We start from the raw sequence: 168,025 nt of genomic DNA on the forward strand, positions 1-168,025 counted from the left end.
GAAGCCCTCGCCGAGGACGTGCAGTTCGGACTGGTAGCCGGCGACCAGGGCCTCGGTCAGGCCGATCAGCAGGCTGCCGGCGAGGGCGCCGGGCGGGGAGGCCATGCCGCCGAGGATCGCGGCGGGGAAGGCCTTCAGGGCGATCTGTCCGGTGGTGCGCTCCAGGCCCGGTGCGGGGAACGCGGCGAGGAACACGGCGGCGAGCGCGGCGAGCGCGCCGGCCAGGCACCAGGCGAGCATGCGCACCCGGGTGAGGCGTACGCCCATCAGGGCCGCCGCCTCCAGGTCCTCGGACGCAGCCCGCAGGGACAGGCCCCAGGCGGTGTACCGGAACAGGGCGAACACCGCGCCGATGACGACGGCGGACACCGCTATCGCGGCGAGGCGGCTGTCGGCGACGGTCACCGAGCCGATCCGGGTGACCGAGTCGCCCCACGGATCACCGGTGGAGAGCAGATCGCCGCCGATCCGCCGGGCCAGGTCGGTGACCAGGACGATGTCGACGCCGATGGTGACGATGGTCTGCACATGGGCGGCCCGCGGGTCCCGGTCGCCGCCGCGCAGCAGCAGCCGGTCCATGGCCCCGGCCACGAGCGCCGTGACCAGGACGGCCGCCGCGAGGGCGCCGGCGAAGCCGAGGTCGTCGTGGAGGACGGCGGTGAGGTAGCCGCCGAGCAGCAGCAGCGACCCGTGGGCGAAGTTGAGCACGCCGGACGCCTTGAAGATGACGACGAAGCCGAGGGCGACCAGGGCGTAGACCGCGCCGAGGGCGAGGCCGTTGAGCAGGTGGTCCAGGAAGCCGGTCATGCCGCGTCCTCCCCCGTGTCGTCGGTGCCGAGGTAGGCGCGCAGCACCTCGGGGTCGCGCCGGACCTCCTCGGGAGTGCCGTGGGCGATGGCGCGGCCGAAATCGAGGACGGTGACCTCGTCGGCGAGCCGCATGACCAGCCCCATGTCGTGTTCCACGAGGACGACGGAGAGGCCCAGTCGGGCGCGGACGTCCCTGATGACCTCCGCGGTACGGGTCCGTTCGGCGCCGTTCATGCCGGCCACCGGCTCGTCCAGGAGCAGCACGCGCGGCTCCAGACAGAGGGCGCGGGCGAACTCGACGCGCTTGCGGTCGCCGTACGACAGGACCGCGACGGGGGTGTCGAAGAGGTCGCCCAGTCCGGTCAGTTCGGCGATCTCGCGGGCGCGGTCGCGGTGCGCGCGCTGTTCCCGTACGGCTCCGGGCAGGTGCAGGGCGCTGGCGGCGAAGCCGGCGCGGGTGAGGGCGTGGCGGCCGAGCATCAGGTTGTCGGCGACCGTGCCCTCGGTGGTGACGATGTTCTGGAAGGTGCGGGCCACGCCCAGGCGGGCGATGCGGTGCGGGGCGAGCCGGGTCAGCTCGGTGCCGTCGAGCCGGACGGTGCCGGACGCGGGGCGGCACAGGCCGGACAGGACGTTGAAGCAGGTGGACTTGCCCGCCCCGTTGGGTCCGATCACCGCGTGCACCGAGCCGGGCGCGACGGTGAAGGAGACGGCGTCGAGCGCGGTGAGACCGGCGAACCGGACGGTGACGTCCCGGACGGCCAGCTCGGGGGGCGGTGTGGCGCGGTCGGTCACGCGGCCCCCCGCCCGTCTTCGGACTCGCCCAGGTAGAGGCGGCGTACGGCGTCCGTGCGGGCCAGTTCGCCGGCGGGGCCGGACAGGCGGATCTCGCCGACCTCCAGGACGTAGGCGTGCCGGGCGAGCGCGAGCGCCATCCCGGCGTTCTGCTCGACCAGCAGCACGGCGGTGCCCTGTTCGTTGATCTCGCGGACCACCTCGGCGATCCGGTTCACCATGAGCGGGGCGAGGCCGAGGGAGGGTTCGTCCAGCAGCAGCAGACGCGGGGCGGCCATCAGGGCACGGCCGATCGCCAGCATCTGCTGCTCACCGCCGGAGAGCAGGCCGGCGGCCTGGCCGGTGCGCTCGGCGAGCCGGGGGAAGAGCGCGAAGACGCGGTCGCGGGACTCGCGGACCAGGGCGGGGCTGCGGCGGCCGAGGCCGAGCCCGCCGGTGCGCAGGTTCTCGTCGACCGTGAGTCCGGCGAACACCCGCCTGCCCTCCGGCACCTGGACCACTCCGGCGCGGACCGCGGCGACCGGGTCCTGGCCGTCGAGGCCGGTGTCGCCGTAGCGGATCCGGCCGGCGGTGACCGTCCCGCGGTGCAGGCGCAGGGTGCCGGAGACCGCCCGCAGCAGGGTTGTCTTTCCGGCGCCGTTGGCGCCCAGCAGCGCGACCACGCCGCCGTGCGGGACGGTCAGGGAGACCGAGCGGAGGGCGGACAGGGAGCGGCCGTACGTCACGTCGAGGCCCTCGACATGCAGCGCGGGCTCCTCGTCCGGTGGGCTTTCAGGCATCGCGGCTCCTCGGATCCGTGCCGCACGGGCACGGGCGTTCGGTGGAAGGAAGCTCACGACAGCACGCGCGCCGGAGGCCGGTACAGGGTTCCCGGGCTGCTGGGTGCGCGGTCCCAGCGAGGCGGCCGGGGGGTTGTGCGGATGCCCAGGGGGTGGGGCTGACCAGGGCGCTCACCTCGCGCACCGGCACCGGCACCGGCGTTCGCGGGCAGGGCCGGAGTCGGCGGAGCCGGGGCGTGGGCGTGCGGGCGCGTCACGCGGGAGGGTGCGTGAGCGGATCGCGCCGCGCGGGAGGATCGCGAGCGGCGAAGCCGGCGGGGACGGCACACCGACGCGGCGCACGGCCACCGCCGTCCGGTGGCGGGACCGTGCGCCGGCGGGGCGGTGGGTCAGCGGGTGAGCAGGCGGCGGGCCGTCAGGGCCAGGCTGATCTCGACCAGGTCGGTGGGGCGGGCCAGGGAGCGTTCGATGAGCTGCTCGAAACGGCGCAGGCGGTTGAGGACGGTGTTGCGGTGGCAGTACAGGCGTTCGCCCGCCCGCTGCGCGGATCCGTCGCAGGCCAGCCAGGTCGCCACGGTGTCCAGCAGGACCTCGCGGTCGGCGGGCTCCACCCGTTCCAGCGGGCCGAGCACCCGGGCGGCGAGGGTGGTGCCGAGTTCGGGGGACGAGACGACGAGGGCCGCCGGCAGGTGTTCGGTGAGCCGGATGGTGCCGCCGTCCGGGGGGCACATCCGCAGCGCGGTGTCGGCGAGCCGGCGGGCCTCGCCCACCGAGGCCAGTCCGTCGACGGCGCCGCCGACGCCGATCCTGGCCCCGGGATCGCCCGTCGGGTCGGGGAGGCCGTCGTCGCCGCCCTCGCCGGACGCGCCGTCCTCGCCGGACGCGCCGTCCTCGCCCAGCAGGACGATGCCGTAGTCCACCTCCACGCCCGCGTGCCAGTGGACCCGCGCCCCGCCCCGCACCACGGCCGCGCCCCGGGCGCCGGTGAGGCCGCCGTCGGCGACCGCCACGACGACGTACCGGCCGTGTTCCGGCATGTCCAGGGCCCGCGCGGTCTCGGGCAGGTCGGCGATGCGGCTGGTGCCGTCGAGGAGGGCGGCGGCCAGCAGCCGGACGTTGTTCTCGCGCCGCCAGGTCAGCTGCCGTTCGACCTGCCGGTAGGCGTCGGTGACGATCGTGCAGTGCTCGTCGACGAAGTGCCACACGTCGGCCGCGACGTGGACGAGCAGCCGGACGTCCTCGGGTGCCCGCCGGGAGGTCTCCTCGACCAGCTCTTGCCACACCAGGGATCCGCCGAGCCGGAAGGCGTGCAGCACGGCGTCCAGCGGCAGGCCCTGCTCGGCGCGGGTGGCGCCGATCCGCCAGGAGCAGCGGCGGGCCGCGTCACGGGCGCCGCGCGGGTCGAGCAGGGAGGCCACGCTGTGCCGCAGCGAGCGGTGCGTCTCCTGCCACACGCCCACCGGATCGCTCTCCACCGCGGCACGGTAGGCCGGTTCCTGGTCCTGTACGACGGCCAGCAGCCGGTCGGTCAGCTCGGCCAGGTCGTCCATCAGCACGCGTGCGGCACGGTGCAGGACGCGGATGGCCTCGGCGTCGATCAGCGACCGCACGCGCCGGGTGCGCGGCTGCGGCGCGGCGGTCGCCGCCGGGCGGGGCGCCGCCGTTCGGGTCCGTACGGCAGGGTGCATCGCGGTCCTCCCCCAGGGTCGGGCTACATGGCGGCGCCCGGTGCCGGACCCCTGCTCCCCGAGGCCCGTGCGGTGGCCGCCGCCTGACTCGTCCTGCCCGGAAGGATGACATACCGTCCGGTCGGTCCCTAGAGCTGTGCACGGGTCTTTTCCGCCCGTTCGACCAGCCGGGCCAGTTCCACCCGGGACCGTACACCGAGCGCGGCGAAAACATTGCGGAGGTGATAGTCGACGGTGCGGGTGCTGACGGACAGGCTCCGGGCCACCTCCCGGTTGGTGGCGCCCTGGGCGACGTACCGGGCGATCCGCCACTGCTGCGGGGTCAGCCGCGCCAGCGCGCCCGCGCCCGGCCCGGCACCGCCCGGGAGGGCGACGCTCGCCGCGGCGCCGTTCGCCCGTAGTTCGGCGCGCGCCTGCTCCGCCCAGGCCCCGGCGCCGCAGCGGTCGAAGCCGACCAGCGCGGCGCCGAGCCGGTCGCGGGCCTCGCGCGGGCGGCGCCGCCGCCGCAGCCACTTGCCGTACAGCAGCTCGGTGCGGGCCCGTTCGAAGTCGCCGCCCGCCTGGTCGTGCAGCGCGAGGGCGCGGACATACAGCTCGCCGGCCCGGTCCGGCGGGGCCAGCAGGGCGCGGCAGCGCAGCAGCTGGGCGGGGGCCTGCGGGTCGGCACCGAACCCCGCCCAGGCGGCGAAGTCCGGTACGACGTGCCGCGCGTCCTCGGCCCGGCCGGCCAGCACGGCGGCCTCCACGAAGCAGGGGACGGCCAGCATCCACACCGCGAAGTGCCCGCGCCGGGGGCCGGGACACACCAGCGGGCCGAGCCGGTCCGCCGCCTCCAGCGGGCGGCCCCGGCCCAGGTCGGCGCGGGCGGCCGCCCACTGGGCGAGGGTGGCCGGCTGGGCCAGTCCGTGGGCGCGGGCCGTCGACAGGGCGGCGGTCACATGTCCCTCGACGGCGGCGGTCTCGCCTTCGATGGACGCCGCCAGGGCCAGTACGGCGTGGTGGTGGGCGGCCGTGTTGCGCTGCCCCGCGCGCCGCGCGGCGCGCAGGCCCTCCTCGGCGTGGGTCCGGGCCTGGGCGTGGCGGCCGACGCGAAGTTCGGCGTAGGCCAGGTACTCCAGGGACTGGGGGACGAGCGCGGCGGAGCCGCGGAGCCGTGCCGCGACCAGCGCCCGCGCACCCGCCCGGGCCGCGGCGGCCATGTCCCCGAGCATCAGCGCGGCGGCGGCGGACCGCAGCAGATCCGCCGGTTCCTCGGCGGTGCGGGCGCGTTCCACGACCCGGCGCAGGGGTGCGGTGGCCAGGTCGAGGCGGCCGTCGAGGAGGGCGCCCAGGCCGAGGCGGTAGTCGTGCTGGTCAGGGTGGTCCGAGTGGTCGGGGTGGTCCGAGTGATCGCGGTGGTCTGGACGGTCGGAGTGGTCTGGGCGGTCGGAGTGGTCGGGGTGGTCGGAGTGGTCGGGGTGGTCGCGGTGCGGAAGCGGCCCGGGGGGCGGGGCGGAGGTCTGCTCGCGGGAGTCGCCGAGTGCCTCCCGGCAGGCCTGCATGTCGCCCGCGGCCCAGGCCGCGTCGGCGGCGGCGAGCGCGGCGGACGCCGCCTGGGCCGGTGCCTCGGTGGCGAGCAGCGCGGCGGCGGACAGCAGGGCGGCCCGGGCGTCCGCGACCGGCCCGTCCCGCAGCTCCGCGAGACCGCGGACCAGCTCGGCCCGGCCGCGCACCAGGTCAGGCGCCGGGCCCCGGCCGCCCTCGGCGAGCAGGCGTACGGCGCGCCGTGGGCTGTCCGCGAGCAGTGCCTGTTCGGCGGCGGCCGTGTACCGCTCGCGGCTCTGCGGGCCGTAGGGGGTCAGCTCCGCGGCGCGGGCGAAGGCGGCGGCGCGCAGCCGGTGCGAGGGCATGGCCGCCGCGACCGCCGCCAGCTGCGCCGCGCGGGCGGGAGCCGGTGCGGTCGTGGCCCAGGCGGTGTGCAGCAGGGCGGGCAGTTCCTGCCCCTGGGCGCGCAGGGCGTGGGCGAGGGCACGGTGGGCCGCGCGGCGGCGGTCGTGGGCGGCGCGGGCGTAGACGGCTCTTCGGGAGAGCGGGCTCGCGAAGCGGAGGCCGCCCTCGGTGTGGACGAGCACGTCGGACAAGGCGTCGGGCAGGACGTCCGGCGGGATGCCGGACGGTGCGTCGGGCACCGTGTCGCGCGGTGACGTGAGGCCGGATACCGCCGTGAGCCCGGACCCCGCCGTGAGCCCGGACCCTCCCGCCAGGCGTCGCCACGCGGCGTGGACGAGGGCGGCCTCGGCCTCGGCGTGCTCCGCGCCCCGGGTCGCGGCGGCCGTCAGGAGCAGGAGGTCGTCGGCGGCGGGTGTCGGCGCGACCGGCCACTCCCCCGTGACGCCGGTGAGGACCCGGGCGTCGGCGAGCGGCCGGGGCGGGTGCCGGTCGCCGGACAGCTGGGCGGGGGTGAGCCGGCGGACCATGGCCAGCAGCAGGGCCGGGTTGCCCTCGGCCTCCTCCAGCAGCTCGTCGCGCAGGGCGGGGTCGACGGCCCCGCCCGTCACCTCGTCGAGGAGGGCGGCGGCGGCCGGCGGCGGGAGCGGGTGCAGCGGCAGGGCGGGCAGTGCGGCGAAGTCCCGGTCGGCGGGCCCGGGCGCGGCGGCGGTCAGGAGCAGGCCGACACGTCCGGCCCTGGGCAGCCGGTGGGCGGCCCGCGCCAGGGCGGTGCGGGAGGGGGCGTCCCACCGGTGCGCGTCGTCCAGGCACACCAGGAGCGGGCCGTCCCCGGCCAGACGGCGGAAGGCGTCCAGCAGCGTCTGCGGCGCGCTCAGGGTGTCCAGGGCACCGGCGGGTGCGCGCCCCGCGGCCGTGACGAGCGCGCGCACCCCGCCGTACGGCCGGGGCTCGGCCGCGTCGCAGCGCAGGTGGAGCACCGGTCCGGCCCGGAAGGAACGGGCGGCCTCGTCGAGGAGGGTCGTACGGCCGACGCCGGGCTCGCCCGTCAGGACGAGCACGGCGCTGCCGGTCCGCAGCCGGTCCGGCAGCGCGGCCACCGTGCCCCGTTCCGCGCTCCGCCCGTGAATCGGCGGAGCCGTCGGCACGGTCGTCTGTCCGGTCATTCCCGCGACGTTACGCGCGAGTAACGGCAGCCGGAAGGCGGACGTCCGGGTCCCGGCGGGCGTCTGTGCCGCCGCCCAACCGCCGGGGCCGCGCCACGTGCGGGCGCACAACGCCTCCACAACGGCCACGGCGGCCGCGCCGGGAAGGGCGCGACCGCCGTGGTGCCGTGGGACGCGGCGAGGTCAGGAGGTGTGCGGGCAGTTGCCCCGGTACTCCTCGATGGTCAGGCTCGGGCGCGGCAGCGGGCACAGGAACTGCTCGTAGCGGGTGTCGTTGTCGATGAACCGCTTGAGCCAGCTGACGCTGTACTTCGCGATCGTCGTGTCGTTGCTGTTGGGCGTGAAGTGGGTGGCGTTGTTCAGCTCCAGGTACGCCTTGTCCAGCGAGGACGGCAGGTTGGTGTAGAAGGGCTCGGCGTGGCTGGAGACCGGGGCGATGGTGTCGCCGTCGGCGCCGAAGATCAGGGTGGGCGTCCTGAGTTCGGGCCAGGTCTTGTCCAGGTTCCACGGCGTCAGCGGGATCGCGGCCTGGAGGGAGGGCCGGTCCTTGGCCGCCTCCAGGCTGCCGCCGCCGCCCATCGAGTGGCCCATCACGCCGAGCCGGGTGGCGTCGACCCGGCCGCGCACGGAGCTGCGCTGGGTGAGGTAGTCCAGCGCGGCGAGGAGCTGGTCGCCACGGGAGTCCGGCTGGTCCATCGTGGTGTTGGTGTCGATGGTGAAGACCACGAAGCCCTGGGAGGCCAGCCGCGGGCCCAGCCAGGCGATCGACGACTCGTAGGCGGTGAAGCCGGGCGAGATGGCCACGGCGCCGAAGGTGCCGTCCGCGGTGCTGGTCGGGTAGTAGATGGTGCCGCCGCCGAAGCCGGTGACCGCCAGGGAGGAGACGGAGGTCTGCGAGACGGCGTAGGGGCCGCGCAGGGCCTCGATGCTCGACTGGGTCGGCGCCGGGCCGCGCTCGTAGGGGTTGTCGGCGGCGTGGGCGCCGGTGCCGCTGAGGGTGCCGAGCCCGATCACGGCCGCGGTGGCGGCGGCGAGCCCGGTGAGGCGGCCCGTGCGACGGCGTCGGCGCGGGGTGGCGGAGTCGGTCCGGTGCTGCGGAAGCTGCTGCACGTCGAGTCGTCCTCTCTGTCGTGCGCTTCGGGGATGTGGGGTGTGCCGTCGGAACGGCTCGCCCACTGTCGGCGCGGTACGGCACGACGGGCACCGGCAAAATCACCGGCCTCGTGGCACGGGCCGACCCGCGCCCCTCACCCCGCGGGCACCCCGGGGCCCGGCTTGCGCGGACGCCCGGCGGGTAGGGGACGCTCACCGCGGCCGGGCCGCCCGAGGACACCGGCCGTCAGGACGTCATGGCACCGTGGAGAGGCGGCGGAATGCGCATCGGACTGCTCGGCACCGGCCCCTGGGCGCAGATGGCCCACGCACCCGCCCTCGCCGGGCACGACGGACTGGACTTCGCCGGAGTGTGGGGACGACGGCCGGACGCCGCGAAGGAACTCGCGGACCGGCACGGGGTGCGCGCCTACGACGCCGTGGACGCGCTGCTCGCCGACGTGGACGCGGTGGCCGTCGCCCTGCCTCCGGACGTACAGGCGGAACTCGCCGTGCGGGCGGCGCGGGCGGGCCGTCATCTGCTGCTGGACAAGCCGCTCGCCGTGACACCGGAGCGGGCGCGGGCGGTGGCCGAGGCCGCGCGGGAGGCCGGCGTGGCATCGGTGGTCTTCTTCACCGCCCGCTTCCAGGCCGGCACCGAGGCCTGGATCGCCCGGCACTCGGCCACCGGCGGGTGGTTCACGGCACGCGCCCAGTGGCTCGCCGCCCTGTTCCCCGCCGGGCCCGGCGGGGAACAGACATCGGACAGCCCGTTCGCGGCCTCCCCGTGGCGACGCGAGAAGGGCGCCCTGTGGGACGTCGGGCCGCACGCGCTGTCCGTACTGCTGCCGGTGCTCGGTGACGCCCGGCGGGTGAGCGCCGCGGCCCCCGGTCCCGGGGACACCGCGCACCTGGTCCTCGAGCACACCGGCGGCGCGTCGAGCACCCTCGCCCTGAGCCTCACCGCGCCGCCCGGGGCCGCGGGAGTCACCGTCGAACTGCGCGGCACCGCCGGAGTGGCGGTCCTCCCGGACCGCTCCGAGGGGATCGTCCCGGCCGTGACCAGGGCCGTGGACGCCCTGCGCGAGGCGGCCGACACCGGCCGCCCGCACGCGTGCGACGCCGCGTTCGGCCTCCGGGTGACGGAGATCCTGGCCGAGGCGGAGAACCTGCTCACAGCGCGCTGACCGGCACCCGGCCGCCCCCCGGCGCACCGGCGCGCGTCCTCGTGGCACCCGCCGCCGGCAGCGCCGCGAGAAGCGCGGCGGGAGGTTACGTCCGGGCCGGGGAAGGTACTCCTCGCGGTACGGGAGCGGGCGGCCGTGGAGCGGTGCCCCCGGCGCTTCCGGATGCAGGGCGCGCTCCCTGGGTGAATGGTGTTATCAGACCCGTTGCCAGCACCGGGGCCGAAACAACGATCCGGACCGAGGAGCGGAGATCATGTCGACTTCACATTCCGGCGCGTCCCAGCCGTCCCAGGACCGCGCCACCCCGGACAGCCTGCTCCACGCCCGCACCGGCACCGATGTGTCGCCGGAGGACCTGGTTCTGGCCTCCGGCAAGGACCTCACCCCGCGCAACCTGGAATGGGCCCAGCGCAAGCTGGACCAGGAGGGGCCGGCCGCCCTCGACAAGCTGCTGCCTTAGACCGGCCGCCCGGCCGTCACCACCCCTGGCGCGGGCCGGCCCCTCCGTCCGCGTCAGGGGGTTTCGTCGTCCACCGGCGTCGTCGTGTCGTCGTCGATGATGTGCATCGCGGCTTCCTCGGCGCCCGCGGCGCCCCCGTCGATGCCCACGTCCTCGGCGATCTCCTCCCGTGTCGTGTCGGTGTGGGCGCCCTCGTCCGGGGCGACCAGGCGTCCGGCGCGGGCGCCGCCCGCCTCGGGGTCGACCGGTTCGCCGTCACCGCCCGGCAGGTCCCCGATGTCGTCGCCGGCGGCCTCCGGGGCGTCGGGCACTTCCTGGGCGAGGCGCTGGTCGAGGGATTCGCCCTCGTGCTGCTCGGCAGCCGTGGTGCCGTACTTGGTGACGCCCAGCGGCTTCTCCGGCGGCGAGTAGCCCTCGTCGAGGATGTCGTCGTAGGTCCGCTCGTCGACCGCGTCCTGGAGGTCCAGGGGCGCGGCGTCCTCCTGTTCCTCGTTGGTTCCGGTGGGCTGGTAGGCGTCGTCCGCCATCGCGTCGGGCTGCGTGCGGTCCGTGTCGGCCATGACTGTCTCCCTGTCGTGCCGGGATGCGGCTCGTCGATGTCGTTGTCCTCTCCGCGTTTCCCGATCCGCCGCCTCCAACCTGGCGGTTCTCGTCACACCGGAGGGAGGCCGCCCGGCCCGGCCGCCGGCGACCGCCGCCTCGGGGGGTGGTGTGCGGGCCGTCCGGACGTCCCTGGCGCTGCTCGGCCATCGTGCGGCTCAGCTCCGTGGTGGGCCGCCGGGACTCGGTGAAGGACGCGCTCCCAGGAGTGAGGAACTCCTCCCCCAGCCGGTCTTCGCTCGTGCCGTACGCCCTGCCGCCCCCCTGTTGCCGGCCCGGCACCCCGACTCCTGCCAGTGGCCGGCCTTCGGGAAGCACCTGTTCGCGTCACAGGGCCCGGCGCCGCACCAGCACCGCCAGCACCAGCAGGCCCGGGATCAGCGGCAGCCAGACGGTCAGCAGCCGGTAACCGAGCACGGCGGAGGCCGCGGCGGCCGACGGGGCCCCGCCGACCGTGAGGGCGAGGCCGAGCGCGGCGTCCAGGGAGCCGAGGCCGCCGGGGGTGGGCAGCAGCGCGGCGGCGCTGCTGGCGGCGAGGTACAGCAGGGCGACCCGGGCGGGCGGCAGGGGCAGGGCGACGGCCTGGGTGACGGCGATCAGCGCGACGGCGTGCAGCCCGGCGAAGGCCAGCGAGCCGCCCCACAGGGCCGCCGCCCGGCGCGGCCGGGCGTGCACCGCCCGTACGTCGGCGAGGACGGCCGCCGCGGCCCGGCGGCAGCGCGGCCACCGCCTGGCGACGGCCGCCAGCACGGCCAGGAACACGGCGAGGGCGAGCGCGACCCGCCCGGCCGAGCCGGACGGTAACCGCAGGACTCCGGGGCAGGCCAGGGCGAGCACGGCGATCAGCGCGCCGCGCACCACCGCCCCGGCCGTCGCCTTGACCGCGAGGGCGGTCGCCGAGCGGCCCGCCGGGAGGCCGCAGCGCATCAGGAACCGCAGGATCACGGCGCCCGCACCGACCCCCGCGGGCAGGACGTGGTTGGCGGCGGAGGCGGCGAACTGCGCGGCGACGAGCCGCCCGGCGGGCAGCGCGCGCGGCACCGCTCCCTGCTGGGCGAGCGCGGAGCACGCCCAGGTGGCCGTCACGGCGGTGGCGGCGACCAGCAGCCATCCGTGGTCGGCGACGGCGAGCCGCCCGGCGCCGTCCGCCAGCACCGGCCAGTGGCGGTGGGCGAGCCACCCCGCGACGGTCAGCACGGCCAGGGTGAGCAGGGTCTGCCAGTACGTCCGGCGGCGGGTGGGCGACGGCGCGTACGCCTCGGGCGTCACGCCGGCCCGCCCGCGCGGGCCGGCGCCGGGGCCACGTACAGGTGCAGCCGGTCGAAGCGGTACGGCGCCCAGGAGCGGGCGTACGGCGGCGGGGAACCGTTCGACGTGCCCAGGGCGGCGACCGGGATGCGGTGGGTGGCGTCCAGGATGGCGGGCACGGTGATGTTGGCGTTGTTGCCGCCGGTCGCGGCGGAGGAGCAGCCGGTGTAGTAGGCGAGCGGGATGGCGGTGTGCCCGGTGAGCAGACAGGGCGGGCGGACCCCGAGCCGGTGCAGTTCCCCGGCGGTGTGCGCCCAGGCGCGGCGGTCGTCGACGGTGCGCTGCACGGTGCGGTCCAGGACGACGAACTGGACGGCGAGATGCCCGGCCAGCCCGAGCGCGACGAGCGCCGCGGCCACGGGGCGCCACCGGCCCTGGGGGGTGCTGACCAGGTGCCACAGCGCGTCGGCGACGGGGAGCGCGGCCAGCGCGTAGGCGGGCAGCAGGAAGCGCGGGGCCGCGTAGCCGATCAGGAACAGGTACGGCACGGCGGCGGTGGCCGCGCAGGCGAGCGGCAGCGCGGTGGGCCCGGTCCGCCGGGCGCGGACGGCGACGACCAGGGCGACCGCGGCGAGCGCCCACAGCGCGAACCACCACAGGGTGATGACCGGGTTGGGCAGCGGGCCGGTGCAGGGCCGGCACAGGGTGCGGCCGATCAGGCCGCGCAACTGGTCGTCGACGGCGAAGTGCCAGCCGAGGCCGCCCTGGATGCGGGAGGCTTCGGCGAGCCGCTGGGCCAGGCCGCCGTGGCTGAGGTAGGCCTCGACGACCCACTGGGCGCCGCCCGCGGCCAGGCCGGCCACGAGGACGGCGAGCGGACGCCACCGGCGCGTGGCCACGGCGAGGACGAGCAGCGGCGCGGTCACGTACACGGCGTCGGTGGGCCGCATCAGCGCCATCAGCGCGGCGCTCCCGGCGATGCCCCACAGGGCGGCCCGGTCGCGGTCGTCGGCGCGGGCGCGCAGGAAGCAGCCGACACAGGCCAGTGCGCCCATGGCGACCCAGTAGTTGGGCATGGCGCTCGGGGCGTAGAAGAGGGTCACCCACAGGGTGGCGAACAGGGCGCCGCCGGTGGCCAGGACGCGCGGCGGGAACCGGCCGCCCCAGGTGCGCAGGGCCAGGTACAGGGCGAGGCCGGAGAGGACGGCGAGATAGACCCGCAGCAGCGCGGTGGACGACGACCAGGAGGCGATGGGCGCGACCAGCACGGTGACGCCGCGGGCCCGGGGCGCGCTGAAGAACGCGGCGGGGGCGTGGTCGCCGACCTGGCTGACGTAGACGATCTCGTCCCAGCCGAGGCCCATGGCGGGCGGGACGAGGAGGAGTTGGACGGCGGTGAACGCGCCCGCCACGACGGCGATCGCGCTCGGTGTGCCCAGGCGCAGGGCGCCCGCCCGGGTGATACCCACACTCTGGGCCATCGTCTCGTCTCTCCCTCGGCGGCGTGCGGGGCGGCTTCTGACGCCCCGCAGCCGGTGCGCCGGGGGCATTGTCGGAAAAGCATCCAAAAACTAACCCACCACGCCGTGGGGCGCAGGACGGAGCGGGTGGCGCACGCTCCCGTGGCGAGCCGGGCCGTTCCGGCGGCCCCTCGTCCCGGTTGCAAGAGCCCGCGCCGGTGCGTGCGGCAGGGCGTACGGCGGGCATCACCCGCACGGCACACGGGCACTCCCGCCGCCGGGTGGGCGGCCGGCCCGGGGCGGGGGGCCGCCCGGCCGGAGGTCAGCGGGCGTTGGGGCGGCGGTGCGGGGGCTGCCGCGGGGCCACGCGGTCGGGGGTCGCCGGGACCATGCGGACGGCCGGGCCGTCGGTGCTCACCGTCAGCGGTTCGCCGTGGTGGCCGATGGTCAGGGCCGGTCCGGACAGCAGGGTGTAGGTGGCCTTCTCCGGGGTGATCTCCACTCGCAGACGGCGGCCGAGGAGCTGAAGGCTGAAGGCGAGCCGGCTGAACTGCTGGGGCAGCCGGGGGGCGAAGCGGAGCGTGTCGCCGTCGCGCCGCATCCCGCCGAAGCCGGCGACCAGGGCCATCCAGGTGCCCGCCAGCGAGGCGATGTGCAGTCCGTCGCGGGTGTTGTGCTCCAGGTCGGCCAGGTCCATCAGGGCGGCCTCGGCCGTGTAGTCGTAGGCGAGCCGCAGATGGCCCGCCTGGGCCGCGATGACGGCCTGGCAGCACGCCGAGAGCGAGGAGTCCCGTACGGTCAGCGGCTCGTAGTAGGCGAAGTTGCGGGAGATCTGCTCCTCGTCGAACCCGCTGCCGCAGGTGTACATCGCCAGGACCAGGTCCGCCTGTTTGACGACCTGTTTGCGGTAGAGGTCGAAGTAGGGGAAGTTCAGCAGCAGCGGGTACTGGTCGGGCCGGGTGGCGGCGAAGTCCCAGCGCTGGTAGCGGGTGAAGCCCGCGTGCTGCTCGTGCACGCCGAGTTCGGCGTTGTACGGCACGTGCATGGCCTCGGCGGCGGCCCGCCAGGCGGCGCTCTCCTCCTCGTCCACGCTCAGCCGCTCCGCCTGCTCGGGGTGGCGGCCCACGGCCTCGGCCGCGGCGAGCAGGTTCTGCCGGGCCATCAGGTTGGTGTACGTGTTGTCGTCGGCGACCGCGCTGTACTCGTCGGGTCCGGTGACGCCGTCGATGTGGAAGACGCCCTGGTGGTCGTGGTGGCCTAGGGAGCGCCACAGGCGGGCGGTCTCCACCAGCAGCTCGACGCCGGTGTCCCGCTCGAAGTCGAGGTCTCCGGTGGCCGCCGTGTAGCGGGTCACGGCGTCGGCTATATCGGCGTTGACGTGGAAGGCGGCGGTCCCGGCCGGCCAGTACGCCGAGCCCTCCGAGCCCTCGATGGTCCGCCACGGGAAGGCGGCGCCGGACAGGCCCAGCTGGTTCGCGCGCTCCCGGGCGGCGGGCAGGGTGCTGTGCCGCCAGCGCAGCGCCTCGGCGACGGCGCCGGGCTCGGTGTAGGTGAGCAGCGGCAGCACGAACATCTCGGTGTCCCAGAAGGCGTGGCCGTCGTAGCCCGACCCGGTCAGGCCCTTCGCGGGGATCGCGCGCCGCTCGGCGCGGGCGCCGGCCTGCAGGACGTGGAAGAGGGCGAAGCGGACCGCCTGCTGGATCTCCTCGTCGCCGTCGACCTCGACGTCCGCCCGCGCCCAGAAGTCCTCGAGGTACGCCTCCTGGTCCCTGAGCAGTCCCGCCCAGCCGCCGTGGCCCGCCGCGGCGAGCGCCGCCTCCACCTGGTCGCTCATCGCGGGCCGGGAGCGGGCGCCGGACCAGCCGTGCGCGACCAGCTTCTCCACCCGCAGCCGCTGACCGGGCTCCAGCACGGAGGTGACGGTCAGCCGGGCCACGTCGACGTTGCTCTCGGCGGACGTCGTGGTGCGCCCGGGGCCGCTGACGGTGTGGTCGGCGGCGACGGCCACGCGCAGTCCGCTGCGCCGGGTGCGGTGCACCAGCCGCAGCCGCAGCCCGGAGGCGAAGTCCTCCTCCGGCTCCAGCGGCGACTTCAGCGCCCGTGCGGCGCGCGGGTCGCCGTTCGGTTCGGGCAGGCTCTCGTTGGCGACCAGCTCCGACTGGATGACCACCCGGGTCCGGCTGTCGACCGGCTCCACCTCGTACGCCACGGCCGCGATCGCCCGCTGGGTGAGCGAGACGAGGCGGGTGGAGCGCACCCGGACCGTGGAACCGGCCGGGGAGGTCCACTCGCAGACCCGTTCCAGGACGCCCCGGCGCAGGTCGAGGGTGCGCTCATGGCTGACGAGCCGTCCGTAGCGCAGATCGAACGGCTCGTCGTCGACCAGCAGCCGCAGCACCTTGCCGTTGGTGACGTTGATGACGGTCTGGCCGGACTCCGGGTAGCCGTAGCCCGCTTCGGCGTAGGGCAGCGGGTGCAGTTCGTGCACTCCGTTGAGGTAGGAGCCGGGCAGCCCGTGCGGTTCCCCCTCGTCGAGGTTGCCGCGCCAGCCGACGTGTCCGTTGGAGAGCGCGAACACCGACTCGCTCTGGGCGAGGACGTCCAGGTTGAGGTCCGTCTCGCGGACGGTCCACGGCTCGACGGCGTACGACCGCTGCGATATCACTCGGTGTCCCCCAGTTCGGCGAGGTCCCGCACCACGACGTCCGCGCCGTGCGCGTACAGCGCGTCGGTCTGTCCGGCGCGGTCGACGCCGACGACGTAGCCGAAGCCGCCGGCGCGGCCCGCGTCCATGCCGGCCAGCGCGTCCTCGAACACGGCCGCCTGCTTCGCCTCCACGCCGAGGTCGCGGGCGGCGGCCAGGAAGGTGTCGGGGCGGGGCTTGCCGGGCAGCCCGCGCTCGGCGGCCACCACCCCGTCGATCCGTACGTCGAACAGGTCTTCGGCGTCGATCGCGCGCAGCACGTCCCCGCAGTTGGCGCTGGAGGAGACGATCGCGGTGGCCAGGCCGTGGGCGCGGACGGTCCGCAGATACCGCAGGGTGCTGTCGTACGCCTCGACCCCGCCGGTGCGGATCCGCTCGAGGAGCAGTTCGTTCTTGCGGTTGCCGAGCCCGTGGACGGTCTCCGCGTCCGGCCGGTCGCCGGGGTCGCCCTCGGGCAACCGGATCCCCCGGGAGGCGAGGAAGGTCCGCACGCCGTCGGCGCGGGGGCGTCCGTCGACGTACTCGTCGTAGTCGGTGACGGCGTCGAACGGCCGGAACCGCTCGCCCTCGCGTTGTCGCAGGAACGCGTCGAACGTCTCCTTCCAGGCGGCCGCGTGCACCACGGCCGTCCTGGTGACGACACCGTCGAGGTCGAACAGGCAGGCCTGGATGGCCGCGGGAAGGCCGAGCTGCGTCAACTCCGTCATACGGAACACGGTTCCCCGCATCCGCCCGACCAGCGGGTGGCACACACCACAGGCCACGCACTGTGCCACGTTCGGCCCGCGCGGAGCCGCCGAGCAGAAGCACACCGCGGTGCGGCGGGTGCCGCGAGGGGGTGCTGGGAGTGGCGGGAGGAAGTCGGCCGTGGAGCCGGTGAGGAGGTGCCGGGCGAGGCCGGCACGGGCTGCCCGCCGAGACCGGCAGGACGACACCGGCGCAGCTGCGACAAGCCGCCCGCCGAGACCGGTGCGGCAGCGCGGGCAGGGCCCCCAGGAGTGCCGCCCAGGCGTCCGCCTCCGTGCCCGGCCGGGGCGTCAGCCGCGGCCGTCTCTTCGGCAGGGCGGGTCCGGCGGTCGCTCCTCGCGCGTGCCGCAGGCCGCAGGCGGCAGGCGGGCCGGCGGGCCTGGGCGCGGGCGGCACCGTGCCCGTGGTGTCACCGCCGCCCGGGGCGATGACACACTCTGCTGCGTGCCGCTGACCTTCGACGACCTCCTCACCCGCGCCCGCGCCCTCGCTCTCGCCGCGGACGGCCGACGGGCCCTGCTGGGCATCGCCGGGGCGCCCGGCGCGGGCAAGACGACGCTGGCCGAACGCCTGGTGCGCGAGCTGAACGGGGCCGGGGACCCATGGGTCGCCCACGTCCCCATGGACGGCTTCCACCTCGCCGACGCCGAACTGGAACGCCTCGGGCGCCGGGACCGCAAGGGCGCGCCGGACACCTTCGACGCGGCCGGGTACGCGGCCCTGCTGCACCGGCTGCGCGAGGACGCCGACGGCGAGGACATCGTGTACGTGCCGGGCTTCGAGCGCGGCCTCGAACAGCCGCTCGCCGGTGCGGTGCCGGTGGAGCCCACGGCCCGACTGATCGTGACGGAGGGGAACTACCTGCTGCTGGACACCGGCGCGTGGGCGCGGGTCCGGCCGCGGCTCGACGAGGTCTGGTTCTGCGAACTGGACGAGCCGGAACGGGTCCGCCGACTCGTCGCCCGGCACGAGGAGTTCGGCAAGGCGCACGAGGAGGCGGTGGCCTGGGTGCGGGCCACCGACCAGCACAACGCCGAACTGGTCGCCGGGACCCGGGACCGGGCGGACCTGGTGGTGCCGGTCGCGGACCTCGCCGGTTAGCGCGCTACGCGGTTCCGGCGGCGAGCCGCAGGTGAGGGCTGTGCGCGGCCCGGGTGGGCGTGGCGCGTGGGTTATGTTGAAACTCTGTGGGAAGCAAAGGAGGCGCACCGGTGCCATCGCCGCAGCAGGCACGCGCACAGGCATCCGCGATCACCTCGGGGAAGATCGCACCGGAGGCGGAGGCCGCCCCGACTTCCCAGCTCCGGGCGCTTTTCGACCGGCCTCGGCTGTCCCCGGGGCAGCGGCGCATCGCGCAGTACCTGATCGAGCACATCACCGAGGCGGCGTTCCTGTCGATCACCGATCTCGCGGAGCGGGTGGGAGTGAGCCAGCCGTCGGTGACACGGTTCGCCGCGGCCGTCGGCTTCAGCGGCTACCCGGCGCTGCGCGAGAAGCTCCAGTCGATCGCGCTCGGCACCCTGGCCGGCGGGCCGGTCGAGGAGGACCGCGCGAACGAGCTCCAGGCGGCGGTGGACGCCGAGATCGAGAACCTGGAGAACCTGCGGCGCGACTTCGCCGACCCGGACCGGGTCATCGCGATCGGCCGTGAGCTGTCCGGGTCGACCCCGCTGACCGTGCTGGGGCTGCGCATCTCCGCGTCGCTGGCCGAGTACTTCGCGTATGCCGCGCGCCGGATCCACCCGGACGTGCGGCTGGTGACCCTGGGCGGCACCGTCGCCTACGACGCCCTGCTGCAGTCCCGGGAGGCGGGTGGCACCTGGGTGCTGGCGTTCTCGCTGCCCCGGCACGCGCAGGAGACCCTGACCGCCGTGCGGGTGGCCCGCGGCGCCGGGCTGCGCGTCGCCCTGATCACGGATCTCGCGCTGGGTCCGGTGGCCGACGAGGCCGACATCACCTTCGCCACCGGGACCGGCTCCCGGCTGGTCTTCGACTCGTACGCCGCGCCCGGCGTGATGGCCGCCGCCCTCCTCCAGGCGATGACGGACGCGGACCCGGAGCGGACGCAGGCCCGGCTGGAGTCGTACGAGCAGATCTCCGACCAGCACCAGTTCTTCCTGCGGGACTGAACACCCGCTCCGAACCACCCCCCTTCCGAACCGTGACAGAAGGGGACGCTTCCGCCGAAAGCGCGCATGAATGTTTTCATACGTCTTGCAAAGCCGACGGCATATATAAATACTGCTCGCGGATCCCGCACCATCAGGAACCCCCGGAGCCGCCGTTCCCACCCACGACGGCCCGGGAGTCCGGCCGGGCGTCGCACCGCGCGCGCCCACGGCGGCGGGCCCCCGGTCATCCCCTAGGCCGGGGGCCCGCCGCGTCCGTCGTCCCTCCTTCAGCGACGCAGCACATTGGAAGCGATGCTCATGACCTTGACGACCACGCGCATCAGCCCGGACTGGCCGTGCCAGGTCAAGACACCCGGCAGCTACGACTGGGAGCGCTCGGCGGCCAAGTGGCTGCGCGAGCTGGTGCCGTCGCGGTACGCCAGCTACCCGGCCCTGATCCGCCACCCCGTGCTGCTCGCCCGGCACGCCCAGATCCAGGTCCAGCAGGAGATCCGCGTCGCCCGTACCGCCCTGCAGACCGCCCGCGCCGATCTCCCCCGCCTCGGCATGCCCGAGTCGGTCATCGAACACACGATCAAGCTGTACGCCGCCGAGGTGCTGCAACTCCAGCACATCGCCCGCAGCGTGCGCGCCGTCAGCCAGGCCCTGCTCGACCACACCGCGGGCCGCTGAGCGCGCCCGCCGTAACCGCTTCCTCCCCCGCCTCGCTCACGACCACGAGGCCGCGCCCGCAGTCCCCGCGATGTGCCATGCTCATCGCGTGACGAGCGAGTCTGCGGGTCCCACCCGGCCCGGCGCCGGACCCGACGCGCCCGGATCGCCCGGGCTCGTCGCCAGGCAGCGCGCGGATCGAGACCGGTTGCGCGATCCGGCCGCCACCGCGGCGGTGCTGGAGCGCGCCAAGGGCGCCCTCATGGCGCTGACCGGCTGTTCCGCCGAAGCGGCGCACGAGGAGCTGCTGAAGCGGGCCGAGGCGGGCCGCCGCACGTTGATCGAGGAGTGCCGGCTCGCGCTCGGGAACCTGACCGGCACAGCGCCGGAGTGGCCGTCGGATCTTCCCGCCGGCCCGCCCGGCCGCCCCGTCCCCGTGCCCGTCTGCCGGCCCCGCGCCCCCGCCGGGCCGCAGGAGGAGAGCACCGCGCTCGGGCTGCTCGGCGCGGCGCTCGTCCGGGTGGACTCACCGCGCGAACTCGCCCGCTGCCTGCTGGAGCATCTCGGCCCCGGCGTGGGCGCCGACGCGGTGATGCTCTACGCCCGGCTGCCCGAGGGCGGGCTGGAACTGATCGGGCACGCCGGGATCGACGACACGCTCGCCGCCCAGTGGCACCGGGTCCCGCCGCTGGCCGGCATCGCCGCGCTGGACGCGCTGCGCGCCCGGGAGCCCCGCTGGCTGGAGGACATCCGGCAGTACGGGCCGCGCCATCTGCTGATCGGCGATCCGCCGGAGCGCTGGCTGTCGCGCGCCTGGCTGCCCGTGATCACCGGTGACACCGCCGAGGTCTCCCTCGGGGTGCTGCGCGGACGCCCGGGACGGTTCTCGCCGCGCGCCCGGGAACACCTGCGGGCCGTCGTCCGGCTCTGCGCCGGCCGGCTGCGGGCGTTCGGCGCCCGGCCGGAATCCGCGACCGGCAGCGGCGCCGACGCCGTCCAGGCGGTCCTGGACACGCTGCCCGGCGCGGCCGTGCTGCTCACCCCGCTGCGGGCGCCCACCGGTGAGGTCGAGGACTACCGCATCGACGCCGCGAGCCCGGAGACGGTCGACGTCGTCGGGCGCGGCGGAGTCGGGCTGGTGGGCCTGCGCATCCTGGAGTGCTGGCCACCGATCGCGGACGAGGCGCTGTGGCGGGGCTGCGCGCGCACGCTCGCCACCGGGGAGCCGTACGAGGGCGAGCCGTACGGGCAGCGCGACGAGGTGGCCGGGGCCACGGAGCTGTCCACCTACCGGGTGCGGGTGGCCCGGCTGAGCGAGGGGCTGGTCGTCAGCTGGCTGCGGAACGACCCTTCGGCCCAGCAGGAGCGGCGGCTGGAGGACGTGCAGCGGCTGGGCAACCTGGGCTGGGCGAACTGGAACCTGGTCACCCGGGAGGTCACCTGGTCCGCGCAGGTCTTCACGGTGCTCGGCCGGGACGCCGGGCGCGGCCCGCTCCAACTGGCCGAGCTGCCGGAACCGACCCTGCCCGACGACGTGCCGGCCCTCTCCCGCGCGCTCGACGACCTGCTGGACGCGGGACTGCCCGTGGACGTGCCGTTCCGGGTCCGGACGGCGAACGGGGTCAAGCATCTGCGACTCGTCGCGGAGGCGGTCACGGATCTGCGGGGCACGCCGGTCGAGGTGCACGGCTTCCTCCAGGACCTCACCGCCCAGCGCCGGGCCGAGCTGGCGCTGGTCGCCAGCGAGCGCGCGATGCTCACCCAGCACGGCGCGCTGCGCGCCGAGCGGGCGCTGGCCGGGCGGTTGCAGCACGCGCTGCTGCCGCTGCCGGACAAGCCGCTGCGACTGGCCGATCTGCGGGTCGAAGTGGCCTATCTGCCGGCCCAGTCCGGGATCCAGGTCGGCGGTGACTGGTTCAGCGCCATCGAACTGCCCGACGGCGCCCTGTTCGTGGTCGGGGACGTGGCGGGGCACGGCGTCGGCGCCGTCGCGACCATGGCCCAACTGCGGTTCACGGCCAAGGGCATGGTGATCACGGGCTCGTCGCTCACCGGCGCGCTCGGCCGGCTCAACACGCTGCTGCTGCACTCGCGCGACTCGCACGGCACGGCGACCCTGGTGCTGGCGCGCTATCACGCCCGGGAACGGCGGCTGGTGTGGGCGCAGGCCGGGCATCCGCCACCGCTGCTGCTCCGCGACGGCCGGGCGCGACTCCTGGACCGGCCGCGCGGTGTGCTGCTCGGGGCGAGCACCCAGCCGGTGTTCGAGGAGGAGGAGTGCCTGCTGCGGCCCGGCGACCGGCTGTTGCTGTACACGGACGGCCTGGTGGAGCGCCCCGGGGAGGGCATCGACCGTGGGCTCGAGCGGCTGTCGGAGGCAGCCGCGTCCTATCACCGCGACGAGCCGGGCTCCTTGGAACCGCTGCTCGCGGCGATGCTGGAGGGCGAGCGGCGCGACGATGTGTGCGTACTCGACATCCGGGTCCCGGCAGAGGCGTCCGGGACGGTGTGAGGAAACCCGGCCGCGGTCGCACCCAGCGTCGCGACGGACCGGCTCGCGGGTGGCTGGTGGGGCCGGGGTGGCGAGTGGGCCCGCGCAGGAGGAAAGCGGCCGCGCGGGGCCTCCGGCCGTCAGACCCGGTCACCCACGGTCGCCCCGGCGTCCGCGGGCCGGCTGCGACGGGCCTCGTCCCGGGCGAGCACCGACAGCAGGGACGCGACCGTCAGCCCCGCCTCGGCCGGGTGCCGCAGCACCTTGCCCGGCTCGATGCGGTACGTGTTCGTGCGCCCCTCCCGGCTGTGCGAGAGGTAACCGGCCTGCTCCAGGTCGGCGATGATCTTCTGCACGGCGCGTTCCGTCAGCCGGCAGTGCGCGGCGATGTCGCGGATCCGCGCGTTGCGATCATCGGCGATGGCGGCCAGTACTCGTGCGTGATTGGTGAGGAACGTCCATCCAATATGCGGCTCAGGCACTCCACCCATGCCGCCATCATAGGACCAACGGTTCCCGTACACAAAAACGCGAAACGCATTTCATGTATCTCTTGACGTATGTCGTGTCGGGATACAGCCTGTAACGGAAGGCAGGCAGAGATCCGAGGGAGAGTCGGCCATGCCGATGTCTGAGGACCACCCGTCGGCGACGGTCGGGAGCCCTGGACTGACCGTTCGCACCCGTCCCGACGGAAGCCGGACGCACGTGGCCGTCTCCGGCGAACTGGGCCTGGACGTAGGCGAGGAACTGCGCGCGGCCCTCCGCGCCGCCCTCTCGGACACGCACGACGGCATCGATCTGGATCTGAGCGGCGTCGGCTTCTGCGACTGCTCGGGCCTGAACGTGCTGCTCGCCCTCCGCGAGCAGGCCCGGGGCGAGGGCAAGTCGGTCACCTTCCGGGCCGTCTCCCCCATCGTCGACCGGCTGCTCTCCCTGACCGGCACTCAGTCGCTGTTCGCGCCCGCCGCCGGGGAACCCGGCGACGGGCCGGAACTGGGCGTGGAGGTCGTCCAGCTGCGCCGGGCCATGCAGACCCGGCCGACCATCGACCTGGCGCGCGGGGTGCTGATGGCGTCGTTCGGACTGACCCCGGAGGACGCCTGGGAGGTGCTGGTCGCCGTCTCCCAGCGCACCAACACCAAGCTGTACCGGCTCGCGGACGGTCTGGTGGAGGCCGTTCAGGGCGATCCGCTGCCGGAGCCGCTGCGGCGGGAGGTGGCCGCGGCGGTGGCCCGGTTCTCCGCCGCCGGGGCGGAGGAGGCCGACTGAGTCGCGGCGGCCGAGGGTCAGGCGGCGCGGAGGAACCGGTGCAACGCGGCCTTGAGCGCCCCGACGAACGCCTCGCGCCGGTCCGTCGGGAGCGCGTCGAGGGAGAGATACGGATTCAGGTCCTCCAGCTCGACCAGCAGCAGCCCGCCGTCCGGGGCACGGCAGGCGTCGACCCGCTGGACGCCGTGCCCGACGGTGTTCCACTCGATGAAGCGCCGGGCGAACTCCAGGTCCTCGGGGCTGGGTTCGTACGGCTGGAGAGCCCAGCGCCGCTCGGGGTCCGGAGCGTACAGGGCGTACTGGAAGTCCTGGTCGACGAAGTAGAACGACACCTCGTAGGCGAAGTCGACACGCGGCTGGACGAGGACGGTGCCGTCGGCGAGGCCGGGCAGTTCCCCCGCGGTGACGATCCGCAGGCCTATCGAGTCGGCGCCGAGCTTGGGCTTGACCACATAGCGCTCCGCGCGCGGCAGCCGCTCCAGGTCGGCCGCGCGGTCCACGGTGGGGATGACGGGGAAGCCCGCCGCGCTCAGGTCGAGCAGGTACCGCTTGCCGGCCATGTCCGCCCGGCCGGTCAGCTGGTTGTAGACCCGCGCCCCGGTGCGCAGCGCGTGCGCGCGGAAGGCGTCGTAGGCGTCCTGGTAGGCGAGGACGGGGCCGCTGTTGCGGACGACGACGGCGTCGAAGGCGTCCATCAGCGCGAGCGCGTCCCGTGGATGGCACAGGGCGAGGTCGAAGTCCTCGCGCAGCCGGGAGGTCAGCTCGATGTCCTCGTCGCAGTAGCGCCGCCCGCGCGCCGGATAGGCCAGGTCGGTGATGTACAGCAGGCGGGCGCGCGGCATCGGGGGCTCCTCGGGTAGGACGGCGCTGAGGTGCGGAAAGAGTATGCGGAGGGCCGACCGGGGCACTCAGTTCCCTTTCCGCACAGCACTGAGTGCCATCGCCGTGTAACGTTCCCGTCCATGAATTCCAGCAGTGCGGCGTCCGGGGGCGGCGAGAAGGCGCGGGCGGCGGGCGCGAAACCACCCATGCGGGACGCCCTGGTCGCGGCGGCCTTCCGGCTGTTCCTGGAACGGGGCTACGAACAGACCACCGTCGACGACATCGTGGCGCTGGCCGGGGTCGGGCGGCGGTCGTTCTTCCGCTACTTCCCGTCCAAGGAGGACGTGGTCTTCCCCGACCACGAGCGCTGCCTGGCCGACATGGAGGCCTTCCTGGCGGCCGGCGAGGAGGACGACGAGCCGGTGGCCCGGGTCTGCGACGCGGCCCGGCTGGTGCTGCGGATGTACGCGGAGAACCCGGCCTTCTCGGTGCAGCGCTACCGGCTCACCAAGAAGGTGCCGGGGCTGCGCGCCTACGAGCTGTCGGTGGTGTGGCGCTACGAGCGGGCCCTCGCCGACTATCTGCGCGGGCGCTTCGCCGGGCGGCGCGACGGCACGCTGCGCGCCGACGTGATCGCGGCGGCCGTCGTGGCGGCGCACAACAACGCGCTGCGGTCCTGGCTGCGCTCCGACGGGCAGGGCGACGCGGGCGCGGCCGTGGACCACGCGCTGGGCTTTGTGCAGTCGGCCTTCGGCGCGGCCCCGGCGCCGCCCGCCGACGAACGTCCCGAGGACGTGGTGGTGGTCGTCTCCCGGCGGGGGGCGCCGCTGTGGCGGGTGGTGCAGGAGATCGAGACCACGCTCGGCCGGGACTGAGCGCGGCCGAAATTCGGGGTACGGAGTGCCTTTACGTGTGGCACTCAGTGCCATAGCCTGGCGGCGTGCACGGTGGCACCGCGAACCGGGCACAGGCGTGCACGGTGAACCGCGCACGCGGGATTCCGGCCGAGCGCAGGGAGTTGACCAGCGTGTACCACCACTCAGGAAGCGCCGCTCAGCAGGGAGCCGGCTCCGCGGCGGGGGTCCTCGCCCCCACGATCGAGCACCGGGCGGCGGATGAGGAGACCATCCTCTTCCAGCGCTGCACCTGGTGCGGCACGGCGATGTACCACCGGCTGCTGTGTCCGGTGTGCCAGGGCAGCGATCTGCGCACGGAGCGCAGCGAGGGCACGGGCACGGTCCGCCACTCCACGGTGGTGCACCGCAACACCCCGGCCGCGCGCAATGTGTCGCTGATAGAGATGGCGGAGGGCTTCGTGGTGCGGGGCCGGGTCATGGGCCCGCCCATCGGCATCCACAGCGGCGACCGGGTACGGCTGTCCACGGCGAAGGACCCGGTGCGCGGCGAGCCCGTCTTCCAGCTGGTCGACGAGCCCTACCGCGCCTGGAGCTGAGCGAGGCCCGGACGGGTCGTACGGCCCGGGGCGTCAGCCGGATGCCGGCCGTCCCGCGCCCCGATCGGCTGGGGCGTCTCGTCCGTGCCCGCGATTCCGGGCGGCCGTGTCTCACCGATCACCGCGCCGTCCGCGTCATCCGCCGTACCGCCTCGGTGAGCACCTCGGGTGAGGTGGCCAGGTTCAGCCGGACATGCCCGGCGCCGCCCGTGCCGTACGCCAGGCCGGAGCTCAGGGCGACCCGGCCGCGCTCCAGAAAGGCCTGCGCCGGGTCGTCGCCGAGGCCGAGGGCACGGCAGTCGAGCCAGGCGAGATAGGTGCCGTCGCCAGGGCGGTAGACCACCTCGGGCAAGTGCTCGGCGAGCAGGTCCGCGAAGAGCCGCCGGTTCTCGTCCAGCCCGGCCAGCAGGGCGTCCAGCCAGGCGGTGCCGTCGCGCAGCGCGGCGGTGTGCGCGATGACGCCGAGGTGGCTGCATCCGTCGCCGGCCTCCTCCGGCAGCCGGGCCAGATCGGCGGCGGCCTCCGGACCCGCGACGGCGACGGCCGCCTTGAGCCCGGCGAGGTGCCACGCCTTGGACGCCGACATCAGCGACAGCCCGCGCTCGGCCCCGGGCACACTCAGATACGGCACGAACCGGGCGCCGCGCAGGACCAGCGGGGCGTGCGCCTCGTCGGCCACGACCCGCACCCCGTACCGCTCGGCGAGGTCGGCGACTGCGGACAGCTCCTCGGCGGTGTGCACGGTCCCGGTCGGATTGTGCGGGCTGCACAGCAGGTACGCGGCCCGTCGTCCGCCCCCGGCCGCCTCGCGGAAGGCCGCCTCCAGCACGTCGAAGTCCAGGCGCGGGCCGGAACCGAGCGGGGCCTCGGCCACCCGCCGGTCCATGTGCGTGACGAAGTCGTAGAACGGCGGGTACACCGGCGGACTGACCACGACCGCGTCCCCGGGGCCGGTCACGAGTTTCAGCATCTCGACGACGCCCAGCATCACATCCGGGACCAGCGCGGTCCGCTCCACGGCCAGCCCGTCCCAGCCCCACCGCCGCGCCGCGAAGGCGGCCAGCGCCTCGGCGTACTCGGTGCCGCCGGGATAGCCGGTGTCCCCGAGTGCGAGCGCCTCGGTGACCGCGCGCACCACGGGCTCGGCGAGCGGGACGTCCATCTCGGCCACCCACAGCGGCAGCACGTCCTGCGGGTACGCGCGCCACTTCACACTCGTGCGGCGGCGCAGCCGGTCCAGGCCGAGCACGCGCAGCGGATTGAAGGCTCCGGTCGTCTCCTGCGGGATGCTGGTCATGCGCACACCCTAAGAGCCGGTGGGGTCCGGCAAAACGTGCAGGGGGATCGGCAATGATCAACTGGTCCGTCTAGATTGCTCCTTGACGCTCACCGCGTCCCTACGCATTCCGGCATCCCAGGAGCTGATCCCGTGACCGAGAACCCGCCCACCACGGACGGCGTGGCCGATTCCCTGCGCGAGCGCATCAACACCTCCCAGCCGCACACGGCCCGGATCTGGAACTACTGGCTGGGCGGCAAGGACAACTACGAGGTCGACCGCGCGGCCGGGGACCAGATCCGCCAGCTCCACCCGGGCATCGGCGAGTACGCGCGGGCCGACCGGCTCTTCCTGGGCCGCGCCGTGCGGCATCTCGTCGAGGAGGCGGGGATCCGCCAGTTCCTGGACATCGGCACCGGGCTGCCGACCGCCGACAACACCCACGAGGTCGCCCAGCGGCTCGCCCCGGAGGCGCGGATCGTCTACGTCGACAACGACCCGCTCGTCCTCGCGCACGCCCGCGCGCTGCTCACCAGCACGCCCGAGGGCCGCACCGACTACCTGGACGAGGATCTGCGCAATGTCGACGCGATCCTCGAACACGCCTCCAAGACGCTGGACTTCAGTGAGCCGGTGGCGCTGGTCCTGCTCGGCGTGGTCATCTTCATCGGCGACGACGAGGACCCGTACGGCCTGGTGCGGCGGCTGATGGACGCCCTGCCGGCGGGCAGCCATCTGGTGCTGTCGCACACCATCACCTCACCGTCCATGCCGGACGTGGACGAGGCGGTGAAGTTCTGGAACGAGCACGGCACCCCGAAGCTGACCCAGCGCACCCCCGAGGACGTCATCCGCTTCTTCGACGGGCTGGAGCTGCTGGAGCCCGGTGTCGTCTCCTGCTCGCGCTGGCGCCCTGAGAACGCTCACGGGGCCGAGCCCGAAGAGGTGGCGATGTTCGGCGGGATGGCCCGCAAGAACTGACGCGAGCCGGAACGTGCCCCCCGGAGCGGAGTGATCAGCCGCGGGCCGGGTGAACGGGCCCGGCTCCCGGCACGTATGCCAAGGGGGGCGCTCGACCACCGGAGGCCCTCCGCGGTGCGGGCACCGCGCGTTCGGGGTTCGGGAGCCATGCATGAGGCACGTACGACGACGTATCGTCCGGCGAGCGGCACGGCTGGCGGCCGTCGGCGGTCTGCTGCTCGGGGCGACGATGGTCACCCAGGCCGTGGCGAGCCCGCCGCCGGACCCGCCGCCGGCCGGCGGCGCGGAGCTGGTCCGGCGGCTCGGTGCCGAGCGCACCGCGGGCAGCTGGATCGGTGCCGACGGGCGGCCGGTGGTCGCGGTCACCGACCGGGACACGGCCGCCGAGGTGCGCCGGGCGGGCGCCACACCGAAGGTCGTCCGGCACAGTCTGAGCGAGCTGAGGTCGGCCACCGCGGCGCTTCGTGCGGCGCCGCGGGTGGCCGGCACGGCCTGGGCGGTGGACTACCGCCGCAACGAGGTGGTGGTACGCGCCGACCGCACCGTCTCCGCCGCCGACTGGACCGTCCTCACCGAACTCGCCGAGGACATCGGCGGTCACGTCCGGATGGAGCGCTTCGCGGGCACCTTCACCACCCGTCTGAACGGGGCGCGGCCCATTCTGTCGACGAGCGGACGCTGTTCGGCCGGGTTCAACGTGACCGACGGACGGCGCGACTTCATCCTCACGGCCGGGCACTGCGGGCCCACCGGGTCCGTCTGGTTCGCCGACGGCCAGGGCACGCGGGAGGTGGGCCGCACGGTCGCCGGGAGCTTTCCGGGAGCCGACTACTCGCTGGTGCGGTACACCGGGGGCCGGGCGGGCGAGGGCGCCGACGTGGTGGCGGTCGGTGCGGACAAGGGAGTGCGGATCACCGGGGCGGCCGAGCCCGCCGTCGGACAGCGGGTGTTCCGCAGCGGCAGCACCACGGGACTGCGCGACGGGCGGGTGACCGCGCTGGACGCGACGGTGAATTATCCGGAGGGCACGGTCACGGGACTGATCGAGACGGATGTCTGCGCCGAACCCGGCGACAGCGGCGGGCCGCTGTTCGCGGCGGGGATCGCGCTGGGGGTGACCTCGGGTGGCAGCGGGGACTGCCGTACCGGGGGGACGACCTTCTTCCAGCCGGTGACGACGGCGATGGATGCGCTCGGGGTGCGGCTGATCACCGCGGCGGGCTCGCCCTCGCCGGGCCCCGGCTCCTCCGCGACGCAGAACGCGATCGCACCGGGTGCGCAGACCCCGACGGCGGGCGGTGAGGAGGCTCCGTCCCTGTACGCACGGCTGGCGGACCCGCGGAACACCGGTCCGGGGCTGCTGGTCGTGGCGGGAAGTCTGGTCGCGCTGGCGGCCACGCGGTGGATCCGCACGGAGCAGGACCGCAGGGCCTACCAGCGCCAGTACTCGGCGAGCTGGGGCTGACCGAGGATCGGGGGGGGATCAGGCGACCGAGGTGCGGTCGGCCCACTCCATCACGAGCCGCTGGTATTCCTTGCGCTGCTCGGTGTTCAGTGTCCCGCCCGACCGGAGCCACAGGGCCCGGATCTCCTCGTTGACCTCCGCGGCCGATCGCTCGGAAACGGCTTCAACACTGGTGGACATACTGTGAAGCATACGGCGCCCGAGGTGAAGACCATGTGAGCGAACGGGAGCGAACCGGACATATCAGACCGTGTTGCTCATCACTCCCATCTGGGCGAACTCCCGCGGCAGTTCGCCTGCCCACCACACCCAGGCCCTCAGGTGCCCGGCTTGCGGCCGTAGACGAAGACGTCGTCGCCCTTCTTCAGCAGCGACCAGTACTTCTTGGCGTCGGTCTTCGTCATGTTGACGCAGCCGTGCGAGCCCGGCGGGTTCCACATGCTCACACCGACGGAGTGGAAGGCCTGGCCGCCGTCGAAGAACTGGGCGTAGGGCATCGGCACGTCGTAGATCGACGAGACGTGGTCGATGTTGCGCCAGTAGACCTTCTTCAGGCCGGTGCGCGTCTCGTAGCCGTCGCGGCCGGTGCGGACCGGGACCGGGCCGTAGACGAGCCTGCTGCCGTCCTGGATCCAGCTCAGCTGGAGGGTGAGGTTCACGCAGGCGATACGGCCCTTGTTCACCGGGCACTTGCCGTCCTTGTTCGGCTTGTTCCCGACGGCCTTCTGCTTCAGCATGAGGTCCATCACACCCCAGGTGACGGGCCCCGCGTAGCCGGCGTTCGGCTGGATGCCGTGCTTGGTCTGGAAGGCCTGGATCGCCTTGCAGTCGGCGGCGGACTGCCGTCCGTCGACCGGCCGGCCGAGGAACTTCTCGACCTGCTTCTGATACGGCCCGGTCTGCGTCGTACAACTCGCGGCCTGCGCCGATCCGGCGCCGGCCGCCAGCGTGAGCGGCGCCACCAGCGCGGTGGCACCCAGAACGACGGCAGCTCGTCTGCTTTTGTCCCCCATGTCCAGCCTTGCCCTTCCCTTGCGGCGGATGTCTGAGAGATAGACGTCTGCCACGCCTGGAAGGTTGTACGGGTGTGGGCGGATGTGAGACGGCTCATGCCGCGACCGCGCGATCACCGAGGTGACGCGGTACGCGTCCTGGCCTCCTCCCCCGGGAGCGCGCGGCGTCCGCGGACCGGGGAGAGCAGCACCGGCAGGAAGGCCACCGCCAGCAGCGCGCCGCCGGTCCAGAGGGTGGCCCGGACACCCGCCACCTCGCCGAGCAGGCCCGACAGGGCCGCGCCGACCGCGAGGGCTCCGGTCAGCATGCAGCGGAAGGTGGCGTTCATCCGGCCGAGGAGGGCGTCCGGGGTCATCCCCTGCCGGAGGCTGACCCCGAGGACGTTGTCCATGCCGGTCTTGAACATCGCCAGCGCCCAGCCCGCCCCGGCCAGCCAGAGCCAGGGCCCGCGGCCGATGAGCGGGACGAGGAGGGCGGCGGGTGCCAGGAACGGGCCGGCCAGGGCGAGGGTGCGGCCGAGTCCGAGGCGGGCGGCGAGCGGGCGGGCGCACCGGGCGCCGAGCAGGAGGCCGAGGCCGCCCGCGGCCCAGTACAGGCCCAGGACGCTCGCCGAGAGGTGCAGTTCCCGCACGAACAGCACGGGCAGCATGGTGTTCACGATCTGCGACCCGAGGTTGGTGAGCGAGGCGGTGAGCGCGAGGGCGCGCAGTTCGGAGTTGCCGAGGACGTGGCGCAGGCCCTCGGCGATCTGGGCGGTCAGTCGCGTACGGGACGCCGGGGGCCGCGGGTCCGTGCCGCCGCGCAGGGCGATGAGCCGGAGCGCGGAGGCGAAGTGGGCCACGGCCGCGCAGAGCACGGCGACGGGGGCGGTGAGCAGCTGGACGAGGCCGCCGCCGAGGCCGCGCCCGGCCACGTTGCCGGCCGCCTGGAGGCTGACGACGGCGGCGTTCGCCCCCACCAGGGCGTCCCGGCCGACCAGTTGGGGCAGCACGCTCTGCGAGCCGATGTCGAAGAAGACCGTGGCGCAGCCGGTGAGCAGCACCACCGTGTAGAGCTGGCCGAGGGTGAGCGCGTCGAGCCACCAGGCCAGCGGCACGGAGGCGAACAGCAGGGAGCGGGCGAGGTCCGCGCCGATCAGCACCCGCCGGTGTCTCATCCGGTCCACCCACGCTCCGGCCGGCAGCCCGATCAGCAGGAACGCCAGGGTGCTGAGGGTGGCGAGGGCACCGACCTGCCCGGGGCCCGCGTCCAGCGCGGCCACCGCGACCAGGGGGACGGCGACGTAGCCGACGTTGGTGCCCAGCTGGCTGAGCGTGGTGGCGGCGAAGAGGGTGCGGAAGTCGCGGGCGTGCCAGGGGGAGGCGGGCGGTGCGGGGGCGGGGGGCTTCGGGGCGGTCTGTGGCTCGCTCTGCACAGGAGAACGGTGCCCGAGGGGATCGGGCAGGACAAGTGAAGAGATCTACAGGGATGTTTAAGTGTCACTACGGTGATCCTGTTGCGGACAGCGTGCGTCCCGTGTCCGCGTGCATCCAGCAACTGCCCGCACCGCTCGGTGTGGTGATGGGTGCTCTCGGTTCCTGTCCGGTGGTCATGCGAGGTGAGCAGGTCCGGTTCCGCCGGGAGCAGGCGGCCCGCTGGGAGGAACGCCGGCTGGCGGCGTACGCCGACTACGCGCGCCAGTTGAAGAAGACCGCCACCCTGACGTACCGGGTGGCGGCCCACCTCGGCAACGACCCGCACCCGCACCCGCCCCCCCAAGGCGGCGGAGCCGCTGCTGACCGAGGCGGCGGACGCCCGGGACCCGGCCGGTGAGGCGCTGCTCCTGCTGGGCAGCCGCGAGGTGGTGGACACCGCGCGGTCCCGGGTGCTCGCGGTGCTGGAGATGGAAACGTTCCCGCGGGCCGGGACGCGCGACGCAGCGGCCTGGGAGGACCTGCTGGAGCGGCAACGGGCGGCCCGCGAGAGGTACTACGCGGCGGTGCGCGCCGGTCTGGCGCTGCCGCCGGGGCACCCGGCGCGCCGGCCGCTGCCGCCGACGGCGGCGGCAGCGGCAGCGGCAGCGGCCGTGCTCAGCGGTAGCCGGTGGTGTCCGCGGGCTTGCCCGGGTCCTGCACCTCGACGAGGTAGCGCCAGGCGTCGGGGCGGCTGCCGTCGAGGTCGGTGAAGCCGTACTCCCGGGCCAGGCCGCCGCTGGAGAGGGAGGCGCCGTTGTGACGGGCCACGCCGGGGTCGGCGGCGAGGGCGGCGACGGCGCGGCCGACGTAGCGCGGGGTCTCCGAGATGGCGAAGTGCGGGACCTTGTCGAGGGCGTCGCGCCAGTTGTCCTCGCGCACCCCGAAGTGCTCCAGCATGATCTCCGAGCGCAGCCAGCCCGGGGTGAGGGCGAGGGCGGTGGCGCCGCGCGGGCCGAGTTCGTGGCCGAGGGAGAACGCCATGCGCAGGACGGCCGTCTTGGCGAGGTCGTAGAAGAACGAGTTGCGGTAGTGGTCGCGGTTGTAGTCGGCGGTGCCGTCGGTGACCTCGACCACCAGGCCGCCGGGGTGGCGCAGCAGCAGGGGCAGCGCGTGGTGGCTGGTGATGGCGTGGGTCTCCACCGCGAGCCTGAGCAGTCTCAGCCCGTTGTCGAGGTCGTGCTCCCAGACCGGGGTCTCCCACTCGAACAGGTTCTCGCCGCCCCAGATGTCGTTGACGAGGACGTCGAGGCGGCCCCGCTCGTGGGCGATGCGGTCGACGAGGGCACGGACCTGGGCGGGGTCGAGGTGGTCGGTGGGTACGGCGATGCCCGTGCCGCCGGCCCGGGTGACGAGGTCGGCGGTGTCCTCGATGGTCTCGGGGCGGTCGTACTCCGAGCGCCGGGCGCGGGTGCTGCGGCCGGTGACGTACACCGTGGCGCCGGCCGCCCCCAGTTCCACGGCGATGCCCCGCCCGGCTCCCCGGGTCGCCCCGGCGACGAGTGCGATCTTGCCCTTCAGGTGCTGTTCCGGCATGTCCGGCCTCCTCCTCGTGTGCGCGGTCGGTACGAGGGTGCCGAGGAAGCCGGACATCTTCTGTCTTCTTTTCGGCGACGGGATTCCGTGTCGCCGCGCCGCTCAGTGACCGCGCGCGATCCACTCCTCCAGATGCGGTGCCTCGGCGCCGATCGTGGTGGCGTCCCCGTGCCCGGTGAGGACCTTCGTCTCCGGCGGGAGGGTGAGCAGCCGGGCGCGGATGGAGTCGATGAGGGTCGGGAAGTGCGAGAAGGAGCGGCCGGTGGCGCCGGGGCCGCCCCGGAAGAGGGTGTCTCCGGTGAAGACGGCGCCGAGGCCGGGGTCGTGGAGGCAGACCGCGCCGGGGGCGTGCCCGGGGGTGTGCAGCACGGTGAGGTCGGCGCCGGCGGCCTCGATCACCAGGCCGTCGCGCAGCCAGGCGTCGGGTTCGCGGTCCGGGTGGGTCTGCTTCCACAGCGGCAGGTCGTCGCGGTGCAGCCAGATGACGGCGCCGGTGCGGTCGGCGAGGGCGGGTGCGGCGCCGATGTGGTCGTTGTGGGCGTGGGTGCACACGATGGCGGCGAGGCGGCGGTAGCCGACGGCCTCGGCGATGGCGTCGGCGTCGTGGGCGGCGTCGATGACGACGACCTCGTGATCGTCGCCGACCAGCCAGACGTTGTTGTCGACGTCCCAGGTGCCACCGTCGAGGCTGAACTGCCCGGAGGTGACGAGGCGTTCGATGCGGGCGGTCGTCACAGCACCACCACCGAGCGCAGTACGTCACCCTGGTGCATCCGCTCGAACGCCTTCTCCACCTCGTCGAGCGCGATCGTCTCGGTGACGAACGCGCCGAGGTCCAGGCGCCCCTGCAGATGCAGGTCGATGAGCATCGGGAAGTCGCGGGAGGGGAGGCAGTCGCCGTACCAGGAGGACTTCAGCGCGCCGCCGCGGCCGAAGACGTCCAGCAGCGGGAGTTCGAGCTTCATCTCCGGGGTGGGCACGCCGACGAGGACCACGGTGCCGGCCAGGTCGCGGGCGTAGAAGGCCTGGGTGTACGTCTCGGGGCGGCCGACCGCCTCGATGACGACGTCGGCGCCGAAGCCGCCGGTCAGCTCGCGGATCGCTTCGACCGGGTCGGTCTCCCGGGAGTTGACGGTGTGGGTGGCGCCCATGGTGCGGGCGGTGGCGAGCTTGCGGTCGTCGATGTCGACGGCGATGATCCTCGCCGCGCCGGCCAGCCGTGATCCGGCGATGGCGGCGTCGCCGACACCGCCGCAGCCGATGACGGCGACCGTGTCGCCCCGGCCCACGTCGCCGGTGTTGATCGCGGCGCCGATGCCCGCCATCACTCCGCAGCCCAGCAGCCCGGCCACCTCGGGGGCGACGGCGGGGTCCACCTTGGTGCACTGCCCGGCCGCGACGAGGGTCTTCTCGGCGAAGGCACCGATGCCGAGGGCCGGGGCCAGTTCCCGCCCGGTGGCGGCGAGGGTCATCTTCTGCTGGGCGTTGTGGGTGTCGAAGCAGTACCAGGGGCGCCCGCGCAGACAGGCCCGGCACCGTCCGCACACGGCACGCCAGTTGAGGACGACGAAGTCGCCGGGCGCCACCTCGGTGACGCCGTCGCCGACCGCCTCGACCACGCCCGCGGCCTCGTGGCCGAGCAGGAACGGGAACTCGTCGGTGATGCCGCCCTGCTTGTAGTGCAGGTCGGTGTGGCAGACCCCGCAGGCCTGGACGCGCACGACGGCCTCACCCGGCCCCGGGTCGGGTACGACGATCGTCTCGATCCGCACCGGCTCGTCTCTGCCCGGTGCGATCACGCCGCGCACTTCCTGCGCCATGGTGCTGATCCCTTTCTCTCGGCGGGTCCGTCCCGCTGCCGACCCTATGGCCGGCCGATCGGTAAAGGCACGGGTGACAGGCGGGCAGGGCACTTTCCGGCCACGCCCGCCGGCCACGGTGGCTTCCTCCGGCCGAGGTGCGCGGTCCCCCCGGGAAATGAGGAGGCCCGTCCGTGTCGACCGTCGTAGCCTGAACGCTCCGTCGACACTGGCCGCCACCGGCGAAGGAGCACCGTGACCCGCGCAGACACCACCACCGGCCCTCCCCCGTGGCGGCTGCTTCTCGGCTATGTCCGCCCGCACCGAGGGGCCCTGCTGGCCGGGGCGGTGCTCTCCCTGGTGACCGGGGCCACGGGCCTTCTGCTGCCCCTGGTGGCGCGGGAGCTGATCGACGACCTCGCCCACGACCGGGCCATCGCGAGCGCGCTGCTGCTCATGACGGCCCTGGTGGTCGCCAACGCGACGCTGGGCGCGATCGGTTCGTATGTGCTGCGGCGCACCGCCGAGTCGGTGGTGCTCGGTGCGCGGCGCGCGCTGTCGTCGTATCTGCTGCGCCTGCGCGTGGCCGCCGTCGACCGCAGTGAGCCCGGCGACCTGATGGCCCGGATCACCTCGGACACCACCTTGCTGCGCGAGGTCACCACCGACTCCCTGGTCGGCCTGGGCACCGGCGGGCTCACCCTGGTGGCGACGGTGGCGATGATGGGCCTGGTCGATCCGGTGCTGCTCGGGGTCACACTCGGCGTGGTGTTCGGCGCGGGCATCGTGCTCGGACTGATCGTGCCGCGCATCAACCGGGCCAGCCGGCAGGCGCAGGACGCGGTCGGCGCGATGGGCGCCTCGCTGGAGCGGGTCCTGGGCGCGCTGCGCACGGTCAAGGCGTCCGGTGCCGAGCACCGCGAGGAACGGACGCTGCACGCCGCCGCCGAGGAGTCCTGGCGGCAGAGCGTGCGCGCCGCCAAGTGGACGGCCGCCGCGGGCAACACGGCCGGGCTGGCGATGCAGATCGCCTTCATCACGGTGCTGGCGGTGGGCGGTGCCCGGGTGGCCACCGGTGCGATCGACATCGGCACGCTGGTCGCGTTCCTGCTGTACGTCTTCTACCTGATGTCGCCGATCCAGTCGGTCGTCGGCGCGATCACCCAGTACCAGACCGGCGCCGCGGCCCTCACCCGGATCCAGGAGGCGCTGCGGCTGCCCGCCGAGCCGCACTCCCCGGCCGCCCCGCTGCCCACCGCCGACGCCGAACCGGCCGCGCTCGCCTTCACCGACGTCCGCTTCCGCTACGCCGACGACCTGCCGTACGTCCACCACGGCGTGACGTTCTCCGTGCCGCCGCGCGGCATGACGGCCTTCGTCGGCCCGTCCGGGGCGGGCAAGACCACCGTCTTCTCGCTGATCGAGCGGTTCTACGACCCCGAGTCGGGCGCGATCACCCTGGACGGCCGGAATCTCGCCGACTGGGACCTGTCCCGGCTGCGGTCCGCGATCGGCTATGTCGAGCAGGACGCCCCGGTGCTGTCCGGCTCGCTGCGGGACAACCTGCTGCTGGGCAATCCGGACACGGACGAGGACACGATCGCCCGGGTGCTGAAGACGACCCGCCTGGACGGGCTGGTGGCCCGGCTGCCCGGCGGTCTGGACACCCTGGTCGGGCATCGCGGCACCAAGCTGTCCGGCGGGGAGCGCCAGCGGGTGGCGATCGCCCGGGCGTTGCTGCGGCGCCCCCGGCTGCTGCTCCTGGACGAGGCGACCTCACAGCTCGACGCGGTGAACGAGGCGGCGCTGCGGGACACGGTCGCCGATGTGGCCCGGACGACCACCGTGCTGGTGGTCGCGCACCGGCTGTCGACGGTGACGATGGCCGACCGGATCGTGGTGATGGACGCGGGCCGGGTCCGCGCGGTGGGCACCCACCGCGAACTCGTGGCCGCCGACCCGCTGTACGCGGAGCTGGCGGCCACGCAGTTCCTCGCCGCGGCGGGCTGAGGGCCCGGCCGGGACGGCGACGCGTTCGATGGCGCGCTCGCTACCGATGGCGTACGGCAGTCCGACGACCGGCGCGACCGGGGCGAGGACCTGGTTCGGCTCGTCCAGCCGGTTGATCCGGTGGACGTTGTTCCGCGGCCGCAGTTGAGCGGACGGCCACGGCAGGGGCGGCCTTGGGGGGCGGGCAGGTCGCTGACGCCGAGCGAGTCGAGCGTGCCGATGGGGTTGCGCGCGCTGCGCTTGCCGGGGCCACCGGGGCGGAGGAGGCTCGTAGGAGAGGCCCTTCGCGGTCCGCCGTCCTGCCGGACCGCACCCCTTGCGAGGAGGTCACGATGGGCACTGCGGCCACCCCCGCCTTCGACACCGAGACACTGCGCCGGGGCATCGAAGGCCACAACTCGGCGACGCTGATGTCGCTCTACGCGGACGACGCGCAACTGCGGGTCGTCGACCGCAACACCCAGCCCAGCCGTCCGCGGGTGCTGCGCGGGCGGGACGAGATCGGCGAACTGCTCGACGACGTCTACGGCCGGGACATGGCGCACAAGCTGGAGGAGTGTGTCGTCCAGGGCGACCGGGCCGCGTTCAGCGAGTCCTGCGAGTACCCCGACGGGGTCCGGGTGCTCGCCGAATCGATGGTCACGCTGCGCGACGGGAAGATCGCCGAGCAGACCATGATCCAGGCCTGGGACGAGTAGCCGGGCCCCGGGTGGCGGGTGCCGGGCCGGGCACGGGCTCGGGCGCGGCCTCGGTTAGGCTGGCCCGGGGCCGTGACTGGCGCTGAGGTGGAGTACCACCGGGGAGCGGTCCACGCAGAGTCGATGCCGCGCGCCTGGGCGATCCGGTCGATCGACCCAGGAGTGGAACATGTCCCAGGCCCGGCTCATGGACGGCACCGCGCTCGCCGCGCGCATCGTCGAGGAGACCGCGAAGCGCGCGGCCGACCTCACCGGCCGCACCGGCACCGCGCCCTGTCTGGCGACGGTGCTGGTGGGCGAGGACCCGGCGTCCGTCACCTACGTCAAGATGAAGCAGAACCGGTGCCGCAAGGCCGGGATCACCTCCCGGCACGTCGCCCTGCCGGCCGCCACGACCACCGAGGACCTGGTCGGCACCCTGCGCGAGCTGTCCGCGGACCCGGGGGTGCACGGCATCCTGCTCCAGCACCCGATGGGCGGCCACATCGACGAGCGGGCCGCCTTCGAGGCGATCGCGCCGGAGAAGGACGTCGACGGCGTCACCTTCGCCTCCTTCGCCACGATGAGCTTCGGCCTGCCCGGCTTCGTGTCCTGCACGCCCGGCGGGATCATGCGGCTGCTGGACGAGTACGGCGTCGACCCGGCCGGGAAGCGGGCCGTCGTGGTGGGCCGCAGCGCGATCCTCGGCAAGCCGGCCGGGATGCTGCTGCTCGCCCGGGACGCCACGGTCACGTACTGCCACTCGCGCACCCGGGACCTGTCGGCGGCCGTGCGGGAGGCGGACATCGTGGTCGCCGCGGTCGGGCGGGCCCGGCTGATCCGCGGCCAGGACGTCAAGCCGGGCGCGGTGGTGATCGACGCCGGGTACAACGCGGGCAACGTGGGCGACGTCGACTTCGACTCCGCCGTGGAGCGGGCCTCCTTGATCACCCCGGTGCCGGGCGGGGTCGGCCCGATGACCATCGCCACGCTCCTGGAGCAGACGGTCGACGCGGCGGAGCGGCAGCTCGCGGCGTGACGCGGGGAGGCCGGCGCCCGCCCTGGGCACCGGCCTCCCGGCCCCCGGCGCTCCTGGCCGCGGGACTCCGGCCTCCCCGGCCCCCGGACTCCGGCCTTCCGTGACACCGGCCTCGGGCCGCACCGAACCCCGGAGAACCGGTCCCCGGCCATCGGCCTCCTGGGACACCGTCCTCCGCAGCCCGGCGCCCCGGGGCACCCGGCCTCGGGCCGCACCGGTGCCCCCGGGGCCCGCGCCTCGGGCCGCACCGGTCTGGTGGGCCCGGGTGACGCCGTCCACACGCGCGCGGTGATGCCGCGCACACACGGACGGTGGCCGGGCGGTCACGTGTTAGCGTCCCGCCGTGACTCTCTCGGCTCCGGACACGGCACCCCACGATCACGCCCTCGACCTGCTGGATCTCTTCGGCGAGGGCTTCGTCCGCGACCCGTATCCCTGGCTCGACACACTGCGCGCCGAGGCGCCGGTGCACCACGATCCGCGGACCGGGCTCTGGCTGGTCAGCCGCCACGAGGACATCCGCCGGGTGCTGCTCGACCCGGACGCCTTCCGGCCCGACAACGCCCAGCACGCCGTCACCCCGCTGCCGGTCGGAGCGCTGCGGGTGCTCGCCCGGGCGGGCTTCGGCCTTCCCCCGGCACTGGCCAACAACGGCACCGCCAGCCACCCCGGACTGCGCCGCCTCGTCACCCGGTTCTTCAACGCCCGGCGCGTCGCCGCCGCCGTACCGGTGATCGAGCGGATCGCCGACGAACTGCTCGCCACGGCCGGCGCACGCATCGACGCCTCGGGCGGCGGCGACCTGTTCGCCTCCTTCGCCCAGGTGCTGCCGTGCCGGGTGCTGATGGAACTGCTCGGCATCGACGGCGTCCCCCCGGCCACCCTGATCCGCTGGAGCGATGCCTCGCTGGAACTGTTCTGGGGCCGGCCCACACCCGAGCGCCAGCTCGAACTGGCCCCGCTCGTCGCCGAGTTCCACCAGTGGCTGACCCGGACCGTGCGCGCCGGCACGGCGTCGCCCGGTTCGTTCGTCGCGGCCCTGGCCGGCCACCGGCTGCCCGACGGGGAGCCGCTCGACGCCGAGACCGCGGTCGGCGCCTGCTTCTTCGTGTTCGTCGCCGGGCAGTCCACCACGGGCCAGCTCCTCGCGACCGTGCTGCGCCGGGCACTGGCCGAGGACGGGCTGTGGCCGCGCCTCGCCGACGAGCCGGGCCTCGCCGAGGCCTGGGTCGAGGAGGTGCTGCGCCGCGAGCCGCCGGTGACGACCTGGCGGCGGGTCACCGGGCGGCCGGTCACCCTGGGCGGGGTGGGCCTGCCCGAGGGCGCCCAGCTGCTTCTGATGCTGATGGGCAGCGGATCGGACCCGGAGGTGTTCACCGCGCCGGAGCGGATGTGCCCGCACCGGGCGGACGTACGGCAGCACCTGGCCTTCGGCGTCGGCCGCCACCGCTGCCCGGGCGCCTCCCTGGCGCGCACGGAGGCGGCGGTGGCCCTGCGGCAGGCGGCACGCCGTCTGCCCCGCATCCGGCAGGCCGAGGACGAGGCCCCGCCGATGCTGGGCCTGCTGTCCTTCCGGGCACCCCTGCGGGTGGCGGTCGAACAGCGGTAGCACCGGTCCCGGCGCGTCGCGTTCCTCCGGGGCCCTCCCGGAGCGCAGGCCCGGGCGTCATACTGGTCGGTGTGCGGGTGGCGATCATGACGGCGGGCTCCCGGGGTGACGTGGCCCCCTTCACCGGGCTCGGGCAGGCGCTGGTGCGGGCCGGGCACGAGGTGACGCTGGTGACCCATGACCGTTTCGCACCGCTGGTGGCGGGTTCGGGGGTCGGGTTCCACGCGCTTGCGGTGGATCCCCGGGCCGAGCTGGAGACGCCGCAGGGGCGGGGACTGAGCCGCAGCGTGAGCGCGGTGGGCAAGATGGTGCGGCTGGCCGCGATGGCCCGGGCCGTCGCCGGACGGATGACCGACGACCTGCTCGCGGCGGCCCAGAGCAGCGAGATGTTGCTGTTGTCCGGTTCGCTGGTGCCGCTCGGGCACAGCGTCGCCGAGGGGCTGCGGCTGCCGAGCGTGGGCCTGTATCTGCAACCGCTGGCCGCCACGCGGGAGTTTCCGCCGTCGGTGCTGGGCGCCGGATCGTGGGGCGCCGTCGGCAACCGGCTCGCCGGGCACGGCATGGGCCTGGCTGCGGAGCAGGTCCTGTCGGCGGCCGTCCGGGAGGTGCGCGACCGCCTGGGACTGCCGCGGCAGCGGCCGGGCGCCGCGTGGCGGGCCCGGGAACGCGCGAACTGGCCGGTGCTGCACGGTTTCAGCCCGCTGGTGGTGCCCCGGCCGCGCGACTGGCGGCCCGGCCTGGAGGTGGCCGGGTACTGGTGGCCGTACGACCGCGAGCCCGGCCTGCCGCCCGAGCTGCGGGACTTCCTGGACGCGGGCCCGGCGCCGGTCTTCGTCGGTCTCGGCAGCGCCACTCCGCCGGACCCCGCGCGGCTGAGCGCCGAGATCGTGCGCGCGCTGCGGCGGGCCGGGCTGCGCGGGGTGTTCCAGCGGGGCTGGGGCGAGCTGGCGGCCGCCGGGGACGACATGCTGACCGTCGGGGAGGTGCCGCACTCGGTGCTCTTCCCGCGGATGGCCGCCGTGGTGCACCACGCGGGTGCGGGCACGACGGCGGCCGGGGTGCGTGCCGGAGTGCCCGCCGTGCCGGTGCCGGTGCAGTTCGACGCCGGGTTCTGGGCGGCCCGGCTGGTCGCCCTGGGTGTGGCGCCCCGCGCGGTGCCCCTGCGCCGCCTGACCGCCGAGACCCTGACCCCGGCCCTGGTACGGGCGACCCGCGACCCCGCCATCCGGGAGCGGGCCCGGGTGCTGGGCGCGCGGGTGCGCGCGGAGGACGGAACGGTGGCGGTGGTGGAACGGGTGAACGCGCTGCGCGCCTAGGGGGTGTCTCGGCCTTTCTACAGGCTCTGGCAGGGGTCACCGCCCGCCTGCTGGCCGATCGGGGGCCGGGCGAGGAACTCGGTGAAGCGGCCGCCTGCTTCGGGTCCGTGTACGTCTGCCCGCCCGTAGCGCGCGTGTTCCTCCCGCCACTCGACCCACCCGGCTTCGCGCAGCTCGGCCACCACCGACCGGGTCCCGGGTGAACGTCATCCTCCGCGCGCCGTACGCGTGCGCGTACCGCGTGGAGGGGCCGTGCCGCGCCGGTCCCGGGGGCCGTTCCCCGGCCGGCCGTCCTCGGTGAGCGTGACACGCTCCCCGCTCTCCTCCACCCAGGGCGACCAAGCGGCCGCAGTCGGGTGCGGCGCCCGTCAGTTCGGCACTGTTCATGGGCGCGCCGCCGCCACCGCCGTCCTGACCTACCGTTCGGTCTGCCATGCCACCGGCCGCAGGATGCCGAGGAGTTGGCGGACCAGTTCCGCCACCACCTCGTCCAGAGTGGCGTCCACCCAGCCGGCGCTCCAGTCGTGGAGCAGGCCGTTGACGCTGCCGATGAACGCGGCGGCGGGGAGACGGTAGTCGCGCGGCACGGCCTCGCCCCGGGCGACGGCCGCCTCGGCCTCGGCGCGGATGAGGTCGATCCAGCGGGCCCGCCGGGCCAGGCGCTGTTCTTCCAGGCGGGGGCTGACCCCGACGATCTCCACGAAGGTGACGCGGATGCGGCGCGGGTCGGCGGTGACGTCGGCGGCGTAGGCGTGGAAGATCGCGGTGACACGGTCGACGAGCGGCAGTCCGCCGGCGTCGGCCACGGCGGCGCGGACGGCCTGCTCGGCCCAGTCGTTGACCTGGAGGTGGAGGGCGGCGAGGACGTCCTCCAAGGTGCGGAACTCCTCGTAGAACTGCCGGGTGGACAGCCCCGCGGCCTCGCTGAGCGCGGCGACGGTGGTGGCCCGGTAGCCGGGCCGGTCGCCGAAGAGCTGGAGTGCGGCGTCGAGGAAGCGGCGGCGGCGCTCGGCCTGCCGTTCCTCGGCGGATCGGCCGCCGTATCGCCCGGTGGGCGCTCTGAGCCTGCCTGTCACGTGCCTCCCCGTCCTCCACGGTCGGCCAATTTTGTCGTGTACGCGGTCTTGTGGAGAAGGGCACAGGATCCTTACTTTCCAGTAAGTCACTCTGAACGCCGTCGTTTTCAGATTCCCCCCACCATCCCCACTCCCAGGAGGGAGCACTCATGCCTGCCCTCGGACCCGGACGGCTCACCGCCGTCGCCGCCGCGCTTGCGCTCGCCGCCACCGCCCCCGCGACCACCGCCTCGGCCGCCCCCGGCTCGCCCGCCGCGCTGCGGGAGGTGCTGTTCGTCGGCAACAACTGGGACGGCACCGCCGACGTCATCGAGTCGAGCGGGAACTTCGCGCGGGTCGGGCGTATCAATGTCATCCCGGACAAGGACCAGCGGATGGCGGAGATCAAGGCGAATCCGGTCAAGTGGATCTACTTCATGGGCATCCGCGACAGTGTCGGCGAGGGGCACGACCAGTTCGTCGACGACATGTACGCCACCCCGGACGGCTCGGCGATGGTCGTGTCCCGCCCCAGCTTCGCCGACGTGGTCTCGCTCGACCTGGCGAGCGGCGCCGTCAAGTGGCGCTTCCCGGTGTCGGGTTACCGCGCCGATCACATGGCGGTCTCCCCCGACGGCACCCGGGTCGCGGTCTCCGCCTCCACCTCCAACACCGTGCACGTCCTCGACATCGAGACGGGGAAGCAGGTCGGCTCGTTCGCCACCGGGGACAAGCCGCACGAGAACGTGTTCAGCAGGGACGGCAGGTACCTGTGGAACATGTCCATCGGCGAGGTGAACAACGCCCTGGACGCGCCCTGGCTGGACTGGACGAAGGGCGACCGGCGGATCACGGTCGTCGACGCGGCCACCTTCCGGCAGGTCAAGGTGATCGACATGCGCGAGCGCCTGGACGCGGCAGGTCTCAAGGACTACTCGGACGCCGTCCGTCCGGCCGCGTTCAGCCCGGACGAGTCGAAGCTGTACTTCCAGGTGTCGTTCTTCAACGGCTTCTTCGAGTACGACGTCACCACCGACCGGATCACCCGGACGAAGACCCTCCCCAAGAACCCCGCCACCAGCGAGGACCGCACGACCTGGGTCAACGACTCCCGGCACCACGGGATCACGATGAAGCCGGACGGCACGAAGCTGTGTGTCGCGGGCACCATGGACGACTACGCGACCGTCGTCGACCGTGCGACGCTCCAGGAGGGCCCGCTGGTCCCCGTCTCCAAGCCCTACTGGGCCACCGTCAGCGGCGACGGGAAGTCCTGTGTGGTCTCCGAGAGCGGCGCCGACCGGGTCACCGCCATCGACTTCGCGACCGGCGAGAAGACGGCGTCGGTCCAGGTCGGCGACCACCCCCAGCGGGTCCGGCTGGCCCGGGTGCCCGCGAACTGGTCGGGCCCGTCGGCTAGCTGACCGTCCGCGCCGCCCACGCCGTCAGTTCGGCGCGGGCCGCGGCCAGCAGCCCGGCGGACGGCGCCGTCGCCCCGTTGGTCACCAGCGCGAAGTGCGGGACCCCGGAGTCCGGGGTGGTGAGCAGCAGGCGGCGGGCGCCGGTGCCGCCGGGTTCGGGGGCCACGCCGACCGGGGTGGCGGGCGTGTACGCCGGAGGCGCGTGCGCCGTGCCCAGGTCGGAGACGACGGTGGTCACGGAGGCGGGGAAGGAGGCCGGCAGGTGCAGTTCGGTGGGCGCCGGACCGCCGTCGGAGCGCCACAGCAGCAGCGCGTACTGCCCGGAGCCGACCAGACGCGCCACGTCGGGCAGCGAGGCCGGGACCGGGTTCCAGGTGAGGGTGGTGGAACCGTCGCGGGAGCGGTCCTCGTAGGTGAAGGCGAGCGTCGCCCCGGCGGTGGCGCTCGGATAGACCCGGTCCAGGAGGCGGGCGTCCTGGCGGAGCACCGCCGTGCCGTCGTCGTCGAGCCGTACGGCGGACAGGTCCTCGTCGTTCCAGGCGTCCCCGGCGGTGAGCACCTTGCCGGGGTTGCCGTTCATCGGCTCGTGGTGACGGCCGTGGTAGATGTCCCACTGCCACTGGGTGCCGGACAGCACCGGGCCGGAGGCCGCCGGGTCCGCCCACCAGCGCGCCCCGGGCAGCCGGGAGTCGAGGGCCTGGTACATGGCCTTCAGGACGGTCGGCGCCTTGTCGGAGACGGTGCCGGAGAGCGGGTGGCCGAATTCGCTGACGATGCCGGGGGTCCCGGCCGCCGCCGCCCGGTCGCGGACCGCGCCGAAGTCGCCCGCGTACTGGCCGTCGTCCGCCTTGCCCCACATGAAGACGCCGGAGATCGCCTTCTGGTCGTAGAAGTGGGTGTTGAGGACATAGCGCGGGCCGAGCCGCCCCGCGTCCAGCAGGCCGCCCTCCTGCCGCTGGAAGTCGAGGTTGGCGTTCCAGAAGAGGTTCGGCTCGACGAAGGCGGGTTTGGCCTGCCAGCCGGCCGCGTCCATCCGGGCCCGGAACCGCTCGTAGAAGGGCCACAGCACGTCGCGTTCCCAGGTGCGGCTGGTCTGGCCCGGGGCGAGGAGGCCCGGGTGCGGCTCGTTGTAGGGGTCGAAGCCCGCGAGGCCCGCGAACTGCCCGGGGGTCAGGTGCTGCCGGACGTAGGCCATCGTCTTCTCGGCGGTGGTGAGGAAGGCGTCCTGGACACCGCGGGCGTTGTGCCAGAAGTCGTACGACGCCCGCTTGACCGCCTCGTTCTGGGTGATGTTCTGGCCCCAGAAGGGGCAGACGCCGCAGAACTCGTCGGGGTAGTCCCCGGCGTCCACCACCCATTTCGGGGCGCCGTCGCCGGTGTACCAGCTGTCGGGGTCGAAGAGGTGGCGGGAGTGGAGGTCCTGGTGGAAGTCGGGGTAGACCCGGATGCCGGCGTCGAGGAAGGCGCCCATCTGGGCGGTGGCGGCGGCGAGATACGCCGTGTCGACCCGGCCGCGCGCCGGTTCGGCGTGGGCCCAGGAGAGCAGGAAGCGGACGGTGTTGCCGCCGCCGAGAGCGCGCAGGGCGGTCGCCGACTTCCGGGCGTCGGCGACGGAGGCGAACGGCAGGCCGCCGTTCTCCTCCAGCTTGGTCTCGCCGGAGACGTTGTAGCCGCGCAGCACCACCTCACGGCCGTGGGCGTCGGTGAAGCGGCCGTCCCGCACGGTGAGCGGGGAGCCGTCGAACCAGAGGGAGCCGGGTACGGCGGTGGCCCCGGCGGCGGGAGGGGCACCCGCCGCCGGGGAACCGCACAGGAATCCACAGAGGACCACCAGAACAACGAGCAGACGCGCACGTGTATTCGGCATGCCTCTCACCGTCCAGCCGATCTGACGTCTCGTCAACTCCTCTCAGCCGCCCGTTCTGCGGGTGACGTTGAGCAGATACTCCTTCCGGTTCAGCGGGTTGTGGTCGGTGCGCGGACGCTCGGGGACCGGTGCGCCCCGGTCGACGGGCGCGTAGTGGTCGAAGGCGCTCTCCAGCTCGCCCTCGCCCCGGGTGAGCGCCGGCAGCCGCTGCTCCAGCGCGTGCACCCGGGCCGCCGGCACCGCCCCGTCGAGGACACAGCGGGCACCGCGCGTCTCGGTGGTCCGGGGCACCGCCCGCAGCGCGGACAGCACCGGCAGCAGCGCGCCGAGCGTGTCGGCCGGGGCCTCCAGCCGGAAGCGGTGCATCGGCTCGTGCACCCGCGTCCCGGCCCGGCGCAGCGCCTCCGTCAGCACCAGCGGGGTCAGACCGCGGAAGTCGGCGCCGGTGCTGGACATGCTCTTGTCGAAGCCCTGGTGGGCGTGGCTCTGGCGCGGCGAGTAACCGGCGTGCGTCATGGTGACCGTGCAGTCGGTGACCTGCCAGCCGTGCAGGCCCTGTCCCAGGGTCTCCCGCACGGTGTCCTCGACGGCCTTGAAGAAGGCGTACGGCATCGAACCCAGCTCCACCTCCAGGCGGAACCCCGTGCCCGCGCCGGCCGGGGCCGGGTCGACGCGCAGCCCGACGGTGGCGAGGAACGGGTTGCCGTCCTTCTTGTTGAACTCGACCGCCGCGCCCGTGCCGACCGGCCGCTCGACGCACAGCGGGGTGGTCTCGCGGAAGGTGACGTCCAGGCCGTACTCGTCGGCGAGGGTCGCCTGGACGACCTCCTTCTGCACCTCCCCGTAGAGGGAGACCGAGGTCTCCCGGCGGACCTCGTCGTGGCGCAGGCCGATCAGCGGGTCCTGCTCGGCGAGCTGGGTGAGCGCGAGGTGCAGGGCCCGCCGGTCGGCCGGCCGCACCGGCTCGACGACGGTTTCCAGCGTCGGCGGGGCGAAGAGGTGCCCCTCCGCCTTGCGGCGTACGCCGAGCCAGTCGCCGATCCGGACCTCGGTCAGGCCCCACAGCCGGGCGATCCGGCCCGCGGTGACCGCGTCCCGGCGGATGTCCGTGCCGTGGTCGAAGACCTGGACGGCGGTCACCCGGCCCTCGCGGCCCTCCTCCCCGAAGGGAATCCGGTCGCGGACGCGCAGGGTGCCGGTGAACAGGCGGGCGTACGCGACCTTCTCCCCCGCCGGTCCCCGCTCCACCTTGAAGACGGTGCCGGACACGGGCCCCTCCGGGTCGCCGTCGGCGGCGGGCAGCAGCCGTCTGACGCCGTCGACGAGCGCGTCCACGCCCGCTCCGGTGATCGCCGAGCCCGCGTACGCCGGGTGCACCAGGCCCTGACGGGTCTGCTCGGCGAGGGCCGCGTACAGCAGGCCGTCCGGGACCGTGCCGTCCAGGTGGGCGGCCAGCAGGTCGTCGTCGTGGTCGGCGAGGACGTCCAGGGCCGCGGGGACGGTGCCGGGCGTGAAGCGGGCCGCGGGGGTGCCGAGGCCGGTGGCGGTGCCCATGGGGACGACGGCGGCCGAGAGCCGGTCGGCGGCGGCGCGCAGGACCTCCTCGTAGGCCGCTCCCCGGCGGTCGATCTTGTTGACGAAGAGGAGGGTCGGGATCCGCAGCCGGCGCAGCGTCCGCATCAGGACGCGGGTCTGCGCCTGGACGCCCTCGACCGCGGAGACGACCAGCACCGCGCCGTCCAGCACCCCGAGCACCCGCTCGACCTCGGCGATGAAATCCGGGTGGCCGGGGGTGTCGATGAGGTTGACGGTCACGTCGTCCAGCGGGAACGAGACGACGGCGGACTTGATGGTGATGCCGCGCTGCCGCTCCAGCGCGAGGGTGTCGGTGCGGGTGCTGCCGGCGTCGACACTGCCGATCTCGTCGATGACTCCGGCGCTGTGCAGCAGCCGTTCGGTCAGACTGGTCTTACCGGCGTCGACGTGCGCGAGAATTCCCAGGTTGAGCAAATGCACGAAGCGTCATGTCCTTGGTGGTAGGGGTCATTCCTCGCGGGATGGACATGGACGCGGTGCGCATGGATCGCTCCTTCTGGTGCGACGACGGGTCGGATGCAGTGCAGCAGAACCGCGGGCGAGGTGCCAACGCATTTACGGAGGGAGTGGAGCGTGCGGGACATTCTTCCGGCACTGAGCGGCTGGTACACGGCCGGGCGGCCGTTCGGGCTGGCCACGGTGGTGGCGGTCAGCCGCAGCGCCCCGCGCGATCCGGGCGCGGCGATGGCGGTGGGGCCGGACGGCGAGGCCCTGGGCAGTGTGTCCGGCGGGTGCGTCGAGGGCGCGGTGTTCGAGCTGGCGCGGGAGGTGGTGGCGGACGGCGGGGCACGCCTGGAGACGTTCGGGTACGGCGACGACGACGCCTTCGCGGTCGGCCTCACCTGCGGCGGTGAGATCACCGTGCTGGTCCGGCCGGTGAGCCCCGCCCTCGATCCGTCGTTCGGCGCGCTCGCCGCGTCGGTGGCCGCGGGGCGCCCGGTGACCCTGGCGACGGTGACCGACGGCCCGGCGCCGCGCGGGGCCGCCCTCGCCGTCCGGCCCGACCAGGTCTCCGGCACGCTGGGCAACGAGGGCCTGGACGCGGCGGTCGCCGCCGACGCGCGCGGCGAACTCGCCCTCGGCGTCACCGGTCTGCGGCACTACGGGCCGCGTGGACAGCGGCGGGCGGACGACGTGACGGTGTTCCTCCACTCCTTCGCGCCGCCGCCGCGGATGCTGGTCTTCGGCGCCATCGACTACGCGGCGGCGGTGGCCCGCGCCGGCGACTTCCTCGGCTACCGGGTCACCGTCTGCGACGCCCGCCCGGTCTTCGCCGCACCGCGGCGGTTCCCGCCCGGCGTGGAGGTGGTCGTCGACCGGCCGGACCGCTATCTGCGCGGCACGGACACGGACGCGCGCACCGTGATCTGCGTGCTCACCCACGATCCGAAGTTCGACGTGCCGCTGCTGACGGAGGCGCTGCGCCGTCCCGCCGCGTACATCGGGGCGATGGGCAGCCGCCGTACGCACGAGGAGCGGGCCCGGAAGCTGGCCGCGGCCGGGATCGGCGCGCCGGAACTGGCCCGGCTGCGCTCGCCGATCGGGCTGGACCTGGGCGCGCGGACACCCGAGGAGGTCGCCGTGTCGGTGGCGGCGGAGATCGTCGCGCTGCGCTGGGGCGGCAGCGGGGTGCCGCTGAGCACGACGACGGGCGCGGTGCATTCCGCGCGGCCGTAGCCGGGCGGCGGGGGCCGGGCGGCGAGGACCGGGCGGCGGGGGTGCGCGCAGGTCGGCGTGGGGGCAGCCGGGCCGTGGCGTGGGGGCGGGTCGGCGTGGCGGCCGGGCCGTGGCGGGGAGGGCGGGTCAGCGTGGGGGCAGCCGGTGCAGCGTGACCTCGGTGAGACGGCCCTCGGTGACGGTGGCGGTCATGTACGTGCGGTGCGGCTGTCTGCGGCGGTCGGTGGGCGAACCGGGGTTCAGCAGGCGCAGGCCCGAGGGGGCGGTGGTGTCCCACGGGATGTGGCTGTGCCCGAAGACCAGCACGTCCAGGTCGGGGAAGCGGGCGGCACAGCGCGCCTCCCTGCCCTGGGCGGCGCCGGTCTCGTGCACGGCGCCGAAACGCAGGCCGCCCAGTTCGGCATAGGCCACTTCGGGGAGCCGGGCGCGCAGCTCGGGCCCGTCGTTGTTGCCGTACACGCCGACGAGCCGGTGGCAGCGGCGCTCCAGCAGATCGAGGGTGGCGGTGTCGACCCAGTCCCCCGCGTGGAAGACGACATCCGCGTTCGGCAGCTCGGCGAGCAGCGGCGCGGGCAGTTCCCGGGCGCGCTTGGGGACGTGGGTGTCGGCCATCAGCAGCAGGCGCACGGCATCAGGGTATGACGGTGAGGTGGATCGGACCTCCCGCCGATCAGTCCTCGCCCCTGACGATGTTCCACTCCGCGGTGTGCCTCAGCTGGGGCCCGTCCGGGTCCTCGACGGACGGCAGGCAGGTGCGCAAGGCGGGTTTCTCCCGTAGTCGGCGGGCCCTCGACCAGCCCGTCTCAGGGCGCCGGGCGAGGGGTTCCCCACTGGTGGAGACGGTCACGGCATGTTCCTTTCGCCTGCTCGGAAGGCGGTGGGGGCGGTCAGGCGGCGACGGTCACGCGGGGCCCCCGCCGCCGAAGGAGCCGCTGGAGCCCCGGTCCCAGCGCGGACGGTGCTGGTCAGCGCTGGGGGTGCCGCCGGTCGGGCGGAGTTCGTGCGGGTTGAGCCGCTCGCCGTCGCCCATCTCGTTGGGCGCGCGCTGTTCGCGGGTCTCGTGGACCGGCCCGGACTCGGGCGGCGTCGGGCGCTTGCCCCGGCCCGTCCTGCGGGCCTCACTGCGGCGGATCCGGATGCCGTACTGAACGGCCCAGATCAGCGCGGCGGTGATGAGGACGCCGCCGACGAAGATGGCGACCATGCCCAGCGCGGATCCCGAGGCGGCCAGTGTGTACGCGGTGGTGTTCATGGACGTCGGGTACCCGCTGACGCCCGGTGAATGGGTGCCGGCACCCGTACGGGGGTGCGCCGCCGGGCGCGCCCCCGAACGGGCGGGTCTCAGTGCGGGACGGGCAGGCCCTGGGCGAAGCCGCCGTCGACGGCCAGCTCGACGTTGGTCGTGAAGGTCGCGTCGGCCGCCAGGAACAACGCGGCCGCCGCGACCTCCTCGACCGTGCCGTTGCGCCGCAGCGGCGTGGTCTCGTTGCCCTGCCGCTCGAACGCGCGGCGCTCCTCCTCGCTGAGGCCGGCCACCCCCATGGTCGGTGTCTTGATGAAACCGGGGGCCACGGAGTTCACCCTGATCCGGCGGGGCAGCAGCTCGGCCGCCAGCACATGGGCGAACGCCCGCACGGCCTCCTTGGACGCCGAGTACGCGCTCAGGCCCGGGAAGACGACGTCGTTGACGACCGTCGTGAAGACGATCGACCCGCCGTCGCTCAGCAGCGGCGCCAGCGCCTGGACCGTGAAGAACGAGCCCTTCGTGTTGACGGTGAAATGCCGGTCCCAGACCGCCTCGGTGACCTCCGCCAGCTCCGCGAACTCCGCGATGCCGTGATTGACGAACAGGTGGTCGACGCGGCTCAGCCGCTCCTGGACGGTGCCGGCGAGCGCCGCGATGTCGGCCATGGCGGCCGCGTCGGACCGCACCACGTGTGCCGGGCGGCCCTTCAGCGCGGTGCGCGCCTCCTCCAGCGTCTTCTCGTTGCGGCCCGTCAGCAGGACCTCGGCCCCGCCGTCGAGGAGTGCCTCGACGATGGCCAGTCCCATGCCGTGCGTACCGCCGGTGACGACCGCCTTGGTCCCCGCGAACCTGCCGGTGACGTTCATGGTGGTTCCCTTCTTCGTGCCGAGCCGGGCCGTGCCGCGCCGGTCCGGTGTGGTGTGGCGTGGTGTCGTGGAGCCGTGCGGCTCCGGACGACGCCCACCGTGCGGGACGGCGCTTTCGGCGCCCCGTCGGTGCGCGTGCGGGGGCTTGCGGTTTTCTTGCGGTGACCTTGATCCACACGGACTACGCTGGACCGATGCGTTTCGGAGTGCTGGGCCCGCTCGCCGTGTGGACGGGCGACGGCGAGCTGGTGGCGGTGCCGGAGGCCAAGGTCCGCGCGCTGCTGGCCGGTCTGCTCATGACGCCGGGGCAGGTGGTCTCGGTGGACCGCCTGGTCGCGGATCTGTGGCGCGACGGCACGGCTCCCGCCCGGCCCTCGAACTCCCTGCACACCCTCGTCTCGCGGCTGCGCAGGGCGCTCAGCGCGGCGGGCGGCGCGGACGCCGTCGTACGCCGGCCGCCGGGCTATCTGCTGCGGGTGGAGCCGGAGGCGGTGGACAGCGGCCGTTTCGCCGCGCTGGCCGCCCGGGCCCGGAGCCGGAGCGACCTGCGCGAGCGGGCGGAGCTGTTCGCCGAGGCACTCGGGCTGTGGCGCGGGCCCGCGTTCGCGGACTTCGCCGACGAGCCGTTCGCCGCCGCCGCGGCGGCCCACTGGGAGGAACAGCGGCTGCTGGTACGGGAGGAGTACGCCGAGACCCGGCTGCGGCTGGGCGAGTACGGCGAGGCGGCCGCGGACCTCGCGGAGGCGGCCCGGCTGCACCCGCTGCGCGAGCGGCTGCGCGCCGCCCAGCTGAAGGCGCTGCACGGCGCCGGACGGGCCGCCGAGGCCCTGGAGGTGTACCAGGACGTGCGGCGCCGCCTCGACGAGGAGCTGGGAGTCGAGCCCGGACCCGAACTGGCCACGCTCCAGCGTGAGTTGCTGCTACGGCACCCGGCGCAGCCGTCCGCCCCCACGGCGGGCGGTACCGTCCCCGCGCTCCCCCGGCGCCGTACCAACCTCCCGGCCCCGCCGCTCACCGGGCTCGTCGGACGCTCCCGCGACATCGCCGGGATCACGGCGCTGCTGGCCGACGAGCGGCTGGTCACCCTCACCGGATCGGGCGGGGTCGGCAAGACCCGGCTCGCTCTGGAGGTCGCGAGCGGGTCGGCCGGCGCCCACCCCGACGGGGTGTGGCTGGTGGAGCTGGCCGGGCAGGCGAGGGCGGCGGAGCCGGACGCGCCCGCGGCGGTCGACGCGCTGGCCGAGGTGGTCGCCGCGGTGCTCGGGATACGCGACGACGCCCGCGCCGCGCGCGGCTCCCGGCCGCCGGGGCCGCCCGGAAGCCCGGCGCGGCGGCTGGCCGACGCCCTGCGCGAGCGTCGGCTGCTGCTGGTCCTGGACAACTGCGAGCACGTCGTCGAGGCGGCGGCCGGCCTCAGCCGGACGCTGCTGAGCACCGCGTCCGGACTGCGGATCCTCGCCACCAGCCGGGCGTCCCTCGACCTCTCCGGCGAGCGGCTGTGGGAGGTACGCCCGCTGGCGCTGCCGCCGCCCGGTGCGCCGGCGGCCGACGTGCTGCGCAGCGACGCCGTCCGCCTCTTCGCCGCCCGGGCCGCCGCGGCGTCCCCCGGGTTCGCCCTGACCGAGGCCGACGCCGCGGCGGCCGCCGCCGTCTGCCGCCGGACGGACGGGATCCCGCTGGCGCTGGAGCTGGCGTCCACCCGGGTGCGCAGCCTGGGGCTGACCGGGCTCGCGGCCCGGCTCGACGACCGGTTGGGGCTGCTCACCGGCGGGCCCCGCGACGCGCCCCCGCGGCAGCAGACGCTGCGCGCGGTGATCGACTGGAGCTGGGAGCTGCTGACCGCCGCCGAGCGGACGGTGCTGCGCCGGCTCGCCGTGCAGGCCGACGGATGCGCTCTGGAGGCCGCCGAGGCGCTCTGCTCCGGCGGCGGGGTCAAGGCCGCGGAGGTGCTGGACCTGCTGTCGCGGCTGGTGGACCGCTCCCTGGTCGTCGCTCAGGACGAGCCCGGCGGGCCCCGCTACCGGCTGCTGGAGTCGGTGACCGACTACTGCCTGGAACGGCTGCGGGAACGGCCCGGCGGCGCCGGCGGGACCGAATACGACGAGCTGCGCGAGGCACACGCGCGCTACTACACGGACCTCGCCGAGCGGGCCGAGCCGCTGCTGCGCGGCCCCGGGCAGCGGGACTGGCTGCGCCGCCTGGACGCCGAGGCGGCCAACTTCCGCGCCGCCCTCGACGCGGCGGTGGCGGCCGGCGACGCCGGCCTGGCCCGGCGGCTGGTGCGGGCGCTGACGTGGTACTGGTTCCTGCGCGGCCGGCTGACGGAGGCCACCCGCTGCACGGCGCTCGCCCTGACCCTGCCCGCTGCGCCGCCGGAGACGGAGCACGCCGGACTCGTCGCCGGGCACACCGCGCTGTGCCTGCTCTCCGGCGAGCCGGACTCCTGCCCCGGTGACACCGGCCCCGAGGGCGGGAGCCCGTCGGCGCCCCCGGACTACGAGCGCCTCGGCGATCCGCGCGAGCGGGCCCGCCCCGGCTGGTTCCTCGGCTACGCCACGACGCTGTTCGGGTCGCTGGAGCGGGCCGAGGACCTGGTGCGCCGGGTCCTGGACGACGTCCGCGCCCTGGACGACCGGTGGGGGGTCGCCGCGGCCCTGGCCGTGCGCGGCGTGCAGCGCGCCGTACGCGGCGACCTGGCCGCCGCGCGGCGGGACGGCGAGGCGGCGCTGGACCTGTTCGGCCGGGTCGGTGACGGGTGGGGGCTGCTCCAGGCCGGGGTGCTGCTGGGACGGCTCGCCGAGGCGGCCGGCGACTACGCGCAGGCCGAGTCGCGCCACCGCGAGGGCCTGCGGATCGCGGAGGAGCTGGGCCTGTGGACCGAGGCGTCCGTACGCCGCTCCGAGCTGGGCCGGATCGCACTCCTCCGCAAGGACTACGCCCTCGCCGACACGCTCCACGAGGAGGCCGGACGGCTCGCCGTCGAGCACGGCGACCGGGCGGCGCAGGAGACCGCGGAGGTCGGCCTCGCGCTCAGCGCCCGCCGCCAGGGACGGCCCGGGCGGGCGGAGGAGTACCTGCGGCCCTGGCTGGCCTGGAACCGGCGGTTCAAGGCGGCGAACGGCACCGCGCTGATCCTCGCCGAACTCGGCTTCGCCGCCGAGCAGCGCGGTGACGCCCCGGCCGCCCTGGCCCTGCACCGCGAGGGCCTCGCCGCGGCCCGCCGCACCCACGACCCGCGGGCCGTCGCGCTGGCCCTGGAGGGCCTGGCCGGAGCCCACGCCCTGGCGGGCCGCCCCGTCCGCGCGGCCCGCCTCCTGGAAAGCGCGGCCCGGCGCCGCCTCTCGATGGGCGCGCCCCTGCCTCCCGCCGAGCGGGGGGACGTCGACCGCATCACCGCGGCCGTCCGGGCGATGCTGACCGACCGGACGTCCGGTTCGGGCTGAGCGTCCGGGTGGTGGCGTGGACGTGGGCATCCGGTCGAGCCGCACATGCGGACGGGCCGCCCGCCGGTGCCGCTCACGGCACGTGCGGGCGGCCCGGACGGCGTGCCCGAGAGTCACCTAGGTGTTGGGCCGGGCCACACTGATGTCGCCGAGGGCCGACTCCGGGTCGCGTTCCATGGCCAGGTCGCCCAGGGAGACGATGCCCACGGGGTGACCGTGGTCGACGACCGGGACGCGGCGTACCGCGTGCTCGCGCATCAGCTGCACGGCGTGGTCCAGTTCCTCGTCGGGCTCCAGCGTGAACAGGTCCTCGCTGCACACGCCGGCGACCGTGGTCTGCTCCGGGTCGCCGCCCTCGGAGATCGACCGGATGACCAGGTCGCGGTCGGTGACCAGGCCGCGCAGGGTGTCGCCCTCGGTGACGAGGACCGCGCCGATGTCCTCGTCGCGCATGATCCGGGCGACCTGCGCGACGGAGGTCTGCGGTTCCACGGTGACCGGATCGGCGGTCATGATGTCGCGGACGTGCTGGGTCATGACGTACCTCCTTCTCGTCGTCCGTCGCCGCTCCGGGTACCCGGTGTCAGGGCTCCAGCACGATTTCGCTCCACACCTGTTTCCCGCCGCTGACCGGCACGGTCCCCCAGGCCGCCGACATGGCCTCGACGAGCAGGAGACCGCGGCCGCCGGTGGCCTCCCAGCCGATGCTGGTGGGTTTGACGGGGCTGCGGGGCGAGTTGTCGGCGACGGCGACCCGCATCCGGCCGCCGACGAGGGTGAGATCGAGGCGGACCGGGCCGCCCGTGTGGACGAGGGCGTTGGTGACGAGTTCGGAGACGATCAGCAGGGCGGCGTCCGCCTGCCCGGCGATGCCCCAGGCCCGCAGGGTGCGGTTGGTGAAGCGGCGGGCGTGCCGGACGGCCTCGGGGACCCGCCAGACCGTCCAGCTCTCCCGGCGGGGCCGCACGGCCATGCCGTCGTAGCGCATCAGCAGCAGCGCGATGTCGTCACTGCGCCGGGCGCCGGTGAGCAGGGCGTCGGCGACCAGGCCGAGGTGGGCGGGGTCGGCAGCGGCGAGCCGGCGGGCGAGCCGGTCCATGCCCTGGTCGATGGCCTCGTCGGCGGACTCGACGAGGCCGTCGGTGGTGAGGGCGAGGAGGGTGCCTGGCTGGAGCCGGAGCGGGGTCATGGGGAAGTCGGCCTGGGCGACCACGCCGAGCGGCGGGCCGCCCTCCGTCTCGACGGCCTCGGTGGAGCCGTCGGGGTGGCGCAGCACCGGCGGCAGATGCCCGGCACGGACGCACCAGGCGGTGCCCTCCTCCATGTCGACGTCGACGTAGGCGCAGGTGGCGAAGAGGTCGTTCTCCATGCCGACGAGGAGCCGGTTGGCGTGCGAGACGACCACGTCGGGCGGGTGGCCCTCGACGGCGTAGGCGCGCAGCGCGGTGCGCATCTGGCCCATCAGGGTGGCGGCGGCGGCGCTGTGGCCCTGTACGTCGCCGATGACGAAGGCCACATGGTGGTCGGGCAGCGGGATGACGTCGTACCAGTCGCCGCCCAACTCGAGTCCGGCGGTGGCGGGCAGATAGCGGGCGACGGCGACCGCGCCGGGCAGTCTGGGCAGCCGGCGCGGCAGCAGCTGGCGCTGGAGCATGCCGACGAGTTCGTGCTCGGCGTCGAAGGCGCGGGCCCGCATGAGGGCCTGTCCGGCGAGGCCGGCGGCGGCGGTGAGCAGGGCGCGCTCGTCGGGGCCGACGTCGTGCGGGCTGTCCCAGCCGATCAGGCAGGCGCCCGCCATCCGGCCGCCGGCGGCGGGCAGCGGCAGCACGGCGAGGCCGCCCGGCCCGACATCGGCGAGGGCGGGTTCCAGGGGTGCGCCGGCGGGCCAGATCCGGGCGCGGCCCTCGCGCAGGGCGGCGGCGAGGGTGGGCATGGCGCGCACGGGCGCGTCGGGCCACTCGGTGCGCCATTCCATGCGCCACAGCTCGGGCCAGGCCTCGGGGGCGGGCGGGTCGAGGACGGTGACGACGAGGCGGTCGTGTTCCAGTTCGGCGAGGGCGATCCGGTCCGCGCGCAGCGGTCGGCGCAGGGCGGCGACCACGGCCTGGCCGACGTCGCGGACGGTGCCGGCGGTGGCGAGGGCGGCGGCCAGCCGCTGGACGCGGGCGACGTCGGTGACGTCGGAGCGCAGTCCGGCGGCGTCGACGACGGTGCCGACGAGCAGCGCGGGCTGTCCCTCGCCGCCCGGCAGGAAGCGGCCGCGCAGCCGCAGCCAGCGGGGCGGGCCGGCGGGACGCAGCACCCGGAACTCCAGCTCCCGCTCGCCGAGGGACATGTGGTCGGCCTCGACCACGGACATCAGTGAGGGCAGGTCCTCGGGGACGGTGAGCCCGAGCAAGGTCTCCACCCGGCCGTCGAAGTCGTCACGGGCGAGGCCGAACAGGCGCAGGATCTCGTCGCCGACCTCGGCCCGGCCGCTGTCCATGGCGAGGGTGAACGCGTTCGCCGGGAGCTCGCCGCCCTCGGCGCGGCCGGGCGGGGCGGGCCAGGAGACGGCGTCGGCGATCAGTTCCAGGGACGTGCGCTGCTCGGCGTCGAAGCCGTGCGGGTCCTCGCTGACGGCGAGCAGGCAGCCGCCGTCGGTGTCGGGGTGCGAGGGCAGCGCGGCCAGGTGGAACCGGGGCGAGGGGGTGCGGCGGCTCTCGGCGCGGGCGGCCAGTTCGGCGGGGCTCACCCAGACGGGCTGCCGGCCGCGGTGGGCGTCGGCCACCGCGGAGTGTCCGGTGAGCGGGTAGCTGTCGCGCAGCCCGTACACCGTCCGGGGTACGCCGGCCGAGTCCACCAGGCACAGCAGATCACCGGCCTCGTCGGGGGTGTACACGGCGGCGAAGGTCGCGCCCGCGAAGACCAGTGCCTGTTCGAGGACGCTGTGCAGCCGTTCGGGTGCGCTGCGGTCCTCCGCGATCGCTCGCAGGGCGATCTCGGCGCGCGGCGTCGCCGTTCCGCGTCCCGCAACGCCCTCACTGACCACGTCCGTATTACAGCGCTAATGGAGCGCGCGCGCAGCCCCTGCGAGCGTTGGAGGGACCTGGAGATCCGGGGCCGTACGCAGGGCGCTTCCCCGGAGGACGCTGTTCCGGTGGGCGGGCGGCCGGGTGGAGCGCGGGCTCGCCGTGCGGCGTCGGCCGGGACGAGAGAGATTTGATGCCTGGAACCCGCCCGCAGCGCCGCGAGGAGGTGGTCGGCGTGTCCGACGGGGAGCCGCTCGCGCAGGCACCGGCGGCCGGCCGGCACCCGGTCGGCGGCCCGCTGCTCTCGCTGGCGCTGGCCGCGATGATCGACGGCGTGCACGCCCACTCCGGCGCGGTGTACCTGCTCTCCCCCGACGAGCAGGTGCTGGAGATGGCGGTCATGGCGGGGCTGCCGCGGGCCTTCGCCGCCCCCTGGGAGAGGGTGGCGCTGAGCGCGCCCGTCCCGGTCTCCGACGCGGTGCGCGGACGCCGGCTGGTCTGGGTCCCCGACGAGGAGGAGATGGCCCGGCGCTATCCCCGCGTGGCCGTCGTGCTGCCGTACCCCTTCGCGCTCGCCGCGCTGCCGGTGGCGACCGGCGGCACGGTGTACGGCGCGGTCTTCGTCACCTGGCCCGGCCTCCATCCGCCGCAGCTGTCCGACCGGGAGCGGGAACACCTGACGTCGGCCTGTGAACGGCTCGCGCTGCGGCTGCAGCGGGCCGCCCGGGACGGCCGGCCGGTGCTGCCCGAGGCGGACCTGCTCGCCGCGCCGCTCGTCGGGGGCGTGGCCGGCACCATCGGCGCGGTCGAGGCGGCCCGCATGGTGTCCCGGCTGCCGTACGGACTGTGCTCGCTCGACCTGCACGGCCGCGTCGCCTTCGCCAACCCGGCCGCGGCCGAACTGATCGGCGAGCGGGTCCCCCGGCTGGTGGGCCATCAGCTGTGGGCGACCGTGCCGTGGCTGAACGACCCGGTGTACGAGGACCGCTACCGCGCCGCGCTGTTCAGTCAGCACCCCACCTCGTTCGTGGCGCTGCGCCCGCCCGGCGACTGGCTGTCGTTCCGGCTGTACCCGAGCACGTCCGGGCTGACCGTGCGGATCACCCGGGCCGGGGCCGTGTCCGAGATGAGCCGGGCCGGGCCGCGGTCCGCGGACGGGCCCTCCCGGCTGGTCACCATCTCCCAGGTGCTGACCCTCGCCAGCGCGCTGACCGAGGCGGTCGGCGTGGACGACGTGGTGCAGCTCGTCGCCGACGAACTCGCCCCGGCGGTGGGCAGCCAGGCCGTGGTCGTGCTCGGCTCCCGCGCGGGCCGGCTGCGGGTGCTCGGGCACCGCGGCTACCCCGACCCGCGGGTGGTGGAGCGGTTCGACGGGACACCGCTCGGCGCGGCCACACCGGGCGCGCACGCCCTGAGGACCGGGGTGCCGGCGTTCTTCGCGTCGCGGGAGGAGCTGGAGCGGCTGTATCCGGCGCGGTCCACGAGCCCCGACGGATTCGCGGCCTGGGCGTATCTGCCGCTGATCGCCTCCGGCCGGCCCGTGGGCACCTGTGTCTTCGCCTACGGTGAGCCGCACCCCTTCTCCACGGACGAGCGGGCGGTGCTGACCAGCGTGGCCGGACTGATGGCGCTCGCCCTGGAACGGGCCCTGCTCTACGACGTCAAGCACCAGCTCGCGCACGGCCTCCAGGCCGCCCTGCTGCCGCCCTCGCTGCCACCGCTGCCGGGCATCGACGCGGCGGCCCGGTATCTGCCGAGCACCCGGGGCATGGACATCGGCGGCGACTTCTACGACGCGGTGCCGGTGCCGGGCGGGGCGGCGGCCGTGATCGGGGACGTACAGGGACACAACGTGACCGCGGCGGGGCTGATGGGGCAGATCCGCACCGCCGTGCGGGCGTACACCACCGTCGGCCAGACGCCGCAGGAGGTGATGCGCAGCACCAACCGGTTGCTGATCGACCTCGGTGTGGAGCTGTTCGCCAGCTGTCTGTATCTGCGGCTGGACCCGGCGAACGGGCGGGCCGTGATGGCCCGGGCGGGGCATCCGCCGCCCCTGCTGAGACGGCCGGACGGGCGGGTCCGGGTGCTCGACCTCGCGGGCGGCCCGCTGCTCGGCATCGACGCCTCGGCCGGATACCCGACGACCGAGGTCGACCTCGCGCCCGGCTCCGTCCTCGTCCTGTACACCGACGGACTCATCGAGTCCCCCGGCGTCGACATCGAGGACGCCCTCGCCGAACTCGGCCGCCGGCTCGGGGAGGCCGGGGAGATGCCCTTGGACGAGCTGGCCGATGTCCTCGTCGGCCAAGGGGCGGGCGCGGAGGAGCGCGCGGACGACGTGGCGTTGCTGTTGCTGCGGGCTCGGGCGTGAGGTGCCGCTCCGCGGGGGTGGGCTGAGAGGCGTCGTTTCGGGGGCCGTGAGTGTGTCGGGTGCGGGTGGCTGGGGGGTTTGCGCAGTTCCCCGCGCCCCCTTCCGTGGGGACCGTCGGTTTTTCGGGTGCCGGTGGCCGGGGGGTGGTCGCGCAGCTCCCCGCGCCCCTTCCGCAGGGGCCGTCGGTTTTCCGGGTGCCGGTGGTCGGGGGGGTGCGCCGGTTCGTCGAGGGGGACTTCGCTTTGCCGGGGGCGCGCCCCAGGGCTCGGCGTCGGTGCGTCGGTGGTGCACCCGCCGGGCATGAGGTGGTCCGGCCCCCCGCCGTAGGGCCGGACCGCCTCCACCGACCCGCTGGTGGGGCGCGGGTCAGTGGTTCTGGGTCAGCCCTGGCTCGTCCGTCCCGGCATCCTCGCCGCCGGCCTGCTCACCGGCTCCCTGCTGGTCCCCGGCACCCTGCTGCTGGTCCTCTGTGCCCTCCTGCTGGTCCCCGGCACCCTGCTGCTGGTCCTCTGCGCCCTGTTGCTGGTCCCCGGCGTCCTGCTGATCGCCGCCGACGCCGTCCTCCGCTCCCCCGGCGCCGGCCGCGCCGCCGCCGTCCAGCGTCGCGCCCACCGCCTGGAGCGCGGTGGTGACCGGCTGGAAGAAGGTCTCCCCGCCGACCGTGCAGTCGCCGCTGCCGCCGGAGGTCAGGCCGAGGGCGAGGCCGTCCTGGGTGAACATGGCGCCGCCGCTGTCGCCGGGTTCGGCGCAGACGTTCGTCTGGATGAGGCCGGTGACGGTGCCCTCCGGGTAGTTGACGGTGGCGTCGAGGCCGGTGACCGTGCCGTCGGCGAGGCCCGTGGTGCTGCCCATGCGGAACACCTGCTGGCCGACGGTCGCCTCCGCCGCCTGGACGATCGGGACGCTCTGGCCCTCGGCGTTCACCTCGCTGGGCGCCTCGGTCGCGGGGTCGTCGTACTTGACGAGCGCGAAATCGCCCTGCCCGGGGAAGACGGCCTGGTCGACGGTGCCGATCGGCGCTCCGCCCTGGGTGTCGGACCACTGGGCCGCCGCGACGCCGCAGTGACCGGCGGTCAGGAAGGCGGGAGTGCCGTCGCCCGCGGTGACGTTGAAGCCGAGGGAGCAGCGGGCGCCGCCCCCGAAGATGGCATCGCCGCCGGAGGCGAAGGTCTTGAAGGTTCCGGTGGACTTGCGCAGGGTCGCCATGCCGGGCCCGAGGTCGCGCACGGTGGACTCCAGCGTGTCCCAGTCGCCGCCGGTGACGGTGCTGTCGGCGGTGACGAGGATCTTGTTGGTCCGGGGGTCGACGGCCCAGGCGGTGCCGGGGATGGTCGCCTCGCTCTTCAGGGTCCGTGCGGCGGCCTTGAGCTCGGTGGTGCTGTTGTCGACCTCGCGTACCGCCGCGCCCGCCTTCTTGGCCTGGACGACGAGCTGGTTGTTGTCGCCGACGACGTTGACGACGAGCTGCTGCCGCCCGGCGTCGTAGTACGACCCGGCGAAGGCGTCGCCGAGCAGCCCGGAGAGCTGGACGGCGAGGTCCGAGGCGTCCGCGGCCTTCAAGGGCCTCGGGGCGGCCCTGGTGTCCGCCGCGCCGTCCTGGGACGCGTTGGCGTTCGGCAGCAGGAGGGCCGCCGCGCCGAGCGCCGCCACTCCGCCGACGGCCAGCACGGCCTTGCGCTTCGGAATTCGCTTGTGACTCAAGACTTCTCGACCTCCTGGGGGGACCGGGTCCGTGCCGCCCGGTGGCGGCTGTTGGGGGCGCCTGGATGGCCAGTGGTACGCAGGGCAAGTGCGGGGCGTTCAATCGCCTGTGCGACACCGGCCGGATCGCGGTGCGGATCCGCGGGTTCGGGGGAAAGGTCCCTCCATGACGATGACCACGGCCGATGCCGAGAAGATCCTCTCCGCCAGCTTCGCCCCCTGGGTGCTGCAACTGGGTCTTGAGGTCCACGCGTTGGGCGACGACCGGGCGACCCTGCGGCTGCCCTGGTCGGACCGGCTGGCCCGGGAGGGCGGCGCGCTGTCCGGGCAGGCTCTGATGGCCGCGGCCGACACGACCACGGTGATCGCCGTCTCGGCGGCGCGGGGCGGCTTCGTGCCGATGACGACGGTTCAGCAGTCCACCTCGTTCCAGCGCGCGGTGACCGGCGCGGACGTCCTGGTGACGGCGGTGCTCACCAAGCTGGGCCGCCGGATGGCGTTCGCCGACGTCACGATGACGGTGGAGCCGTCAGGGGTTCTCGCGGCACGGGCGAGCACGGTCTACGCCCTGCTGGGCTGACACGTTCCGCGATCAGTCAATGACGTTCCGTTTCGATCACCGAGCGGAACGAAGGCTTCAGGGAATCTGCACATCGCATGCCCAACCGGCTCACCGGCCGCCACGGATCCACACGCCCGCGCACCGCCGGGCACGCCTTTGGGGCGGGTGTGCCGGATTCGCCGCGCGGACGGCATGGAGCGGGGTGCGCCGATGCCGTGCGGCATGTGAAGAAGTCGCCGACAAGGCGTGCGCGCACCTGCACGGTTGCGACCACTCGCGGGTCAAAAGCGCTGGTGGGAAGGGTGGTTGAGTGGAGGACGAAGGTCGCCGCGTGCTTTGATCCATCGCACCGCGGGGGCCGCGAGGGCGCCCTGCACGGGGCGCCCGGCGCCTGCGGTCGCGGCCGTCCATCTGTCCCCAGAGGGGGCCGCTCCCCCCTTGTGAAATATCCATACGAAGGGAAGTTCCATCATGAACTCCACCCCCCAGGTTGAGACCGTCGAGATCTCCGACGCCGAGCTCGACAACGTCTCCGGCGGCCTCCAGGTGAACGCCGTGGGCACCGTCACCGGCCTGGTGGAGGGCATCGCCCCCGTTTCCGGCCTGCTCAACACGGCCGTCGGCACGGTCGAGGGTGTCACCGGCCTGAACACCGCCCCGGTCACCAGCCTGGTCGCCGGTCTCTGATCGCATCCCAGGGTGCCCCGCCGGGTCCCGGAGCCGTTTCCCGGCTCCGGGGCTCTTCGGATGCCGTCACGCCTTCGCGGTCACCCGCGATTCACGCAGTCCCCGCAGTTCACCCGGTGAGGGAAGTTCCGTGCAGTTCCGCCAGCAGGCCCTCGCCAGGCTCCAGTCCCCCGAGGAGCTGGACCTTCCGGTACGGCTCGCCCGTCCGCAGGGCTGGATCGTGCTGTCCGTGACGGTGATCGCGATGGCCGCCGCCTCGGTGTGGGCGGTGACCGGCACTGTCTCCTCCACCGTCAGGGCGCCCGCGATCCTCACCCACGGCCAGGGCAGCTACCTCCTGCAGAGCCCGGTCGCGGGCCAGGTCACCGCGGTCCTGGCCAAGGAGGGCGAGCGGCTGCCCGCCGACGCGCCGGTACTGAAGGTGCGTACCGCCGGGGGCGAGACCGTGGTCCGTACGATCGCCGCCGGCCGGCTGACCGCGCTCGCCGCGACGATCGGCCAGATCATTCCGACCGGCGCGAACGTCGCCGCCGTGGAGAAGGTCACCGCGAAGGACGCCCCGCTCTACGCGACGGTGTACGTCCCCGCCGAGAACGCCTCCGCCATTCCCGCCGACGCCCCCGTGGACCTCACCGTGCAGACGGTGCCCACGCAGGAGTACGGCGTGCTGCGCGGCCATGTGCAGGCCGTGGACCGCACGCCCCAGACCGCCCAGCGGATCGGCGCGTTCCTCGGCGACGGCCAGCTCGGCGAGCAGTTCACCGAGGACGGCCGCCCCGTCGCCGTACTGGTCCGCCTGGACCGGTCCGCGTCGACGAAGAGCGGGTACGCCTGGTCGACCGCGGACGGCCCGCCGCACCCCCTCACCTCCATGACGCCGGCCACCGGCTCCATCCGCCTGGCCGATCAGCGTCCCGTCGATTGGCTGCTGCCGTGACCCCCACCGCCGAGGAAACCCGGGGCCGCCGCCGGGCCGCCCCGCCGCGGCGCACGGTCCCCAGGGCCCGCCGCCGCACCGTCCGCACCCCCACCGTGCTCCAGATGGAGGCCGTCGAGTGCGGCGCCGCCTCGCTGGCGATGGTGCTCGGCCACTACGGCAAGCATGTCCCCCTGGAGGAGCTGCGCATCGCCTGCGGTGTCTCCCGCGACGGCTCGCGCGCCAGCAACCTGCTGAAGGCTGCCCGCAGTTACGGCCTGACCGCCAAGGGCATGCAGATGGACCTGGCCGCGCTGGCCGAGGTGCAGGCGCCGGCCGTGCTGTTCTGGGAGTTCAACCACTACGTCGTCTACGACGGCATGGGCCGCCGTTTCGGCCGCCGCGGCGTGTGGGTCAACGACCCCGGCAAGGGCCGCCGTTTCGTGCCGATGGAGGACTTCGACGGCAGCTTCACCGGCGTGGTGCTGGTGATGGAGCCGGGCGAGGATTTCGCTCAGGGCGGGCGCAGGCCCGGCGTGCTCGGTGCCATGCCCGCCCGGTTGCGCGGCACCGCGGGCACCCTGCCCGCGGCGGTGCTGGCGAGCCTGCTGCTGGTGCTGGTCGGCGCGGCGGTGCCGGCGCTGAGCCGGACGTACATCGACATGTTCCTGATCGGCGGCCAGACCTCGCTGCTGGACGTGCTGTTCGCGTCGATGGGCGCGTGCGTGCTGCTGACGCTGGTGCTGACCTGGCTGCAACAGGCGAACCTGCACCACGGCCGGATCATCTCCTCCACCCTGTCCAGCGCCCGCTTCCTGCGCCATCTGCTGCGGCTGCCGGTCACCTTCTTCTCCCAGCGCAGCCCGGCCGACCTGGTGCAGCGGCTCCAGTCGAACGACGCGGTCGCCGAGACGCTGGCCCGCGACCTGGCGGCGGCGGGCGTGGACGCGGTGGTCGTGGTGCTCTACGCGGTCCTGCTGTACACGTACGATCCGCAGCTGACGTTCGTCGGCATCGGGGTGGCGCTGCTGAACATCGTCGCGATGCGGGTGGTGATCCGGCTGCGCGCGACCCGTACGGCGAAGCTGCGCGCGGACAACGCCCGGCTGACGAACACCGCGTACTCCGGTCTCCAGCTCATCGAGACGATGAAGGCGACCGGCGGCGAGGACGGTTACTTCCGCAAGTGGGCCGGGCAGCACGCGACCACCCTGGAGGAGCAGCAGCGCCTCGGCGTGCCGAGCGCCTGGCTGGGCGTGGTGGCGCCGACGCTGGCCACGCTGAACAGCGCGCTGATCCTGTGGATCGGCGGGATGCGGGCCATCGAGGGCCATATCTCGGTGGGCTTGCTGGTCGCCTTCCAGGCGCTGGTCACCCGGTTCACCGCCCCGCTGACCCGGCTGAACGGCGTCGCGGGCCGCATCCAGGACTTCGCGGCGGACGTGGCCCGGCTGAAGGACGTGGAGAACTTCCGCGCGGACCCGCTCTACAGCCGTCCGGGCGGCGAGTCGACGCGGCGGCTGCACGGGCATGTGGAGCTGGAGAACATCACCTTCGGCTACAGCCCGCTCGACAAGCCGCTGCTGACCGGCTTCGGCCTGACCGTCGGTCCGGGGCAGCAGGTCGCGCTGGTCGGCGGCTCGGGCAGCGGCAAGTCGACGGTGTCCCGGCTGATCGCCGGTCTGTACACCCCGTGGGAGGGGGTCATCCGGATCGACGGGCAGCGCCTGGAGGACATCCCGCGCGGGGCCCTCGCGGCCTCCGTCTCCTTCGTCGACCAGGACGTGTTCCTGTTCGAGGGCACGGTCCGCGACAACGTGGCGCTGTGGGACCCGTCGGTCCCCGACGACGCTGTCGTGGAGGCGCTGCGGGACGCGGCGCTGTACGACGTGGTGATGCGCCGCCCGGGCGGCATCCGCAGCCGGGTCGAGCAGGACGGGCGGAACTTCTCCGGCGGGCAGCGCCAGCGTCTGGAGATCGCCCGGGCGCTGGTGCGCCGCCCGAGCATCCTGGTGCTGGACGAGGTGACCAGCGCGCTCGACGCCGAGACCGAGCTGGTCGTGATGGACAACCTGCGGCGGCGCGGCTGTGCCTGCGTGGTGATCGCGCACCGGTTGTCCACCGTGCGGGACAGCGACGAGATCGTGGTCCTCCAGCACGGCACGATCGTCGAACGCGGACGGCACGAGGAGCTGGTGGCGCGCGGTGGCGCGTACGCGGCGCTGGTCAGGGAGCGGTGAGATGACGACGGTCGACGAGGGCGATCTGGTCCTGGGCGCCCTGGGATCGCTGGGCACGCCCATCGACGGGTCGGCCCTGACCCGGCTCGACCTGGAGGGGCCGCAGGTGCTGTGGCTGGTCGCGGCGGGCGCGCTGGACCTGTTCGCGGTGGACGCGGCCCAGCAGGGCCACTGGCATCACCTGGGCCGCCTCGAGGCGGGCACGCTGCTGCTCGGCCCGGTCGCGGGCCCGCAGCACACGCTGGTGGCCCGCCCGGTGCGGGACTGCGTGGTGCACCGCATCGGCCTGCGCGAGCTGTACCAGCCCGCGGCCACCCAGACCTGGTCGTACGACGAGTACGGCAACCCGCAGTACGTACCGCCGACGACGAGCCCGCTGGAGTACGCCCTCGCGCTGGGCGTGGGCCGCGGCCTGTCGGTCCTCTTCCAGGCGCCGATGGCGTCGGAGGGGGCGGCGGAGGGTGGGGGTGCCCCCGTGCGAGGTCATTCGGGCATGGGGGACGACGACGACGTCTTCTGGATGCAGGTGCCGCCGGGCAGCGTGCAGTACGGCGCGCTGTACGGCGCGGAGGCCGCCGCCGATCTGCTGATGGACCCGGCGGTGTGGCAGAGCATGGTGGACCAGCAGTACCGCCTGCTGACCACGCTGGACCGCTGGATCGAACAGCTGGAGCGCACCCACGAGACCCGCACCGCGGCCGGGATCAAGGCCGGTGAGCAGGTCCGCGCGCAGGCCGACCGGACGCTGCTGGCGTCCATCGGCCGCTCCTCGGAGCGGCCCGTCACGGCCGCCGACGCGGACGCCACCTACGCGGCGTGCCGGCTCGTGGCCCGCGCGTCCGGGATCGCGCTCGCCGACCCCGGACACGGCGGCACCGAGAGCGACCGCCTGGACCCGGTCGAGCGGATCGCCCTCGCCTCGCGGGTGCGTACCCGGGCGGTGCGCCTCGACGGCACCTGGTGGCGGGACGACGTCGGTCCGCTGGTCGGGCAGCGGGCGCTGTCCGGGGCACCGGTCGCGCTGCTGTGGCGGCGCGGCGGCTATGTGGCCGTCCATCCGGCGACCGGCCGGGAGACACCGGTCGAGAAGGCGAACGCGGCCGAGTTCGCGCCGCGCGCGGTGATGTTCTACCGGCCGCTGCCGGACCGACCGCTGGGCCCGTTGGGGCTGCTGCGGTTCTGTATGCGGGGCACCCGACGCGATCTGACGGCGCTGCTGCTCAGCGGGCTGGTGACGGTGGCGATCGGCGCTCTGGTGCCCATCGCGACCGGCAAGGTGCTCGGCGAGTACGTGCCGACGGCACAAGGAGGGCTGATCGGTCAGGTCTGCGCGGCGGTGATCGTCAGCAGTGTGGTCGCGGCGGCGTTCATGCTGCTCCAGAACTTGACCATCCTGCGTCTGGAGGGCCGGATCGAGGCGACGCTCCAGCCGGCCGTGTGGGACCGGCTGCTGCGGCTGCCGACGAAGTTCTTCACCGGGCGTTCCACCGGCGAGCTGGCGAGCGCGGCGATGGGCATCAGCGCGATCCGCCGCCTGCTCGCGGGCGTCGGGCCGACGGTCGCCCAGTCGGTGACGATCGGCGCGATGAACCTGGGTCTGCTGCTCTGGTACAGCGTGCCGATGGCGCTGGCGGCGCTCGGCATGCTCGTCGTCGTCGCCACCGTCTTCCTCGGCCTCGGGCTGTGGCAGGTGCGCTGGCAGCGGCGGCTGACGGTGCTCACCAACAAGCTGAACAACCAGGCGTTCCAGACCCTGCGGGGCCTGCCGAAGCTGCGGGTGGCGGCGGCCGAGAACTACGCGTACGCCGCGTGGGCGGACGAGTTCGCGCGCAGCCGGGAGCTCCAGCAGCGGCTCGGCCGGATCAAGAACCTGAGCGCGGTGCTCGGCGCGGTCTATCTGCCGCTGTGCTCGCTGGTGATGTTCATGCTGCTCGCGGGCCCGGCGCGCGGGGCGATGTCGGCGGCCGACTTCCTCGCCTTCCACACCTCGGTCACCATGCTGCTCAGCTCGGTCACCCAGCTGACCGGCGCGTTCGTGTCGCTGGTGGCGGCGCTGCCGCTGTACGAGCAGATCAAGCCGGTGCTGCGGGAGCTGCCGGAGGTGCGCACGGCCAGCACCCGGCCGGGGCGGCTGTCCGGCGCGATCGAGGCGCGGCGGCTCTCCTTCCGCTACTCCGACGACGGGCCGCTGGTCCTCGACGACGTCTCCTTCGACATCCGGCCCGGCGAGTTCGTGGCGATCGTCGGCCCCAGCGGCTGCGGCAAGTCCACACTGCTGCGGCTGCTGATCGGCTTCGACCGGCCGGCCTCCGGCAGCGTGCTCTACGACGGCCAGGACCTGGCCGCGCTCGACCAGTCGGCCGTACGGCGGCAGTGCGGGGTGGTGCTCCAGCACGCCCAGCCGTTCACCGGGTCGATCCTGGACGTCATCTGCGGCACCGAGCCGTACACCCCGGAGGAGGCGATGGCGGCGGCGGAGATGGCGGGGCTCGCCGAGGACATCCGGCGGATGCCGATGGGGCTGCACACCATCGTCGCGGGCAACGGGGCGATCTCGGGCGGCCAGCGGCAGCGGCTGATGATCGCACAGGCGCTGATCCGCCGGCCGCGCATCCTCTTCTTCGACGAGGCGACCAGCGCGCTGGACAACGAGACCCAGCGGCGGGTCATCGAGAGCACCAAGGCGCTCCACGCCACCCGGGTCGTCATCGCGCACCGGCTGTCGACCGTGCTGGACGCCGACCGCGTGATCGTGATGGAGGACGGCAAGGTCGCCCAGCAGGGCCCGCCCGCGCGGCTCCTCGCCGACACCGGCGGACGGCTGCACGAGCTGGTGCGCCGGCAGCTGGCCTGAATCCGGCGGGTGCGGCCGGGCGCGGGCGACCCCCGGGCGCCGCGCTCCCGCCTCGCGGTGGTCCGCGTGCCTCGACGCGCCGTACCGTGATCATCCCGCCGGGGACTGACGGCGTGCATATCCGGGTACTCGCACTGCCATGCGAATCAGCGTGGTGGACGTGGGCTCCAAGACGGTGCGGCTGGTCGTGGCGGACGCGGAGGGTGGCGTGCCGCTGCCCGTGCACACCGCGAAGTGGCGGTTGCGGCTCGCCGACGAGGTGCAGCCCGGCGCGCCGATCCCGCAGACCGCCGTCGACCGCCTCGCCGAGGCCGTCGCCGACGCCGACCGCACCGCGAGCAAGTGGGGCGCGGCCGGGCCGCTGGCCTTCGCGACCGCGGTGGTGCGGGCCGCTCCCAACCGCCGGGAGGTGCTGCGCGCCGTACGCCAGCGGACCGGTGTGGAGCTGTGCACGCTCCCCGGCGAGCTGGAGGCCGAGCTGACGTTTCTCGCCGCGCGGCGCTGGATGGGCTGGCGGTCGGGACCGCTCGCCCTGCTGGACATCGGCGGCGGCTCGCTGGAGGTGGCGTTCGGCCGCGGGCGGCTGCCGGACTACGTCGCCTCGCTGCCGCTCGGCGCGGGCCGGCTGACCCACGAGTTCTTCACGGAACAGGATCCACCGGCGCCGGAGCAGGTGCGGGCGCTGCGCCGCAAGGTCCGCCACCAGATGCGGGACGCCGGGGCCCGGATCCGCTGGGAGGGGCCGCGCACCGCCGTCGCCACCTCCCGCACGTTCCAGCAGCTCGGCCGGTTGTGCGGGGCCGCCCCGGGGCGGTACGGGCCGTTCGCGGAGCGGCGGTTGCGCCGCGCCGACCTGCGGACGGCGGTGGAGCGGCTGGCCGCGCTGCCCGCCGCCGAGCGGGCCCTGCTGCCCGGCATCTCCGCCCCGCGCGCCGGGCAGAGCCTGGCCGGTGCGCTGGTCGCGCACACGGCGATGAAGGTGACCGGCCTGCGGTCGCTCACCGTCTGCCCCTGGGCGATCCGGGAGGGCGTGCTGCTGCGCCACGTCGAGGACGGCCCGTCCTGGTGGGCGGGGGTCTGCCGGCTCGACGAGGAGTCCGTCAGCGCCGAACCGGTGCCGCTGCGCATCGCGAGCACCACATCCTGACCTGCATCTGACCCTGCGACCGGAAGGAGCGGTCACCGTGTCGGCCGACGACAAGCACTCTGACGACAAGCATGCGGAGGGCAGGCACTCCGAGGTCAAGCACCGCGGGGAGGAGCAGCCGGAGACCGCGTTCGAGGAGGTTCTCCAGGAGATCCTCGACGAGGAGCGGCGGGTGCGCGACACCGACGAGCAACGGCGCCGGCGGGGCGAGGCCGGGGAAGCCATCACCCCGAACACCCGGGCGCAGGAGGAGTCCGAGAGCGAGTGAGCCACAGGACGGCGGACCCGCCCCGGCCGCGTCCGCCGTCGCGGTGGTCCCGGGTTCTCGCTGATGACGCGGCCGTGGGCGCGGAGAGCCCGTACCGGGGTACCCGTCTCACATGGAACACGAAGCACAGCGACTGCCCACGCCCCGCGGCCCCCTCTCGGCGGCCGTGATGGACTGTCTGCGGGCGAGCGGCCCGGCCCCGGACCCCGATTCGGTCGCGGACGCGGCCCCGTACGGCGACGACCTCCAGCTGGCCCTGTACCTCTGCTACGAGCTGCACTACCGCGGTTTCGCCGGGGTCGCCCCCGAACGCGAGTGGGACCCCGAGGTGCTCCGCGCCCGGGCGGCGCTGGAGCGGTGCTTCCTGTCCGCGCTCCGCGCGGACGCGCCGGTGCACGACGGTGTCGAGGACGCCATCGCCGATCTGCTGACCGAACCGGTCGACGGCGCCGGCGTCAGCCACTTCCTGCGGGACGAGGGCGAACTGTGGCACCTGCGCGAGTACGCCGCGCAGCGTTCCCTGTACCACCTGAAGGAGGCCGATCCGCACGCCTGGGTGCTGCCGCGGCTGCGGGGCCGGGCGAAGGCGGCGATGGCGGCGGTGGAGTTCGACGAGTTCGGCGGCGGGCGCGCCGACCGGGTGCACGCCCGGCTGTTCGCCGACCTCATGGCGGACCTGGGCCTGGACACCACCTACGGCCGCTATCTGGAGGTGGCGTCCGCGGAGGCCCTGGCCACGGTGAACATGATGTCCCTGTTCGGACTGCACCGTGCCCTGCGGGGGGCCCTCGTCGGTCACTTCGCCGCGGTGGAGATCACCTCGTCGCCCGGTTCCCGGCGGCTGGCGGAGGCGATGCGGCGCACCGGGGCCGGGCCGGCGGCCGAGCACTTCTATGACGAGCACGTGGAGGCGGACGCGGTGCACGAGCAGGTGGTCCGCCACGACGTCATCGGCGGTCTGCTGGAGGACGAGCCACAGCTGGCGCGGGACGTGGCGTTCGGCATCGACGCCACGAGCCTGGTGGAGGACCGCCTCGCGGACCGGTTGCTGTCCGACTGGCGGGCGGGCCGCTCCTCACTGCGCGAGCCCGCCACTTCTGGTATCTCCCATATTTCCTGAATGGCCGGGTACTGGGAGGGGGTGAATCCCTTCATCGCACCCGGCGTCTACCGACCGCAGGAGGACACGTCCCTCCTGGCGGCGGCCCTGTCCGACGAGCCTTTGCCACCGGACGCGAGCGTCCTGGACGTGGGTACCGGCAGCGGCGCGCTGGCCCTCGAGGCCGCGCGCCGCGGCGCCCGTGTCACCGCCGTGGACGTCTCCCGGCGGGCGGTGTGGACCGCGTGGGTCAACGCCCGGCTGTCGAGGCTGCCGGTGCGCATCCGGCACGGCAATCTGTTCGAGCCGGTGCGCGGGCAGCGGTTCGACCTCATCCTCGCCAACCCGCCGTACGTGCCCGCTCCGAACGGGAGCCTCCCGCCCCGCGGCCGGGCCCGGGCCTGGGACGCGGGCCGTGACGGGCGGCTTCTGGTGGACCGCATCTGCCGGGAGGCACCCGGCGTGCTGCGACCGGGCGGGGTCCTGCTGATGGTCCACTCGGCGCTCAGCGACCCGGACCGCACGGTGGCGCAACTGCGCGAGGAGGGCCTGAAGGCGGCCGCGACCCGGCGGTCCCGGATCCCTTTCGGCCCGGTGCTGAGCGCCCGGGCGGACTGGCTGCGGCAGCGGGGCCTGCTGGACCCCGCCGAGGAGAAGGAAGAGCTGGTGGTGGTCCGTGCCGAACTCCCCGTCTGACCCGCCCCGCCGGATCCGGGCCCGCCGTGAGGGCCCGATGCTCGTCGAGGGGCCGGTGGAAGTGGAACTGGACGACGGTACGACCGTCTCCTCCGACCGTTTCCGGGTCGCTCTGTGCACCTGCCGGCGCAGCCGCCGGTTCCCCTGGTGCGACACCAGCCACCGCGACAAAGCGCGGGGCCACTGATCGAGAGGCCGGCGGGCGGCCCCACTCCGCCCGCCGGCCCCTGTCACGAGACCGCCCCGAGCCGTGACAGGAACCCGCACTCCCCACCTGCGGGCCTCCTGCTGCCATCACGGCTCCGGCACGATCCCGGTCTCTAGAACGCGTAGACGCTGGTGGCGCTCGCGTTCATCACGCACTCGTTGGCGAAGGTGCGCTCATAGGAGACCCGCCGGCCCTGCCAGACACCGTCCACGGTGACGACCACGGGGTCGTACTGGCGGGTGCAGACGATGCCGCTCTCGCTCTCCAGCGCGGTGAAGTCACCGCCGACGCGGCGCAGCTCGGCGCAGGCCGAGACCGGATCCGGGTGCGTGCCGGACGGCCTCGGGGCGCACGAGAGGGTCACCGCGCGCTCGGGGGTGACCCCGGTGGCGGTCTCGCCGTGACCCACGGTCAAGACCAGGGCGGAGGGGGCGTAGAGGGTGGCGGGCGCCGCTTGCGCGGTCCCGGTCATGGGTGCGGCAAGCGCGGTGGCTGCGAGGGCGAGGGTCGCTGCCCGGCGCGCGAAGTTCCGCATTGTGTGCTTCCTTCCGCTCGATTGCGTTGAGTACCGGACCGCACGCTGTGAGTGCCGACCGGCGAGCGCGAGTCTGCCGAGTCCGGCGCCGAAACTCACATCGACCCCACCGGTTTCAGTAACCTTGCGTATTGAATCAGTGGCGTGAAGTTACAGGATTCGAACGTTCCAATTGCCAATCTGCGCGGATCTTGATCGTTTCGAGTGGCCGAATGGCTGGTTTCACCGGCTTCGTCAATCGGCTTGAAACATTCCGAATCTGTCGCACACCACCCCCCGCAGGACGTCCGGCGTTCAGCCGGATGTGGTCGAACCATCCACTTCTCGCGCGGAGGATGGATGAACCGTCCCCTGACCCGGGTCTTGATCAGGGCGTAGGGTCGTCGGTTCCCCGGGAACGGGCTCGGCCCGTGCCGCCGGTCGCCGGGCCCGGCGCCGGAGCGGCGTTGTCAGACCCGGCGGCTACCTTCGCCGCATGACCGACTTCGTATTGGTGGCGGGGGCATGGCTCGGGGCCTGGGCGTGGGACGAGGTGGCGGACGGACTGCGCGCGGCCGGGCACCGCGCGCACCCGCTGACCCTGTCCGGCCTCGCCGAGAAGCAGGGCGTACCGGCCGGACAGGACACGCATGTGCGGGACATCGTCGACGCGGTGGAGCGGCTGGAGGCGCGCGACGTGGTCCTCGTCGGGCACAGCTACGCCGGCATCCCGGTCGGCCAGGCGGCCGAGCGGATCGGCGGCCGGCTGGCCCGGGTGGTGTTCGTCGACGCCAACGTGCCGGTCGGCGGGGAGTCGTTCCTGTCCGGCTGGCCCAGCGACGGCGTCCGCCGCTCGATCGAGGAGAACGGCGGCGTCTGGCCGCCGCCGGACGCCACGGAGTTCGCCGGGCAGGACCTGACGGACGAGCGGATCGCGCGGATCCTCGCCCGCGCGAGCCCGCACCCGGGCGCCTCGCTGACCGAACCGGCCGCCCTGGACCGCCCGCTCGCCGAGCTGCCCGCGACGTACGTCAAGTGCCTGCTGGACGGCGAGGAGCCGCTGCCGGCCGCGGCCGAGGCACTGAAGAGCGAGCGCTGGGAACTGGTGACCCTGGACACCGGCCACTGGCCGATGTTCTCCCGGCCGGGCGAACTGGTGCGGGTTCTGCGGGAATCGGTGCGCACCGGCTGATCCCACCGCGACGTACCGGCCGGTATGGTCGGCGTTCGGCGCAGGCTCGACGGCGAGAGGCGGACGGATGGCCAGGCACTGGGCGGACTTCCAGTACGAGATCTACCTGGGCGGGATGACGGGGGCGATACCCCGGCTGCCCACCGACCTGACCCGGCTGGAAGAGCTGACCGAACGGCGGCTCGGCCCCGGACCGGTCGGCTACGTCGCGGGCGGCGCCGGCGACGGCAGCACCGCCCGCGCCAACCGGGCGGCCCTGCGACGGCGCCGGATCGTGCCGCGCATGCTGCGGGACGTCCGCGAGCGCGACCTGTCGGTCGAGGTGCTGGGCCGGGCGCTGCCCGCGCCGCTGGCGCTGGCCCCGGTCGGCGTGCTGTCCATCCTGCACCCCGACGCCGAACCCGCCGCCGCCCGGGCCGCCGCCGCGCAGGGCGTTCCGTACATCCTGTCCTCGGCGTCCAGCACGCCGATGGAGCAGGTGGCCGAGGCGATGGGCGACGCGGAGCGCTGGTTCCAGCTGTACTGGGCCAAGGACCGCGAGGTGACGCGGAGTTTCCTCGACCGGGCGAGGACGGCCGGATACAGCGTCCTGGTGGTCACGCTGGACACCCCGCTGCTCGCCTGGCGGCCACGCGATCTCGACCAGGCGTATCTGCCCTTCCTGCACGGCGTCGGCACCGCCAACTACTTCACGGACCCCGCCTTCCGGGCCGGCCTCGCCAAGCCGGTGCACGAGGATCCGAACGCGGCCGTGGCGCACTTCGCCGGCATGTTCGCCGACCCCGGAAAGACCTGGCCCGACCTCGCCTTCCTGCGGGAGCACTGGGACGGCCCCCTCGTTCTCAAGGGCGTGCTGCACCCGGACGACGCCCGGCTCGCCGCGGAGGCCGGGGTGGACGGCGTGGTGGTGTCCAACCACGGCGGCCGTCAGGTGGCCGGTTCGGTGGCCGCGGCCGACGCGCTGCCCCGCGTCGCCGAGGCGGTCGGCGACCGGCTCACCGTCCTGTTCGACAGCGGTATCCGCACCGGCGACGACATCGTCAAGGCACTCGCGCTCGGGGCCCGAGCCGTGCTGGTCGGGCGGCCGTACGCCTACGGGCTCGGCCTCGACGGGCAGGCGGGCGTCGAGCACGTCATCCGCTGCCTGCTCGCCGAACTCGACCTCACCCTCGCCCTGTCGGGCCACGCCACGCCCGGCAGCGTGACCGCCGCCGACCTCGTGGAGGAGACCGCGTGACCGCCCGGAAGAACGTGCTCGCGGTCGTCCGCCGCACATCGGCGGCCGGACGGCCGGGGCGGGGCTGGGCCCGGCGGTTCCCCGCCGAGGCGGACGTCACCGCGTCGAGGCCACCGACGAGGATCACGGCGCCCTGAGCGCGGCCCGGTTCATCGTCACGGCCCTCGCCCCGGTGACCGCCAACACCTCGCAGCCTCAACGGCTTGGCCCTGGTCCAGTGCGCGAGCCACGAGTACGACTATCTCGGCACGGCCGCCGCGCGGGCCCACGGGGTGGAAGGTCCCGGACGTCGTCCTCTCCCCCACGCCGCCGGCGTCACCCGCGAAACGGTCGTCCGCGTCGCCCTGGCCGCCGTACGCAACGCCTCCGCCTTCCTGACCGGCGGCAGTCCCCGGGACGTCGTGATCCCCGGCCCCGGCATGTGACTCGGCCTGCCGCTAGCGTGCGTCCGGCAGACCCGCCTGGCGGGCCGTCGCGGAGATTGTTTCGGCGGCCGAGAGGGAATCCGCCTCGGTGGTCGCCGGGTCCGCGAGCCAGCGTTGGGCGGAGGAACCGTCCCGGACCTTGACGACGAGGTCGGCGCCGGGCGCGTCGGTGGCGGGCGCGAGGGCGAGCTGCTCGTCCCAGCGGGGCAGCAACTCGCCCTGAGCGGTGAGGTCGTAGCGCACGTCGTCACCGCGCTCGTCGTCCGCGTCGGCGCAGGTGCCGAGGATGACGACCCCCGCGTCCGCGTGCGAGTCCAGGCACAGCCGCGGGTCGGCCACACTGCGCAGCAGTCCGTCGTCCTCGTACGACCACTGCTGGGTCCACTCCTCGGAGCAGGCCGCCAGGGCGGCCTCCGCGCCCGCCCTCGGCTCGCCCTGGACGTCGAGGCACAGATCGGTGGCCGCGTTGCGGAGCCTGGTCTGCCGGGGTGCGCTCGGCAGCCGGGCGGCGTCGGGGGGCGCGGTGACCGTGCCGGTGCCGGGGGCGCCCGAGTCGCCGCGGTCGGTCGCGCCGGCGGAGGCCGCGGGGTCCGCGTCGCCGTCGTACGACAGGCTGGTGGCGAGGACGGTCGCGAGCAGTCCGGCGGAAGCGATCCCGACGCCGGTGCGCAGTGCCCGCGCGGAGCGGGCCGCCGCACCGGGGAACCTCGGCAGCACGCGGGGGCGTCCGGCGCGGCGCGCGCCGCGGGTGCGCGGGCGGTGCTGGGTGCGGCCGGGCCGGGAGTCGAGGTAGCGGCGGGCGCCCCAGCCGAGCACCGCTTCGGCGAGCAGCGCGCCGAGTCCGTTCTCGGCGTGGCTCAGCTGGTCCGCGGCGTCCCGGCAGTGGCGGCATTCGGCCAGATGGTCCTGGACATCGGGGAGCAGGGCGCCGCCGCGCCGGATCGGCACGTCCAGCAAGCGGTTGTAGAAACGGCAGTCCGGGCTGGGGGCGAGTTGCCGATGTGCGCGGACGCACCCTTCCCGGAATTTCTCCCGGGCCTGTTCCAGGGTGATCGCCGCGGTGTCGGTGTCCATGCCGAGCAGTGCGGCGGGGAAGTCGAGCGGTTCGGCTTCGACCTCGGTGTGCCACAGCAGACAGCGGGCCGGTCCGGGAAGCTCGTGGAAAGCGCGTTCGGCCAGCTTGCGGTTTTCCGGCGTCATGGACTTGGCGGCGCGCATACCGCGCCCTCCGGCGGGTTTCCGCAACTCCGGGAGGACAGCGGCTGTCCGGTCCTCGGCGGACCACTGACGCACGGTGTCCCGCACGGTGACGAGCAGCCGCGGACGCAGCGCGACACCGTTGTCGCCGAGGGTGAGCCGGTCCAGGACCTGGTGGCAGGCGGCGGCGGTGACCATGGCGGCGACCTGCGCGTTCGAGGCGAGGCAGATACTCGCGTAGGCGTGCGCGGACGGCCAGTGACGGGCCATCAACTGGGCGGTGGCCCGCGAGACCTCGGCGTCCGGGACGCCGCTGAGCCGGGCGGCCAGCGACTCGTCGGAGGGGCCGGGGACGCCGTCGGGGAACGGCGGTGGAGCGGGGTGGGGGGTGAGCACTGAGCGGTTTCCTTCCCACGTATATGGGACAGCCGGGAGTTCTGTTCGCCGAAAGGAACCCGGAGGGGAAGCCGGACTTGGTGCATACCTTTATGGCGGGCCATCGGGAGCAGAAATTCCCGGTGGATCACTTTTGCACAACCGAGTCGTGCACAACAAGGCGCTCGGGCAACATCAGCCACACTGAAACAAAGTCAGATTCGGCCCGCAACTCGCGCTGCGCGCCTCGCCATTCGCTTTTACCCGCACCCCGTGTGAATCCGGCGCCCGCGACGGGGATGATACGCGCGCTCCCGCCGGCGGGAGCCCCGCGGTGCACTGGTGCCGGCCTCCTCGCGAGGCCGCGCGCGGGACGGCGGCACCGTCGCGCGTCACGGCCGCCGGCCGTGTTCCTCCCGCCCTCGGCCGGCGGCCTCCGCCGGGGCGGGAGGGGCTCGCCGGCGCCGGGGCGCCGCCGGGCCCGTGGCGCCGGGTCAGATCTGCCAGGAGCGCAGCCGGTCCGCGGCGCCGTAGACGTCGGTCCTGCCGTCCATCAGATCGCGGGCGAGGTCGACGAGGGCGCCGTAGGGCGGGTCGATGCCGGCGCCGCTGACGAACATGTAGGCCACGGCGGTGGCGCAGGCGAAACGGGCGTTCGCCGAGGGCAGCGGGCGCAGCAGGGCGAGGGTGTGCAGCAGCGCGGCTGCCCGCCAGGCGGGGTCGGAGTCGACGCCGAGCCGGGGCGGGTCGACGCGGTGCCGGGCGACAGCGGCGACCAGCGCGGAGAAGTCGTTGATGGTCGGCTGGTCCGGCAGGACCTCTTCGTGCCGCTGGAGCAGCCAGGGCACGTCGATGTGGAGGACGGGTGCCATCGTCAGGCGGCCCGTCCCTCGCCACCGGCGGGCGGCTCGTCATCGGGGAAGGCGGCCGCGAATTCGTCGGCATGGGCGGTGAAGAAACGGCGGAAGGCCTCCGCGCCTTCCTTCAGCGCCCGGTGCCGGGCGATGTCGGCCGCGGCGGCCTCACGGACGAGGGCCTTCATCGACGTCCCGCGCTCCTTGGCGATCTGCCGCAGGTCCTCCAGCTCGCGCTCACTGAACTCCACGTTGAGGGCTGGCATGGCCTCACGGTACCGCGCGGGTACTTACTCGTAAATATCCCCAGCTCAGGATGGGCCGTGAACGGTACCGAGGGGTCCGAAAGCGATCGGAATCGATGAGATGTGCAGCACATTCGAACCCCTCGGAAACCTAGGCGAACGCGTTCAGTCCTGGTCCGCCACGAAGGCCGCCATCCGGGCCAGGGCCGCGTTCCAGTTGATGGTGATCTCGTTGGTCGACCACGACTGGATGTCGTCGATGTAGCAGAACTGGCCGACACATCCCTGGAGTCTGCTCTGCGCCAGCGGGTCCTGGATGCTCGAGTTCGGGCCGCCGGACAGCGAGCCGGCCGGCGGGTTCGGCAGCCTCGGGTCGAGCTGGCGGGCGTACCAGCGGCTGTGCTGGTTCCGCGCGCTCACGTCGCCGTAGCCGGTGACGTAGGAGATGTTCAGCGCGTTGCGGCCCAGGACGTAGTCCATGGCCTGGACGGCGCCGTCGCGGTACTTGGCGGAGCCGGTGATGTCGTACGCCGTGGCCAGCACGACGGCGTTGTTGAGGACCTGGTGGGTGGAGCCCCAGTCGTACTTGTTGTCCTCGGGGGCGTACGGCAGGCCGTAGGGGTGGGCCTTCAGGGTGGCGAGGTAGCGGTCGGCGCCCTTCACGACGGACTGGCGGACCTTGTCCCGGCCGGGGAGCCTGCTCGGCACGGTGGCCAGGTCGAGACGGGCGGCCGCGGCGGTGCGGGCCCAGTCGAAGCCGAGCGGGCCGAAGACGTCGGCGGTGTGCACCGGGGAGTCCAGGACGTGGTCCGCGAACCGCTGCTCACCGGTGGTGAGGTACAGCTCGGCCGCCGCCCAGTAGAACTCGTCCTCGACGGCCCGGTCCGGGTAGGCGCCGCCGCCGATGCCGTCGTTCTCGTCCGCGAGGACGGCCGGGTGCGCCTCGGCCGCCGCCCAGGCCTTGCGCGCCGCGGTGAGCGCCCGCGCCGCGAACTGGGGGTCGTGGGGCTTGTAGAGCCGGGCCGCCTGGGCGGCGACGGCCGCGAGGTTCAGGGTCGCCGCGGTGGTCGGCGGGTGCAGCTCGCGCTTCTGCGGGTCGTCGCTCGGCAGCAGCGGCAGCCCGGTCCAGTTCTCGTCGTGGATCTTGTGGTGGGCCATGCCGGCCAGCGGCTGCCCGTCCGGGACCTGCATCTTCAGCAGGAAGTCCAGCTCCCAGCGGACCTCGTCGAGCAGGTCGGGCACCTTGTTGCCGCTCTCCGGGATGGCGAGCGTGCCGTCGCGGAACCGTTCGACCTCGCCGGTGCGGGCGTACCGGGCCCGCTCGTACGTGCTCAGCAGCTCCCAGACGGAGATGCCGCCGTTGACGACGTACTTGCCGTGGTCGCCCGCGTCGTACCAGCCGCCGGAGACGTCGAGCCGGTAGTCGCACACACCCGGCTGGCAGGGGACGTCGGTGTCGCCCTGGTTCGGTGCCACGCCGACGTGGCCGGCCGGGCGGCCGTAGCCCGGGCGCAGGTCGTCGCGGATCGCGAGACCACTGCGCTGGGTGTAGTAGAACTTCGCCGCGTCGGCGGCCAGCCGGTCGTAGGCGGCGGTGCCGATGTCGAAGGGGTGGCTGGTCTGCCCGTCGGCGACCAGGGTGAAGCCCTTGCCGCGGGTCCGGTACGCGCCGAAGTCGACCGAGTGCACGTTCTGCCCGGAGGAGGCGTCCGTGCCGCGCGGCACCGTCCAGCCCCGTGCGACCACGGCGCCGTCGGCGTTCTTCAGCTGCCAGGGCAGGCGACCGGTCGCGTCGGTGACGAGGGTGGCGTTCTTCGGCCCCGCGGGCAGGTAGGCGACCTGGTTGACACGGACCCGGGGCCCGGTGTCGGGCTCGTACGGCTCCGGTGCCACCCCGCCGAGCAGCGAGACGTCGTCCATGCAGAACCGCCAGGGTCCGGCGCTGCCGCCGAGCTGGAAGCCGACCTGGCCCTGGGTGGTGTCGACGGGCGAGGTGAACGTGTACGCGTAGGTGTTGCCGGAGACGCTGAGCTGCGGGCTCACCTCGAACCAGGTGTCGTAAGGGGCCGCCGAGAGCCCCACGATGGCCCGGACCGTGTGGTCGGCGGGGGTGCCGTCGGCGTAGAAGGAGAAGCGGTACGACTCCCCCTTCACGAGCGTGAGGTCGTTCTGTCCGACGGCGGCGTCCCAGCGGTTGGCCGTGCCGCCGGGGACCTCGGCGCACAGCCGCCCGCCGGACAGGCCGGCGGTGACGTTGCTCGTGGTCCACCAGGGCTCGGTGGTGGTGTCGAAGGTGCCGTTCCTGACCTGCTCGACCTCGTCGGCCTGGGCCGGAACGGTGGTGAGCGCCGTGCCGATGAGTGCCGTCAAGGACAGCAGGGCGGCGGTTCTGCGTCGTCTCACGTCGGGGCTCCTCGGGAGGTGCGGGTGGCGCTCCACACTTATGGGAGCGCTCCCAAGATGGGGACGCAGGCCATCGTTGTGGGAGACATGACATGGCGTCAACGGTCCGGAGGAGACTGGTTCGACTGCTTCGGCATCTCCCCCGGACCGCCGCGTCCGGACCGGACCGCGCCCGCGCGTGGGGTGCCGACTTCGCGGCACCCCTCAGGGGGCGTCTCGCCGATCATGCCGGGCTCGCGGTGTCCGGCGCCTGATCCGGCCTGATCGACGAGACGATCCCTAGGCCACCCGGATGCCCACCAGGCAGGTGTCGTCGTCCGTGTCCGACCTGCTGTACGTCAGCAGCCGGTCCAGCTGCTGGTCCAGCGCGGTCGGCGCCGCACGGGACGCCGTGGTCAGCAGGTGGGTCAGCGACTCCTCCACGGAGCTGTCCCGGCGTTCCACCAGACCGTCGGTGTACATCAGCAGCGTGTCCTCGGGCGCGAGCCGCACCTCGCCCTCCTCGTACGGCGCGTCCGGCACGGCACCCAGCAGCAGCCCCTTGAGCAGGGGCAGCGGAGCGGCCTCGCCGTCCCGCACCAGCACGGGCGGCAGATGGCCCGCCCGGGCCCAGCGCAGGGTGCGCTCGTCCGGGTCGAACAGCGCGCACACGGCCGTGGCGGTGACGGCACCGGTGAGATGGTGCGCCACCAGGTTGAGCCACGACAGCAGCTGGCCGGGCCCGGCCCCGGTGACGGCCAGCCCGCGCAGCGCGTTGCGCAGGACGACCATGCTCGTCGCGGCCTCGATCCCGTGGCCCGCCACGTCCCCCACGCACAGCAGCACAAGCCCCGACGGCAGGACCACGGCGTCGTACCAGTCACCGCCGACCAGATGCTCCGTCTCCGCGGGCCGGTAGCGCACGGCCACCTCCATCCCCGGCACCCGGACCGGGGCCTGCGCCGGCGGCATGATGGCGTGCTGCAACTGGAGCGCCAGCCGGTTCCGCTCGGCGGCCTGCTGCTCGGTGTGCGCCAGCTGGTCGCGGGTGGCCGCCAGGGCCACCTCCGTCCAGTGCTGGGCCGAGATGTCCTGGCAGGCGCCCCGGACCACGAACAGCCGCCCGTCCGTGTCGAGGACCGGCTCGGCGACGACGCGGATATGACGGGTGACGCTGTCCGGCCGCTGCAACCGGAAGGCCGCGGACGCGGGCCGCCGCTGGTGCAGCACCGTGCGCAGGAAGCGGCGGATGGTCACCGCGTCGTCCGGATGGGCGTGGGCGGGAAGCTCCTCCAGCGGCACCGGCGGGCTGGTGGGGGGACGGCCGTACAGGTCGAACATCTGGCCGTTCCAGGTGATGTCGCCCGTCAGCAGGTTCTCCTCGAACCCGCCGACGCGGCCGAGCCGCTGGGCGTGCTGGAGCAGGCTCGCCAGCCGGGCCGTCTCGTCCTCGATGCGCCAGATCAGCAGCACGCTGTTGCCGTGCCGGCTGATGCTGATGTCCGCCACCGCCGACAGCGGCACCTGGTCCACCAGCGCGGTCAGCCGCATCCGCCGCGCCCGGAACGGCTCGCCGGTGGCGTAGACCCGCTCGATGCGCTGGAACAGCTCGCTGCCCCCGGCCGTCATCGGGTACGCCTCCAGCAGCAGGGCCCCGCTCACCACCGCCCGGGGCCGGCCCGCGGGATCCAGGAAGCGGGTGTTGACGTGCTGGATGCGGAAGTCCGCCAGCCGCCCGGAGTCGTCGAGATAGGGCTCCAGCACCAGGGCCGGGTCGTGCAGCCCGTCGGCGAGGTCCATCAGCTCCGCAGTGTCCGGCATGATCCGCGGCTCGTGGACCGCGTCCTGCTGCGGCGGGTACGTCTCCAGGGTGTGGGCGCACAGCTCGGCCAGCGCCTCGACCTGGCGGATCACCTGGGGAGGCTGCGGCTCCAGCGGCGCCGGCCAGGCGATCTCCAGCACCCCGTGGATGCGTCCTCCGGTGCCGGCGGGCACGGCGACCCGGCCGCCGTCCGGGTGGGCGTTCCGGCCGACGGTGGGCAGTCCGGTGTTCGCGAGCGACGTGATCCACTGGCCGCTGCGCTCGGTGAGCGCGCGGCGCGCCACCGTCGCCACGTCCGGCGGCACATAGCGCCACCGTGACGCCTCGGCCGGGGCGAACCCGGCGCTGCCGGAGAGGCTGAGCGAACCGTCGGGGCCTGCCGCCCACAGGGCCACGGCCACCGCGCCGAGCGGGCGCAGCGCGTGCTCCAGCAGCGAGCCGACGACGGCCTGCGCGTCGGGCGCGGCGAGCGCCGCGCTCTCCGCGGCGCGCAGGCGTACGGCGGCCTGCTCCTGCCGCGCCGCACGTGCGCCCGTGGCGGCGAGGAAGGCGTCCGTGGCCTCCGCCACCCGGTCCCGGGCCGCCTGGTTGATGACTTCGACGGCGAACTCCAGGGAGCTCATCCGGGCCTGCTCGGCCAGCTCCTCTAGTTGCCGGGCGGCCTGCGCCGGGCCGCAGCCGAGCCGCTCCACCAGGATGCCCTTGGCGAGTTCGACGAGCGCCCGCCCCTCCGCCTCGGCCTGCGCCGCCCGCACCTCCCGCCGCAGCCGCTCGACCGTGGCGGCCAGCCTGCCGACGGGCGAGGTCGGAGCGACACCGGCGAGATCGCGGACCGCGCCGACCGGCACGGGCGATCGGGCGCCGTCGCCGCCGGTCCCCGCGTCCGCGGCCTCGTCGGCCGGCGAGGGCGCCGCGTCGGTGCCGGTGAGACCGGGCTGCGGCGTGGAGGCGTCCGCGGGGGCGGAGGCCGCCCGGGGCGGGGGTGCGGTGGTGTCCGGGGCGGCGCTCGTTCCCGCCGGCGCCGGGTGGCCGGTCGCGGGGGCGGCCGGCCAGGCGTCCTCGGGCGTCACGCGCGGCGACCGGGCCGCCGCGGAGGAATCCGGGCGCGGCTCGGTCCCGGGGTGTTCGTCGGGGTGGCCGGTGGTGGTCACAGTGGGAAGGCTCCTTGGCGGGGCGCCCCGGGGACGCGAACGACGGGGCGGGCCCCGCTCCGGCGGGGTGCGAGGGCGGGCTGCGGCGTGCTCACCGGGACAGCCAGCGCCGGACGCAGGTGATCAGGTCGTGGGTGTCGACAGGCTTGGTGACGTAGTCGCTCGCCCCCGACGCCAGGGATTTCTCCCGGTCGCCCGGCATCGCCTTGGCGGTGACGGCGATGATGGGCAGTTCGGCGAACTGCGGCATCCTGCGGATCTCGGCCGTGGCGGTGTAGCCGTCCATCTCCGGCATCATCACGTCCATCAGGATCAGGTCGATGTCGGGGTGGGCGAGGAGCGTCTCGATGCCCTTGCGGCCGTCCTCCGCGTGCAGCACGCGGAACCCGTGCAGTTCGAGGATGCCGCTGAGGGCGAAGAGGTTGCGCGCGTCGTCGTCGACGACGAGCACGGTGCGCCCGGCGAAGGAGTCGTCGACGACGGCCTGCGGCACCTCCTGCCGCTCCTCGCCCCGCACCAGCGACAGCACGTCGCCCGGCTCCTCGGCCGACAGGTGCAGCGCGATGCGTTCGCGCAGTTCGTCGAGGCTGGAGAGGACCTCCAGTGCGCCGTCGTCCGCGTGCGGGCGCAGCACCTGGGCCGCCCCGTCGGTGTGGTGACTGCTGTGCACCAGGACGGGGACGTCGGCCAGCGCCGAGTCGCCCCGCAGCGCCTCCAGGAACCGTGCGGCCTCGCCGTCGGGCATGTCGAGGTCGAGGACGACGCAGTGGCACGGCTCGGCGGCCAGCGAGCCGGCCGCCTCCTGGGCGCCGACGGCGGTGATCAGGTCCACCACGGGCCGCGGCACGGCCTCGTCCGGGCTGTGCCGGGCGACGTCCGCGACGACGCTCTCGGCGACGAGGGTGAGCAGGCCGCGCGGCCGCTCCTCCACGACGAGCAGCCGGCGCCGGCGCGGTGCGGCCGCGCGCGGGCGCGGTGCGACGGGGATGTCGAGGCCGTCCTCGGCGGCGGGCAGGATCTCCGGCCGCTCCGGCGCCCGGTCGGCGATCTGCTCGAAGTCGGGGCGGGTGACCGGGAGGAACAGGGTGAAGGTGCTGCCCCGGCCGGGCGTGCTGTCCACGGTCACCGCGCCGCCGAGCAGGTGGGCGATCTCCCGGGTGATGGACAGACCGAGGCCCGTGCCGCCGTACTTGCGGCTGGTGGTGCCGTCCGCCTGGTGGAAGGCGCCGAAGATGGCCTCCAGCTGCTGCTCCTGGATGCCGATGCCGGTGTCCTTCACACGGAACGCCACGACGGAACCGCCCTTGACCACGCCCGCGGGCACCTCCTCCGGCGCGGCGGGCTGGACGACGAGTTCGACGCCGCCCTGCTCGGTGAACTTCACCGCGTTCGACAGGAGGTTGCGCAGCACCTGGCGCAGCCGCGAGTCGTCGGTGACCAGGTCGCTCGGTGCGCCCGGCGCGGTGGTCACCTTGAAGTCCAGGCCCTTCTGGCTCGTCATCGGCTGGAAGGTGGCCTCGACGTACTCGATGAGCTGACGCAGCGACACCCGCTCGGGGGCCACGTCCATCTTTCCGGCCTCGACCTTGGACAGGTCGAGGATGTCGTTGATCAGCTGGAGCAGGTCGGAGCCGGCGGAGTGGATGATGCCCGCGTACTCCACCTGCTTCTGGGTGAGGTTGCGCGAGGGGTTCTGTGCGAGCAGCTGGGCGAGGATGAGCAGGCTGTTGAGCGGGGTGCGCAGCTCGTGGCTCATGTTGGCCAGGAACTCCGACTTGTACTTCGAGGCCAGCGCCAGCTGCTGGGCGCGTGCCTCCAGTTCCTGCCGGGCCTGCTCGATCTGGAGGTTCTTCGCCTCGATGTCGCGGTTCTGCGTGGCCAGCAGCGAGGCCTTCTCCTCCAGTTCGGCGTTGGAGCGCTGCAGCTCCTCCTGCTGGGCCTGGAGTTCGGCCGACCGGACCTGGAGCTCGGCGGTCAGGCGCTGCGACTCGCCGAGCAGTTCGTCGGTACGGGCGTTGGCCAGGATGGTGTTGACGTTGACGCCGATCGTCTCCCGCAGCTGCTCCAGCAGGTCCTGGTGAATGGGGGTGAAGCGGGTGACGGACGCCAGCTCGATCACGCCGAGGACGTGGTCCTCGAAGAGGATCGGCAGCAGGAGCAGGGTGGTCGGCACGGTCCGGCCGAGGCCCGAGGAGATGGTCACGTAGTCGGACGGCAGCTGGTCGACGGCGATGGTACGGCGGCTGCGGGCGGCCTGGCCGACCAGGGAGCGGCCGAAGGGGATGCGCTCGGGGCGCGCGTCGTCCTCGGGGCGGCCGTAGGAGCCGACGAGCCGCAGCTCGGGGCCCTGCTCGCCGTCCTCGGCGAGGTAGAAGGCGCCGTACTGGGCCGAGACCAGCGGGACCAGCTCGTCCATGATGAGTTCGGCCACGACGGGCAGGTCGCGGTGGCCCTGCATGAGGCCGGCGATCCGCGCGAGGTTGGTCTTGAGCCAGTCCTGTTCCTGGTTGGCCAGGGTGGTCTCGCGCAGTGACTCCACCATGGAGTTGATGTTGTCCTTGAGTTCGGCGACCTCGCCGGACGCCTCCACGGTGATGGACCGGGTCAGGTCGCCCTCGGCGACGGCGCTGGCCACCTCGGCGATGGCGCGCACCTGCCGGGTCAGGTTCCCGGCCAGCTCGTTGACGTTCTCGGTCAGCCGCTTCCAGGTGCCCGAGACACCCTCCACCTCGGCCTGGCCGCCGAGGCGTCCTTCGGTGCCCACCTCGCGGGCGACGCGGGTGACCTCGTCGGCGAACGCGGAGAGCTGGTCGACCATCGTGTTGATGGTCGTCTTCAGTTCGAGGATCTCGCCGCGGGCGTCCACGTCGATCTTCTTCGACAGGTCACCCCGGGCCACCGCCGTCGTGACCAGCGCGATGTTGCGGACCTGGCCCGTGAGGTTGTTGGCCATGGAGTTGACGTTGTCGGTGAGGTCCTTCCAGGTGCCGGCCACGTTCGGCACCTGGGCCTGGCCACCGAGGCGGCCCTCGGTGCCGACCTCGCGGGCCACCCGGGTGACCTCGTCCGCGAAGGCGGAGAGGGTGTCCACCATCGTGTTGATGGCGTCCGCGAGGGCGGCGACCTCACCCTTGGCCTCGACGGTGATCTTCTGCGACAGGTCACCGCGGGCGACCGCGGTGGCGACTTGGGCGATGGAGCGGACCTGGCTGGTCAGGTTCGACGCCATCACGTTGACGTTGTCGGTGAGGTCCTTCCAGGTGCCGGAGACGCCGCGCACGTGCGCCTGGCCGCCGAGGCGGCCCTCGGTGCCGACCTCGCGGGCCACCCGGGTCGCCTCGTCGGCGAACGCGGACAGCTGGTCCACCATCGTGTTGATGGTGTTCTTCAGCTCCAGGATCTCGCCCCGGGCGTCCACGGTGATCTTCTGCGAGAGATCGCCCTTGGCGACCGCGGTGGCGACCTGGGCGACGTTGCGGACCTGGGAGGTCAGGTTGCCCGCCATGAAGTTCACCGAGTCGGTCAGGTCGCGCCAGGTGCCCTTGACGCCCTTGACGTCCGCCTGACCGCCGAGGCGGCCCTCGGTGCCCACCTCACGGGCCACCCGCGTCACCTCGTCGGCGAACGCGGACAGCTGGTCCACCATCGTGTTGATGGTGTTCTTCAGCTCCAGGATCTCGCCCCGGGCGTCCACGGTGATCTTCTGCGAGAGATCACCCTTGGCCACGGCCGTCGTCACCTGGGCGACGTTGCGGACCTGGGACGTCAGGTTGCCCGCCATCAGGTTGACCGAGTCGGTCAGGTCGCGCCAGACGCCCGCGACGCCGGGCACCTTGGCCTGGCCGCCGAGGCGTCCTTCGCTGCCGACCTCGCGGGCCACCCGCGTCACCTCGTCGGCGAACGCGGAGAGCTGGTCGACCATCGTGTTGACGGTCTCCTTCAGCTCCAGGATCTCGCCGCGCGCGGGTACGTCGATCTTCTGGGACAGGTCGCCCTTGGCCACCGCCGTCGCCACCTGGGCGATGTCCCGGACCTGCGTGGTCAGGTTGCCCGCCATGGCGTTGACCGAGTCGGTCAGGTCGGCCCAGGTGCCGGAGACGCCCGGCACCTCCGCCTGGCCTCCCAGGGTCCCCTCGGTGCCCACCTCGCGGGCCACGCGGGTGACCTCGGACGTGAACACGGACAGCTGGTCGACCATGCCGTTGAACACGGTGGCGATGTCGCCCATGAGCCCGTCGGCATCCTCTGGCAGGCGGGTGCCGAAGTCACCGTCCCGGACGGCCGTCAGGCCCGCCAGGAGCATTCTGAGCTCCTGGTCACCCGGCACGGTCTCCGCGACCTCGCCCGTGCTGCTGGTCATGCGCACCCTCGTTCCCCTCCCAGGGGCATTGCCGACGATCATCGATCAACGCAATCGAAATACGTCGCAGGCTAACAATGCTGGCGGCATACACAAAGTCCTCCCCCCGTCTCCACATCCCTCGCCCCCCTGGATCCGCCTCGCCCGAGCGTGACACCGACCGGCCGCGGGTTCCCGTCCGCGGGGAAGCGCGACGCACTACGCTGGAACGGAAGTGACGCGCCTGTAACGGTGAGTATGCGCGATGGAGTGGCGACGATGAGCCCGGAGTACCCGTTCGACGAGGCCGCGACGGCCCGGGCTGTCATCGACGACGCCGGCGTCCTGACCCAGTGGAACGAGGGCGCCCGGCGACTGCTCGGCTGGACGGCCGACGAGATCGTGGGACGGCCCGCCGCCCGGCTGCTCGCCGGCTCCGCCCCCGAGGTCAGCGGCCCCCGCTGGCACGGCATGGTCACCCTGCGTCACCAGGCCGGCCGTGCGGTGCCCGTATGGCTGCTCGCCCACCACCGCCGGCCCGCCGGCGGCGGCCCCGGCGACTGGCTCGTCGTCACCCCGCTGGAGCCTCCCGGTCCCCGCTCCCCCGACGACCCCCTGAACGCCGCGTCGCTCCTCCAGTCCCCCTGCGCCATCGCCGTCTACGACCAGCACCTGCGGCTGCACACGCTCAACGACGCGATGGCCCGGGTGATCGGCCTGCCCGCGGAGCGCGCCCAGGGCCTCAGGATCTCCGAGCTGGGCGCAAAGCCGCAGAACGAGGAGCTGGAACGGCACCTGCTCCAGGTGCTCAGCACCGGGCAGGCGCAGGACGTCCAGACCTTCCTGCGCAGCGGCGGCGAGGACCGGGCGCACGCCTGGCTGGCCCGGATGGCCCCCGTCACCGACGCCGAGGGGCGGGTGCGGGGCGTGTGCCTGGCCGCCCACGACATCACCGAGAACTACCGTGCCCGGCAGCGGCTGCACCTGGTGAACGAGGCCAGCGTGCGCGTCGGCAGCACCCTCGACGTCACGCGTACGGCCCAGGAGCTGGCCGATGTCTGCGTCCCCGTGCTCGCCGACTTCGTCAGCGTCGACCTGCTCGAACCGCCGGAGACCGGCGCGCCGCCCTCGGACCGGATCACCGCGCCGGTGACCCTGCGCCGGGTCGCGCACCAGTCGGTGAATCCGGGCTGCCCGGAGGCGATGGTCCCGCCCGGCGACGTGGAGTCGCACCCGGCCGCCTCCCCCCAGGCGGATTCGCTGCTGGCGGGCCGGACCATCGTGGCCTCGCTCGGCGACGGCACCGTGGAGCGGTGGCTGGAACAGGACGCCGTACGCCGCGACCGCTACCGGCGGTACGGCTTCCACTCCACGATGTCCGTGCCCATCCAGGCCCGCGGCACCACCCTGGGCGTCGCCGTCCTCAGCCGTTCCCGGCGGCCGGACCCCTTCTCCCCGGACGACGTCATGCTGGCCGAGGAGATCACGGCCCGCGCCGCGGTCTGCGTCGACAACGCCCGCCGGTACTCCCGCGAACGCGACACCGCCCTCGCCCTCCAGCGCAGCCTGCTGCCCCGCACCCTGCCGCGCACGGCCGCGCTGGAGGCGTCCTCGCGCTATCTCCCGGCGGCCCGGGCCGGAGTCGGCGGCGACTGGTTCGACGTGATCCCGCTGTCCGGCATGCGGGTCGCCATGGTCGTCGGGGACGTCGTCGGGCACGGCATCCCGGCCTCGGCCACCATGGGCCGGCTGCGCACCGCCGTGCGCACCCTCGCCGACATCGACCTCGCCCCCGACGAACTCCTCACCCACCTCGACGACCTGGTGGTCCGGCTGTCGGAGGAGTCCGGCGGCGAGGGCAGCCCCGGCGAGGTCGGCGCGACCTGTCTCTACGCCGTCTACGACCCGGTGTCCCGGCGCTGCGCCCTCGCCCGGGCCGGGCATCCGGCGCCGATCGTGATGCCGCCCGGCGAAGCGCCCCGGGAACTCGACGTCCCCGCCGGTCCGCCCCTGGGCCTGGGCGGACTGCCCTTCGAGGCGGCGGAGCTGTATCTGCACGAGGGCACCCTGCTCTCGTTCTTCACCAACGGTCTGGTCGACACCCCGGGGCGGGACGAGGAGACCGGCCGGCGGCTGCTGCTCGACGCGCTCGCCGCGGGCGCCGGACCCGCGGACGCCGGCCCGGCGGACTCCCGCTCGGCGGACCCCGGCTCCCTGGACGAGACCTGCGACCGGATCCTGCACGCCCTGCTGCCGGCCGGCGGCTCCTGCGACGACGTGGCCCTGCTGGTCGCCCGCACCCACGGACTGCCCGCTTCCCAGGTGGCGACCTGGGACATCCCCGCCGATCCGGCACTGGTCGCGCCGATCCGCAAGCAGGTGCTCGAACAGCTCAGCACCTGGGGGCTGACCGAGGCGTCCTTCACCACCGAGCTGGTGGTGAGCGAGCTGGTCACCAACGCCATCCGGTACGGCTCGCACCCGATCCGGCTCCGGCTGATCCACGACGCGGACACGCTGATCTGCGAGGTCTCCGACACCAGCCACACCGCCCCGCATCTGCGCCGCGCCAAGACCTGGGACGAGGGCGGCCGGGGGCTGCTGCTGGTCGCGCAGCTCACCCAGCGCTGGGGCAGCCGGCACACCCCCGACGGCAAGACGATCTGGGCCGAACTCGCCCTGTTCGAGGAGGAGTAGGCATCCCGGTCAGGGGCCGGGGCACCCGGTTCCCATGGCCCGTCCGTCGTCGTCCTCGCGTTCGTCCTCGCCTCGCGCGGCACTCGTCGTCGCGATGTCCGCGCTCGGACTGCTGACCGCCTGCGACCGCGGTCCCGCGACGAGCCCCGCGGCCTCCACCGTCTCGGCGCCGCCCACCGTGGAGACCTCCACCGTCTCGGCGCCGCCCGCCACGAAGACCTCCACCGTCTCGGCGCCGCCGGCCACGCGGACCGCCGCCCCCGACGGCACCCGCTGCCGCACCTCCGAGCTGCGTGCCTCCGTCGGCCGCAACGATCCGGGGGCCGGCCAGGAGAACCACCCGGTCGTCCTGACGAACGCCTCCGCCCGCACCTGCACCGTCCACGGCTTCCCGGGCGCCGCCTTCGTCGACGCCTCCGGACGGCAGCTGGGCCCCGACCCGCGGCGCGAGCCCGAGTCGCCCGCGCGGGTCACTCTGGCGCCGGGCCGCAGCGCATGGGCCGGGCTGTCGTACGCCAACCCCGAGATCAGCGGGGCCCGTACGGCCACTCCGGCGGCGCTGCTGGTCACCCCGCCGGACGAGCGGGAGCCGCTGCGGGTGCCGTGGACGGCGGGCGAGGTGCCGGTGGGCGGCAACGAGTCGACGGTGTCCCTGACGGTGCTGCGGGCGGGGTCCGGCGCCTGAGCAGGCGTCAGGGCGCTCCGTCCGTCAGTGCCCGTCAGTGCCCGGCGATCGGGTGCGGGGTGTAGGGGCGCTCCAGCTCCTCGATCTCCTTGTCGGTCAGCTCCAGTTCCACCGCGGCCACCGCGTCCTCGATGTGGTGCGGCTCGGCGGCGCCGATGACCGGGGCGGCCACGGTGTCCCGGTGCAGCAGCCAGGCGAGGGCCACCCGGGCGCGCGGGACGCCGCGGTCGGCGGCGATCCGGGTGACGGCGTCCACGATGGCGTGATCGCCCTCCTGGTAGAGGGTGCTGCCGAAGTCGTCGCGGGAGCTGCGGTCGGTGACGGTGCCCCAGTCGCGGGTGAGCCGGCCCCGGGCGAGCGGGCTCCACGGCAGCACACCGACGCCCTGGTCCGCGCAGAGCGGCAGCATCTCGCGCTCCTCCTCGCGGTAGAGGAGGTTGTAGTGGTTCTGCATGGAGACGAACGTCGTCCAGCCGTGCCGCTCGGCCGTGTACTGCATCTTGGAGAACTGCCAGGCGTACATCGAACTCGCCCCGAGATAGCGGACCTTGCCCGTCTTCACCAAGTCGTGCAGGGCCTCCATCGTCTCCTCGACCGGGGTGTGCGGGTCGAAGCGGTGGATCTGGTAGAGGTCCACGTAGTCGGTGCCGAGGCGGCGCAGGCTGTGGTCGATCTCGGTCATGATCGCCTTGCGGGACAGGCCCGCGCCGTTCGGGCCGGGCCGCATCCGGCCGTGCACCTTCGTCGCCAGCACGATCTCGTCGCGGCGGGCGAAGTCGCGCAGCGCGCGGCCGACGATCTCCTCGCTGGTGCCGTCGGAGTACACGTTCGCGGTGTCGAAGAAGGTGATCCCGGCTTCCACGGCCTGCCGGATGAGCGGCCGGGACGCCTCCTCGTCGAGCGTCCACTCGTGCACGCCCCGGTCGGGAAGGCCGTACGTCATACAGCCCAGGCAGATCCGGGAGACGTCCAGGCCGGTCGAACCGAGCTTCACATACCGCATCGTCGATGCTCCTGCCGTCGATTGAGGCTCACCAGGGGAGGGTACGAGTTACCGGCCCTCGACGAGGTCCAGGCCCCGCTCCCACGGAAACCGGGCCGCGTCGTCCTCGCCGGAGTACGGCTCGCCGAAGCGCACGCCCATGCCGCGCAGCCGGACCAGACTCTCCTGGTAGGCGGGGTGGGCGGCCAGGGCGTGGGCGACGCAGGGCAGGGCGGCGACGGGCACACCGAGACCACTGGCCTCGCAGAGGGTGGCCACCGCGAGGGTGTCGGCGAGGCCCGCCGCCCACTTGTTGACGGTGTTGAAGGTGGCGGGCGCGACGACGACGGCGTCCGGCGGCGGGAAGGGGCGCGGCTCGCCGGGGGTGCGCCAGGCCGAGCGGACGGGGCGGCCGGTCCGGGCCTCGACGGCGGCGGTGTCGAAGAAGCCGTTCACGGCGACGGGGGTGGCGATGACGCCGGCCTCCCAGCCCCGCCGCTGGGCGGCGCCGATCAGTTCGCCGACGTCCGCGGCGATCCCGGCGGCGCAGACGACGACGTAGAGGAAGGGCTTCCCGGCCTGTCGAGTCACCCGGGCACCCTACTCAAGGGGGAGGCTCAGCCCGCGCTCGGCCTCGGGGCGCGGGCCGTGGATGCGCCGCTCCCGCTCCTCGATGGGCACGTCGTCGATGCTGGCCTCGCGCCGGGTCATCAGCCCGCGCTCGTCGAACTCCCACAGCTCGTTGCCGTACGACCGCCACCACCGGCCGTCGGCGTCCCGCGACTCGTACTGGAAGCGGACCGCGACGCGATTGCCGTCGAAGGCCCACAGATCCTTGCGCAGGGCGTACTCCTCCTCCCGCGCCCACTTCGCGGTCAGGAACGCGGCGATCTCGGCGCGGCCGGTGAGGAAGGTGCCGCGGTTGCGCCACACGGAGTCCTCGGAGTAGGCGAGGGCGACCGTGTGCGGGTCGCGGGTGTTCCAGGCGTCCTCGGCGGCCTGCACCTTCTGTACGGCGGTCTCGCGGGTGAAGGGGGGCAGGGGCGGGCGGGCGGTCATGGTCGGCTCCCTCCGGCAAGGTCGGAGAACGATCGTTCTCCAGCGGGGCTGCTACCGTATGAGAACGATCGTTCTCGCGTCAAGGAGAGGACGGGGAGAGGCGGTTCATGGACAGCGCGGTGGCCCGGGAGCGGGCGTTGGACGCGGCGGAGGACCTGTTCTACGGGCGCGGCGTGCAGTCGGTCGGCATGGACGCCGTCCGCGCCGCCTCGGGACTCTCGCTCAAGCGGCTGTACCAGCTGTTCCCGGCCAAGGAGCAGCTGGTCGAGGCATATCTGGACCGGCGCGACGAGCGCTGGCGCGGTCGCCTCGCGGCCCATGTCGCGGGGCACCGGGACCCGCGGCGGCGCGTGCTGGCGGTGTTCGACTGGCTGGCGGACTGGTTCGCCGAGCCCGGCTTCCGGGGCTGCGCGTGGATCAACGCGTACGGCGAACTGGGGGCCACCTCGCCGGGGGTGGCGGAGCGCGTGCGGGCGCACAAGGAGGCGTTCCGGGACTACCTCGCCGGTCTGGTCGCGGACGCGGGACTGCCCGCCGCGCTCACCGGGCCGCTGTTCCTGCTGGCCGAGGGCGCCATGGTCACGGCGGGCATCACCGGGAGCACCGCGCCGGCCGCCGATGCCCGGGAGGCGGCCCGGCTGCTCCTGGACTCCGCAGCCTGAGCACCCTGCCATCGGGGTCCCGCCCCGGCGGGTGGGATGAAACACGCCCGTGCCGGTGTTGCAGCACGGTGCAGGCAGGTCCGGACACCGTGGTGGCCGGGCCCTCTCGAGGAGAGGACGGATGACATGCCACTGGAAGGCGAGTACGAGCCCAGCCCGACCCGGTGGGTGCGCGAGCAGGTGGAGCTGTACGAGAGTTCCGGCGGCACCCGGGGCACGACCCTGCTGGACACCGGACTCCCCGTCGTGCTGCTGACCACCCGGGGCGCCCGGACGGGCAAGCTCCGCAAGACCCCGCTGATGCGTGTCGAGCACGAGGGCCGCTACGCCGTCGTCGCCTCCCTGGGCGGCGCCCCCGAGCACCCGGTCTGGTACCACAACGTCAAGGCCGATCCGCTGGTGGAACTCCAGGACGGCCCGGTGAAACGGGACCTGAGGGCCCGTGAGGTCACCGGCGCCGAGAAGGCCGAGTGGTGGGAGCGGGCGGTCGCGGCGTATCCGGCGTACGCCGACTACCAGAAGAAGACCGACCGCGAGATCCCGGTGTTCGTGCTGGACCCGGTCGACTGAGGCGTTCCGGCCCCGCTTTTCGCGGGCGGGTGCATGAAACGGTGAAGGCCGGGCACCCGCCCGTCAGGCCCCGCCGCGCTCCCCCGTCGCGGCGGGGCTTTCGACTGCCTCCTGCGCACGCCGGTCGGTCACGTCGAGGAAGATCTGGCAGGCCTCGGGCACGGTACGGCCGATCGACCCCTTGATGCGCACGGCGACCTCCTCCACCCGCTCGCTGTCCAGGCCGGGCACCAGGTCCACCCGTGCGGCGACCAGCAGCGAGTCGATGCCCGTCTTCATCGTGAACAGCGCCTCCACGCTGTCGATCTCCGGCTGTGCCCGCAGCAGGGCGCGGATCCGTCCGCTGGCCTCCGGGTCGGCGGCCTCCCCGATCAGCTGGTCGCGCGCCTCCCGGCCGAGCCGGTAGGCGACATAGACGAGCAGGGTGCCGATGGCGAGGGACGCGGACGCCTCCCACACCACGTCGCCGGTGGCCATGTGCAGCGCCATCCCGGTGAAGGCGAGGAGGACGCCGAGCACCGCCGTGCCGTCCTCGGCGACGACCGTGCGCAGCGCCGGGTCGCGCAGCCCGTCGGCGACGCCCTGCCGGCGCAGCTGGTGCAGGGCCCGCAGCAGGGAGGCGCCTTCGGCGAGCAGCGCCACCCCGAGCACGATCAGGCCGGCGACGTAGCCGCCGAAGCTCTCCTCGGCGTCGCGGGTGAGCGCTTCGACACCCTGGTAGAAGGAGAAGCAGCCACCCATGACGAAGATGCCGACGGCCGCGAGCAGCGACCAGAAGAACCGCTCCTTGCCGTAGCCGAAGGGATGGCGCCGGTCGGCGGGGCGGCGGCTGCGGCGCAGCGCGGCGAGAAGGAAGACCTCGTTGAGGCTGTCGGCGACGGAGTGCGCGGCCTCGGAGAGCAGCGCCGGGGAGCCCGCGAGCAGGCCGCCGATGGCCTTGGCGACCGCGATCACCAGGTTGGCGACGAGCGCCACCAGCACGGTGACGCGGGTACTGCGGTCCGCCGCCTGCGCCTCGCGCCGCGCGGCCTCGCGATGCGGCCCGGCCGGGTCCGGTGTCTCGCGCGCGGCCCGGTGCCTCACCTCCGCCGGCTCGCCGTGTTCGTGGTCCGGTGCCGTCTGCGCCGTCTGCCGCTTCCCGTCCGCGTTCGAGGATGTCCCGCTCACTCCCGCCGGATGCCCCGGGCGGCGCGGATCACACCGTGCGGAGCGCGGGAACGGGGGAACTCGGAACTCGTCGGCAGGACTCGCGGGCGGAAAGGAGCCAGGGATGAGTGCCGCAGGCGACGGGAACAGCGCCTACGGCCGCAGGTCGTTCCAGCGGTCGAAGAGCCATTTCGCGGACCGGATCACCGCGGACGGCCGGGACGGGTGGCCGGTGGCGGCCGGCCGTTACCGGCTGGTGGTCAGCCGTGCCTGCCCGTGGGCGAGCCGGGCGGTGATCTCCCGTCGGCTGCTGGGCCTGGAGGCCTCGGTGTCGCTGGCGATCGCGGATCCGGTCCAGGACGACCGCAGCTGGCGGTTCACCCTCGATCCGGACGGCCGCGACCCGGTGCTCGGCATCCGCTTCCTCGGTGAGGCCTACGACCGGCGGGAACCCGGTTACCCGGGCGGGGTCAGCGTCCCGGCGATCGTCGACGTCCCGACCGGGAAGCTGGTCACCAACGACTACCAGCGGATCACGCTGGACTTCGCCACCGAATGGACGGCCCTGCACCGGGAAGGAGCACCGGACCTGTACCCGGAGCGGCTGCGGGACGAGATGGACGAGGTGATGGCGGAGGTCTACGAGGACGTCAACAACGGGGTGTACCGCGCGGGTTTCGCCACCGAACAGGAGGAGTACGAGGCCGCCTGCTCGGACGTCTTCCGCCGCCTGGAGGCGCTGAGCGAGCGGCTGGCCCGGCGGCGGTACCTCGTCGGTGACACGATCACCGAGGCCGACATCCGGCTGTTCACCACGCTGGTGCGGTTCGACGCCGTCTACCACGGCCACTTCAAGTGCAACCGCCGGAAGCTGACGGAGTTCCCGGTGCTGTGGGCGTACGCCCGCGATCTGTTCCAGACGCCCGGTTTCGGGGACACGGTCGACTTCGACCACATCAAGCGGCACTACTACCGGGTGCACACCGGCATCAACCCGACCGGGATCGTGCCGCTCGGGCCGGACCTGCGGGGCTGGCTGACGGCCCATCACCGCGAGGTGCTGGGCGGCCGTCCGTTCGGGGACGGCACACCGCCGGGGCCGGTGCGGCCCGGCGAGGAGGTGCCGGCCGCCGGCCGGCCCTGATCACGAGAGCGAGGAGACCCACGTGGCCAAGAGCAAGAAGCGGAAGCTGCCCGCCGCCTACCAGCCGGTCGGCTGGTTGCTGGGCTGGTCGGGCGGTGCGCTGGCCGGGCTCGCCTTCCGCAAGGTGTGGATGGCGGTCCGGAACGAGGAGGACGCGCCCGACGCGCTGGACCCGGACCGCGGCTGGGGCGAGATCCTGCTCGCCGCCGCGATCCAGGGCGCCATCTTCGCGACGGTGCGCAGCGCGGTCGACCGCGCCGGGGCGAAGGCCATCGCCAGCAAGACGGGCGTGTGGCCGACGACGTCCCCGGGCGGCCGGGACTGACGGTTCGCCGCGCACATCGGAACCCGGGCCCGCGGGCCCGGGTTCAGCCCTGTTTGGGCGCCGACGGGACGGAGCGGCGCAGGGTGAACGAGTGTCCCGCCGGGTCGGTGCAGCCACGGGACTCCGAGGGGCCCGGAGGGTTCTTCGCGTCGATGGGCCGGCCGCCGAGGCTGACGACCCGGCGTTCCGCCGCGTCTAGGTCGTCGACCACGAACTCCAGGTGCGCCTGGAGGGAGTTCTCGGGGCGCGGCCAGCTCGGCGGGGTGGCGTTCATGTCCCGGCGGAACGCGAGCCGGGCGCCGTCGGGGCTTCGGATCTCGATCCGGTTGGCGGTGGCCTCGGTCTCCTCCGCCTCCAGCAGTTCCTTGTAGAACGCGGCGAGTCGCTCGGGTTCGGCACAGTCGAGCACCACGACGCCCGCCTTGACCAGTGGCATGAGTCCTCCGCAGGGATCCAGGGTGCGGAGCGGGCCGCCCCGCGCCTCCTTGTGCGGATATCCCGGCGGGGCGGATTCAGTCGGGCGAGGGTAGCGCGCTCAACGGCCTTGAGCAGTAACGGAGATCACGGACGGGCCCGGTGTAGATCATTTGGGCTCGGGGCAGCCTCGTACCGCTTCTCGGTTCAACTTTCGATCCGGGCAGTTCAGTTCGAGTGTGCGGACGGTCGCGCGACCGTCCGCTCGCAGGGGCGGGGGACTCTGCGGTCCGTGTCCCGAAAGGAAGCGCATGCCTCAGGACGTCCGGTTCGACCTCCCCTTCGACAGCCCGGTCAGCCCGCATCTGGAGTACGCCCGCGCGCGCCATCTGCGCTGGGTGCGGGAGATGGGGCTGGTGCGCAGCCAGGCCGGGTTCGAGGAGTACCAGTCGTGGGACCTCGCGCAGGCCGCGGCCCGCACCTATCCTCACGCCTCGGCGGAGGACCTGGTCATGCTGATGAACTGGTTCTCCCTGGCCTTCCTCTTCGACGACCAGTTCGACGCCGGGCAGCCGGACCGGGCGGACCGGGTGGCCGAGGTGGCGCGGGAGCTGATCGTGACCCCGCTGCGTCCGGCGGGCAGCCGACCGCGGGTGGTCTGCCCGATCACCGTGGCGTGGGCCCAGGTCTGGGAACAGCTCTCGGATGGCATGTCCCTGACATGGCAGTCACGGTTCGCCGCGTCCTGGGGCCGGTTCCTCGTCGCCCACTGCGAGGAGGTCGACCTGGCCGCGCGGGGTCTCGCGGGCACCCTGGGCCTGCCGGCCTACGCCGGTTTCCGCCGTCGTACGGTCGGCATCCACCACAGCATCGACGCGGGCGAGCGCAGCCGCCGCTTCGAGGTGCCCCCGCAGGTGATGGGCCATCCGCTGATGGAAAGAATGCGGGACCTGGCCGCCGACACCATCGGGTTCATGAACGACATCCACTCCTTCGAGCGCGAGCGGCGCCGCGGCGACGGCCACAACCTGATAGCCGTCCTGCACCGGGAGCGCGGCTGCTCGTGGGAGACGGCCGCCGCCGAGGCGTACCGCCTGACCACCGAGTGCCTGGCGGAGTACCTGGAGCTGGAGGCCCGGGTCCCGCGGATGTGCGACGAGCTGGGTCTCGGCACGGAGGAGCGCGCGCGGGTGCGGATGGGCGTGGAGGCCATCCAGCACTGGATCAACGGCAACTACGAGTGGGCGCTGACCACCGGCCGGTACGCCGCGGCCAAGGAGGGCCCGGTGGCCTCGGCCGAGCTGGCCGGGCGCGGCTCGGTGGACGATCTGCTGACCGTGTGACCGGGCCGAGGGGTGCGCCCGGCCGGGCACACCCCTCGCAAGGCCATACCGGGCGGACGGCCCGGAACTGTTCCGCCCGCTACACCGCGAACTCGACCGGCAGGCTGTCCAGCCGGGACTCCCAGGTCGAGGCCGTGGCGGTCAGCTCCTCCGCGGGCACCGCCAGCCGCAGCCCCGGCAGCCGGTGCAGCAGCACATCGACCCCGGTCTCGATGATCGCCTGGCCGATGTTCTGCCCGGGGCACTCGTGCGGACCGGAACTGAACGCCAGATGCGCCTGGTTGCCCTGGACGGAGACCCCGGCGTCCGGCCGGATCTCCGGGTCCAGGTTGCCGGCCGCGAGGCCCAGCACCAGCAGGTCGCCCTCGGCGATGCGGTGGCCGCCCAGCTCCAGGTCGGCCGCCGCGAACCGCCCCGGCATGACCGCGAGCGGCGGCGTGTTCCACATGACCTCCTCCACCACCGCGGAGATGTTCAGCTGACCGCTGATCAGGCCGGAGAGCCGGTCGACGTCGGTGAGCACCAGTTGCAGCACCCGGGCCAGCAGATTGCTGGTCGTGGTGTGCGCGGCGATCAGCACCAGCCGCAGATGGCTGATCACCTCGTCCGCGTCGAGTTCGGCCGGGTGCTCCAGGAGCGCGGTGGTGAAGTCGGAGCCGGGTTCGGCCCGCTTGCGCTCGGCGAGTTCGCCGAGGATCTCCATGATCCGCTCGTTGTGGGCCACCGCCTCCTCACCGCCCTTGAGCACCTGGGCGCAGGACTCCACCAGCCGCCGCCCCTCCCCCTCGGCCAGCCCGAGGATCCGGGTCAGCACGAGCATCGGCAGGTACTCGGCGTAGTCCGGCACCAGGTCGGCGCGCCCGGTGTCGGCGAACGCGTCGATCTGCTTGCCGGCGAAGTGCGTGACGTGCCGCCGGATGCCGCGCGCGGCGGCGGCCTGGAGTCCGTCCGTGACGGCGCCGCGCAGCCTGCGGTGCGGTTCGCCGTCCTGGGAGACGCAGTCGGGCCGCCAGGCGAGCATCGGCACCAGCGGCGAGGTCTCCGCCACCCGGCCCTCCCGCCAGTCCCGCCAGATCCGGGCGTCCCGGCTGAACTGCCACGGGGTGTCCAGCACCCGGCGGTTGTCGCGGTAGCCGAGCACCAGCCAGGCCGGGATGTCGCCCTCCAGCAGGACCGGCGCGACCGGGCCGTGCTCCTTGCGCAGCCGTTCGTAGATCCCGGCCGGGTCGGTCGCGGCCTCCGGCCCGTACAGCCGGGTGAGGTCGCCCCCGCCGTGCCCGAAGGGACAGCCGCGCGGGGTGCCGGGATCGCTTAACGTCTGGTCGTTCATCGGGACTCCAGTGCGACGGCGGAGCGTTCCTTCAGGTGACGGATGAGGGTGACCAGGACGTCACGGCTGGAGGCCCGGTCGCGGGCGTCGCAGGCCACGATCGGGATGTGCGGCGGGATGTCGAGGGCGTCCCTGATCTCCTCCACGGGGAACTGCCGGGAGTCGGGGAAGACGTTCAGGGCGACGACGAAGGGCACGTTCTGCCGCTCCATCTCCTCGATCGCCCGGAAGCTGGAGGCGAGCCGGCGGGTGTCCACCAGGACGACCGCGCCGAGCGCGCCCTTGAACAGGCCGTTCCACAGGAACCAGAACCGCTCCTGCCCGGGGGTGCCGAACAGGTAGAGCATCAGGCTGTCGTTGAGGCTGATCTTGCCGAAGTCCAGACTGACGGTGGTCTCCGTCTTCCCGGCGACGCCGATGAGGTGGTCGTCGCCGGCACTGGCCTGGGTCAGGGTCTCCTCGGTGGTGAGCGGCTTGATGTCGCTGACCGACCGGACCAGGGTGGTCTTCCCGGTGCCGAACCCGCCGGCGATCATCACCTTCACCGAGCGGGTGTCCCCGGACGCCGGGGCGCCGGGCCGGTCAAAGCCTTTCAAGTCCACTGAGTACCTCCTCCAGGAGCGCGAGGTCGGGCCCGCGACCGGCGTCGTGCGCCGGGATGGGATCACGGGCTTCGACGTGGCCTGCCTGGAGCAGATCCGCGAGGAGCACCGCGAGAATGTTGAAGGGCAGCCCCAGATGGGCGCCGAGCTCGGCCACCGACAGCGGATCGCGGCAGCGCCGCAGGATCTCCGCGTACTCGTGCTGCGTGCCCGGCGCCGGGGCGGCGCGGGAGACGATGAGGGTCGCCACGTCGAGGCTCGACGCCGAACCGCCCGGTCCGCTGCGTCCCTTGGTGAGGACGTAGTAACGCTCGAGACCGGACGGATCGGCCGGCCGGCGGGGAGCACTCATCCAGAGTGCTCCTCCAGGCGCGGAGTGGTGCCGAGGAGTTCACCCATCCTGCGGGCCAGGTCCCTCATCTGGTGGCCGAGCAGGCCCTGGTCGAGGCCTTCGCGGGCGAGCACGCCCAGATACGTCTCGACGCCCGCGCGGACGACGAAGAGGTGCCCGCCGTCGACCTCGATCATCGCCAGGCGGAGGTTCCCCGCGTACTTGGGGAACTGCTCGGCGACCGGCTGGGCGAGGGCCTGGAGGCCGGCCACCACGGCCGCGAAACGGTCGACGTCGTCGGGGTCTTCGGCGCCGTAGGAGGTGATGGCCTTGCCGTCGCTGGAGGCCACGAGGGCGAAGCGGATCTCCGGGATGCTCTCCACCAGATCGCGGAGCGCCCAGCTCACGTCGGTTCCCTGTTGCGTCATGTGGACTAGTCGCTCTCTTCAGTGCGGTGCTCTGCGGACTCGCGTCCGGTGGTGGGTGCGCGGTCGGCCGCCGGGCCGTCGTCCTCGCCGGGCGGGCGTCCGGCGGTGGCGAAGGCGGCCAGGCCGGCGAAGGAGGCGTCGGGCGGGACGGCGAGGACGGCGGTGTCCTCGGCGGCCTCGGGGCGTCCGGCCGGCTGGTGCCGGGCCGGCTCGTCGCGCCTGCTGCGGCGCCGGGGCAGTCCGCCGGGGGTGGTGTCGACTGCGTCGGCGGTGTCCGCCGGGGCCTGGGCGGGCACGGCGGCGGGCGCGGCGGCGGGGGCGGCCGCCGCGGCCGGGGCGACGGACGTGGCCGCCGGCAGCGGGCTGAAGTACTTGTGCGGGACCACGACGACCACCGAGGTGCCGAGCCAGGGCGAGTCGGCGAAGGTGACCCGGATGCCGTAGCGGCGGGCGAGGGCGCCGACGACGCGGAGGCCGATGTTGGCGTCCTCCGAGATGCCGCCGAGGCCCGGTCCGGCCGCGACGCCGGCGAGGGCGTCCTCGGCCTCGCGCCTCTTCTCCTCGTTCAGGCCCTTGCCGGAGTCCTGGATCTCGATGCCGACGCCGTTGGGTACCTCCTTGCCGGAGACGATCACCGGCTCGGTGGGCGGCGAGTAGCGGGTGGCGTTGTCCAGGAGGTGGGCGAAGATCAGCGTGAGGTGGTCCACCAGTCCGCCGTCGACACCGAGTTCGGGCAGATGGCGTACGTCGACGCGGTGGAACTCCTTGATCCGGCCGATGCCGCCGCGGACCACGCTGAGCAGCCGCTGCGGCTCCTGCCACTGCCGTCCGGGGCGGTCGGAGCCGCCGAGCACGCCGATGCTGGCGGCGAGGCAGTCGGCGGGGCCGATCGCCTGGTCCAGTTCCATCAGGCCGCGCGCGACGGCCGGGAGGCGGCCGTGCTCGCCCTGCATCTCGTGCAGCCGGCCGCGCAGCTTGCTGGTGAGGACGTGGATGCGGTTGCCGATGCCGACGACGGCCTGTTCGGCGGAGGTGGAGCGGTTGAACTCCTCCTCGACGCCGATCAGCGCGGTGCGCAAGATCTTGCGGAGATCGGCCTGGAGTTCGGGCGCGACCTTGGCGCACTGGTTCACCGTGGGCAGCAGGTCGTCGATGGCGTCACCGGCGCGCAGCCGCTTCAGCGCCTCGGGCAGTTGCTCGCCGGCGAGGCGGGCGACGGCCTCCCGCTGGTGCGCGAGCCGCTCCTGCCAGAGGCCGGTCTGCTCGGCGAGCCGTGCCTCGTGGCTCTCGGCCTGCTCGGTGAGCCGCAGCTCGTAGCCGTCCGCCTGCTCGGCGAGCCGCAGTTCGTAGCCGTCCGCCTGCTCGGCGAGCCGCAGTTCGTAGCCGTCCGCCTGCTCGGCGAGCCGGGACTCGTAGGCCTGGGACTGCTCGGCGAGCCGGGCCTCCTGGGCGGAGCGCTCGGCGGCGTACCGGCTCTCCAGTCCGGCCACGTGCTGCTGCCACTGCTGGGAGTGCTCGGCCTGGGCGGTGCGGAACCCGCTCTCGGCGCGGCGCAGTTGGGCCTGGGTGCGCAGCAGCAGCCGCACACAGACCGAGCCGGCCGCCGTCGCCGCGGCGCCGGCGACGGCCGCGGTTATTCGCTCCGAGCTCATGAACGTGGCGGCAACCGTCCCGCCTCCTAAGGCCAGCGGCATCAGCCACCAGCTGTACCAGGCGACAGGGGGCCGCGCCGCCGGCGGCGGAGTGGCGAGTTCCATCTGCATCCTTCGAAGCAACACAATCGAACAGGGGGGGTGTGCATGGGGGACCGCACTCATGAGTACGCACCGCGAGCCGACCCGTCGCGATCGCGTCAACTCGCAGCGCTGGACCGGAGCTTATCTGGTTTCAACCCGAAAGGATCAACCTCACCAGGGGCGCGGAGGTGAGGATTCCGTCACTCTCCGCCACCCGTGTTCGAGTCGACAAGTCCCCTTGCCCGCCTGCGGGGTTGCTCCCGAAGCCGGGCGTTCGCGGTCAGCGGCAGCCCATTCCCTCGGCCACCCGGGGCCAGGCCTCGACCCCGTCGGGGGTGCGGAGGTAGATCTTGGACGGGTCGCCGTCGACGACCCAGAGCGCGCGGTCGCCGCGGCGGTGGCCGGTGTCGCGAGCACCGGCGGGCAGCGGGACGTCACCGTCGTACGGCGCGGTGAGCATGCCGTCCGGCAGGACGCCGTCGGGGTCGCGGGCGTAGAGCCTGCCGCCGGGCTCCCGGCCGAGGGCCAGGAAGTGGGCCCGCTGCCAGTCGCAGTGGCTCGGCCCCGCGCTGCCGTGCAGGGCGGCGAACGGGACGCGGTTGCCGTGCGAGTCGGTCCAGATCTCGTACCCCTGGGAGTCGGTGAAGCCGGCCGGCAGCTCCGCGGGATCGCAGGATGCGGAGGTCTCCGGTCCCCAACCGGGCGCGTTCGCACGGTTCCTGGCGACGACGACCGCGACCTTCGTCCGGCCGCCGACGTCGTAGGAGAACAGCACCCGGTCGCGCTCCTCGCGCTCCACGCGGTAGCCGGAGCGCGGGACGTCGGGCTGCTCGATGCGGAACCAGGCGGCCAGCCCCTCCTCGGGCGTACCGCCGCCGTCGCCCTCGCTCCAGGACTCGCCCGCGCCGCCGGCGTGGATCCCGCCGTCGCACTCCAGCGCCCGGCCCGCCGCGCCCGACTCGATCCGGGCGGCACGCGGACCGTCCTCGCCCAGCTCGGGGACCCGCACGTGCAGCGGTCCGCCGTACGGTGTCGCGGGCGTGGTGCCCTCGACCAGGATCTCCGCCTCGCCCTCGCCGCATCCCACCGCCGCGACGCTCACCAGCACCGCCACCGACACCGACACCAGACCCTTGCGCATCCGCCGACCTTCTTCCCCGGTTCCGTTCGTTCGCTCCTACGACGTGGCAGGACCCGGAAACGTTGGGCCGGACCACCGTCCGACGCGGCAGCCCCGCCCCACACTTGGCAGTGTCCCGTCGAAGGCCGGCCGGACCATGGGCCGGGCGGACCGCCCCGGGCACACTGAGCGCCATGACTGCGACCACGATGCGAGCCATCCAGCAGGAGGTCCTCGGCGGTCCCGAGGTCCTGCGCGTCACCGAAGTGGAGCGGCCCACACCGCGCGCGAACCAGGTGCTGATCCGCGTGCGGGCCGCCGGTGTGAACCCGATCGACCTGAAGCACCGCGCCGCCGGCATGCTCCTGGGCGCGCCGCCCTTCGTCCTGGGCTGGGACGTCTCCGGCACGGTCGAGGAGACCGGATTCGGGGTGTCCGCCCTCGTTCCGGGCGACGAGGTCTTCGGCATGCTGCCCTTCCCGTACGGCAACGGCGGGTACGCCGAGTACGCCGTCGCACCGGCCCGTCTGCTGGTCCCCAAGCCCGCCGGCCTCTCCCACACCGAGGCGGCCGCGCTGCCCATGGTGTCCCTGACCACCTGGCAAGCGCTGCTGGAGACGGCCGGACTCCGCGCCGGGCAGCGGGCGCTGATCCACGCGGCGGCCGGCGGGGTGGGGCATGTGGCCGTGCAGATCGCCAAGGCGCACGGGGCCCAGGTCATCGGCACGGCGAGCGCCGGCAAGCACGCGTTCCTGCGCGGGCTGGGCGCGGACGAGGTGATCGACTACCGGAAGACCGACTTCACCGAGGCCGTGAAGGACGTCGACGTGGTGCTGGACACCATCGGCGGCGATTGCACGGCGCGCTCGCTGCGGGTGCTGCGCCCGGGCGGGACCGTGGTGTCGATCCTGCCGATCGAGTCTCCGGAGGTATACGCGGAGGCGGACCGGCTCGGGGTGCGGGTGACCTGGATCCTGGTGGACGCCGACCGGGCGGTCCTGCGCGCGGTCGCCGGGCTCGTCGAGGCGGGCACGCTGCGCCCGACGATCGCGGGGACGTTCCCGCTCGCGGAGGCGGCCGAGGCACACCGGCTGGGCGAGACCGGCCGGACCACCGGGAAGCTGGTGCTGCTGACGGACTGATCCGCGGCCCGCAACCGGAGTCGTATCGTCACCCTTTGTTCACGGCACGAAAAAACTCGGTCGCAATTCACAGACATATGTCAATCGAACATGCTGAAATTCAGTCCGCAAGGGTAACTTGCAAGACGGGGCGCGCAGTTGTGCGCCGACTCGGGCTGGTTGGAGGCGATGTCGTCGTGCGGCAGGAGCGCGCCCCGCTCTCCCAGTACCTGCGCGTGCGCCAGGACCGCGGCCACACGGTCCTGGAGTTCCTCGGGGAGATCGACATCGCCGCGGCCGAGGAGATCGTCCCGCACCTGGACGCGGCGACGGCCCCGCCCGCCCCGCGGATCGTGATCGACCTCAGCCCGGTGGAGTTCCTCGACGCCTCCGGGCTGCGGCTGCTGTACCGGGCCCGCAGCCGGGTGCTCGCCCGCGACGGACACCTGTCGCTGGTCTGCGTCCACCCGCCGACGCTGCGGGTGCTGCGCGTGGTGGGCCTGTCCCGGTTACTGCCCCCGCTGCCGACCCTGGACGACGCGCTCCGCCGGCCGGAGAGCCCCGCCAGGTGACGGTGCTCCGGCCGCCCGTGTGCTCCCCCGTGGTCCGCCAGGGGCCGTAGATCCGCCAACCGGGCGGTCTGGGCGGCGAGATGAGGGGCATTCGGAGACCGTGGGAGGAAGGAGAACCGTCGCCATGACGACTTCCCTCAAGCGGACACCGGGCTGGGCGAAGGCCTTGACCGCCGTCGTGCTGATGATCGTGGTGCTGCTGGCCGGAGCGCGGCTGAGCGGACTGCCGGGCCTGAAGGACGTGTTCGGCACCGAGACCCGCGACCGCTCCGGTCCGGCGCTGCTGCGGTCGATCCAGGACATCAGCCGGTACGAGGCGGCCTCGGGCAACTTCCAGGTGGTGGTGGACCTGGAGAAGGACACGAAGTACCTGCCGGACGCGGTGCGCGGCACCCGCACCCTGTACGTGGGCGCGGGCACCGTCGACGCCTATGTGGACCTCGGGAAGGTCGGCGAGGACGATGTGACGGTCGACGAGGACCGCACGACGGCGACACTCCGGCTGCCGCACGCGGCACTCGGCGAACCGGCCCTCGACCCCGACCGCTCCTACGCCGTCTCCAAGCAGCGCGGGCTGCTGGACCGGCTCGGCGATCTGTTCTCGGACAACCCGAACGGCGAACAGGCCGTGCAGCGGCTCGCGGTGCGGCACATCGGTGCGGCGGCGCGGGAGAGCGGGCTGACCGCGCGGGCCGAGAAGAACACCACCGACATGCTCGAAGGCCTGCTGGGCTCGCTCGGCTTCGAGGAAGTCCGCGTCACCTACGGCGGCTGACCGGGCGATAGGGGCCCGCCGGCCGGGGTAACCGGCTCACACACAGGGAAGTCGAAGACCGGAGGACCGAATGGCCTGGGCAGGCGTGCGTTCCTTGAATTCCCTCGTCCCGTCGCGGTCGCGCCCCGCCGGGAAAGCAGAACCGGCCGGGGAAGCGGCGCCGGCCGGGAGGGCAGAACCGACCGGAAAGGCACAGCCGCGGCCTCCTCGTCGGCGGCTGCTGCCCGCCCTGGGCCGGGCGCTGGCGATGGTGTGCGCCTTCGTGCTGATGGTGGCGTTCTCGGTGGTGCTGGCCCGGCTGACCCTGGAGCCCTCCCCCGCCTCCGAGTCGCTGACGCACAGCAACCTGCGTCCGGGGAACTCGCTGCGGGCCTATGTGGAGCAGCCGGTGGCGCGGGACGCGGTCAAGCAGTTGGGCGGCAATCTGCTGCTCGGGGTGCCGTTCGGCGTCCTGGTGCCGGTCCTCGCGCCCCGGGCGCGCGGGATCGTCCGCGTGCTGCTGCTCACCGCCCTGGTGATGCTGATGGTGGAGCTGGCGCAGGGAGCGGTGGTCACGGGCCGCGCCTTCGACATCGACGACGTCATCCTCAACACGACGGGCGCGCTGGTGGGTTATCTGCTGCTGGGCCGTCGGCTGGGGCGGGCGGTGCACGCGCGCCGCTGAGGCCGCGCGGCGCGGTGAAGGGGCTCCTTCCGGTCCGTACCAATGTGTTGACGGAGGCTTAGCTCACCTCTTAAATCAAGGGGATGCCCTTACCCCCCGCCTCCGAAGGGATCCCCATGGCCTCGCCACGCCTGCTCCGCAGATGTCTGCTCGGCGCGCTGTCCGCGCTCCTGGTCGCGTCCGCCGCCGTCGCCCCCGCCCGGGCCGAACCGGCCGACGCCCGGGCGGTGACGTTCCTGGACACCTTTGACGGGCCCGCGGGCGCCGCTGTCGACGGCTCCAAGTGGCAGACCGAGACCGGCGACAACGTCAACAACCACGAGCGGCAGTACTACACGGCCGGCACCCGCAACGCCGCCCTGGACGGGCAGGGCCATCTGGTCATCACCGCCCGCCGCGAGAATCCGGCGGGTTACCAGTGCTGGTACGGCAGCTGCCAGTACACCTCGGCCCGGCTGAACACCTCGGGGAAGTTCAGCGCCCAGTACGGGCATGTCGAGGCGCGGATGAAGATCCCGCGCGGGCAGGGCATGTGGCCCGCGTTCTGGATGCTCGGCACCGACCTCGGCCAGGTCGGCTGGCCGAACTCCGGCGAGATCGACGTCATGGAGAACGTGGGTTTCGAGCCCTCCACGGTCCACGGCACGATCCACGGGCCCGGATACTCCGGCTCCGGCGGCATAGGCGCCGGCTACACCCTGCCGAACGGCCAGGCCTTCGCCGACGCCTTCCACACCTTCGCCGTCGACTGGGCACCCGACTCGATCACCTGGTCCGTCGACGGCCAGGTCTACCAGCGGCGCACCCCCGCCGACCTCGGCGGGCGGCAGTGGGTGTTCAACAAGCCCTTCTTCCTCATCCTGAACCTGGCGGTGGGCGGCTACTGGCCCGGTGACCCGGACGGCTCCACCGTCTTCCCGCAGACGCTGGTGGTCGACCACGTCTCGGTGACGACGAACGACGCTCCCACCGGAGCGGCCGTGCGAGGGCTGGCCGGGAAGTGCGTGGACGTCGCGGGCGCCAACCCCGCCAACGGCACACCCGTCCAGCTCTACGACTGCAACGGCACCGCCGCCCAGCGGTGGACCGTCGGCGCGGACGGGACGCTCCGGGCGCTCGGCAAATGCCTCGACGTCGCCTCGGGCGGCACCGCCGACGGCACCCGCACCCAGCTGTGGGACTGCAACGGCACCGCCGCCCAGCGGTGGGTCGTCACCGCGGCACGTGACATCGTCAACCCGCAGGCCGACAAGTGCCTGGACGTCACCGGCAGCGACCCGGCGAACGGCACCCGGCTGCAGATCTGGACGTGCACCGGCGGTGCCAACCAGAAGTGGACGGTCGGCTGACCGCCGGGTTACCTCGGTCTCCAGGTGAACTTGTCGCCGCCCACCCAGCGCACCACGTCGGGATCGTCCAGATCGTGCACCGTGATGCCGAAGGCGGCGGCGGTCTCCAGGACGTCGGTGACGGTCCGGGCCTCACCGACGACCTCTCCGTCGATTTCCACGATGCGGAAGGGCGGCTTGCCCGGCTGCACCCCGAGCACCATGATCCGCGGGTGGGATATATGGGGACTCGCGACTTCGGTCATGCCATAAAGGGTAGGACGGTTCCGGCCATCGGCATCCGGACACCCGGGCACCTCACCCGGTGAGCAGATCGAGAACCGCCGCCTCGACGGCACCCTGGGTCGCGGGCCGCCCGAAGGCGCCGTGTTCGCCGAGCCGGCTGAGCGTGGGCGCGATCGTACGGCCCTGCTCGAACAGCTCGAAGACCCGGGGGTCGATGTACGAGGCCCGGCACACCGCGGGTGTGTTGCCCAGGTAGCGGCTGACCTCGCGCACGGCCCGCGCCACCTGGCGCCGACGGGACGCCGGGGTCGCCCGGCCGGCCTCGGCGGTGACCGCGACCGCCACGGCGGCCAGCACGGTGGCGTGCCAGGTACGGAAGTCCTTGGCGGTGATCTCCGTCCCGGACAGCCGGCGCAGTGCCTCGTTCAGGTCGTCGCCGCGCAGCTCGTGCCAGGCCCGCCGCTCCCAGAAGGCCAGCAGCCGCTCGCCGCCGCGCCGGGGGCGGCGCAGCAGGGCGTGGACCACCGCGTGCGCCTGTTCGTCGGCCAGCGCGCGCACCAGCTCGATGCCGCCCTTGGCCGGATAGCTGAACGCGATCTCCCCCCGGCGGCAGCGCACATGCTCACGGAGCATCGTGGTCAGGCCGTAGGTCTCGTTCTCGCGGGTGTGCCGGTCGCTGCCGATACGGAAGAAGCCGAGGTCGAGCAGGCGTACGGCACAGGCGGTGACGCGGGCCCGGCTCAGGCCCCGGCCGGACAGGTCGGCGGAGACCCGGGCGCGCAGCTCGGGCAGGGCGGCGGCGACCTGGCGCACGTGCTCGTGCTTGACCCGGTCCTGCTGGGCCCGGAACTCCTCGTGGTACAGGTACTGCCGGCGTCCGGCGTCGTCCGTGCCGACGGCCTGGAGGTGACCGTTGGGCCAGGGGCAGATCCACACGTTGCGCCAGGCGGGCGGGATGGTCAGGGCGCGGACGCGGGCCAGCTGCCCGGGGGCGGTGAGCGGACGGCCATGGGTGTCGAGGTAGCGGAAGCCCCGGCCGTGCCGGACCCGGGTGAACCCCGGCTGCTCCCAGGAACTGGTTCGCAGTCGCACGGTCTCAGGGCCGCCGCCAGTCGTCGCCGGTCAGATGGGATCCGGCCTGCGGGCCCATGCGCAGCATGCCGCCGTCGACGGTCCACGAGGCGCCGGTGACGTAGGAGGAGTCGGGGCCGCAGAGGAAGGCGATCACGGCGGCGACCTCACGGGCGTCGCCGGGCCTGCCGAGCGGGACGCCGGGCCGGCGCTCTCCGGTGACGTCGGTGTCCTCCTGGCCGGTCATCGGCGTGGCGATCTCCCCGGGCGCGACGGCGTTGACGGTGATGCCGTGTTCGGCCAGCTCCAGGGCCATGACCTGGGTGAGCAGGCCCAGGCCGCCCTTGGCCGCGCAGTACGGGGCGGCGCCCACCCGCGGCTGGTGCTCGTGCACCGAGGTCACGTTGACGATCCGCCCGCCGTCGCCCTGCCGGATCATGTGCCGGGCCGCCCGCTGGCCGCACAGGAAGGGGCCGACCAGGTCGACGTCGAGCACCTCGCGGACGTCGGAGAGCTCCAGGTCGAGGAACGGCGTCGCGGTGCCCGTGCCGGCGTTGTTGACCAGCACGTCGACCCGGCCCAGCCGGTCGGCCAGCTCGTCGATGACATCGGCGGCCTCGGGCAGCTGGGTGAGGTCCATCTGCGCCACCTCGGCCCGCCGCCCCTGGGCGCGGACCTCCTCGGCGGTCTCCTCGGCGCCCTTCAGGTCGCCGTGCCAGGTGATGCCGACGTCCAGTCCCGCCCGGGCCAGCCGTACGGCGGTGGCCCGGCCGATGCCGGAGTCGGCGCCGGTGATCACGGCGGCCCTGGGGTGCTGGGCGGTGGGGACGGACATCGCGGCCTCCTCGGGGTCGTCGGCGCCCTGCGGTGGTTCGGCAGTACCCGGGCAGGCCGGGGACAAACCGGCCGGCCCGTGGTGCGGGGCGGGGGTGGCTGGGGAACCCTGGAGGCCTGACGAGGAGGCCGAGAGGGGCGAGGAGGTGCCGATGGATCCCGTCGAGGCCCTGGACCGGATCGCCTTCCTGCTGGAACGGTCGCTGGCGCCGACGTACCGCGTGCGCGCCTTCCGTACGGCGGCCCGGGTGCTCAAGGAGCTGCCCGGGGACGAGGTGCGGCAGCGGGCCGAGGCCGGGTCGCTGGAGTCGCTGAAGGGCATCGGGCCGAAGACCGCCCAGGTGGTGCGGGAGGCGCTGGCCGGGCAGGTGCCGGGATACCTGGAGCAGCTGGAGAGCGAGGCGCCGGTCCCCGCGCCACGGCGCGGCGGGGAGGCGCTGCGGGCGCTGCTGCGCGGGGACTGCCATCTGCACTCGGACTGGTCGGACGGCGGCAGCCCGATCGAGGAGATGGGCCGGGCCGCGATCCGGCTGGGGCACGAGTGGGCGGTGCTGACGGATCACTCGCCGCGGCTGACGGTCGCCCGGGGCCTGTCCCCCGGCCGGCTGCGCGAGCAGCTGGACGTGGTGGCGGCGCTGAACGAGGAGTGGGCGCCGTTCCGGCTGCTGACCGGCATCGAGTGCGACATCCTCGAGGACGGCTCGCTCGACCAGGAGCCGGAGCTGCTGGAGCGGCTCGACGTGGTGGTGGTGTCCGTGCACTCCAAGCTGCGCATGGACGCCCGGTCGATGACCCGCCGGATGGTGGCCGCCGTGCGCAACCCGCACGCGGACGTGCTGGGGCACTGCACGGGGCGGCTGGTGACCGGGCGGGGGCGGCCGGAGTCGGAGTTCGACGCGGACGCGGTGTTCGGCGCGTGCGCCGAGGCGGGTACGGCGGTGGAGATCAACAGCCGGCCGGAACGGCTGGACCCGCCGCGCCGGCTGCTGCGCCGGGCCGTCGGGGCGGGGGTGCTGTTCTCGATCGACACCGACGCCCACGCCCCGGGTCAGCTCGACTGGCAGATCAACGGATGTGCCCGCGCGGAGGAGTGCGGGGTGCCGCCCGAGCGGGTGGTGACCGCCTGGTCGGCGCAGGAGCTGCTGGCGTGGACCCGGGAGGGGCGGGTTCCGGCGGCCTGACGTGGTACTCGCGCACACTTCGGCGTGGAAAGGATTTCGATCATGGAACGTGCGGCGGTGTTCGATGTCGACGGCACGCTCGTCGACACCAACCACCTCCATGTCACCGCGTGGTGGGAGGCGTTCCGCCAGGCGGGGCACCAGGTGCCGATGCACGCGGTGCACCGCGCGGTGGGCCTCCCCGGGGGCGATCTGATCGCGCGGCTGCTGGGCGAGGACCGCGACAAGGACCGGGACGGCGAACTGAGCGCCGCCCACAAGGCGCTGTACGGGCAGTACTTCGACCGGCTGCCCGCGCTGCCGGACGCGGGGAAGCTGCTGCGGCGGCTGCGCGACGACGGCTGGTCGGTCGTCCTGGCCACCTCGGCGAGCGGCGCGGAGCTGTCCGCGCTGCGGCGGGCACTCGACGCCGACGACGCCATCACGGCGACCGCGAGCGCGGACGACGTCGAGGCGGGCAAGCCCTCCCCCGAGCCGGTCCGGCACGCCCTGGAGCTGGCCGGGGTGCCGCCCGAGCGGGCGGTGTTCGTCGGCGACACCGTGTGGGACATGCGGGCCGCGGCCCGGGCCGGGGTGCGGTGCGTGGCCGTGCTGTGCGGGGGTATTCCGCGGGCGGACCTGGAGGAGGCGGGGGCGGAGGCGGTGTACGACGATCCCGCCGCTCTGCTGGCGTCCCTGGCGGACAGTCCGCTGGCCCCGGAGGCGTGACTCGGATCTCCCTCCGAGGGGCCGGATGCCGAACATCCGCACGTGGTTGCCCGTTGAACCGACCGTGGGCGCGGAGGGGACGGTGTCCCCGGGCCTCACCTTTTGCCCACAGGGACGATCGTCCGGCTGAAGCCCTGTGGAGCCGTTCGCCGGGAGGCGACCGCCGTCCGCGCCCACACCCTGACCGCCCCGACCGTGATTCCCCGTCCGGTCGGGGCTTTCTCCTGTCTTGTCCGGGTACTCGGCTCTCCCGCGAGCCTACGGCCGAGAGGAGCGGACAGTGACCAGTGCACCGGGCAGCAGGGTCGTGGTGACGGGCGCCACCGGCAACGTCGGCACCAGCGTGGTGCGCCTGTTGTCGGAGGATGCGCAGACCGGCTCCGTGCTGGGGCTGGCCCGCCGGATCCCCGAGTGGGCGCCCCCGAAGACGGACTGGACCGCGGCCGACCTCGCGTCGGAGCGGACGGACCTGACGGACCGGTTCCAGGGGGCCGACGCGGTGATCCACCTGGCCTGGGCGTTCCAGCCGACCCACGATCCGGCGCGCACCTGGCGGACCAACGTGCTCGGCAGCATCCGGGTGTTCGAGGCGGCGGCCGCGGCCGGGGTGCGGACCCTGGTGCACGCCTCCTCGGTCGGCGCCTACTCGCCCGGCCCCAAGGACCGCATGGTGGACGAGTCGTGGCCGACGCACGGCTGGCCGGACGCCGCGTACTGCCGGGAGAAGGCCTATCTGGAACGCACCCTCGACACCTTCGAGCGGGAGCACCCCGGCATCCGCGTGGTGCGGATGCGCCCGGCGTTCCTGTTCAAACGGGAGTCGGCGAGCGAGCAACGGCGGATCTTCGGCGGCCGGTTCCTGCCGGGGCCGCTGGCCCGTCCCGAACTGCTGCCGTTCCTGCCGGACATCCCGGGCCTGCGGGTGCAGGCGCTGCACACCGACGACGCGGCGGAGGCCTACCGGCTGGCGCTGCACACGGACGTCCGGGGCGCCTTCAACCTGGCCGCCGATCCGCCGGTGGACGCGGAGCTGCTGGGCGGGATGCTGAACAGCCGGCCGGTGCGGCTGCCGCGCACCGCGGCCCGCTCGGCGATCGCCGCGGCGTGGGGGCTGCGACTGCTGCCGGCCTCCCCGCACCTGTTCGACGCGGTCCTCCGGCTGCCGCTGATGGACTGCTCCCGCGCCCGCACCGAACTGAACTGGCGGCCGAGCCGCTCGGCCACCGAGGTACTGGAGGAGTTCCTGGAGGGCCTCCAGCAGGGGGCCGGGGCGGAGACGGCGCCGATGCGGGGCCGCAGGGTCGGCTGACCACCGTCACATGCCACTCGCCCGCAGCGACCTCGAACGACCTGAAAGGAGCACGTCGTGGACGAGCACCGGGAGGAAGAACCCGGCCGCAACGCCGACCCCGTGCCGCGTGATCTGCCCGACCAGCAGACCCGCGAGGGCGCGGACCCGTGGGACGTCCCCACGGGCCCCTCGGGACCGCAGGAGACGGACGACGCCTCGCGGGACGAGGGCGCAGAAGGGACCGCCGACGTCCCGGACACCGACGAGGCCGGCACCGGCAGGCGGGACACGCCACCGCCCGGCGACACGCCCGCGGAGGCCCCGGACCCGGCCCCGGAGGAGTCGCCGGGCTGAGCCGCGGGCTCGCCCGCCGTCAGCGCGGTGCCCGCTCCTCCAGTACGGCCCGCCAGGCCGGTGCCGGGCCCTCCGGCGCGGCTTCGGGGCGGCGTCCGCCCCGGGCGAAGAAGTCGGCCAGCGGCAGGATCGCCGCGCCGACGGTCACCGCGTCGGGGCCGAGCCGCCCGAGGTCGATGGTGACCTGCTCGGCCGGGTGCCGCAGGGCGTAGGCCGCCGCGTGCCGGCGTACGGCGGGCAGGAACCCGGCGCCGAGCTGGAGTCCGGCCCAGCCGCCGATGAGGATCCGCTCGGGCTGGAAGAGGTTGATCAGGTCGGACAGGCCCGCGCCCAGGTATTCGGCGGTCTCCTCCAGTACGGCGAGCGCGGCGGGGTCGGCGCCGGTGGTGCCGTCGGCCGGGTAGGCGGCGGCGAGCATCGCGGTGAGCGCGGTCTCCTCGTCGGCGTCCGCCGGCGGCCGGCCGCCCTCCTCGCGCCAGCGCTCCAGCAGCGACTCGGCGCCCGCGTACGCCTCCAGGCAGCCGAGCGCGCCGCAGCGGCACCGGCGTCCCCGGACCCGGACGGTCAGATGCCCCCATTCGACGGCCCGCCCGTGCTCCACCTCGGGGGTGACCAGGCAGGCGCCGACTCCGGAGCCGAAGAGGACGACGACCGCGTTGCGGGCGCCCCGGCCGCCGCCGAACCACATCTCGGCCTGGCCGAGGGTGCGGGCGCCGTTGTCGATGAACCAGCGCACGGTGTCCGGGAGCCGGGAGCCGGACCGCAGCAGTTCCTCCAGCGGGACGGCGTCCCAGCCGATGGTCTGGCCGTGCACCACGGCGCCGCGGTCCGGGGTGTGCTCGACGATGCCGGGGACGCCGATGCCGACGCCGAGCAGCCGCTCGGGGGCGGCACCGGCGGTCTCGATGACCTCGGCGACGCCGTCCCGGATGTGGCCGACGATGACGTCGACGTCGTAGCGCCGCTGCCCCAGGGGGCGTTCCGCGCGGGCGAGTTCGGTGAGGGTGAGGTCGAACAGCTCGATCCGCACCCGGGTCTCGCCCACGTCGACGCCGATCATGTGGCCGCTGCCGGGCGCCACCCGCAGCAGGGTGCGGGGCCGGCCGCCGTCGGAGTCGACGCTGCCGGCCTCCTCGACCAGGCCGTCGGCGACCAGGTCGGCGACCACGTTGCTGACGGAACCGGAGCTGAGCCCGGTGGCGGGGCCCAGCTCGAACCGGCTGAGCGGCCCGTCGAAATAGAGCCGTTGCAGCACGGCCGTCCGGTTGGCCCGTCTGAGGTCGCGTACCGTGCGCCCGTTCCGCCCCGCCATGTGGCTCCTCCCCAACCCTGGTCCCGCCTGCTCACCCGATATTACTCAACCACTTAATTAATGGGATGAGCGAAGCGGGGCGATCCAGGAACCGGGTCAGCTCGCCGTGTACACGTCCTCCACGTACCGCCCGTCCGCGATCAGCGTGTCGAGCCACGCGGCGGCGGCCCGCTCGTCGGTGTCCGGGGTGCGCTTGCGGTACAGGGTACGGAACGCCTCCCGTACGCCCGGCGCCATCCGCGATCCGTCACCGCAGACGTACACCCGGGCTCCGGCGTCGAGCAGCGCCCCCACCTCGTCGGCCTCGGCGGCGATCCGGTGCTGGACGAAGGTGACGCCCCGCTCGGGCGCCGCGCTGAAGGCGGGGCGCAGCGAGACCGCGCCGACGGCCTCCGCGGCGCGCAGTTCCGCCGCGTGCAGGAAGTCGGCGTCGGGGGCGTCACAGCCGAAGTAGAGCAGGGCGGGGGCGAGTTCGGCACCTTGGGCGAGGGCGGCCACGCGGTCGGCGACCGCCCCGCGGAACGGGGCGAGACCGGTGCCCGCCGCGACCATGACCACGGGCGCGGAGCCGTCGATCCGGAACGCCTCCCGGCAGGGCTGGATCCGGGCGTACACGGTGTCACCGGGGCGCAGGGCGGCGAGGTGCGCGGATCCCGTGCCGCGGTAGACGCCCTTCCCGGACCTGGCGGGCGCCTCCAGCAGGGAGACCATCAGGTCCACGTGGCCGGGATCGGTCGAGGGGGAGGACGAGATGGAGTAGTGGCGGGGGCGCAGCGGGGTGAGCAGGCCGAGCAGCCGCGGCCAGTCGAGGGCGCCGCGCAGGGCAGGGAAGTCCTCGAACAGCTCGACCAGGGTGCGCGGGTCGTCGGTGAGGGCCGTCAGCGCGGCGCGCTCGGGCGGGCAGGGGTTGGCGGCGGCGAGCGCGGCGAGCCGGTCGGCGCCCGGACGGTCCTGGAGTTCCACGTGGTGGGTGAGCAACTGCCGTACGGTGACCGGGCGGTCGACGGCGATGCCGTCGCGGCGGGGCCGGGCGGGCCGGATGTCCAGGAGGGTGTCCGGGTCGGCACCGAACGCGGCGGCGGCGCGGGTGACGAGGCCGGGCGCGTTGGCGGGAAGGACCGTGAGGTGGTCGGCGGTGCGGTAGGTGACGCCGTCCGGCAGGGCGAGCCGGACGAACCGCTTGCGGCGCGGGTGTCCGGGTGCGGTGAGATCGCGGGCCTCGGTGACGGTCATCGGCAGGAGCCCGTGCCGTTCGGCGAGGGCGTCCAGCGGGCCGCCGGTGAGGACGCGGACCCGGTGGCCGGTCTCCGGCTCACCGCTGTCGGCCACGGCCTCCGGGTCGCCGTACCGTTCCAGGAGGGCGGTGCGCATCCGGGCCGTGAACTCCCGTACGGTGCCGCTCGGATCCCCGGAGGCGTCGGCCGCGGCGCGCTCGGTGAGCCGGGTGGCGCCGAGTTCGGCGAGGCGGTCGTCGATGCGGGTGGGGACCTGCTGGTAGGTGGCGGCCCAGTTGCGGTCGCCGACGCCGAGGACGGCGTACTCGACGCCGGTGAGGTCGAGTGTGGCGTCGAGCCGGGCGGTGAAGGCGGTGGCGTCGTCGGTGGGGCGGCCGTTGTAGGAGGCGGCGGTGATGATCACGGGCCGGTCGGTGGGCAGCGTGCCGGCGTGGGCGTCGAGGGCGGCGACCTCGGTGTCGCAGCCGAGCGCGGCCGCCTCGTCGGCGAGCCGGGCGGCGAAGTCGCGGCAGGTGCCGTAGTTGCTGCCGTGCAGGAACAGGGCGCGGGTGCCGGGGCGGACGCGGGCCGGGCGGCCGTCCGTCTCGGGCGCCTGGTGCGCCGTGTTCGCGACGGCCGCTCCCGGCAGCGGGCGACGCACCCGGTCGGCGGGGGTGCGCGGGGTGAGGGTCAGGGTGAAGCCGTCGGGTTTGAGGGTCAGGGTCTCCTTGACCGTGAGGCGGTAGTCCGCGTGGTCGTGGAGGCGGTAGCGGTGGACGAGCATCGCCAGCAGCATGGTCGCCTCGTGCAGCGCGAACTGCCGTCCGATGCAGGCGCGTTCGCCGGTGCCGAACGGCTTGAAGGCGTGCACGGGGCGGGCCGCCTCGGCCTCGGGGGTGAACCGGGACGGGTCGAACAGCTCGGGGTTGTCGCCCCAGACGGGCTGCCGGTGCAGCATCGGCGCGACCACCGTCACGGCCTGTCCGGCGCGCAGCGGGACGCGCCCGCCGAGGAGGGTGTCGTCCAGGGCGTGCCGGCTGAAGGCGGCGGCGGTGGGCCACAGCCGCAGCGCCTCGTTGAGGACCTGGCGGGTGTAGGTGAGGCGGCCGATCTCGTCGTACGTCGGCTCCGGGTCGGCCCGGTCCCCCCACAGGGCGTCCGCCTCGCGCTGGACCAGGTGGAGCGCGGTGGGGTGCTTGGCCAGGTAGTACAGCGCGAAGGACATCGCGCCGGAGGTGGTCTCGTGGCCCGCGATCAGGAAGGTGATGACCTGGTTGCGGATGTTCGCGGGGTCGAGTGTGGCGCCGTCGGACGGGTGCGCGGCGGTGAGCATCAGGCCCAGCAGGTCGTCGGCACCGCTCCGGTGGGTGCCGGTGCGGGTGGCGATGACGTCGTCGACGACCCCGGCGAGGTGGTCGGCGTCGGCGCGGAAGGCCGCGTCGGCCGCGGAGTGGTCCTCGCCCGGGACGCGGGCGAGGCGGGTCATGCTCCACTCCAGGCAGCGGACCATCGCCTCGACGAACGGGTGGGGTTCGGTCCGCTCGAAGGAGCCGAAGTCGTAGCCGAATCCGGCGAGGCCGATGGTGTCCAGGGTCATCCGGGTCATGTCGTCCGGCACGTTCACCGGGTGCCCGTCGGCGGCGGCGCGGTCCCAGGCCTCGATCAGCCTGCGGGCCACTTTCAGCATCACGGGGTGGTAGGTGCGCATCGAGCCGAGGGCGAAGGCGGGCATGAGGATGTCGTGCGCCCTGGCCCAGTTGGGTTCGTCGTTGTACGCGGTGAACAGCCCGTCGGCGGCGAACGCGCGCACGTTCTCCAGGGCGGGCCCGATGTGCTTGGCGAACCGCCGCTCGTCGGCGAGGTCGGTGACGAGGTCGAGGTCGCTCACGAAGAGCGTGTCCCGCCCGTGCAGCCGCCGTACCAGCACCGGTCCGTGCTCCCGCATCAGGCCCATGACCTGCTGCAAGGGGGTACGGCCGGGTCCGGTCGCGGAGATGTCGACGAGGGGGACGCCGGGCAGGCCGGCGGCGCTGTGGGGGTGCGGCGCGGTGGGGGGCATGACGCGACAACTGCCTTTCGCGGTACGGAAGTACTCCCTCCAGCCTGCGTGTCCACCGGGGTACGTCCGGGCCACGGAACTACATGATTCTGCAGTGGAAAGGGCGTGTTCCCGCTTGCGCGGCGGGTCTCCACCGCTCGGACTTCTCTGTTCCCGACCCGCGGTTACCGCCGTCGACCTGCGTCTTTATCGTGGGACGCGGCGAAGCTGTGGCGGGAGGTGCCGGTGGATCGGGAGCGGCGGGACGCCGTGCTGTGGCGCAATCGCGCGCTGACCCTCTTCGACCGGGTGTCCCTCCCGGTCGCGGTGTGCGATGTGTACGGGGCGGTGCTGCTGGCGAATCCGGCGATGGCCGGGGAGTGCGGTACGACTCCGGGGCGGCTGCGCGGCCGGGACGTGCTGGAGCTGTTCCGGCCGCAGGAGGCGACCCAGGTCGAGCGGATCGCCGAGGCGCTGCGGCTGCGGCACCGGTCGCGGTACCAGGTGTCGGTGCGCTGGCGGGCGCCCGGCGGGGCGGAGCGGTACGGGGAGCTGACCGCCGACCCGGTCAGCGACACCGTGGGGGACACGCCGATGCTGCTGGTGATGCTGCGGGTCCTGGGCGAGCGGGAGACCGCCGACGGGCCCGGCGCGGTGCGGGTCACCCCGGTGGAGGCCCGCATCCTGGCGCTGCTCGCGGGCGGCGCCACCACGGCGCGCGCCGCCCGGGAGACCGGCCTCACGACGGACGGTGTCACTTATCACCTGCGGCGCCTCAAGTCGCGGTGGGGCGCGGCGAACCGTACGGAGCTGGTGGCCCGGGCCTATGCGCTCGGGGTGCTGGTGACGGGGGTGTGGCCGCCCGTACCGGCCTGACGCCACGAGCCGCGTCGCAGAAGGGCCGCCCGCATTAAATCGATGGCACCCGCACACATCCGCTGTCTACCCTGGATCACGCGAAACCTAGACCCCCTAGGTTTCGGACGAACGTCAGGAGACACCCCGTGCGACCGCTGACCGAGAACGACATTCGCGGTTCCTTCGTCAACTGCTCCAAGGGCGAGGCCAAGCGCCTTCCCCTCCCCCGGGACCTCGCCGAACGCCCCTGGGACGACCTCGACTTCCTGGGCTGGCGGGACGGCGGAGCACCCGACCGCAGCTACCTGGTGGTCGAGCGCGACGGCCGCCCGCTCGGCGTCAGCCTGCGCTTTCCGCCCCCGCAGCGCGGCTTCCTCCAGCGCAGCATGTGCGCCCTGTGCCTGACCAGCCATCCGCGCGGCGGCGTGTCGCTGATGACCGCGCGCAAGGCGGGCGCGGCGGGCCGCGAGGGCAACTCGGTCGGCCTGTACATGTGCACCGACCTCTCCTGCTCCCTCTACCTGCGTGGCAAGAAAGCGCCGGAGAGCGGAGCCCGCTTCGAGGAGAGCCTGACGCTGGAGGAGCAGATCGCCCGCACCACGGGCAATCTCTTCGCCTTCCTGGACAAGCTGTACAGCTGAACGGTTTCCCGAGAGACGTTCGACGTCCACAGTGACGGGGAACAGCGCAAGAGATGCGAGATGTACGTGAGTGGCCGAAACCTGTCGCACGCTGGGTGAAGCGACGTCGTGAGCCCGTGGTCGTCCAGGCCCTGCGGTCGACGTTCGCCGCGACCGTCGCCTACGTCGTGGCGCTGCAACTGAGCCCCGAGGCGGCCCCGCTCACCGCGCCGCTGACCGCCCTGCTCGTCGTCCAGGTCACCCTGTACGCCACCCTCACCAACGGCATCCGCCGGGTGAACTCGGTGGTGGCCGGGGTGCTGGTCGCCATCGCGTTCAGTCTGCTGGTGGGGCTGACCTGGTGGAGTCTCGCGCTGGTGATCATGGTGTCGCTGGCGGTGGGCCATCTGGTGCGGGTCGACGAGTACGTGGCCGAGGTGGCGATCAGCGCGATGCTGGTCCTCGGTGTCACCGCCGTCGGGGACTACGCCTGGGCGCGAGTGCTGGAGACACTGATCGGCGCGGCCGTCGGCATGAGCTGCAATCTGCTGCTGCCACCACCCGTGTGGGTGGGCGAGGCCGGCGAGTCGATCGAGGGGCTGGCCCGCCGGATGCGGCAGCTGATGCTGCGGGTCGGCGAGGAGGCGGCGGGCCGCACCCCGGCGGAGCGGGCCGCCGAGCGGCTGCACGAAGCGCGCCGCCTGGACCACGACATCGTGCAGGTCGACGCGGCGCTGCGGCAGGCCGAGGACAGTCTGCGGCTCAATCCGCGGGTGCGGGAGGGCCTGCTGCACCGGGTCGTGCTGCGCACCGGCCTGGACACCCTGGAGATCTGCATGGTCGTGCTGCGGGTGATCGCCCGTTCCCTCACCGACCTGGCGAAGGAACGCGAACCGGAACCGCTGTTCGAGCCGCAGACCGGTGCCGTCGTGGAGCAGCTGCTGTCCGAGATCGCGGACGCGATCGTCAGTTTCGCGGTGCTGGTCACCACCCATGTCAGCACCAACGCCGAGTCGGCCGAGGAACGGCTGTCCGCCGAGCTGCAGACGGCGACGGCCACCCGCGACAAGCTGGCGGAGATGCTGCTGGGCGAGGTGCGCCGCGACCCCCGCCAGTGGCAGCTGCACGGTGCGTTGCTGGCCGAGTGCAACCGCATCATCGACGAGCTGGACATCGAGCACCGCTCCCGCCGGCTGCTGGAGGAACTGGACCGCAGCACCCGCGAGCAGCGCGAACGCCGTCCGTGGCTCACCCGGATGCGGGACCGGACGCGCATCACCCGGCGCCGGCTGCGGGACCGGCTGGCCGCCGCCCGCCGTACGGCATGAGAGCCTCGCACCACGGCATGAGAGCCCCGCACGACGGGACGACGACCGGTGACGACGAACCGAGGTGGGCATCGATGGGCTGGAGCAGGCGGCGTTTCCTGGGGCTGTGCGCGGCGCTGCCCGCGGCGTCCGCCTGCGGTGCCCCACAGCGGCCCGAGGCCCCCGAGCGGCGGCCGGGCACCCCGGGCAAGGCCTCGCGCGAGCCGTCCGGCCCCCGCCCGCTGTACCTGGGCACCTACACCTCCGCCGAGGGCGGCGGCACCGGCGTCGGCCTGGCCTCCTACGACCCGGTGACGGGCCGGATCACCGGTGCCGGGACCCTCACGGGCGTGGCCGATCCGTCGTATCTCGCGGTCCATCCGGACGGGCGGACGCTGTACGCGGTGAGCGAACGGGCCGACGGCGCGGTGAGCGCCGTACGGCTCGCCGACCGGAAGGTCCTGGGCAGCCGGAGTACCGGCGGCGCGGGCCCCTGCCATCTGTCCGTGCACCGGGACGGCCGCTGGCTGCTCAGCGCCAACTACGCCTCGGGCAGCGTGGCCGTCCACCCGATCGACCGCTCCGGGGCGCTGGGCGAGCGCACCGACCTGGTCGCGCACCCGGGCCCGGAACCGCACGCCCACCAGTTCCTCACCGCTCCGGACGGCCGTCATGTCCTCGCCGTGGACCTCGGCACCGACACCGTCCACACCTACCGGCTCGACGAGCGCCGGGGCACGCTCACGGAGGCCGCCCGGGCGCGCACCCGGCCCGGCGCCGGTCCCCGGCACCTCACCTTCCATCCCGGCGGCCGGTACGCCTATCTCGCCAACGAGGTGGACGACACGGTCGCGGTCTGCGCCTACGACCCGGACAGCGGACGCCTCGAGATCGGGGAGGGCCAGGCCACGGGGGCGGGCGGAGGCGGGACCAACCATCCGGCCCAGATCCTGGTGACCGCGGACGGGCGGTACGCCTATCTCGCGAACCGGGGGCACAACAGCCTGGCCCGGTACGCGGTGGAGGAGAGCGGCGCCCGGCTGCGGCTGCTGGGAACGGTGCCGGTGGCCGGCGACTTCCCCCGGCAGATCGCCTTCTCGCCGGACGGGCGGCTGCTGTTCGCGGCGAACCAGCGCTCCGGCACCGTCAGCGTCTTCCACGTGGACCGCGCGAGCGGCGCGCTGCGGCTCGCGGGCGAGCCGTTCGCCTCACCCGTCGCCGTCTGCGCGCTGCCGCTGTAGGGCGCGCGGGCAGCCGGCCGCGCTCGCCCGCGAGAGCAGCACATGCATCCGCTCGGTGAGCTGCGCGACGTCGTCGGCGGGCCGGTGGAAGGCCAGGCGGACGTCGCCGTGGGTGCGGCGGCGTTCGATGCGCAGGGTGAGCCCGTGCCGGTCCACGGCGAGCGGCTGGACCCGCAGGGCGCCGTGCAGGCTGCCCGGCTCGACCAGGCGGGTGAGCCGTTCGACGGCGTCGGGGTGGGCGTCGGCGAGGTGGGTCAGCAGCCGGGCCTCGGCCGTGGCCAGCGGGTCGGGCGCGGCGGCGGCGAAGTCGTCGACGCCGATCACCTCGGCGCCGGTGGGCCTGTGCAGCACCACGCGGCTGGGGCGGAAGGCCAGGCTGTCCCGCTCGACGGTGAACCAGCCGGAGAGCCAGAGCCGGGTGCGGATCCGGTTGCGCAGCGGGACGGGCGCGACGTCGGCGAACTCCAGGACGGCGGACGGCTCGCCGCGCGGCGCGCAGATCGCTGCGGCGAGCAGGGCGCTGTCGTCGGTCACGCGCAGGACGATCCTCCCGTCCTCGGTCACGGTGTGCGCGCCGACCAGCTCCTCGCGGACGCCTTCCGCGGCCACCGCGCACGACCAGGCGGCGGCCAGCACCGACCGGGCCCGTTCCGCCGCGGCGGGCGTGGCCGGCCAGACCTGACCACCTGTCATCCCGTCACCCATCCGAATCCTCCTTAGGTAAGGCTCACCTAACCTATCGAAGATCGGGGTGTACGCCAACCACATCCGGCGAATCCCCGGATCACTCGTGGGTCCACGGGCAGCCGGGCCCTCAGTTCGCCCCGGCCCAGTGCGCCGGGCGGGCCACCGACTCCGGCAGCCGGGTGCCCGGGCCGCCCCTGGCGGCGTTCACCTGGGGCTGAGTCAGGAAGAAGGCGCCGGTCAGGTCGGCGTCGGTGAGGTCGGCGTCCCGCAGGTCGGCACCGATCAGGTCCGCGCCCCGCAGATCCGCACCGGTGAGGTCGGCGGCGATGAGCCAGGCGCCGCGCAGGTTTGCGCCGCGCAGGTCGGCGCCCTTGAGGCGGGCGCCCATCAGATCCGCGCCCCGCCGGTCCTTCTTGCGCCCGCGGACGCCCGCCCGGACCAGCTCGCTGGTCCTCAGCAGCAGCACGTTGACCTCCTGCCGGTGGGCGGCGACGTCCAGCGCCGCGATCTCCCCGGGGGTCCGCCGGGTCAGCGCCTCGGTGCGCTCCCGGGCGCGGTCCAGCTCGGCGCGGAGCGGACGGGCGGCGGGCAGGGTCAGGGCCTCGGTGAGGTACCAGAGAAGTTCATGGAGCTGGCGGACGACGGGGAACACGTCGACCATCCGGCGGGAGTGCTCCCGGGAGCCGCCGCGCCAGTCCTCGCCGCCGAAGACGACCTGCGAGACCTTCTGCCCCGCGCCGAAGCAGTCGTAGACCGTGCAGCCGGTGAAACCCTTGCCGCGCAGCCGGTCGTGGATGCCGCAGCGGTGGTCGCCCCGGAGGTTGGGGCAGGGCTTGCCGGCCGGCTTGTCCAGGGCGAAGTCCGCCGAGGCGGAGAAGGGCAGGGCGACGCAGCACAGCCCGAAGCAGTTGCCGCAGTCGCCGCGCAGCTCGGCCAGTTCGCCTTGGTGATCACGCATGCCCTCCACCCTAAACGGGGGACGGCCGGCGTCCGGTCAGCGGGTGAACAGCTCGAACGCCACCGCGGGCTGCCCGCCGAACCGCTCCCCCGCCGCCCCGGTGGCCGTGCTCAGGAACTCCCGGACGTAGGTCTGCGGATCCTGGTCGGTCAGCGCCTCGATGTACGCGCGGTGTTCCAGCAGCGAGCGCACCGCCGCCTCCAGGCCCGCCTCGGTCGCCGCCACGGCGTGGGTGGGGGTGGCGGAACCGGCGACGGCGACCCAGCGCACCCCGTCCCACGGCTCCAGGCCCCGCTCCACCAGTTCCGGGAAGATCCAGCGGTTCCCGGCGTCGGCGGCGGCGTCCAGGGTGGCTCGGCCGACGGCGACGTGGTCCGGGGTGTTCCAGGCGACCCCGCCCCAGGTGTCCCGGTGGTTGAGCGTGATCACCAGCTCGGGACGGTGCCGGCGGATCGCGGCGGCGATGTCGCGGCGCAGCGCGGTGCCGTACTCGACGACTCCGTCCCGGTGGTCCAGGAACTCCACCACGGACACCCCGACGACCGCCGCGCTCGCCCGCTGCTCCCGCTCGCGCAGCGGCGCCGCGTCCGCGGGGTTCAGCGTGTCGATGCCCGCCTCGCCGCGGGTGGCCAGCACGTACGCCACCTCGCGGCCGGACTCCGTCCACTGGGCGATGGCCGCCGAGCAGCCGTATTCCAGGTCGTCCGGGTGGGCGACGACCGCGAGGGCGCGGTGCCAGTCTTCGGGCATGGGCCGGAGTTCGGTGGGCTCGGTCATGATCGCAGGGTAGCGCCGTCGCTCACGCCTCGTCCCGGGTCAGCGCCAGCAGGCGGTCCAGTACCCGCGGGCCGCCCGCTCGGACGCCGTCGTGCTCGAACTCGTTCGTCACCCAGGTGCGCAGGCCGCGAATCGCGCGGGCCGTCTCCAGGGAGTGGGCGGTGTCGACGTACATGTCGTCGTGGTAGACGGCCGCGGCGACGGGGACCTCGTTGGCGGCGAGGCGGGCCGGGTCGTACAGGCGCGGCCAGTCGGTGCGGGCGGCGAGGAGTTCGGCGGTCTCGCGCAGCGGACGCAGCGCCGGGTCGGTCTCGAACATCCAGGGATACACGCACTCGCCGGTGAACAGCAGCGGCCCGTCGCCCGCGAGCGCCTTGGCGGCGTCGAACTGCGGGAACTCGGCGCGGACCCGCTCGGCGGCCCAGGCCGTGGGACGCTCGTCCTGGCCGTAGATCGCCTCGTGGACGAGGGCGTACAGGGGGTGTCCGGCGTACGACAGCAGGGCCTGCACCTCCTCCTGGAAGGCATCGGAGAGCGCCGGGCCGTGCGGGGTGCGGACGAAGGCCTGCTCCAGGAGGAAGTGGAGGCGGTGGCTCCCCTCGCTGCCGCCGAGGAGGATGCCGAGGGACTGGAAGGCCTCGACGGTCAGCCGGTAGCCGTTCGGCAGGACCACGTCGTGGCTCAGCAGGTGGTCGGCGATCCGGCGGGCCCGCTCGACGTCCCGGGGGTAACGGGCGTAGTGCGCGGTGACCTTGCGTTCGACGCGCGGGTAGGCGGCGCGGTAGACGTCGTCGGCGTGCGCGTCCAGGGACGGCAGTCCGCCGGTGATGAGGGCGGCGGCCAGGCCCTCGGGGGCGGTGGACAGGTAGTTCACCGCGCAGAAGCCGCCGAAGCTCTGGCCGAGGACGGTCCAGGGGGCGCCGCCGGTCACCTCGCGCCGGATCAGCTCGCAGTCCCGGACGATCGCGTCCGCGCGGAAGTGCGCCAGGTAGTCGGCCTGGGGGGCGGGGCCGCCGCGCAGCGGGAGGGTCTGCCGGTTGGCGGGGGTGGAGTGGCCGGTGCCGCGCTGGTCGAGCAGCAGGACGCGGAACTCCTTCAGGGCGCGGCCGAGCCAGGCCTGCCGGCCGACGAACCGGTTGGCGCCGAAGCCGGGCCCGCCCTGGAGATAGACCAGCCAGGGCAGCTCCTGATGACCCTTGTCGCTCGCCACGACCTCGCGCGCGTACAGCTCGATCGTCTCTCCCGCCGGGTCGGCGTGGTCGAGGGGCACGGTGAAGCGGCGGTCGGTGAGGACGACGCCGGGCTGGCGGTAACTGGCGCTCAACGGGTCTCCCGGTGCGGACGGCGGGTGCGGATCGCCTCCCAGTTCAGCACAGGCCCGGCCGGCCGGCGGGAGCGGGGATCATGAACGCTTGCTGAACGGCGGTTCAGCGCCCCGCCAGGCTGGAGCGGCGGACCACCAATTCCGGCCGGAGGACGACCCGGCGGTGTTCGTGGGGACGGCGGGCGGTGTCCGTCTCGGTCTCCTCCAGCAGCAGCTCGGCGGCGAGCGCGCCCATGGTGACGGCGGGCTGCCGGACCGAGGTGAGCGGGACGGCCGCGGCGGCGGCGAACTCGATGTCGTCGTAACCGACGATGGCGAGGTCGTCGGGGACGCTGACCCCTGCCGCGTACATGGCCTGGAGCACGCCGAGGGCGAGCAGGTCGTTGGCGCAGAACACCGCGGTCGGCCGGTCGGCGAGGCCGAGGAGGCGGGCCCCGGCGTCCCGGCCCGCGGCGACGTCGAGCCGTTCGGTGGGCAGCTCCCGCAGGGCCTCGGGGCCGAGCCCGGCCTCGGCGAGCGCGGTGAGCGCGCCGGTGCGGCGGTCGCGTACCTGGTTGAGGCCGGGCGGCCCGCTGACGTAGGCGATGGCCCGGTGCCCGGCGTCGACGAGGTGCCGTACGGCGAGCGCGCCGCCCGCCACGTCGTCGACGGAGACCGAGCACTCGGTGGTGCCCTCGGCGACCCGGTCGACCAGTACGAAGGGGATGCCGTGCCGGCGGAAGGCGGCGATGTTCCGCCCGGTCGCGTCGGCCGGGGTGAGCAGGACGCCGCGCACCCGCTGCTCGGCGAAGAGCGACAGGTACTCGGCCTCCTCGCCCGCGTCCTGGGCGCTGTTGCAGACCATCACGCCGAGCCCGGCCTCGCGGGCGGCGCGCTCGGCGCCGCGCGCCACGTCGACGAAGAAGGGGTTGCCCATGTCGAGCACGAGCAGCCCCATGATCCGGCTGCGGCCCGCGCGCAACTGGCGCGCGGACTCGCTGCGGACATAGCCGAGCCGGTCGATCGCGGACAGCACGCGCGCCCGGGTCTCGGTGGCGACCGTGTCCGGGCGGTTGATGACGTTCGACACCGTGCCCACGGAGACTCCGGCGGCGCGGGCGACGTCCTTGATACCCACCGACTGGGCCATCAGGCAGGGACCTCCAGGGAGACGAGGGGCGGCGGGAAGGCCTTCACACTACCGTCCGGCCGCCCCGGAACGGCCTTGGTCACACGGGCAGACGGAAGTCCGCGACGCGCAGCGCCGACGGGGTCGTACCGCTGGACTTCTCCTGGTACATCACGGACAGCACACCGTCCTGCGCGACGCGGGTCTCGTCGACCACCACCTCGCCGAACGCGTTCAGTCCCGCCCCGTCGTACAGCAGCCGCCAGTCGGTGTACCCGGAGGCCGCGGAGGCGGCGGCGATCCTGCCGTACGGGAAGACCGCGTACGCGTTGTCGTACGTGTCCAGGATCAGCCTGGTGCGCTGGCTGGAGTTCAGCGGGACCGGGATCTCGGTCTTCTGCCAGCCGCCGGAGGCGTTCTTGCGGAGGTGGAAGGCGCGGCCTTTCGCGGTGCGGTCGGCGACGTAGTTCGTGGTGCACTGGCCGAAGCGGCCGGGCACGTAGGAGATGATCGCGTGCGGCCGGCCCGCGGAGTCGGTGAACTGGCTCTCCTGGTTCATCAGGGAATGATCGGGGTTCAGCGGGTCCACGACCAGACCCGCGTCGGTCACGGACACCCGGTCGGCGCCGCCGGTGACACCGACGACCGCGCCCGCGTCGTTGCGCCAGGTGCGCCCGCGGTCGTCGGACCGGACATAGCCGGTGTCGTGGTTGGTGATGCCGCCGCTCGCGCACATCACCGCGCCGTTCTGTTCCCGCCAGGTGAAGAAGGCGTGCAGGCGGCCGCCTCGGTCGTAGTCGATGCCGTGCAGGTACATGTTGCGGGCGGTGGACGAGCCGTGCTCGCTGCTGTACGTGCCGGTGGACGCGGTCCACTCCCCCAGCACCGTCCACCGGGTGCCGTCGTACTCGGCGAGGGCGTTGCGGCCGTTGCCGGAGACGCCCGCCCGGTAGCTGAGCTGGAGCCTGCCCTCGGGAGTGGAGATGAACTGCGGGTAGGTGAACTGGGAGGTGAGGGCGAGCCCGTCGAGCGTGGACTGCGGCGCCCCGAAACGGCTCGCGGTCCAGCTGAGCCCCGCCGGGTTGTCCATGAGCCCGGCGACGGACTTGACGTAGGTGAAGCCGTCGCTGTGGGAGTCCATGTTGAGGTGCAGACGGCCGTCCGCCTTCGAGACACCCATGGAGATGACGTTGTGGGAGTCGTTGTAGCGCAGGGTGTGGCCGACCCTGACCGTCTGCCAGGTGCTCGCGCCGAGGGCGCGGCGCCCGACGACGGCGTTGCGGTCGGCGGTGTACCAGACCGCGTACTGATACCCCTTGTAGGTCAGCAGCCCGTTCTTCTGGAAGGAGTTGTTGTTGACCAGGCCGTCGTAGGACACGAAGTAGATCGCCTGGCCGTCGAGGGTGGTGAGGCCCGTCCGGGTGACCGAGGGGCCGGGGGCCGCGGCCCGCGCGACGCCGGGGGCGGCGGCCGCGGCGACCGCCAGGGCGGTGGCGAGCACGGTACGTCTTCTCATGGGAACGCTCCAGGTCAGGCGAGGTGGAAGACCTCGGTGAGCGGCTTCATCGCCGCGTCGGGACAGGCGCCGTCGAGCGACTCGAAGAAGGGGGCCATCTGGGCCTGCCAGCGGGCGTTGACGTCCGTGGCCGCCATTCCGGCGAGGGCGGCCTCGAAGTCCTCGGTCTCCAGGTAGCCGACGAGCAGGCCGTCGTCGCGCAGGAAGAGCGAGTAGTTGTGCCAGCCGGTGGCCGAGAGCGCGTCGAGCATCTCCGGCCACACGGCGGCGTGGCGTTCGCGGTACTCGGCGATCTTGTCCTGGCGGACCTTGAGCAGGAAACAGACGCGCTGCATGAAGTACCACTCCCGGCGGGTGAGGGGGATCAGAAGGTGAAGTCGTCGATGTTCTTGGCGTCGAATACGGTCGGTTTGCCGAGGCTGATGACGCCGTCCTTGCCGATGGTGAACTCGCCCATGCCGCCGGCGGTGAAGGTCTCGCCCTCCTTGCCGGTGATCTGCCCCGAGGCCAGCGCGACGGCGGTGCGCGCGGCCAGCTCACCCAGCTTGGCCGGGTCCCACAGCTCGAACGCCTCGACGGTGCCGTTCTTGACGTACTTGCGCATGTCGTTGGGGGTGCCGAGGCCGGTGAGCTTGACCTTGCCCTTGTACTTGGAGCCGGACAGGTACTGGGCGGCGGCCTTGATGCCGACGGTGGTCGGGGAGATGATCCCCTTCAGGTCCGGGTACTCCTGAAGCAGTCCCTGGGTCTGCTGGAAGGACTGCTGGGCGTCGTCGTTGCCGTAGGCGATCTTGACGAGCTTGATGTCCTTGTACTCGGGCTTCTCGAGTTCGTCCTTCATGAACTCGATCCAGATGTTCTGGTTGGTCGCGGTCTGCGCGGCGGACAGGATCGCGATCTCGCCCTTGTGGCCGATCTGCTCGGCGAGCAGCTGCACCTCGGTACGGCCCAGATCCTCGGCGGACGCCTGCGAGACGAAGGCGTTGCGGCAGTCGGGCCTGGTGTCGGAGTCGTACGTCACGACCTTGATGTCGTTGCTCATGGCCTGCTTGAGCGCGGTGCACAGGGCGCCGGGATCCTGCGCGGACACGGCCATCGCGTCGACCTGCTGCTGGGTGAGGGTGTTGACGTACGAGACCTGGCTGGAGGTGTCGGTGGCGCTGGACGGCCCGACCTCCTTGTAACTGGACCCCAGCTCCTTCAGCGCCTTCTCGCCGCCCTTGTCCGCGGTGGTGAAGTACGGGTTGTTGACCTGCTTGGGCAGGAAGCCGACGGTGAGGCCCTTCTTCAGCTCGGCGTTCGGATCGGCCTTGCCTGCGGCCACGGCGGAGCCGCCCTCTTGGGCCACGTCCTTCTTGGTGGTACCGCCGCAGGCGGTGAGCGCGAGGGCGAGTGAGGTGACGGCGGCGAGAGCGGCACCGGTACGGCGGAGGGTTGACTTGCGCATGCAGGGTTCCTTTCAACGGTGGGAAGCGGACGTTGTTCAGGGGCGCGGGGAACTGCGCGATCGGCCACGGACGGCCTGCCAGCCGGACGACCGCGCACGCACGACGGCGATCTGCCGAGCCACCCGCGGCCCGAGCACGGAGAGAACGAGCAGCACACCGGTGACCACGATCTGCGACTGCGCGGAAACGTCCTGAAGGCTCATCACGTTCTGCAGCGCACCGAGCAGGAAGACGCCCGCGATCGCCCCGCCGAGCGTCCCCTTGCCCCCGTCGAAGTCGATCCCACCGAGCAACACGGCGGCGACGACGGACAGTTCCAGGCCCGTCGCGTTGTCATAGCGCGCGCTCGCGTAGTGCAGAGCCCAGAACACCCCGGTGAGCGAGGCCATCAGCCCGGTCACGGTGAACAGGATCAGCTTCTGCCGCTTCACGCGGATGCCCGCGAACCGCGCCGCCTCCTCACTCGCCCCGATCGCGAACAGGGACCGCCCGAACGGCGTGGCGTGCAGCGCGACCACGGCGATCGCCAGCAGCACGAGGAAGGGCGGGAAGGCGTACGGGAGGAACGTGTCGCCGATGCGCCCGGACGCGAAGTCCAGGTACTGCGGGGGGAAGTCGGTCACCGCGTCGGAGCCCAGCACGATCTGCGCGATGCCCCGGTAGGCGGCGAGGGTGCCGATGGTGACGGCGAGGGACGGCAGCCCCAGCTTGGTCACGAGCAGGCCGTTGACGAGGCCGCAGACCACGCCGAGCAGCAGGCACAGCGGAATGATCGTCTCGATCGCCATGCCCTGGTTCCACAGCGCGCCCATCACCGCGCCGGACAGTCCGGCGGTGGAGGCGACCGAGAGATCGATCTCGCCGGAGACGACGAGCAGCGTCATCGGCAGCGCGATGAGCGCGATGGGCAGCGTGTTCCCGATCAGGAACGACAGGTTCAGCGCGTTGCCGAAGCCGTCGACGAAGGTGAACGAGAACAGCAGCAGGACGATCAGCAGGGCGCCGACGACCGAGTCCCACCTCTTCAAGGCGGACCACCGGACCACGCGCGTCAGGGACTCAGGCATGGCGGACGTTCCTCTTCTTCAGGGCCGAGGCCACCCGCAGCGCCACCATCCGGTCGACCGCGATGGCCAGGATCAGCAGGACGCCGTTGATCGCGAGCACCCAGACGGAGCTGACGCCGAGGGCGGGCAGCACGCTGTTGACGGAGGTCAGCAGCAGCGCGCCGAGGGCGGCGCCGTAGACACTGCCGGAGCCGCCGGTGAAGACGACGCCGCCGACGACGACCGCGCTGACGACGGTGAGTTCGTAGCCGTTGCCGGTGCCGGAGTCGACGTTGCCGAAGCGGGCCAGGTACAGGGCTCCGGCGAGTCCTGCGAGGGCGCCGCAGAAGGTGTACGCGGCGAGGATCCGCTTGCGGACGGGGATGCCGGCGAGCCGGGCGGCCTCGGGGCTGGAGCCGAGCGCGTACAGCTCCCGGCCGCTGCCGAAGTGCTTGAGGCAGTACGCGGTCGCCACCAGCACGGCGAGCGCGATCAGCGCGAGGTACGGCACCGCGGAGATGCCGCCGGAGCCGAAGTCGACGAAACCGCCGGGCAGGTCGGCCGCGGTGATCTGGCGGGAGCCGACCCAGATGGAGTCGATGCCGCGGATGACGTAGAGCGTGCCGAGGGTGACGACGAGGGCGGGGACCTGGCCGAGGCTGACGAGCAGGCCGTTGAGGAGGCCGAAGCCGACCCCCGTCAGGACGGCGAGGAGCACGGCGACGACCGGGTTGCCGCCGCCCTGCAGGTACGTACCGGCGGCGAAGGCGCTGATGCCCAGGGTGGAGCCCACCGACAGGTCCACGTTGCGGGTGATGACGACCAGGGACTGGCCGGTGGCGACCAGGACCAGGATGGTCGCGTTCAGCAGCAGGTCCTTGATGCCCTGCTCGGACAGGAACTCGCTGTTGCCGGCCTGGGTGACGGCGATCATGGCCAGGAAGACGAGCAGGATGGCGAGTTCGCGCATCCTGAGGACACGGTCGACCAGGCGGGTGCCGCCCGCCTCGGGCACGTCCGGTGCGGGGGCTTGCCGAGGAGTGGTCACGGTCACGCGGCCGCCCTCCCCGTGGCTGCCGCCATCACGGTTTCCTCGGTGGCGTCGGAGCGCGGGATCTCGGCGGCCAGCCGGCCCTCGTGCATCACCAGCACGCGGTCGGCCATGCCGAGGATCTCGGGCAGGTCGGAGGAGATCATCAGGACGGCCACGCCGTCCGCGGCCAGCTCGCCGAGCAGCCGGTGCACCTCGGCCTTGGTGCCGACGTCGATGCCGCGGGTGGGCTCGTCGACGATCAGCACCCTGGGGCGGGTGGCGAGCCACTTGGCGAGCACGACCTTCTGCTGGTTGCCGCCGGAGAGCGTGGAGACGGTGTCGGCGATGCGGGCGTACTTCACCTGGAGCCTGACCGCCCAGTCGAGGGAGCGGCTGCGTTCGGCGCCGCGGTCCATGAGCCCCGCCCTGACGGTCGTACGAAGACCCGTGAGGCCGATGTTGCGCTCGATGGACATGTTCATCACCAGGCCCTGGGCGCGGCGGTCCTCGGGGACGAGGGCGAGTCCGGCGGCCATGGCGGTGGAGGGCGCGCCGTTGACCAGGGGTGTGCCGTCCACGGTGACCTCCCCGGCGTCCCAGCGGTCGACGCCGAAGACGGCGCGGGCGACCTCGGTGCGCCCGGCGCCGACGAGTCCGGCGAGGCCGACGATCTCTCCGCGGCGCACCTCGAAGGAGACGTCGGTGAAGACGCCCTCGCGGGTCAGCCGGCGGACGCTCAGCGCCACCTCGCCCGGCTGCACGTCCTGCTTGGGATACAGCTCGTCGAGGTCCCGGCCGACCATCCGGCGGACCAGGTCGTCCTCGGTCATCCCGGCGAGGGGTTCGCTGCCGATCCAGGCGCCGTCGCGCAGGGTGGTCACCTTCTGGCAGATCTCGAAGATCTCCTCCAGCCGGTGGGAGATGAAGAGGACCGCGGCGCCCTGGTCCTTCAGGGTGCGGACCACGCCGAAGAGGCGGGCGACCTCGCTGCCGGTGAGCGCGGCGGTCGGCTCGTCCATGATCAGGACGCGGGCGTCGAAGGAGAGCGCCTTGGCGATCTCCACGATCTGCTGGTCGGCGATGGACAGTCCGCGGGCGGGCCGGTCGGGGTCGAGGCCGACGCCGAGGCGCCGCATCAGGGCGGCGGTCGCGGCACGGGTGGCCTTGTGGTCGATCCGGCCGAGGACGCGCTTGGGGCTGCGGCCCATGAAGATGTTCTCGGCGATCGACAGGTCGGGGAAGAGCGTGGGCTCCTGGTAGATCACGGCGATCCCGGCGTCACGGGCGTCGCCGGGGCCGTGGAAGACGACGGGCGCGCCGTCGAGCAGCACCTGGCCGGCGTCCGGCCGGTGCACTCCGGCGAGCGTCTTGATGAGGGTCGACTTGCCCGCGCCGTTCTCCCCGGCGAGGGCGTGGACCTCGCCGGGGAACAGCTCCAGGGACACGTCCCGCAGGGCGCGTACGGCGCCGAAGGACTTGGAGACGCCCTGGAGCGCCAGCACCGGGGGCGGCCCCGTGTCGGACGGGTGGGTCATGAGGGGCTCCTCGACGACGCGATGCGCGCCGTGAAAGGTTTCAACTGGGTTGCCGGGACGTTAGGCGGGCCAGCCATGTCACGTCAATGGGTCCGTGTCGAAAAGGTTTCGATAATCGAAGGTCACCGCGAGGTCACGGAGAGCGGGGTTGGTCAGAGTGCTTGACACCCCTTCGGGCGACTCATAACTTGCGGTTCTGAATCGTTTCATTGAATCGGTAGGAGCCCAGCAGTGACCGATGTCGCCGCGGTGAAGGCCGCGCTGAAGACCCAGGCCATCGAGACGCCGTCATGGGCGTACGGGAACTCCGGGACCCGCTTCAAGGTGTTCGCGCAGGCGGGCGTGCCACGCGATCCGCGCGAGAAGCTGGACGACGCGGCCAAGGTGCACGAGTTCACCGGAGTCGCGCCGACCGTCGCCCTGCACATCCCGTGGGACAAGGTCGACGACTACGCGGCGCTCGCCCAGCACGCCGAGGAGCGCGGCCTGAGACTGGGCGCGATCAACTCCAACACCTTCCAGGACGACGACTACAAGCTGGGCAGCGTCTGCCACCCGGACGCGGCGGTGCGCCGCAAGGCGATCGACCATCTGCTGGCGTGCGTCGACATCATGGACGCGACAGGCTCCGCCGATCTGAAGCTGTGGTTCGCCGACGGGACGAACTACCCCGGGCAGGACGACATCCGGGCCCGGCAGGACCGGCTCGCCGAGGCGCTCGCGGAGGTCTACGAGCGGCTCGGCGAGGGGCAGCGGATGCTGCTGGAGTACAAGTTCTTCGAGCCCGCGTTCTACACGACGGACGTTCCGGACTGGGGCACGGCCTACGCTCACTGCCTGAAGCTGGGGCCGAAGGCGCAGGTCGTGGTCGACACCGGGCACCACGCGCCGGGTACCAACATCGAGTTCATCGTGGCGACGCTGCTGCGCGAGGGGAAGCTCGGCGGGTTCGACTTCAACTCGCGGTTCTACGCCGACGACGACCTGATGGTGGGGGCGGCGGATCCGTTCCAGCTGTTCCGGATCATGTACGAGGTGGTCCGCGGGGGCGGGTTCACTCCCGACGTGGCGTTCATGCTCGACCAGTGCCACAACCTCGAGGCGAAGATCCCGGCGATCATCCGGTCGGTGATGAATGTGCAGGAGGCGACCGCGAAGGCGCTTCTCGTGGACCGCGATGCCCTCGCCACCGCACAGGCCGACGGTGATGTGCTCGGCGCCAACGCGGTGCTGATGGACGCGTACAACACGGATGTGCGGCCGCTGCTGCGGGAGGTGCGGTCGGAGATGGGGCTCGCCGAGGACCCGATCGCCGCGTACCGGGCGTCCGGGTGGGCCGAGAAGATCGCCGCCGAGCGGGTGGGCGGGCAGCAGGCCGGCTGGGGGGCGTAGGCGTCTGCCGGGTTCCGTCGTAGTCGGGCTGCGGGCCGGTCGTGACCGGTCGCGCAGTTCCCCGCGCCCCCGGGCGGGCGCTTCGCGCCCGATCCGGGCGTCCAGGTCGAACCTCTTCTTCTAAGGACTGAATGCTCATGGCACCGCATCCCGAAGCCGCCGCACTGCTCGCCCGCTCGCATCGGCTCGGATCCGATCCCCGGAACACCAACTACGCCGGCGGCAACGCGTCCGCGAAGGGCGTCGACACCGATCCCGTCACCGGGGGTGACGTGGAGCTGATGTGGGTGAAGGGGTCCGGGGGTGATCTCGGCACGCTCACCGAGGCAGGGCTCGCCGTGCTGCGGCTGGACCGGCTGCGGGCGCTCGTCGACGTCTATCCGGGCGAGGAGCGCGAGGACGAGATGGTCACCGCGTTCGACTACTGCCTGCACGGCAAGGGCGGGGCGGCGCCCTCCATCGACACCGCCATGCACGGGCTCGTCGACGCCGCGCACGTGGATCATCTGCACCCGGACTCCGGGATCGCCCTCGCCTGCGCCGCCGACGGGGAGAAGCTGACCGCCGAGTGTTTCGGGGACAGCGTGGTGTGGGTGCCGTGGCGGCGGCCCGGGTTCCGGCTCGGGCTGGACATCGCCGCGGTGAAGGAGGCGAACCCGCAGGCCATCGGGTGCATCCTGGGCGGGCACGGCATCACGGCGTGGGGCGACACCGCCGAGGAGTGCGAGCGCAACTCGCTGCACATCATCCGGACCGCGGAGAAGTTCCTGGCGGAGCGCGGGAAGGCCGAGCCGTTCGGGCCCGTGGTCGAGGGCTGGGCGCCGCTGGGCGAGGCCGAGCGGCGGGAGCGGGCGGCGGCGCTGGCACCGTATGTGCGGGCCGTAGCCTCGCAGGACCGGCCGCAGGTCGGGCACTTCGACGACGGTGACGTGGTGCTGGACTTCCTCGCGCGGGCCGAGCACCCGCGGCTCGCCGCGCTCGGCACCTCCTGCCCCGACCACTTCCTGCGGACCAAGGTCCGGCCGCTGGTCCTGGACCTGCCGCCGACGGCCCCGCTGGACGAGGCGATCGCCCGGCTGAGGGAGCTGCACGCGGCCTACCGCGAGGAGTACGCCGCCTACTACGAGCGGCACGCCGAGCCCGGCTCCCCCGCGATGCGCGGCGCCGACCCGGCGATCGTGCTGATCCCGGGCGTCGGCATGTTCAGCTTCGGCAAGGACAAGCAGACCGCGCGGGTGGCGGGCGAGTTCTACGTCAACGCCATCAACGTGATGCGGGGCGCCGAGGCGGTGTCGGCGTACGCGCCGATCGAGGAGTCGGAGAAGTTCCGGATCGAGTACTGGGCGCTGGAGGAGGCCAAGCTCCGGCGGATGCCGAAGCCGAAGGCGCTGGCCACCCGGGTGGCGCTGGTGACCGGCGCGGGCAGCGGCATCGGCCGGGCGATCGCGCACCGGCTGGCCGCCGAGGGCGCGTGTGTCGTCGTCGCGGACCTGAACACGGAGAACGCGGCGGCGGTCGCGGAGGAGCTGGGCGGGCCGGACAAGGCGGTCGCGGTGACCGTGGACGTGACCTCAGAGGAGCAGATCGCCGAGGCGTTCAGGACGGCGGTGCTCGCCTTCGGCGGGGTGGATCTCGTCGTCAACAACGCCGGGATCTCCATCTCCAAGCCGCTGCTGGAGACCTCCGCGAAGGACTGGGACCTCCAGCACGACATCATGGCCCGCGGCTCCTTCCTGGTCTCGCGGGAGGCGGCCCGGGTGATGACCGCGCAGGGGCTGGGCGGTGACATCGTCTACATCGCCAGCAAGAACGCCGTGTTCGCCGGCCCGAACAACATCGCCTACTCCGCCACCAAGGCCGACCAGGCGCACCAGGTGCGGCTGCTCGCCGCCGAGCTGGGCGAGCACGGCATCCGCGTCAACGGCGTCAACCCGGACGGGGTGGTGCGCGGCTCGGGCATCTTCGCGGGCGGCTGGGGCGCCCAGCGGGCGGCCGTGTACGGGGTGCCGGAGGAGAAGCTGGGCGAGTTCTACGCCCGGCGCACCCTGCTCAAGCGCGAGGTGCTGCCGGAGCATGTGGCCAACGCCGTGTTCGCGCTGACCGGCGGGGACCTCACCCACACCACCGGTCTGCACATCCCGGTCGACGCGGGCGTCGCCGCCGCCTTCCTGCGGTGAGCGCGCTCGTGAAGTCGTACGCCGCGGTCGACCTCGGCGCGTCCAGCGGACGCGTCATGGTCGGCCGCGTCGGCCGGCACGAACTGGAGCTGACCGAGGCGCACCGCTTCCCCAACCGGCCCGTGCGGCTGCCCGAGGGTCTGCGCTGGGACGTGCTGGCGCTGTACTCGGGGATCCTCGACGGGCTGCGGGCGGCGGGTGCCGCCGCCGGTGGCCGGCTGGACTCCGCCGGCATCGACAGCTGGGCCGTGGACTACGGCCTGCTGGACGCGGACGGGGCGCTGCTCGGCAACCCGGTGCACTACCGGGACACCCGCACCGAGGGCGTCGCGGAGTCGGTGTGGGCGACCGTGCCCGCCGCGGAGCTGTACGCGGCGACCGGGTTGCAGTACGCGCCGTTCAACACCCTGTACCAGCTCAGCGCGGCCCGCTCCGGCGCGCAGTTCGCGCACGCCAAGCGGCTGTTGCTGATCCCGGACCTGATGACGTACTGGCTCACCGGCGAGCAGGGCACCGAGCTGACCAACGCCTCCACGACCCAGCTCGTCGACCCCCGCACCGGGGACTGGTCGTACGACGTGGCGGCGCGGCTCGGCATCGACCTGAGCCTGTTCGCGCCGCTGCGCCGGCCCGGGGACCCGGCGGGCGTGCTGCGCGCCGAGGTGCTGGAGGAGACGGGGCTCACCGGGCCGGTTCCGGTCACCGCGGTCGGCTCGCACGACACCGCGTCGGCGGTGGCGGCCGTACCGGCGACCGGTGAGCGGTTCGCGTACATCTGCACCGGCACCTGGTCGCTGGCGGGTCTGGAGCTGACCGCGCCGGTGCTGACCGAGGAGAGCCGCGCCGCCAACTTCACCAACGAGCTGGGCCTGGACGGCACGGTCCGCTACCTGCGCAACATCATGGGGCTGTGGCTGCTCCAGGAGTGCGTGCGGGCCTGGGGCGAGCCGGACCTGGGCGAGCTGCTGCGGGCGGCGGCCGTGGTACCGGCCCTGCGGTCCGTCGTCGACGCGGGGGACGCGGCGTTCCTGGCGCCGGGTCGGATGCCGGAGCGGATCGCCGAGGCGTGCCGGGCGTCGGGACAGCCGGTGCCCGAGACGCACGCCGAGATCACCCGGTGCATCCTCGACTCCCTCGCGCTCGCCCACCGGCGGGCGGTCGAGGACGCGCAACGGCTCGCCGGGCACGGCGCCGACGTCGTCCACGTGGTCGGCGGCGGGGTGCGCAACGCGCTGCTGTGCCAGCTGACCGCCGACGCGTGCGGGCTGCCGGTGGTGGCGGGCCCGACCGAGGCGGCGGCCCTCGGCAACGTGCTGGTGCAGGCGCGCGCCCACGAGCTGGTCGGCGACCGCGCCGACATGCGCCGGCTGCTCACCCGCACCCAGCCGCTGACCCGCTACGAGCCGCGCGGCGACACCGCCCGCTGGCGGGCGGCCCAGGAGCGGCTCGCCGCCCGCTGACCGCCCTGAGGTCCGGCCCGTCGGCGGGCCGGACCTCCTGCCCTCCCCGTCACCCCCGCACTACCCTGCCCTCATCCGATGATCGACCCCGAGGAGCCGCGATGCGTGTCGCCCTGTTCCTGACCTGTGTCAACGACACGCTCTATCCGGACACCGGGCGTGCCGTGGTGAGGCTGCTGACCAGGCTGGGCGTGGAGGTCGACTTCCCGATGGCGCAGACCTGCTGCGGGCAGGCCCACTACAACACGGGCTACCGGCACGAGGCGGAGCCGCTGGCACGGCACTTCTCCGAGGTCTTCGGGGAGTACGAGGCGATCGTGACGCCGTCCGGGTCGTGCGGGGCGATGGTGCGGGAGCTGTATCCGCGGATGGGCGAGCGGGCCCGGGCGGAGGGCCGCGGCGACTCGCTGGCCGCGAGGCTCGCGCCGGTGGTGCCGAAGACGTACGAGCTGACGGAGTTCCTGGTGGACGTGCTGGGGGTGACGGACGTCGGCGCCTACTACCCCCACACGGTGACCTACCACCCGACCTGCCACGGGCTGCGCGGACTGGGCCTCGGCGACCGGCCGCGACGGCTGCTGGAGGCGGTGAAGGGGCTGGAGCTGGTGGAACTGCCCGGCGCGGAGGAGTGCTGCGGCTTCGGCGGCACGTTCGCTCTGAAGAACGCCGACGTCTCCGCGGCGATGGGCGCCGACAAGGTCCGCAACGCGGAGTCGACCGGCGCCCAGGTGCTGTGCGCGGCCGACAACTCCTGTCTGATGCACATCGGCGGCACCATGGGCCGGCTGCGGTCGGGCATGCGCCCGGTGCACATCGCGGAGATCCTGGCGAGCACGGAAGAGGAGCCCCTGGCATGAGCGGAACCTTCGTCGGCATGCCGGCCTTCCCGGCGGCGGCACGCGAGGCGGTGCGCAATCCGGTCCTGCGCGGCAATCTGCGCCACGCCACCCACACGATCCGCGCCAAGCGGGCCAAGGCGGTCGCCGAGGTCGAGGACTGGGCCGAGCTGCGCGAGGCCGGGAAGCGGATCAAGGACCACACGCTGCGCCATCTCGACCGATACCTGGAGCAGTTGGAGGAGTCGGTCACCGCGGCCGGCGGGGTCGTCCACTGGGCGGCGGACGCCGAGGAGGCCAACCGGATCGTCACCGGACTGGTCAAGGCGACCGGGGAGTCGGAGGTCGTCAAGGTCAAGTCCATGGCCACCCAGGAGATCGGGCTCAACGAAGCTCTGGAGGCGGAGGGCGTCCGCGCCTACGAGACCGATCTCGCCGAGCTGATCGTGCAGTTGGGCAAGGACCGCCCCTCGCACATCCTCGTGCCCGCCATCCACCGCAACCGCGGTGAGATCCGCGACATCTTCCGCGACGAGATGAGCGAGTGGGGCCGCCCGGCTCCCGAGGGCCTGACCGACACCCCCGCCGAACTCGCCGAGGCGGCGCGCCTGCACCTGCGGGAGAAGTTCCTGCGCGCCAAGGTCGGCATCTCCGGCGCCAACTTCATGGTCGCCGAGACCGGCACGCTGGTCGTCGTGGAGTCCGAGGGCAACGGGCGGATGTGCCTGACCCTGCCGGAGACACTGATCTCGGTGGTCGGCATCGAGAAGATCGTGCCGGCCTGGCGGGACCTGGAGGTCTTCCTGCAGACCCTCCCCCGCTCCTCGACGGCCGAGCGGATGAACCCGTACACGTCGATGTGGACCGGCACCACGGACGAGGACGGGCCGAGCACCTTCCACCTGGTCCTGCTCGACAACGGCCGCACCGACACCCTCGCCGACGAGGTCGGCCGCCAGGCCCTGCGCTGCATCCGCTGCTCGGCCTGCCTCAACGTGTGCCCGGTGTACGAGCGGGCGGGCGGGCACGCCTACGGCTCGGTCTACCCGGGTCCGATCGGCGCCATCCTCAGCCCTCAACTGCGCGGCACGGGAAGCGAGATCGACGCCTCGCTGCCGTACGCGTCGTCGCTGTGCGGTGCCTGCTACGACGTGTGCCCGGTCGCCATCGACATTCCCGAGGTGCTGGTGCATCTGCGGGAGCGTGTCGTCCAGGGCGGTCCGGTGACCCGCGCGGGCAACAAGGTGGTGCTGCGGCCCGCGAAGGGTCACGCGGCCGAGCGGGCGGCGATGCGGGCGGCACGGTGGGCGTTCAGCCGTCCGGTGGCGCTGCGCACCGGCCAGCGGCTGGCGTCGCGCACCCGGCGCTTCCACCCACGCACCCTGCCGGGGCCCGGCCGGGCGTGGAGCGGGACCCGGGAGCTGCCCCCGGTCCCGGCGGAGCCGTTCCGGGACTGGTGGCAGCGCACGCACGCGGGAAAGGCCGGTGGGAAGTGAGCGGCAGGGACCGGATCCTGGGCCGGGTGCGGCGCGCGCTGGCCGATGTGCCGGGCGACGACGCACCGTACGAGCGGGCGGTCGTCCGTGACTATCTGCGCGAGCACGGCGGGCGCTCCGTCGACGAGACGGTGGGCCTGCTCGCCGAGAACCTGGCGGACTACCGGGCGCTCGTGCACCGGTGCACGGCGGACGAACTGCCCTCGCTGATCGCCGGGTTGCTGTCCGGGCGCGGCGCGCGGACCGTGCTCGTGCCGCCCGGCCTGGATCCGGGCTGGCTCGCGGCGGCGGAGGCCGAGCGGGTCCCCGACCGGGCCGAGTCCACCGCGCACGAGCTGGACCGGGTCGACAGCGTGGTCACGGCGTGCGCGGTGGCGATCGCCGAGACCGGCACGATCGTGCTGGACGGCGGCCCCGACCAGGGGCGCCGCCGGATCACGCTCGTACCGGACCACCACATCTGTGTGGTGCGGGTCCCGGACCAGGTGGTGTCCTCCGTCCCGCGGGCCCTGGACCGCCTCGACCCCGCGCGCCCGTTGACGTGGATCTCCGGCCCGTCGGCGACCAGCGACATCGAACTGGACCGGGTGGAGGGGGTGCACGGGCCGCGCACTCTGGAGGTGGTGCTGGTGACCGGGCCATAGGCGGCCCGCCGCGACGGCGGCTCCCGCACCGGTCCCGGGCCGGCTGGTTCAGCCGGCGCTGTGCGGATGGCGCGCCGCGACCTCCCCGGCCATCGTCCGCAGCCTCGTGAAGTAGGACGCGCAGTACGCGTCGTCGATCAGGGGCAGGACCTTGTCGAGACCCGCGGCGCACCACCAGAGCATGGCGACGCCCTCCTCGTCGAGCCCGCCGTCGAGTTCCCGCCGGGCGAGGACGGTGACGTCCGCGTCGAGGAGGATCAGCTCCACGCCTGCGATGTCCACGCCCCGGAAGCCCGCCGGGTAGGGGGCGTCGCGATGCTCCGCGTACAGGCGGGCGAGCCGGTCACCGTCGTGTCGTTCGGGCATTCCATGATCATGTCATGTGGAGGGCCGTGACACCACGGTGAACAAGCGCTTAGATAGGTGGCCGGATTCCGACGCCGACCCTGGAGGCCCTGGTGTTCACTTCCGTCGACGACGTCTCCGCCCGCCTCGCCGAGACCGGCTATCTGGCTTCGCCGGCGGTCGCCACCACCGTCTTCCTCGCCGACCGCCTGGGCAAGCCGCTGCTCGTCGAGGGGCCCGCCGGGGTCGGCAAGACCGAGCTGGCCAAGGCGGTGGCGCAGGTCGCGGGGGCACGGCTGGTGCGGTTGCAGTGCTACGAGGGCGTCGACGAGTCGCGGGCGCTGTACGAGTGGAACCACGCCAAGCAGCTGCTGCGGATCAGCGCCGGACGGGACGAGACCTGGGACGAGACGCGCACGGACATCTTCGCCGAGGAGTTCCTGCTGCCGCGCCCGCTGCTCACCGCGATCCGCGGCGACGACCCGAAGGTGCTCCTGATCGACGAGACCGACAAGGCGGACGTCGAGGTGGAGGGCCTGCTGCTGGAGGTGCTGAGCGACTTCCAGGTCACCGTCCCCGAGCTGGGCACGATCACCGCGACCCGCCGCCCGTTCGTCGTCCTCACCTCCAACGCCTCCCGGGAGCTGTCCGAGGCGCTGCGCCGCCGCTGTCTCTTCCTGCACATCGGCTTCCCCGAGGAGGATCTGGAGCGGCGGATCGTCCGGCTGAAGGTGCCGGGGATCGACGCGGCGCTCGCGGAGTCCGTCGTACGGGTGGTGGGGGCCCTGCGGGCGATGGACCTGCGGAAGGTGCCCTCGGTCGCCGAGACCATCGACTGGGCCCGCACCCTGCTCGCACTCGGCGCGCGCACCCTCGACGAGACCGTCGTACGCGACACCCTCGGCGTGGTGCTCAAGCACCAGGACGACGTCCTCAAGGCGGCCGCCAAGCTCGACCTGGACGCGGTGTGACGGCGGCGGCCTCCGATGCCGCGGCCCGGCTGACCGGCTTGGTGGCCGCGCTGCGCGGGCACGGGGTGCGGATCGGCACCGGTGAGACGGTGGACGCGGCACGGGCGGTGGTGGCCCTGGGGTTCGCCGACCGGGAGCTGCTGCGGGAAGGGCTGGCCGCCACCCTGCTGCACACCGCGGACCAGCGGCGGGTGTTCGACCCGGTCTTCGACCTGTACTTCCCGCGCGCCGTCGGCGGCCCGGGGACGGGCGGCGCGGACGGCCCGGCCGACCGGGAGGAGCTGCGCGACCGGATCGCGGCGGCGCTCGCCGCGGGCGATGTCGCGCTGCTGGAGCGGCTGGCGGCGGAGGCGGTCGACGGCTTCGGCGGATACGGGAGTTCACCGGGCTCGGACGGCTGGTCGGCGTACCAGACCCTCGACCGGCTGCGCCCCCAGACCCTGCTCGCCCGGGTCCGCGACATGGTGCGGGCGGGCGACGGCGGCTCCGGGTTCACCGGCCGGCTGCTGGACGACGAGATCCGGCGGCGCATCGAGGCCTTCCGCGGGCAGGTCGCGGCGGAGGCGCGGCGCCGGGTCGCCGAGCGGCGCGGGCGCGACGGGATCGCCCGGCGGGCGGTGGCGCCGACCGCCGACCGGATCGACTTCCTGTACGCCGGGCAGGACCGGCTCGCCGAACTGCGCCGTACGGTACGGCCGCTCGCCCGCAAGCTGGCCACCCGGCTCGCCGCCCGGCGCCGGCGGGCCGCCCGGGGCGGCATCGATCTGCGGCGGACGCTGCGCGGGTCGCTGTCGACCGGCGGCGTGCCGATCCGGCCCGTGCTGCGCCGGCGTCGTCCGGCCCGGCCCGAACTGGTGCTGCTGTGCGATGTGTCGGGCTCGGTGTCCGGGTTCTCGGACTTCACCATGCTGCTGGTGCAGGCGCTGCACGACCAGTTCTCCAAGGTGCGGGTGTTCGCCTTCGTCAACCGGCTCGACGAGGTGACGGGGCTGCTGGAGCACGGCGCGGCCGACCCCGGCGGGCTGGGTGCGCGGATCCGCGCCGAGGCGACCCTGACCGGCTGGCACGGCAGCAGTGACTACGGGGTCGCGCTGGGCGAGTTCGCGGAGCGGTACGGCGACGCGGTGGGCCCGCGGACGACGGTGTTCGTGCTGGGGGACGCGCGGACGAACATGGCCGATCCGAACCTCGCGGCACTGCGGTGGATCGCCGGACGGGCCCGCCGGGTGTACTGGCTCAACCCGGAGCCGCGCGCCCAGTGGGGCACCGGGGACTCGGCGGCGCCCGAGTACGCCGAGCTGGTGGCGATGCACGAGTGCCGCACCGCTCACCAGCTCGGAACCCTGATCAGCCGGCTGCTGCCGGTGTGAGGAGACCGACGGGTCCGCGGGGGACCGCCCGGTCAGCCCTCCTTGTCCTTGGCGTACTCCTTGGCCATCTGACCCTCGAAGTCGTAGGCGACGCACGCTTCGTCGCCCACCACCCAGGCGTCGTGGCCGGGCGAGCAGACGAAGACCTCGCCCGGGCCGACCTCGGCCTCCGTGCCGTCGTCCATGCGGATGTGCAGATGGCCCTGGACGACATAGCCGTTGTGGTTCATCTGACAGCTGTCGGTGCCCGCGATCGGCCCCACGTCCTGGGACCAGCGCCAGCCCGGCTCGAACGTCGCCACCGCGAAGTCGCACCCCGCCAGGTGCACGGCCTCCAGGTGTCCGTGCGGGAAGTCCCGTCGCTCGTCCGGCCTGTCGAGCGTCTTCATCTCCAGCATGACGCTCCTCCCTTCCGGCCGCGTCCGCGGCGGCCTGGGCCGGTCTCCGTCTCCCCTGCGGCGCAGGCGGCACCGGCGGTGGCCGGACCCCTCGTCTCCATCGTCCGCCGGGGGGTTGGGGGCCGCCATTCGGGGGCGGGGGCCGTCACGCGGAGAGCCGTCGTCCGAGGGGCGGGGGCCGCGCGCGGGAACGAGCCGTCAGTCCGCGCCGCCCCCGCACAGCCGTGCGAACCGCTCCGTGTCGATGTTGCCGCCGGAGACGATCACGCCGACACGGCGCGGAAGGTCCGTGACGCGGCCGGAGAGCAGCGCGGCGAGCGGGGTGGCACCGCTGGGCTCCACCACGATCTTCAGCCGCTCGAAGGCGAACCGCATCGCCGCCCTGATCTCGTCGTCGCTCACCAGGACGATCTCGTCGACCAGCCTTCGGTTGACGGAGAAGGTCAGCTCGCCCGGCGTGTGCAGGGCCTGGCCGTCGGCGATGGTGCGCGGCACCGGGACGCTGACCCGCCGGCCCGCCTCCAGGGACCGCTTGGTGTCGTCCCCGGCCTCCGGTTCGACGCCGATGATCCGGATTCCGGCCCGCAGGCCCTTGGCCGCGGTCGCGCTGCCCGCTATCAGGCCGCCGCCGCCGACGGGGGTGACGAGGGCGTCCAGCTCCCCCGCCTCCTCCAGCAGTTCCAGAGCCGCGGTGCCCTGCCCGGCGATGATGTGCGGATGCTCGTAGGGCGGGATGACGGTGAGCCCGCGCTCGGCGGCCAGGGCCTCGGCGATGGCGACACGGTCGCCGGTGTAGCGGTCGTAGGAGACGATCTCGGCGCCGTACCCCGCGGTCGCCTCCCGCTTGGAGGCGGGCGCGTCCTCGGGCATGACGATCACCGCGGTGGTGCCCAGTTCGCGGGCGGCGAGGGCGACGGCCTGCGCGTGGTTCCCGGACGAGTACGCCGCGACGCCCCGGGCCAGTTGTTCCGGCGTCAGCCGGGAGATCGCGTTGTAGGCGCCGCGGAACTTGAACGCGCCGATCCGCTGGAAGTTCTCGCACTTCAGCAGGGTCTCCGCGCCGACCAGGGCGTCCAGGGTGCGGGAGCGGAGCACCGGAGTGCGGTGGGCGACGCCCTTGAGCCGCGCGGCGGCCGCGCGGACGTCGTCGAGCGTGACCGGGTCGGGGGCGATCGTCACGAGTGTCCTCCCTGGGACGTCGGGTCGGCCGTGGCTCTGGCCTGGGAGAGGTAGCTGTAGGCGGAGGCGCGGGAGATGCCGAGGCGGGCGGCGACCTGCTCGACCGCGCGGCGCACCGCGAAGACGCCGTGCTCGTCGAGGCTGCGGAACAGTTCCAGTCGGCGCTCACGGTCGAGGCCGGCCCAGTTGTGGTGCTGCAGCAGCCGGTGGGTGTCGAGGATGACGTCCACGACGGAGTCGATGTCGTTGCCGAAGGTGGTGACCGGCGTGTGCGCGGGATCCGCGCCGAGGCCGGCGAGCCCGCCCAGCAGGGCGTGGGCCCGGTGGACGGCGGTGACGTCGAGATTGACGCACAGGGCGCCGAAAACGGCGCCCGTGGAGTCCCGCAGCACCATCGTGGACGACTTGACCAGGTCGCCGGAGCGGGTGCGGGTGAGGTAGTTCAGCTCGTCGGCGGCTTCGTCGCCGCGGGCGAGGACCCGCATGCCGATCTCGCTCATCGCCCCGCCCACCGCCCGCCCGGTCACCGAACCGGCCACGGCGACCACCGACTTCTCCGGCCGCCGGTAGTCGTGGAGGACCACTTCGCACAGCGGCCCGAAGGTCGCCACGAGCCCGTCGACGACCGGCCCGAGCGCCCCGATGATCGCGTCCCGCTCGGCATCCAGGTCCTGCCCGGCCACACACCCTCCCCTTGGACTGTTCATCCAACTTCTGGACTCCCAGTCTAAACAGAGAGCGGGGCGACGGCGCAAGGAATTCCCTCGGATGGCCCGCCCGGCTCGGGAGCGGGTCAGTCGGCGCAGCTCGTGATCCAGCGGAGGACCGCGGAGGTCACGGCGTCGCCGAGGGAGCTGATGGCGTTCACGGCGAACTGGTCGCCGGGGCGTGGGGCGATGCCGCGGATCGTGAGGGCGGCGTGCAGGTCCAGACGGCGCCGGTCGGCGGGGCTGAGCGGAGTGTCCAGGCGGGTGGCCGGGTTCGGGGGCGGCAGCAGGTAGTCACCGTCGAGGTGGTCGTGCCCGGCCGAGCCGTACGGGTCGCAGACGGGCCAGACGTCCATGGCCGGGGCGAGCGTGTCGCTGTGGGTGTGCACCGCGGTTCTCCCTCACTCGGGGGTGTCTGTCTGCCCCTTGAGGTCGCCACACCCGCCGTCACGGTTGCGCTGCGGCCCGACGATCCCCCGAATGCCGCAACAACTCATAAGTCGGGCTGTCGTCTTGGCGTACGACGGGCGGCAGGTCGCGGCCGCGGTGGTCGCGGTCCTGGTCAGGGCCGCGACCCAGGTCAGGGCCGCGGTCCTGGCCACAGCCGCCGACCCAGGTCACGGCCGGGGTCGCGGTGGGCGGACCCGGCGCGCCTCCGAGCGCGGCCCCGGCGCGGCGCCGGATCAGGCCGGATCGTCGACGAGTCCGAAGTCCTCCGGGAAGTCCTCGATGAATCCCCGCCGGTCCGGATCCTTCTCCTCCGCCACCATCTCTCCGAGCAGGTCGAGCAGTTCGCCACGCTGCTCGGCGGAGAGCCCGCCCATGAGGTGAGCGGCGCCCTCCAGGACCTTGACGGCGTCGTCCGGGTCCATCTGCTCGTCCTCGCAGCCCTCCACGAACCACAAGACGTCGACCAGCGCCTCGGCCAGCGCGCGAGTGAGCGACGGATACTCGGTCATCGGAACGGTCCCCCTGTTCGATCAGCACATCTCGGTTCGGACATCCCACCACACGCCCCTGACACCGCCGTCGGCGGACACCGTCGGCCACCGGACCCCTGGCCGGCGCCCCCGGACCCGCTGTGAGCAGCGCGCGCCCGGCCGACGCCGAGGACCGCTCGCACCCGGGACGTCAGCGGCGGCCGCTTCGAGCAGCCCGCGGGCACCACCGCCGAGGCCGCCCCGCCGCCCCCGCCCCGACCGTCGACGGGAGCCGTCGGACCGTGGCCCGGGCCCCGGCGGCCCGGACGGCGATCGAACGCGGGAGCCGGGCCGCCTGGTCGGCGAGGCGGCGCACCGGCCACCGGCTGGGCCGCGGGAGGCAGGCCGCGTGGGAAGATGGCCTGCCGTCCCGTCGTCCCAGCCGAGTCCGTGAGGTTGTGCCGTGGTCTCCAAGCCCGTGGCCCGCGAGCCCGTGCGGCGCAACGCGCGGTCCAACCGGGCCCGCATCCTGTCCGCCGCCCGGCAGGAGCTGGGCCGCAACCCCGAGGTGACGCTGGAGGAGATCGCGCGGGCCGCCGGCGTGGTGCGCCGTACCCTGTTCGGGCATTTCCCGGGCCGCGCCGCCCTGGTGGAGGCGCTGGCCGAGGAGGCCTCCGCCGCCCTGCGGGAGGCGGTGGCGACCCGGCCGGACGTGACGGAGCCGCCCGAGCACGCGCTCGCCCGGCTCGTCCTCGCGATCTGGCCCGTGGGCGACCGCTACCGGCTGCTGCTGGCACTCGCCCGCCAGGACCTCGGCCCGGAGCGGGTGTCCGAGGTACTGTCCCCGGCCCGCGCCGAGGCCGCGGCGATCCTGGAGCGGGGGCAGGGCGAGGGCGTCTTCCACGCGCAGCTGCCGCCCGCCGTGCTCAACGCGGGCCTCGAGGCGCTGATCCTCTCCCTGCTGGAGAGCGTCAACGCGGGCGCCTGGGAGGACGACGGCACGGGGACCGCCGTGGCCACCCTGATCGCGGCGGGGGTGCCGCGGGAACGGGCGGGCGGGATCGCCGGGGCGGTCGCCGCGGAGGTACGGACGCCCGCCGCGGAGGCGTGAGCCCGCCCTGTCGAGTCCGGCCGGGCCGAGTCCGGCCCACCGAGTCCGGCCGGGCCGTTCAGTACCCGGGCGCGAGGTCACGGGTGTCGTGAGCCATCGACAGGGCACCCGCTTTTTGCACATCGATGAGCAGGTACAAGTTGCACACCTCTGTGCAACAAACTAATCTGCACATTGATGGGCAATTAACTGCCCGCGGTGCCAGGAGCCCCCACCCGAGCCGCTCCCGCCGCTCCGAAAGCCGTTGTCTCACCCCCTAGGAGCGCCCGATGCCGCTCATCGCGCACACACCGGTCGAGAGGATGTCGGAGCCGTACCGACGGCGCTGGTGGGCGCTGCTCGTACTGTGTCTGAGCCTGCTCATCGTGGTCATGGCCAACACGTCCCTGATCGTCGCCGCCCCGGCCATGACCGAGGACCTGCGGCTCTCCAGCAGCGATCTGCAATGGGTGATCGACGGGTACACCGTGCCCTACGCCGCGCTGATGCTGGTGCTTGGCGCGATCGGCGACAAGTACAGCCGCCGCGGCGCCCTGGTCCTGGGTCTGCTGGTCTTCGCGGGCGGCTCGGTGATGGGCAGCCTGGTCGACGAGACCGGCCTGGTCATCACCGCCCGCGCCATCATGGGCGTCGGCGCCGCCGTGGTCATGCCGGCCACGCTGTCCCTGCTGGTCGCGACCTTCCCGAAGCGGGAGCGGGCGCGGGCCATCACGGCCTGGACGGCCACCTCCGGCCTCGCCATCGCTGTCGGCCCGCTGCTGGCCGGCTGGCTGCTGGAGGACCACGCCTGGGGCTCGACCTTCCTGATCAACGTGCCCGTCGCCATCGCCGCCGTCGTCGGCGCCTTCGTCCTGGTGCCGCCGTCCCGGGCGGAGGGCATGGGCCGGATCGACTACATCGGCGGTCTGCTGTCGATCGTCTCCATCGGTTCCCTGGTCTACGCGATCATCGAGGGCCCGCACTTCGGCTGGGGCACCGGCCCGATCACGGCGGCCGTGGTCGCCGGCGCCGGCTTCGCCGCCTTCGCACTGTGGGAGCTGAGGCACCCTCAGCCCATGCTGGACGTCCGCAAGTTCGCGCTGCGGCCGTTCGGCGGCTCGATGATCGCGGTGCTGTTCTTCTTCTTCGGCGCGTTCGGCTCGATCTACTACGCCACCCAGTTCCTGCAGTTCGTCCTCGGCTACGACGCCTTGGAGACCGGTGTGCGACTGCTCCCGCTGGCCGGTGCCGTGTTCGCGGGCGCCGCGGTCACCGGCAAGCTGACGCCGAAGCTCGGGGTGAAGGCCACGATCGTGCCCGGCATGGTCATCGGGACCGTGGCCGTGTTCCTGCTCACGCAGATCGACAAGGGCTCGGGCTACGCCGACTTCGTGCCGTCGCTGCTGCTGCTCGGCTTCGCGATCGGGCTCAGCGTGTCCCCCGCGACCGACACGATCATGGGCTCCTTCCCCGAGTCGGAGCTGGGCGTGGGCGGCGGCGCCAACGACACCTCGCTGGAGCTGGGCGGGTCCCTCGGCATCGCCGTCCTGGGCTCGCTGCTCAGCACCGCCTACCAGGACGAGCTGACCGACCTGGCCGGCGGCCGGCTCCCGCAGGCCGCCCTGGACGCCGCCAAGGAGTCGGTGGGCGGGGGACTCGCGGTCGCCGAGCGGATCGCCGGGGCCCCGAGCGGTGGCCCGCAGCAGGCCCAGGCCCTGGTGGACGCCGTGCACGAGTCCTTCGCCCACGGTGTCGCGCACACCAGCCTCGTCGGCGGCGTCATCATGGCGGCCGGCGCGCTGATCGTCCTGCTGGTGCTGCCCGGCCGCCGGGCCACCGGCAAGCGGCACGAGGAGGCGGCGGCCGAGCCGCGCAAGGAGCACGCCAAGGCCGGCTGAGCCAGGCACCGGCCCACCCGGACCGGCACGACGCTGTCACGGCCGGCCGGATGGGTTCCAGCCGTCACGGCCACTCTGCCGAGCCCCCGGTGTCCGCGTGACACCGGGGGCGCTGTCGTACCGCGTCGTTCCGCCGGGGCCTGGGGCGTCCGTGCATCCCGGTCGGTCCGGTGGGTTCCAGTGCGCCGCCGCCCGCCACGGCCCACCGCCATGAGCGCCGTCACCGCCGTACCGCCCGTTCGCCCGAACCGGGAACGGTCCCGCCGCCCGGGTGCAGCGGCGGTGAGTACCGTCTGGGCGGGCGATTGTCAGTGCACGGTGTCACGCTGGGTTCACACAGGATCCACGGAAAGGTGTCATCGGCATGATCACCACGGATTTCGCTCCCGGCTCCCCCTGCTGGCTCGACCTCGGCGCCCCGGACGTCCGGACCGCCGCGGCCTTCTACGGGTCCGTGCTCGGATGGGACTACGAGTCCATGGGCGAGGGCGGGGAGATGGAAGGCGGCATGTTCCGCAAGGACGGCAAGACCGTGGCCGGGCTGGGCAAGCTCACCGAGGAGGGCGCCCGCTCGGCCTGGATGATCTACTTCTCCGTCACCGACGCGGACGCCACCACGCGGGCGGTGCGCGACGCGGGCGGCACCGTGCGGGTGGAGCCGAGAGACCTCGACGAATGGGGCCGCATGGCGCAGTACAGCGACCCGCTGGGCGGCCAGTTCGCCGTCTGGCAGCCGGGCACCAGCAAGGGCGTGGAGCTGGTGGACCAGCCGGGCTCGCTGTCGTGGACCGAGCTGTACACGAGCGACGCCGCCGCGGCGAAGGAGTTCTACGGCGGGATCCTCGGCTGGCGGTTCAGCGACATGGAGCTGCCGGGCGGCGGAGGCACCTACTCGCTGATCACGCCCGCCGGGCAGCCCGAGGAGCGTATGCACGGCGGTGTCATGGAGCTGTCCCGCGACAGCCTGGCCCTGGCGAACGGACGGCCGTACTGGCACCCGGTCTTCCATGTCGAGGACTGCGACGCCGCGGTCGCCGCGGTCACGGGGAACGGCGGCAGTGTGCAGATGGGTCCGGAGGACGCGGAGGGCGTCGGCCGGCTGGCGGTCTGCCTGGACCCGGCGAACGCGGACTTCGTCGTCCTCACACCGGTCGAGAGCTGATCGGCAGGCCCGCACGGCCCTGCGGAGGTGCCCGGCAGCCCACGGGTGTATGCAGGTTTCATGGGCCCTCGACCACTCAGCGGCGGTCGTCGCGGACCAGGGGAGCCGCATCACGCTCTGCTGGCGATGCCCCTCGGGCTCATCGCGGTCGTCACGGTGGGCGACATCCTCGCCCCCGCCGAGGTGCATCTCGGTCCGTTCCTGGCCGCCGCGCCCGCCGTCACCGCGTCCTTCGCGGGCCCGCGCACGACCGCCTGTGTCGGCGCGCTCGCCGTGCTGGCCCAGTCCGTCGTCGCGGTCGTGCGGACCAGTCTCACCGACCTCAACCACAGTCTTCAGGTCACCGCGCTGATCCTGATCTCGGTGTGCGTCACCTTCTTCGCCTACCTCCGGGAGCGGCACGAGAAGCAGCTGACGCAACTGCGCGCCGTGGCCGAGGCCGTGCAGCAGGTCGTCCTCAGACCACTCCCCCGCCGGGTCGGCCCCCTGCGCATCGCCTCGGTCTACCTGGCGGCCGAGGCGGAGGCGCAGATCGGCGGTGACCTGTTCGCGGCGGTGCGCACCGCGCACGGCACCCGTTTCATCGTGGGGGACGTACGCGGCAAGGGGCTGGCGGCGGTCGGGGACGCCGCCCTCCTGCTCGGCGCCTTCCGCGCCGCCGCGCACCGGCAGGCCGACCTCCCCTCCCTGGTCGCCTACCTGGAGGGGACCATCTCCTCCGACCTGGACGACCCCGGAGCGATCGCGTCCCTGACCGGAGCGCCCAAAGAGGCCTTCATCACCGCGGCCGTCCTCGACGTCCCCGACACCTCGCCGGTCCTGCACCTGATCAACTGCGGCCATCCGCCGCCCCTGCTGCTGCGCGAGGGCCGGGTCAGCTCGCTCGAGGTGCGCGATCCGGCGCCGCCCCTGGGGCTGACCCAGTTCGCGGGCTCCGCCTTCGCGGCGCAGACCTTCCCCTTCCGGCCCGGTGACACCCTCCTGCTGTACACCGACGGCGTCATCGAGGCCCGTGACGGCGTCGGCGTCTTCTACCCGCTGGCCCAGCGCCTGGCCGCGCTCACACCGAGCGGGCCGCAGCGCCTGCTGCGCCGCCTCAGCGAGGACCTCCTCGCCCACACGCTCACGGGCCGGCTCGGCGACGACGCCGCCATGGTGGCGATCCAGCGCGAGGACCGGGTCCGGTGACTCGACGGTACGCCGGCCGCCGGCCGTCCCCAGGCTCGACGGCGCGCGGCAGCGCCGCGCCGTACCGGCCGGTGAGGTCCGGAGCAGCCCAAGGGCCCGCAACCGGCGCCCGGCACGTCCCCCGCCACCGGATTCAGTCCAGCAGGTCGCCGGGGCCCACCGGGTGTGCCTCCAGGCCGGGCGCGGCCAGCAGGTCGGCGATGAGCTCCGGGGAGCCGCCGACGTAGGTGCTCATCAGGTCGACGTCCCCGCCCACGCACCAGGCGCGGTCCTCGGGCCACCACAGGTCGGGCAGTTCGTCGGACTCGCCCGGCAGGGCGGGCGAGACGGCGTCGGCGAGCGGTCCGGCGAGGAGGATCTCGTCGCGGCCGGGGGTCGGGAAGGTGGGGAGGTGGTCGAAGTCCCGGCGGCCGTAGCCGCTCCACAGGCCGAACCAGCAGCGCTCGGGGGTCAGGGTGTGCCGGGCCAGGACGGGGATCAGGGCGCGGGCGACATCGGGCGGGGTGGGTCCCTCGGCCGGGTGCTCGTCCCAGACGCCGGGCAGGCCCAGGTCCGAGGCGGTCCGGTGGTCGAGGCCGACGCCGGTCAGCTCGTGCCAGCGGGTCGTCCCCGTCACCTCGGGCCGTCCGTGGGCGGCGGCCACCGTCGCCCAGCGCACCGGTTGTTCGTCGAGCGTGGCGGGGTGCAGGATCCGGGCGTAGGCGGCGAAGCCGGGCGCGCAGACTCCGGCGACGATGCCGAGGCTGCCGTCCCGCCGGAGCCGCTCGACGAGCCAGCGGGCGGGACCGAGGTCTCCCGTCCGTATGTGCAGCCGTCCGTACCGGTCCGGTGCGGGGTCCCGGTGGACCGGGCGATAGTCGTCCATTCCGCACAGTCTGCCTGATCGGACCGGTGTCCCGCCGTCCGGGCGGTCTCCGCACCGGTGCCGTCCATGAACCGGTCAAGTGGCCCGGTTCACATGGCAGTACCGGCCGGGCGCCGACACCATGGTCCTCTCACCGGCAGGGCGAAGGGATCCAGGATGTTCCGCAAGGTGCTGGTCGCCAACCGAGGCGAGATCGCGATTCGCGCGTTCCGCGCCGGCTATGAACTGGGCGCGCGCACGGTCGCCGTCTTCCCGCACGAGGACCGCAACTCGCTGCACCGGCTCAAGGCCGACGAGGCGTACCAGATCGGGGAACCGGGGCATCCGGTGCGCGCCTATCTGTCGGTGGAGGAGATCGTGCGGGCCGCCCGGCGGGCGGGCGCGGACGCCGTGTACCCGGGCTACGGCTTCCTGTCCGAGAACCCGGAACTGGCGCGCGCCTGCGCCGAGGCGGGCATCACCTTCGTCGGTCCGGACGCCGACACGCTGGAGCTGACCGGGAACAAGGCCCGCGCGGTGGCCGCCGCCCGCGCGGCCGGGGTGCCGGTGCTCGGCTCGTCGGCGCCCTCCACGGACGTCGACGAACTCGTCCGGGCCGCCGAGGAGGTCGGGTTCCCGGTGTTCGTGAAGGCGGTCGCGGGCGGCGGCGGGCGCGGGATGCGGCGCGTGCAGGACGCCGCGACGCTGCGCGAGTCCATCGAGGCGGCGTCCCGGGAGGCGGCGTCCGCGTTCGGCGACCCCACCGTGTTCCTGGAGAAGGCGGTCGTCGATCCGCGCCACATCGAGGTGCAGATCCTCGCCGACGGCGAGGGCAACGTCATGCACCTGTTCGAGCGGGACTGCTCGGTGCAGCGCCGCCACCAGAAGGTGATCGAGCTGGCGCCGGCGCCGAACCTCGATCCGGGGCTGCGGGAGCGGATCTGCGCCGACGCGGTGCGGTTCGCCCGGGAGATCGGCTACCGCAACGCGGGCACGGTGGAGTTCCTGCTCGACCGGGACGGCAACCACGTCTTCATCGAGATGAACCCGCGCATCCAGGTCGAGCACACCGTCACCGAGGAGGTGACCGACGTCGACCTGGTGCAGGCGCAGCTGCGCATCGCCTCCGGCGAGACGCTGGCGGACCTCGGGCTGTCCCAGGAGACGCTGACCCTGCGCGGTGCCGCCCTGCAGTGCCGTATCACCACCGAGGACCCGGCCAACGGCTTCCGCCCGGACACCGGCCGGATCAGCGCCTACCGCTCCCCCGGCGGTTCCGGCATCCGGCTGGACGGCGGCACCACGCACGCCGGTACGGAGATCAGCGCGCACTTCGACTCGATGCTGGTGAAGCTCACCTGCCGGGGCCGGGACTTCCCGGCCGCGATCGGCCGGGCCCGGCGCGCGGTGGCCGAGTTCCGGATCCGCGGCGTCGCGACGAACATCCCGTTCCTCCAGGCCGTGCTGGACGACCCGGACTTCCAGGCGGGCCGGGTGACCACCTCGTTCATCGAGGAGCGGCCGCATCTGCTCACCGCCCGGCACTCCGCCGACCGCGGCACCAAGCTGCTGACGTATCTCGCCGACGTCACCGTCAACAAGCCGCACGGCGAACGGCCGGAGCTGCTCGACCCCGTCACCAAGCTGCCCCCGCTGCCCGCCGGGCAGCCGCCCGCGGGCTCCCGGCAGCGGCTGGCCGGACTCGGCCCGGAGGGCTTCGCCCGCGCGCTGCGGGAGGCGCCCGGTCTCGCCGTCACCGACACCACCTTCCGCGACGCCCACCAGTCGCTGCTGGCCACCCGGGTGCGCACCAGGGACCTGCTGGCCGTCGCCCCGCATGTGGCGCACACCCTGCCCGGGCTGCTCTCCCTGGAGTGCTGGGGCGGTGCGACGTACGACGTGGCGCTGCGCTTCCTCGCCGAGGACCCGTGGGAGCGGCTGGCCGCGCTGCGCGAGGCGGTGCCCAACATCTGTCTGCAGATGCTGCTGCGCGGGCGGAACACGGTCGGCTACACGCCGTACCCCACCGAGGTGACCGACGCGTTCGTGCAGGAGGCCGCGGCCACGGGTATCGACATCTTCCGCATCTTCGACGCGCTGAACGACATCTCCCAGATGCGGCCCGCCATCGAGGCCGTGCGGGGGACCGGCACGGCGGTCGCCGAGGTCGCGCTCTGCTACACCGCCGATCTGTCCGACCCGTCGGAGCGGCTCTACACCCTCGACTACTATCTGCGGCTGGCCGAGCAGATCGTCGAGGCCGGCGCCCATGTGCTGGCCGTGAAGGACATGGCCGGGCTGCTGCGCGCGCCCGCCGCCGCGACGCTGGTGTCCGCGCTGCGCCGCGAGTTCGACCTGCCGGTCCATCTGCACACCCACGACACCGCGGGCGGCCAGCTCGCCACCTATCTCGCGGCGGCGCAGGCGGGCGTGGACGCCGTCGACGGGGCGGTGGCGTCGATGGCGGGCACCACCTCGCAGCCGTCACTGTCGGCGATCGTGGCCGCCACCGACCACTCCGACCGGCCGACCGGTCTGGACCTCCAGGCGGTCGGCGACCTGGAGCCGTACTGGGAGGGCGTCCGGAAGGTGTACGCCCCCTTCGAGTCCGGACTCGCCTCCCCCACGGGGCGCGTCTACCACCACGAGATCCCCGGCGGCCAGCTCTCCAACCTGCGCACCCAGGCGGTCGCGCTCGGCCTCGGCGACCGGTTCGAGGAGATCGAGGCGATGTACGCCGCCGCCGACCGCATCCTCGGCCGCCTGGTGAAGGTCACCCCGTCCTCCAAGGTGGTCGGCGATCTGGCCCTGCACCTGGTGGGCGCCGGGGTGACGCCGCGGGACTTCGAGGCGACGCCGGACCGGTTCGACATCCCGGACTCCGTCATCGGGTTCCTGCGCGGAGAGCTGGGCACCCCGCCCGGCGGCTGGCCGGAGCCGTTCCGCACCAAGGCGCTCCAGGGGCGCGGCGAGGCCAAGCCGGTGCGGGAGCTGACGGCCGAGGACCGCGCGGGGCTGGAGAAGTCCCGGCGCGCGACCCTGAACCGGCTGCTGTTCCCCGGCCCGACGCGTGACTTCGAGGCGCACCGGCAGGCGTACGGCGACACCAGCGTGCTGGACAGCAAGGACTTCTTCTACGGCCTGCGCCCGGCCAAGGAGTACGCCGTGGACCTGGAGCCCGGGGTGCGGCTGCTCATCGAGCTCCAGGCCGTCGGCGAGCCCGACGAGCGCGGTATGCGCACCGTGATGTCGAGCCTGAACGGCCAGTTGCGGCCGATCCAGGTCCGCGACGCCGCGGCGGCGTCCGACGTGCCCGTGACCGAGAAGGCCGACCGCTCAAACCCGGGCCATGTCGCCGCCCCGTTCGCGGGCGTGGTGACGCTGGCGGTCGCCGAGGGTGACCAGGTGGCGGCCGGGGCGACCGTGGCCACCATCGAGGCGATGAAGATGGAGGCCGCCATCACCGCCCCGCGCTCCGGCCGGGTGAGCAGGCTCGCCATCAACCGCGTCCAGCAGGTGGAGGGCGGGGATCTGCTCGTCGAGATCGGCTGAGTCCCCGAAAAGCCTCCGGAGGCCGCACGCTCCGCCGCCCTGCCCGCCGTCGTCCGTCCGACGGCGGGCAGGGCCGTCCTGTCTCCCTTCCTTGCGGCACAAGAACCCGCCGCGTGCTTATTTCTGCTCGGAACTGCTTCTTTTCAAGCACCTATTGACATGGAGCGGTGGCGTGGCCAAAGTCATGCGGCAGCAAGAGCAGCCGGCCCCGCAGGAGAGGACCGATCCGCGCCATGCCTGAAATTCCTGCTGTCTCACGCCGCACCCTCATGGGAGGAGCACTCGCCACCGGTGTCGCCGCCGGACTCGGCACGGGCACTGCCTCCGCCGCCCCGTCGTCCCCGACCGGCCCGACCGGCGAGAGCGCCCCGCCCCGGAGCCGGGGTCAGAAGTCCATGGTCAACGTGCCGTTCGCGGTGCACCGCACGGTCCGCGTCGGCCTGATCGGCCTCGGCAACCGCGGCCACGGCATGGCCTCGGGATGGGCCGCCGTCCCGGGCTGCACCGTGACCGCCGTGTGCGACATCCGCGCCGAACGCGCCGGACGGACCGCCGATCTCCTGGTCGCCGAGGGCCGGCCCCGGCCGGCCGAGTACGGCGGCTCGGCCGACGCGTACCAGCGCATGCTGCGCCGGGAGGACATCGACCTCGTCTACATCGCCACCCCGTGGGAGTTCCACTACGAGCAGGGCCGCGCGGCGCTGCTGGCGGGCAAGCACGCCCTCGTCGAACTGCCCGTCGCCACCGAGCTGGACGAGCTGTGGGACCTGGTCGACACCAGCGAACGCACCCGCCGCCACCTGATCCTCTCCGAGAACTGCAACTACGGCCGCAACGAGCTGGCGATGCTGAGGATGGCCCACGACGGCCTGTTCGGCGAGATCACCAACGGCCACGGCGGCTATCTGCACGATCTGCGGGCCCTGCTGTTCTCGGACACCTACTACACCGACTCCTGGCGGCGGCTGTGGCACACCCGCAGCACCGCGTCGTTCTACGCCATGCACGGGCTCGGCCCGATCGCGGCGGCCATGGACATCAACCGCGGCGACCGGATGACCGTCCTGCGGGCCACCGCCACCGAGCCGAAGGGCCTCGCCGACTACCGCGAGCGGTTCGTGCCGAAGTCCCATCCGAGCTGGAAGGAGACGTACATCAACGGTGACCTCGTCACCTGCCTGATCGACACCGCGCAGGGCCGGGTGATCCGCGCCGAGCACGACGTCAGCTCGCCGCGCCCCTACAGCCGCATCAACTCGCTGGCCGGCAGTCGCGGCATCTTCGAGGACTACGCGGGCGTGACGTCGGCGGGCGGCGGGCGGGTGTACATCGAGCCCGACCACAGCGGACACGCCTGGCGGGCGTTCGACGCCTACCGCAAGGAGTTCGACCACTGGCTGTGGCGGAAGATCGGCGACGACGCCGCCGGCAACGGCGGGCACGGCGGGATGGACTACGTCCTCCAGTGGCGCACCGTCCAGCAGATGCGCGCCGGGCTCGTCCCCGACATGGACGTCTACGACGCCGCGATCTGGTGCTCCCCCGTCCCGCTGAGTGTCCGGTCCCTGGCGGCGGGCGGCCGTCCGGTGCGGGTACCCGACTTCACCCGCGGCTCGTGGGTCAACCACCGCGCGGGCCTGGACTCGCGCCCCGGTGAGATGCCTCCCGTCTCCTGAGGGCCACTTGTCCGGCCGGTCGCCGTGACGCATGCTGCTCGGCGGTCACCGTCCTGGGGCGCGGTGACCGCCGGGACATCCGAGGAGAGGGAGGCACGTGGTGGGCGAGGTACTGGCACGGTCCATGTGGGAGCGGTACGAACCGGTGCACGGCATCGTCTACTTCGCCCCCGAGGCCCGCCGGGCCGCGGACGATCTCGGCCTGCGCGGTTTCTGGATGGGCTACTTCGCCCTGCGCGCCGCCCCGCTCGGCCCCGTTCCCGCGCCCGTCGTGACCGGTTGCTTCTACGTCTTCCACCCCGACCGCGTGGCCCGGGCGCTGCCGGACGCCTGGCGGTACACGACTCCGGCCGACGCGCTCGCGGCGCGGCTGCGGGCGGTGGACGCCACCATGACCCGCCTGTACGGCCGGGACGGAATCACCTCCACCGCGATGACGGAGGCGGCCGACCTGGCCTGGGAGGCGGCCATGGCCGCGGATTCGGCGGGCCGGGTGCTCGCCGCCGCCAACCAGGCCCTCGACCGCCCCGAGCGGCCCCACCTCAGGCTCTGGCAGGCGCTCACCACGCTGCGCGAGCACCGCGGGGACGGGCATGTCGCCGTCCTGGTCGCCCACGGCCTGGGGCCGGTGGAGGCGATGGTGCTGAAGGCGGCCGCCGACGAGTCGGACGCGACCCTGCTGCGGGAGAGCCGCAGGTGGGGCCTGACGGCGTGGCAGGCGGCCGAGGCCGGGCTGCGCGAGCAGGGCCGGCTCGCCGGGGACGGATCGCTGACCGGCGCCGGGGCGGCCGTGCACGCGGACGTCGAGGCGTGGACCGACGCGGCCGCCGCACAGCCCTGGAAGGCCCTGGGCGAGGCCGCCACCGCTCGTCTCGCCGGTCTGCTCGAACCCCTCGCCCGCACGGTGCTGGCCTCCGGCATGGTGCCGTCCGGCAATCCGGTGGGGCTCACCGGAGGCCTGTGGGAGGCGTCCCGCCCGGCCGGAGACTGACCGGTTTCCGGCCGTCCGCCGGAACACAGGCAACCCGCACGTCCCTCTCCGACTCCTCCTGCACGGGGGGACCGGCGCAAGGTGCCTCCCGGACCGAGGATTTGAGGAGAGGTTCGTTGATACGTGCCCGAATAACGTGGGCCACCGCGCTCGCGGCGGTGACGCTGATCGGCGCGTCGCCCGCCGTGGCGCAGGCCCGCCCCCAGCCACCCGGCGCCGCTTCCGCCACGGCGGGCGACGGAGCGAATGAGCTGCCGCCCGGCTGGCGGATCGCCGCCACTGACGAGGGGAACGCCCTGGAGTGGCGCGCGCCGCGGCGCATTCCGCCGGGCGACGCACGCGTGGAGTTCCACACCGGTGACGGGCTGGTGGGCGTTCCGGAGCCGGACGAGGACGGCCGGACCTTCCGGCTGTCCCTGGACCGGGCCCGGCTCACGGATCTGACGGACGTCCAGGTGTGGGCGGGTGGTCGTCGGCTGGACCGGGAACCAGGCGCCGCGAACGGGCCGGACGCCTCCGCGCCGCGCACCCCGAAGCTGCCGCCCCGGCTGCCCGCGGGCGCCGTCGACCCGGGCAAGCCCGGACCGTTCGCCACGGTCACCGGCGAGTACGCGCTGGACTCCGTGCGGCTGCCCGGCTTCCCGGCGCCGGTCGAGATGCGCGGCGTGGTGGTCGCCCCCAAGGGGGCCACCGGCAAGCGTCCCCTCGCCCTCTTCCTGCACGGCAGGCACGCCACCTGCTACGTCCCCGGCGGCAGCGAGGAGGACGTCACGATCGACTGGCCGTGCGCCGCCGGCGCCCAGCCGATCCCCAGCCACCGCGGCTATCTGAAGGACCAGAAGCTGCTGGCCTCGCAGGGCTATGTGACGGTGTCGATCTCCGCCAACGGCATCAACGGCCAGGACGCCGAGGCCGAGGACGCGGGCGCGCAGGCCCGCTCGTCGCTGGTGCGCAAGCACCTGGCGCGCTGGGCGGACTGGTCCGCGCGGCCGTCCGCCGCCCCCGAGGCCGTCCGCAAGGCGCCCGTGGCCGACCTCTCCCGCGTTCTGCTGGTGGGCCACTCGCGCGGCGGTGAGGGCGTCGACCGGGCCGCCCTGGACAGCCTCTACCCGCCGCCGTCCGCCCAGGACGGCCAGCCGGGCCGTGCCCGCTGGACCATCCGCGGCACGGTGCTGATCGGCCCGACCGTCTTCGGCCAGAACCCGGTGCCGGACGTGCCGTCGCTGACGATCCTGCCGGGCTGCGACGGGGACGTCTCGGACCTCCAGGGCCAGGTGTACGTGGACGGCACCCGGGGGGTGAGCCGCGGCAAGGCCCTGCACAGCGCGGTCTACATGACCGGCGCCAATCACAACTTCTTCAACAGCGAGTGGACGCCGGGCGAGGCCAAGGCGCCCGCGAACGACGACTTCTGGGACGACCCCGAAGACCGGGACCCGGTCTGTTCCCCGGGCAGCGCCACCCGGCTCACCGCGCAGCAGCAGCACCGCGCCGGCGCCACCTACATCGCCGCCGCGGCGCGGCTGTTCGTCGCCGGTGACGACCGGGTGCGTGAGCTGGTCGACGGCACCGGCCGCCGGGCTCCGTCGGCGGACCCCGCCCGCGTCCTGACGCACGCGGTGGGCGCGGGCCGGGGCGCCGGCTTCCTGCCCGACGGCCCGATGAAGGTCACCGGCGGACGGCTGTGCGCCGCGGTCGACCCGGACCCGAAGGCCGCGTGCCTGAGCGAGGAGGTCTCCGGCGGGTCACCGCACTTCGCCCGCTGGTGGCCGGAGCGTGAGCAGGGGCGCCGCGCCGTCGCGCTGAAGTGGTCCGCGGCGGGTACGCCCGTCCGGATCCGTCCTGGCAAGGCCGTCTCCCTGAAGGGCGCGAAGAGCCTGGCGCTGCGCGTCATCGTGCCGCCGAACAGCAGTGGCACCCGGCTCGACGTGTCCGTCACCGACGCGGCCGGCAAGCGTGTCACCCTCGGCGCCGTCCGGGCGGACGGGCTGCCGGGCAGTGAGCGCACCGCCTCCTACTGGGCGCGGGAACTGCGCGTACCGCTCACCGCCGCCGGCCGCGCCGGAGTGGACCTGAGCCGGATCACCACGCTGGAACTGACCCCGCGTTCACGCGCGGGCCAGGCCTGGCTGATGGACGCCCACGCCTGGCGCCCCGGCACCCCCGTGGTGCGGGCGGCGGCCCTGCCCCGGGTCGACATCGGCCGGCTGACGGTCAAGGAGGGGGACTCCGGCGTGCGCACCTACGAGGTGCCCGTGCGGGTCTCCGGCCAGGGCAGCGGCTCGGTGCGGATGTACGTGATGGACCCGGCCACCGGGGCGGCCACGCACCGCCTCGTCACCGTGCGCCCGGGTGACGCGGGCACGAAGGTGACGGTGAAGGTGGAGGGCAACGAGCGCTACGCCTGGGACACCTCCAGCTTCGTCCTCGCGAAGGCGGTCCGCGGCACGGTCGTCGGGTCGTACGCCGGTGGCGTCACCGTGCTGAACGACGACCCGATGCCCGAGATCGGAGTGACGCCGGTCGCCGGCGAGGTCACCGAGGGGCAGCCGCTGCGCTGGCGGGTCTCGCTGTCCGAGCCCGCCGACGTGGACCTGGGGTCCCCGCTGCTGGTGGTGCCGGCCGACGGACGGCCCGAGCTGTCCACCCGGGACGTCGACCAGGAGTGGCTGAAGGACATGTACGGGGAGGTGCCCGACGGGGAGGTGCCGCTGTCCAAGCTGGAGTACTTCTCGCTGTGGGCGCCGGTCCCGGCCGGTGAGCTGAGCGCGGAGCTGGCCGTGCCCACGGTCCGCGACCAGGTCGCCGAGCCCGCGGAGCACCTGGTGCTCCAGCCCACCGATCTGGAGGGTGACCCGCACGGCCCGGTGGTGACCGGGACCGTCCGCGACGCGTCGTAGCCCCACGCCCTGCGCGCGGGTCCGGCCGGGATGTACTCCGGCCGGGCCCGCGCGTCTGCTTCTGTGCGGCCGTCCACCCGCCCCTGAAATCAGCCGGTACCGTATGACGGAAAGATTGTGCCGCGATGCGGAAGAAGAAGGCTCGCGAAGAACTCGTCTTAGGGGTGGGACGTGCGACGGTCGATGGTGGTTCGGTGGTGGTGCCGGGAGCGGGCGGGGGGCTTTCCGGCGCAGGTGCTGCGCGGTCTCGGCCAGGTGATGTTCCTGGGCAGCCCGTGGACCGGCGCCGTCTTCGGTCTGGCCGTGGCCCTGGCCGACTGGCGGTACGCGGTGTACGCGGCGGGCGGCGCCGCCCTGGGCACCGGCACCGCGCACGTGCTGGGCGTGTCCCGCGACCGGCTGGACCAGGGCCTCGAGGGCTTCAACTCCGCCCTCGCCGCCCTGTGCTGCGCGGCGCTCCTCGGCCCGGCCCGGCCGTCCACCGCCCTGCTCGCGGCGGCGGCCTGTGCCGTGGTCACCGTCTTCACCGCGGCGACCGTCCGCCTGCTGCGGGTGTGGAGCCTGCCGCCGCTGACCCTGCCGTACTGCGCGCTGGCGGTCGCGGTGAGCGCGGCCGCGCCCGCCTCGCCGCGGATCCGGCCGTACGACGGCGGCCTCCCCGCACCGCCCGCCGCCCCCGGTCCGACCGGCCTGCACCTGGACGAGGCCGTACGGGCCTTCTTCCACAACGTGTCCCAGCTGTTCTTCCTGGAGCGGTGGTACGTGGGGGCACTGCTGCTCGTGGCGGTCTTCCTGGCCGACCGGACGGCGGGTCTCGCGGCCTGCGCGGGCAGCGCGACCGGCGTCCTGACCGCCTGGGCGCTCGGGGCACCGGCCGCGCGGATCGCCGACGGCACCATGGGCTGCAACGCGGTGCTGGTCGCCATGGCGCTGTGCGGGGTCTTCCTGCCGGCGGCGCCGGCCACGCTGCTGTACGCGCTGCTCGGCGCGGCGACCGCGACCCTCCTGACCCCGGCCGTCGCCGCACTGCCGGCCCCGTCCGGCGGCCACGCCTTCACCTGGCCGTTCGTGCTGACGACACTCGGTTTCCTGGCCGCCGCCCGTTCCTTCCCCCGGCTGCCCCGACGCGGCGAGGACCCACCCGCACACCCGCCATCGTTCCGCGGCCGGTACGGGCTGCCGCGGGGCAAGGCGACCGACGAGGAGCTGGGCCGCGCACAGGACCCGGCGCGCGCCAAGTTCTCCTCGCCGGAGTGGACGGCCCGGGTGCCGTGAGGTCGGCACCGCCCGGCCGGTCAGTCCGCCGGGTGGCCCGGATCGATGTCGAGGCTGTCGCGCAGCCGCAGCAGCGGGCCGTCGTCGTCGCGCTGTCCGCTCCGCTCGGGTTCGAGCACGAACCCGACGTGATCGCCGCCGTCGACGCGGGTGCGCACGGTGCCGACGAACCAGGCGGCCGCCTCCTCCAGGACGACCGCCCCGCCGCGCTCGGGCCGCCAGCGCACCCGGGTGAACTTGTCGATGTCGTCACCCGTCTCCCCGCCGAACAGCGCGGCCAGCTCGTGCTGGTCGCGGGTCAGCAGATGGACGGCGAGACGGTCGGCGTCGCGGGCCACCCGGTAGGTGCGGTTGGCCTTGGAGAGCCAGACCACGTAGCGCGGCGGCCGGATCGAGCACTGCGCGGAGAAGCCGACCAGGCAACCCGCCCGCTCGTCCCCCACCGCCGCCGTGACCACGCACATCTCCGGATTCAGTCGGTCGAAAAAGGTATCGGTGTCCACCACCCCCTTTGAGTGCCCCGCCGGACCGAAGTTCCACCGGGATTTTCCGGAAGGGAGCCCCCGGCGCCCCCGGCACCCCCATTACGGGGAACCCGGAGGGCCGGGCAGGCGTCATCCCCGGTGACGGGATGGCTCGCCGGCCTTCCGACGACGAGACGAGGACGACGGATGAGTGAGAAGGCCCGGAAGCTGTTCGAGGCACTGGACCTCGACCACAACGGGACGCTGACCCGCGAGGAGGTGATCGTCGCCCTGCGGACGAAAGGGCCCTCCCTGGCCGCCTCGGGTGACCTGCCGTTCTGGGGCGTACAGGACGCCGACGCCTCCTCCGCGCTGTTCGACGCGGCCGACCAGAACGGGGACGCTGTGCTGACCCTGGAGGAGTTCGCCGCGGTGGTGGACCGGCGCTTCGGCTGGAGCTGACCCCGGTCAGGGGCTGCGTTCCGGCGCTGTCTCCGCCCGGCGCGGCGGCTCGGGGACGGGGCGCACCCGGAATCCGCCGCGGCCGTCGAACCGCACTTCCAGGACGGCGTCGAAGCCGTCCGCCCGCGAGGGGCGGCGCAACCGCTTGGCGGTGGCCCGGATCCCGATGTCGGGGACCCGCTCCCGCCCCTCCCGCAGGGCGTTACGCGCCAGCGACCCCGCGAGATCCGGCGGGAACCAGTAGGCGGTGACCGTCGCGCCGTACGCGTGTCCGGCCGCGACGAGCGGGACCCATTCCTGCGGGGACGGATTGGTGTTGTCGACCGCCACGGACCTCCCGGCGGCCAGCGCCTCCTCCACCAGCCGCATCTGCCGCTCCTGCCTGCGCCGCGCGGACCGGGGGAACAGATCCTTGCCGACCAGCTCGTACGGCCCCGCCAGCCACCGGCGGCAGAACGTCGACTTGCCGGCGGCCTGGAGCCCCACGAGCACGGCCACGTCCAGCGGTGTCCCGGTCGGCACCGGCCCTCCCGTCACTCGTCGGCCTTCGCCGTCACGGCGGAACGCGCTCCGTGTACCCGTCTGCGCGGGAGACGACGCCGGGCGCGCGAAGCGGGCGACGGTTGCGCCGCGGTGCCGTGGGTACCCGTCCCTGGTTTCCAGGCGGCGGCCCAGGCGCCCGCCGCAGGCCCGCCGCGCCTGCTTGCGGCAGGGGGCGACATGCGAGTCGAACTGATCCAGCGAGCGGCCAATGTGCTGTTCGAGGTCCCGGACGACGTGCACGAGGAGATCATCACTCTCATCACGGCCGTCGCCGAGGACCCCACGGCGCAGGTCCCGGGCGTGGCCGCGGCGTTCGGTGACTGGTGCTGGCTCGTGTACACCACCCGTGGGGACGTGATCGAGGTACTGGACGCCGGCTGCGCCCGGTGACACCGGCCAGGTGAATGCCGCGGCCCAGGCGGAGCCCCGTCGTCCGCCGGGCCCCGGGTTCGGCCCCGGCCTTCGGGGCGGACGCCGGCGTCCCCGGTACGGGGCGTCCGCTCCAGCCCTATCGCGACGAGCTTCCCCCCGGGGACCTCCTTGACCGCGGTCGCGACCGCCTTGTCCCACGAGGTCTTCGCCGCGGACACCGGTTCTCCGCGCTCGGCCCGGTCCTGCGCGAGGGAAGGTGACGCGGCCGAGGGGCCGGTCCGGGCGGGAGCGGCGACGGCGGCGTCGGCCGAGCCGTCCTTCTGACCGGCGGTGGCCGGCAACGCGCAGCAGCCGGCGGCGCGGGCTGGACCGGGCCGGCCGGCTGCGACGGCCCCTCCGCGATTCGGGGGAAATTTGGAACGCATGCGGAACGAACCACGGGGTAGGCGCAGCTTCGTCGGCTCACCAGCCGACCATCGCAAGGCGCAGGAACTGGGAGGGAAGGCCATGACGACGACCGTGCAGGTTGCTGAGCGCACCACCGCCACCGCCATGCCGGAGGTTGCGGATCCGTCGAAGGTGGCGCCCGCAGACGCGCGGGAGTTGTCGAAGCTGTTCTTCGCACAGCTGGCGACGCTGGAGGAGGG

The 168,025-nt window shown here is 73.7% G+C and carries 146 protein-coding genes, 2 pseudogenes and 1 riboswitch (1 of these 149 running past the window's edge); of the genes and pseudogenes, 75 read left to right on the forward strand and 73 right to left on the reverse strand.

Annotation, left to right across the window (positions count from 1 at the left end; all coding sequences use genetic code 11):
- From VE614_RS25440 to VE614_RS25465, 6 genes are all read right to left on the reverse strand, one after another.
- Nucleotides 1–807 carry the 5' portion of a branched-chain amino acid ABC transporter permease gene (locus VE614_RS25440; protein ID WP_324941578.1) on the reverse strand. 90 nt of this gene lie to the left of the window's left edge, so 807 of the gene's 897 nt are visible here — the first part of the coding sequence; it begins with the start codon at nt 805–807; the stop codon falls past the left edge of the window.
- Complete coding sequence (locus VE614_RS25445) at nt 804–1,604, reverse strand: ABC transporter ATP-binding protein (RefSeq protein WP_324941581.1); 801 nt, start codon at nt 1,602–1,604, stop codon at nt 804–806. The genes VE614_RS25440 and VE614_RS25445 overlap by 4 nt, the downstream gene beginning before the upstream one ends.
- Nucleotides 1,601–2,383, reverse strand: a complete 783-nt coding sequence (locus VE614_RS25450) for an ABC transporter ATP-binding protein (protein WP_324941583.1) — start codon at nt 2,381–2,383, stop codon at nt 1,601–1,603. The genes VE614_RS25445 and VE614_RS25450 overlap by 4 nt, the downstream gene beginning before the upstream one ends.
- A 389-nt stretch (nt 2,384–2,772) precedes the next feature.
- Nucleotides 2,773–4,071: a helix-turn-helix domain-containing protein gene (locus VE614_RS25455; RefSeq protein WP_324941586.1), complete on the reverse strand. Its 1,299-nt coding sequence runs from the start codon at nt 4,069–4,071 to the stop codon at nt 2,773–2,775.
- Between the two features lie 128 nt (nt 4,072–4,199).
- Entirely contained in the window at nt 4,200–7,163 is a 2,964-nt protein-coding gene (locus VE614_RS25460; protein ID WP_324941589.1) for a helix-turn-helix transcriptional regulator, read from the reverse strand.
- A 183-nt stretch (nt 7,164–7,346) separates the two neighbouring features.
- A complete protein-coding gene (locus VE614_RS25465) occupies nt 7,347–8,273 on the reverse strand; it encodes an alpha/beta hydrolase (RefSeq protein ID WP_414719649.1) in 927 nt (308 codons plus the stop codon).
- Between the two features lie 263 nt (nt 8,274–8,536).
- Here VE614_RS25465 and VE614_RS25470 point away from each other — a divergent pair, with 263 nt between their 5' ends.
- On the forward strand, nt 8,537–9,442 hold the full coding sequence (locus tag VE614_RS25470; RefSeq protein ID WP_324941592.1) for a Gfo/Idh/MocA family oxidoreductase: 906 nt from the start codon (nt 8,537–8,539) through the stop codon (nt 9,440–9,442).
- A 253-nt stretch (nt 9,443–9,695) separates the two neighbouring features.
- Entirely contained in the window at nt 9,696–9,902 is a 207-nt protein-coding gene (locus tag VE614_RS25475; RefSeq protein WP_324941595.1) for a hypothetical protein, read from the forward strand.
- Between the two features lie 53 nt (nt 9,903–9,955).
- Here VE614_RS25475 and VE614_RS25480 read toward each other — a convergent pair whose 3' ends face one another.
- The 5 genes from VE614_RS25480 to VE614_RS25500 all read right to left on the reverse strand — a co-directional run bounded on the left by VE614_RS25480 (nt 9,956) and on the right by VE614_RS25500 (nt 16,612).
- Nucleotides 9,956–10,462, reverse strand: coding sequence for a DUF5709 domain-containing protein (locus tag VE614_RS25480; RefSeq protein WP_324941598.1), 507 nt, complete (start codon nt 10,460–10,462; stop codon nt 9,956–9,958).
- Between the two features lie 367 nt (nt 10,463–10,829).
- Nucleotides 10,830–11,771 (reverse strand): lysylphosphatidylglycerol synthase transmembrane domain-containing protein, encoded by a 942-nt coding sequence (locus VE614_RS25485; protein WP_324941601.1) that lies wholly within the window; start codon nt 11,769–11,771, stop codon nt 10,830–10,832.
- Nucleotides 11,768–13,231: a hypothetical protein gene (locus VE614_RS25490; protein WP_324941604.1), complete on the reverse strand. Its 1,464-nt coding sequence runs from the start codon at nt 13,229–13,231 to the stop codon at nt 11,768–11,770. Before VE614_RS25490 ends, VE614_RS25485 begins: the two co-directional genes overlap by 4 nt.
- 301 nt (nt 13,232–13,532) lie before the next feature.
- Nucleotides 13,533–15,875 (reverse strand): glycoside hydrolase family 65 protein, encoded by a 2,343-nt coding sequence (locus VE614_RS25495; RefSeq protein ID WP_324941607.1) that lies wholly within the window; start codon nt 15,873–15,875, stop codon nt 13,533–13,535.
- Nucleotides 15,872–16,612, reverse strand: a complete 741-nt coding sequence (locus tag VE614_RS25500; protein ID WP_324942013.1) for a beta-phosphoglucomutase family hydrolase — start codon at nt 16,610–16,612, stop codon at nt 15,872–15,874. The genes VE614_RS25495 and VE614_RS25500 overlap by 4 nt, the downstream gene beginning before the upstream one ends.
- A gap of 493 nt (nt 16,613–17,105) precedes the next feature.
- On the opposite strand from VE614_RS25500, the gene VE614_RS25505 reads away from it, so the two are divergent.
- The 4 genes from VE614_RS25505 (at nt 17,106) to VE614_RS25520 (ending at nt 21,956) form a co-directional block, all read left to right on the forward strand.
- Nucleotides 17,106–17,762, forward strand: a complete 657-nt coding sequence (locus tag VE614_RS25505; RefSeq protein WP_324941609.1) for a nucleoside/nucleotide kinase family protein — start codon at nt 17,106–17,108, stop codon at nt 17,760–17,762.
- A gap of 110 nt (nt 17,763–17,872) precedes the next feature.
- Nucleotides 17,873–18,790, forward strand: a complete 918-nt coding sequence (locus tag VE614_RS25510) for a MurR/RpiR family transcriptional regulator (RefSeq protein ID WP_324941611.1) — start codon at nt 17,873–17,875, stop codon at nt 18,788–18,790.
- Nucleotides 18,791–19,084: 294 nt separating this feature from the next.
- Nucleotides 19,085–19,465: a hypothetical protein gene (locus tag VE614_RS25515; RefSeq protein ID WP_324941614.1), complete on the forward strand. Its 381-nt coding sequence runs from the start codon at nt 19,085–19,087 to the stop codon at nt 19,463–19,465.
- Nucleotides 19,466–19,535: 70 nt separating this feature from the next.
- Nucleotides 19,536–21,956 carry a SpoIIE family protein phosphatase gene (locus VE614_RS25520; protein WP_414719650.1) on the forward strand — a complete coding sequence of 807 codons (2,421 nt, stop codon included), beginning with the start codon at nt 19,536–19,538 and terminating at the stop codon, nt 21,954–21,956.
- A 119-nt stretch (nt 21,957–22,075) separates the two neighbouring features.
- On the opposite strand, the gene VE614_RS25525 is transcribed toward VE614_RS25520, so the two are convergent.
- The gene (locus tag VE614_RS25525; RefSeq protein WP_324941620.1) at nt 22,076–22,426 is read right to left on the reverse strand and encodes a helix-turn-helix domain-containing protein; all 351 of its coding nucleotides are present in this window, start codon (nt 22,424–22,426) and stop codon (nt 22,076–22,078) included.
- A 130-nt stretch (nt 22,427–22,556) separates the two neighbouring features.
- Here VE614_RS25525 and VE614_RS25530 point away from each other — a divergent pair, with 130 nt between their 5' ends.
- On the forward strand, nt 22,557–23,207 hold the full coding sequence (locus tag VE614_RS25530) for an STAS domain-containing protein (protein ID WP_324941623.1): 651 nt from the start codon (nt 22,557–22,559) through the stop codon (nt 23,205–23,207).
- A 17-nt stretch (nt 23,208–23,224) separates the two neighbouring features.
- Here the strand turns inward: VE614_RS25530 and VE614_RS25535 are convergent, their stop codons facing one another.
- Nucleotides 23,225–24,049 carry a hypothetical protein gene (locus tag VE614_RS25535; RefSeq protein ID WP_324941626.1) on the reverse strand — a complete coding sequence of 275 codons (825 nt, stop codon included), beginning with the start codon at nt 24,047–24,049 and terminating at the stop codon, nt 23,225–23,227.
- A gap of 120 nt (nt 24,050–24,169) precedes the next feature.
- On the opposite strand from VE614_RS25535, the gene VE614_RS25540 reads away from it, so the two are divergent.
- Nucleotides 24,170–24,904, forward strand: coding sequence for a TetR family transcriptional regulator (locus VE614_RS25540; protein ID WP_324941628.1), 735 nt, complete (start codon nt 24,170–24,172; stop codon nt 24,902–24,904).
- Nucleotides 24,905–25,056: 152 nt separating this feature from the next.
- On the forward strand, nt 25,057–25,482 hold the full coding sequence (locus VE614_RS25545; protein WP_324942016.1) for a Zn-ribbon domain-containing OB-fold protein: 426 nt from the start codon (nt 25,057–25,059) through the stop codon (nt 25,480–25,482).
- A 118-nt stretch (nt 25,483–25,600) separates the two neighbouring features.
- Here the strand turns inward: VE614_RS25545 and VE614_RS25550 are convergent, their stop codons facing one another.
- The gene (locus tag VE614_RS25550) at nt 25,601–26,779 is read right to left on the reverse strand and encodes a MalY/PatB family protein (protein ID WP_324941631.1); all 1,179 of its coding nucleotides are present in this window, start codon (nt 26,777–26,779) and stop codon (nt 25,601–25,603) included.
- 132 nt (nt 26,780–26,911) lie between these two features.
- Between VE614_RS25550 and VE614_RS25555 the strand changes: the two genes are divergently transcribed.
- Together VE614_RS25555 and VE614_RS25560 are read left to right on the forward strand one after the other, a co-directional pair.
- Nucleotides 26,912–27,742, forward strand: coding sequence for an SAM-dependent methyltransferase (locus VE614_RS25555; protein ID WP_324941634.1), 831 nt, complete (start codon nt 26,912–26,914; stop codon nt 27,740–27,742).
- Between the two features lie 151 nt (nt 27,743–27,893).
- Nucleotides 27,894–29,207, forward strand: a complete 1,314-nt coding sequence (locus VE614_RS25560; RefSeq protein WP_324941637.1) for a S1 family peptidase — start codon at nt 27,894–27,896, stop codon at nt 29,205–29,207.
- Nucleotides 29,208–29,225: 18 nt separating this feature from the next.
- On the opposite strand, the gene VE614_RS25565 is transcribed toward VE614_RS25560, so the two are convergent.
- From VE614_RS25565 to VE614_RS25575, 3 genes are all read right to left on the reverse strand, one after another.
- Complete coding sequence (locus VE614_RS25565; protein WP_324942036.1) at nt 29,226–29,387, reverse strand: hypothetical protein; 162 nt, start codon at nt 29,385–29,387, stop codon at nt 29,226–29,228.
- Nucleotides 29,388–29,524: 137 nt separating this feature from the next.
- Nucleotides 29,525–30,220 (reverse strand): L,D-transpeptidase, encoded by a 696-nt coding sequence (locus tag VE614_RS25570; protein ID WP_324941640.1) that lies wholly within the window; start codon nt 30,218–30,220, stop codon nt 29,525–29,527.
- 113 nt (nt 30,221–30,333) lie between these two features.
- The gene (locus VE614_RS25575; RefSeq protein ID WP_324941643.1) at nt 30,334–31,635 is read right to left on the reverse strand and encodes an MFS transporter; all 1,302 of its coding nucleotides are present in this window, start codon (nt 31,633–31,635) and stop codon (nt 30,334–30,336) included.
- Between the two features lie 101 nt (nt 31,636–31,736).
- On the opposite strand from VE614_RS25575, the pseudogene VE614_RS25580 reads away from it, so the two are divergent.
- Nucleotides 31,737–32,385: pseudogene (locus VE614_RS25580) on the forward strand (hypothetical protein).
- On the opposite strand, the gene VE614_RS25585 reads toward VE614_RS25580, so the two are convergent.
- The 3 genes from VE614_RS25585 to VE614_RS25595 all read right to left on the reverse strand — a co-directional run bounded on the left by VE614_RS25585 (nt 32,291) and on the right by VE614_RS25595 (nt 35,028).
- Nucleotides 32,291–33,208, reverse strand: coding sequence for an SDR family oxidoreductase (locus VE614_RS25585; protein ID WP_324941646.1), 918 nt, complete (start codon nt 33,206–33,208; stop codon nt 32,291–32,293). The pseudogene VE614_RS25580 and the gene VE614_RS25585 overlap by 95 nt on opposite strands.
- 102 nt (nt 33,209–33,310) lie before the next feature.
- Nucleotides 33,311–33,943, reverse strand: a complete 633-nt coding sequence (locus VE614_RS25590; RefSeq protein WP_324941649.1) for an MBL fold metallo-hydrolase — start codon at nt 33,941–33,943, stop codon at nt 33,311–33,313.
- Complete coding sequence (locus VE614_RS25595; protein WP_324941652.1) at nt 33,940–35,028, reverse strand: S-(hydroxymethyl)mycothiol dehydrogenase; 1,089 nt, start codon at nt 35,026–35,028, stop codon at nt 33,940–33,942. The genes VE614_RS25590 and VE614_RS25595 overlap by 4 nt, the downstream gene beginning before the upstream one ends.
- Nucleotides 35,029–35,262: 234 nt before the next feature.
- On the opposite strand from VE614_RS25595, the gene VE614_RS25600 reads away from it, so the two are divergent.
- The 5 genes from VE614_RS25600 to VE614_RS25620 all read left to right on the forward strand — a co-directional run bounded on the left by VE614_RS25600 (nt 35,263) and on the right by VE614_RS25620 (nt 41,658).
- Complete coding sequence (locus VE614_RS25600; RefSeq protein WP_324941654.1) at nt 35,263–37,017, forward strand: ABC transporter ATP-binding protein; 1,755 nt, start codon at nt 35,263–35,265, stop codon at nt 37,015–37,017.
- A 332-nt stretch (nt 37,018–37,349) separates the two neighbouring features.
- A complete protein-coding gene (locus tag VE614_RS25605) occupies nt 37,350–37,715 on the forward strand; it encodes a nuclear transport factor 2 family protein (RefSeq protein WP_324941657.1) in 366 nt (121 codons plus the stop codon).
- A 62-nt stretch (nt 37,716–37,777) separates the two neighbouring features.
- A riboswitch (ZMP/ZTP riboswitch) is annotated at nt 37,778–37,862 on the forward strand.
- 22 nt (nt 37,863–37,884) lie between these two features.
- A complete protein-coding gene (locus tag VE614_RS25610; protein ID WP_324941660.1) occupies nt 37,885–38,733 on the forward strand; it encodes a bifunctional 5,10-methylenetetrahydrofolate dehydrogenase/5,10-methenyltetrahydrofolate cyclohydrolase in 849 nt (282 codons plus the stop codon).
- A gap of 343 nt (nt 38,734–39,076) precedes the next feature.
- Complete coding sequence (locus tag VE614_RS25615; RefSeq protein WP_324941663.1) at nt 39,077–40,342, forward strand: cytochrome P450; 1,266 nt, start codon at nt 39,077–39,079, stop codon at nt 40,340–40,342.
- Between the two features lie 86 nt (nt 40,343–40,428).
- A complete protein-coding gene (locus VE614_RS25620; RefSeq protein WP_324942019.1) occupies nt 40,429–41,658 on the forward strand; it encodes a glycosyltransferase in 1,230 nt (409 codons plus the stop codon).
- A gap of 416 nt (nt 41,659–42,074) precedes the next feature.
- Here VE614_RS25620 and VE614_RS25625 read toward each other — a convergent pair whose 3' ends face one another.
- On the reverse strand, nt 42,075–42,734 hold the full coding sequence (locus tag VE614_RS25625) for a helix-turn-helix domain-containing protein (RefSeq protein ID WP_324941666.1): 660 nt from the start codon (nt 42,732–42,734) through the stop codon (nt 42,075–42,077).
- A 149-nt stretch (nt 42,735–42,883) separates the two neighbouring features.
- Between VE614_RS25625 and VE614_RS25630 the strand changes: the two genes are divergently transcribed.
- Complete coding sequence (locus tag VE614_RS25630) at nt 42,884–44,137, forward strand: YncE family protein (protein WP_324941669.1); 1,254 nt, start codon at nt 42,884–42,886, stop codon at nt 44,135–44,137.
- Here the strand turns inward: VE614_RS25630 and VE614_RS25635 are convergent.
- Nucleotides 44,130–46,001 carry a cellulase family glycosylhydrolase gene (locus tag VE614_RS25635; RefSeq protein WP_324941671.1) on the reverse strand — a complete coding sequence of 624 codons (1,872 nt, stop codon included), beginning with the start codon at nt 45,999–46,001 and terminating at the stop codon, nt 44,130–44,132. The two genes, VE614_RS25630 and VE614_RS25635, sit on opposite strands and share 8 nt — an antisense overlap.
- Before the next feature lie 42 nt (nt 46,002–46,043).
- Nucleotides 46,044–48,017 carry a translation factor GTPase family protein gene (locus VE614_RS25640; protein WP_324941674.1) on the reverse strand — a complete coding sequence of 658 codons (1,974 nt, stop codon included), beginning with the start codon at nt 48,015–48,017 and terminating at the stop codon, nt 46,044–46,046.
- Between the two features lie 153 nt (nt 48,018–48,170).
- Between VE614_RS25640 and VE614_RS25645 the strand changes: the two genes are divergently transcribed.
- Nucleotides 48,171–49,274 carry an XdhC/CoxI family protein gene (locus VE614_RS25645; RefSeq protein WP_324941677.1) on the forward strand — a complete coding sequence of 368 codons (1,104 nt, stop codon included), beginning with the start codon at nt 48,171–48,173 and terminating at the stop codon, nt 49,272–49,274.
- 126 nt (nt 49,275–49,400) lie between these two features.
- On the opposite strand, the gene VE614_RS25650 is transcribed toward VE614_RS25645, so the two are convergent.
- The 4 genes from VE614_RS25650 to VE614_RS25665 all read right to left on the reverse strand — a co-directional run bounded on the left by VE614_RS25650 (nt 49,401) and on the right by VE614_RS25665 (nt 51,386).
- Nucleotides 49,401–49,901: a metallophosphoesterase gene (locus VE614_RS25650; RefSeq protein WP_324941679.1), complete on the reverse strand. Its 501-nt coding sequence runs from the start codon at nt 49,899–49,901 to the stop codon at nt 49,401–49,403.
- Nucleotides 49,902–49,944: 43 nt separating this feature from the next.
- Nucleotides 49,945–50,121 carry a hypothetical protein gene (locus tag VE614_RS25655; RefSeq protein WP_324941682.1) on the reverse strand — a complete coding sequence of 59 codons (177 nt, stop codon included), beginning with the start codon at nt 50,119–50,121 and terminating at the stop codon, nt 49,945–49,947.
- Nucleotides 50,122–50,175: 54 nt separating this feature from the next.
- Entirely contained in the window at nt 50,176–50,526 is a 351-nt protein-coding gene (locus tag VE614_RS25660) for a DUF6479 family protein (RefSeq protein WP_324941685.1), read from the reverse strand.
- 89 nt (nt 50,527–50,615) lie between these two features.
- Complete coding sequence (locus tag VE614_RS25665; RefSeq protein ID WP_324941687.1) at nt 50,616–51,386, reverse strand: SDR family oxidoreductase; 771 nt, start codon at nt 51,384–51,386, stop codon at nt 50,616–50,618.
- A gap of 194 nt (nt 51,387–51,580) precedes the next feature.
- Between VE614_RS25665 and VE614_RS25670 the strand changes: the two genes are divergently transcribed.
- Nucleotides 51,581–54,829 carry a BTAD domain-containing putative transcriptional regulator gene (locus tag VE614_RS25670; protein ID WP_324941690.1) on the forward strand — a complete coding sequence of 1,083 codons (3,249 nt, stop codon included), beginning with the start codon at nt 51,581–51,583 and terminating at the stop codon, nt 54,827–54,829.
- A 117-nt stretch (nt 54,830–54,946) separates the two neighbouring features.
- Here VE614_RS25670 and VE614_RS25675 read toward each other — a convergent pair whose 3' ends face one another.
- Nucleotides 54,947–55,366: a CBS domain-containing protein gene (locus tag VE614_RS25675; RefSeq protein WP_324941693.1), complete on the reverse strand. Its 420-nt coding sequence runs from the start codon at nt 55,364–55,366 to the stop codon at nt 54,947–54,949.
- 46 nt (nt 55,367–55,412) lie between these two features.
- Nucleotides 55,413–57,860 carry a SpoIIE family protein phosphatase gene (locus VE614_RS25680; RefSeq protein WP_324941696.1) on the reverse strand — a complete coding sequence of 816 codons (2,448 nt, stop codon included), beginning with the start codon at nt 57,858–57,860 and terminating at the stop codon, nt 55,413–55,415.
- A gap of 173 nt (nt 57,861–58,033) precedes the next feature.
- On the opposite strand from VE614_RS25680, the gene VE614_RS25685 reads away from it, so the two are divergent.
- On the forward strand, nt 58,034–60,214 hold the full coding sequence (locus VE614_RS25685) for a SpoIIE family protein phosphatase (protein ID WP_324941699.1): 2,181 nt from the start codon (nt 58,034–58,036) through the stop codon (nt 60,212–60,214).
- Nucleotides 60,215–60,580: 366 nt separating this feature from the next.
- Here the strand turns inward: VE614_RS25685 and VE614_RS25690 are convergent, their stop codons facing one another.
- Nucleotides 60,581–61,915, reverse strand: a complete 1,335-nt coding sequence (locus tag VE614_RS25690; RefSeq protein ID WP_324941702.1) for a S1 family peptidase — start codon at nt 61,913–61,915, stop codon at nt 60,581–60,583.
- A gap of 166 nt (nt 61,916–62,081) precedes the next feature.
- Between VE614_RS25690 and VE614_RS25695 the strand changes: the two genes are divergently transcribed.
- The 10 genes from VE614_RS25695 (at nt 62,082) to VE614_RS25740 (ending at nt 72,571) form a co-directional block, all read left to right on the forward strand.
- Complete coding sequence (locus VE614_RS25695) at nt 62,082–62,495, forward strand: PaaI family thioesterase (protein WP_324941706.1); 414 nt, start codon at nt 62,082–62,084, stop codon at nt 62,493–62,495.
- A 453-nt stretch (nt 62,496–62,948) separates the two neighbouring features.
- Nucleotides 62,949–63,164, forward strand: coding sequence for a hypothetical protein (locus tag VE614_RS25700; protein WP_043505630.1), 216 nt, complete (start codon nt 62,949–62,951; stop codon nt 63,162–63,164).
- A 130-nt stretch (nt 63,165–63,294) separates the two neighbouring features.
- A complete protein-coding gene (locus VE614_RS25705) occupies nt 63,295–64,101 on the forward strand; it encodes an HlyD family efflux transporter periplasmic adaptor subunit (RefSeq protein ID WP_324941711.1) in 807 nt (268 codons plus the stop codon).
- Nucleotides 64,098–66,320 (forward strand): NHLP family bacteriocin export ABC transporter peptidase/permease/ATPase subunit, encoded by a 2,223-nt coding sequence (locus VE614_RS25710; protein WP_324941714.1) that lies wholly within the window; start codon nt 64,098–64,100, stop codon nt 66,318–66,320. The genes VE614_RS25705 and VE614_RS25710 overlap by 4 nt, the downstream gene beginning before the upstream one ends.
- A 1-nt stretch (nt 66,321) precedes the next feature.
- Nucleotides 66,322–69,174, forward strand: coding sequence for an NHLP bacteriocin export ABC transporter permease/ATPase subunit (locus VE614_RS25715; protein WP_324941716.1), 2,853 nt, complete (start codon nt 66,322–66,324; stop codon nt 69,172–69,174).
- A gap of 139 nt (nt 69,175–69,313) precedes the next feature.
- Nucleotides 69,314–70,321 carry a Ppx/GppA family phosphatase gene (locus VE614_RS25720; RefSeq protein ID WP_324941719.1) on the forward strand — a complete coding sequence of 336 codons (1,008 nt, stop codon included), beginning with the start codon at nt 69,314–69,316 and terminating at the stop codon, nt 70,319–70,321.
- Nucleotides 70,322–70,358: 37 nt separating this feature from the next.
- A complete protein-coding gene (locus VE614_RS25725) occupies nt 70,359–70,589 on the forward strand; it encodes a hypothetical protein (protein WP_324941722.1) in 231 nt (76 codons plus the stop codon).
- Between the two features lie 112 nt (nt 70,590–70,701).
- The gene (locus VE614_RS25730; protein ID WP_324941724.1) at nt 70,702–71,709 is read left to right on the forward strand and encodes an iron-containing redox enzyme family protein; all 1,008 of its coding nucleotides are present in this window, start codon (nt 70,702–70,704) and stop codon (nt 71,707–71,709) included.
- On the forward strand, nt 71,710–72,384 hold the full coding sequence (locus VE614_RS25735; RefSeq protein WP_324941727.1) for a HemK2/MTQ2 family protein methyltransferase: 675 nt from the start codon (nt 71,710–71,712) through the stop codon (nt 72,382–72,384).
- The gene (locus tag VE614_RS25740) at nt 72,365–72,571 is read left to right on the forward strand and encodes a CDGSH iron-sulfur domain-containing protein (RefSeq protein WP_324941730.1); all 207 of its coding nucleotides are present in this window, start codon (nt 72,365–72,367) and stop codon (nt 72,569–72,571) included. Before VE614_RS25735 ends, VE614_RS25740 begins: the two co-directional genes overlap by 20 nt.
- Nucleotides 72,572–72,704: 133 nt before the next feature.
- Here the strand turns inward: VE614_RS25740 and VE614_RS25745 are convergent, their stop codons facing one another.
- Nucleotides 72,705–73,127, reverse strand: coding sequence for a subtilase-type protease inhibitor (locus tag VE614_RS25745; RefSeq protein WP_324941732.1), 423 nt, complete (start codon nt 73,125–73,127; stop codon nt 72,705–72,707).
- A 475-nt stretch (nt 73,128–73,602) separates the two neighbouring features.
- Here VE614_RS25745 and VE614_RS25750 point away from each other — a divergent pair, with 475 nt between their 5' ends.
- The 4 genes from VE614_RS25750 (at nt 73,603) to VE614_RS25765 (ending at nt 75,960) form a co-directional block, all read left to right on the forward strand.
- Nucleotides 73,603–74,298 (forward strand): alpha/beta fold hydrolase, encoded by a 696-nt coding sequence (locus VE614_RS25750; protein WP_324941735.1) that lies wholly within the window; start codon nt 73,603–73,605, stop codon nt 74,296–74,298.
- Nucleotides 74,299–74,365: 67 nt separating this feature from the next.
- Nucleotides 74,366–75,535 carry a lactate 2-monooxygenase gene (locus VE614_RS25755; protein ID WP_324941738.1) on the forward strand — a complete coding sequence of 390 codons (1,170 nt, stop codon included), beginning with the start codon at nt 74,366–74,368 and terminating at the stop codon, nt 75,533–75,535.
- Nucleotides 75,532–75,672, forward strand: a complete 141-nt coding sequence (locus VE614_RS25760; protein ID WP_324941741.1) for a hypothetical protein — start codon at nt 75,532–75,534, stop codon at nt 75,670–75,672. Before VE614_RS25755 ends, VE614_RS25760 begins: the two co-directional genes overlap by 4 nt.
- 66 nt (nt 75,673–75,738) lie before the next feature.
- A complete protein-coding gene (locus VE614_RS25765) occupies nt 75,739–75,960 on the forward strand; it encodes a hypothetical protein (RefSeq protein ID WP_324941743.1) in 222 nt (73 codons plus the stop codon).
- Nucleotides 75,961–75,972: 12 nt separating this feature from the next.
- Here VE614_RS25765 and VE614_RS25770 read toward each other — a convergent pair whose 3' ends face one another.
- The 6 genes from VE614_RS25770 to VE614_RS25795 all read right to left on the reverse strand — a co-directional run bounded on the left by VE614_RS25770 (nt 75,973) and on the right by VE614_RS25795 (nt 88,346).
- Nucleotides 75,973–77,553, reverse strand: coding sequence for an RICIN domain-containing protein (locus VE614_RS25770; protein ID WP_324941746.1), 1,581 nt, complete (start codon nt 77,551–77,553; stop codon nt 75,973–75,975).
- A 473-nt stretch (nt 77,554–78,026) separates the two neighbouring features.
- Nucleotides 78,027–78,404, reverse strand: a complete 378-nt coding sequence (locus VE614_RS25775; RefSeq protein WP_043505615.1) for a hypothetical protein — start codon at nt 78,402–78,404, stop codon at nt 78,027–78,029.
- 2 nt (nt 78,405–78,406) lie between these two features.
- Nucleotides 78,407–78,652: a hypothetical protein gene (locus VE614_RS25780; protein ID WP_043505614.1), complete on the reverse strand. Its 246-nt coding sequence runs from the start codon at nt 78,650–78,652 to the stop codon at nt 78,407–78,409.
- A gap of 144 nt (nt 78,653–78,796) precedes the next feature.
- Entirely contained in the window at nt 78,797–81,034 is a 2,238-nt protein-coding gene (locus VE614_RS25785; protein WP_324941751.1) for a glycoside hydrolase family 9 protein, read from the reverse strand.
- Nucleotides 81,035–81,313: 279 nt separating this feature from the next.
- On the reverse strand, nt 81,314–83,683 hold the full coding sequence (locus VE614_RS25790; RefSeq protein WP_324942023.1) for a SpoIIE family protein phosphatase: 2,370 nt from the start codon (nt 83,681–83,683) through the stop codon (nt 81,314–81,316).
- Between the two features lie 394 nt (nt 83,684–84,077).
- A complete protein-coding gene (locus VE614_RS25795; protein WP_324941754.1) occupies nt 84,078–88,346 on the reverse strand; it encodes a HAMP domain-containing protein in 4,269 nt (1,422 codons plus the stop codon).
- Between the two features lie 258 nt (nt 88,347–88,604).
- Here VE614_RS25795 and VE614_RS25800 point away from each other — a divergent pair, with 258 nt between their 5' ends.
- Entirely contained in the window at nt 88,605–91,022 is a 2,418-nt protein-coding gene (locus tag VE614_RS25800; protein ID WP_324941757.1) for a SpoIIE family protein phosphatase, read from the forward strand.
- A gap of 34 nt (nt 91,023–91,056) precedes the next feature.
- Nucleotides 91,057–91,707, forward strand: a complete 651-nt coding sequence (locus tag VE614_RS25805; RefSeq protein ID WP_324941760.1) for a DUF4232 domain-containing protein — start codon at nt 91,057–91,059, stop codon at nt 91,705–91,707.
- Between the two features lie 34 nt (nt 91,708–91,741).
- On the opposite strand, the gene VE614_RS25810 is transcribed toward VE614_RS25805, so the two are convergent.
- The 3 genes from VE614_RS25810 to VE614_RS25820 are packed head-to-tail and all read right to left on the reverse strand — an operon-like array spanning nt 91,742 to nt 93,748.
- Nucleotides 91,742–92,710, reverse strand: coding sequence for an aldo/keto reductase (locus VE614_RS25810; protein WP_324941763.1), 969 nt, complete (start codon nt 92,708–92,710; stop codon nt 91,742–91,744).
- Between the two features lie 48 nt (nt 92,711–92,758).
- Complete coding sequence (locus VE614_RS25815; protein ID WP_324941766.1) at nt 92,759–93,280, reverse strand: flavoprotein; 522 nt, start codon at nt 93,278–93,280, stop codon at nt 92,759–92,761.
- Between the two features lie 9 nt (nt 93,281–93,289).
- A complete protein-coding gene (locus VE614_RS25820; RefSeq protein WP_324941769.1) occupies nt 93,290–93,748 on the reverse strand; it encodes a nuclear transport factor 2 family protein in 459 nt (152 codons plus the stop codon).
- Nucleotides 93,749–93,855: 107 nt separating this feature from the next.
- Here VE614_RS25820 and VE614_RS25825 point away from each other — a divergent pair, with 107 nt between their 5' ends.
- Complete coding sequence (locus VE614_RS25825; RefSeq protein WP_324941772.1) at nt 93,856–94,410, forward strand: TetR/AcrR family transcriptional regulator; 555 nt, start codon at nt 93,856–93,858, stop codon at nt 94,408–94,410.
- A gap of 126 nt (nt 94,411–94,536) precedes the next feature.
- Nucleotides 94,537–94,980: a nitroreductase family deazaflavin-dependent oxidoreductase gene (locus VE614_RS25830; RefSeq protein WP_324941775.1), complete on the forward strand. Its 444-nt coding sequence runs from the start codon at nt 94,537–94,539 to the stop codon at nt 94,978–94,980.
- Between the two features lie 63 nt (nt 94,981–95,043).
- On the opposite strand, the gene VE614_RS25835 is transcribed toward VE614_RS25830, so the two are convergent.
- Entirely contained in the window at nt 95,044–95,961 is a 918-nt protein-coding gene (locus VE614_RS25835; protein WP_324942025.1) for a cation diffusion facilitator family transporter, read from the reverse strand.
- Nucleotides 95,962–96,250: 289 nt separating this feature from the next.
- On the opposite strand from VE614_RS25835, the gene VE614_RS25840 reads away from it, so the two are divergent.
- A complete protein-coding gene (locus VE614_RS25840; protein WP_324941779.1) occupies nt 96,251–97,270 on the forward strand; it encodes a glutathione S-transferase family protein in 1,020 nt (339 codons plus the stop codon).
- A gap of 22 nt (nt 97,271–97,292) precedes the next feature.
- Nucleotides 97,293–97,595 (forward strand): DUF4235 domain-containing protein, encoded by a 303-nt coding sequence (locus VE614_RS25845; RefSeq protein WP_324941782.1) that lies wholly within the window; start codon nt 97,293–97,295, stop codon nt 97,593–97,595.
- 43 nt (nt 97,596–97,638) lie between these two features.
- Here the strand turns inward: VE614_RS25845 and VE614_RS25850 are convergent, their stop codons facing one another.
- Entirely contained in the window at nt 97,639–98,031 is a 393-nt protein-coding gene (locus tag VE614_RS25850) for a VOC family protein (protein ID WP_324941784.1), read from the reverse strand.
- Nucleotides 98,032–98,320: 289 nt separating this feature from the next.
- Between VE614_RS25850 and VE614_RS25855 the strand changes: the two genes are divergently transcribed.
- Nucleotides 98,321–99,352, forward strand: a complete 1,032-nt coding sequence (locus VE614_RS25855) for a 7-epi-alpha-eudesmol synthase (RefSeq protein ID WP_324941787.1) — start codon at nt 98,321–98,323, stop codon at nt 99,350–99,352.
- Nucleotides 99,353–99,431: 79 nt separating this feature from the next.
- On the opposite strand, the gene VE614_RS25860 is transcribed toward VE614_RS25855, so the two are convergent.
- The 6 genes from VE614_RS25860 to VE614_RS25885 all read right to left on the reverse strand — a co-directional run bounded on the left by VE614_RS25860 (nt 99,432) and on the right by VE614_RS25885 (nt 104,920).
- A complete protein-coding gene (locus tag VE614_RS25860; RefSeq protein ID WP_324941789.1) occupies nt 99,432–100,682 on the reverse strand; it encodes a cytochrome P450 in 1,251 nt (416 codons plus the stop codon).
- Complete coding sequence (locus tag VE614_RS25865) at nt 100,679–101,284, reverse strand: GTP-binding protein (protein WP_324941792.1); 606 nt, start codon at nt 101,282–101,284, stop codon at nt 100,679–100,681. Before VE614_RS25865 ends, VE614_RS25860 begins: the two co-directional genes overlap by 4 nt.
- Nucleotides 101,265–101,636, reverse strand: coding sequence for a DUF742 domain-containing protein (locus tag VE614_RS25870; protein ID WP_043505600.1), 372 nt, complete (start codon nt 101,634–101,636; stop codon nt 101,265–101,267). Before VE614_RS25870 ends, VE614_RS25865 begins: the two co-directional genes overlap by 20 nt.
- Nucleotides 101,633–102,043 carry a roadblock/LC7 domain-containing protein gene (locus tag VE614_RS25875; RefSeq protein ID WP_086169643.1) on the reverse strand — a complete coding sequence of 137 codons (411 nt, stop codon included), beginning with the start codon at nt 102,041–102,043 and terminating at the stop codon, nt 101,633–101,635. Before VE614_RS25875 ends, VE614_RS25870 begins: the two co-directional genes overlap by 4 nt.
- Nucleotides 102,044–102,048: 5 nt before the next feature.
- On the reverse strand, nt 102,049–103,800 hold the full coding sequence (locus VE614_RS25880) for an ATP-binding protein (protein ID WP_324941798.1): 1,752 nt from the start codon (nt 103,798–103,800) through the stop codon (nt 102,049–102,051).
- A 259-nt stretch (nt 103,801–104,059) separates the two neighbouring features.
- Entirely contained in the window at nt 104,060–104,920 is an 861-nt protein-coding gene (locus tag VE614_RS25885) for a hypothetical protein (RefSeq protein WP_324941800.1), read from the reverse strand.
- A 173-nt stretch (nt 104,921–105,093) separates the two neighbouring features.
- On the opposite strand from VE614_RS25885, the gene VE614_RS25890 reads away from it, so the two are divergent.
- The 5 genes from VE614_RS25890 to VE614_RS25910 all read left to right on the forward strand — a co-directional run bounded on the left by VE614_RS25890 (nt 105,094) and on the right by VE614_RS25910 (nt 109,380).
- Nucleotides 105,094–106,041 carry an NADP-dependent oxidoreductase gene (locus tag VE614_RS25890; protein WP_324941803.1) on the forward strand — a complete coding sequence of 316 codons (948 nt, stop codon included), beginning with the start codon at nt 105,094–105,096 and terminating at the stop codon, nt 106,039–106,041.
- Between the two features lie 176 nt (nt 106,042–106,217).
- Nucleotides 106,218–106,592 carry an anti-sigma factor antagonist gene (locus VE614_RS25895; protein ID WP_324941806.1) on the forward strand — a complete coding sequence of 125 codons (375 nt, stop codon included), beginning with the start codon at nt 106,218–106,220 and terminating at the stop codon, nt 106,590–106,592.
- A gap of 124 nt (nt 106,593–106,716) precedes the next feature.
- Nucleotides 106,717–107,367 (forward strand): DUF4230 domain-containing protein, encoded by a 651-nt coding sequence (locus tag VE614_RS25900; RefSeq protein ID WP_324941809.1) that lies wholly within the window; start codon nt 106,717–106,719, stop codon nt 107,365–107,367.
- A gap of 70 nt (nt 107,368–107,437) precedes the next feature.
- Entirely contained in the window at nt 107,438–108,031 is a 594-nt protein-coding gene (locus VE614_RS25905) for a VanZ family protein (protein ID WP_324941812.1), read from the forward strand.
- Nucleotides 108,032–108,147: 116 nt separating this feature from the next.
- Entirely contained in the window at nt 108,148–109,380 is a 1,233-nt protein-coding gene (locus VE614_RS25910) for a lectin (protein WP_324941814.1), read from the forward strand.
- An 8-nt stretch (nt 109,381–109,388) separates the two neighbouring features.
- Here VE614_RS25910 and VE614_RS25915 read toward each other — a convergent pair whose 3' ends face one another.
- The 3 genes from VE614_RS25915 to VE614_RS25925 are packed head-to-tail and all read right to left on the reverse strand — an operon-like array spanning nt 109,389 to nt 111,511.
- Entirely contained in the window at nt 109,389–109,625 is a 237-nt protein-coding gene (locus VE614_RS25915) for a hypothetical protein (RefSeq protein ID WP_324941816.1), read from the reverse strand.
- A 52-nt stretch (nt 109,626–109,677) separates the two neighbouring features.
- Nucleotides 109,678–110,697: a DNA topoisomerase IB gene (locus VE614_RS25920; protein WP_324941819.1), complete on the reverse strand. Its 1,020-nt coding sequence runs from the start codon at nt 110,695–110,697 to the stop codon at nt 109,678–109,680.
- A gap of 4 nt (nt 110,698–110,701) precedes the next feature.
- Nucleotides 110,702–111,511 (reverse strand): SDR family oxidoreductase, encoded by an 810-nt coding sequence (locus tag VE614_RS25925; RefSeq protein WP_324941822.1) that lies wholly within the window; start codon nt 111,509–111,511, stop codon nt 110,702–110,704.
- A 151-nt stretch (nt 111,512–111,662) separates the two neighbouring features.
- On the opposite strand from VE614_RS25925, the gene VE614_RS25930 reads away from it, so the two are divergent.
- The 4 genes from VE614_RS25930 (at nt 111,663) to VE614_RS25945 (ending at nt 115,044) form a co-directional block, all read left to right on the forward strand.
- Nucleotides 111,663–112,691 carry a PHP domain-containing protein gene (locus VE614_RS25930; RefSeq protein ID WP_324941825.1) on the forward strand — a complete coding sequence of 343 codons (1,029 nt, stop codon included), beginning with the start codon at nt 111,663–111,665 and terminating at the stop codon, nt 112,689–112,691.
- A gap of 42 nt (nt 112,692–112,733) precedes the next feature.
- Nucleotides 112,734–113,399: an HAD family hydrolase gene (locus VE614_RS25935; protein WP_324941828.1), complete on the forward strand. Its 666-nt coding sequence runs from the start codon at nt 112,734–112,736 to the stop codon at nt 113,397–113,399.
- 280 nt (nt 113,400–113,679) lie between these two features.
- Nucleotides 113,680–114,708 (forward strand): SDR family oxidoreductase, encoded by a 1,029-nt coding sequence (locus VE614_RS25940; protein WP_324941832.1) that lies wholly within the window; start codon nt 113,680–113,682, stop codon nt 114,706–114,708.
- A 57-nt stretch (nt 114,709–114,765) separates the two neighbouring features.
- The gene (locus tag VE614_RS25945) at nt 114,766–115,044 is read left to right on the forward strand and encodes a hypothetical protein (protein WP_324941834.1); all 279 of its coding nucleotides are present in this window, start codon (nt 114,766–114,768) and stop codon (nt 115,042–115,044) included.
- Between the two features lie 19 nt (nt 115,045–115,063).
- Here VE614_RS25945 and VE614_RS25950 read toward each other — a convergent pair whose 3' ends face one another.
- The gene (locus tag VE614_RS25950; protein WP_324941836.1) at nt 115,064–116,356 is read right to left on the reverse strand and encodes an ROK family transcriptional regulator; all 1,293 of its coding nucleotides are present in this window, start codon (nt 116,354–116,356) and stop codon (nt 115,064–115,066) included.
- Between the two features lie 96 nt (nt 116,357–116,452).
- Entirely contained in the window at nt 116,453–119,629 is a 3,177-nt protein-coding gene (locus VE614_RS25955) for a bifunctional cytochrome P450/NADPH--P450 reductase (protein WP_324941839.1), read from the reverse strand.
- Nucleotides 119,630–119,854: 225 nt separating this feature from the next.
- Between VE614_RS25955 and VE614_RS25960 the strand changes: the two genes are divergently transcribed.
- The 4 genes from VE614_RS25960 (at nt 119,855) to VE614_RS25975 (ending at nt 123,634) form a co-directional block, all read left to right on the forward strand.
- Entirely contained in the window at nt 119,855–120,484 is a 630-nt protein-coding gene (locus VE614_RS25960; RefSeq protein ID WP_324941842.1) for a PAS domain-containing protein, read from the forward strand.
- A 128-nt stretch (nt 120,485–120,612) separates the two neighbouring features.
- On the forward strand, nt 120,613–121,107 hold the full coding sequence (locus tag VE614_RS25965) for an FBP domain-containing protein (RefSeq protein WP_324941846.1): 495 nt from the start codon (nt 120,613–120,615) through the stop codon (nt 121,105–121,107).
- Between the two features lie 53 nt (nt 121,108–121,160).
- Entirely contained in the window at nt 121,161–122,414 is a 1,254-nt protein-coding gene (locus VE614_RS25970; protein WP_324941849.1) for an FUSC family protein, read from the forward strand.
- A gap of 74 nt (nt 122,415–122,488) precedes the next feature.
- Nucleotides 122,489–123,634 carry a lactonase family protein gene (locus VE614_RS25975; protein ID WP_324941853.1) on the forward strand — a complete coding sequence of 382 codons (1,146 nt, stop codon included), beginning with the start codon at nt 122,489–122,491 and terminating at the stop codon, nt 123,632–123,634.
- Here the strand turns inward: VE614_RS25975 and VE614_RS25980 are convergent.
- The 11 genes from VE614_RS25980 to VE614_RS26030 form a co-directional block, all read right to left on the reverse strand.
- Nucleotides 123,602–124,339 carry a DUF2470 domain-containing protein gene (locus tag VE614_RS25980; RefSeq protein ID WP_324941855.1) on the reverse strand — a complete coding sequence of 246 codons (738 nt, stop codon included), beginning with the start codon at nt 124,337–124,339 and terminating at the stop codon, nt 123,602–123,604. The two genes, VE614_RS25975 and VE614_RS25980, sit on opposite strands and share 33 nt — an antisense overlap.
- A gap of 109 nt (nt 124,340–124,448) precedes the next feature.
- The gene (locus VE614_RS25985; protein ID WP_324941858.1) at nt 124,449–125,279 is read right to left on the reverse strand and encodes a pentapeptide repeat-containing protein; all 831 of its coding nucleotides are present in this window, start codon (nt 125,277–125,279) and stop codon (nt 124,449–124,451) included.
- Nucleotides 125,280–125,315: 36 nt separating this feature from the next.
- Nucleotides 125,316–126,056, reverse strand: coding sequence for a PIG-L deacetylase family protein (locus VE614_RS25990; protein WP_324941861.1), 741 nt, complete (start codon nt 126,054–126,056; stop codon nt 125,316–125,318).
- Between the two features lie 22 nt (nt 126,057–126,078).
- A complete protein-coding gene (locus tag VE614_RS25995; protein WP_324941864.1) occupies nt 126,079–127,380 on the reverse strand; it encodes an alpha/beta fold hydrolase in 1,302 nt (433 codons plus the stop codon).
- 103 nt (nt 127,381–127,483) lie between these two features.
- Entirely contained in the window at nt 127,484–128,509 is a 1,026-nt protein-coding gene (locus tag VE614_RS26000) for a LacI family DNA-binding transcriptional regulator (protein ID WP_324941867.1), read from the reverse strand.
- A gap of 79 nt (nt 128,510–128,588) precedes the next feature.
- Complete coding sequence (locus VE614_RS26005) at nt 128,589–130,004, reverse strand: BNR repeat-containing protein (protein ID WP_324941870.1); 1,416 nt, start codon at nt 130,002–130,004, stop codon at nt 128,589–128,591.
- Between the two features lie 14 nt (nt 130,005–130,018).
- The gene (locus tag VE614_RS26010; protein WP_324941873.1) at nt 130,019–130,339 is read right to left on the reverse strand and encodes an L-rhamnose mutarotase; all 321 of its coding nucleotides are present in this window, start codon (nt 130,337–130,339) and stop codon (nt 130,019–130,021) included.
- A 29-nt stretch (nt 130,340–130,368) separates the two neighbouring features.
- Entirely contained in the window at nt 130,369–131,451 is a 1,083-nt protein-coding gene (rhaS, locus tag VE614_RS26015) for a rhamnose ABC transporter substrate-binding protein (RefSeq protein WP_324941876.1), read from the reverse strand.
- Between the two features lie 36 nt (nt 131,452–131,487).
- Complete coding sequence (locus VE614_RS26020; protein ID WP_324941880.1) at nt 131,488–132,519, reverse strand: ABC transporter permease; 1,032 nt, start codon at nt 132,517–132,519, stop codon at nt 131,488–131,490.
- Entirely contained in the window at nt 132,512–133,552 is a 1,041-nt protein-coding gene (locus VE614_RS26025) for an ABC transporter permease (RefSeq protein WP_324941883.1), read from the reverse strand. The genes VE614_RS26020 and VE614_RS26025 overlap by 8 nt, the downstream gene beginning before the upstream one ends.
- Nucleotides 133,549–135,066 (reverse strand): sugar ABC transporter ATP-binding protein, encoded by a 1,518-nt coding sequence (locus VE614_RS26030; protein ID WP_324941886.1) that lies wholly within the window; start codon nt 135,064–135,066, stop codon nt 133,549–133,551. Before VE614_RS26030 ends, VE614_RS26025 begins: the two co-directional genes overlap by 4 nt.
- A gap of 231 nt (nt 135,067–135,297) precedes the next feature.
- On the opposite strand from VE614_RS26030, the gene rhaI reads away from it, so the two are divergent.
- The 6 genes from rhaI to VE614_RS26060 all read left to right on the forward strand — a co-directional run bounded on the left by rhaI (nt 135,298) and on the right by VE614_RS26060 (nt 143,071).
- A complete protein-coding gene (gene rhaI / locus VE614_RS26035) occupies nt 135,298–136,458 on the forward strand; it encodes an L-rhamnose isomerase (protein WP_324941889.1) in 1,161 nt (386 codons plus the stop codon).
- Nucleotides 136,459–136,595: 137 nt separating this feature from the next.
- Nucleotides 136,596–138,635: a bifunctional aldolase/short-chain dehydrogenase gene (locus VE614_RS26040; RefSeq protein ID WP_324941892.1), complete on the forward strand. Its 2,040-nt coding sequence runs from the start codon at nt 136,596–136,598 to the stop codon at nt 138,633–138,635.
- A gap of 8 nt (nt 138,636–138,643) precedes the next feature.
- On the forward strand, nt 138,644–140,095 hold the full coding sequence (locus VE614_RS26045) for a rhamnulokinase family protein (RefSeq protein ID WP_324942028.1): 1,452 nt from the start codon (nt 138,644–138,646) through the stop codon (nt 140,093–140,095).
- A 101-nt stretch (nt 140,096–140,196) separates the two neighbouring features.
- Complete coding sequence (locus VE614_RS26050) at nt 140,197–140,952, forward strand: (Fe-S)-binding protein (protein ID WP_324941895.1); 756 nt, start codon at nt 140,197–140,199, stop codon at nt 140,950–140,952.
- Complete coding sequence (locus VE614_RS26055; RefSeq protein WP_324941898.1) at nt 140,949–142,427, forward strand: LutB/LldF family L-lactate oxidation iron-sulfur protein; 1,479 nt, start codon at nt 140,949–140,951, stop codon at nt 142,425–142,427. The genes VE614_RS26050 and VE614_RS26055 overlap by 4 nt, the downstream gene beginning before the upstream one ends.
- A complete protein-coding gene (locus VE614_RS26060; protein WP_324941901.1) occupies nt 142,424–143,071 on the forward strand; it encodes a lactate utilization protein C in 648 nt (215 codons plus the stop codon). Before VE614_RS26055 ends, VE614_RS26060 begins: the two co-directional genes overlap by 4 nt.
- A 48-nt stretch (nt 143,072–143,119) precedes the next feature.
- Here VE614_RS26060 and VE614_RS26065 read toward each other — a convergent pair whose 3' ends face one another.
- Nucleotides 143,120–143,437: a hypothetical protein gene (locus tag VE614_RS26065; RefSeq protein ID WP_324941904.1), complete on the reverse strand. Its 318-nt coding sequence runs from the start codon at nt 143,435–143,437 to the stop codon at nt 143,120–143,122.
- Between the two features lie 92 nt (nt 143,438–143,529).
- Between VE614_RS26065 and VE614_RS26070 the strand changes: the two genes are divergently transcribed.
- Nucleotides 143,530–144,387, forward strand: coding sequence for a MoxR family ATPase (locus VE614_RS26070; RefSeq protein WP_324941907.1), 858 nt, complete (start codon nt 143,530–143,532; stop codon nt 144,385–144,387).
- Nucleotides 144,384–145,757 (forward strand): vWA domain-containing protein, encoded by a 1,374-nt coding sequence (locus VE614_RS26075; protein ID WP_324941910.1) that lies wholly within the window; start codon nt 144,384–144,386, stop codon nt 145,755–145,757. The genes VE614_RS26070 and VE614_RS26075 overlap by 4 nt, the downstream gene beginning before the upstream one ends.
- Nucleotides 145,758–145,789: 32 nt before the next feature.
- Here VE614_RS26075 and VE614_RS26080 read toward each other — a convergent pair whose 3' ends face one another.
- From VE614_RS26080 to VE614_RS26100, 5 genes are all read right to left on the reverse strand, one after another.
- Nucleotides 145,790–146,155, reverse strand: a complete 366-nt coding sequence (locus VE614_RS26080) for a cupin domain-containing protein (protein WP_324941913.1) — start codon at nt 146,153–146,155, stop codon at nt 145,790–145,792.
- A 198-nt stretch (nt 146,156–146,353) separates the two neighbouring features.
- Complete coding sequence (locus tag VE614_RS26085) at nt 146,354–147,334, reverse strand: threo-3-hydroxy-L-aspartate ammonia-lyase (protein WP_324941916.1); 981 nt, start codon at nt 147,332–147,334, stop codon at nt 146,354–146,356.
- Nucleotides 147,331–148,017: a helix-turn-helix transcriptional regulator gene (locus VE614_RS26090; RefSeq protein ID WP_324941919.1), complete on the reverse strand. Its 687-nt coding sequence runs from the start codon at nt 148,015–148,017 to the stop codon at nt 147,331–147,333. The genes VE614_RS26085 and VE614_RS26090 overlap by 4 nt, the downstream gene beginning before the upstream one ends.
- Before the next feature lie 110 nt (nt 148,018–148,127).
- Nucleotides 148,128–148,430 carry a hypothetical protein gene (locus tag VE614_RS26095; protein ID WP_324941922.1) on the reverse strand — a complete coding sequence of 101 codons (303 nt, stop codon included), beginning with the start codon at nt 148,428–148,430 and terminating at the stop codon, nt 148,128–148,130.
- 294 nt (nt 148,431–148,724) lie between these two features.
- A complete protein-coding gene (locus VE614_RS26100) occupies nt 148,725–149,000 on the reverse strand; it encodes a hypothetical protein (protein WP_324941925.1) in 276 nt (91 codons plus the stop codon).
- Nucleotides 149,001–149,424: 424 nt separating this feature from the next.
- Here VE614_RS26100 and VE614_RS26105 point away from each other — a divergent pair, with 424 nt between their 5' ends.
- The 4 genes from VE614_RS26105 (at nt 149,425) to VE614_RS26120 (ending at nt 154,299) form a co-directional block, all read left to right on the forward strand.
- The gene (locus VE614_RS26105) at nt 149,425–150,072 is read left to right on the forward strand and encodes a helix-turn-helix domain-containing protein (protein ID WP_324941928.1); all 648 of its coding nucleotides are present in this window, start codon (nt 149,425–149,427) and stop codon (nt 150,070–150,072) included.
- A 269-nt stretch (nt 150,073–150,341) separates the two neighbouring features.
- The gene (locus tag VE614_RS26110; protein WP_324941930.1) at nt 150,342–151,949 is read left to right on the forward strand and encodes an MFS transporter; all 1,608 of its coding nucleotides are present in this window, start codon (nt 150,342–150,344) and stop codon (nt 151,947–151,949) included.
- A 364-nt stretch (nt 151,950–152,313) separates the two neighbouring features.
- On the forward strand, nt 152,314–153,111 hold the full coding sequence (locus tag VE614_RS26115) for a VOC family protein (RefSeq protein ID WP_324941933.1): 798 nt from the start codon (nt 152,314–152,316) through the stop codon (nt 153,109–153,111).
- A 126-nt stretch (nt 153,112–153,237) separates the two neighbouring features.
- The gene (locus VE614_RS26120) at nt 153,238–154,299 is read left to right on the forward strand and encodes a PP2C family protein-serine/threonine phosphatase (RefSeq protein ID WP_324941936.1); all 1,062 of its coding nucleotides are present in this window, start codon (nt 153,238–153,240) and stop codon (nt 154,297–154,299) included.
- Nucleotides 154,300–154,432: 133 nt separating this feature from the next.
- Here the strand turns inward: VE614_RS26120 and VE614_RS26125 are convergent, their stop codons facing one another.
- Nucleotides 154,433–155,164 (reverse strand): hypothetical protein, encoded by a 732-nt coding sequence (locus tag VE614_RS26125; protein ID WP_324941939.1) that lies wholly within the window; start codon nt 155,162–155,164, stop codon nt 154,433–154,435.
- Nucleotides 155,165–155,320: 156 nt separating this feature from the next.
- Here VE614_RS26125 and VE614_RS26130 point away from each other — a divergent pair, with 156 nt between their 5' ends.
- From VE614_RS26130 to VE614_RS26150, 5 genes are all read left to right on the forward strand, one after another.
- The gene (locus VE614_RS26130) at nt 155,321–158,695 is read left to right on the forward strand and encodes a pyruvate carboxylase (RefSeq protein WP_324941942.1); all 3,375 of its coding nucleotides are present in this window, start codon (nt 155,321–155,323) and stop codon (nt 158,693–158,695) included.
- Between the two features lie 233 nt (nt 158,696–158,928).
- Nucleotides 158,929–160,371 carry a Gfo/Idh/MocA family protein gene (locus tag VE614_RS26135; RefSeq protein ID WP_324941945.1) on the forward strand — a complete coding sequence of 481 codons (1,443 nt, stop codon included), beginning with the start codon at nt 158,929–158,931 and terminating at the stop codon, nt 160,369–160,371.
- Between the two features lie 97 nt (nt 160,372–160,468).
- Nucleotides 160,469–161,362 carry an SCO6745 family protein gene (locus VE614_RS26140; RefSeq protein ID WP_324941948.1) on the forward strand — a complete coding sequence of 298 codons (894 nt, stop codon included), beginning with the start codon at nt 160,469–160,471 and terminating at the stop codon, nt 161,360–161,362.
- Between the two features lie 116 nt (nt 161,363–161,478).
- Nucleotides 161,479–164,262 carry a hypothetical protein gene (locus tag VE614_RS26145; protein WP_324941952.1) on the forward strand — a complete coding sequence of 928 codons (2,784 nt, stop codon included), beginning with the start codon at nt 161,479–161,481 and terminating at the stop codon, nt 164,260–164,262.
- Nucleotides 164,263–164,433: 171 nt separating this feature from the next.
- Nucleotides 164,434–165,537 carry an urea transporter gene (locus VE614_RS26150; RefSeq protein ID WP_324941955.1) on the forward strand — a complete coding sequence of 368 codons (1,104 nt, stop codon included), beginning with the start codon at nt 164,434–164,436 and terminating at the stop codon, nt 165,535–165,537.
- Nucleotides 165,538–165,557: 20 nt separating this feature from the next.
- Here VE614_RS26150 and VE614_RS26155 read toward each other — a convergent pair whose 3' ends face one another.
- On the reverse strand, nt 165,558–166,001 hold the full coding sequence (locus VE614_RS26155; RefSeq protein WP_414719653.1) for a flavin reductase family protein: 444 nt from the start codon (nt 165,999–166,001) through the stop codon (nt 165,558–165,560).
- Nucleotides 166,002–166,208: 207 nt separating this feature from the next.
- On the opposite strand from VE614_RS26155, the gene VE614_RS26160 reads away from it, so the two are divergent.
- Nucleotides 166,209–166,463 (forward strand): EF-hand domain-containing protein, encoded by a 255-nt coding sequence (locus tag VE614_RS26160; protein ID WP_324941961.1) that lies wholly within the window; start codon nt 166,209–166,211, stop codon nt 166,461–166,463.
- 6 nt (nt 166,464–166,469) lie between these two features.
- Here the strand turns inward: VE614_RS26160 and VE614_RS26165 are convergent, their stop codons facing one another.
- Nucleotides 166,470–166,985, reverse strand: coding sequence for an ATP-binding protein (locus VE614_RS26165; protein WP_324941964.1), 516 nt, complete (start codon nt 166,983–166,985; stop codon nt 166,470–166,472).
- A gap of 198 nt (nt 166,986–167,183) precedes the next feature.
- Here VE614_RS26165 and VE614_RS26170 point away from each other — a divergent pair, with 198 nt between their 5' ends.
- Both VE614_RS26170 and VE614_RS26175 read left to right on the forward strand, forming a co-directional pair.
- The gene (locus VE614_RS26170) at nt 167,184–167,396 is read left to right on the forward strand and encodes a hypothetical protein (protein WP_324941967.1); all 213 of its coding nucleotides are present in this window, start codon (nt 167,184–167,186) and stop codon (nt 167,394–167,396) included.
- 489 nt (nt 167,397–167,885) lie between these two features.
- A pseudogene (locus VE614_RS26175) lies at nt 167,886–168,025 on the forward strand (RNA polymerase sigma factor SigF); the annotation flags it as partial.

The sequence above is a fragment of the Streptomyces sp. genome (assembly GCF_035645055.1).
Lineage (GTDB): Bacteria > Actinomycetota > Actinomycetes > Streptomycetales > Streptomycetaceae > Streptomyces.

Bases quoted from the DNA above. Each gene is read 5' to 3' on its own strand.
- VE614_RS25880 (WP_324941798.1), bottom strand. From the start codon at position 103,800: ATGGAACTCGCCACTCCGCCGCCGGCGGCGCGGCCCCCTGTCGCCTGG.
- VE614_RS25975 (WP_324941853.1), top strand. From the start codon at position 122,489: ATGGGCTGGAGCAGGCGGCGTTTCCTGGGGCTGTGCGCGGCGCTGCCC.
- VE614_RS25700 (WP_043505630.1), top strand. From the start codon at position 62,949: ATGAACTCCACCCCCCAGGTTGAGACCGTCGAGATCTCCGACGCCGAG.
- VE614_RS25980 (WP_324941855.1), bottom strand. From the start codon at position 124,339: ATGGGTGACGGGATGACAGGTGGTCAGGTCTGGCCGGCCACGCCCGCC.
- VE614_RS25825 (WP_324941772.1), top strand. From the start codon at position 93,856: ATGGACAGCGCGGTGGCCCGGGAGCGGGCGTTGGACGCGGCGGAGGAC.
- VE614_RS25900 (WP_324941809.1), top strand. From the start codon at position 106,717: ATGACGACTTCCCTCAAGCGGACACCGGGCTGGGCGAAGGCCTTGACC.
- VE614_RS26020 (WP_324941880.1), bottom strand. From the start codon at position 132,519: ATGCCTGAGTCCCTGACGCGCGTGGTCCGGTGGTCCGCCTTGAAGAGG.
- VE614_RS25550 (WP_324941631.1), bottom strand. From the start codon at position 26,779: ATGACCAGCATCCCGCAGGAGACGACCGGAGCCTTCAATCCGCTGCGC.
- VE614_RS25730 (WP_324941724.1), top strand. From the start codon at position 70,702: ATGGAACACGAAGCACAGCGACTGCCCACGCCCCGCGGCCCCCTCTCG.
- VE614_RS25745 (WP_324941732.1), bottom strand. From the start codon at position 73,127: ATGCGGAACTTCGCGCGCCGGGCAGCGACCCTCGCCCTCGCAGCCACC.
- VE614_RS25570 (WP_324941640.1), bottom strand. From the start codon at position 30,220: ATGGGGGACAAAAGCAGACGAGCTGCCGTCGTTCTGGGTGCCACCGCG.
- VE614_RS25475 (WP_324941595.1), top strand. From the start codon at position 9,696: ATGTCGACTTCACATTCCGGCGCGTCCCAGCCGTCCCAGGACCGCGCC.
- VE614_RS25675 (WP_324941693.1), bottom strand. From the start codon at position 55,366: ATGACCCAGCACGTCCGCGACATCATGACCGCCGATCCGGTCACCGTG.
- VE614_RS25635 (WP_324941671.1), bottom strand. From the start codon at position 46,001: ATGCCGAATACACGTGCGCGTCTGCTCGTTGTTCTGGTGGTCCTCTGT.
- VE614_RS25460 (WP_324941589.1), bottom strand. From the start codon at position 7,163: ATGACCGGACAGACGACCGTGCCGACGGCTCCGCCGATTCACGGGCGG.
- VE614_RS25990 (WP_324941861.1), bottom strand. From the start codon at position 126,056: ATGACCGAGCCCACCGAACTCCGGCCCATGCCCGAAGACTGGCACCGC.
- VE614_RS26100 (WP_324941925.1), bottom strand. From the start codon at position 149,000: ATGACCGAGTATCCGTCGCTCACTCGCGCGCTGGCCGAGGCGCTGGTC.
- VE614_RS25735 (WP_324941727.1), top strand. From the start codon at position 71,710: ATGGCCGGGTACTGGGAGGGGGTGAATCCCTTCATCGCACCCGGCGTC.
- VE614_RS25565 (WP_324942036.1), bottom strand. From the start codon at position 29,387: ATGTCCACCAGTGTTGAAGCCGTTTCCGAGCGATCGGCCGCGGAGGTC.
- VE614_RS25450 (WP_324941583.1), bottom strand. From the start codon at position 2,383: ATGCCTGAAAGCCCACCGGACGAGGAGCCCGCGCTGCATGTCGAGGGC.
- VE614_RS25775 (WP_043505615.1), bottom strand. From the start codon at position 78,404: ATGGCACCCGTCCTCCACATCGACGTGCCCTGGCTGCTCCAGCGGCAC.
- VE614_RS26040 (WP_324941892.1), top strand. From the start codon at position 136,596: ATGGCACCGCATCCCGAAGCCGCCGCACTGCTCGCCCGCTCGCATCGG.
- VE614_RS25820 (WP_324941769.1), bottom strand. From the start codon at position 93,748: ATGACCGCCCGCCCGCCCCTGCCCCCCTTCACCCGCGAGACCGCCGTA.
- VE614_RS25855 (WP_324941787.1), top strand. From the start codon at position 98,321: ATGCCTCAGGACGTCCGGTTCGACCTCCCCTTCGACAGCCCGGTCAGC.
- VE614_RS25620 (WP_324942019.1), top strand. From the start codon at position 40,429: ATGACGGCGGGCTCCCGGGGTGACGTGGCCCCCTTCACCGGGCTCGGG.
- VE614_RS25490 (WP_324941604.1), bottom strand. From the start codon at position 13,231: ATGGCCCAGAGTGTGGGTATCACCCGGGCGGGCGCCCTGCGCCTGGGC.
- VE614_RS25520 (WP_414719650.1), top strand. From the start codon at position 19,536: ATGTGCCATGCTCATCGCGTGACGAGCGAGTCTGCGGGTCCCACCCGG.
- VE614_RS25985 (WP_324941858.1), bottom strand. From the start codon at position 125,279: ATGCGTGATCACCAAGGCGAACTGGCCGAGCTGCGCGGCGACTGCGGC.
- VE614_RS25540 (WP_324941628.1), top strand. From the start codon at position 24,170: ATGAATTCCAGCAGTGCGGCGTCCGGGGGCGGCGAGAAGGCGCGGGCG.
- VE614_RS25905 (WP_324941812.1), top strand. From the start codon at position 107,438: ATGGCCTGGGCAGGCGTGCGTTCCTTGAATTCCCTCGTCCCGTCGCGG.
- VE614_RS25800 (WP_324941757.1), top strand. From the start codon at position 88,605: ATGAGCCCGGAGTACCCGTTCGACGAGGCCGCGACGGCCCGGGCTGTC.
- VE614_RS25830 (WP_324941775.1), top strand. From the start codon at position 94,537: ATGCCACTGGAAGGCGAGTACGAGCCCAGCCCGACCCGGTGGGTGCGC.
- VE614_RS25915 (WP_324941816.1), bottom strand. From the start codon at position 109,625: ATGACCGAAGTCGCGAGTCCCCATATATCCCACCCGCGGATCATGGTG.
- VE614_RS25630 (WP_324941669.1), top strand. From the start codon at position 42,884: ATGCCTGCCCTCGGACCCGGACGGCTCACCGCCGTCGCCGCCGCGCTT.
- VE614_RS25595 (WP_324941652.1), bottom strand. From the start codon at position 35,028: ATGGCGCAGGAAGTGCGCGGCGTGATCGCACCGGGCAGAGACGAGCCG.
- VE614_RS25525 (WP_324941620.1), bottom strand. From the start codon at position 22,426: ATGGGTGGAGTGCCTGAGCCGCATATTGGATGGACGTTCCTCACCAAT.
- VE614_RS25970 (WP_324941849.1), top strand. From the start codon at position 121,161: ATGCGAGATGTACGTGAGTGGCCGAAACCTGTCGCACGCTGGGTGAAG.
- VE614_RS25750 (WP_324941735.1), top strand. From the start codon at position 73,603: ATGACCGACTTCGTATTGGTGGCGGGGGCATGGCTCGGGGCCTGGGCG.
- VE614_RS25695 (WP_324941706.1), top strand. From the start codon at position 62,082: ATGACGATGACCACGGCCGATGCCGAGAAGATCCTCTCCGCCAGCTTC.
- VE614_RS26110 (WP_324941930.1), top strand. From the start codon at position 150,342: ATGCCGCTCATCGCGCACACACCGGTCGAGAGGATGTCGGAGCCGTAC.
- VE614_RS26080 (WP_324941913.1), bottom strand. From the start codon at position 146,155: ATGCTGGAGATGAAGACGCTCGACAGGCCGGACGAGCGACGGGACTTC.
- rhaS (WP_324941876.1), bottom strand. From the start codon at position 131,451: ATGCGCAAGTCAACCCTCCGCCGTACCGGTGCCGCTCTCGCCGCCGTC.
- VE614_RS25585 (WP_324941646.1), bottom strand. From the start codon at position 33,208: ATGCCGGAACAGCACCTGAAGGGCAAGATCGCACTCGTCGCCGGGGCG.
- VE614_RS25720 (WP_324941719.1), top strand. From the start codon at position 69,314: ATGCGAATCAGCGTGGTGGACGTGGGCTCCAAGACGGTGCGGCTGGTC.
- VE614_RS25480 (WP_324941598.1), bottom strand. From the start codon at position 10,462: ATGGCCGACACGGACCGCACGCAGCCCGACGCGATGGCGGACGACGCC.
- VE614_RS25890 (WP_324941803.1), top strand. From the start codon at position 105,094: ATGACTGCGACCACGATGCGAGCCATCCAGCAGGAGGTCCTCGGCGGT.
- VE614_RS25910 (WP_324941814.1), top strand. From the start codon at position 108,148: ATGGCCTCGCCACGCCTGCTCCGCAGATGTCTGCTCGGCGCGCTGTCC.
- VE614_RS25530 (WP_324941623.1), top strand. From the start codon at position 22,557: ATGCCGATGTCTGAGGACCACCCGTCGGCGACGGTCGGGAGCCCTGGA.
- VE614_RS25535 (WP_324941626.1), bottom strand. From the start codon at position 24,049: ATGCCGCGCGCCCGCCTGCTGTACATCACCGACCTGGCCTATCCGGCG.
- VE614_RS25715 (WP_324941716.1), top strand. From the start codon at position 66,322: ATGACGACGGTCGACGAGGGCGATCTGGTCCTGGGCGCCCTGGGATCG.
- VE614_RS26130 (WP_324941942.1), top strand. From the start codon at position 155,321: ATGTTCCGCAAGGTGCTGGTCGCCAACCGAGGCGAGATCGCGATTCGC.
- VE614_RS26170 (WP_324941967.1), top strand. From the start codon at position 167,184: ATGCGAGTCGAACTGATCCAGCGAGCGGCCAATGTGCTGTTCGAGGTC.
- VE614_RS25840 (WP_324941779.1), top strand. From the start codon at position 96,251: ATGAGTGCCGCAGGCGACGGGAACAGCGCCTACGGCCGCAGGTCGTTC.
- VE614_RS25470 (WP_324941592.1), top strand. From the start codon at position 8,537: ATGCGCATCGGACTGCTCGGCACCGGCCCCTGGGCGCAGATGGCCCAC.
- VE614_RS26005 (WP_324941870.1), bottom strand. From the start codon at position 130,004: ATGAGAAGACGTACCGTGCTCGCCACCGCCCTGGCGGTCGCCGCGGCC.
- VE614_RS26125 (WP_324941939.1), bottom strand. From the start codon at position 155,164: ATGGACGACTATCGCCCGGTCCACCGGGACCCCGCACCGGACCGGTAC.
- VE614_RS26000 (WP_324941867.1), bottom strand. From the start codon at position 128,509: ATGGCCCAGTCGGTGGGTATCAAGGACGTCGCCCGCGCCGCCGGAGTC.
- VE614_RS26055 (WP_324941898.1), top strand. From the start codon at position 140,949: ATGAGCGGAACCTTCGTCGGCATGCCGGCCTTCCCGGCGGCGGCACGC.
- VE614_RS25930 (WP_324941825.1), top strand. From the start codon at position 111,663: ATGGATCCCGTCGAGGCCCTGGACCGGATCGCCTTCCTGCTGGAACGG.
- VE614_RS25670 (WP_324941690.1), top strand. From the start codon at position 51,581: ATGCGTTTCGGAGTGCTGGGCCCGCTCGCCGTGTGGACGGGCGACGGC.
- VE614_RS25885 (WP_324941800.1), bottom strand. From the start codon at position 104,920: ATGCGCAAGGGTCTGGTGTCGGTGTCGGTGGCGGTGCTGGTGAGCGTC.
- VE614_RS25950 (WP_324941836.1), bottom strand. From the start codon at position 116,356: ATGGCGGGGCGGAACGGGCGCACGGTACGCGACCTCAGACGGGCCAAC.
- VE614_RS25805 (WP_324941760.1), top strand. From the start codon at position 91,057: ATGGCCCGTCCGTCGTCGTCCTCGCGTTCGTCCTCGCCTCGCGCGGCA.
- VE614_RS25560 (WP_324941637.1), top strand. From the start codon at position 27,894: ATGAGGCACGTACGACGACGTATCGTCCGGCGAGCGGCACGGCTGGCG.
- VE614_RS25610 (WP_324941660.1), top strand. From the start codon at position 37,885: ATGTCCCAGGCCCGGCTCATGGACGGCACCGCGCTCGCCGCGCGCATC.
- VE614_RS25955 (WP_324941839.1), bottom strand. From the start codon at position 119,629: ATGCCCCCCACCGCGCCGCACCCCCACAGCGCCGCCGGCCTGCCCGGC.
- VE614_RS25850 (WP_324941784.1), bottom strand. From the start codon at position 98,031: ATGCCACTGGTCAAGGCGGGCGTCGTGGTGCTCGACTGTGCCGAACCC.
- VE614_RS25860 (WP_324941789.1), bottom strand. From the start codon at position 100,682: ATGAACGACCAGACGTTAAGCGATCCCGGCACCCCGCGCGGCTGTCCC.
- VE614_RS25875 (WP_086169643.1), bottom strand. From the start codon at position 102,043: ATGACGCAACAGGGAACCGACGTGAGCTGGGCGCTCCGCGATCTGGTG.
- VE614_RS25515 (WP_324941614.1), top strand. From the start codon at position 19,085: ATGCTCATGACCTTGACGACCACGCGCATCAGCCCGGACTGGCCGTGC.
- VE614_RS25810 (WP_324941763.1), bottom strand. From the start codon at position 92,710: ATGCGGTATGTGAAGCTCGGTTCGACCGGCCTGGACGTCTCCCGGATC.
- VE614_RS25870 (WP_043505600.1), bottom strand. From the start codon at position 101,636: ATGAGTGCTCCCCGCCGGCCGGCCGATCCGTCCGGTCTCGAGCGTTAC.
- VE614_RS26135 (WP_324941945.1), top strand. From the start codon at position 158,929: ATGCCTGAAATTCCTGCTGTCTCACGCCGCACCCTCATGGGAGGAGCA.
- VE614_RS25935 (WP_324941828.1), top strand. From the start codon at position 112,734: ATGGAACGTGCGGCGGTGTTCGATGTCGACGGCACGCTCGTCGACACC.
- VE614_RS25795 (WP_324941754.1), bottom strand. From the start codon at position 88,346: ATGACCAGCAGCACGGGCGAGGTCGCGGAGACCGTGCCGGGTGACCAG.
- VE614_RS26120 (WP_324941936.1), top strand. From the start codon at position 153,238: ATGCCCCTCGGGCTCATCGCGGTCGTCACGGTGGGCGACATCCTCGCC.
- VE614_RS25925 (WP_324941822.1), bottom strand. From the start codon at position 111,511: ATGTCCGTCCCCACCGCCCAGCACCCCAGGGCCGCCGTGATCACCGGC.
- VE614_RS26050 (WP_324941895.1), top strand. From the start codon at position 140,197: ATGCGTGTCGCCCTGTTCCTGACCTGTGTCAACGACACGCTCTATCCG.
- VE614_RS25755 (WP_324941738.1), top strand. From the start codon at position 74,366: ATGGCCAGGCACTGGGCGGACTTCCAGTACGAGATCTACCTGGGCGGG.
- VE614_RS26010 (WP_324941873.1), bottom strand. From the start codon at position 130,339: ATGCAGCGCGTCTGTTTCCTGCTCAAGGTCCGCCAGGACAAGATCGCC.
- VE614_RS25660 (WP_324941685.1), bottom strand. From the start codon at position 50,526: ATGAACACCACCGCGTACACACTGGCCGCCTCGGGATCCGCGCTGGGC.
- VE614_RS25685 (WP_324941699.1), top strand. From the start codon at position 58,034: ATGCCTGGAACCCGCCCGCAGCGCCGCGAGGAGGTGGTCGGCGTGTCC.
- VE614_RS25455 (WP_324941586.1), bottom strand. From the start codon at position 4,071: ATGCACCCTGCCGTACGGACCCGAACGGCGGCGCCCCGCCCGGCGGCG.
- VE614_RS26030 (WP_324941886.1), bottom strand. From the start codon at position 135,066: ATGACCCACCCGTCCGACACGGGGCCGCCCCCGGTGCTGGCGCTCCAG.
- VE614_RS26115 (WP_324941933.1), top strand. From the start codon at position 152,314: ATGATCACCACGGATTTCGCTCCCGGCTCCCCCTGCTGGCTCGACCTC.
- VE614_RS26160 (WP_324941961.1), top strand. From the start codon at position 166,209: ATGAGTGAGAAGGCCCGGAAGCTGTTCGAGGCACTGGACCTCGACCAC.
- VE614_RS25605 (WP_324941657.1), top strand. From the start codon at position 37,350: ATGGGCACTGCGGCCACCCCCGCCTTCGACACCGAGACACTGCGCCGG.
- VE614_RS26065 (WP_324941904.1), bottom strand. From the start codon at position 143,437: ATGCCCGAACGACACGACGGTGACCGGCTCGCCCGCCTGTACGCGGAG.
- VE614_RS25665 (WP_324941687.1), bottom strand. From the start codon at position 51,386: ATGAACGTCACCGGCAGGTTCGCGGGGACCAAGGCGGTCGTCACCGGC.
- VE614_RS25780 (WP_043505614.1), bottom strand. From the start codon at position 78,652: ATGCCAGCCCTCAACGTGGAGTTCAGTGAGCGCGAGCTGGAGGACCTG.
- VE614_RS26155 (WP_414719653.1), bottom strand. From the start codon at position 166,001: ATGTGCGTGGTCACGGCGGCGGTGGGGGACGAGCGGGCGGGTTGCCTG.